Origin of the sequence: Sodalis praecaptivus (assembly GCF_000517425.1) — a bacterium.
In the GTDB taxonomy this organism is placed as follows: domain Bacteria; phylum Pseudomonadota; class Gammaproteobacteria; order Enterobacterales; family Enterobacteriaceae; genus Sodalis_A; species Sodalis_A praecaptivus.
Genome location: NZ_CP006569.1, coordinates 2,703,250 through 2,933,935 on the forward strand (window position 1 = coordinate 2,703,250; position 230,686 = coordinate 2,933,935).

Annotated in this window: 203 protein-coding genes and 1 riboswitch (2 of these 204 running past the window's edge); of the genes, 105 read left to right on the forward strand and 98 right to left on the reverse strand. The window is 58.5% G+C overall.

All coding sequences use genetic code 11. From position 1 onward, the window contains the following. The 5 genes from SANT_RS11905 to SANT_RS11925 form a co-directional block, all read right to left on the reverse strand. A protein-coding gene (locus SANT_RS11905) for a LacI family DNA-binding transcriptional regulator (RefSeq protein ID WP_025422521.1) crosses the window boundary here: on the reverse strand, nucleotides 1-731 show its 5' portion. Its footprint begins 328 nt before the window's first position; only the first 731 of its 1,059 coding nucleotides appear in the window; it begins with the start codon at nucleotides 729-731; its stop codon lies off the left edge, out of view. A gap of 72 nt (nucleotides 732-803) precedes the next feature. Then, a complete protein-coding gene (locus SANT_RS11910; protein WP_025422522.1) occupies nucleotides 804-2,678 on the reverse strand; it encodes a TRAP transporter large permease subunit in 1,875 nt (624 codons plus the stop codon). Nucleotides 2,679-2,751: 73 nt separating this feature from the next. Next, on the reverse strand, nucleotides 2,752-3,774 hold the full coding sequence (locus tag SANT_RS11915) for a TRAP transporter substrate-binding protein (RefSeq protein ID WP_025422523.1): 1,023 nt from the start codon (nucleotides 3,772-3,774) through the stop codon (nucleotides 2,752-2,754). A 358-nt stretch (nucleotides 3,775-4,132) separates the two neighbouring features. Further along, nucleotides 4,133-5,470 (reverse strand): GH1 family beta-glucosidase, encoded by a 1,338-nt coding sequence (locus SANT_RS11920; protein WP_025422524.1) that lies wholly within the window; start codon nucleotides 5,468-5,470, stop codon nucleotides 4,133-4,135. Nucleotides 5,471-5,499: 29 nt separating this feature from the next. Beyond that, nucleotides 5,500-7,035: an ABC transporter substrate-binding protein gene (locus SANT_RS11925; RefSeq protein WP_025422525.1), complete on the reverse strand. Its 1,536-nt coding sequence runs from the start codon at nucleotides 7,033-7,035 to the stop codon at nucleotides 5,500-5,502. Nucleotides 7,036-7,764: 729 nt separating this feature from the next. Here SANT_RS11925 and SANT_RS11930 point away from each other — a divergent pair. From SANT_RS11930 to SANT_RS11985, 12 genes are all read left to right on the forward strand, one after another. Continuing rightward, on the forward strand, nucleotides 7,765-9,300 hold the full coding sequence (locus tag SANT_RS11930; protein ID WP_051440167.1) for an ABC transporter substrate-binding protein: 1,536 nt from the start codon (nucleotides 7,765-7,767) through the stop codon (nucleotides 9,298-9,300). A 61-nt stretch (nucleotides 9,301-9,361) separates the two neighbouring features. Further along, nucleotides 9,362-10,306, forward strand: coding sequence for an ABC transporter permease (locus SANT_RS11935; RefSeq protein WP_025422527.1), 945 nt, complete (start codon nucleotides 9,362-9,364; stop codon nucleotides 10,304-10,306). Next, nucleotides 10,303-11,166: an ABC transporter permease gene (locus SANT_RS11940; protein WP_148296280.1), complete on the forward strand. Its 864-nt coding sequence runs from the start codon at nucleotides 10,303-10,305 to the stop codon at nucleotides 11,164-11,166. The genes SANT_RS11935 and SANT_RS11940 overlap by 4 nt, the downstream gene beginning before the upstream one ends. Beyond that, complete coding sequence (locus SANT_RS11945; RefSeq protein ID WP_200867246.1) at nucleotides 11,166-12,389, forward strand: amidohydrolase/deacetylase family metallohydrolase; 1,224 nt, start codon at nucleotides 11,166-11,168, stop codon at nucleotides 12,387-12,389. The genes SANT_RS11940 and SANT_RS11945 overlap by 1 nt, the downstream gene beginning before the upstream one ends. After that, entirely contained in the window at nucleotides 12,386-13,405 is a 1,020-nt protein-coding gene (locus SANT_RS11950) for an ABC transporter ATP-binding protein (protein ID WP_025422530.1), read from the forward strand. Before SANT_RS11945 ends, SANT_RS11950 begins: the two co-directional genes overlap by 4 nt. After that, nucleotides 13,402-14,421, forward strand: a complete 1,020-nt coding sequence (locus tag SANT_RS11955) for an ABC transporter ATP-binding protein (protein WP_025422531.1) — start codon at nucleotides 13,402-13,404, stop codon at nucleotides 14,419-14,421. Before SANT_RS11950 ends, SANT_RS11955 begins: the two co-directional genes overlap by 4 nt. Continuing rightward, entirely contained in the window at nucleotides 14,418-14,909 is a 492-nt protein-coding gene (locus SANT_RS11960) for a RidA family protein (protein WP_025422532.1), read from the forward strand. Before SANT_RS11955 ends, SANT_RS11960 begins: the two co-directional genes overlap by 4 nt. A gap of 36 nt (nucleotides 14,910-14,945) precedes the next feature. Then, on the forward strand, nucleotides 14,946-16,145 hold the full coding sequence (locus SANT_RS11965) for an aminotransferase class V-fold PLP-dependent enzyme (protein WP_025422533.1): 1,200 nt from the start codon (nucleotides 14,946-14,948) through the stop codon (nucleotides 16,143-16,145). Between the two features lie 36 nt (nucleotides 16,146-16,181). After that, nucleotides 16,182-16,997: an IclR family transcriptional regulator gene (locus tag SANT_RS11970; protein WP_025422534.1), complete on the forward strand. Its 816-nt coding sequence runs from the start codon at nucleotides 16,182-16,184 to the stop codon at nucleotides 16,995-16,997. 136 nt (nucleotides 16,998-17,133) lie between these two features. Next, complete coding sequence (locus SANT_RS11975; protein ID WP_025422535.1) at nucleotides 17,134-17,928, forward strand: MipA/OmpV family protein; 795 nt, start codon at nucleotides 17,134-17,136, stop codon at nucleotides 17,926-17,928. Nucleotides 17,929-17,932: 4 nt separating this feature from the next. Then, nucleotides 17,933-18,625, forward strand: coding sequence for a response regulator transcription factor (locus SANT_RS11980; RefSeq protein ID WP_025422536.1), 693 nt, complete (start codon nucleotides 17,933-17,935; stop codon nucleotides 18,623-18,625). Continuing rightward, nucleotides 18,612-19,994 carry a sensor histidine kinase gene (locus SANT_RS11985; RefSeq protein ID WP_025422537.1) on the forward strand — a complete coding sequence of 461 codons (1,383 nt, stop codon included), beginning with the start codon at nucleotides 18,612-18,614 and terminating at the stop codon, nucleotides 19,992-19,994. The genes SANT_RS11980 and SANT_RS11985 overlap by 14 nt, the downstream gene beginning before the upstream one ends. Nucleotides 19,995-20,052: 58 nt before the next feature. Here SANT_RS11985 and SANT_RS11990 read toward each other — a convergent pair whose 3' ends face one another. From SANT_RS11990 to SANT_RS12005, 4 genes are all read right to left on the reverse strand, one after another. Continuing rightward, nucleotides 20,053-20,913 (reverse strand): ketose-bisphosphate aldolase, encoded by an 861-nt coding sequence (locus tag SANT_RS11990; RefSeq protein ID WP_025422538.1) that lies wholly within the window; start codon nucleotides 20,911-20,913, stop codon nucleotides 20,053-20,055. Between the two features lie 5 nt (nucleotides 20,914-20,918). Continuing rightward, nucleotides 20,919-22,331 (reverse strand): PTS fructose transporter subunit IIC, encoded by a 1,413-nt coding sequence (locus SANT_RS11995; protein ID WP_025422539.1) that lies wholly within the window; start codon nucleotides 22,329-22,331, stop codon nucleotides 20,919-20,921. A gap of 165 nt (nucleotides 22,332-22,496) precedes the next feature. Continuing rightward, nucleotides 22,497-22,970, reverse strand: coding sequence for a PTS sugar transporter subunit IIA (locus SANT_RS12000; RefSeq protein ID WP_025422540.1), 474 nt, complete (start codon nucleotides 22,968-22,970; stop codon nucleotides 22,497-22,499). Then, complete coding sequence (locus tag SANT_RS12005) at nucleotides 22,967-24,499, reverse strand: BglG family transcription antiterminator (protein WP_025422541.1); 1,533 nt, start codon at nucleotides 24,497-24,499, stop codon at nucleotides 22,967-22,969. Before SANT_RS12005 ends, SANT_RS12000 begins: the two co-directional genes overlap by 4 nt. Nucleotides 24,500-25,206: 707 nt before the next feature. Here SANT_RS12005 and rbsK point away from each other — a divergent pair. The 9 genes from rbsK to SANT_RS12050 all read left to right on the forward strand — a co-directional run bounded on the left by rbsK (nucleotide 25,207) and on the right by SANT_RS12050 (nucleotide 35,718). Next, nucleotides 25,207-26,424, forward strand: a complete 1,218-nt coding sequence (gene rbsK, locus SANT_RS12010; RefSeq protein WP_025422542.1) for a ribokinase — start codon at nucleotides 25,207-25,209, stop codon at nucleotides 26,422-26,424. A gap of 39 nt (nucleotides 26,425-26,463) precedes the next feature. Then, a complete protein-coding gene (locus tag SANT_RS12015) occupies nucleotides 26,464-27,405 on the forward strand; it encodes a nucleoside hydrolase (protein WP_025422543.1) in 942 nt (313 codons plus the stop codon). Between the two features lie 34 nt (nucleotides 27,406-27,439). Continuing rightward, the gene (gene dcuC / locus SANT_RS12020) at nucleotides 27,440-28,933 is read left to right on the forward strand and encodes a C4-dicarboxylate transporter DcuC (RefSeq protein WP_025422544.1); all 1,494 of its coding nucleotides are present in this window, start codon (nucleotides 27,440-27,442) and stop codon (nucleotides 28,931-28,933) included. Between the two features lie 380 nt (nucleotides 28,934-29,313). Then, entirely contained in the window at nucleotides 29,314-30,267 is a 954-nt protein-coding gene (locus SANT_RS12025; RefSeq protein WP_025422545.1) for a siderophore ABC transporter substrate-binding protein, read from the forward strand. Nucleotides 30,268-30,309: 42 nt separating this feature from the next. Beyond that, complete coding sequence (locus SANT_RS12030) at nucleotides 30,310-31,236, forward strand: iron chelate uptake ABC transporter family permease subunit (RefSeq protein WP_038669663.1); 927 nt, start codon at nucleotides 30,310-30,312, stop codon at nucleotides 31,234-31,236. Continuing rightward, on the forward strand, nucleotides 31,226-32,233 hold the full coding sequence (locus SANT_RS12035; protein WP_051440168.1) for an iron chelate uptake ABC transporter family permease subunit: 1,008 nt from the start codon (nucleotides 31,226-31,228) through the stop codon (nucleotides 32,231-32,233). The genes SANT_RS12030 and SANT_RS12035 overlap by 11 nt, the downstream gene beginning before the upstream one ends. Further along, nucleotides 32,230-32,988 carry an ABC transporter ATP-binding protein gene (locus SANT_RS12040; RefSeq protein ID WP_025422548.1) on the forward strand — a complete coding sequence of 253 codons (759 nt, stop codon included), beginning with the start codon at nucleotides 32,230-32,232 and terminating at the stop codon, nucleotides 32,986-32,988. The genes SANT_RS12035 and SANT_RS12040 overlap by 4 nt, the downstream gene beginning before the upstream one ends. 236 nt (nucleotides 32,989-33,224) lie before the next feature. After that, nucleotides 33,225-35,117 carry an ArnT family glycosyltransferase gene (locus SANT_RS12045; protein ID WP_025422549.1) on the forward strand — a complete coding sequence of 631 codons (1,893 nt, stop codon included), beginning with the start codon at nucleotides 33,225-33,227 and terminating at the stop codon, nucleotides 35,115-35,117. Between the two features lie 304 nt (nucleotides 35,118-35,421). After that, nucleotides 35,422-35,718: a SelT/SelW/SelH family protein gene (locus tag SANT_RS12050; protein ID WP_025422550.1), complete on the forward strand. Its 297-nt coding sequence runs from the start codon at nucleotides 35,422-35,424 to the stop codon at nucleotides 35,716-35,718. A 159-nt stretch (nucleotides 35,719-35,877) separates the two neighbouring features. On the opposite strand, the gene SANT_RS12055 is transcribed toward SANT_RS12050, so the two are convergent. From SANT_RS12055 to SANT_RS12075, 5 genes are all read right to left on the reverse strand, one after another. After that, nucleotides 35,878-37,200 carry an MFS transporter gene (locus tag SANT_RS12055; RefSeq protein WP_038668519.1) on the reverse strand — a complete coding sequence of 441 codons (1,323 nt, stop codon included), beginning with the start codon at nucleotides 37,198-37,200 and terminating at the stop codon, nucleotides 35,878-35,880. A 51-nt stretch (nucleotides 37,201-37,251) separates the two neighbouring features. Continuing rightward, nucleotides 37,252-38,595: an MFS transporter gene (locus tag SANT_RS12060; protein ID WP_025422552.1), complete on the reverse strand. Its 1,344-nt coding sequence runs from the start codon at nucleotides 38,593-38,595 to the stop codon at nucleotides 37,252-37,254. A gap of 55 nt (nucleotides 38,596-38,650) precedes the next feature. After that, nucleotides 38,651-40,030, reverse strand: coding sequence for an FAD-dependent oxidoreductase (locus tag SANT_RS12065; RefSeq protein ID WP_025422553.1), 1,380 nt, complete (start codon nucleotides 40,028-40,030; stop codon nucleotides 38,651-38,653). Between the two features lie 11 nt (nucleotides 40,031-40,041). Beyond that, nucleotides 40,042-41,478 carry an MFS transporter gene (locus SANT_RS12070; RefSeq protein ID WP_025422554.1) on the reverse strand — a complete coding sequence of 479 codons (1,437 nt, stop codon included), beginning with the start codon at nucleotides 41,476-41,478 and terminating at the stop codon, nucleotides 40,042-40,044. A 91-nt stretch (nucleotides 41,479-41,569) separates the two neighbouring features. Continuing rightward, the gene (locus SANT_RS12075; RefSeq protein WP_025422555.1) at nucleotides 41,570-42,472 is read right to left on the reverse strand and encodes a dihydrodipicolinate synthase family protein; all 903 of its coding nucleotides are present in this window, start codon (nucleotides 42,470-42,472) and stop codon (nucleotides 41,570-41,572) included. Nucleotides 42,473-42,902: 430 nt separating this feature from the next. On the opposite strand from SANT_RS12075, the gene SANT_RS12080 reads away from it, so the two are divergent. From SANT_RS12080 to SANT_RS12120, 8 genes are all read left to right on the forward strand, one after another. After that, nucleotides 42,903-43,904 (forward strand): dihydroxyacetone kinase subunit DhaK, encoded by a 1,002-nt coding sequence (locus SANT_RS12080; RefSeq protein ID WP_025422556.1) that lies wholly within the window; start codon nucleotides 42,903-42,905, stop codon nucleotides 43,902-43,904. Then, a complete protein-coding gene (locus SANT_RS12085) occupies nucleotides 43,901-44,521 on the forward strand; it encodes a DAK2 domain-containing protein (protein ID WP_025422557.1) in 621 nt (206 codons plus the stop codon). The genes SANT_RS12080 and SANT_RS12085 overlap by 4 nt, the downstream gene beginning before the upstream one ends. Before the next feature lie 27 nt (nucleotides 44,522-44,548). Then, the gene (locus SANT_RS12090) at nucleotides 44,549-46,105 is read left to right on the forward strand and encodes an aldehyde dehydrogenase (NADP(+)) (protein WP_038668522.1); all 1,557 of its coding nucleotides are present in this window, start codon (nucleotides 44,549-44,551) and stop codon (nucleotides 46,103-46,105) included. Nucleotides 46,106-46,388: 283 nt separating this feature from the next. Beyond that, on the forward strand, nucleotides 46,389-47,240 hold the full coding sequence (locus tag SANT_RS12095) for an IclR family transcriptional regulator (RefSeq protein WP_025422558.1): 852 nt from the start codon (nucleotides 46,389-46,391) through the stop codon (nucleotides 47,238-47,240). Nucleotides 47,241-47,376: 136 nt separating this feature from the next. Then, a riboswitch (TPP riboswitch) is annotated at nucleotides 47,377-47,478 on the forward strand. 467 nt (nucleotides 47,479-47,945) lie between these two features. After that, entirely contained in the window at nucleotides 47,946-48,644 is a 699-nt protein-coding gene (locus SANT_RS12105; protein WP_025422560.1) for a TenA family protein, read from the forward strand. Beyond that, nucleotides 48,641-49,396 (forward strand): ABC transporter ATP-binding protein, encoded by a 756-nt coding sequence (locus SANT_RS12110; RefSeq protein ID WP_025422561.1) that lies wholly within the window; start codon nucleotides 48,641-48,643, stop codon nucleotides 49,394-49,396. The genes SANT_RS12105 and SANT_RS12110 overlap by 4 nt, the downstream gene beginning before the upstream one ends. Beyond that, nucleotides 49,393-50,163 carry an ABC transporter permease gene (locus SANT_RS12115; RefSeq protein WP_025422562.1) on the forward strand — a complete coding sequence of 257 codons (771 nt, stop codon included), beginning with the start codon at nucleotides 49,393-49,395 and terminating at the stop codon, nucleotides 50,161-50,163. The genes SANT_RS12110 and SANT_RS12115 overlap by 4 nt, the downstream gene beginning before the upstream one ends. Before the next feature lie 25 nt (nucleotides 50,164-50,188). After that, nucleotides 50,189-51,118 carry an ABC transporter substrate-binding protein gene (locus tag SANT_RS12120; RefSeq protein WP_025422563.1) on the forward strand — a complete coding sequence of 310 codons (930 nt, stop codon included), beginning with the start codon at nucleotides 50,189-50,191 and terminating at the stop codon, nucleotides 51,116-51,118. A 198-nt stretch (nucleotides 51,119-51,316) separates the two neighbouring features. Here the strand turns inward: SANT_RS12120 and SANT_RS12125 are convergent, their stop codons facing one another. After that, nucleotides 51,317-52,279 carry a hypothetical protein gene (locus SANT_RS12125; protein ID WP_025422564.1) on the reverse strand — a complete coding sequence of 321 codons (963 nt, stop codon included), beginning with the start codon at nucleotides 52,277-52,279 and terminating at the stop codon, nucleotides 51,317-51,319. Nucleotides 52,280-52,413: 134 nt separating this feature from the next. Here SANT_RS12125 and SANT_RS12130 point away from each other — a divergent pair, with 134 nt between their 5' ends. Next, nucleotides 52,414-53,310: a LysR substrate-binding domain-containing protein gene (locus SANT_RS12130; protein WP_025422565.1), complete on the forward strand. Its 897-nt coding sequence runs from the start codon at nucleotides 52,414-52,416 to the stop codon at nucleotides 53,308-53,310. 301 nt (nucleotides 53,311-53,611) lie between these two features. Continuing rightward, nucleotides 53,612-55,024, forward strand: a complete 1,413-nt coding sequence (locus tag SANT_RS12135) for an MFS transporter (protein WP_025422566.1) — start codon at nucleotides 53,612-53,614, stop codon at nucleotides 55,022-55,024. Between the two features lie 301 nt (nucleotides 55,025-55,325). On the opposite strand, the gene SANT_RS12140 is transcribed toward SANT_RS12135, so the two are convergent. Beyond that, nucleotides 55,326-57,422 (reverse strand): peptidase domain-containing ABC transporter, encoded by a 2,097-nt coding sequence (locus SANT_RS12140; protein WP_025422567.1) that lies wholly within the window; start codon nucleotides 57,420-57,422, stop codon nucleotides 55,326-55,328. Then, on the reverse strand, nucleotides 57,412-58,689 hold the full coding sequence (locus tag SANT_RS12145) for an HlyD family secretion protein (protein ID WP_025422568.1): 1,278 nt from the start codon (nucleotides 58,687-58,689) through the stop codon (nucleotides 57,412-57,414). The genes SANT_RS12140 and SANT_RS12145 overlap by 11 nt, the downstream gene beginning before the upstream one ends. Before the next feature lie 739 nt (nucleotides 58,690-59,428). On the opposite strand from SANT_RS12145, the gene SANT_RS12150 reads away from it, so the two are divergent. After that, entirely contained in the window at nucleotides 59,429-59,656 is a 228-nt protein-coding gene (locus tag SANT_RS12150; protein WP_025422569.1) for a hypothetical protein, read from the forward strand. 83 nt (nucleotides 59,657-59,739) lie between these two features. On the opposite strand, the gene SANT_RS12155 is transcribed toward SANT_RS12150, so the two are convergent. Further along, entirely contained in the window at nucleotides 59,740-61,002 is a 1,263-nt protein-coding gene (locus SANT_RS12155; protein WP_025422570.1) for an MFS transporter, read from the reverse strand. 573 nt (nucleotides 61,003-61,575) lie between these two features. Between SANT_RS12155 and SANT_RS12165 the strand changes: the two genes are divergently transcribed. From SANT_RS12165 to SANT_RS12180, 4 genes are all read left to right on the forward strand, one after another. Beyond that, entirely contained in the window at nucleotides 61,576-62,367 is a 792-nt protein-coding gene (locus SANT_RS12165; RefSeq protein ID WP_025422571.1) for an ABC transporter ATP-binding protein, read from the forward strand. Nucleotides 62,368-62,388: 21 nt separating this feature from the next. After that, nucleotides 62,389-63,351 (forward strand): ABC transporter substrate-binding protein, encoded by a 963-nt coding sequence (locus SANT_RS12170; RefSeq protein WP_025422572.1) that lies wholly within the window; start codon nucleotides 62,389-62,391, stop codon nucleotides 63,349-63,351. Continuing rightward, on the forward strand, nucleotides 63,348-64,361 hold the full coding sequence (locus tag SANT_RS12175) for a FecCD family ABC transporter permease (RefSeq protein WP_200867247.1): 1,014 nt from the start codon (nucleotides 63,348-63,350) through the stop codon (nucleotides 64,359-64,361). Before SANT_RS12170 ends, SANT_RS12175 begins: the two co-directional genes overlap by 4 nt. 129 nt (nucleotides 64,362-64,490) lie before the next feature. Continuing rightward, complete coding sequence (locus tag SANT_RS12180; protein ID WP_025422574.1) at nucleotides 64,491-65,957, forward strand: EmmdR/YeeO family multidrug/toxin efflux MATE transporter; 1,467 nt, start codon at nucleotides 64,491-64,493, stop codon at nucleotides 65,955-65,957. 276 nt (nucleotides 65,958-66,233) lie between these two features. Here SANT_RS12180 and SANT_RS12185 read toward each other — a convergent pair whose 3' ends face one another. Continuing rightward, complete coding sequence (locus tag SANT_RS12185) at nucleotides 66,234-66,872, reverse strand: transglycosylase SLT domain-containing protein (protein ID WP_025422575.1); 639 nt, start codon at nucleotides 66,870-66,872, stop codon at nucleotides 66,234-66,236. A 486-nt stretch (nucleotides 66,873-67,358) separates the two neighbouring features. Between SANT_RS12185 and SANT_RS12190 the strand changes: the two genes are divergently transcribed. Next, nucleotides 67,359-68,111, forward strand: coding sequence for a response regulator (locus SANT_RS12190; RefSeq protein ID WP_025422576.1), 753 nt, complete (start codon nucleotides 67,359-67,361; stop codon nucleotides 68,109-68,111). On the opposite strand, the gene SANT_RS12195 is transcribed toward SANT_RS12190, so the two are convergent. From SANT_RS12195 to SANT_RS12215, 4 genes are all read right to left on the reverse strand, one after another. Next, on the reverse strand, nucleotides 68,043-69,113 hold the full coding sequence (locus SANT_RS12195) for a carbohydrate kinase family protein (protein WP_025422577.1): 1,071 nt from the start codon (nucleotides 69,111-69,113) through the stop codon (nucleotides 68,043-68,045). The two genes, SANT_RS12190 and SANT_RS12195, sit on opposite strands and share 69 nt — an antisense overlap. Before the next feature lie 548 nt (nucleotides 69,114-69,661). Then, nucleotides 69,662-70,585 carry an ABC transporter substrate-binding protein gene (locus SANT_RS12205; protein WP_237234690.1) on the reverse strand — a complete coding sequence of 308 codons (924 nt, stop codon included), beginning with the start codon at nucleotides 70,583-70,585 and terminating at the stop codon, nucleotides 69,662-69,664. 88 nt (nucleotides 70,586-70,673) lie between these two features. Further along, nucleotides 70,674-71,663 (reverse strand): ABC transporter permease subunit, encoded by a 990-nt coding sequence (locus tag SANT_RS12210; RefSeq protein ID WP_025422580.1) that lies wholly within the window; start codon nucleotides 71,661-71,663, stop codon nucleotides 70,674-70,676. 10 nt (nucleotides 71,664-71,673) lie between these two features. Further along, entirely contained in the window at nucleotides 71,674-73,185 is a 1,512-nt protein-coding gene (locus SANT_RS12215; RefSeq protein ID WP_025422581.1) for a sugar ABC transporter ATP-binding protein, read from the reverse strand. Between the two features lie 142 nt (nucleotides 73,186-73,327). Between SANT_RS12215 and SANT_RS12220 the strand changes: the two genes are divergently transcribed. Next, nucleotides 73,328-75,967 carry an ATP-binding protein gene (locus SANT_RS12220; RefSeq protein WP_081730460.1) on the forward strand — a complete coding sequence of 880 codons (2,640 nt, stop codon included), beginning with the start codon at nucleotides 73,328-73,330 and terminating at the stop codon, nucleotides 75,965-75,967. A 99-nt stretch (nucleotides 75,968-76,066) separates the two neighbouring features. On the opposite strand, the gene SANT_RS12225 is transcribed toward SANT_RS12220, so the two are convergent. After that, a complete protein-coding gene (locus SANT_RS12225; protein ID WP_025422583.1) occupies nucleotides 76,067-76,930 on the reverse strand; it encodes a carbohydrate kinase family protein in 864 nt (287 codons plus the stop codon). Nucleotides 76,931-77,284: 354 nt separating this feature from the next. Beyond that, nucleotides 77,285-77,476 carry a hypothetical protein gene (locus SANT_RS24605; RefSeq protein WP_038668531.1) on the reverse strand — a complete coding sequence of 64 codons (192 nt, stop codon included), beginning with the start codon at nucleotides 77,474-77,476 and terminating at the stop codon, nucleotides 77,285-77,287. A 379-nt stretch (nucleotides 77,477-77,855) separates the two neighbouring features. Here SANT_RS24605 and SANT_RS12235 point away from each other — a divergent pair, with 379 nt between their 5' ends. After that, the gene (locus SANT_RS12235) at nucleotides 77,856-79,148 is read left to right on the forward strand and encodes an oxalate decarboxylase family bicupin (RefSeq protein ID WP_025422585.1); all 1,293 of its coding nucleotides are present in this window, start codon (nucleotides 77,856-77,858) and stop codon (nucleotides 79,146-79,148) included. 240 nt (nucleotides 79,149-79,388) lie between these two features. Here SANT_RS12235 and SANT_RS12240 read toward each other — a convergent pair whose 3' ends face one another. Genes SANT_RS12240 through SANT_RS12250 form a run of 3 tightly spaced genes read right to left on the reverse strand, consistent with a single transcriptional unit; the run spans nucleotide 79,389 to nucleotide 81,464 of the window. Continuing rightward, nucleotides 79,389-80,156: a molybdopterin-dependent oxidoreductase gene (locus SANT_RS12240; protein ID WP_025422586.1), complete on the reverse strand. Its 768-nt coding sequence runs from the start codon at nucleotides 80,154-80,156 to the stop codon at nucleotides 79,389-79,391. After that, entirely contained in the window at nucleotides 80,143-80,775 is a 633-nt protein-coding gene (locus SANT_RS12245) for a cytochrome b/b6 domain-containing protein (RefSeq protein WP_038668534.1), read from the reverse strand. Before SANT_RS12245 ends, SANT_RS12240 begins: the two co-directional genes overlap by 14 nt. Nucleotides 80,776-80,834: 59 nt before the next feature. After that, entirely contained in the window at nucleotides 80,835-81,464 is a 630-nt protein-coding gene (locus SANT_RS12250) for a hypothetical protein (protein ID WP_025422588.1), read from the reverse strand. A gap of 202 nt (nucleotides 81,465-81,666) precedes the next feature. Here SANT_RS12250 and SANT_RS12255 point away from each other — a divergent pair, with 202 nt between their 5' ends. Continuing rightward, nucleotides 81,667-82,338 carry a heavy metal response regulator transcription factor gene (locus SANT_RS12255; RefSeq protein ID WP_025422589.1) on the forward strand — a complete coding sequence of 224 codons (672 nt, stop codon included), beginning with the start codon at nucleotides 81,667-81,669 and terminating at the stop codon, nucleotides 82,336-82,338. After that, a complete protein-coding gene (locus SANT_RS12260; protein ID WP_025422590.1) occupies nucleotides 82,335-83,753 on the forward strand; it encodes a heavy metal sensor histidine kinase in 1,419 nt (472 codons plus the stop codon). The genes SANT_RS12255 and SANT_RS12260 overlap by 4 nt, the downstream gene beginning before the upstream one ends. Before the next feature lie 73 nt (nucleotides 83,754-83,826). Here the strand turns inward: SANT_RS12260 and SANT_RS12265 are convergent, their stop codons facing one another. The 4 genes from SANT_RS12265 to SANT_RS12280 all read right to left on the reverse strand — a co-directional run bounded on the left by SANT_RS12265 (nucleotide 83,827) and on the right by SANT_RS12280 (nucleotide 89,225). After that, nucleotides 83,827-84,726: a Kdo hydroxylase family protein gene (locus tag SANT_RS12265; RefSeq protein WP_025422591.1), complete on the reverse strand. Its 900-nt coding sequence runs from the start codon at nucleotides 84,724-84,726 to the stop codon at nucleotides 83,827-83,829. A 489-nt stretch (nucleotides 84,727-85,215) separates the two neighbouring features. Beyond that, the gene (locus tag SANT_RS12270; protein ID WP_025422592.1) at nucleotides 85,216-86,304 is read right to left on the reverse strand and encodes an ABC transporter ATP-binding protein; all 1,089 of its coding nucleotides are present in this window, start codon (nucleotides 86,302-86,304) and stop codon (nucleotides 85,216-85,218) included. Next, nucleotides 86,297-88,066 carry an ABC transporter permease gene (locus tag SANT_RS12275; RefSeq protein WP_025422593.1) on the reverse strand — a complete coding sequence of 590 codons (1,770 nt, stop codon included), beginning with the start codon at nucleotides 88,064-88,066 and terminating at the stop codon, nucleotides 86,297-86,299. The genes SANT_RS12270 and SANT_RS12275 overlap by 8 nt, the downstream gene beginning before the upstream one ends. A 70-nt stretch (nucleotides 88,067-88,136) precedes the next feature. Next, on the reverse strand, nucleotides 88,137-89,225 hold the full coding sequence (locus tag SANT_RS12280; RefSeq protein WP_025422594.1) for an ABC transporter substrate-binding protein: 1,089 nt from the start codon (nucleotides 89,223-89,225) through the stop codon (nucleotides 88,137-88,139). A 266-nt stretch (nucleotides 89,226-89,491) separates the two neighbouring features. On the opposite strand from SANT_RS12280, the gene SANT_RS12285 reads away from it, so the two are divergent. The 4 genes from SANT_RS12285 (at nucleotide 89,492) to SANT_RS12300 (ending at nucleotide 93,919) form a co-directional block, all read left to right on the forward strand. After that, nucleotides 89,492-90,433, forward strand: a complete 942-nt coding sequence (locus SANT_RS12285; protein WP_025422595.1) for an alpha/beta fold hydrolase — start codon at nucleotides 89,492-89,494, stop codon at nucleotides 90,431-90,433. A 112-nt stretch (nucleotides 90,434-90,545) separates the two neighbouring features. Continuing rightward, nucleotides 90,546-91,088: a peptide-methionine (S)-S-oxide reductase MsrA gene (gene msrA / locus SANT_RS12290; protein ID WP_025422596.1), complete on the forward strand. Its 543-nt coding sequence runs from the start codon at nucleotides 90,546-90,548 to the stop codon at nucleotides 91,086-91,088. A gap of 462 nt (nucleotides 91,089-91,550) precedes the next feature. Continuing rightward, nucleotides 91,551-92,345, forward strand: coding sequence for a hypothetical protein (locus tag SANT_RS12295; protein ID WP_025422597.1), 795 nt, complete (start codon nucleotides 91,551-91,553; stop codon nucleotides 92,343-92,345). Further along, nucleotides 92,300-93,919 (forward strand): hypothetical protein, encoded by a 1,620-nt coding sequence (locus SANT_RS12300; RefSeq protein ID WP_148296282.1) that lies wholly within the window; start codon nucleotides 92,300-92,302, stop codon nucleotides 93,917-93,919. The genes SANT_RS12295 and SANT_RS12300 overlap by 46 nt, the downstream gene beginning before the upstream one ends. A gap of 112 nt (nucleotides 93,920-94,031) precedes the next feature. Here SANT_RS12300 and cobA read toward each other — a convergent pair whose 3' ends face one another. The 4 genes from cobA to SANT_RS12320 form a co-directional block, all read right to left on the reverse strand. Beyond that, nucleotides 94,032-94,862, reverse strand: a complete 831-nt coding sequence (cobA, locus tag SANT_RS12305; RefSeq protein ID WP_025422599.1) for a uroporphyrinogen-III C-methyltransferase — start codon at nucleotides 94,860-94,862, stop codon at nucleotides 94,032-94,034. Nucleotides 94,863-94,872: 10 nt separating this feature from the next. Then, the gene (locus SANT_RS12310; RefSeq protein ID WP_025422600.1) at nucleotides 94,873-97,488 is read right to left on the reverse strand and encodes a nitrate reductase; all 2,616 of its coding nucleotides are present in this window, start codon (nucleotides 97,486-97,488) and stop codon (nucleotides 94,873-94,875) included. Continuing rightward, nucleotides 97,485-101,573, reverse strand: a complete 4,089-nt coding sequence (gene nirB, locus SANT_RS12315) for a nitrite reductase large subunit NirB (protein WP_081730462.1) — start codon at nucleotides 101,571-101,573, stop codon at nucleotides 97,485-97,487. Before nirB ends, SANT_RS12310 begins: the two co-directional genes overlap by 4 nt. 390 nt (nucleotides 101,574-101,963) lie before the next feature. Next, nucleotides 101,964-103,211 carry a nitrate- and nitrite sensing domain-containing protein gene (locus SANT_RS12320; protein ID WP_038668537.1) on the reverse strand — a complete coding sequence of 416 codons (1,248 nt, stop codon included), beginning with the start codon at nucleotides 103,209-103,211 and terminating at the stop codon, nucleotides 101,964-101,966. Nucleotides 103,212-103,653: 442 nt separating this feature from the next. Between SANT_RS12320 and SANT_RS12325 the strand changes: the two genes are divergently transcribed. From SANT_RS12325 to SANT_RS22955, 6 genes are all read left to right on the forward strand, one after another. Beyond that, a complete protein-coding gene (locus tag SANT_RS12325; RefSeq protein WP_051440169.1) occupies nucleotides 103,654-105,105 on the forward strand; it encodes a DASS family sodium-coupled anion symporter in 1,452 nt (483 codons plus the stop codon). A gap of 65 nt (nucleotides 105,106-105,170) precedes the next feature. Then, on the forward strand, nucleotides 105,171-106,967 hold the full coding sequence (gene frdA / locus SANT_RS12330) for a fumarate reductase (quinol) flavoprotein subunit (RefSeq protein WP_025422603.1): 1,797 nt from the start codon (nucleotides 105,171-105,173) through the stop codon (nucleotides 106,965-106,967). Beyond that, entirely contained in the window at nucleotides 106,960-107,700 is a 741-nt protein-coding gene (locus SANT_RS12335; RefSeq protein WP_025422604.1) for a succinate dehydrogenase/fumarate reductase iron-sulfur subunit, read from the forward strand. Before frdA ends, SANT_RS12335 begins: the two co-directional genes overlap by 8 nt. A gap of 3 nt (nucleotides 107,701-107,703) precedes the next feature. Next, a complete protein-coding gene (frdC, locus tag SANT_RS12340; protein WP_038668540.1) occupies nucleotides 107,704-108,105 on the forward strand; it encodes a fumarate reductase subunit FrdC in 402 nt (133 codons plus the stop codon). Nucleotides 108,106-108,118: 13 nt separating this feature from the next. After that, complete coding sequence (frdD, locus tag SANT_RS12345; protein ID WP_025422606.1) at nucleotides 108,119-108,475, forward strand: fumarate reductase subunit FrdD; 357 nt, start codon at nucleotides 108,119-108,121, stop codon at nucleotides 108,473-108,475. A gap of 470 nt (nucleotides 108,476-108,945) precedes the next feature. Further along, nucleotides 108,946-109,431, forward strand: coding sequence for a hypothetical protein (locus SANT_RS22955; RefSeq protein WP_025422607.1), 486 nt, complete (start codon nucleotides 108,946-108,948; stop codon nucleotides 109,429-109,431). A 122-nt stretch (nucleotides 109,432-109,553) separates the two neighbouring features. Here SANT_RS22955 and robA read toward each other — a convergent pair whose 3' ends face one another. After that, on the reverse strand, nucleotides 109,554-110,477 hold the full coding sequence (gene robA / locus SANT_RS12355; RefSeq protein ID WP_025422608.1) for an MDR efflux pump AcrAB transcriptional activator RobA: 924 nt from the start codon (nucleotides 110,475-110,477) through the stop codon (nucleotides 109,554-109,556). A 1,306-nt stretch (nucleotides 110,478-111,783) separates the two neighbouring features. Here robA and ompF point away from each other — a divergent pair. The 3 genes from ompF to SANT_RS12375 all read left to right on the forward strand — a co-directional run bounded on the left by ompF (nucleotide 111,784) and on the right by SANT_RS12375 (nucleotide 115,557). Next, a complete protein-coding gene (ompF, locus tag SANT_RS12365; RefSeq protein WP_025422610.1) occupies nucleotides 111,784-112,878 on the forward strand; it encodes a porin OmpF in 1,095 nt (364 codons plus the stop codon). Nucleotides 112,879-113,321: 443 nt separating this feature from the next. Beyond that, on the forward strand, nucleotides 113,322-114,725 hold the full coding sequence (locus SANT_RS12370) for a D-arabinono-1,4-lactone oxidase (RefSeq protein ID WP_081730464.1): 1,404 nt from the start codon (nucleotides 113,322-113,324) through the stop codon (nucleotides 114,723-114,725). A 1-nt stretch (nucleotide 114,726) separates the two neighbouring features. Next, on the forward strand, nucleotides 114,727-115,557 hold the full coding sequence (locus tag SANT_RS12375; protein ID WP_025422612.1) for a glycosyltransferase family 8 protein: 831 nt from the start codon (nucleotides 114,727-114,729) through the stop codon (nucleotides 115,555-115,557). A gap of 36 nt (nucleotides 115,558-115,593) precedes the next feature. Here the strand turns inward: SANT_RS12375 and SANT_RS12380 are convergent, their stop codons facing one another. Together SANT_RS12380 and mntR are read right to left on the reverse strand one after the other, a co-directional pair. After that, on the reverse strand, nucleotides 115,594-117,393 hold the full coding sequence (locus tag SANT_RS12380) for a thiamine pyrophosphate-requiring protein (RefSeq protein WP_025422613.1): 1,800 nt from the start codon (nucleotides 117,391-117,393) through the stop codon (nucleotides 115,594-115,596). Nucleotides 117,394-117,579: 186 nt separating this feature from the next. Beyond that, nucleotides 117,580-118,047 carry a manganese-binding transcriptional regulator MntR gene (gene mntR / locus SANT_RS12385; RefSeq protein WP_025422614.1) on the reverse strand — a complete coding sequence of 156 codons (468 nt, stop codon included), beginning with the start codon at nucleotides 118,045-118,047 and terminating at the stop codon, nucleotides 117,580-117,582. A 340-nt stretch (nucleotides 118,048-118,387) separates the two neighbouring features. Between mntR and SANT_RS12390 the strand changes: the two genes are divergently transcribed. From SANT_RS12390 to SANT_RS12410, 5 genes are all read left to right on the forward strand, one after another. Continuing rightward, nucleotides 118,388-119,245 (forward strand): metal ABC transporter substrate-binding protein, encoded by an 858-nt coding sequence (locus SANT_RS12390; protein ID WP_420480359.1) that lies wholly within the window; start codon nucleotides 118,388-118,390, stop codon nucleotides 119,243-119,245. Next, nucleotides 119,242-120,024: an ATP-binding cassette domain-containing protein gene (locus SANT_RS12395; RefSeq protein WP_025422616.1), complete on the forward strand. Its 783-nt coding sequence runs from the start codon at nucleotides 119,242-119,244 to the stop codon at nucleotides 120,022-120,024. The genes SANT_RS12390 and SANT_RS12395 overlap by 4 nt, the downstream gene beginning before the upstream one ends. Next, nucleotides 120,017-120,877 (forward strand): metal ABC transporter permease, encoded by an 861-nt coding sequence (locus SANT_RS12400; protein WP_025422617.1) that lies wholly within the window; start codon nucleotides 120,017-120,019, stop codon nucleotides 120,875-120,877. Before SANT_RS12395 ends, SANT_RS12400 begins: the two co-directional genes overlap by 8 nt. Continuing rightward, nucleotides 120,874-121,722 carry a metal ABC transporter permease gene (locus SANT_RS12405; protein WP_025422618.1) on the forward strand — a complete coding sequence of 283 codons (849 nt, stop codon included), beginning with the start codon at nucleotides 120,874-120,876 and terminating at the stop codon, nucleotides 121,720-121,722. Before SANT_RS12400 ends, SANT_RS12405 begins: the two co-directional genes overlap by 4 nt. Nucleotides 121,723-123,031: 1,309 nt before the next feature. Beyond that, nucleotides 123,032-123,784, forward strand: a complete 753-nt coding sequence (locus tag SANT_RS12410) for a glycosyltransferase family 25 protein (RefSeq protein WP_025422619.1) — start codon at nucleotides 123,032-123,034, stop codon at nucleotides 123,782-123,784. Between the two features lie 604 nt (nucleotides 123,785-124,388). Here the strand turns inward: SANT_RS12410 and SANT_RS12415 are convergent. Continuing rightward, on the reverse strand, nucleotides 124,389-125,201 hold the full coding sequence (locus SANT_RS12415) for a phage tail protein (RefSeq protein WP_025422620.1): 813 nt from the start codon (nucleotides 125,199-125,201) through the stop codon (nucleotides 124,389-124,391). A 648-nt stretch (nucleotides 125,202-125,849) separates the two neighbouring features. Between SANT_RS12415 and SANT_RS12425 the strand changes: the two genes are divergently transcribed. From SANT_RS12425 to SANT_RS12445, 5 genes are all read left to right on the forward strand, one after another. Continuing rightward, the gene (locus tag SANT_RS12425; protein WP_025422621.1) at nucleotides 125,850-126,251 is read left to right on the forward strand and encodes a helix-turn-helix domain-containing protein; all 402 of its coding nucleotides are present in this window, start codon (nucleotides 125,850-125,852) and stop codon (nucleotides 126,249-126,251) included. 213 nt (nucleotides 126,252-126,464) lie between these two features. After that, the gene (argG, locus tag SANT_RS12430; RefSeq protein WP_025422622.1) at nucleotides 126,465-127,802 is read left to right on the forward strand and encodes an argininosuccinate synthase; all 1,338 of its coding nucleotides are present in this window, start codon (nucleotides 126,465-126,467) and stop codon (nucleotides 127,800-127,802) included. Nucleotides 127,803-128,215: 413 nt separating this feature from the next. Next, the gene (locus tag SANT_RS12435; protein ID WP_025422623.1) at nucleotides 128,216-128,794 is read left to right on the forward strand and encodes a hypothetical protein; all 579 of its coding nucleotides are present in this window, start codon (nucleotides 128,216-128,218) and stop codon (nucleotides 128,792-128,794) included. Nucleotides 128,795-128,918: 124 nt separating this feature from the next. Further along, complete coding sequence (locus SANT_RS12440) at nucleotides 128,919-130,163, forward strand: FAD-dependent oxidoreductase (RefSeq protein ID WP_025422624.1); 1,245 nt, start codon at nucleotides 128,919-128,921, stop codon at nucleotides 130,161-130,163. A gap of 176 nt (nucleotides 130,164-130,339) precedes the next feature. Next, on the forward strand, nucleotides 130,340-131,644 hold the full coding sequence (locus SANT_RS12445; protein ID WP_025422625.1) for an alpha/beta fold hydrolase: 1,305 nt from the start codon (nucleotides 130,340-130,342) through the stop codon (nucleotides 131,642-131,644). 17 nt (nucleotides 131,645-131,661) lie between these two features. Here the strand turns inward: SANT_RS12445 and SANT_RS12450 are convergent, their stop codons facing one another. From SANT_RS12450 to SANT_RS12465, 4 genes are all read right to left on the reverse strand, one after another. After that, a complete protein-coding gene (locus tag SANT_RS12450) occupies nucleotides 131,662-132,222 on the reverse strand; it encodes a GNAT family N-acetyltransferase (RefSeq protein ID WP_025422626.1) in 561 nt (186 codons plus the stop codon). Nucleotides 132,223-132,224: 2 nt separating this feature from the next. After that, on the reverse strand, nucleotides 132,225-133,235 hold the full coding sequence (locus SANT_RS12455; RefSeq protein ID WP_025422627.1) for a 2-hydroxyacid dehydrogenase: 1,011 nt from the start codon (nucleotides 133,233-133,235) through the stop codon (nucleotides 132,225-132,227). 58 nt (nucleotides 133,236-133,293) lie between these two features. Next, nucleotides 133,294-133,983, reverse strand: coding sequence for a DJ-1/PfpI family protein (locus SANT_RS12460; RefSeq protein WP_025422628.1), 690 nt, complete (start codon nucleotides 133,981-133,983; stop codon nucleotides 133,294-133,296). A 300-nt stretch (nucleotides 133,984-134,283) separates the two neighbouring features. Then, complete coding sequence (locus SANT_RS12465; RefSeq protein WP_025422629.1) at nucleotides 134,284-135,075, reverse strand: SDR family oxidoreductase; 792 nt, start codon at nucleotides 135,073-135,075, stop codon at nucleotides 134,284-134,286. Nucleotides 135,076-135,344: 269 nt separating this feature from the next. On the opposite strand from SANT_RS12465, the gene SANT_RS12470 reads away from it, so the two are divergent. Both SANT_RS12470 and SANT_RS12475 read left to right on the forward strand, forming a co-directional pair. After that, nucleotides 135,345-136,652, forward strand: a complete 1,308-nt coding sequence (locus SANT_RS12470; RefSeq protein ID WP_025422630.1) for an MFS transporter — start codon at nucleotides 135,345-135,347, stop codon at nucleotides 136,650-136,652. A 168-nt stretch (nucleotides 136,653-136,820) separates the two neighbouring features. Beyond that, nucleotides 136,821-137,273 carry a DUF4385 domain-containing protein gene (locus SANT_RS12475; RefSeq protein WP_025422631.1) on the forward strand — a complete coding sequence of 151 codons (453 nt, stop codon included), beginning with the start codon at nucleotides 136,821-136,823 and terminating at the stop codon, nucleotides 137,271-137,273. Here the strand turns inward: SANT_RS12475 and SANT_RS12480 are convergent. Then, the gene (locus SANT_RS12480) at nucleotides 137,270-138,643 is read right to left on the reverse strand and encodes an insecticidal delta-endotoxin Cry8Ea1 family protein (protein WP_025422632.1); all 1,374 of its coding nucleotides are present in this window, start codon (nucleotides 138,641-138,643) and stop codon (nucleotides 137,270-137,272) included. The two genes, SANT_RS12475 and SANT_RS12480, sit on opposite strands and share 4 nt — an antisense overlap. Nucleotides 138,644-138,702: 59 nt before the next feature. Further along, on the reverse strand, nucleotides 138,703-139,122 hold the full coding sequence (locus tag SANT_RS12485; RefSeq protein WP_025422633.1) for a hypothetical protein: 420 nt from the start codon (nucleotides 139,120-139,122) through the stop codon (nucleotides 138,703-138,705). 91 nt (nucleotides 139,123-139,213) lie between these two features. On the opposite strand from SANT_RS12485, the gene SANT_RS24145 reads away from it, so the two are divergent. The 12 genes from SANT_RS24145 (at nucleotide 139,214) to SANT_RS12540 (ending at nucleotide 149,986) form a co-directional block, all read left to right on the forward strand. Further along, complete coding sequence (locus tag SANT_RS24145; RefSeq protein WP_148296283.1) at nucleotides 139,214-139,423, forward strand: hypothetical protein; 210 nt, start codon at nucleotides 139,214-139,216, stop codon at nucleotides 139,421-139,423. Nucleotides 139,424-139,824: 401 nt separating this feature from the next. Further along, nucleotides 139,825-140,955, forward strand: a complete 1,131-nt coding sequence (locus tag SANT_RS12490; protein ID WP_025422634.1) for a mechanosensitive ion channel family protein — start codon at nucleotides 139,825-139,827, stop codon at nucleotides 140,953-140,955. Nucleotides 140,956-141,127: 172 nt separating this feature from the next. After that, complete coding sequence (locus SANT_RS12495) at nucleotides 141,128-141,307, forward strand: GhoT/OrtT family toxin (RefSeq protein ID WP_025422635.1); 180 nt, start codon at nucleotides 141,128-141,130, stop codon at nucleotides 141,305-141,307. Nucleotides 141,308-141,347: 40 nt separating this feature from the next. Next, entirely contained in the window at nucleotides 141,348-141,551 is a 204-nt protein-coding gene (locus SANT_RS12500) for a hypothetical protein (RefSeq protein WP_025422636.1), read from the forward strand. A 204-nt stretch (nucleotides 141,552-141,755) separates the two neighbouring features. Next, nucleotides 141,756-142,358 carry a 23S rRNA pseudouridine(2457) synthase RluE gene (gene rluE / locus SANT_RS12505; RefSeq protein ID WP_051440171.1) on the forward strand — a complete coding sequence of 201 codons (603 nt, stop codon included), beginning with the start codon at nucleotides 141,756-141,758 and terminating at the stop codon, nucleotides 142,356-142,358. A 37-nt stretch (nucleotides 142,359-142,395) separates the two neighbouring features. Further along, nucleotides 142,396-142,842: an NUDIX domain-containing protein gene (locus tag SANT_RS12510; protein ID WP_025422638.1), complete on the forward strand. Its 447-nt coding sequence runs from the start codon at nucleotides 142,396-142,398 to the stop codon at nucleotides 142,840-142,842. A 239-nt stretch (nucleotides 142,843-143,081) separates the two neighbouring features. After that, nucleotides 143,082-144,191 carry a tRNA 2-thiouridine(34) synthase MnmA gene (mnmA, locus tag SANT_RS12515; RefSeq protein ID WP_025422639.1) on the forward strand — a complete coding sequence of 370 codons (1,110 nt, stop codon included), beginning with the start codon at nucleotides 143,082-143,084 and terminating at the stop codon, nucleotides 144,189-144,191. A 218-nt stretch (nucleotides 144,192-144,409) separates the two neighbouring features. After that, the gene (gene hflD / locus SANT_RS12520; RefSeq protein WP_025422640.1) at nucleotides 144,410-145,039 is read left to right on the forward strand and encodes a high frequency lysogenization protein HflD; all 630 of its coding nucleotides are present in this window, start codon (nucleotides 144,410-144,412) and stop codon (nucleotides 145,037-145,039) included. A 21-nt stretch (nucleotides 145,040-145,060) separates the two neighbouring features. After that, nucleotides 145,061-146,431, forward strand: coding sequence for an adenylosuccinate lyase (gene purB / locus SANT_RS12525; RefSeq protein WP_025422641.1), 1,371 nt, complete (start codon nucleotides 145,061-145,063; stop codon nucleotides 146,429-146,431). Between the two features lie 177 nt (nucleotides 146,432-146,608). Next, nucleotides 146,609-147,280, forward strand: coding sequence for a two-component system response regulator PhoP (phoP, locus tag SANT_RS12530; protein WP_025422642.1), 672 nt, complete (start codon nucleotides 146,609-146,611; stop codon nucleotides 147,278-147,280). Between the two features lie 5 nt (nucleotides 147,281-147,285). Further along, nucleotides 147,286-148,752: a two-component system sensor histidine kinase PhoQ gene (gene phoQ, locus SANT_RS12535; RefSeq protein ID WP_025422643.1), complete on the forward strand. Its 1,467-nt coding sequence runs from the start codon at nucleotides 147,286-147,288 to the stop codon at nucleotides 148,750-148,752. A 112-nt stretch (nucleotides 148,753-148,864) separates the two neighbouring features. Next, on the forward strand, nucleotides 148,865-149,986 hold the full coding sequence (locus tag SANT_RS12540; protein ID WP_025422644.1) for a cupin domain-containing protein: 1,122 nt from the start codon (nucleotides 148,865-148,867) through the stop codon (nucleotides 149,984-149,986). 239 nt (nucleotides 149,987-150,225) lie between these two features. Here SANT_RS12540 and pepT read toward each other — a convergent pair whose 3' ends face one another. The 5 genes from pepT to lolC all read right to left on the reverse strand — a co-directional run bounded on the left by pepT (nucleotide 150,226) and on the right by lolC (nucleotide 155,587). Beyond that, nucleotides 150,226-151,488, reverse strand: coding sequence for a peptidase T (gene pepT, locus SANT_RS12545; protein WP_025422645.1), 1,263 nt, complete (start codon nucleotides 151,486-151,488; stop codon nucleotides 150,226-150,228). Between the two features lie 102 nt (nucleotides 151,489-151,590). Beyond that, the gene (cobB, locus tag SANT_RS12550; RefSeq protein ID WP_025422646.1) at nucleotides 151,591-152,421 is read right to left on the reverse strand and encodes a Sir2 family NAD+-dependent deacetylase; all 831 of its coding nucleotides are present in this window, start codon (nucleotides 152,419-152,421) and stop codon (nucleotides 151,591-151,593) included. A 22-nt stretch (nucleotides 152,422-152,443) separates the two neighbouring features. Then, nucleotides 152,444-153,688, reverse strand: a complete 1,245-nt coding sequence (lolE, locus tag SANT_RS12555) for a lipoprotein-releasing ABC transporter permease subunit LolE (RefSeq protein ID WP_025422647.1) — start codon at nucleotides 153,686-153,688, stop codon at nucleotides 152,444-152,446. Continuing rightward, a complete protein-coding gene (gene lolD, locus SANT_RS12560) occupies nucleotides 153,685-154,392 on the reverse strand; it encodes a lipoprotein-releasing ABC transporter ATP-binding protein LolD (protein ID WP_025245572.1) in 708 nt (235 codons plus the stop codon). The genes lolE and lolD overlap by 4 nt, the downstream gene beginning before the upstream one ends. Then, nucleotides 154,385-155,587, reverse strand: a complete 1,203-nt coding sequence (gene lolC / locus SANT_RS12565) for a lipoprotein-releasing ABC transporter permease subunit LolC (RefSeq protein ID WP_025422648.1) — start codon at nucleotides 155,585-155,587, stop codon at nucleotides 154,385-154,387. The genes lolD and lolC overlap by 8 nt, the downstream gene beginning before the upstream one ends. Before the next feature lie 209 nt (nucleotides 155,588-155,796). On the opposite strand from lolC, the gene mfd reads away from it, so the two are divergent. Continuing rightward, nucleotides 155,797-159,246: a transcription-repair coupling factor gene (gene mfd, locus SANT_RS12570; protein ID WP_025422649.1), complete on the forward strand. Its 3,450-nt coding sequence runs from the start codon at nucleotides 155,797-155,799 to the stop codon at nucleotides 159,244-159,246. Nucleotides 159,247-159,382: 136 nt separating this feature from the next. On the opposite strand, the gene SANT_RS12575 is transcribed toward mfd, so the two are convergent. The 3 genes from SANT_RS12575 to ycfP form a co-directional block, all read right to left on the reverse strand. After that, nucleotides 159,383-159,922 carry a glycine zipper 2TM domain-containing protein gene (locus tag SANT_RS12575; RefSeq protein ID WP_025422650.1) on the reverse strand — a complete coding sequence of 180 codons (540 nt, stop codon included), beginning with the start codon at nucleotides 159,920-159,922 and terminating at the stop codon, nucleotides 159,383-159,385. A 670-nt stretch (nucleotides 159,923-160,592) separates the two neighbouring features. After that, nucleotides 160,593-161,897 (reverse strand): NAD(P)/FAD-dependent oxidoreductase, encoded by a 1,305-nt coding sequence (locus SANT_RS12585; RefSeq protein WP_025422652.1) that lies wholly within the window; start codon nucleotides 161,895-161,897, stop codon nucleotides 160,593-160,595. 190 nt (nucleotides 161,898-162,087) lie between these two features. Next, a complete protein-coding gene (gene ycfP / locus SANT_RS12590) occupies nucleotides 162,088-162,630 on the reverse strand; it encodes an alpha/beta hydrolase YcfP (protein ID WP_025422653.1) in 543 nt (180 codons plus the stop codon). A 1,247-nt stretch (nucleotides 162,631-163,877) separates the two neighbouring features. On the opposite strand from ycfP, the gene SANT_RS12595 reads away from it, so the two are divergent. Beyond that, nucleotides 163,878-164,780 (forward strand): DMT family transporter, encoded by a 903-nt coding sequence (locus SANT_RS12595; protein WP_025422654.1) that lies wholly within the window; start codon nucleotides 163,878-163,880, stop codon nucleotides 164,778-164,780. A 149-nt stretch (nucleotides 164,781-164,929) separates the two neighbouring features. Here SANT_RS12595 and SANT_RS12600 read toward each other — a convergent pair whose 3' ends face one another. The 18 genes from SANT_RS12600 to yceD all read right to left on the reverse strand — a co-directional run bounded on the left by SANT_RS12600 (nucleotide 164,930) and on the right by yceD (nucleotide 179,758). Further along, a complete protein-coding gene (locus SANT_RS12600; RefSeq protein ID WP_025422655.1) occupies nucleotides 164,930-165,790 on the reverse strand; it encodes a phosphotransferase in 861 nt (286 codons plus the stop codon). After that, nucleotides 165,777-166,361: a penicillin-binding protein activator LpoB gene (gene lpoB, locus SANT_RS12605; protein ID WP_025422656.1), complete on the reverse strand. Its 585-nt coding sequence runs from the start codon at nucleotides 166,359-166,361 to the stop codon at nucleotides 165,777-165,779. The genes SANT_RS12600 and lpoB overlap by 14 nt, the downstream gene beginning before the upstream one ends. A 21-nt stretch (nucleotides 166,362-166,382) precedes the next feature. Next, nucleotides 166,383-166,748, reverse strand: a complete 366-nt coding sequence (locus SANT_RS12610) for a YcfL family protein (protein ID WP_406704649.1) — start codon at nucleotides 166,746-166,748, stop codon at nucleotides 166,383-166,385. 34 nt (nucleotides 166,749-166,782) lie between these two features. After that, complete coding sequence (hinT, locus tag SANT_RS12615) at nucleotides 166,783-167,130, reverse strand: purine nucleoside phosphoramidase (RefSeq protein ID WP_025422658.1); 348 nt, start codon at nucleotides 167,128-167,130, stop codon at nucleotides 166,783-166,785. Between the two features lie 284 nt (nucleotides 167,131-167,414). Beyond that, nucleotides 167,415-168,851 (reverse strand): PTS glucose transporter subunit IIBC, encoded by a 1,437-nt coding sequence (gene ptsG / locus SANT_RS12625; RefSeq protein WP_025422660.1) that lies wholly within the window; start codon nucleotides 168,849-168,851, stop codon nucleotides 167,415-167,417. 353 nt (nucleotides 168,852-169,204) lie between these two features. Then, on the reverse strand, nucleotides 169,205-170,002 hold the full coding sequence (locus SANT_RS12635; protein ID WP_025422662.1) for a metal-dependent hydrolase: 798 nt from the start codon (nucleotides 170,000-170,002) through the stop codon (nucleotides 169,205-169,207). A gap of 19 nt (nucleotides 170,003-170,021) precedes the next feature. Further along, entirely contained in the window at nucleotides 170,022-171,017 is a 996-nt protein-coding gene (gene holB, locus SANT_RS12640; protein WP_025422663.1) for a DNA polymerase III subunit delta', read from the reverse strand. Then, nucleotides 171,014-171,655 (reverse strand): dTMP kinase, encoded by a 642-nt coding sequence (gene tmk, locus SANT_RS12645; RefSeq protein ID WP_025422664.1) that lies wholly within the window; start codon nucleotides 171,653-171,655, stop codon nucleotides 171,014-171,016. Before tmk ends, holB begins: the two co-directional genes overlap by 4 nt. After that, entirely contained in the window at nucleotides 171,645-172,670 is a 1,026-nt protein-coding gene (gene mltG / locus SANT_RS12650) for an endolytic transglycosylase MltG (protein WP_025422665.1), read from the reverse strand. The genes tmk and mltG overlap by 11 nt, the downstream gene beginning before the upstream one ends. Before the next feature lie 85 nt (nucleotides 172,671-172,755). Next, nucleotides 172,756-173,553, reverse strand: coding sequence for an aminodeoxychorismate lyase (gene pabC / locus SANT_RS12655; RefSeq protein WP_025422666.1), 798 nt, complete (start codon nucleotides 173,551-173,553; stop codon nucleotides 172,756-172,758). A 75-nt stretch (nucleotides 173,554-173,628) separates the two neighbouring features. Beyond that, the gene (fabF, locus tag SANT_RS12660; protein ID WP_025422667.1) at nucleotides 173,629-174,870 is read right to left on the reverse strand and encodes a beta-ketoacyl-ACP synthase II; all 1,242 of its coding nucleotides are present in this window, start codon (nucleotides 174,868-174,870) and stop codon (nucleotides 173,629-173,631) included. An 80-nt stretch (nucleotides 174,871-174,950) separates the two neighbouring features. After that, nucleotides 174,951-175,187 (reverse strand): acyl carrier protein, encoded by a 237-nt coding sequence (gene acpP, locus SANT_RS12665; RefSeq protein ID WP_011410921.1) that lies wholly within the window; start codon nucleotides 175,185-175,187, stop codon nucleotides 174,951-174,953. Nucleotides 175,188-175,341: 154 nt separating this feature from the next. Continuing rightward, nucleotides 175,342-176,076, reverse strand: a complete 735-nt coding sequence (gene fabG / locus SANT_RS12670) for a 3-oxoacyl-ACP reductase FabG (RefSeq protein ID WP_025422668.1) — start codon at nucleotides 176,074-176,076, stop codon at nucleotides 175,342-175,344. Between the two features lie 14 nt (nucleotides 176,077-176,090). Then, on the reverse strand, nucleotides 176,091-177,020 hold the full coding sequence (gene fabD, locus SANT_RS12675) for an ACP S-malonyltransferase (protein WP_025422669.1): 930 nt from the start codon (nucleotides 177,018-177,020) through the stop codon (nucleotides 176,091-176,093). 18 nt (nucleotides 177,021-177,038) lie between these two features. Continuing rightward, nucleotides 177,039-177,992, reverse strand: coding sequence for a beta-ketoacyl-ACP synthase III (locus SANT_RS12680; RefSeq protein WP_025422670.1), 954 nt, complete (start codon nucleotides 177,990-177,992; stop codon nucleotides 177,039-177,041). A gap of 6 nt (nucleotides 177,993-177,998) precedes the next feature. Further along, nucleotides 177,999-179,033 (reverse strand): phosphate acyltransferase PlsX, encoded by a 1,035-nt coding sequence (gene plsX / locus SANT_RS12685; protein ID WP_025422671.1) that lies wholly within the window; start codon nucleotides 179,031-179,033, stop codon nucleotides 177,999-178,001. 16 nt (nucleotides 179,034-179,049) lie between these two features. After that, nucleotides 179,050-179,220, reverse strand: a complete 171-nt coding sequence (gene rpmF, locus SANT_RS12690; protein WP_011410916.1) for a 50S ribosomal protein L32 — start codon at nucleotides 179,218-179,220, stop codon at nucleotides 179,050-179,052. A 16-nt stretch (nucleotides 179,221-179,236) separates the two neighbouring features. After that, nucleotides 179,237-179,758, reverse strand: coding sequence for a 23S rRNA accumulation protein YceD (gene yceD, locus SANT_RS12695; protein WP_025422672.1), 522 nt, complete (start codon nucleotides 179,756-179,758; stop codon nucleotides 179,237-179,239). A gap of 152 nt (nucleotides 179,759-179,910) precedes the next feature. On the opposite strand from yceD, the gene SANT_RS12700 reads away from it, so the two are divergent. Further along, nucleotides 179,911-180,501: a Maf family protein gene (locus SANT_RS12700; protein WP_025422673.1), complete on the forward strand. Its 591-nt coding sequence runs from the start codon at nucleotides 179,911-179,913 to the stop codon at nucleotides 180,499-180,501. Nucleotides 180,502-180,531: 30 nt separating this feature from the next. Here SANT_RS12700 and rluC read toward each other — a convergent pair whose 3' ends face one another. Continuing rightward, nucleotides 180,532-181,488 (reverse strand): 23S rRNA pseudouridine(955/2504/2580) synthase RluC, encoded by a 957-nt coding sequence (rluC, locus tag SANT_RS12705; protein ID WP_025422674.1) that lies wholly within the window; start codon nucleotides 181,486-181,488, stop codon nucleotides 180,532-180,534. A 561-nt stretch (nucleotides 181,489-182,049) separates the two neighbouring features. Here rluC and rne point away from each other — a divergent pair. The 6 genes from rne (at nucleotide 182,050) to solA (ending at nucleotide 189,742) form a co-directional block, all read left to right on the forward strand. Then, nucleotides 182,050-185,943: a ribonuclease E gene (gene rne / locus SANT_RS12710; protein ID WP_025422675.1), complete on the forward strand. Its 3,894-nt coding sequence runs from the start codon at nucleotides 182,050-182,052 to the stop codon at nucleotides 185,941-185,943. Nucleotides 185,944-186,108: 165 nt separating this feature from the next. Next, nucleotides 186,109-187,176 carry a dihydroorotase gene (gene pyrC, locus SANT_RS12715; RefSeq protein WP_025422676.1) on the forward strand — a complete coding sequence of 356 codons (1,068 nt, stop codon included), beginning with the start codon at nucleotides 186,109-186,111 and terminating at the stop codon, nucleotides 187,174-187,176. A 129-nt stretch (nucleotides 187,177-187,305) separates the two neighbouring features. After that, complete coding sequence (dinI, locus tag SANT_RS12720; protein WP_025422677.1) at nucleotides 187,306-187,554, forward strand: DNA damage-inducible protein I; 249 nt, start codon at nucleotides 187,306-187,308, stop codon at nucleotides 187,552-187,554. 186 nt (nucleotides 187,555-187,740) lie between these two features. Continuing rightward, nucleotides 187,741-188,019, forward strand: a complete 279-nt coding sequence (locus tag SANT_RS12725) for a hypothetical protein (protein WP_025422678.1) — start codon at nucleotides 187,741-187,743, stop codon at nucleotides 188,017-188,019. A gap of 193 nt (nucleotides 188,020-188,212) precedes the next feature. Beyond that, entirely contained in the window at nucleotides 188,213-188,461 is a 249-nt protein-coding gene (gene bssS, locus SANT_RS12730) for a biofilm formation regulator BssS (protein WP_025422679.1), read from the forward strand. Between the two features lie 159 nt (nucleotides 188,462-188,620). After that, nucleotides 188,621-189,742, forward strand: a complete 1,122-nt coding sequence (solA, locus tag SANT_RS12735) for an N-methyl-L-tryptophan oxidase (protein ID WP_025422680.1) — start codon at nucleotides 188,621-188,623, stop codon at nucleotides 189,740-189,742. Between the two features lie 62 nt (nucleotides 189,743-189,804). Here the strand turns inward: solA and SANT_RS12740 are convergent, their stop codons facing one another. Beyond that, nucleotides 189,805-190,860: a rhodanese-related sulfurtransferase gene (locus SANT_RS12740; protein ID WP_025422681.1), complete on the reverse strand. Its 1,056-nt coding sequence runs from the start codon at nucleotides 190,858-190,860 to the stop codon at nucleotides 189,805-189,807. A gap of 249 nt (nucleotides 190,861-191,109) precedes the next feature. On the opposite strand from SANT_RS12740, the gene SANT_RS12745 reads away from it, so the two are divergent. The 3 genes from SANT_RS12745 (at nucleotide 191,110) to mdtG (ending at nucleotide 194,701) form a co-directional block, all read left to right on the forward strand. Next, the gene (locus SANT_RS12745) at nucleotides 191,110-192,207 is read left to right on the forward strand and encodes an NADH:flavin oxidoreductase/NADH oxidase (protein ID WP_025422682.1); all 1,098 of its coding nucleotides are present in this window, start codon (nucleotides 191,110-191,112) and stop codon (nucleotides 192,205-192,207) included. A 164-nt stretch (nucleotides 192,208-192,371) separates the two neighbouring features. Continuing rightward, complete coding sequence (locus SANT_RS12750) at nucleotides 192,372-193,295, forward strand: Kdo(2)-lipid IV(A) acyltransferase (protein WP_025422683.1); 924 nt, start codon at nucleotides 192,372-192,374, stop codon at nucleotides 193,293-193,295. A 179-nt stretch (nucleotides 193,296-193,474) separates the two neighbouring features. After that, a complete protein-coding gene (gene mdtG / locus SANT_RS12755) occupies nucleotides 193,475-194,701 on the forward strand; it encodes a multidrug efflux MFS transporter MdtG (RefSeq protein ID WP_025422684.1) in 1,227 nt (408 codons plus the stop codon). Between the two features lie 114 nt (nucleotides 194,702-194,815). On the opposite strand, the gene SANT_RS12760 is transcribed toward mdtG, so the two are convergent. Then, the gene (locus SANT_RS12760; protein ID WP_025422685.1) at nucleotides 194,816-195,232 is read right to left on the reverse strand and encodes a hypothetical protein; all 417 of its coding nucleotides are present in this window, start codon (nucleotides 195,230-195,232) and stop codon (nucleotides 194,816-194,818) included. 314 nt (nucleotides 195,233-195,546) lie between these two features. Here SANT_RS12760 and SANT_RS12765 point away from each other — a divergent pair, with 314 nt between their 5' ends. Further along, nucleotides 195,547-195,927 (forward strand): MysB family protein, encoded by a 381-nt coding sequence (locus SANT_RS12765; protein WP_025422686.1) that lies wholly within the window; start codon nucleotides 195,547-195,549, stop codon nucleotides 195,925-195,927. Nucleotides 195,928-196,012: 85 nt separating this feature from the next. Here SANT_RS12765 and SANT_RS12770 read toward each other — a convergent pair whose 3' ends face one another. From SANT_RS12770 to SANT_RS12785, 4 genes are all read right to left on the reverse strand, one after another. Continuing rightward, complete coding sequence (locus SANT_RS12770) at nucleotides 196,013-196,243, reverse strand: YceK/YidQ family lipoprotein (RefSeq protein ID WP_025422687.1); 231 nt, start codon at nucleotides 196,241-196,243, stop codon at nucleotides 196,013-196,015. Nucleotides 196,244-196,332: 89 nt separating this feature from the next. Then, entirely contained in the window at nucleotides 196,333-196,974 is a 642-nt protein-coding gene (locus SANT_RS12775; RefSeq protein WP_025422688.1) for a hypothetical protein, read from the reverse strand. 687 nt (nucleotides 196,975-197,661) lie between these two features. Beyond that, a complete protein-coding gene (gene mdoH / locus SANT_RS12780) occupies nucleotides 197,662-200,202 on the reverse strand; it encodes a glucans biosynthesis glucosyltransferase MdoH (protein WP_025422689.1) in 2,541 nt (846 codons plus the stop codon). After that, complete coding sequence (locus SANT_RS12785; RefSeq protein WP_081730466.1) at nucleotides 200,195-201,793, reverse strand: glucan biosynthesis protein G; 1,599 nt, start codon at nucleotides 201,791-201,793, stop codon at nucleotides 200,195-200,197. The genes mdoH and SANT_RS12785 overlap by 8 nt, the downstream gene beginning before the upstream one ends. 314 nt (nucleotides 201,794-202,107) lie before the next feature. On the opposite strand from SANT_RS12785, the gene SANT_RS12790 reads away from it, so the two are divergent. Then, on the forward strand, nucleotides 202,108-202,299 hold the full coding sequence (locus SANT_RS12790) for a hypothetical protein (RefSeq protein ID WP_025422691.1): 192 nt from the start codon (nucleotides 202,108-202,110) through the stop codon (nucleotides 202,297-202,299). An 83-nt stretch (nucleotides 202,300-202,382) separates the two neighbouring features. Here the strand turns inward: SANT_RS12790 and SANT_RS12795 are convergent, their stop codons facing one another. Continuing rightward, on the reverse strand, nucleotides 202,383-202,901 hold the full coding sequence (locus SANT_RS12795) for an O-acetyl-ADP-ribose deacetylase (protein WP_025422692.1): 519 nt from the start codon (nucleotides 202,899-202,901) through the stop codon (nucleotides 202,383-202,385). Between the two features lie 220 nt (nucleotides 202,902-203,121). Between SANT_RS12795 and SANT_RS12800 the strand changes: the two genes are divergently transcribed. Further along, complete coding sequence (locus SANT_RS12800) at nucleotides 203,122-204,312, forward strand: beta-glucosidase (RefSeq protein ID WP_200867248.1); 1,191 nt, start codon at nucleotides 203,122-203,124, stop codon at nucleotides 204,310-204,312. Nucleotides 204,313-204,388: 76 nt separating this feature from the next. Here the strand turns inward: SANT_RS12800 and SANT_RS24610 are convergent, their stop codons facing one another. The 3 genes from SANT_RS24610 to SANT_RS12810 all read right to left on the reverse strand — a co-directional run bounded on the left by SANT_RS24610 (nucleotide 204,389) and on the right by SANT_RS12810 (nucleotide 206,122). Beyond that, nucleotides 204,389-204,553, reverse strand: a complete 165-nt coding sequence (locus SANT_RS24610) for a hypothetical protein (RefSeq protein WP_200867249.1) — start codon at nucleotides 204,551-204,553, stop codon at nucleotides 204,389-204,391. 398 nt (nucleotides 204,554-204,951) lie between these two features. Next, nucleotides 204,952-205,137 carry a DUF2158 domain-containing protein gene (locus tag SANT_RS12805; RefSeq protein WP_148296285.1) on the reverse strand — a complete coding sequence of 62 codons (186 nt, stop codon included), beginning with the start codon at nucleotides 205,135-205,137 and terminating at the stop codon, nucleotides 204,952-204,954. A 118-nt stretch (nucleotides 205,138-205,255) separates the two neighbouring features. Then, a complete protein-coding gene (locus SANT_RS12810; protein WP_025422695.1) occupies nucleotides 205,256-206,122 on the reverse strand; it encodes an SDR family oxidoreductase in 867 nt (288 codons plus the stop codon). Between the two features lie 476 nt (nucleotides 206,123-206,598). Between SANT_RS12810 and SANT_RS12815 the strand changes: the two genes are divergently transcribed. Further along, on the forward strand, nucleotides 206,599-207,039 hold the full coding sequence (locus tag SANT_RS12815) for a hypothetical protein (RefSeq protein ID WP_025422696.1): 441 nt from the start codon (nucleotides 206,599-206,601) through the stop codon (nucleotides 207,037-207,039). Nucleotides 207,040-207,211: 172 nt separating this feature from the next. Here the strand turns inward: SANT_RS12815 and SANT_RS12820 are convergent, their stop codons facing one another. Beyond that, on the reverse strand, nucleotides 207,212-207,934 hold the full coding sequence (locus tag SANT_RS12820) for a phosphohydrolase (protein WP_025422697.1): 723 nt from the start codon (nucleotides 207,932-207,934) through the stop codon (nucleotides 207,212-207,214). Between the two features lie 709 nt (nucleotides 207,935-208,643). Here SANT_RS12820 and SANT_RS12825 point away from each other — a divergent pair. Further along, nucleotides 208,644-208,868, forward strand: a complete 225-nt coding sequence (locus SANT_RS12825) for a DUF2188 domain-containing protein (RefSeq protein WP_025422698.1) — start codon at nucleotides 208,644-208,646, stop codon at nucleotides 208,866-208,868. 61 nt (nucleotides 208,869-208,929) lie between these two features. Here the strand turns inward: SANT_RS12825 and SANT_RS12830 are convergent, their stop codons facing one another. Both SANT_RS12830 and SANT_RS12835 read right to left on the reverse strand, forming a co-directional pair. Beyond that, entirely contained in the window at nucleotides 208,930-209,544 is a 615-nt protein-coding gene (locus tag SANT_RS12830) for an alpha/beta hydrolase (protein ID WP_025422699.1), read from the reverse strand. Between the two features lie 232 nt (nucleotides 209,545-209,776). Then, nucleotides 209,777-210,688, reverse strand: a complete 912-nt coding sequence (locus SANT_RS12835; RefSeq protein ID WP_025422700.1) for a LysR family transcriptional regulator — start codon at nucleotides 210,686-210,688, stop codon at nucleotides 209,777-209,779. A gap of 202 nt (nucleotides 210,689-210,890) precedes the next feature. On the opposite strand from SANT_RS12835, the gene SANT_RS12840 reads away from it, so the two are divergent. Beyond that, nucleotides 210,891-212,069: a L,D-transpeptidase family protein gene (locus SANT_RS12840; RefSeq protein WP_025422701.1), complete on the forward strand. Its 1,179-nt coding sequence runs from the start codon at nucleotides 210,891-210,893 to the stop codon at nucleotides 212,067-212,069. A gap of 249 nt (nucleotides 212,070-212,318) precedes the next feature. After that, nucleotides 212,319-212,603, forward strand: coding sequence for a YciI family protein (locus tag SANT_RS12845; RefSeq protein WP_025422702.1), 285 nt, complete (start codon nucleotides 212,319-212,321; stop codon nucleotides 212,601-212,603). A 124-nt stretch (nucleotides 212,604-212,727) separates the two neighbouring features. On the opposite strand, the gene SANT_RS12850 is transcribed toward SANT_RS12845, so the two are convergent. After that, nucleotides 212,728-213,681, reverse strand: coding sequence for a VirK/YbjX family protein (locus SANT_RS12850; protein WP_025422703.1), 954 nt, complete (start codon nucleotides 213,679-213,681; stop codon nucleotides 212,728-212,730). A 641-nt stretch (nucleotides 213,682-214,322) separates the two neighbouring features. Between SANT_RS12850 and SANT_RS12855 the strand changes: the two genes are divergently transcribed. Next, nucleotides 214,323-215,036: a helix-turn-helix transcriptional regulator gene (locus SANT_RS12855; protein ID WP_025422704.1), complete on the forward strand. Its 714-nt coding sequence runs from the start codon at nucleotides 214,323-214,325 to the stop codon at nucleotides 215,034-215,036. 679 nt (nucleotides 215,037-215,715) lie between these two features. Here SANT_RS12855 and SANT_RS24155 read toward each other — a convergent pair. Next, nucleotides 215,716-216,297, reverse strand: coding sequence for a hypothetical protein (locus tag SANT_RS24155; RefSeq protein WP_148296286.1), 582 nt, complete (start codon nucleotides 216,295-216,297; stop codon nucleotides 215,716-215,718). 495 nt (nucleotides 216,298-216,792) lie between these two features. On the opposite strand from SANT_RS24155, the gene SANT_RS24160 reads away from it, so the two are divergent. After that, a complete protein-coding gene (locus tag SANT_RS24160) occupies nucleotides 216,793-217,053 on the forward strand; it encodes a hypothetical protein (RefSeq protein WP_148296287.1) in 261 nt (86 codons plus the stop codon). A gap of 1,538 nt (nucleotides 217,054-218,591) precedes the next feature. Here SANT_RS24160 and SANT_RS23375 read toward each other — a convergent pair. Beyond that, complete coding sequence (locus tag SANT_RS23375) at nucleotides 218,592-218,765, reverse strand: helix-turn-helix domain-containing protein (protein ID WP_420480343.1); 174 nt, start codon at nucleotides 218,763-218,765, stop codon at nucleotides 218,592-218,594. A gap of 170 nt (nucleotides 218,766-218,935) precedes the next feature. Here SANT_RS23375 and SANT_RS12865 point away from each other — a divergent pair, with 170 nt between their 5' ends. Further along, nucleotides 218,936-219,187, forward strand: coding sequence for a helix-turn-helix domain-containing protein (locus SANT_RS12865; protein WP_025422706.1), 252 nt, complete (start codon nucleotides 218,936-218,938; stop codon nucleotides 219,185-219,187). A gap of 126 nt (nucleotides 219,188-219,313) precedes the next feature. Further along, nucleotides 219,314-220,216: an Rpn family recombination-promoting nuclease/putative transposase gene (locus tag SANT_RS12870; RefSeq protein WP_025422707.1), complete on the forward strand. Its 903-nt coding sequence runs from the start codon at nucleotides 219,314-219,316 to the stop codon at nucleotides 220,214-220,216. A gap of 1 nt (nucleotide 220,217) precedes the next feature. On the opposite strand, the gene SANT_RS24500 is transcribed toward SANT_RS12870, so the two are convergent. Beyond that, nucleotides 220,218-220,370: a hypothetical protein gene (locus SANT_RS24500; protein WP_158500159.1), complete on the reverse strand. Its 153-nt coding sequence runs from the start codon at nucleotides 220,368-220,370 to the stop codon at nucleotides 220,218-220,220. Nucleotides 220,371-221,458: 1,088 nt separating this feature from the next. Between SANT_RS24500 and SANT_RS12875 the strand changes: the two genes are divergently transcribed. The 4 genes from SANT_RS12875 (at nucleotide 221,459) to nadS (SANT_RS12890) (ending at nucleotide 223,360) form a co-directional block, all read left to right on the forward strand. Continuing rightward, entirely contained in the window at nucleotides 221,459-221,770 is a 312-nt protein-coding gene (locus SANT_RS12875) for a type II toxin-antitoxin system RelE/ParE family toxin (RefSeq protein WP_025422708.1), read from the forward strand. Further along, nucleotides 221,770-222,066: a NadS family protein gene (gene nadS / locus SANT_RS12880; RefSeq protein WP_025422709.1), complete on the forward strand. Its 297-nt coding sequence runs from the start codon at nucleotides 221,770-221,772 to the stop codon at nucleotides 222,064-222,066. The genes SANT_RS12875 and nadS (SANT_RS12880) overlap by 1 nt, the downstream gene beginning before the upstream one ends. Before the next feature lie 645 nt (nucleotides 222,067-222,711). Then, nucleotides 222,712-223,044, forward strand: a complete 333-nt coding sequence (locus tag SANT_RS12885; RefSeq protein ID WP_025422710.1) for a type II toxin-antitoxin system RelE/ParE family toxin — start codon at nucleotides 222,712-222,714, stop codon at nucleotides 223,042-223,044. 25 nt (nucleotides 223,045-223,069) lie between these two features. Next, nucleotides 223,070-223,360 (forward strand): NadS family protein, encoded by a 291-nt coding sequence (gene nadS / locus SANT_RS12890; protein ID WP_025422711.1) that lies wholly within the window; start codon nucleotides 223,070-223,072, stop codon nucleotides 223,358-223,360. A gap of 534 nt (nucleotides 223,361-223,894) precedes the next feature. Here nadS (SANT_RS12890) and SANT_RS12895 read toward each other — a convergent pair. From SANT_RS12895 to SANT_RS12930, 8 genes are all read right to left on the reverse strand, one after another. Then, nucleotides 223,895-224,344, reverse strand: coding sequence for a hypothetical protein (locus tag SANT_RS12895; protein WP_025422712.1), 450 nt, complete (start codon nucleotides 224,342-224,344; stop codon nucleotides 223,895-223,897). A 108-nt stretch (nucleotides 224,345-224,452) separates the two neighbouring features. After that, nucleotides 224,453-226,129 carry a hypothetical protein gene (locus tag SANT_RS12900; RefSeq protein ID WP_025422713.1) on the reverse strand — a complete coding sequence of 559 codons (1,677 nt, stop codon included), beginning with the start codon at nucleotides 226,127-226,129 and terminating at the stop codon, nucleotides 224,453-224,455. Continuing rightward, a complete protein-coding gene (locus SANT_RS12905; protein WP_025422714.1) occupies nucleotides 226,126-226,665 on the reverse strand; it encodes a hypothetical protein in 540 nt (179 codons plus the stop codon). The genes SANT_RS12900 and SANT_RS12905 overlap by 4 nt, the downstream gene beginning before the upstream one ends. After that, a complete protein-coding gene (locus SANT_RS12910) occupies nucleotides 226,637-227,362 on the reverse strand; it encodes a hypothetical protein (protein ID WP_025422715.1) in 726 nt (241 codons plus the stop codon). Before SANT_RS12910 ends, SANT_RS12905 begins: the two co-directional genes overlap by 29 nt. Beyond that, a complete protein-coding gene (locus SANT_RS12915; protein WP_025422716.1) occupies nucleotides 227,352-227,783 on the reverse strand; it encodes a tail fiber assembly protein in 432 nt (143 codons plus the stop codon). Before SANT_RS12915 ends, SANT_RS12910 begins: the two co-directional genes overlap by 11 nt. Before the next feature lie 2 nt (nucleotides 227,784-227,785). Next, on the reverse strand, nucleotides 227,786-229,882 hold the full coding sequence (locus SANT_RS23840; protein WP_025422717.1) for a phage tail protein: 2,097 nt from the start codon (nucleotides 229,880-229,882) through the stop codon (nucleotides 227,786-227,788). Between the two features lie 9 nt (nucleotides 229,883-229,891). Continuing rightward, the gene (locus SANT_RS12925; protein WP_025422718.1) at nucleotides 229,892-230,479 is read right to left on the reverse strand and encodes a phage tail protein; all 588 of its coding nucleotides are present in this window, start codon (nucleotides 230,477-230,479) and stop codon (nucleotides 229,892-229,894) included. Further along, nucleotides 230,472-230,686, reverse strand: partial view of a baseplate J/gp47 family protein gene (locus tag SANT_RS12930; RefSeq protein ID WP_025422719.1) — the 3' end only. Its footprint extends 970 nt past the window's final position; 215 of the gene's 1,185 nt are visible here — the last part of the coding sequence; the start codon falls outside the window, past its right edge; its stop codon occupies nucleotides 230,472-230,474. Before SANT_RS12930 ends, SANT_RS12925 begins: the two co-directional genes overlap by 8 nt.

Consider the following 230,686-nt stretch of genomic DNA (forward strand, 5'->3'; position numbering starts at 1 on the left):
TTCGCCGCCAGCGCCCGCCCCAGTTCGGTCATTTCCGCGTCGCCGTAGGCCACCTCAGCCGTCCCCTCGATGACGTGCGCCCGGTCTGCAAGCCCATGGGCTTTCGCCGCAACAAAAAAACCTTCTATTTTATGAGAGCGACTGATCGTCAGCGAGCTTTCCGTCGCGAAGGCCAACTGCCGACACCCGCGTTGAATCAGATGCTCCGTGGCCAGACGTCCGGCTTCGACATTATCCATCGATACACTGTCGAACGGTGGCTGGCCTTTTGATAAATCGGAGGACATCAGGCTATCGTAATTGACCATCACTAAGCCCTGACGGGCGGCATCGGCAAAATGCGGGCGATCCATCGCGGTGGCGACAACAATCACCCCTTTTACGCCGTGCGCGAACATATCTTCCAAAAAGGCCTGCTCTTCATCCGCCTGCCGGTAGGTATTACCCAGCAGCACGCGATATTGGTTGGCCTTGGCGACGCGATCGATTTCCCGGGTCAACATGGCAAAACTCGGGTTAACGATAGACGGCACCAGCAAGCCGATCATGCGTGTTTGTCCGGTTTTAAGCTGCTGCGCGATGCGGTTAGGCTGATAATTCAAATCGAGCATGGACTGGCGGATACGCGCGAGTGTCTCAGGGCGCATTTGGTCGGTTCGATTGTTCAGCACATTAGAAACACTGCTGACGGAAACCTCCGCGCGGTTAGCGACATCCCGGATATTGGCCATACACTCCTCTTTTAACGCGTAAACAATAGGCTGGGGGGCTTGGCGCCCGTCTTGACGCCCGCTGATGAGCCATCAATACCCCGCCAAACGGGGTAACCATGTGGATATCGTCGGGATCAAAGCAATCAGGATGATACCCCCTAAGGAGACCAGCAAATACTTTATCATCGGGCGGATCACATTTTTCATTTCCACCCCGCAGATAGCGCAGGTGGTATACAACCCCAGCCCGATCGGTGGCGAAAAGAGGCCGAACCCCATCGCCAGAATCATAACGATACCGAAATGCAAAGGATTAAAACCTAACTGCACGGCAATAGGCACCAGGATAGGGGCAAAGATGATTAAAGCCGGCGCCCCTTCCAATACGGCACCGAAAATAATCAAAATAAGGATAGTCAGCAGCAAAAACACCCAGGCCCCCTCCGACTGACCGATGCCAACCAGCAGTTCGGCAATTTGCTGCGGGATCATCTGAATGGTCAGCACGTATGAGAGACTGGTCGCGCAGGCAACGATAAATAACAGGACGCCGGACATTGCCGCAATGTCGATAAACATTTTCACCGTGGCCCGTAAGGTCAGTTCGCCAAACGCCAGCCGGCCGACGACGATGGCATACACCACGGCAAAGGCGGAAATTTCGGTTGAGGTGGCTATCCCCATCATCACGCCACGGCCAATCATAAAAATCATCGCTAAACCGACGATCGCGCCCAGCCACAGCTGGAGGCGCGGGCGCATTTGCGGGTAAGCGGCCTGGATGTTGATCTTGCCGCCGAAACGATTTGCCGCAATCAGCATCAACACCAGCAGGCAGGCGGCAGGCAGCAATCCGGCGATAAACAGCGCGCCAATGGAAATATTGGCCACAAACCCCAGTACAATGAGATTGACGCAGGGGGGGATGGTTTCCGCCACCACCGCCGAAGCGGCGAACACGCCAGCCGCCTCTTCGCTGTCTTCGTTGGCGCGGCGCACCGCGGGCATCAGCACGCCGCCGACGGCGGCAACGTCGGCCAGTTTCGAGCCGGAAATCCCGGAAAAAAAGGCCATCGACAGCACAGTGGTCATATTCAGCCCGCCGCGGAAACGCCCCATCCCGCGGACGACCAATTCCACGAGGCGTGTGGACATGCCATTGTGTTCCATTGCCGCACCCGCCAATAGGAAGAACGGAATGGCCAGTAGCACAAAGTGATCCACGCCGGCCACCACCTGCTGGGAGAAAAACACAAACGGTAGCGAGGGATCGCAGATAAAAAACACCATGGCGGATAAACCCAGCGTGAACGCAATCGGCACGCCGGCGAGAATACCCAGTAAAAAACATATCAGCATCAGCCCGGCGGCGGCAGTAGCCGGGTCGGCCATGAGCGACAGTTTCAACCATCCGAGAACAACCAGCAACACGATGCCGCCGCCGCTCAATAACACCACTTTTCTTCTCTCGCTCAGCGCATGTTCAAGCGCCCCCAGCATCATCACAATGGCGCCAACCATGACCGGAATGACCGAAATAACCTGCGGCAACCCGGTTTCCGTGGTCTGAAATCGCGAGACCTGAAGCAAGCCATAACTGGAAATCACCAGGCCAACGGCCACTAAAAACAGCACCCAGCGACTGGCGTGCACGATATAGGGGCGGATAGGCTCAGGAATAAAACGCAAGAACAGATCCACGCCGATATGGCCGCCGCGCCCGGTGGAGGTGGCGACGCCGAAGAAAACCAGCGCAATCATCATCGCGCGCGCGACTTCTTCTGCCCACTCTATCGGGGAATGCAGCGCATAACGCCAGATTACGGAAGCGGAAACGACAAGGACATTAATCAGTAGCACCACGCCGCCCGCCCAGGCGGTCATCGTTGTCAGGATTTTATTAAGCCGGGAGAGATAGACCAGCAGTCCGGCACGATTTTTCATTACCATTGATCTTTCAGCCATTTGGCGCCTCGTTAACACGTTCCCGTCAACCCATTCCCCCGCTGACTCAGCGAAGACATGCCCAGGCCAGGGCTTATTCCGCCGCGGCGACATCATCCACGACGGGTTTCATCTGCGGATATTTGGTCAAAAATGCGTCCCAAACCGGTTTAACTTCGTTACGCAACGCCTCGCGGTCGATGTCGTGGAACACCATGCCGAGCGATTTCAATTGCTTCACCGCATTCTCTTCCACCACGGACGACTGCTGACGTTCGTATTCCGTTGCTTCTCGAGCCGCAGCCAGAAATGCCGGGCGCAGGTTTTCGGGTATTTGCTGGAAACTCTTGTTATTAATAGCAATCACGATCGGGTTATAGATGTGCTGCGTCAGCGAGGCATTTTTGGCAATTTCATAAAACTTATTCGCCAGGACGGTGGCCGAGTCATGTTCCAAACCGTCAATCACCCCCATTTGCAGACTGGAGTAAACTTCGCCCCCCGGCATAGGGATAGCGACCGCGCCCATATGGTTTATCGTGGCGATAAAGTTCGGCACCGGTAATACCCGAATTTTCAGGTTTTTCAAATCCTCCGGTTTCTCGATAACTTTTTTGGTATAGATATTTCGTGCGCCCAGGTTGTAGGCATAACCCACTACGACGATATTGGCTTTTTTGAGCAGCAGCGCCGACAACGCCTCGCCCGCTTTACCATCCAGCGCTTTGCCTACCTGATTCCAGTCTTTGAATAAATACCCTAAATCCAGAACCCCTATCTCTGGCGCGATTGTTGCCCAGATAGACGTGCCCGAGATCATCATATTAATGGCGCCAACGCGCACCTGTTGCGTTGCGTCCGCTTCTTTACCCAGCATGGCATTGGGGAAGTAATTCAGCTTGATTTCATTTTTCAGCTGGGGGTCTTTTTCAATATTGGCTTGAAAACGCTTAAACCAAATGTAATGCGCGGAGTTATCGTCCGCCGTAAGAGAGGAATAAACGCGAAGATTAACGGCAGCTTGCGCAACGTTAGCGAAACTGCCCGCCGCAAACAGCACGGAAGTAACCAACGCACCCATGACGAGTTGACGTAAGCCGGAAGGCGAAGATTTCATTGTAGGGTTCCTTATAATCGCTTGATATGTCTATTATTTTTTCTGTATCAGGGAACACGTAGAAGGAAAACGGCTTGATTTCCTGGTTGACTGTAACGTTACACTAAAACGTTACAGAAGACGTTATAGCGGAAAAGGCATTTACACAACACCGAAGGTGAAGTAAATGTAAAATATGTGAGCGATGATTAAAAATTGCCTTCGCGTTCGCGCTTAAAAATACGCGATAAGGGGGATACCAACGCCTGCCAGTTTCGACATTCGCTGGTTTTTTTTAGTTGGGCGGCTCTTGCAGCTTCACGTTTACATTATCAAAAATAGCGTAAAACAGCGCGCGTTCGGCCTGATGGATAAAACATCACCCACGATAGCTCAATGCATTATTTTTTATCACCTGCTGGAGCCAATAATAGGACTGCTTGGGGATGCGCTGCAAAGTGGGATAATCGGTGTACACCAGCCCGAAGCGTTTGCTGTAACCGCGCCCCCACTCAAAATTATCCATCAGCGACCAGGCAAAATAGCCGCGGACGTCGCAGCCTTCCGCTATCGCTTGATGCATCGCCGCCAAATAACCCGCAAAATAGTCAATACGCGCGTCATCCACCACGCGGCGATCGGGACGCAGCGCGTCGGGAAAAGCGGCGCCGTTTTCCGTGATATAAATCGGTGGATTGCCGTAGCGCCGCGCGGTATCATGAATTTGTTCCAAAAACGCCGACGGATCGATAAACCAGTTGACGTCGGTTAACGGCAGGCCGGGCGGCGGCGCGGTTTCCGCCACGCCCCAGCTGGCGTTGGCGTTGGGTCCGACGTAGACCCGGTTGTAATGATTAAGCCCAAAGAAATCCATCTTCTGCTGAATACGCGCCATATCATCAGGCTGAATCAAGGGCGCCAGCTCGCTGGCCAACGGTTCCGGATAACGGCCGAGCCACAGTGGATCCACCATCACCCGCCGCCACAGGCACTCACCCAACACCTGCGCCTGCCGATGCGGCCCATCGTCATGCTGAGGATGGACCGGCCCCAGGGAAATGATACTGCCGATCTGCGCGCCGGACACTTCGGCACGCAGCGCGCTAACGGTCAGGCCGTGGGCCAGATTCAAATGGTGCACCGCGCGCAAGCAAGCGTCGCGGCTCTGGCGCCCCGGCGCATGCCGCCCCAGGTTATAGGCCACCCAGGGAATAACGTTAGGCTCATTAATGGGGGCATAATATTTCACCCGATCGGCGAAATGGCGCGCCACTACCGCGGCATAATCGGCAAACACCGCGGCGGTATCGCGCGTGCGCCATCCGCCCGCCGCTTCCACCGCGACCGGCATATCCCAATGGTGCAGGCATATCCATGGCGTGATCCCCTCATGCAGCAGCAAATCGATTACCCGGTCATAAAAATCCAATCCCAGCGGATTGATGCGCCCCTTGCCGTCGGGCAGGATGCGCGGCCAGGCGATGGACAGGCGATAAGCCTTGACCCCCAACCGACGCATCAGGGCGATATCTTCTGGGTAGCGATGATAATGATCGCAGGCAATATCGGCGGTGTCGCCGTTGACCGTCCTGCCGGGCGTATGGCTATAGTCATCCCACACGCTCTGGCCGCGGCCATCCTCGTGGGTGGCGCCTTCGGTCTGAAAAGCGGAAGCCGCCACGCCCCATAAAAAATCCGGCGGAAAGTGCTTACTCATGGCCCGTGCTCTCGTCTAATAATAAAATATTATGGTTGTTGGGTATCGACGTTCCAGAAAAACGGCCACGGCGACGGGGTGAAGTGCTCCAGCGTGCGCGCTTTGGCGGCCAGGGTGTTAAAATTGCCCACCTTGTAGACCGGCGCCTGCTCATAAAACAGCTGCTGGATGGCGGCGAATAACGCCTGGCGCCGTTGCACGTCCGGCTCGCTGATATACGCGTCCACCGCCCGCTTTTTCTCAGGCGTCGCCCACCAGCCCGGATAATCATCGGACATCCAGCTGTTGAGAATCGGCTCCGGGGGAAACGGGCCGTGGGTGATAAAAATATCCCACAGGCCGGGATCGGCGCGCCGGGTCGTCAAAGTGGCCCAGTCATAAATATCCAGTTTCACCTTCATGCCGGCGGCCTTGAGATACTCCGCGGCCACCAGCGCCATCTTGTAGTGAAACTCATACTGCCGGCTGGTGAGGATCCGCACCGTCTCGCCCCGATAGCCGCCCTTTTTCAGCAAGGCGGCCGCGGTTTCCGGCGACGCCTGGTTGTAACGTGCGACCCCCTGCCCGCTGTGCCAGACGTAATTCGCCGGATACAGCGCCCCTTCGACGCTGAAAAACGCCGGATCGCCAAACGCCGCCAGCAGCATATCCTGTGGGTTCAGCGCCGCCTGCACCGCCTGTCTGATCCATTGATTGGCCATAATGCCCTGCCGGGTGTTCATCACCATCACCGCCAGGCCGAACGGCTGCTGAAACACCGGCACGGCTTTGGCGTTATTTTTCAGGCTGGGGTATTTCTCGGGCGGTAGCGAATCGGCATAATCGAACTGCCCCGAGAGAATGCCGTTCAAGCGGGTATTTTCATCCACCACCGGCACAAAGCGGATCTCGCGCAGCAGCGGGCGGCGGGCGCCGCCAAAGCCGTCCGGCGGCTCGCTGCGCGGCGTATAGTTCGCAAAACGCACCAGCTGGATATATTGGTCGGGGACGTGGGCCTGGAGCCGATATGGCCCGGTGCCGCTGTACTGCGTTAGCGGCTCGGACAACAATGCCGCCGGCATAATCACCGCGGCGGAATTGTTGAACGCCAGGAGGGACAGCAGCGGTGAATAGGGCCGGTTCAGCGTAATGCGCACGCCGTGTTCGCCGTGGGCGGTCACCGAGGCGATAAAGGGCGCGACCTGCTTGCCGCGCGAGGCTATGTTAAGCCAGCGCGACAGCGAGGCCACCACATCCGCCGGCGTCATTATCTGACCCGTATGAAAAGGGATATTGGCGCGCAGCGGAATATCATAAATTTTGCCGTCTTCAGAAATCGTCGGCATCTTCTCGGCCAATAACGGCACAACGTCCCATTTTGCGTTAAAGGCGTAGAGCGTTTCAAAAATATGCTGCGAAATCATCGCCACCAAATCCGTAGTGGTCGCCATGGGATCCAAGGTGGGCGGTTCGCCGATAGTGGCGACGTTAATAATACCGTTGCCGGTTTCTGCCGCCTGTAGTGGATTAAGACTCATCGCACAGAGGTATAACGACCATAACAGCGTTCGAGTGAGATTTTTCATTGCGCTCCTTTCATCTGTAATAATGGAATGGCGTAAAAAAGGCAATGCGGTGATCAGTTTATTTTTTTCTTGTTGATGTCGCCAAGAAAAAGCTAACAACGCGGCCTGAATGCATTCTGTTATTGTGGAATGAGATAATGAAATCTTATATTTTGCCGCACCCTGTCGCCGCTAGCGTAGCGGCAATAGCCGGCAAACAGCCTCATAAAATAGGCACGTAAAATCAGAATATTAAGGCAAAGAGTTACCGTAACCGCCCTCGCGGCGCTGACTTTCATCCTAGGCGGCAAAAAACTTTTTTGTCAACACGCAATATTGGCTTTTGGGCCGCTTGCGTTAATTGTCCGCTAATACTTTCACGCGCCATCCCCATTTTTAACGGAAAAAGCGCAACGGCAGCGCGCTAATTTTGTGACGTGGCGAAATTAATTATCGCCCCCGGCATGGGCTGTTTTAGCACAATTCACGATTAAACGCTGCTTTTTTGCGCAGTTACCAGCGATAGATTCTATTTCTTTCCTCTTATATTGCCCAATAATACCGAAAGACACGGATAAAATGGCACGAATCGCCAGCGAAATAAAGTCAATCCTGTGAGAAAGGCGGCAAAAAACGCAGCTAAAAAACAAAGAGGGTTGACGATATTTCGCTGCTGTGTCATTACAAAAAAGCAATCACTTAGTTACGTCATATATTCCATTATAATGTAATACTGAATGAGGCAAAATAATGTCGAAGCAGTTGCGAACTCTCCTGCTGGCGTGTTTGACGGCGGTCGCTATCAGTAGCGGCGCTCTGGCAGCGCCGTCAAAAGGCGGCGTTATTGATGTCGCCACCATCGGCGAGCCTCCCACGCTGGATCCCATGGCCTCCAGCGCCGATCTGGTCGGCACCATTTCTCAGCACATTTTTGAAACGCTTTACACCTTTGACGGCCAATGGGGTCTGGTGCCGCTGCTGGCCCAGAGCATGCCCACCATTTCCCCCGACGGTAAAACCTATCTGATTGCGTTGCGCCACGGGGTGAAATTCCATGACGGCAGCGAGATGACCGCCCGTGATGTGGTGGCTTCGCTGGAACGCTGGATGCGTATCGCCAACCGCGGGCGGCAAACCGCCAGCGTCGTGGCCGACTTGAGCGCCCCCGATGATTTCAGTCTTAAAATCGTCCTGAAGCAGCCCTTCGCCCCGCTGATTGCGCTGTTGGCGCTTAATAATTCGGCGGCGGTGATTCTGCCCGCCCGTCTGACCACCCAAGATCCCCTCAGCGAGTTTATCGGTACCGGCCCGTATCGGCTTCAGGCCCACGTCCCCGACCAATATATCCAACTGGCGCGCTTCGACGGTTACGCCTCGCGCAGCGGGGAGCCCAACGGCTATGGCGGCGCGCGTCGTCAGTACCTTGACGAGATCCGTTTTGTGCCGGTCCCGGACGCCAACACCCGCGTCGAGGGTGCGGTCTCCGGCCAATTCGCCTATGTCGATTCGCTGCCGGTGCAGTCCCTGGCGCGCATTCAACAGGGCAAAAGCGAGGCGGTGATCCTAAAACCGTTCGGCTGGCCGGTTTTCATGATGAATCTGCGCCAGGGGGAGATGGCCAACCTGACGCTGCGCCGGGCGGTACAGGCGGCGCTGGCGCCGCAGGATATGCTCATGGCCGCCTTCGGCACGACGGATTTCTTTACCGTGGACGGCGCTATGTATCCGCCGGGTTTTGTCTGGCATACCACCGCCGGTACCGAAGTCTATAAGCCCATGGGCGATACCGCCAAGGCCAGCGCGCTGCTGAAGCAGGCGGGCTATGACGGTAAACCGATTCGTATTTTGACCAGCCGGCAATATGAATTTCATTACAAGATGGCGCAGGTCGCGCAAGCCTATTTGGAAGCGGCCGGTTTCAAGGTGCAGTTGGACGTGGTGGAGTGGGCCACGCTGACGCAAAACCGCGCCGACCCTGCCAAATGGGACATTTTTATTACCCATAGCCCCTTCCTGCCGGAACCGTCGCTGACGGGCATGTTGTCGGATGATTCGCCGGGCTGGTGGAGCAGCGAGACAAAACACGCCGCCGTGAACGCCTTCAACCGCGAGTCGGACCCGCAAAAACGTATCGCCCTGTGGGCCGGCGTGCAACAGGCCATCTATAACGAAGTGCCGTCCTTCAAGGTAGGGGATTTCAATAGCCTCATCGCCCAATCGCCGAAGCTAAAGGCGGTGGTGCCCTCCCCGTGGCCGTACTTCTGGAATGCCTATTTGGAAAAATAGTTTCCCCTACAGCCCGTGCGGCATCCGGCGGCGGGTGCCTTAACCGAACGGAGGATCCCCCGTGTTTCGATCGGCTTTGAATCGCATTTTCGGCATGTTGGTGGTGATGGCGCTGGTGGTAACGATTGTGTTCATTATCGTGCGCGTCACGCCCGGCGATCCGGCGGCGGTCATGCTGGGTCCCGACGCCAACGCCGCCGACATCGCCGCGCTGCGCGAGCGGCTGGGGCTTAACGCGCCGTTGCCGGTGCAGTTTCTGCATTACCTTAGCGGCATCGCGCAGGGTAATCTCGGGCAGTCGATCTTCTTGAATATCCCGGTCACCGAAGCGCTGTACCAGCGCGCCGAGCCGACGTTTTTCCTGACCTTATTCGCGCTGGTGATAGCCTCCTGCATCGCATTGCCTATTGGCGTGCTATCGGCCTATTACCGGGGCAGTTGGTTTGATCAGATTACCACCACCGTGTCGATGCTTACCGCCAGCATTCCGTCGTTTTGGCTGGGATTGCTGTTGATCCAGTTTTTCGCCGTCAGACTCGGCTGGTTCGATACCTCGGGCTATGGCGGCCCCGGGGCCGGTTTCGCCACGCGTTTGCACCATCTGGTGCTGCCGGCGGTCTCGCTGGGGGCCGTCAGCTCGGCGCTTATTTTGCGTTTCACGCGCGCCAGCATGCTTGATGTGCTTAACGATGATTATGTCCGCACCGCGCGCGCCAAAGGGATGAGCGAATGGCGGGTGGTTATCCGCCACGCCTTCAAGAACGCCCTGATTCCGGTGCTGACCGTGCTGGGCCTGACCGCCGCGCTGCTGGTCTCCGGTTCCATCGTCACCGAAACGGTGTTTGGGCTGCCCGGCGTCGGCAGTCTGACGGTGTCGGCGGTACTGCGCCGGGATTATCCGGTTATTCAGGGCACGCTGCTGGTGATTTCCGGGCTGTACGTGCTGATTAACTTTCTGATCGACATGCTGTATTTATGGGTGGATCCCAGGGTGCGTTTCTCATGACGATGGCCGTTCCCACCGCCGCCAGGCGGGACAATTTCTTCTGGCAGTTGCTCAACCGCCCCGCCTGCGCCGCCGCGCTGGCTCTGCTGCTGGTAATTATGGCGACGTCGTTGGCCGCGCCCTGGCTAGCGCCTTATTCACCCAGTAAATTGTCTATCATGAGCCGGCTATCGGCCCCGGGGGTCAGCCATTTCTTTGGCAGCGATGAACTGGGGCGGGATGTCTTTACCCGCACGCTGTATGCCGGCCAAACTTCAGTGATGGTCGGGGCGGCGGTGGTGGTTTTCGCCACGCTGGCGGGGATCGTGCTCGGCCTGGCCGCCGGCTACTTCCGTCGCTTGGATACGCCGGTCTCGCGCCTTATCGACGCCATGATGGCCTTTCCCGATATTCTGCTGGCGATAGCGCTAGTGGCGGCGCTCGGCGCCACCGCGGTCAACGTCATTATCGCCCTCGGCACGGTCTATACCCCGCGGCTGGCGCGGGTGGTGCGCGCCTCAACCCTGGTGGTGCGCGAGCTGCCCTATGTGGAGGCGGCCAAAGCGCTCGGCGTACCCACGCCGATGATTTTGCTGCGGCATATCTTGCGCAATATCGCCTCGCCGCTGCTGGTGCAGGCGACGTTTATTTTCGCCAACGCCATTCTGGCCGAAGCCGGTTTGTCCTTTCTCGGCGTTGGTATTTCACCGGATATTCCTACCTGGGGCACCATGATAAGCCAAGGGCGGCAATACATGGATGATGCGCCCTGGATCATGCTGTTTCCCGGCCTGGCTATCGTGATAACGGTGCTCTCCCTGCAATTGCTGGGGGATGCGCTGCGCGATTTTCTCGATCCCCGTTTGTCAAAAGGTGCCTGATGACGATGTCCGAAAATGCCCCCTCGACCCCGCTGCTGCTGCGCGCAGTGCGACCTATCGGCTTTGAAAACGCCGCGGCGCCGGCGGCTGCCCCGCGGGATATCCTCATTGGCGCCAACGGCCGGGTCGCGGCCTGCGCGTCCAGCCTCAACGCTCTCCCACCGCAAACGCGCATCATCGACGGTGACGGCGCCTGGATTTCCCCCGGCTGGACCGACCTGCATACCCACGTGTGGTACGGCGGCACCGATATTTCCATCAAGCCGGCGCTGTGCGGCGTGGCGCGCGGCGTCACGACGCTGGTAGACGCCGGGTCCGCGGGAGAGGCCAATTTTCACGGGCTGCGCGAATGGATTATCGACCGCGCCGATGAAGAGATTTTCGCATTTTTAAATATCGGCTCCATCGGCCTGGTGGCCTGCAACCGCATCAGCGAGCTGTCGACCATGAACGACATTGACGTCGACCGTATCGCCGCCACCGTAGACGCCCACCGCGATCGTATCGTCGGACTGAAAGTGCGCGCCAGCGGCGTTATCAGTAAAGGTTGGGACCTGGCGCCGCTGAAACTGGCGAAGAAACTCGGCAGGGTACTGAAGCTGCCGGTGATGGTCCACGTGGGCGAACCGCTGCCGCTGTACGACGATGTGCTGGGGCTGCTCAGCGAGGGGGACATCATCACCCATTGCTTTAACGGCAAAATCGGCGGTTCTATTTTGGAGGACGAGGATCTGTTTCAGCTGGTGGAGCAGGCGCGCGACCGCGGCATCATTCTTGATGTCGGCCACGGCGGCGCATCCTTCTCGTTTGAGGTGGCGCGCGCGGCGCTCAGCCGCCGATTGCTGCCGCAGACCATTTCCACCGATATCCACGGCCATTCCCTCGACGGTTCGGTGTGGGACTTTCCTACCACCTTGTCCAAACTGCTGTCGCTGGGGATGCCGCTGGCGGAGGTGGTGACCGCCGCCGGCATTGCGCCGCGGCGGGCGATCAACCGCCCTTACGGCGACCTGCTGGCCGTCGGCAGCCGGGCCAATTTTACGCTGTTCCACTTGCTGGACGAGACGCTGCGGGTGAAGGATTCCAAAGGCGTGGAAAGCCTTCTGCGCCAGGTGTTCGACCCGCGCTATGCGGTGATCGGCGCCCGCGCCTGGCCCGCCAGCCGCTACCGGCCGCAGGTGAAACAGCAGACCGCCTGTCCCCACTGCGGGTGGCAGGCGTGAGCGCCACTCTGGCCGCCGATACCCTGCTCGCGGTCAGGGATCTGCGCACCCATTTTACCCGCCGCCATGAAACGGTGACGCCGGTCGATGGCGTGACGTTCAGCCTGAAACGCGGGCAAACGCTGGCGGTCGTCGGGGAATCGGGCTCCGGCAAGTCCGTCACTAGCCTGTCCATTATGGGGCTTTTGGGACGCAACGGCCGAGTCAGCGGCGGTGAAATGCTCTATCGCGACCGCCAACAGCAGGTACAGGATCTGCGGACGCTGTCGCCGCAGGCCTATCGCCGTATTCGCGGCGCCGAAATCGCCATGATTTTTCAAGAGCCGATGACCAGCCTGAATCCGCTGTTTACCGTGGGCGATCAGATCACGGAAATGCTGCGCCTGCATCAGCCGCTGGACCGCCGCCAGGCGCGCCAGCAGGCGCTGATGATGCTTGAGCGCGTGGAGATCCCGGCCGCCCGCGCCCGGCTGGACGATTATCCGCACCATCTCTCCGGCGGTATGCGCCAGCGGGTGATGATCGCCATGGCGCTGGCGTGTAATCCATCGCTATTAATTGCCGATGAACCCACCACCGCCTTGGACGTCACCATTCAGGCGCAGATCCTCGATTTGCTACGCCGGCTGCAGTCGGAGCTGGGCATGAGCATCGTTTTTATTACCCATAATCTGGGGGTGGTGGCGGAAATTGCCCATGACGTGGTGGTGATGTATGCCGGGCGGGTCGTGGAGCATGCGCCGGTGGACGCTATTTTCCGCCATCAGCGTCATCCCTATACCCGCGGCCTGCTGGCCTGTACGCCCAACCCCCGGCGCGATATCGGCGCCGACGGGCTACGCCGGCGGCTGGACGCCATTCCCGGCAGCGTGCCGGCGCTAAGCCAACTGCCGCCCGGCTGCGCCTTTGCGCCGCGCTGCCCGCTGCGGCTCCCCGCCTGTCAGCAAGAAGTTCCGGCGCTGCTGCCGGTGGGGGGCAACGCCTTTTCCCGCTGCCTGAGAAGGGAGGAATTATGACTCGCGATGAAGGGGGGAATACCCTTGCCCCACAATCGGTTCTGCTAGAGGTCGATGGATTGTATAAAACTTTTCCCTCCCGCCACGGCACCCACGTGTATGCGGTGCAGGACCTGTCGTTCAGCCTGCGCCGGGGTACCACCGTGGGCCTGGTAGGGGAATCCGGCTCCGGTAAAACCACCGCCGGACGCAGTCTGCTGCGCCTGATTGAGCCCAGCGGCGGCCGCGTGATGTTTGAAGGCGTGGATTTACTGCGTCTTAACCGCCGCCAGATGAACCGGTACCGGCGCGAAATGCAGATTATTTTCCAAGATCCGTTCTCCAGCCTCAATCCCCGCCTGCGCGTGCGCGACATTATCGGCGAGGCGCTCAACACGCGCGGTTTTCCCCGCGGCGCCCGGCGCGCGCTGCGGGTGGCGGAACTGTTGACGCTGGTGGGGCTACAGCCGGAGCATGCCGACCGCTTTCCACACGAGTTTTCCGGCGGCCAGCGCCAACGCATCGGCATCGCCCGCGCGCTGGCGGTGGAGCCGAAATTTATCGTCGCCGACGAACCGGTGTCGGCGCTGGATGTGTCGGTGCAGGCACAGGTGCTCAATCTGCTCGGCGATCTACAGCGCGCCCTCGGCCTGACGGTGCTGTTTATCGCCCACGATTTAAGCGTGGTGGAGTATTTGTGCGATGAAGTGATCGTCATGTATTTGGGACGCATCATGGAAAGCGGCCCCTGTAGCGAAGTGTATGCGCGGCCGCGGCATCCTTATACCCAGGCTTTGCTGTCCGCCGCGCCGCTACCGGATCCCGCCGCCCGTCGGCAGCGCATCCCGCTCTCGGGGGATATTCCCAGTCCGGCCAATCCGCCGAGCGGCTGCGTCTTTCGCACCCGCTGCCCCCACGCAGAAGCGCGCTGCGCCGATACCCTGCCCCGTCCCGAAATGCTGGGCAACGGCCATCGGGTCAGTTGCCTTCGCCATAAGGAAATCAATCGGTCCGCTTTTTTGGAGCACGCGTTATGAATCAGGCCTCATCTTCTCTGCCGCCGGCAGCAACGCCTTATCAGCGATTGGCGGCCAGGGGGATAACCTTACCCGCCTCGCCGGCCCCCGTCGCGAATTTCGTCTCCCATGTCATCGTCGGCAACCTGCTGTTTTTATCCGGCCAGGGGCCGGTGGAAGTCGGCGGGGTAAAACATACCGGCAAAGTGGGCCACGACGTCAGCGTCGGCGACGCTTACCGCCACGCCCAACTCACCGGCGTCAACCTGCTGGCGGTGATCCATGAAGCGCTGGGGGATCTGGGCCGCGTCACCCGGGTGGTGAAACTCTTCGGCATGGTCAACGCCGCCAGCGATTTCAACGCGCACCCGCAGGTGATAAACGGCTGCTCGGACCTGATGGTCGATGTGTTTGGCGTTCCGGGCGTGCACGCCCGTTCCGCCGTCGGTTTTGCCTCGCTGCCCGATCAGATTACCGTCGAAATCGAGGCGATTATCGCTTTTGAATAAGGGGAAGGCTTCAGGCCCCGCATAAAGGAGAGTTCCGTGAGCAGCAACGATCAGCAGTCCCCTTGGCCATTGCGGCCGATCATCAATGTTTCCGGCACCATGACCTCGCTGGGGGCATCTATTGTGGTGCCGCAAGCTATTGCCGCCATGACGCGCATTTTGCCGCAATTTACCGAAATGGCGGATTTGCAGCGCCACGCCAGCCGCACCATCGCGCGGCTTACCGGCGCCGAGGCCGGTTTCGTTACCGCCTCCTGCGCCTCGGGGATCTCGCTGGCGGTGGCCGGCTGTCTGACCGGCGATAATCTGGCCGCTATCGAGCGCCTGCCGGACGGGCCGCTCGAGAAAGATGAGGTGATTATCCAGGCGGGACATCTGGTGAATTACGGCGCGCCGGTGGCGCAGTCCATCCGCCTGACCGGCGCCAAGGTCGTTGCCGTTGGCCAGGCCACCAGCGCCTTTGCGTATCACCTGTCGGGAGCGATTAATGAACGCACCGCGGCGGCGGTCTATGTGGTATCCCATCACGTCGTCGAGTACGGCCAAATCCCGCTGGAGGTTTTCTGCCAGGTGGCCCATCAGTACGGCGTCCCGGTGATCGTCGACGCCGCGTCCGAATACGACCTGCAAAAATTTCTACGTCAAGGGGCGGATATCGTGCTGTATTCCGGCCATAAATTTCTGGGCGGTCCCACCTCCGGTATCGTGGCCGGCGATAAGCAACGGGTGCGCAACGCCTGGCTGCAAAATCGCGGCATCGGGCGCGGCATGAAGGTGGGGAAAGAGAGTATCGCCGGGGTCTGCGCCGCGCTTATCGCCTGGGAGACGCGGGATCATGCCGCCGTGCGCGCCCGCGAACAGCGCGCCCTAGACCTGTGGCGCCAGGGATTGAGCGACCTGCCGGGTGTTAGCGTGGTCAGCGAGGCGGACCCCACCGCCAACCCGCTGCATCGGCTGAAGGTGAGTATCGCACCCGAGGCGGCGCGCATTAGCGCCTGGGATCTGGCCGACGCGCTGGCGGCCGGCCCGACGCCGGTGATTGTGCGCGATCACCTGGTGGAGCACGGCTTTTTCTATCTCGATCCCTGTAATTTGCACGACGGGCAGGAGCACCAGGTGCTGGCGCGAGTCCGCGCGGAGCTGACGCTGGCGCAGCAAGCGTCGTCGCCGGTGATCACCCCCTTTGGCGAACGCATGCTGGCACAGCAGGCGACCATTACCCGCTGGCCCGATTAACCGGCCGCGCGGGCCGTTTCCCCATAGGAGGCATCCATGAGCAAATCGGCATTGATACCCGCCCTTGATAGCGCGAAGCGCCGCGTACGCACCAGCGGCGTCGAGCGCGCGCTGCAAATTCTCGACTGGCTACAGCGGCAACAGCATCCCGCCACCTCCTACGAAGTGGCCAAGGGCGTCGGGGCGCCGCTGTCCACCATTTATGCGGTGGTGGACGATCTGGTGGCGAAAAACCTGCTGGAACGCCAGGAAAACGGGGCTGTCTGGCTTGGCGCGCGCCTGTATCATTATGGTCTGACCTACGCCCGCAACCTCAACTTGCTCAATGTCGCCAGCGAGGAAATGCTGGCCCTGAGCGCCCTGTGCGGCGAAACGGTGCAAATCTGCGGCCGCGATGACGACAAGATGGTGGTGCTGGCAATGGCCGAGGGGCGCGATCATTTCCAGGTCAGTTCCCGCGTGGGGACCCGCATTCCCTTAAATTGGTCGGCGTCGGGTCGACTGCTGGCCGGGCATCTGCCGCCGCCGGCCCGTCTGGCGCTGTTTCAGCGGTCGGCGCAGGCATCACCCACCGGCAGCGCCGAAACCGACGCGGCCGTATTGTCGGCCAGCGCGGCGGAGGCCCTGGCAAATCGATTATCGGTGCAGGTGGGAGAATCTGATTTTTCCGTCGCCTGTATCGCCTCACCCATCTGCGATGGCGCCGGCGTGTGCCATGCCACCATGTCGATTGTGGTGCCGGCCAATAAAGTGGCGCAGACCGAGCTGGATTTGGCCAACCGCGTGCGTCGCAGCGCCGAGCAGGTGGAAATCCGCCTCGGCTGGCGCCAGCCGGTTTGGGCCGCCGGCTAACGACGCGCCGCCGCCCGCGCGCCCGGCGGCCGCGCGCAGGGTGCGATCCTCAATTTACCTTTACACTGCACGAGTAAGAAACCGGTAAGGAAAGCCACAGGATAATCGGCTTTTTGGAACAGGGATTGAGGAAATCATGTTACTTTCTCGCGCAAATTCACGCCGCTGGCTGGCCGTTATGATGATTACCGGCGCCGGCGCTCTGCCGGCCCATGGCGCCGAGGAGAACGGCGACCCGTCCGCGTCGCAAGACGCGTCGCACTGGGGCCTGGGTCTGGGGGGGAGCGTGAAACGCAGTCCCTACCGGGGCGTCGGCACCGACCTCGGCGTGCTGCCGCTGCTGAACTACGAAAACCGTTACCTGCGTTTCTTTGGCACCACCCTGGACGCCAAACTTCCCGCCGCCGGACCGGTGGATTTCTCGCTGCGGGCGCAATATCGCCTGGGCGACGGCTATAAAGCCTCGGACGCCGACTATCTAGACGGTATGGCGGAGCGAAAAGGCGGGCTCGCGCTGGGTCTGGCCACCACCTGGCACAGTCCTTTCGCCGATGTCTCGCTGGAATGGCTGCGCGCCACCAATGACAGTAAAGGCAACCGCGTAACGGTCGCCGTCGAGCGCACATTCGATTATGATAGCGACTTACACTTTACACCTTATATCGAAGTGCAGCGCGCGGACCGCAAGGATGTCGATTACTACTTCGGCGTCAAAGACAGCGAAAGCCGGCCCGATCGCCCGGCCTACGACGGTAAGGCCAGCACCAACGTAAACGGCGGCGTGCGAATGGACTACGCGCTTACCCGGCATCAGCATCTGTTGCTCGACGTCGGCGTGCGCTATTGGGGCTCTGGCGTCACCGACAGTCCCCTGGTCGAACACGATGCATCTCCTTCGCTGCGCCTGGGCTACATCTACCGCTTTGAGTGAAACTATGTCAACCAATCGGGTGGCGCTGCTGGAAGATAATGCGCGCATGGCGATGCTTATCTGCCGGGCCCTCGCCAATGCCGGCATCCAGGCCGACGTGTTCGGCCGCATCGAACACGCCTGGCAGGCCATTACGCAAGGGGCTTATGCCATTATCGTCGTCGATCGCAGCGTGCCCGACGGCGACGGCCTGGATTTGGTGAAACGACTGCGCGCGCGCGGCGTGGCCGTTCCCTGCCTGATGGTGACGGCGCGGGACGCCATCAATGACCGCATTGAAGGACTTGAGTCCGGCGCCGACGATTATCTTGCCAAACCGTTTTCGCTGGAAGAGTGCGTCGCACGGGTGCGCGCCTTAATGCGCCGACCGCTCGTGTTGACCAGCCTGACGCCAGCGTTTGCCGGTATCACCGTGCTGCCCGATCAGGGTTGTATGAAACAGGGCAAGGCGTCGGCGACCTTACCGCCGGCCGAGATGCAAATTTTGCTGGCGCTGGTGCAGGCGGCCGGCCAGGTGGTCAGCCGCGGCCGGCTGGAGGCCGCGGCCTGGGGGCTTGGTGAAGGCGTGACGCCCAACGCCCTGGATGTCGCCGTGCACCGGCTACGGCGCAAGATCGCCGCGGTCGGCTCCGTGGCGCAAATTGTCAATCTGCGCGGCAAGGGGTTTGCGCTGCAGGCCAGCCATGAAAGCCAATAGCCTCACCGCCCGGCTGCTGGTGGCAACCACGCTCGCGCTGATGGTCACCATGGCGTGCATCGCCCTTCTGACCTACCTGTTGATGACCCATTTTCCGCGGCTACTGCTTGAAGCCGATTTCCGCTCCAACGCCACGCACGTCAGCGACGGACTGGTGTATGACGCCACCGGCCGCCCCGTTGCGCTTGATTTGCCCACGGGCCTGGGCAGCGCCTTCGCCGCATTAAAACAAGACGTGTTGTACCGCGTGCTGGACGCGCAGGGGCAGGTGCTGCTCCCCGCTGAGCCGCAGGCCCAGGCGCTGACGCTGCCCGGGATGGGTTTCGATCCCACTCTGACCCGTTTTGATATGACGCAGGACGGGCAATTGCTGCATGTCGCGACGTTCCCTTTGACGCGGCCCGAGGGGCACTATTATGTGCAGATCGCGCGCAGTGAACGCTTCCAGCAGGCTCTAACCCATAATGACGGCGACAACGCGCGCGAAGTGGCGCTGGCCACTACCCTCTTCGCGCTAGCGGTGTTCATTATTATTGTGTTTTATACCGTCAATCGCGTGCTCAAACCCCTGCACGCCGCCTCACAGGCCGCCGCGAGCATCGCCCCCGGCAATCTGCACACCCGCCTGTCGACCCAAGGCATGCCCAGCGAACTGCTGCCGATGATAAACGCCCTGAATGCCGCACTGGAGAGATTGGCCGTCGGCTACCACGTGCAGCAGGAGTTCCTGGCGACCGTGGCCCACGAGCTGAAAACGCCGCTGGCGCTGATGCGCGGCACAATCGAGTTAGGGACGTCGCCCGACCGGGATACGCTGATGGCGGATATCGACGGCATGTCCCGCCAGGTACAGCAGCTGTTGCAATTGGCGGAGTGCAGCGAGGCGCACAATTATACGATGGCGGCGACGGACGCCGCCGCGGTGGCACGGGACGCCATCGACAAACTCGAGCGCCTGGCGCAAAGCCGCGGCGTGACGTTCGAGGCGCCACAATTGCTGTCGGCCTGCCCGATCCACGCCGATCGCGGCGCGCTGTTTATTCTGCTGCGCAACCTGTTGGAAAATGCGATTCAGCATGCGCCATGGGGCAGCCGCGTCGAAGTGGCGCTGACGGCGCGTGGGCTGTCGGTGCGCGACCACGGTCCGGGCATTCCCGCGCGGGACCTGCCGATGCTGTTTCGCCGCTATTGGCGCGGTCAGGCATCCGACGGCGGCGGCACGGGGCTGGGGCTGGCGATTTGCCTACAGATCGCGGGCGCCCATGCCTGGACGCTCTCGGCGCACAACGCCGAACCCGGCGCCCGGTTTCAGGTCGAATTCACCCCGCCAACCCCGGCGGCCCCGGCCCCACGCTTGCCGCCGCCCTAAGCCGCATCATCCGCTTGCGCCGCCGCTTGCCGGCGGCGCTAAGCGGCGATCGGCCCCGTTAACGGTAAAGCGCCGCTTTGCCCACCGAGCCGAACAGCGCCATCTTGGCCGCTACGACCGCGCTCGCCGCCTGCATCGGCTTGATGAACAGCGCGTTAGGTTCATGCCCGCCCTGTTTCAACTCCTCCTCTAGCGCCACGAAGAAGGCTTTTTTCATGTCGCTGGAGATATTGATTTTCCCCACGCCCATGCGGATCGCCTCCGCCACTTCGCTGTCCTTATTGCCCGACCCGCCGTGCAGCACCAGCGGGAGGGTAACCGCCTGGCGAATTTGCCGTAAACGGGCGATATCCAGTTTCGGTTGCTTGCCGTGCGGGTAGAGCCCATGCGAGGTGCCAATCGCGACCGCCAATGTATCCGCGCCGGTTTCACGCACGAAAATCGCCGCCTCCTCAGGGTCGGTATACAGGATTTGCTCACTGCCCCCTTCCGCGCTGCCCGCCATCATACCGATAGTGCCCAGCTCGGCTTCCACGGAGATATTCAGCGTATGGGCAATGTCGACTATCTGGCGCGTGAGGGCGATATTCTGCTCGAACGGCTGCGCGGAGGCGTCGATCATGACCGAGGTAAAACCGGCGTAAATTGCTTTCATCACCTCCTCCAGCGTACGGCCGTGATCCAAATGGATAACCACCGGGACACGCGCCTGGACGGCTAACGTGCGCAGATAGCCGATAAACTCCGCGCCGGTAAACGCCATTTCATCCGGATGAATTTCAAGAATCAGCGGCGAAGCCAGTTCTTCCGCCGTTTCAACCGCCAACCGGGCGAATTCGGCGCTGGCGATATTGAACGCGCCCACGCCAAATTGATGTTCCTGGGCCACTTTGAGCAAATCTTTCATAGTGTAAAGCATGGGTATTATCCTTGTTTAACGGGAACGGAAACGTCTTTTTTAATGCACAGCAAGATGAGCGCGGTAAGCACGCTGCCGGCGGCAATCGCCAACAGGTAGCCTGCAACATGCGTAATAACGTTCGGAATGAAGATCACGAAAATGCCGCCGTGCGGCGCCTGGGAAGCGCAGCCCAGCATCATCGACAGCGCGCCCGCCAGGCCGGAGCCCGCGACAATGGCGGGGATCACCCGCAGCGGATCGGCGACGGCGTACGGGATAGCGCCTTCGGTGATAAACGACAGGCCGAGGATATAGGTGACCTTGCCGGTTTCGCGCTCCTGCTCGGTGAATTTGCGCCGAAACAAGGTTGTCGCCAGCGCGATCCCGAGGGGCGGCACCATGCCCGCCGCCATGCAGGCGGCTATCGGTCCGTAGATGCCGCTCGACATCAAGCCGATGGCAAACATACAAACCGTCTTGTTTAGCGGCCCGCCCATATCGAACGCCACCATCATGCCGAACAGCAAACCGAGAAGGGCGGAATTTGCATTGCCGAGAGAGTTAAGGAATGCGGTCAGCCAGCCCAGCAGGATTTTAATCGGCTCGCCGATCATTAGCGCCATGAGGGCGCCGGTGAGCAGTACACTCAACAGCGGCACGATCAAGATGGGTTTTAGCCCGGCCACGGCTTTCGGCAAGTGGATGTAGTTGACGATGAGTAAGGTAATGTACCCCGCTAAAAAACCGGCGATAAGCGCCCCCAGAAAACCTGAGCCGGTATGGATCGCCATCATGCCGCCCACCGCACCTGCGACGATGCCCATTTTGCCGCTGATCGACTGGCTTATCCCCAGCGACAGAATCGGCAGCATTAGCGCAAAGGCCGAGCCGCCGCCGATATCGGACAGCATTTTGGCGATCGGGCTGAAATGCGCATCCCCCGGCGTCGCCGCCGTGATGCCGAAAGAGAAACTCAGCGCGATAAGGATGCCGCCGGCGATGACAAACGGAATCATCAGATTGACCCCGGTAATCAAATGCACGTAGACCTGCGCAATGAATGAGCGCGGCGCGGCGTCCTCGCGGCCCGCGCCGGCGTCTTCCCCTGCGTCCGCCGGCAGCCGATGCGGCACCAATTCCCCGCTGAGTACGGCCTTCAGCAGCCCTTCGGCGTCTTTGGCCGCCCGGGTAACGGAAACATCGATAACGTTTTTATTGGCGAAGCGCGACCTATCGATAGTTTTGTCCGCGGCAATTAACACCACATCGGCCCGTTGGATGTCCTCTTGTGTAAAGAAATAGTCGCTTTCCACGGCACCTTGGGTTTCCACCAACAGCGGCAGACCCAATTTCAACGCCGCTTTTTTCAGATTGCTTTCGGCTAAATAGGTATGGGCAACCCCCGTCGGACAGGCGGTAATAGCAATGATGTTCATGTACGTTCTCCAAATAATAAGGAAACGATTTTATTTATTTATCATTTTCTGGCGGGCTGCATAGGCGCACGCCCCCCTTTACCCTGTAAAGTAACGGGCGAGCGCTAAACCGCCGCTCTCTTGACACCGCGCAGGCGAGTAATTCAGTTGATAAGTTATGTATTGTTATGCACCCGAATGGGCAAGTAATAAGGCATACATCTCCTCCCGTCGCGGTACGCTTAATAGTTTTTCCACGACCTCTTCATCCCCTAAGGCCATAGAAATTTTCGCCAGCATTTTTATATGGCCTGCATTTTTATCCGATTCTTTCACCGCGAATAATATCACCAGGCGCACCTGTGTGCCGTCGATGGTTTCCCAGGGAATATTCTGTCGCAATCGCCCGACGGCGATACGGGTTTTGGCCACCGCGGCAGATTTACCGTGGGGGATGGCAATATGGTTTTCAAAGCCGGTAGAGCCCAGTTCCTCGCGTAGATAGACATCGTTGAGAAACACGTCTTTATGGGTAATCGCACCGCTGCGGCATAATAGGTCCGTCAGTAGCGAGATAATTTGCTCTTTGGTCTGACAGTCGGCATCGAGAATAATACATTCTTCCTGCAACACGTCATTTATGGCGACAGCGGTAGTCATAGCATTTCTCCCTTCTGGGTTATAGTTGAATCGGATACCAGGCATTCCGTAACCCGCGCGATATCTTTCGCCGAAAATAAAGCCGAGACGTACACCACCGGCTTTGCCAACGGCTCCAGACGAATGGTGGAAATCACCATATCGCACTCATGGCGCCGCAGGGATTCGGCGATATTTTTCCCGGGAACGATATCGATAATTTTCCAGTCGGGAAAAGCACGGTTAATGCGCCCGGACAAAAGCTGAGAGGTGCCCAGGCCGCTTGAACACACCAGCAATACGCGTTTCACTTTGATGCTGTTTTCGATCGCCGCCTGAAGATGAACCGTGAGGTAGGCGACTTCATCATCATTGATTTCACCCAGCGCATCTTCCCGGCAGAGTTCATTGATCACGGCCTTCACGGCGGTAAAGACGCTGCCCAGTTCCGTTTTGATCTCATGCAGCAGCGGATTTTTGATACGGATACGATAAGTCAGCCGGTTCAGCATCGGCTTGATGTGGGAGGACAATGCCCGGAGCAGATTTTTGTCCAGCGTTATCGCCACATTGATGCGCTGCGACACGCGATCGACCAGCGCCTGCGCGAACAACGTTTCACGTTCAGAGACCGGCCGTTCGGCATGGGGCGAAGTCTCGCCGCCCGCCTGGCCCGACGACACCAAATATTGATAAATGGAGTAAGCTTCCTCCGCCACCAGCGCAGTATGGTAGGCCGCTTCAATGCGTTCAATCACCGCCAGGGAAACGCGCCAGGCGTGTGCGTCGTTGACGCTGACCCGCACGGGACGCGCGTCGGTGCGCGACAGCGGCGATTGACTGCGGTGGATTAGCACCAGGATATGGGTGAACAAATTAATATAATACGGATCGCTAATAATATAATTCAGCTGTTGTTCAATAAAGCTAATAAGTTGCAAGGTAAAATGGACAGCCTGCTCGCCAAACTTTCCCGAAAGTTCGCGTAGCGTCCCATCGTCAAGCCGGCTTTCCATCGTATCCTGATGCGCATAAATGGACTTCAGTACTAACGCTTTCATGGCAACGCGGATATTATAATCCGACCCTTTAATACAGGTTCCCGCTCGGCTCTTCATTAATTTAAGGTCAAATCGCTGCAACCAGGATTCCAGCGTTTTGAGATCATTGACGATAGACGCGCGGCTAATAAAATATTTATCCGCCAGTTCACTTATTGAACTACTGTGCGGAGACAGCATTAAGAGATCCGAGGCAATTTTCAACGTTCTTACATTGCTATGGAAGTCATCATTTTCGCTAAAAAACAGGCGCCGGGCGGCAATTTCCGATTCCACGTCGGCGAATTTAATTGTGATCCCGCGCCCATTCTTCCCAACCAGCTGAATGCCTTGCGTGCGCAATTTATCATTAATGTCGGCGATATCTCGACGAATTGTCCGCGTGGCAATAGCGGTTTTAGCCGACAGGTGGCTCAGGCTCAGATAACTATTATGGGATATCAACTGTTTTAAGATGTTAAGTTGCCGCTCAGTCAGAGCTTTCATCATGATGGCTTTCCGCTCGCTACTAGGGGGACGACGGGTTGAGTCTCATCTAAACAAAGCGGTAGCGCGCTGTAAATATTAAAAAGTGGCCACATGGTGACGCGGGCGCTGACCACCAACGTCCATCCCAGCGGTAAAAAAGTGAGGTGCCTCGCGCATATATTGGCGGCGACGTGGCGTGCAATGGGAGAGAATGAATTAAGCCGTCAATCTCCGTAAAAATAACCCAAACCCTCCGCTCTGACGCCGTGAGGGCTATTCCCCTCGTCGTCCTACTCGGCAGCGCCTGGCCGCCGGTGCCCTTTCTCTTCCCGCCCGGTAGCCATTTTCCGCCCGACATCTCGCGTTTCTTTCCGGCATTGTCCCTTTCCCCGCAGGCATCCTTCCTTTCTCGCCCCGCGTAGTCCCTTTCCCCGCACGGTATCCTTCATTTTTCGCCCGACGTTGTCCCTTATCCCGCCCGACGGCACCCTTCTCAGCAAAGACCGGTCCCACCTCGACGCGCCGCCTATCGTCATAATCGCCGTCGCGGTTCGCGCCGCCCTATTCGCGTAAATGACGCCTTTAATCGCTAACGCTTTTATCGGAGCCGCGCCTTGACAGCGGCGGGGAATTAAAATTTTTGTTTTTTTGTTTGCCGCGGTTTAAGTTGGGACTGTTCACAGTTTTTCTAACGGCAATTGCTGATACTGCCTGGGGTGGAGATAACGATGCGAAACAAAACAGCGCGACGCGAGAGCGTATATCGATTTATACGGGAGAACGGCCGATCGACGGTGAATTTCTTGGCATCCTATCTCAGCGTTACCCGTGAAACCATTCGTAGCGATTTGACGTCGCTGGAACAGGAAGGGCTTATTATTCGCTTCCACGGCGGCGCCAGGCTTTCGCCCATTACCGCCAAAGAAAATGTTATCGCTGCGGAAAATAGAAATATCAGTGCGTTATTCCGAACTCTTAATCGCTGTCAGGACGGTGCCATGAGCGTTACGCAAAATCATTCCGGCCGGGGTAAGGTGTGCATACTCGGCTCATTCAATGTCGACATTGTGGCGCGGGTCGAGCGTTTTCCTAAAAGTGGCGAAACGCTTATCGCCAGTGAAAATACGCTCGGGCCGGGCGGCAAAGGGTGTAACCAGGCCATGGCGGCTTTTTATGCCGATGCCAAAGTGCATTTCGTTGCCAAAGTGGGCACCGACCAGTTCAGCCAATTTGCCCGTAATCATTTCAAGTCCTCCGGTATGGATTCCTATACGCTGTATCAAACCGCAGAATATCCTACCGGCAGCGCGGTGATTTACGTGTCTGAGCAGGACGGCGAAAATATGATAGCCATTGCCCCCGGCGCCAATCAAACCATTACTCCGGAGGAAATCAACGAATTATTACCGGAGCTAAATAGCGCTACCGTCCTGTTGGTGCAGCTCGAAAATAATATTGACGCGGTCGGCAACATTATCGATCTGGCCCATACGCTCAATAAAATGGTTATCGTCAACCCCGCCCCTTACTCCCCAGAAATTAAACCTTATTTGCATAAAGTGGATATTTTGACGCCGAATGAAACGGAAGCCAGTCTGCTGGCGAATATCGAAGTCACCGATATCGACAGCGCCACGCGCGCGGCAAAAATCATTTTGTCCTATGGCGTAAAAAACGTCCTGATTACCTTGGGCAGCCAGGGCGTTCTGCTGGCCGAAAATGGCCATGTCACCCACCTGCCGGCGTTTCCCGCCGTGGTGGTCGACACCACCGGGGCGGGGGACTCTTTCAACGGTGCATTAGCCGCCTCGCTGGCCAACGGCAAAGATCTGTTGCAGGCCGCGCACTATGCCGCCGCCTTCGCGTCATTAGCCGTTGAGCGCGAAGGCGCGGCGAACATGCCAAGCCATCAGGCGGCGCTACAGCGCCTGGCGCAACGGCGCTAAGGGCGCGCTTTTTCATTCATTTCTCCCAAGAGGTTAATTATGATCAAGGCCATTTACGATACGGATCCGGGCGTCGATGATGCGGTCGCTTTGCACTTTGCCGCAGAAAACCCGGCGATTACGCTGGTCGGCATCACGACGGTATTCGGCAACAATACGCTGGACGTCACAACGCGCAATGCCCTGTTTCTTAAGGAGAAGCTGGACATCGCTTGCCCCGTGGCGCGCGGTGCGGCGACACCCCTTATCATCGCCCCCAATCCCCCGTCGGTGGTGGCGCACGGCAATGACGGTTTGGGGGACGTATTCGATATCGCACCGCGGGGTGAATTAGACCCCCGCCCTGCGGCGCAATTTATTATCGATACCGTGCGCGCCAATCCCGGCGACATTACCCTCATCGCCGTCGGTCCGCTGACCAATCTGGCGCTGGCGTGCCGGCTCGATCCCGCTATCGTGCCGCTGGTTAAAAGCGTGGTTATCATGGGCGGTACCACGCTGCGCAACGCGCATTTTGGCAACAAATCCCCGGTGGCCGAAGCGAATATTCACCGCGATCCGCACGCCGCGCAAATCGTGTTCAACAGCGGCCTGCCGTTGACCATGGTCGGCCTGGACGTCACGCATGAGGTCTTGCTCGATAATGCGCGGCTGCGCCGGCTGGAGCAGCATGCCAATCCGCATAATCAGCTGCTGCATCGCATTATCGGCCACTACATCGCCTACGCGAAAGCCCGCTACGGTTTGGACGGCATGCGCCCGCATGATTTGCAGGCGTTCGTTTGCGCCATTCACCCGGAGTACTACCAAACCGTCGAGGGTAATGTGCAGGTGGTGATGACAGGACCGGCCGAAGGCCAGACGCTGCATTACTTCGGCGAGCATCTTAAGGGCCGCGAACATCTGTCCATGACCCAGGTTTGCGTGGCCGTTGACGCGCAGCGGGTGGCCGATTGTTATTTTGACACCCTGCTTAAGTAATCCCTAAGAGGCTTTTCCCGTTATGCGACTTTCGATGGCTGCAAAGAAAGGCCCGGCGTCCGTCGCCACCCTGTTGTCGGTGGTGGGCGTCGCGCTACTGATATGGCTGTATCGCTATGCCTCCGTTAATACCTTCGTGCTGGTGTTCTCTTTTATCGTGCTGTTCCTGGTGGCAAAAGGCATCGCCGCCGGCTGGTATGCCCAGGCGGTGGTGCTGGTGGGCGGCATGGCGCTGCTGCTGGCCACCGCTTATTTGCTGCCTGAGGTGACAATCACCGCGAAGAGCTCCGGCTCGCCGCTGCTGGACGTCTTTGTTGCCGTTAAACAAACCTTTAGCGAGCAGGCGGCGGGGCTGGGCCTGACTATCATGGTTATCGCCGGATTTTCGCGCTATATGGATGAGATAGGCGCCGCGGACAAATTGGTGGAACTGTGCGTCATCCCGCTGCAAAAGGTCAAATCCCGCTATATTTTGCTAGGGCTGAGCTATGCGATGATGCAGATCTTGTCGCTGTTCATCCCCAGCGCCTCCGGCCTGGGGCTGTTGATGATGGCGACGCTGTATCCGGTATTGCGCACCGTGGGTTGCAGCAAAGAATCCGTGGCGGCGATTATCGCCTCCGGCGTTTGTATCGATTTCGGCCCGGCGGCTTCCAGTATGATTGTCGGAGCAGAAGTCGCGAAGGTGGATCTGTTCGGGTTTTTTGTTTATGAACAATTGCCGGTGGCGCTGGTGATGATTCCGTTTATCGCCGTGATGCATATGATTATGCTGCGCTATTGGGACAACAAAAGCGCTGCGCAAGCTACAACCACAGACGCCGACGAGAAAGGCAACGATCCCCTCGCCGGCAAAAACACCGAGAAAAAACCGGTGCCGGCGTTTTACGCCCTGCTGCCCGCCATACCGATGTTTTTACTGTTTATCTTCTCCGAGTTATCTGAGGGTATTCTTCCGGTATGGCTGCGTTTTCACGTTGATGTCGTCTCCGCGTTGCTGTTTTCTTTCGCCCTGTCGTTGTTGGTGGATATGGGCATGACCCGCAATATCAAAGCGTCGCTGGCGAAAGTCTCCTCCCTGTTCGATCAGATGGGTAAAGCCTTTATCGCCATCGTGTCGATCATTCTCTGCGCCCAGGTGTTGGCCAACGGCATGATGAAAATCGGCGTGATCAATATCCTGTTCAATATGATCCCCACCGGCAACCATACCATGATCCTGACGGTGGTTATCTTCAGTACGCTGATTTTCTTAGGCTCGGTTTTGCTGGGTACCGGCACCACCTTTAACGCCTTCGCGCCGGTGGCCGGCGAGGTGGCGAAAGTGGCCGGTATTCCTATGGCGACGATCCTTATCCCGATGCAGTTCGCCAGCGCGTTCGGCCGCACCCTCTCTCCTATTGCCGGCATCGTGCTGGCGGTGGCGGCCATTGTCGGCATCAGCCCGGCGGAGATCGTGAAACGGAATATCGTGCAGGTCGGCGCCGCCTTTGTGCTGTCGATGCTGGTGAGCTTTCTCCTCACCTAACCCGCCGCGGCCGCGCCGGGCATTCCCCCGGCGGCGGACGGCCAGCGCGCGGCTTTCCCCGTTAGCGGCGGCCCAGCCCCCGTTCATCACGCGGATTGCTCCGGGCCGCGTCGCTTGGCCGATAGCCGGCCCCCCTTCCCCGTTCACCTCGCGGATCGTCCCCGGTCCGCGACACGCCCGTTGACCCAACCGGCTGCCCCTCGGGTTTCGCGTCCGGCGCGCTCGCGTTTGCCGGCGCTGAGTAATGATTCCTTATTTCTCTACGCAAGGGTGGCTGGTCATCGGGGCGCAACCCCGGTATGATTTGCGAATCGATGCTAATGCGAATCATTAACATTATTAATCGTAACCGGAGTAACAGATTTTTTTCAGGAGAGAAAATGCGTTTACCTGTCGTTTTTGCTTTAACCCTGCTGAGCGCGATCCTGGCGCTCACCGGCTGTGACAACGCCCCCGCGGACGACACTCACGTCACCACCCTGACCATCGACCATGCCCAGGGCAGCACGACGGTTCCGCTGAATCCCAAAAAGGTGATTATTCTGAACCCGATGGTGCTGGACAATGCCGATGCGCTCGGTATTCCCGTGGCGGGGGTGCCGCAAACCAGCAGTCACCTGCCACCGTTTCTAGCAAAATACACCGGCTATGACTATCTCAATGCCGGCACGCTGTTTGAGCCGGACTATGAAGCCCTGAGCAACGCCAAACCCGATCTTATCATCGCCGGCGGGCGCGCTCATGACGCTTATGACAAGCTGAGCGAAATAGCGCCGACCATCGCCCTCGATAGTGATCCCGAACATTTTATGGCCAGTATGACCCAGCGCGTCGAGCAATTGGCGTCGATTTTCGGCAAGCAACAACAGGCCAAGACGCTGCTGGATAACTTCCAGGCCCGCATCAAGCAAATCAAAACCCAGACGGCGCAGGCCGGCAGCGCAATGGTGGTGATGATAAGCGGCGGTAAAATGTCCGTCTATTCCCCCGGTTCGCGTTTTGGTTTCCTCTATGACGAATTAGGTTTTCAACCTGCGGCAAACTTCAACCAGACCGGGCCACACGGGCTCATCGTGAACGCCGAATTTATTTTACAGGCGGATCCGGCGTGGCTGTTCGTGCTCGATCGCGATAATGCTATCGGCCGCGCCAACGGTCAGTCAGCGCAACAGGTGCTGGACAATGCCCTTATCCACCGTACCCGAGCCTGGCGCGATAAGCACATTGTCTATCTGGACGCCGCGTCGTTGTACATTGCCGGCGGGCTACAGAGTTACGGCCGCCTGATGGACCAGGTTAGCGCGGCGCTGGCACAACCGCAGGCGGCGCACTAATTGGCGCTTCCCAAACCGCTTGTCGTCTCAAGCGCCGCGACCCTGCTGCTGGCACTTATCATCGGCAGTTTATTTGTCGGGGTTGGGCAGGTCTCGCCGTCGACGCTGTTTCGCGACCCCGCCGCACGGGAGATCTTTTTGCTCAGCCGCATACCGCGTACGTTGGCCCTATTGCTGGCGGGCAGCGCCATGAGCGTCGCCGGGCTTATCATGCAGATGCTGACGCAAAATCGCTTTGTCGAACCGTCGATCGCCGGCACCACGCAATCGGCAAGCCTGGGTCTGCTGCTGGTGATGATCGTCGCGCCTGGCGCCCCGCTTGTCCTGAAAATGGGCATCGCCACGCTGTTTGCCCTGGGCGGCACGGCGCTGTTTATGCTGCTGTTGGGGCGCATGCGCATGAAATCCCCGCTGATGGTCCCGCTGACCGGGATTATGCTGGGCGCGGTGTTCGGCGCCGTCACCACCTTTCTGGCGATGGAGTACGACTTGCTGCAATCCCTCGCCGGCTGGGAGTCAGGGGATTTTTCCGGTGTGATGCAAGGACGCTATGAACTGTTGTGGATCGTTGGCGCGCTCAGCGTGCTGGCCGGTCTTATCGCCGATCGCTTTACGGTGGCGGGACTGGGGGTCGATTTTTCCACCAATGTCGGTCTGAACTACCGGCGGATTATGCTCACCGGCATGGCGATAATCGCGGTGGTCAGCGGCGTAGTCGTGGTGGTGGTCGGCGTGTTGCCGTTTCTCGGGCTGATTGTACCCAATGTCGTAAGCCTCGCGCTGGGGGATAACCTGCGCCGCACCCTGCCCTGGGTGAGCCTTGGCGGCGGTGCGCTGGTCGTTTTGTGCGACACGCTGGGCCGCCTCATCAGTTACCCGTTTGAAATCCCCGCCAGCGTCATTTTAGGCGTGATAGGCGCCGGCGTGTTTCTTTTGTTGATCATGAGGACGGACAGCCATGGGCACTGAGCCGTCTTTTGAACCGCAGGTGCTCGCCTGCCGCCAACGCCGTCGCCTGAGCATACCGGCGCAGCGCCTGCTGCTGCTGGGTCTGCTGGCTCTGGCGTTTATCGGGTTATTTATGACCGTCAATCTGCACGGTAATGTCCGCTATATTCTCCTGCACCGCGCGCAGATTCTGGCGACGCTGCTGCTGGTGGCGTTTGCCGGCGGGGTCGCCACCCTGCTGTTTCAAACGGTCACCCACAACCGCATTCTGACGCCCTCGGTGATGGGGCTGGAAGCGTTGTTCATTTTGCTGCAAACGGCCACGCTGTTTTTCGTCAATGTCCAGGGGCTGTCGGTATTGGGCGCCGGCGGCAAATTCGCGGTGGAAACGCTGCTGCTGCTGGGGTTCTCCTGGTTGCTGTTCCGCTGGCTACTCGGCGGCGTCGGCATCAATTTACACCGGGTATTGCTGGTGGGCCTGGTGTGCGGCACGCTATTTCGCAGTCTGGCGACGTTAATGCAGCGCCTGCTGTCGCCGGGGGAATTCGCCATTTTACAAAGCCGCCTGTTCGCCACTTTCACCCGCGCGTCGCCCGCCGTCTTGGCGGCGGCCGCCGTGATTATTGTGATCGTGGCGGCGCTGGTCTGGCGTATGCGCCACGAGCTGGACGCCATCGCCCTCGGACGCCATACCGCCCTTAACCTGGGTATTGCGTATCAGCCACGGGTCACGGTGGTGCTGCTGCTGGTGGCGCTGCTGGTGGCGGCCTCTACCGCATTGGTGGGGCCATTGACCTTTTTCGGTCTGCTGGTCGCCAATCTGGCCTATTCGTTGATAGGGTCATGGCGCCATTGCTATTTGCTGCCCGGCGTGGTGTTGCTGGGGGTGGTAATGCTGGTGGGTGGTCAACTGATTCTCGAGCGCCTGTTGCATATGGCCGGTACGCTTTCCGTAGTGATTGAATTTGTCGGCGGCGCGCTCTTCCTTTACTTGCTGATCAAAAAGGCGGCGGTGTGATAGAAATTGATGAGGTGGTCAAAAACTACCGCAATGTGCCCGTTCTCAACCATATTACCGCCACCTTACCCCGCGGCGGGATTACCGCGATTATCGGCGCCAACGGCGCAGGGAAATCCACCCTGCTGTCGGTAATGGGAAGGCTTTTGACACCGGAAGGCGGCAGGGTGAGCGTCGATGGTCACGATGTCGCGACAACGCCGGGCGCCTCCCTGGCCACCATGCTTTCCATACTGCGCCAGGAGAACCATTTTACCAGCCGGATGACGGTTTATGATTTGGTCGGTTTTGGTCGTTATCCCTATTCACGGGGGCGGCTCAATGCGGTCGACCGCGGTCATATTGACGCCGCGCTGGCGTTTTTGCAGCTGACACCGCTACAGCACCGCTATCTGGATGAACTTTCCGGCGGCCAGCGTCAACGGGCCTACATCGCTATGGTGCTATGTCAGGATACCGAGTATGTCCTTCTGGATGAGCCGCTGAACAATTTGGATATGAAACACAGCGTCGGGATGATGAAGCAATTGCGCCAGGCCGCGGATACTTTAGGGAAAACGATCGTCTTGGTCATCCACGATATCAACTTTGCTTCCGCCTATGCGGACCATATTATCGCGATGAAAAATGGCGCTATCCTTCATCGCGGGTCGCCGGCTCAGATCATGACGCCGGCGGTAATCGCCGCCGTTTTCGATACCCAGGTGCATATCGAACATATTCAGGGACAGTATGTCGCGGTGTATTATCGGTAACGGCCGCGTTCCCCCAGCGTTAAGACCGGCAGCAGGCCGCATAGGCGGCCATCACCGCCGTTGTCCGGCCTCGTGCGAGAACGCATCGCCGCCGTTGTGAGGCTCTGTTTAACGGCGCAACGTTAGACTCCCCCCTTCCCGCCCCCGCGGGACAGCACTCTCGTAGGGCGGCGCCCTTGCGACAACGTCATTTTCGCCCGCGCTGCGGGCTACAACGATAAGTCACGACAGTATCCATGAAACTTCTTCGCTTCACTCTGCCGCTACGCCTTTATTTAGCGCGGGTTGCCCGCTTTGTACCGACGTCAGGCGCGCCCTGGCGCTTATCGGCGCTGCGCGCCGGCGTCTATGGCCTATTTGCCGCGTATCTGCTGGCGGGAACCTTTGGCCGCTTTCCCTGGAAGGCGGACGAGCCCTATTCCTTCGCTATCGCCTGGAACGCCGTCAGCCACGATCGCTGGCTTATTCCCCACATCGGCGACGATCCCTTTCTGGAAAAACCGCCGCTGTTTTTTTGGCTGGGCGCGCTATGCGTGCGGCTGTTCCCCTGGCTGGCGCCCCATGAGGCGGCGCGTCTGGCGGTGCTCGCCTGCCTGGGGGTCACGCTCTGGGGCTTTTGCCGCGCGCTGAAGACAGTGTACGGCGAAATTGCACGGCCGACGCTCTCGGCGCCGGCCTGGCGCTTTTGCGGCATCGCCCTGCTGGCGACCAATCTTGGCCTTGCCGAGCATATTCATAAATTTACCGCCGATCTCGGGCAATTGGCGGGCGCGATGGTGGCGCTGGCGGCATTGATGGCCGCCGTCTCATCCCGGGACGCGCCGTCCTATCAACGCACATTGATGCATGGCGGGTCCTTCGGCGCGGGCATCGGCATTGCGCTGCTCTCTAAAGGGCTGCTGATGCCGGGCGTCCTGTTTGCGGTTTGGGCCTGCTGCCTACCGTGGCTGCCGGCGCTGCGCGGGCGGCGCGGTGCGGCATTTATTCTGTGCGCCGGCCTGGCGTTACTGCCCTTTGCGGTGCCCTGGCCGCTGGCGCTGTATTCCGCGGCGCCAGACCTGTTTTATGAGTGGTTCTGGGTCAATAACATCGGCCGGTTTGCCGGCTTTACCTCGCTCGGCGGCCACGATAACCCGCTGCTGGACAGGCTATTTGCCGTTGTGCTGGCCGGCGCGCCCGCCTCGTTGCTGTTGATAAAAGGCGCGATGACCGGCCTTATCGCGCTCGCGCGCCGTGCGCGGTCGCTGCGCCCGGGAGGGCGGGCGCTGGCGGCGGCCTTCCACCGTTATCCGGCGCGGAGCGTGGCGGCGGTCTATCTGGCGGTCGGCCTGGCGACGCTGCTGTCATCGGGCTCGATGCGCGATATCTACCTGATGCCGTTCCTGCCCGCCATGACGCTGCTGGCGCTTGGGCTGCTGCCGGCAGGCCAGCCGTGGCACCGGCTGGCGGCCCGCGCGCTGGACGGATTGTTTCTTTTGCTGCTGTTGGTCATCGTCGTCACCGCATTGCAGTTATACCACGCCGGCACGCCGCGCCTCCTGCATGGGCTTTGGCCCAATATCGACAGCCAGTTGCCCACCCCGTTCTGGCTTATCCCCGACGGGCCGAGTCTCGGGCTTGCCTGTTTGGTCCTGGCGTTGTGGGCCGGCGTAACCTGCCGCCGTAAGCCGGATTTATTGTGCTCCTGGGCCGCGGGCATGACCGCCGTCTGGAGCGTCGCGCTGCTGCTATTGCTGCCCTGGCTGGACGCGGCGCGCAGTTATCATCAACCCTTCGCGCAGCTGCGACCGCTGCTGACGTCGCCCCACTGCCTGGCGACCGACGGTCTGGGTGAATCGGAGCTCGGTATGCTGCATTATTTGACCGGCGTGGCGGGCCGGCGTATTTATGCCGGCCATTCGGGCCAGGGGGAACCGGGGCATCTCAATGAGGCCGCGCTCGGCTGCGATTTTCTGCTGGTACAGCAGGCGCAGGAAGCGCGCATCGCGCCGCCGGCGCCGGCCTGGCGGCGGATCTGGTCCGGCCAGCGCCCGGCGGACGATCGTCTGTTTATTCTTTATCGCGCCCGACGCGACGATGGGCATGCCGCCCCTGCCGCGCTCCCCCCTGCACCACGGCAGCCCGCCTAAAGCTAGACGTCACAAAGACGCAGCACGGCGGCGGGCGGTCGCGCAGCGGCAGCCCGCCTAAAGCTAAACGTCACAAAGACGCAGCAAGGCGGCGGGCGGTAGCGCAGCGGCAGCCCGCCTAAAGCTAAACGTCACAAAGACGCAGCACGGCGGCGGGCAGTAGCGCAGCGGCAGACCGCCTAAGGCAAGACGTCACAAAGGCGCAGCACGGCGGCGGGCGGTAGCGTCAATCTGGTTCGCGCGCCTTGACAGCGGCGGTGCGCGCATCAATGATGGGGTTGGTTTCCGTTATGAGGTTGTACCCATGCATCCGCCCTTTGTCGTGTCTATCCACTATTGCTCTCAATGTAACTGGTTGCTGCGCGCCGCCTGGATGGCCCAGGAGCTGCTGCAAACGTTCGGTGCCGATCTGGCCTCGGTAAATTTAGTGCCGGGCACGGGCGGTGTTTACCAAATCACCGTTAACGACGCGCTGCTGTGGGAGCGCAAGCGCGACGGCGGGTTTCCTGATGCGGCGGAGATGAAAAAACGCCTGCGGGATCACTGTTTCCCCGATCGCGACCTGGGCCACAGCGACCGCCACGCCCCCCGGCCCGCCTAACGGCGCCAACTCGGCGACGTCCTGCGCCTCTGCCGCCGCCAACGTTGCTCAAGGGAGCCTATTGCGCCGCTGCCGACCGTGCCGCCCAACGCAAGCGTACGGCGCACCTGCTGCCGATAACGCCGTTCGTTGGGGGACGTACTGTGCCCCCCACACGACCTAGACTTGGCTCGGCGGGATCTTCTCATCGCGCAGCCGCAGCGCGCACAGGCCGGATATGACCGCCATCAGCGCCATATACCCCGCGATAAGCCCGTTATTGTGCCACCCCACCAGCAGCGCCGTGGCGATCATCGGCGACAGACCGCCGCCCAGGATGGGCCCGATTTGCTGTACCAGAGATAAGCCGCTGTAACGTATCCGCGCCGGGAACAGGGCGGAGAAAAAAGCCCCCTGCGCGCCGAAGGTCGAGCCGTGGCCCAGCCCCAGACCGAGCGCAATCGCCAGATAAATCAGCCCCAAATGCCCGCTGGCCAGCATCAGCATAAACGGCCATGCCAGTAGCGCCTGGGCAATCATGCCGGCTAAATAGACCCGTTTTTTTCCGTAACGGTCGGCAAGATGGCCGAACAGCGGCAACGTAAAGCACTCCAGCAGACAGGCCAGCAAAATCCCGTACAGGATCACCTGGCTCGACAGGGATAACACATTGACGCAATAGCTGATGGCGAACACGGCGTAAATATTAAACAGACCACTTTCGGCAATTTTGGCGCCGATACCCAACAAGATGGTTGGGAAATGGTGCTGCAGCGCCTCGAGCACCGGTACGCTGGCCTGGCTTCCCTCGCGCTGGATTTTTTTAAAGGCCGGCGTTTCGCTAATTTGGCTACGGATAAACAGGCCAATACCCAACAGCACCACGCTGAACAAGAACGGTATACGCCACCCCCAGGATAAAAAGGCCCGTTCATCCAAAAACGCGTTCAGTAAGGTGATGGCGATAATCGGCAACAGGAAGCCGGCAGGGACGCCAATATGCATCAGCGCGCTGTAAAACCCGCGGCGTCCGGGGGGCGAATGTTCCACCACCATGGTCATCCCGCCGCCATATTCGCCACCTATCCCGATGCCCTGCAAACAGCGCAGCAGCACCAATGCCACCGGCGCCCAAACGCCGATTTGCGCATAGGGCGGGATTAAACCAATCAACAACGTGCCGATGCCCATAATCATCAGCGTCATCATCAGCGTAATTTTGCGCCCGACGCGATCGCCAAAATGACCAAACAGCACGCCCCCCAACGGTCGGGCGCAATAGCCGACGAAATAGGTGGCGAACGCCGCCAGGGAGCCGATAAGCGGCGTTTCTCCCGGAAAGAAAATTTTGTTAAATACCAGCGCGGTGGCCGTGGTGTACAGGGTGAAATCATAATATTCAATGATGGTCCCCATGACGCTGGCGGTCACCACCTTACGCATTTCATTGTCTGAAATCGCCTGTTTGGCCAGCGTAGCTGGCAGAGTATCCCTGACGTTCATAACCGGTTCTCCTACAGAGCAGGGTTAACTGGCGTAACGATGTCCTGGCGCTCAATGATCATCAAGCGAACATCCCCGGGTTTCAGGTCCATAGCACAGCGCCACAACGGTAATCACGCTCAGCGCGACCATATACCAGGCGACAGCGGCATAATTGCCGTTTGACCACAGCAGCAGACTGCTGGCGATAATGGGCGCCAGCCCGCCGGCAAAGATTGAAGAAATTTCCCGCGACATTGAAATCGCGGTGACCCGCGTCGCGCTGTTGAATAACTCCGCAAAGTAGGCTGCCTGGACGGAAAACATGGAATAGTTGGCCAACGCGATCATGGCAATCATGGCGAGAATAATCAGCAGCGGATTACCGGTATTAAGCAGCCAAAAATACGGGAACATCCCCACGCCGAATAAAATCGCCCCGCCGATATACACGGGTTTTCGCCCGATCCGATCCGATAGCGCGCCGAACAGGGGGATAGTAATACAGCCTATTCCGGACCCCAGCAGAACACCCGTGACCGGCACCACGTTCGGCACATGCAGGGTTTGCGTGACGTAGGACAAACTCCACACTTGCAGGAAAAACCCCGCCGTGTTTTCCGCCATCCGCGCCCCCAGCGCGACGAAGAAGTGGCGACGCTGGGTCTGCCAGACGGTGATAAACGGCGCGCGGGCCAATTGGTGGCGCTGTTCCAGTTTGTTGAAAATCGGCGATTCCGTCACGTATAGCCGAATCGCCCCGCCGACCAGCACCGCCAAAATGCTCAATAAAAACGGGATACGCCATCCCCAGGCGTTAAAACTGGCCTGCGGCAGCTGCTGCGCCAGCGCGAAGGCCGAGGCGGATAGCAGTACGCCGCAGCCGATGCCCACGCCGGACCAGCTGGCATAATAGCCGCGCCGGTGCGCCGGCGCCTTTTCAGCGTTCAAGGTGATAGCCGAGCTGAACTCCGCGCCGGCGCCGAATCCCTGCAACAAGCGCAACAGGGTCAGCAACAGCGGAGCGGCAAAGCCAATGCTGCCATAGCCCGGCAGTAGACCGATCGCCGTGGTGCTAACGCCCATCAGCACCAGCGTGCCGATAAGCACCGGCCGTCGGCCGTACTTATCGCCGATATACCCCCAAAACAACCCGCCGAGCGGACGGACCAGAAAGCCGACGCCATAGCTGGCGAAGGCCGCCAGCGTACCGCTGAGCGGCGATAGCTGGGGGAAGAACAAGTGATTGAAAATCAGCGCCGCCGCGGTCCCGTACAGGTAAAAGTCATACCACTCCAAGGCGGTACCCACCACCGAGGAAATCAGCGTCAGCCGCAGCTGCCGCGCGGTAGTGACTGCGGTTTGAGACGCGGCATTGCCGGCGGCAGCCTCACGATTGACATCTGAATCGACCATATCCCGTCATCCTGTCGTTGTCCGCCAGGCAGCGCCTGGCCTGGGCGTTACCCTATCAGGCGCAAGCGCTATCCAGACTGATAATGGCGCCACGTTGTACTAATCGCGCCCGCAATGCGGCCGCCGGAAGCTGCGCCGGCAGGCACGCCTGTTGTACCGCCAGCGCCGCCGCCACCCCCGCCGCTTCACCGGTGGCGAAACAGGTGGCGGTAATGCGCAGCGACCCGTTGGCCGCATGGTCCGATGACAAGCATCGTCCGGCGACCAGCAGATTGTCGGGAGTCAGCGGCAGCAGGCTGCGGTAAGCAATCTCGAAACCGCGCCCAACGGCATCGGTATGGGACAGCCCCGGCTGCAAAGAGGAGTGGATATCCACCGGAAACCCGCCGCAGGCGATGCTGTCCGCAAAATGGGCGCCCTGCTGCACATCGTGCTGCGTCAGGGTGTAATGCCCCTGCACGCGCCGCGATTCGCGTACCCCGACCTGATTGCCTATCGCGGCGACGTAGGCGCGGGCGCAGCCCGGCACCGACTGACGAAACCAGCCGGCAAACGCCATGATCTGGCGACATAGCGCCAGCCAGGCGTCGCCGGTCTGCTCGGCGTCAGGCCGGCCCTCGCTGGCGTGACGAGTGACATTCACCACCAGCTCCCCGCGCTGCGGCCAGCCGGCGATATGCATTTCGTTGCGCAGCAGGTCCAGGCGACCGTCGCGATGCCCCTGTTGCAGCAGCGTGGTGAAGCCCCACAAGTTAATATGCTCTTCGGCGGCGTCGGGGAATACGCTTCCCGGGCGGAACTCTTCCGGGTGGCTGCGGGCATAGTCCATCAGTGGCCGGAAATCGACGCCGGCCAGCTTGAACAGTAACGACACCGGCTGACAGGCATCGGCGCTGTCCGGCTGAAATGAAGATTGCGCCAGGTGCGCCACCACCGCATCACCGCTGGTATCGACCACGACCTGCGGCGCCACGCGCCATGGGCCGGCGGGGGTAGCGAACTCGCAGGTCACAATCCGCTTGTCGCGCCGCTCCACCGCGGTCAGCGGCGCCTGCAACCACAGGCCGACGCCGACCTCGTGCAGCCACTGCGCCTCGGTCAGCATCAGTTCGGTATGATTGACCGGCGTGCGCGTCGCGGTATAACCGACGTTATCCGGGACATGGCCGGGTGAAGCGCCGTTGTGCTGCATACGGTCGACCAGGCGCTGGGCGAAGCCCGCCACCACTTGCTGCCCTTCCCGATTGTGGAAGCCGGCGCTATGCTCCAGCAATTGCCCGGCCAAGGTACCGCCAACGTTGCCCGCCGCCTCCACCAGCAGGGTGCGGGCGCCTTCCTCCGCCGCGCTTACCGCCGCGGCGACGCCGGCCGACCCCGCGCCCACCACCAGTACATCGATAGCCAACGGCTGCCGGGGTTGAAGAGATTGAGTCATGAGATCCTCCTTCATACCGGCAGACGACGGCGCAGCGCAATGCCGTACATCATCGCGGAAATCATCGCCATCGCCCCCGCCACCACAATCGCCGGGACAAACCCGCCGAAACGGTCAATAACGATGCCGGTAACGATCGGCGCGCAGGCTCCGCCGAGGAAACCGCCGAAATTTTGAATACTGCTCACCGAAGCCACCAGCCGTTTAGAGGTGACGGCCTCGGCGGCCAACGTCCAGTAGTTACCGGAGGAGAGGCTATAGGTGAACATGCCAAGCGTCAGCAGCGCCACCGCCAGCGCAGGCCCGGTGGACGCGGCGGTGACAAACATCGCCAGCGCGGTCATTACCGCGGCGCCCGCAATGGTATAGCGTCGCGCCTTGAACGGGTCGACGCCGCGCACCACCAGCCGATCCGAGAAACGGCCGCCGATAAGCACCGCCACGCCGCCGGCGATATAAGGTAACGCGGAGAGCAGACCGGCGCGGTTGAGGGTGAACCCCTGCGCCTGTTGCAAATAGGTAGGTAACCAGCTGATATAAAACCAGAACACATATTGCAGGCAAAAACCGCCGATGACCATGTACCAGGTCGAGGCATAACGGAACAGCCGACTCCATTCGTTCAGCGATACCCTGCCCTGCTGCGTAGCGGGTGCCTCCTGGCGGTGCTGCTGGCCGGCGGTGATATAGCGCAATTCATCGCTGTGCAATCGCGGGTGCTGTTCGGGTTCGCGGTAAACCACCAGCCAGCCCAACAGGGCGACGAAGCCGAAGATCCCCATAATGATGAACATCGCCGGCCAGCCGAAGTATTCCATCAACAGCGTGGAAACCGGAGGCGCCAGCGCCAGACCGACCTGGGTGGCCGCAATGTAGGCGCTGGTGGCCGCCGCCTTTTCCCGTTCCGGGAACCATTTGTCCGTGGCTTTCAGCGCCGCGGGGAACAGCGGCGCTTCGCTGACGCCCAGCGCGATACGCAGACCGATGAACGCGCCGACGCTGCGGGCGAAACCGGTAAGAATGGCGACCACCGACCATAGACCGGCCGCCAGGGCCAGCAGTAGCTTGACGCCGAAGCGGTCTACCGCCCAGCCGGTGGGTAAATTCATAATGGCGTAAGGCCAGACGAACGCCGAGAGCACCACCCCCATCATGGCGTTGCTGATATGCAGATCCTGCATGATTTGCGGCGCCGCCACCGACAGATTGCCGCGATCGAGGTAATTGGTAATGGTCAATAATGCGATAATGCCGATGATCACCCAGCGCAGGTTACGTCCTTTGGGACGGGGCAAATCCAGCGGCGCCGACGCGGCGGCAGGCGCTTGGCCGTTTGCCGTGAGCGGCGGTGCGGCGGCGTGCTGTGGCTGTCCATTCGCCGCTAAGGGCGTCGACGCGGTGGGCGGCTTGCGCCCGTGGTGCGCGAGTGTTGATTGGTAAGATTTCATCGCCGTAGGCCTCCATCGCGCCCGGGTACAGGGGGCGCTGGGCTATTTTATTATTGATGCCTGCGCCTTGACGGGACGCAGGCCGTAGCGGCTAACTCATAAGCTGATCAAAGGCCTGTTTGATTTCACGTTTTAACGCCTCGCTGACGGGCTGCATGGGCGGACGCGGCTGGAACAGCGGCACCCCCTGCAACGACTGAATATACTTCACGCAGGCCGGCAGATTATCGTGGGGTAAAGTGTTCCACAGTTTGGCCAGGCGGAAATGTAAATCCCGCGCCGTTCGGTGATCGTTTTGCTCCACGGCGGTGAACATTTTGTGCACTACCGACGGTACCGCGCTGGTCAACGCCGAAATGGCGCCCTGACAGCCCAGGGCAAAACCGGGATACAACAGCGCATCCACGCCGCTGACGATAATTTTGTCCGGACAGCTGAGCAACAAATCGGATACGGCTTTCAGGTCGCCGGAGCTTTGCTTCATCCCCACCACCCCCGGCACTTCTTCCATAATGCGGCTCATCAGCTCCAGGCTGAGATAATTCCAGGGAATGACGTTATAAATCAGAATCGGAATGCCGGTGGCGTCATAAATCTCGCGGAAATGGCGTACGGTGGCGTCCGCGTCGGGCTTGAACAAGTAGTGAACCGGCGTCACCTGGAGCGCATCAAGCTTCAGCCCTTCAAGCAACTTCACCCGCGCAATTGCCTGCCGCGTGCTGTTGACGATAAGTCCCGCCACAAACGGCACGCGCCCCCGGTTGGCGTCATACGCCTCGGTCATCGCCTGTTTGAATTCCTCGTCCGACAGAGTGTGGCCCTCGCCGGTACTGCCGCCGACCACGATCGCGCTGGCGCCGCTGTCGATAATAAAGTCAATTTGCGGCTTTAAACCGCCTTTTACCAGTTCGCCCTGTTCATTAAACGGCATAGCGATGGGCGGCAGCACGCCGCGCAGTTTCGCCTTGAGATCGGCATGGTTATTCTGAGGCATTTTACGCTCCTGTTGTGACGATGTTACGAAATGGCTACACATCCATTAATGTGAGATTAATTTAAATTGATCAACTTTCTATCTATCGATATGGGATTGAGATCACAATACCATCAGAAGCGCATTACCCTGTCCCTGCCACCAAGGCGGTAAAAATAAGCACCATATCACTGTTTTATCACCATTAAATCTAATTAAAGACCTTTACGCGTTTTTTCTGACGGGAAAATATCGCTGCCATCACGTTTACATTCTGGATTAAATAGGTAAATTTAAATTTATCTATCCCACAATTCGGGATAAAGCTCACCACCAAGCGAGCGACCGCCGGCGCTGGAGGTCGAAAGCGGCCCTAGGCGGCTTTAACCGGCCATTGTGCGGCGGCGCCCGCCAAAGGCAGTCCGATGGCCCTACCCAGAGGAGACAGGCATTGAAAAAGATCCTTAATGACCCCGCCCGTTATGTCGACGATATGTTGGACGGCCTGTGCGCCGCTTACCCGCAGCACTATCGGCGGGCCGGGGATAACGGGCGGGTGCGGGCTCACGCCGACAGCGCCGCGGCGGGCAAAGTCGGTATTGTGACCGGCGGCGGATCCGGCCACCTGCCGTTATTTCATGGCTATGTGGGGCCGGGTCTGGCCGGGGCTTGCGCCATCGGTAATGTCTTCGCCGGCCCGCGCGTCGATGATTGCCTGACGGCGATGCGCCTTAGCAACGGCGGCGCGGGAATTTTGCAGCTGTACGGTAATTATGGCGGCGACAAAATGAATTTTGATATGGCGCAGGAATTCGCCGAAATGGAGGGCATCGACGTTAAAAGCGTGCGCATGACCGACGATATCGCCAGCGCGCCGCTAGCGGAGCAGCACAAGCGACGCGGCGTCGCGGGCCTGGTGTACGCCTATAAGCTGGCCGGCGCCAAAGCGGATACCGGCGCATCCCTTGCCGAGGTCACGGCCACCGCCGAAAAAGCGGTAGCCGCCTGTCGCTCCATTGGCGTCGCCCTGTCTGCATGCGTGGTGCCGGAGTCGGGACGCCCCGCCTTTAGCCTGACCGAAGACGAAATGGAGTTTGGTATGGGCATTCACGGCGAACCGGGCATTTGGCGCGGGAAAATACGGCCCGCCGCCGCGCTGGCCGATGACATGCTGGCGCGACTTTGGGAAGAGATCCCCGCCGCACGCGGCGATCGCATTTCGCTGATGGTTAACAGTCTCGGCGCCACGCCGCTGGAGGAACTGTACATCGTTTACCAAACGCTGGCGCGGCGGCTCGGCGAACGTCAAGTGGAAGTGGTGGCGCCGCTCATCGGTCGCTACGCCACGTCGATGGAGATGAGCGGTTTTTCCCTTACCCTGTGCGCGCTAGACAATGAGCTTGAAACGCTGCTGCGCGCTCCCGCCTCAAGCCCATTCTGGAGTCAACCATGATCGATTGCCCGCAGCTCCTGGCGGCGATAAGCCGCATCATCACGCGTCTGCCCGACGCCGCCCCGGAACTGAATGCCCTGGACGGCACGTTGGGCGATGGCGATCTGGGCGCGACACTTGAACACTGCGCAGGGGAAATGCGCGCGGCGATGGCCTCTGACGCCATGATCCAGGCCGTCAACGGCGACGATCCGCTCATGCACGCCTTGCGCACGCTGTCGTTGGCCTGCGCCAAAGCCTCCGGTTCCAGTTTCGGCACGCTCATGGCGCAGGGACTGCTGACCGCCGCCCGTTTCTGCCACGGTAAAACCACGCTCTCCCAGAGCGATTTCGCCACGCTGCTGCATGAGGTCGTGGCGGCGCTGGCACACCGCGGCGGGGCCGGTCTGGGCGATAAAACCCTGCTTGATGGTCTGCACGCGCTGGCGCTGGCGCTAGAGAGCCAGCCGGCGCCGGCGGATCCACGCGCCCTGATGCGCGCCACGCTTGAAGAGACGCTGGCCGCATTTCGGCAACGGCCCAACCGCATCGGCCGCGCGCGCATGTTCGCGGAACGCTCTATCGGTCTGGACGATCCCGGCCAGGTGGCGCTGCTGCGGATGGTGGAAGCTTTGTAATCACGTGACTTTATCGGGAGGATACTAATGGAACTGACGGGTAATCTGATTTTGGGGAATTGCTGCCCCCGGGGCGGCGGCAACGGATTCTATGCGGATGAGCCTAGCCAGGACTGTCCCCTGGCGCCCGAGTTTTTCGCCGCCGATGCCGCGGATGTCGACCGCGCCTGCCAACTGGCCGAGCAGGCCTTTGACGCCTACCGCGCGCTGCCGTTGTCGACCCGCGCCGACTTTTTAACGCGCATCGGCGAAAACATCCTGGCGCTGGGGGAGTGCCTTATCATCCGCGCCATGCAGGAGACCGGTCTGCCTCGCGGCCGCATTGAAGGGGAACGCGCCCGCACCGTCGGCCAGTTGGCGATGTTTGCCGCGGTGGTGCGCCGGGGGGAATTTTTGCAGGCCATCGTCGAGGAAGCGCTGCCGGAGCGTAAGCCGCTGCCGCGTCCCGACCTACGCCAGTGCCACATCCCGCTCGGCCCGGTGGCGGTGTTCGGCGCCAGCAATTTCCCGCTGGCGTTTTCCGTGGCCGGCGGCGATAGCGCCTCGGCGCTGGCGGCCGGGTGCCCCATCGTGGTAAAAGCCCACCCGTCCCACCCCGGCACCAGCGAACTCGTCGGACGTGCCATACAACAAGCGGCACAGCAGCTCGCGCTACCGGAAGGGGTTTTCTCCCTGTTGCACGGCGGCGGCCATGAGGTGGGGGAGCAATTGGTCACGCATCCGCTTATCCAAGCCGTGGGATTTACCGGCTCGCGCGCGGGCGGCCTGGCGCTGCTGGCGCTGGCGCAGCGGCGAACGGTGCCTGTGCCCTTTTACGCCGAGATGAGCAGCATTAATCCGCAGATCCTGCTGCCCGCGGCGCTGGCGAACCGATCAACGGAGCTGGCCACCCGCTTTGTGGACTCGCTGACCTTGGGCGTCGGCCAATTTTGCACCAGTCCGGGGCTGGTCCTGGCGCTAGAGGGCAAAGCGCTGACGCAATTCTGCCAGCATCTGACCGCAACACTTGCCAAGGCCCCCGCCGCCACCATGTTAAGCCGCGGGATTTGGCAGGCCTGGCGGGATAAAGCCGCAGGGCTGGCCGCCGTCGACGGCGTGAGCCTGCTGGCCCAGGGGCAACCGGCGCAAAGCGCCAATCAGGGGCAGGCGTCGGTGCTCTACACCGACGGGGCGCACTTTCTTGCCGAGCCTCGGTTGAGCGAAGAAGTGTTCGGCCCCACGTCGCTGGTGGTGGGCTTTGACGATGACGCGCAATTACAGCAGGCCATCCGCGCGCTGGAGGGGCAGTTGACCTTGACCCTGCATGTGGACGAGGCCGACCATCCGCTCGCCCAGACGCTGCTGCCAACGCTTGAGCGTCGCGCTGGCCGCCTATTGGTCAATGGTTTTCCCACCGGGGTGGACGTTGGCTATGCCATGGTTCACGGCGGTCCGTTTCCAGCCACCAGCGACGCGCGCTCGACGTCGGTCGGCGCCGGCGCCATTGCCCGTTTCCTGCGGCCGGTGTGCTATCAGGATTTCCCGGATGCGCTGCTGCCCGCAGCGCTGCGCCAGGAGGCCGCCATCCCGGTGCAGCGGTATTGACGCCGGGTGAGTGACGGTAACCAACGACGGCGCCGGCCGGCGTCGTTCAGGCGTATGCCGGCGCCTTGCGGGGCGCGACGTCTGACGCTTTTTGGTATAGGGAAGGTTAAGCGATGCAAAAATCCCACTATTCGAGATATACTCGACATTATCGCCGGCGTTGGTGCAAAACGGCCTATGCCGTGACCCCCCGCGCACGGGGCGGCGCCGGGGTCGTCGGCGTCAAGGTTAAGGGCGGCCTGAGGCCGTCCGGATTGTCTGACGGGTCATTGATGGGGTGGGTATGAACAACAGCGCCAATAGTGAAACAACCAATCAGGCGTCAATCAAAAGCCTGACCAAGGTGCTGCAAATATTGGAATGCTTCTCTCAGCGGGATGCGAACCTGACGCCGGCCGAAATCGCCGGACGCACCGGGCTGCCGCGCGCCACCACCCATCGTCTGGTCTCCTCTCTGCGCGACATCGGCCTGTTGGAGCAAAACGGTAAACGCGACACCTATAAGCTGGGCATGAAATTATTCCAGTTGGGCAGTCTGGTGCTGCATAATCTCGACCTTGATAGCCACGCGCGGCCGTACGCCACCCAGTTGCAGTTGATTACCGGTGAAAACACCCATCTATGCATATTTGACGGCGCACAAATGGCCTATGTTGAGCGCCAGGCGATGAACAGCAGCGGCAACACCATGATAACCCGTATCGAAGCGGCGCTGGTGCATTGCACCAGCGTGGGCAAAGCGTTCCTTGCCTGGCAACCCCCTACGCTTATCAATAAAATCATCAGCGACACGCTGATTGAGCGCACGCCGCACACCTTGACCGACGGCGATGCCCTGCTTGCAGAGCTGCGGCTTACCCGCGAGCGGGGCTATGCTTTTGATCTGCAAGAAAATGAGCTGAACGTTCACTGCGTCGGCGCCCCCGTGCGCGGCGCCAATGGCCAGGTATTCGCCGCGGTCAGCGTCTCCGGGCCTGCGGATCGCCTTCCTCTGCCTCGACTGGAGGGGCTGGCCGGCCTGGTAATGGAAACCGCCCATAAAATCTCACTGGAACTCGGCTGGACGCCGGGCAGGCTCCAGAGCGCACCGTCCGCCACTGCGCCGCTTGACGCGCTGTCATCGCGTCCTGACTAATATGCCTCTCTTGTTCTGCCCTTTGCCGCGACCGACGGACCACGGGTAGGCCTCCGCGGCCCGCGCGCGTCGTGGTCCGCGCAGCCGTCCGATGCGCCGGTAAGGATTGAAATAAAAAAACGAATCCCGTATAACTAGCGTATCCGAGGGGTGTCCTGTCTGGACTGAGATGGCTGTCGCCGAACCCTTTGAACCTGATCTGGGTCATGCCAGCGAAGGGACGGTCGGCAATAGCCTGTTGCCTATTTACCTTAGCGTACCCGGATCTCCGCACCCTGATTGGAGGTCCCATGCATTTTCCCCCTGTCCGTGACATCGTCCGCCGTTATTCGCTCTGGCTGCCGCTGGCCGACACAGCCCGTCGTTCATCGCCCCGATTAGCGCAGGCCGTCATCGTCCGTCGTTCGCCGCCCTGGCTGCCGCTGGCCGACTCAGCCCGTCGTTCATCGCCCCGATCAGCGCAGGCCGTCATCGTCCGTCGTTCGCCGCCCTGGCTGCCGCTGGCCCTTGCGGGAAAACCGCACGGCGTTCTGGCGCCGCGCCGGCCTGGCACCAACGCCGCTGTCGCTTTGCGCGCATGCTCGCTCTCCGCCTCCCGGCACGCCATGACGTGCCCTGCCTACTCCTTCTGTCCTAAGGTCTCCTGCAAGGGTGCGCCTATCGCCCTGCCGGGCCGCGGCTGTCTTTCATAAAGGAATGCTCGCCATGAATCGAACCGCTTTCGAGCACGGTCTGTACGGACGCTTAAAACAAGAAGCAGGCCATCACTGGCAGGCTTATATTCATCACGATTTTGTCCGCCAACTGGCGGCGGGTACGCTGCCGGACGGCGCTTTTCGCCGCTATCTGGTGCAAGACTATCTCTTTCTTATTCATTTCGCCCGGGCTTACGCCCTGTTGGCCTACAAATTGCGTACGCTGCCGGAGATCCGCGCCGCGGTAGTTTCCCTGGAGGCTATCGTGAAAGAATTGCCGATGCATGTGGCCTATTGCGCGCAATGGGGGCTGCGCGAGGAGGAGATGGCTAAAGAGCCCGAAGCCAGCGAGACATTGACCTATACCCGCTATGTGCTGGATATCGGCCAGTCCGGCGATGTCCTTGACTTGCTGGTCGCGTTGATTCCCTGCGTCGCGGGCTATGCCGAAATCGGCCAGCGCCTACGGGATGATCCGGCCACGGTTCTGGCGGGCAATCCCTATGCTGAATGGATCCAGAATTACTCTGACGGCGACTATCTGAGCGGCGCGCGGGCCGCCATCGATCAATTAGAGCGCGTAGGCCTGGCGCGCGGCGCCGAACAGCGTTTTGACGCGCTGTCCGCCATTTTCACCACCGCCACCCGGCTGGAAAGCGCTTTCTGGCAAATGGGGTTGACGCCCCACCCCACGGTAATAGCCGTATGATCGCTGCCGCGACGCCCGCGCCCCCCGCGGCAATCGGGATTGTGGTGCGTGACCTGACGCTGCGCCTGAATAATCGGGTCCTGTTCGACAAACTGAATTTTACCCTCGACGGCGGCCAATGCGCTGCGGTGCTGGGCGCGAGCGGCGTGGGTAAAACCAGCCTGCTGAAGATCATCGCCGGTCTGACGCCGGCGGACGCCGGTACCGTCAGCGGCAGCGATGGCCTGCCCCTCGCCGGTCGGATTGCCTATATGGGGCAAAAAGACCTGCTCTATCCGTGGTTGACGGTGAAACAAAATATTACCCTCGGCGCGCGTTTGCGCAGAGAGAAAGCCGAGAGCGACTGGGCCGACTACTTACTGGCCGAGGTCGGCCTGGACGGCGTCGGCGCGTGCCTGCCCGCCGCGCTTTCCGGCGGTATGCGGCAGCGCGCCGCCCTGGCCCGAACGCTCTACGAACGTCAGCCCGTGGTACTGATGGACGAGCCGTTCTCTGCCCTCGACACCCTGACCCGCGCCAAGATCCAGGCGCTGTCGGCACGGTTGCTTAGCGCGCATACCGTGATGCTTATCACCCACGATCCCCTCGAGGCGTGCCGCCTGAGCCATCGGTTGTGGGTCCTCGCCGGGCAACCCGCGCGGTTTCTCACCGGCCTGGACCTTGCCGGCGAGCCGCCGCGGGCGCCGGATGATCCCGCCGTGCAGCAAAGCCAGGGCGCGCTGTTGCGCCAACTACTGGGGAGCGCGGAATGATAGCGGCGATGGATGTGCCGGGCGCGCGCTGGCGGCAAGGCCTGACGGTGACCGCCGGTCTGCTGTTGCTATGGTGGCTGATTACCCTGACGGGCATCCCCGCCTTCCTCCTACCCTCGCCGACGGCCGTGGCCACTGCGCTGTGGCGCGGCCGCCTTCTACTGGCGCATCACGGTGCTATCACCGCGCTGGAAATGATGGGCGGTCTACTGATCGGGGTGGTTTTGGGCGGGCTGCTGGCGCTGGGGATGGTTTATTTCCCCCGATTGCAGCGTTGGTTAATGCCGGTGGTGCTCACCAGCCAGGCGATACCGGTTTTCGCGCTGGCGCCGCTGCTGGTGCTGTGGTTCGGCTACGGCATGAGCGCCAAAGTGGCGATGGCGGTGCTTATCATCTTTTTCCCGGTCGTGTCGGCCTTTTTCGACGGGCTGCGCCGGGTAGATAACGACTATCTGGATTTGGCGCGCACCCTGCGCGCGTCGTCCTATGCGCAACTGCGCCATGTCAGATTGATGGCCGCGCTGCCGGCATTCGGTTCCGGGTTGCGCATGGCGGCCGCCGTCGCCCCTATCGGCGCCATTATCGGTGAGTGGGTCGGCTCGGCCGAAGGACTGGGGTATGTGATGCTTAACGCCAATGCGCGCATGCAGGCCGATATGTGTTTCGCCGCCCTGCTGATTCTGGTGGTAATGACGCTGTTGTTATGGACGGTAGTGGATGCGCTGATTCGGCGCCTTATTTTCTGGACGCCGGAAAACGGCGCCTGATGCGTTTTTTTAATGGGTAACGACAATGATAAAACAGAGTATTGCCGCTCTTCTCCTGGCCGCCGCCGGCTACGCCGGCGCCGCGGATAAAATTACGCTGGTGCTGGATTGGCATATCAACCCCGATCACGCACCGATTATCGTGGCTCAGCAGATAGGCGCCTTCCGGGCGGCGGATTTGGACGTTACGCTGGTGCCGCCGTCGGACCCGTCACTGCCGCCGCGGCTGGTGGCCGCCAAGCAAGCGGATCTGGCCATTACCTATCAGCCGCAGCTGCATTTTTTTGCCGATCAGGGGCTGCCGTTGGTGCGCGTCGGGACGCTTATCGACACCCCGCTTAATACGGTGATGACGCTGGATAAAAACATCCATACCCTGGCCGATTTGAAAGGCAAAAAAATCGGTTTTTCCGTCAGCGGTCTGGAGGAGGCAACGCTCGATACCATGTTGCGCCATGATCACTTGACCCTGCAAGATACCCAGATGGTCAACGTCAACTTTCAGCTGACCAGCGCGCTGATGGCGGGCCAGGTGGATGCGGTTATCGGCGGTTATCGCAATATCGAAGCGTTGGAACTCCAGCAGCAGGGCAAACAACCGGTAGTGTTTGACGTGGAAGACTACGGCGTGCCGGCGTATGACGAATTGATCATCGTCGCCAATAAAGCGGCATTGGCGGAACCCAAGATCAAGCGCTTTTTGGCGGCCCTGCAGCAGGGCACCGACTATTTGCTGGCACACCCTGATGAAAGCTGGCGGACGTTCGCCCGCGCCTATCCTGATCTGGATACGGCGCTCTACCGGCGCGCCTGGCAGGCCACGCTACCGCTGTTCGCCAAAGATCCGGCGCGGCTGGACGTACCGCGCTACCAGGCGTATCAGCAATTCCTCGTTGACAATCATCTGATTACCCACCCCCGCCCGGTCTCGACCTATGCCGTGGAGCTGCGTTAAGCGCCGAGCCGGCATAAAGCGCATCGCCCGCCCGGGCCGCGGCCTATGCCGCGGCGGTGACGGTAGCGGTGGCGCAGAGAGAAGCGGTAGCCGGCATAATCGGCGTGTCGCCGCACCCTGGCAACGGGCGTTCTGCGCTCGTCCTAAGCCGCCTTCACGGGCCGCAGAGCCGGCGGAGGCGCGCCGCCCGCAATAGCCCTATGACGCTTGCGCCATCAGGGTCGCCACCGCGCCGCACACCGCCAACAGCACCAGCAGGGTAAAAACGTGAAGATAACCCGCGCTGCCGCCATTCTGCCCCAGCACAATCATCACCAACCCCGCCGCCACGGCCGCACTGACGGCGGGAACGGCCGCCATCAGCCACACCGTCGCCGCATCGCGCCGTCCGGCAATACCCTGAACCGGCGTTGTCAACATTAGGCCCAGCCCCACGCCAATCAGCGCCAGCGACGGCAACAGGACCATCCCCAGCGCGGGAGAATCAACGCTCGCCAACAGCAGGCCGGTCCCCGCGACGCTGCACAGGGGGCCGCCGTAAGTCAGTCCCACCGGCGCGATCCGCCGCCGCCGACTCAACCCGGCGCTGAGCGCCAACGCCAGCAACACCGGCAGGACCCACATCCCCGGCGGCGTTGCTCCCGCCCAAGGCACCATCATCACCCGGCTGTGCAGATAAGACGGCAGAATAAGCAGCGTTGCCCCCGCCCCGGCGGTGGTAAACGCCAGCGCCCAGCAGCGAGCCAGAAAACGCCGCTCCGCCCGCAGCGCGGTCGGCAGCCAGGGCTGGGGATTGTAGCGTTCATTTAGCCCCAGCAGCAGCAGCGATAGGGCCGCCAGGCCGTTGCCGGCATGCGTGAGCGGGTGGTCCAGACCATAGTATTCCCAGCATCCCATGGCTGCTAACGGGCACGCCAGCGCCAGCATGCCGAGCAGGCGTGATAGTCGGGCGAAACCGCCGCGCCGCGCCGGGGGCAGATGCCGCGTGCGCCACCAAAATCTGGCGCCCCCAGCGGCAATACAGGCAGCGTAGACCGCAGGCCAGACGACCAAAGTGGCCATCACCCCCGCCAGCGCCAGAAGCGCTAAGGGACCCAGCAGGTCCGGCGCCGTGCGCGCGGAGCGGCGCGCCTTCGGGTCCTCGAGCGTTGAAATCATCATCGGATATTCCTCCCTTGCCCAGCCGGTAAAAGCTAAAAATATTTCATCCTCCATGCATTGCCAAATCAGCTTACCCTGCTTATTCTGCCCTTGACAAAATCAAAGTTTTCACCCGGAGATGAAAATAACTCATCATGCGATCTTATCGTCTCCCGCCGCTCGGCGCGGTCAAAGCCTTCGATGCGGTGGCCACCTGCGGCAGTTTCAAACTGGCGGCACAACAGATAGGCGTTACTCCAACGGCCATCAGTCACCAGATTCGGCTTCTGGAGCAATTCCTCGATACCCCGGTTTTTATCCGCGGCGCGCGGCAGGTCCAACTGACCGCCGCCGGCCAGCGTTTATTGCAGGCCTCCACCCGGGCCTTCGCCGACCTGTTGAGCGCGGTGGAGGATATCCAGCGGGCGAAATCGCCGCCGACCCTGACGCTGACCACCACTTCCAATTTTCTTACCCACTGGCTAGTGCCGCGCCTGGCCCTCATGAAAGCCTGCTGCCCGGCCCTGGACCTGCGATTGCATACCAGTCTGGACGTCATGAATCTGGCCCACAACGCGGTGGACGTCGCCATTCGCTATAGCATGGCGCCAGACGAGGCGCTGGATACCACCCTGCTGTATGAGGACAGTTTCATTGCGGTAGCCAGTCCGGCGCTTGGCCTGACCCCGCAGGGAGGATTACTCACCGCAACCTTGATTCATGTCGAGGACCGGCATATCCCCCAACCCGCGCCGGACTGGCGTCACTGGCGGGCGCTGTACGGGCCGGCGCAGCTCAACGTGCATGCCGGTCTACGGTTTACCGACGAAACGCACGCCATCCAGGCCGCCATTGCCGGTCAGGGGGTGGCGATTGTCAGCCGCCTGCTGGCGAAGGATTTTCTGGATAAAGCCATACTCTGCGCGCCGTTTGCCCAGACGTTACCGGGCGGGCGTTATTATTTCGTCACCACGCGCGAGAAATCCCAGCGCCCGGATGTCATGGCGCTAAAACGCTGGCTGACGCACTGTATGGCGCCATCCGGCGCCTAAAGACGGCGGGGGTGGCGTCTGTGGCCGGTGTCGCGTTAGCGGTGGAGGATACGCATCGCGTTTATGGCCTGGTATGGCGGCTGGTTTGCCCTGTCATGCCGGCACTGCACCGCCGGCGGGCGGTTAACGCCCGGTAAAAATATGCAAGATAACGTTGCTAAAATCGCAACGTGTGGCCTCTCGGCAACCCCCAGGGGATCTGCTATTCTGCGGTCTTTCCATCGACGGGCGCAGGCGGGCAACCCTAATCACCCCGGCGTCACCGTCAACACCTGCGCCCATCATCGAGGTCAAGACTATTATGTCATCCGCTTACGCTACCGGCGTGGGGCCCGCGCCGACGCCCTCACCGAACCATCACAGCTTGGCCAGCCGCATCGACGCCTTACCCGCCTCACGGGGGCTGTGGCTCTTTATCTCTTTACTTGCGCTTGGCGGTTTTTTTGAGTTGTATGACCTCTTTGAAACCGGTTATATCAGCGCGGGATTAATCGCCGCCAATATCTTCCATACCGGCAGCGATGGGGTATTGGGCTTTTCCGATCAGGCGGCGTTTGCTTCCGCCACCTTCTTGGGTCTGTTTGTGGGCAGCAGCCTGCTTGCCCCCTATGCGGACCGTTTCGGCCGTCGCCTGACCTTTATGTGCGCGCTGGCCTGGTACGGCTGTTTTTCCCTGGTCATGGCGTTCCAGAACAGTGCGGAAGGTATCATTCTGTGCCGTTTCCTGGTGGGTATCGGGCTGGGCATCGAGCTGGTGACTATCGATACCTACCTGACGGAGTGGGTGCCGGCCCACCTGCGCAGCCGGGCGTTCGCGTTCTCATTTTTCGTACAGTTTCTGTCGGTGCCTACCGTGGCCATCATGTCGTGGTGGTTGATCCCGAAAACCTTTCTGCACCTTGAGGGCTGGCGCTGGGTGGTGATTGCCGGCGCCCTGTGTTCGCTGGTTATTTGGTTTATTCGTAAAAATTTGCCGGAATCCGCGCGCTGGCTGGCTCAGCAGGGACGCCACCGCGAGGCGCACCAGGTCATGTGCGCCATGGAAAAGCGCTGCGGGCGCGAGCCTGGCGCCGATTTTCCCGCCGACGATGTCGCGGCGCAGTTACCCAAGCGGGGCCGCTTTCGCGAAATTTGGTCGCCCGCCTACCGTCAACGCACCCTGATGTTGGTGGTGATGAATTTTTTTCAGGCGATCGGCTTCTTTGGCTTTGGCAACTGGCTGCCGGCGCTGCTGTCGGGCAAGGGCTCGACCATTACCCACAGTCTGCTGTATGCCTTTTTTATCACCCTCGCCTATCCTTTAGGATCGTTAATTTGCAGCCGCTACGCCGATAAGATCGAGAACAAGTGGCAAATCGTCCTATCATCGCTCATGACGGTGGTGTTCGGCACGCTGTTTGCGCTGCTGACCCACCCGGTGATGCTGATCGTCTGCGGTTTTCTGATTACCTATTCCAATGCGTGGCTGACCTTTAGCTATCATGCGTATCAAACCGAGATCTTCCCCACCCATATTCGCGCCCGAGCCGTTGGCTTTTGCTATTCCTTTAGCCGATTATCCACGGTCTTCAGCAGTATTCTTATCGGTCTTATTTTGCAATACGCCGGCGCCGGCGGCGTCATCACCTTTATTGTCTTGAGTATGGTGATGGTCATGCTGTCGGTGGGAATTTACGGTCCGCGCACCCGCGGCATTGATCTGGAAAACATCTAACGCCGGCCGGCGCGACCGGGCCATGGCCGTTCGCGGCTCACGCGGTCGCCGGCCTCTTTCCCGCCGGCGGGCGAGAGCACCCTGTTCACGGCCGCCGCGCGTCGTTAGCGCACCCTGCTCACGGCCGCCGCGCGTCGCTAGCGCACCCTGCTCACGGCCGCCGCACGTCGTTAGCGTGCCCTGTTCACGGCCGCCGCGCGTCGCTAGCGCGCCCTGTTCACGGCCGCCGCGCGTCGCTAGCGCGCCCTGTTCACGACCGCCGCGCGTCGTTAGCGCGCCCTGTTCACGGCCGCCGCGCCGCTTAGAGCGTCAGGATCCTATCGGCTGAGCGTAACGTTGACTCCCGGTGCGCGATAATCACCCGCGTGATACGCATCGTTTTTATCGCTTGATTTACCGCCTCTTCACTCGACTTATCCAGATGGCTGGTGGCTTCATCCATAAACAGGATCGCGGGTTTGCGATACAGCGCGCGGGCGATGAACACCCGCTGCTTTTGCCCGCCGGAAAGCCCCTCACCCAATTCGCCGATCGTCGTGTCGTAGCCCATCGGCATCGCCATAATGGTCTCGTGTATATGGCCGGCGCGCGCGCAGGCTATCATCCAGGCTTCGTCCTCACAGGGACCGAAACCGCAAATGTTCTCCCGCAGCGATCCTGAAAACAGTTTGTCGTCCTGCATAACGCAGGCGATCATCTGGTGATAATGGTTCAATCCCAACCGATAAATATCAATATCGTTGACTTTAATAGTGCCGGTGTCGGGGGGGAACAACCCGCACAGCACTTTTACCAACGTGGTTTTCCCGGCGCCCGACGGCCCGGCTATCGCCACGCTTTCTCCCGGCGCGATGCGAAAGTCGACCTGGCTAAATACCGGCGGCGATTGGCTGTCGTATCGGTAACCGATTTTGTCCGCCGTCAGGGAGACCGGCCCGCTAAAAGCGTGTGCCGAGAGCAACGCCCCGCTAGGCGCCGGTGCGTGCAGGGCAATATCGGCGATTCGCTCGTTGTGCAAGCCCATCATCCTTAATTGCAGCACGAAACTTATCAGCGATGCCGTGCGATCGGAAAATTGCGCCCGAAACGCGCCGAACGCCACCATCATCCCGAGGGTCATTCGATTATCGATGACCAGCCGGGTACCCAGCCATAAAATGATCACCTGTTCACAAGCATTAATGAAGCCGTTCACGCCGTCAAAAAACAGCGTCATTTTGCTGACCTTGATCTGGGTATTAATTTTATCAATCGTCAAATTCAGCCAGCAGGTGCGGCGTCGTTCCGCCATGCCCTGCATTTTGATCGTCTGAATCCCGTACAGGGTTTCCATAAAATAGGAATTCGCCCGCGCATCGCGCACCAGTTCATCCTGGCTGAGCTGGCGATAGCTATCATAAGTGGCAAATCGGATACCGATGTAGAGCAGGGAGAAACCGCCCACCACCCAAACAAGATGCCCGCCGTAAAAGACCATCATCGCGGCCGCTCCAGCGACCATCATCCCATCCATGACGGCGCCGACCACGCTTTTGGTGAAAGTGGCGCGCAACACATCCAGCGAGGCAAAACGGGCATGTATGTCCCCAAGCTTTCGCCGTTCAAAATAGGTTATCGGTAAGGTTAACAAATGCGAAAACAGTCCCGCCTTCCATTGCACATCGATAAGCGTCCCCATGACCAAAGACGACCAGGCGCGGATCAGGCCGATTGCCGTACGCAGCAAAATGAAAACCAGCAGGCCGGTGCAGATAAGCATCAGCAGACCGCCATCGCCGGCCGGTACTACCTGATCCATCACCAATTGCGTGCCTACCGGCATCAATAGATTAATCGTCTCAATCACCAGCGACAGACAACCTATCTTGATGAGCGCGGGGACCAGGCCTTTCACCCCCCGAATTAACGCCCGCAGGCGCAGTCCGGGCGACGGTGTTTTGGCGGTAAAATGGCTACCGGGCCAGACTTCCAGCGCCACCCCGGTGAAATGTTTCGCCAGCACGTTAAGGGGAATGCTGCGCCGTCCCCGTGCCGGGTCATGAATAATCAGCCGCTGACGGCGCGCTTTTACCAGCACGACAAAATGGCTGAAGTCCCAGTGCAGGATACAGGGTAATTTCAGGCGCGGCAGGTCCTCAAGCTCAAGGGAGAGCGCGCGGGTGACCATCTCCAACTGACCGGCGATGCGCTCAATCCCCGCCAGGGTGGCGCCGCGCGACGACAGCGAACAGCGGTGACGCAAGGAAATAAGGTCGACCGGATTGCCGTAATAGCCGCAAATCATGGACAGACAGGCGAGGCCGCACTCCGCGGTTTCGGTTTGATGGACCAAAGGTACGCGCTTAAAAAAGCCGATATCCAGATTTTCTCTTAAACGGTCCCATTTTTTAGGGTTCATTCACGGGCCCCATGACGCTGCGCTGCATGGTGAAAACCGGTGATAACATCCACTGATAAATTCTCCTCTTTTCAAGAAATAAGGTGACCTGCGCTTTCATGCCGGCTTTCAGAGACCTATTCTCGCCGTCGTAAAAAACAGTCCGTTTATCCGGTTTAACCACTACCTTGTAATAGGGAATCGCCGTTGACTGCGTATTTCGGGGTGAGCCGGGGTAGGTGAGCATTTCCTGCGCCGTTGCGGGGGTTTTGGTCACCACGTCGATGATCCCGGAAAAATAACCGAACTTCTCCGCCGGAAAAGATTCGTAATTCACGTTAACGCGATCCCCTACTGAAATAAAAGGAATGGCCTCGTTCGGCACCCAGAGGACCAAAAAGTAATCGTCTATCGAACGCGGAAGAATTTGTACTAAGCTATCGCCGGCGTTGACCATCTGGCCGACCGTGACGCTGAGGGAGTCAATGGTTCCATCACCGTGGGCGCGGATAATAATAGCCTCCCCCGCCTCGTTTCGCGCCAGCTCTTTTTTAAGCTCGTGGCGCTGCATTTCCAACTGCTCAATCTGATTGGCAAACTCCGCCGACTGCGTTTGTATACGGCTTTCCAACAGCAGAATTTGCAGTGCGTTTTGCTCACTCAGGCCGCTGAGATTCAGTAAATTGTTTTGCTGCTGATAATATAATGACGTCTGGTGCGTCAATTGATCTTTGGTGATTAATCCCCGTTGCTGATAGCGGCGGTAATTTTCCATATTCTCCTTCATGAGGGTCACGCCTTGCTCCGCCTGCCGCATAATCTCAGCGGAACGCCGGTAGGCGGCCGTATATTGCGTTTTCTGTTGCGCCAGCGAAGCAAGCGCGATCCGTTTATTCTCTTCGAGTCGACCCATCATGGTATGCAATGTGGCAAGTTGCTTGTCGATTTCCCGCCGCTGATTTTCGCTAACAATGCCGGCCGGGGTACGTTTACTGACATCAAGCAGATAGAGAGGAGAGCCTTTGGTCACGGCCTGCCCCTGCGAGACATAGCGCTTAACGACATAACCCTGTACGGAAGAATAGACGTTTATCGCGCGCGGCGATGTGGTGACCTCGCCCAGCACCTGAATGCGGCGCGCATAAGTGCCCATCATAATCAGCGCGATAAGCGCGGCGAAAACGCTAAGGCACGCGCCGGCGATAAGCCAAGCTGGAATACCGGGCAACAGCAGCGCTCGTCCTTGCCACTGCCTTTTTCGATTTTCAATCGCTTCCTGGCGAAACACACACTACCTCCTTAGCGCTTCTGGTTAGCTCTACAGCGAATCACCACGCATCACATCCTCCCCCGCGCTTTTCCCCTGACAGCAATCATTTTCCTGCATATCATGGGAAGTCACTCCGCTTGCCGGTATTTTTTATAAAATCATTCAAATCGTAATTGATAAATTAGGCTTTATCCGGCCAGCGAGGCTCGAGCGCTTTATCGGCCTGTTGGAAAATATATTTAGCCTTTATCACGGGGGAAGTAAAACTCTTTTACGCTGCCATCGACGGTCGATACTGAATTTGACTTATCATGGCAATCGGGTTTTTTACTTATTGTTTTTTGTTTGTCACAACGAACAAAACAATTATTTTTCCCAACAATCATCCTGCCCGCATGTTTTATTTTCAACATCGCCAACGAGGTAGAAAACACTTATAGACAAATGTCGTCGTCCGTGGGAAATTCCATTTCGGGTTAGCAAGGTTAATGGGATAGAGAATACCACCATTGCTTTCCCGATTTATTATCCGCCCGGCCATCTCTGTCGTAATATTGAAATAGGCCACGTTGACGAAAAGCCTTACCGGTTATTGCAGAAGCGATTTACTTACGCAAAGGGCCACGCCATTTTAACGCGGGTAAATGTAGAAGCGGTGTAATAACAGCGGCGAGCGCGACACGGTAGCGTGCGGCTTATTGAGGCGGAATGGCGCCGGGCATCTCAGAACTACCTTGGTTACGATAAGGACTTAACTATGAAAGAACTTAATGCGATGGAAATGCAGGCCGTCTCGGGTGCGGGCATGTACGGCGACGCGGGCGCCGTATTGGGCAGTCTCATTGGCACTCTGGTGGGCTGCGCCTATCCGCAGGCGAGCGCCGCATCGGGTACCGTTCAGACCCTGGGCCAAGACATCGGCCTCATGATCGAAAAAGGCATCGATTTATATCAACACCACTCAGGCAATCCGCAACACGCCTAAAAACTGAAGCCGCCCGCGGGCGGCTTCCTTCCTCCGGCGCCCGTTACTGCCATCACGCGGGCGACGTTTTGCCGAAAAACGGGCTAGAGCGTGTCCGTGGCCCCTTCGTTGAACGTCGCCTCTTTATCCAACCGCTGGCGCCGCCGTAAACCAGGGAACCACGCCATCCATAATCCCACCACCAGCAGGGTACCGATGCCCCCCAGCGCGGCGGCCGGCACCGCGCCCAGCCAGGCGGCCAGCATGCCGGATTCAAACTCGCCCAACTGATTGGACGTATTGATGAAAATCGAGTTGACCGCGCTCACCCGGCCACGCATATCGTCCGGGGTATCCAGTTGTACCAGCGCAGCGCGGATCACCATACTGACCATATCAAAAGCGCCCAGAGCAAACAGCGCCAGCAGCGATAGCCAAAGTACGGTCGACAGCGCGAAGACCAGCGTCGCGAGCCCAAAACCGGCCACCGCGGCGAACATGATCATGCCGACATGGCGCTCCAGCGAGCGGCGGCTGAGCCACAGACCGACCAGCAGCGCGCCCACCGCCGGCGCGGCGCGTAACAAGCCGAGTCCCCAGGGGCCGGTATGCAAAATATCCTTGGCGAAAATCGGCAGCAGCGCGGTCGCGCCCCCCAGCAGTACGGCAAACAAATCCAGCGAGATAACCCCCAGCACATCGGGCCGCGCGCGGATGAATTTAATTCCGGCAAACAACGTAGCAAAGCTGGCCGGTACCCGGCGCGGCGGCGCCTGCTCGTAGCGTAATTGCGCCACCATCACCACCGCCAGCAGATACAGCAACCCGGCCACGGCATAGACCGTCGCCGGGCCCGCTACGTACAAGAACCCGCCCAAAGCCGGCCCCACCATCATGGCGGCTTCGCCGGCGGCGGCGTTGGCCGCCATGGCGCGGGTGAGGATCGGCGCCGGCACCAGCGCCGGCAGCATGGATTGCAGCGCCGGCGTTTCCATGGCACGCGCGGTAGAGATGATAAACACCAGCCCCAGAATAACCCACTCATCGGCGCGGTGGAGAAAGGTAAGCATCGCCAGCAGAAGGATGGCAACCCACTCGGCCAACTGGCCGAACAGCACAATACGCCGGCGATCGTATTGGTCGGCGACATGCCCGGCGTACAGCGCCAGCGCCACCGAGGGTAGAAACTGCGCCAGGCCGATAAGGCCGAGGTCTAGCGCGCGGCCGGTCAAAGAATATATCTGCCAGCTCACCACGATGGAAAGCATTTGGAAACCGAAGCTGGAACAGGTGCGCGCCAGCCAGAAGGCGACAAAAGAACGGTGACGAAATAACGAATCCGAATTGCCGGAAGCGGTGGAAGACATGACACATCCCGATGAATAAAGTCATCATGCGGCCCGCGGATCGCCCCGCCCCCTGCCGCAATTTTAGCTGAATCTTAACGTAATTCGCCGGCGAATGTTACCACCATGTTAACCTTTAATGCTCTTCATCCAGTACCTATTGCTTACAAAACGTTTCAGCCATCGGCCGCCGCTCGCGGCCATCGCAAACTTTGCTGGCTCGCGATGCGCGCCAGGACAAAACGCGAGACCAGACGCCGAGACAAAACATAGTGCCTGATGATCACTCGCCATTCGGCACAAAAAACGGATCAATAAGCAGCGTAACGACCTGTCGTCAAGCAACGCGGCGCACGGCATCGGGCCTGACATGGCAGGCGCGACAACGTCTGGCTCTACCTGAGGTACGCCCTCAGATTTAACCTGCGCGGCGGCGCCCGGCTCAGCCCTATGGGGCGCCATAATAGCCAGCCCGCTACGGCGTTTAGGATATGACGCGCAGGCCAGCACCAAGAGGGCGGCAAAAATCGCTGGCCACACTCCATGCGTAATGATACGTTATAACATAACATTCACGGTTTCTTGTTTCTCATTATGACGCTCTTATCGCCCCCCTTTCTGCTAGAGCTGCACTCGCTCAAAGTTGACGGCAGCGCACGCCGCCCGCTTTTAAGCGATATCTCCTTTACCCTCGCCGCCGGGGAACGGCTGGCGGTGATCGGTCCCAATGGCTGCGGTAAATCGACCTTACTCAAAACCCTGGTCGGGGAGCGGCGGATCGCCGGCGGCGAAATTCGGTTGGCGGGCCAGCGCCTATCGGCCATCAGCCGCCACCAGCGGGCGCAGCGCATTGCCTATCTTGCCCAGCACGATGAGGCGGATCCGGGGTTACGCCTTGAGGACTATGTCGCCCTCGGTCGCCTGCCGCACCACGCGCGCACCACGCTAGCGCAGGATAGCGCCATTATCCGTCTGGCGATCGCCGATGTCGGTCTCGCCCACCGTACGCACGCGCGCATCGGCACGCTTTCCGGCGGCGAACGTCAGAGAGCCGCGCTGGCCCGCGCGCTGGCGCAAACGCCGCAGCTGTTGTTGCTGGATGAACCGACGAATCATCTGGATCCGCTCGCCCGCGCGCGCTTATTGATGCTGGTGCGGCAAAAAGGCATCGCTACCATCGCCGTGTTGCATGATTTGCCGTTGGTGGATCCCTTTGCCGATCGGGTGCTGGTGCTGCGGGAAGGCCAGACGGTCATTTGCGCGCCGCCGGACGCGGCGCTGGCGCCGCCTATCATGATGGCGACCTTTGGCTTGGAAAGCTACACCCTTGCCCATCCCCAGACCGGGCTACCGGTCCGCTTTTTTGCCGCGCCGTCCGGCGCCTGATTTTGTTAACAGGAAACCTGTATGAATACCGTATTGCGCATCGCTACTGTTCTCGTTGCTCTGCTGCCCGCCGTCGCGCTGGCCTCCGGCTTTCCGGTCACCGTGACCAGCTGCGGCCAACCTCTCACTTTTGACCACGCCCCCCAACGGGCGGTCATTAACGATGTGAACATGGCTGAAATGGCGTTCGCGCTGCGGCTGCAGCCGGCTATTGTCGGTCTCACCGGTATCACCGGTTGGTATAAAACCACGCCGACTTTTCAGGCGCTGCGCGGGGCGATTCCCGAGTTGGCGCCTAAATATCCCGCGCTGGAAAACCTGCTGGCGGTGCATCCCGACTTCTTCTTCGCCGGCTGGAATTACGGCATGAAGGTGGGCGGTGATGTGACCCCGCCGACGCTGGCCCGCTACGGTATCAAGACGCTGGTGCTGAGTGAAAGCTGCATACACGTCGACGGCCAGCAGCCGCGCGCCAGCATGGCGTTGCTTTATCGCGATATCCTGACGCTCGGCAGTATTTTCGGTAAACGGGAGCTGGCGCAGCAGAAGGTCAGCGAATGGCAAGCAACGTTGGACGAGGTGGCGCACCGAATCGGTAAACGTTCCCCTTTGCCGGTGTTCGTTTATGATTCCGGCGAAGACAAACCCTTTACCAGCGGCAAATACGCAATGCCCACCGCCATCATCGAAGCCGCCGGCGGGCGCAATATCCTTGACAACCTGCCCATGAGCTGGGGCACGGTAAGCTGGGAAACGGTGGCGGCGAGCAAGCCGGCGTTCATCATTCTGCTGGATTATCAAGCCAGCGGCAGCGCGGCCACGCTGCGCCGCTTTCTTGAATCCCATCCCCTTATGCGCGTTACCCCCGCGGTACGGCAGCACCGTTATCTGGCGCTGCCGTACCAGGCGTTAACGCCGGGACCGGCCAATATCGACGCGGTGCGCGCGCTGGCGCGTGCGCTGTATCCGGACGCATTTCAATGATCACCTCCCGCCTGGGCTATGCCGCGCTGCTCTGCCTGATGGCGTTGCTGGTGGCCGGGCTGATGATAGCGGGCATCATCGCCGGCACGGTAACGCTTCCGGTACGGCAGGTGATGGCCGCCCTCACCGGGCGGGAAGCCTGGGTGCCGGACATGGTCGCGCGTATCGTCATCGATCTGCGTCTGCCGCGTAGCGTACTGGCCGCCGCCGCCGGCGCCGGGTTGGCAATGGTGGGCGCCTATTTGCAGACCGCAACCCGCAACGCGCTGGCGGACCCTTTTTTATTCGGTCTCTCTTCCGGCGCCTCGGCGGGCGCGGTGCTCATCATCACCCGTTTAGGCGACAGCCTGGGTCAGTGGTCGCTGCCCCTGGCGGTGTTCGCCGGCGGGATTACGTCGGCCTTGGCGGTCATCGCGCTATTTCTATTGCAGGCGACGCGCGGCGCTGACCGGCTGGTCATCTGCGGCCTGGCTATCTCGTTTTTGTTCGGTGCATTCACCCATTATTTGGTGTTTTCCGGCGATCAGCGTGCCGCCGGCGCGTTGCTGTTCTGGACGCTGGGAGGGCTGGGGCTGGCCCGATGGGATAATCTGCCGTTCGCCCTGCTGCCGTTGGTCATGCTATTTGGTCTGCTTGGCCTGCGCTGGCGTTCGCTGGACGCCTTACTGGCCGGCGAAACCGTGGCGCTGTCGCTGGGCGTAGCGGTCATACGGCTGCGGATGGAAATCTTCTTGGTTTGCGCGCTGGCCACGTCCCTACTGGTAGCGCTCACCGGCGTAATCGGTTTTGTGGGGCTGATGATCCCCCACCTGGCCAGGCCATTATGCGGGATCCGCCACCGGCGCGTGCTGCCCCTGTGTGCGCTGCTGGGGGCCGCCTTGCTGTGCGGCGGCGATCTGCTCAGCCGGCTGCTGATAGCGCCCCAGGAGCTGCCCATCGGCATTATCACCGCCGGTATGGGGGGCTTTTTCGTGCTGAGCCTATTATTGCGCGGGCATCGACCCGGCTAACGCGGACGCACAACCGCCGCACCCAATTGAAACCCCGTGCCGTTTGGTCTAAAAAGGTTTTGCATATTAACATAAAGACAACCATCATTATTTAAGCATTCGGCCACTTCTCACAACGCTGGGACTATCTTGCAAAACATCAAAGACTCTGTGCTGCACGCCATCCAGCGTACGCCCTGGTATGCCAAACGGCGTTCCTATCGGGTGCTGTTCTGGCGTGAAATCACCCCGCTGGCGGTACCGATTTTTTTCGAGAACCTGTGCGTGCTGCTGATGGGGGTATTGAGCACCTTTCTGGTCAGTTGGCTAGGCAAAGAGGCGATGGCCGGCGTCGGGCTGGCTGACAGTTTCAATATGGTGATCATCGCCTTTTTCGCCGCGGTGGATCTGGGGACCACGGTGGTGGTGGCCTTTAGTCTGGGCAAGCGCAATCCAGAGCGCGCCCGCGCCGCCGCGCGCCAGTCACTCGCGCTCATGACCGTGCTGGCGGTGCTGATGGCGATAGTCATTCAGTTCTACGGCCACCACATTATCAATGTCATCGCCGGAAACGCCACGCCGGAAGTCAAGGCGCTGGCCCTGAGCTATCTGCATATCAGCGTCTGGAGCTACCCCGCCGCCGCGATTGCGCTTATCGGCAGCGGCGCGCTGCGCGGCGCCGGCAATACCAAAATACCGATGCTTATCAACGGCGGCATGAATATTCTCAATATCATGATTACCTCGGTGCTGATTTATGGCGTGTTTTCCTGGCATGGTCTGGGCTTTATCGGCGCCGGGCTGGGCCTGACCATTTCGCGATATATCGGCGCGGCAGCGGTTATCTACGTGCTCATGACGGGCTTTAATCCGGCGCTCAAAATTTCTCTAAAGAGCTACTTCAGCCGTCTGAACACTAACATCCTGATGGAAGTGCTGGGCATTGGCATCCCCGCCAGTATCGAGTCGGTCTTGTTCAACGGCGGCAAGCTGCTGACCCAGGTATTTGTGGCGGGGATGGGAACCAATGTGATTGCCGGCAACTTTATTGCCTTTTCCATCGTCTCGCTGATTAATCTGCCCGGTAACGCGCTCGGTTCGGCATCGACCATTATTGTCGGCACCCGGCTCGGTAAACGCCAAATCAGCCAGGCGGAGCGCCAGTTGAAACATATTTTTTGGCTCTCCACGCTGGGATTGTGTGCGCTGGCGCTGCTGTCGGCGCCGTTCGCCGGCCTGCTCGCCGCGTTCTACACCAACGAGGCGGACGTTATTTCGGTGGTGAAAATGCTGGTGTGGCTCAATGCGGCGTTCATGCCCCTTTGGGCGGCTTCATGGGTACTGCCCGCCGGGTTGAAGGGCGCGCGCGATGCGCGTTTCACCATGTGGGTGTCGCTGCTGGGAATGTGGGGCTGCCGTATTGTCGCCGGCTACGCGCTGGGCATCATGTTGGGCATGGGCGTGGCCGGTATCTGGCTCGGCATGTTCCTTGATTGGCTGGTTCGCGGCCTGCTGTTCTATTGGCGGCTCACCAGCGGCCGCTGGCTGAAAAAGTACCCCCGGATCCGGCCGACGCCCGACGAGAGCGCCGCGGTTTCGCCCGCACGGCGGGCATAGCGCCGCTAAGCGCTATCCGGCCGCCGTGCAGGGGTCGTTACGTATAGGGCCCCGCGTCAGCGCATCGCCAGGTAGGCGTCGTTACGTATAGCGCCTCGCGTCAGCGCATCGCCGGGTAGGCGTCGTTACGTATAGCGCCTCGCGTCAGCGCATCGCCGGGTAGGCGTCGTTACGTATAGCGCCCCGCGTCAGCGCATCCCCGGGTAGGCGTCGTTACGCATAGCGCCCCGCGTCAGCGCATCGCCGGGTAGGCGTCGTTACGTGTAGCGCCTCGCGTCAGCGCATCGCCAGGTAGGCGGTATTCACTTTCCATAGATAGCGCGGCGCCTGCGGCGCGGGGTGCTTGCGCTGCACATGCTGGTAGAATTGCTGCGGCGTCATGGCATTAATCTGCGCAACGGCAGCGTCGCGGTTGGCGGAAAAGGTGCGCAGCAGGGCGCCGGCGCCATTGACATACGCCACCGTCAGCGCATAGCGCCGGGTTTCCGGGTTGCTAATGCCCGCCAGCTGTTTCTGCAACAAGGATAAATAGGCGGTACCGAGGTCGATATTGGTGGCGGCGTCCTTAAGTTCATGTGTACTGGGCTGACCGTGGCGCCCTTTCAGCCGATAGGCATCGCGTCCCGCGGTGGACGCCTTGAGCTGCATGAGCCCGATGGCGTTGGATTTACTGACTACCGACGGATTGTAACCGGACTCCACCTGAATAATGGCTTTCACCAGCGTTTCATCTACGCCATAAATGCTGGCGGAATCGTGAATGTAATCGCTGTATAACCCCGCGGGCGGCGTTACCGGCATCAGCAGTTTTGAGTCAGGATGGGTGGTCAACGCCTGCCTGGGCGGCTCTGGACTTTGCCGAGCGCAGCCGGTCAGCAGCAGAGCGACAATAAGACCAATAGAATGTCGTTTCACCGTTCCTCTCTTGGTAGGATTGCACCTGCTGGCCTGACGGGCGGGGGTCGCCGCGACGGGCCGTCTGTTCGCCAGGGAATATTGGCCTCACTTTTTTGGCATGCCGAGCGGGTGAAGTCAATCATTTCACGGCGTTTTTACCCAGTTAAGTGCCAAAAATGCGGAGTATTCCGTAATTTCGGTACCAACGCGGCACGACAGCTTCCCCCGCCACCGCCTGCGCTCCCCATTTCTGACACTTTTCATGGCGCCGGGGGTCCACGTCCCCCTCGTTGCGCCGGCGGCGCACGCATCTGTCGTGCCGGACGCACGCCGTCCGGCGCCGGCGCACTTGTACGCCGCCGCGCCCGCCTCCCGGGCCGACCCGACTGACAAAACCGTCCCCGGCAGCGACAGCCCTCACATTTCCGATTACCGGTCCCCCTGCCCGCATTCGCATCGGGTACACTATTTTGTAACGTGTTCACAACATTTAAGGTTACCGAGATGAAACCCGCCATACTGGTAATAGATGACGATGTGGCCATCTGCGAGCTTCTCAACGATGTGTTAAGTGAACACGTTTTTACCGTCTATACCTGCCACCAGGGCTATGAAGGGTTGTCTTTACTGCAACAGCATCCCGATATCGCGCTGGTGCTGCTCGATCTGGTGCTACCGGACACCAACGGCCTGCTGGTGCTCCAGCAGCTACAGCGGCTGCGGCCCGATTTGCTGGTTATTATGCTAAGCGGGCTGGGCGCGGAGTCGGATATTGTGGTTGGCCTGGAGATGGGCGCCGATGATTACATCGCCAAGCCGTTCACGCCACGGGTGGTGGTGGCGCGCGCCAAAGCGGTGCTTCGCCGCAGCGGCGCGCTGGGGCTGGATTACCGCGCCGGCGCCGAGGGCGTCGGTTGGCTGTTCAACGGCTGGCGTCTGGATGAGCAGCGCTGCACCTTGTTTAACCCCCAGCGGCAGGAGGTGCTGCTGACCCAGGGCGAATATCAGCTACTGCTGGCGATGGTGCGACACGCGCGCACCGTGCTGACCCGCGACCAACTGCTGGAGTTGACCCATAGCGAAACGCTGGACGTCTTTGACCGCACCGTAGACGTGTTGATAATGCGCTTACGCCGTAAAATCGAAGCCAACCCCCACCAGCCGATGCTTATCCGCACCATCCGCCGGCTAGGCTATGTTTTCGCAGCCGACGTCACCCGGCCCGGCCCGGCGCTCCTCGCCAGCCGCATCGCCTGACGCGCAGCGCGCCATCTCCGCCTGCATCGCCGCCAGCGGGCGAATGCCGTCGATCGCATTGGCGGCCCGCAGACAAAAATTGGCGCAGGTATGGCCCAAGCGGAGCGTCTCCGCCAACGGCCAGCATTGATGGCTACCATAGAGCACGCCGGCGCAGAAAGCATCCCCCGCCCCAACGCTGCCGACAATCCGCCGCGCGCTGAGGCGCCATGAGGGCAGCCATAGGCCCGGTTGACCGGGCTCTTGCCCCCAGGCGCCCTCTGGCGCATGGATGACCACCCGGCGGCGTACGCCGAGCCGTTGCAGTTGGTCGGCGGCCTCGGCAACGATAGCCTCCACCAGCCCGCCGCGCTCGTCGCGCAGCGCAAGGCCGGTGAACTCCCCCGCCTCCAGCTCGTTAATGATGAGGTAATCAAGCCAGCGCAACGCCGGCAGCACCTGTTCACGGTAATGCGGGCCGCCCTGACGCGACACCAGATCCAATGAAGTCAGATACCCCTGACGCTGCATGGCGGCCAGCAGCCGGGCGCTGCGGGTACCATAGCGTTCGTCGGCGCTATCCAGACGTTCCAGCAACAAAAGATAACCCAGATGAAAAATGCGATGGCGGGTATTCAGGCCGGCAAACGCATCCAAATCAAGCCGGCGGTTCGCGCCCGGGGCGTAAAAAAACGTGCGTTGCCCGCCCGGCTCCGTCATCACCTGACTCATCGAGGTCCGTTCAAGCGCGGTGCGGCGAACCCGCCGGTTATCGACGCCGTGCGCATCCAGTATGCGGCAAATCAGATCGCCATCGCTGTCCTCGCCGACCAGGCCGATCGCCGCCAGCGGTAGCGATACTTTCATTTTCGCCAGCGTCAGTAGCACGTTAAGCGGCGAGCCGCCGGTACTTTTCTCGCTGCGGGTGATTTCACTCAGCCAGCCCGGCCGCGGCCAGTCGCTGATGTTATGCACATGGTCCACCAGCATATTGCCAGCCGCCAAAATTCCCTGCCGTTCCATGGTTGGTGCTCCTCAGGCTTAGCCCGCCCTGCCTCATCGTTTTTTCGCCGCGCTCCGCTTCTATGCCCTTATCCCGTAGGCAGCCTGTCGGCGCGTTCTCCTGCGCCGCCGGCCACAGGGAAGGCGCGCGGCGATTATCTCCTGCACCGCCGGCGGCCTACCGGTCTCTTCACTTTTCCAACGGCTGTTAGCATAGCGGCGCGAGGCCTATCTTGATCGCTGTTACCTGAACCGCCATACAACGCCCACGGCAGTTTCGCCGCGGCGCGTACAGCGGCCCATCAGGCAAAATCGCGTTAAGCTTGCATGGGGTTAAGCGCGCGCATGACCGGCGGACTGGGGCATGGGCCCTAGCGGCGGTGGCAAAGGCGATTACGGTCGCCTTTGGCGCATTGAAACCGCCCACCGTTTACCCTTCCGGTACGCCTCATCGGCGCCGGCCTGGGACGCGCCGGACGTGTCAGATGCGCCGGCCGGCAAGCCCGGCGCTATCCTGCCAACGGATAAACCGGCGCTATCCCGCCGGCCGGCGCATCCGGTGCGCAACGCTATTTCACGGTCCAGCCTTTATACTGATTGACGCTGGTGCGGTCGATGAGCGTGACCGGGATCAGCACCGGCTGTTTCGGCGCCGGTTTACCCTGCAAAATGTCATAGCCGATCTCCACCGCTTTCGACGCCATCACCTGCGGATCCTGCGCCGGCGTGGCCACGAACAGCGAATTTTGGCGTTTTAGCGCCTCTTCGCCGTCCGGCGAACCGTCGACGCCGACGATGAAGAACTCCTTGCGCTGCGCCTGTTTAGCGGCCAGATCGGCGCCAATGGCGGTGGGATCGTTAATCGCAAACACGCCGTCGATATGCGGATTGGCCGATAATAATGAGGTCATCACTTCCAACCCCCCTTCGCGGCTGCCCTTGGCATTCTGGTTATAGGACAGCAGTTTGATAGCCGGGTATTTTTTCAGCTCGGTCATACAACCTTCCACCCGGTTCTGCACCGCCGACACCGGCGGTCCATTAATGATTACCACGTTGCCCTTTTGTTTTAGACGATCGGCAATATAATGGCAGGCCATCGCGCCGGCCTGGGTATTATCGGAGGTGATGGTGGCGTCCGCGCCCTCGGCGGCCACGTCCACCGCCACCACCACAATACCGGCATCGCGCGCGCGTTTCACCGCCGGGCCAATACCTTGGGAATCCGCGGCGTTAAGGATAATCATGTCCACTTTCGCCGCGATAAAATTATCAATCTGCGCCACCTGCTGCCCGAGATCATAGCCGCTGGACACCAGGGTCACATTGACTTTGTCGCCGGCCAGCTCCCGCGCTTTACGCTCCGCGCCTTTAGTTATCTGCACGAAAAACGGATTGGCCAAATCGCCCACCGTCACGCCTATCGATTTTAACTCTTTACCCTGCGCCAGCGGCGCCGTCAGTAGCGTTGCGGCGGTCAGCATACCGCCCATAATTGCATTAAAACGCATCGTTGTTCTCCCACAGAGCATAATGTTATCGCCGACAGCGCAACGGCGTACCCGTGACCTGTTACTGCCGTTAACCGGCCTGATGATGGCGGGTGCGATATTTATCAATCAGTACCGCGATGATAATGACCGCCCCTTTGATCACCAATTGCCAGAAATAGGAGACGCCCATCAGCGTCATACCGTTGTTGAGCGTGGCAATAATCAACGCGCCCACCAATGTGCCGGTGATGGTGCCGATACCGCCGACAAAGCTGGTGCCGCCCAGGATCACCGCAGCGATGGCGTCCAGCTCATAGCCCACGCCCAGGTTGCCGTTGGCGCTGTAAAGGCGCGAGGCGCTCATTAATCCGGCGAGCCCGGACAGCAGGCCGCTGGCGGCATAAACGAACAACAGCACCGCGCCGACTTTAATGCCGGTGAGCCGCGCCGCCTGCATGTTGCCGCCTACCGCGTAAATATGAATACCCAGCGTGGTGCGGCGCAGAATAAACCAGCACAGCGCAATGACCGTAAACGCCAGAATAATCAGCCAGGGCAGCGGGCCAAGGTACCCGTTGCCGATCCACTCAAAATTGATATCGGCATTGATGACCGTGGTACCGTCCGCCAACAGATACGCGGCGCCGCGCAGAGCGGTGTAGGTGCCGAGCGTGACGATAAACGGCGGCAGCCCCGCCCAGGCCACCAGCACGCCGTTAAACAGCCCCATGATCAATCCGGCGGCCAGCGCCGCGGGGATGGTCAATCCCGCCCACGCAGGGTTAAGCGACACCAGCATAGCCACCACCGCCGTCGTGCCCAGCATAGAGCCCACCGACAAATCAATGCCGCCGGTCAAAATGATGAACGTCATCCCCGCCGCCAGCACGATGTTGATCGACGCCTGGCGGGTAATATTGAGCAGATTGGCGTCGGTGAAAAAATTCGGCGTCACCACGCCGAACACCGCGACGATGACGATAAGCATCGGCAGGATGCCGACGCTTTGCAGGATATCGCTCCATAGCGCCCGTTTGAGCCGGGGAGGCGCGCCCCGTGACGATTCAGTGGCTGGCATGCGTTACTCCTCATGCGTTGGCGGTTAAGGGAAGATCAACGCCGGTGGCCAGCGTCATGATTTTTTCCTGACTCATGTCGTCGCCGCGCAATTCGCCGGCGATAGCGCCTTCGCGCATCACGTACACCCGATCGCTCATCCCCACCACTTCGGGCAATTCGCTGGAAATCATCAAGATGGCCACCCCCTGGCTCGCCATGTCGTTCATCATGCGATAGATTTCGCTTTTCGCGCCGACATCGACGCCACGGGTGGGCTCATCGAGCAGCAGGATACGCGGGCGGATAGCGACCCAGCGCGACACCAGCAGTTTTTGTTGATTGCCGCCGGACAGGCCCCCGGCTCTCACTTGCGCATGCGGCACGCGGATCTGTAGCGCGTCGATAGCGCCGGCGGAAATGCGCCGGGCCTTGGCGCGGTTGATAAGACCGAAGCGCGCGTCGCGCGTCAGCGTCGGCATGACAATGTTTTCATGGGCCGCCAATTCGAGAAAGAGCCCCTGCTCTTTACGGTTCTCGGTGAGAAACCCGATGCCCAGGGCGATTGCCGCGCGCGGTGATCCGATGCTGACCGGCCGGCCGTCGAGGGCTATCTGGCCGCCGGTTTTCTCGCGTACGCCGAAAATCAGTTGCGCCAGCTCCGAGCGCCCCGCCCCGACCAAACCGGCCAGCCCGACGATTTCCCCGGCGCGGACCTCCAGACTGCACGGCCGGACTTTACGGCCGTCGGTCAGCGCCTCCACCGTCAAACGGGGCGCGCCGCCGGCCGCCGCCGGCGGTTTATTAAACAAATCGCTCAGCGGCCTGCCGACCATCATCCGCACCAGCTCGCTGGCGGACAGTTGCTCGCGTGTCAGGGCGCCGACGTAACGGCCGTCGCGCAGCACGCTGACGCGATCGGACAAGGCGTACACCTCCGCCATGCGATGGCTGATATAAATAATCGCCATTCCCTCCTGCCGCAGCCGTTTGATCAACGCGAACAGCTGCTCGGTTTCCCGCGTCGACAGCGCGGCGGTCGGTTCGTCCATCACCAGAATTCGGCTCTGTCGGTGCAGAGCGCGGGCGATCTCCACCTGCTGCTGCTCGGCAATGCTAAGCCCCATCACCCGATCGCTGGCGCGAAAGCGCGCGCCCAGCCGGTCTAGAACCTGCTGCGCCGTCTGCACCATCTGCCGACGGTGGACCAGCCCGGCGCGGTGAATTTCGCTGCCGAGAAAGATATTTTCCGCGACGGTGAGATTGGGGGCGAGATTCAGCTCCTGATAGATCAAGGTAATGCCGGCCGCCAAAGCCTCTTTCGGTCCTTTTATCAGCTGCGGCTGGCCGTCTATCAAGATCTCGCCGCTGGTCGCCGGATAGGCGCCGGCGAGGATCTTCATCAGCGTGCTTTTGCCCGCGCCGTTTTCACCCATCAGCGCATGCACTTCGCCGGCATACACCGTCAAGTTGACCTCTTGCAGCGCATAAAAATGACCAAAGCGGCGTGAAATGGCTTTCATTTGCAATAGCGGAGTCGTCATGCTGCCCTCGCCTGGATAGGGGATGCAGGCAGTAGAACATCGTTAAATAAATGTAAAATGTCAAACGTCATTCATCTTTGTCATAGTCCGGCGGCGGCGCCCCTTTATACTGCGGTTCTCGACGCCAGTGCGGAGCGGATTTATGGCCCTTGCAGCAATGCCTCCCCGATTACTCGCCGGCGCGCGCGGCCGCTTGCTGATGTTCAATCTGCTGGTGGTGGCGGTAACGCTGATGGTGAGTAGCGTGGCCATCATGGGATTTCATCACGCCGGCACGATTCAGGAGCAGGCGCAGGAGCGCACCCTGGATGATATGACCGGTAGCCTGGCGCTGGCGCGCGATACGGCCAATGTGGCGACCGCGGCCGTTCGCTTGTCGCAGGTTATCGGCGCGCTGGAGTACCGCAGCGAAGCCGACCGGCTCAAGCAGACCCAGCGGGCGCTACAGCATTCGCTGTCGGTTATCGCCGTTTCGCCATTGGCCCGCAGCGAACCAGAGCTGGTACGCCTGATAACCGAACGCAGCCTCACCCTGGAGCGCAGCATCGGCCATCTGCTCACCCTGAGCCATATTCGCCATTTACAGCGTAATCAGCTGCTGAGCGCGCTGTATCAGTGCCAATTAACCCTTGCCCACATTGATTTGATGATGCGGCGTCAGGGGGTGAACCAGCCCTCCGTTGGATTACGGCGCGAAATCGATCAATTACTCACTATCGCTATTGATACCCCCTCCCCCCATGCCGTGATGTTCCAGCTCGATCGGGTCATGGGCGAATGGCCCACATTAGCGGGCCCAGGCGGCGTACTGGGCGCCAAAATTCAGCAGTTTCGCGCCGGCCAGCGGCGGCTGACGCCGATTGCGCAGGCGTTGGACAACAGCGATCTGGCCATAGCCTTTTACACCTATCAAATCAAAGCGCTGGTGGCGATGCTTAATCTGGACATTACCCGCTATGTCGCCAAGGTGGCGCAAACCACCGAGCACCGGACCGAAGCCACCCATCGCGAACTGAATTCGGTCATTGCGTTTATCGGTTTGTTCGCGCTGATAGCGCTGGTGATAACCGGTTTTGCCGGGCTCTATATTTATCGCAATCTCGGCTCTAATCTTACCGCCATCGCCAGTGCGATGACCCGGCTGGCGAGCGGCGAGCGGGAGGTCAGCGTGCCGGCGCTCACCCGGCGCGACGAGCTGGGGGATTTGGCGCGCGCCTTCAATGTGTTTGCCCGCAATACCGCCTCCCTTGAGCAAACCTCGCGGCTGCTGAGAGAGAAAAGTACCCAATTGGAAACCACCTTTATCGCCATGCGCGACGGCTTCGCACTGTTCGACCGCGAGGGTAAGCTGGTGGTCTGGAATCCGCAATATCCGCTGCTGCTGGGCCTGCCCGGCGAGAGTCTCCAACGCGGACAGCAGGATTCGACGCTGCTAAAGTCCGTCAGCCATCAGGATGCCGCCTGGCTGGGCGAGCAGCGCTGGGAAGAGGCGCTGACGGATTTGCGCCGGGCGCTGCCGCAGCCGCAGGAGTTGCGGCTGGCGGACGGGCGGGTGATTGAGTTACGTTTTAGCCCGGTGCCCGGTCATGGCATGGTCAATACCGTGCTGGAACGCACCGAACGGCGCGCGCTGGAAGAAGCGCTGGTACACAGCCAGAAAATGAAGGCGGTCGGCCAGTTGACCGGCGGGCTGGCGCACGATTTCAATAATTTGCTGGCGGTGATTATCGGCAGCCTGGAGCTCACCGGCGGCTACGCCGCGGATGCCGCCGCCGGCCGACGTATCGCCCGCGCGCTAAAAGCGGCGGAGCGCGCGGCGCAGCTTACCCAGCGATTGCTGGCGTTCTCGCGCAAGCAATCGCTGTCGCCGCGGGCGGTGGATGTCGCCGCGCTAGTGGAGAGCCTGCACGAATTGATGACACATTCCCTGCTGCCGGGTCAGTCGCTGGTGATAGATGCCCAGCCGGGCCTTTGGCATGCCTGGATCGATCCCGGCCAGCTAGAAAATGCGTTAATGAACCTGGTGGTCAACGCGCGCGACGCCATGCAGGGACGTGATGGGGATATCCAGTTGCGCATCGTCAATCAACGCGTGGCGCGCAGCAGCGGCAAGCAGCAGGAGATGGTGACGCTTGAAGTCATCGATCAAGGCTGCGGCATGCCCCCCGACGTACGGGCGCAGGTGTTCGAGCCGTTTTTTACCACCAAGGCGGTGGGCAGCGGCAGCGGTCTTGGTCTCTCGATGGTGTACGGTTTTATTCGCCAATCCGGCGGTAAAGTGCGGTTGGACACCGCCCCCGGCCAGGGGACGCGGGTACAACTGCAACTGCCGCGCGCGCCGGCCCAGGCGCCCGCGCTGCCGCAGCCCCTGCCGGTGGTAGCGTCCAGCGAGGTGGAGCGTCTGGTATTGGTGCTGGAGGATGAAGAGGACGTGCGCCAAACGCTATGCGAACATTTGCATCAGTTGGGTTATCTGACCATTGAGTGCGCCGATGGCGAACGGGCGCTGAGCCTGCTGCGTCAGACGCCAGAAATTAATATGCTGCTAAGCGATTTGATGCTGCCGGGCGCGCTCAACGGAGTCGATGTTATCCGTCTGGCGATGCAACAGCATCCCGCGCTGGCGGTGCTGCTGGTCAGCGGTCAGGATTTGCGTCACCGTGTCGACGGCGCACTGCCGTTTTGCGAGCGGCTGGCCAAGCCCTTTAGCCAGCCGCAGTTGGCGCAGGCGTTGCGCCGCGCCTGGCAGCGCAGCGTCACCACCCGGCGGCGCAACGGTTAACGCCACCGACCGGCTTCCGCCCCTGGCGGATGACGGATAGCGTCTGGCCGCCGCCGCGGGCGCCCTTTGCTAATAACTGAGGACGGGGCAAACCGCCCGTTAGCCCGCGGTCCCGGTCATCACCGGCATCCCCCCTGGGCAGGTGCAAACCCAGGCAGCCACTTTACTGGCCGCGCGATTGATTTCCGCCAGCGGCGCATGTTGTAACGCCAGCACCGTCGCCACCGCGGTGAAAGCATCGCCCGCGCCCACCGTATCGACCGTTGCCACCGACTGTCCCGGCAACGCATCGCGTTCATCGCCGCGCAGTAGCACGCTTCCGCGCTCGCCGCGGGTATAGATCAGCATGTCCAGCCGCGCCGTGCGGCGCAGATGCTGATAAAACCCGTCCGGATCGCGCGGAAGACTGAACATGTCGGCTATCAGCGGCAGCTCTTCGTCGTTCAGCTTGAGAAAATTGGCGTAGCGCAGGCAGAACGCAATCACCGCCGGCGTATAGTGGCCCTGGCGTAGATTGATATCCACCACCACTTTGCCCGCCGGCGGCAGCAGCGTCACCAGCATGTGCAGCAACCGCTGATTCGGTGGATGGCGCTGTACCAGGCTGCCGAAATACAACACATCCGCCGCGCGCACCGCAGCCACCAGCGTAACATCAGGGTGGATGACATCCCAGGCGACGGGGGAGACGATGTCATACTCGGGCACGCCCCGCGCCTTCAGCGTCACCTCAACCTTGCCGGTGGGGTAACGTGCATTGCGCTGTACATGGCAGGCGACGCCGCGCCGGGCCAGTTCAACCAGCAGGTCATCGCCGGCGGCATCGTTCCCGACCGCCGACATCAGCCGCGCCTGCGCGCCCATAAGCGTGGCATGATAGATAAAATTGCCCGCCGCGCCGCCTATCTGGCGGCCACCGGGATAACAGTCCCACAGCAACTCCCCCACCGCAATTATGTTCATAGGCTCTTCATCCGGGTTACTGACGTGATGATTACTATAGTCATCCTTGCGCCCGAGATCTGCGGAATCGCTCTCAGCAATATTATTTGACGCCGCGCACGCGTCGGGAGGGGGCCTAATACCGCCATGAGTCCGCTTAAGCTTAATGGGTCGACGCGCGCGACGAGACAGGGCGCTTTTCGCCATGAGTCCGTGTTAGCTTAATCAGTCGCCGCGCGCGACGAGAGAGGGTGCTTTTCGCCATGAGTCGGTGTTAGCTTAATCAGTCGCCGTGCGCGACGAGAGAGGGTGATCTTCGCCATGAGTCCGTTTTAGCTTAATCAGTCGCCGCGCGTGACAAGAAAGAGTCCGTTATCAGGAACCGGCGACCGGGCGCGCTTGCGTAGCCCCGTTCGGCGGACTGCCGCAAGCGACCTTTCCGGCCGGTGTCGCAGATGCCGGCGCCAACGCCAACGCCAACGCCAACGCCAACGCCAACGCCAACGCCAACGCCAACGCCAACGCCAACGCCAACGCCAACGCCAACGCCAACGCCAACGCCAACACCAGAATCTCTATCCCTACCTAGCGCGTCAAGGGTAATTGCGTTCAATGGCACGATGCCCCGCCCGTTAAAACATTTCATAACCAATAATTTTAAATTTAATCATTATTTTCAATATCTTAAACGGAGCATAAACGAGTAGCCGATTTCAGTGATCCTCTTCAACCACTTGATTAACCTTTATCGTGTCGCGCTGAATATCGGCGCAACTGACCCGTCTGGTCGCGGCCGCCGCGTAGTTCACTGCGTGCTAGGGGATAGGCTGCCGGCGCGCGGCGTTAAACCCCAAACCGCGCGGATTTCACCGGCGCGCGGCGTCAAGGCCTGCCGCGGTGAGCGCTGGCCTTGATCTTCTCTAACATGAACAAGGGAGTGTTAATGATGAGTCATCTCACGCGTCGCCGTTTTGTGTCGCTTACCTTGTCAGGCACCGTTGCCCTGGCAGCGGGCAAAGCGCATGCCCACGCCGCCCCGCTTCCAGAGCCCCGGCGCGGCGACGGTGTGGGGGGAACCGATCCCGGCCCCCGGGATCCGCTGCGCGATGCCCAAAATCCCGACCTGCTTAACCCGCCAGCCAGCGACCACGGTACGCTACCTAATCTGCGTTTCTCCTTCGCCGATGCCCACGTGCGCCAAAGCAGCGGCGGTTGGACGCGCCAAATCACCGAACGCGAACTGGGCGTGGCGAAAACCATCGCCGGCGTGGATATGCGGCTCAACGCCGGCGGCATTCGCGAGCTGCACTGGCACAAAGAGGGGGAATGGGGCTATATGCTCTACGGCCATGCGCGGGTTTGTGCGGTGGATGCCGACGGCCGCTGGTTCGTCGACGACGTCGAAACCGGCGATCTGTGGTATTTTCCTTCCGGTATACCGCACGCGATCCAGGGCACCGGCGAGGACGGCTGCGAATTCCTGCTGGCGTTCGACGACGGCGGTTTCGACGAAGAAAGCACGTTTTTGCTCAGCGACTGGTTCAAGCACATACCGCCGGAGGTGCTGGCGAAAAACTTTGGCATGTCGGCCGAGGCGTTTACCCGTCTACCCTCGCCGGAGGACGAGTACATCTTCGCCGGCACGCCGCCGGGACCGCTCGCTAAGGATCGCATCAGCGGAACGCCTTCCGTGCCCAACCCGTTTACCTATCGACTGCTTAAACAAGAACCGATCAGCCTGCCTGGCGGCAGCGTCCGCATCGTTGACGCCAGCCAGTTCAAGGTGTCCACCACGATCGCCGCGGCGCTGGTGGAGCTGGAGCCGGGCGCGCTGCGGGAGCTGCATTGGCACCCCAACAATGATGAATGGCAATATTACCTGGAAGGTGAAGGCAGAATGGGCGTGTTTGCCGCTTCGGGCCAGGCGCGGACGTTCAATTACCGGGCGGGAGACGTGGGTTATGTGCCGTTCGCCGCCGGGCATTATATTGAGAACACCGGCAACCGACCGCTGCGTTTTCTGGAGCTGTTTAAAAGCGATCACTATGCGGATATTTCGCTGAAACAGTGGCTGGCGCTGACGCCGCCCGCGCTGGTCAAGCAGCATCTTCAGATGGATGACGCGTTCATACGGGCGCTAAACAAGACCAAGACCCCCATCATTCCCGGCCAGGCGCCGGCCGTTACCGCTCCCGCCGACGGCGCAGCAGCGTCGACCTCACCGCCCGCCGCCGGCTAAATGAGCCCCCCTCGGCCCGAGGTGCGCCGACGGGCGGCCTCACCGACGGACCCAGCGGGACCCATACCACGGCGGCAATACGGTGTGCCGCGGCGTTCCCCTTGCGACCTGCGCGCTTAGCCACGCTGAAAGCCCCTTGCCGCCAGCGCGCGCGCCGCCGCCGCGCCGGCGCCTATCCTCCTCCCGCGGCCACCGTTGTCCATAACGGATCCCGGGGCCAGCCCGCCCCGCAGGCCGGCGTTAGATGCCGCTGAACCAGTTATAACCCTGATCCTCCCAGTAGCCGCCGGGATAATCGTTGGTCACCGAGATCGACACGATATGTTTGGCGTTTTTGAAACCCAATTTGGTCGGCGCGCGTAGCCGCAGCGGAAAACCGTACTCATCGGGTAAGCTTTGCCCGGCGAAATCCAGCGCCAGCGTGGTCTGCGGATGCAGCGCGGTGGCCATATCCAAACTGCTGTAATAACGATCGGCGCAGCGGAACGCCACGAAGGCGGCGCGCATATCCGCGCCAACGCGCTCAAGGAAGGTTTTGAGCGGCACGCCGCGCCAGGAACCAATGGCGCTCCAACCCTCGATGCAAATTAAACGGGTAATCTGGTCCTGCTGCGGCAGCGCCCGCAGCCTGTCCAGTGTCCAGGGGGATTTATCCGCCACACGACCAGAGACCGCGAGCCGATAATCCGCCACCTCCACCGCCGGCACATTATATTGGGAATAGAACGCGTTGAACGGGAACGGCCGCGTGATCTGATCTGGCCGATACGTTTGCGCCAGCCGCTGCCCGCTGAACAACCAGGCCTGTACGCGATCGTTGAAACGCGACATCGTCCAGAGGACTTTATCCACCTCATCGCCATCCTGTAGATTGCAGCCGGTCAACAGAGTCAGCGCGCCGAGGGACAGGCCGGAGCGCAGCAGCAAGCGGCGCTGTAGGCGGTGCAAAATTTTACGTTGCGCCGGCGCCAGGGAAGGCGGCGCCGGTTTACGGTCATTGTTCATCATGCGGTTTCCGTGAAGTGCCGGTTAACATAGGCAGCAGCGTCGAAGGCACCAAGACAACCATTCCGACATGGATTATCACGAACAGTCCCACGCCGCTCATCGCCAGGAAATGCACCCGGCGCGCGTAATCAAATCCGCCGAACAACGCCACCAGCCCGTTAAGCTGTACCGGTTTCCAAATCGACAGCCCGGATAGCACCAGCAGCGCGCCGCACAGCAACACCCCCCAATACATTGCTTTTTGCACCGCGTTATAGTGGCCGAGCCGGTGCGTCAGCCGCAGGGTGAGGGCCAGCTTGGTTTCCCGCAGCACGGCGCCTGGCGTAAGCGGCAGAAAATCGCGGCGGAAATGGCCGCTGATAACCCCCCATAGCACATACAGCACGCCGTTGGCCGCCAGCGCCCACATCACCGCCAAATGCCAGGCGATCGATCCCCCGAGCCAGCCGCCGAGGGTCATGGCCTCGGGAAAGATAAAAGGGAAAATGGGCGAGGCGTTATATATCCCCCAGCCACTCATGAACATGCCGGCCATTATCGGAACATTGAGCCAGTGCATCAGCCGAACCGGCGCGCGGTGCAACAGGGTCCGGGATGAAGAAATCGCTCGCTTTATCATGTTGCGTTCTCCCGTGATCGTGCAGGCCCGCGCCGCGCCGGGAGGCCCGGGCGGTAACGTTACATGGGCGGAACGATGCCGTTGACGCCGGCAACAATGTTTCCGGCCACCAGGTGGTTAGCGTTACTCTGCGGTGCGGGAAACAGAACGATATGGGTCCCCGGCTTGATAAGCGAGCGATCCCCCGGCGCAAGCGCCACTACCGGCACATCTTCCGGCACCACGACTTTCTTTTCGCCGTTCTGGTATTTTACGGTCATCGTGCGGCCATTGGCGTTCACCAGCGTGCCGACGGTGCCGTTGGTCATAGTGCCGGTTTTGCCGTCCGCGCCCTGCCAAGGGCGGAAACCTTCACCTGAGCCGCGCAGCGACGGATCAAAGACATGCACTTCCAGCGCTTTTAACGTGCCATCCGGCTGCGGCGCCGCCGCGGTGCCGATAAAGCTGTTAGGTTTGATGTCGTTGATGTTGCCCTGCGACACGGCCGCGACTTTGGTGTCGCCGGTCAGCTCGGCCGTCAACTTCTCCCCTCTTCTGTCGGTCAGTTGCAGCTCGTCGCCGTTGACCTGCGTCACCGTGCCGCGCAGCGGCATCACCGGTTTTTCCTGCGCACCCGCGGCGAAGACCGCCGTTGCGCCCAGCGTCAACGCCGCCACCATCAAACCTGTGAGTACTGTATGCTTAGCCATTTAACTCTCCTGTTATCCTGCTATTGGCCGCCAGGGCCATGAAGGCATCGCACGCCGCTTGCGCGACGGCTCAAGCCGAGTACCGTCTGAGTTTGGCAAAGCGATTCGGTCAGATAGATGACCAATTCATGACAATAATGTCATCAAAATGGCCGAGACGAACTGCTACAATGGATGCCGGTTGAGTGAGGGGCGGGCAGGTATGCGGATATTGATAGTAGAAGACGACGTCAGCACCGGCGCCTATTTACGTAAGGGCCTGACCGAGGCCGGTTACCGGGTGGATATCGCACCCACCGGTACCGAAGGCCTGTTTCTGGCGTTGGAATATGTTTATGACCTTATCTTGCTGGATGTCATGCTGCCGGGGCTGGACGGATGGCAGCTTATGGAGATCATTCGCAAGAAAAGCGATGTACCGGTGCTGTTTTTGACCGCCCGCGACCGGGTCGAAGATCGCATCCACGGCCTAGAGCTCGGCGCCGATGATTATCTGGTCAAACCTTTTTCGTTCACCGAACTGGTATTGCGCGTACGCACCCTGCTGCGCCGCGGCGTGGCGCGCGAAGAAACGGACTATCATCTGGCGGATCTGCATCTGGATATGTTGCGTCGGCGGGTCGAACGCCAAGAGAGCTTGATTATCCTCACCAACAAGGAATTTGCCTTATTGGCGCTGTTTGTGCGCCGGCAGGGGGAGGTCTTGTCGCGCACCCTTATCGCCTCCCAGGTATGGGACATGAATTTTGATAGCGATACCAATGTGGTGGACGTGGCCGTCAAACGCCTGCGCGCGAAAATCGACCGGCCGTTCGACGTGAAACTGATCCATACCGTGCGCGGTATCGGCTACGTCTGCGAACCGCGCTTATGAATCGCCGCCATCGCTGGTTCGCGCTATCGCTAACCCTACGTTCCGCGCTATTGTTCGCCCTGCTGGCGGCTCTGGTAGTGAGCGCCGTCGGCCTCTATCTGTATTCGGACATGGCGCGCGCGCTGCGCCAGCAGGCGGGCTATCAGACCTCCGGGCGAGTGGAGTATTTTCGCCATCTGTTGGGCGGCCGATTCCCCCTGGCGCGTTTGAGCGAGAACCCCCGCCTGTTTGAAAATATGCTGGGCAATGAAAACGACATTCTTATTTTTCAACGCCCCGGTCAGCCGCCGCTTATCAATGTGAATCCGCGCCGTTACGTACTGCCGGCGGTCACGCCGGTGGCGACCAGCGCGCCGTTGACGCTTTCGACGGTACATGACGCCGCCACCCCTGAGGGCGTGCCGATACGCTATGTCACGGCGCAGGCGGCGGTGGCCGGTCAAGGTGCGGTGACCATTACCGCCGGCCATGTGATGACCAACGAAACGCGCATGCTGGCCCGCTATCGCCAGCGCATCATTTTGGCGGTAGCCAGCGCCTTTGCGCTGTTGGCGCTGCTGGGGTATGGCGTGATGCGCCACGGTCTGGCGCCGCTGCGGCGGATGGCGGCGCAGGCGGAGGAAATTCATCCCGCGACCCTCACCACCCGGCTCTCGGAGCAGGATGCGCCTGCCGAGTTGCACCAGGTGATACGCTCGTTCAATCAAATGCTTGATCGTTTAGCGGACGGTTATCAGCGGCTGAGCCGCTTTTCCGCCGATTTGGCCCATGAGATCCGCACGCCGGTCAATGCGCTGATGGGTCATTGTCAGGTGACGCTCTATCAGCGCCGTTCGGTAGAGGATTATGAAAGCGTACTGGCACGCAATACCGAGGAGCTGGAGCGCATTTCGCTGATGGTGGAGAATATTCTCTTTCTGGCGCGCGCCGGCCAAGCGCAATCGGTGGTCAAGCCGGTGGCGCTGTCGCTGGGCGCCGAACTACAGCGCATTGCCGATTATTTCGAAGGCCTGGCGGAAGAGCGCGGCCTGACGCTGCACGCTTCAGGTAGCGGTCAGATCTGCGCCGACGCCATGCTGCTGCGGCGCGCGCTAAGCAATCTGGTGGACAACGCGATTCGCTACGCCCACGCCGGCGGTGAAATACGCTTGCGCGGCCTTCGGCAAGGGCGGGGCTGGCGGATAGATGTGGTCAATCAGGGCGAACCGGTGGCCGCCCGACATCTGGATAAATTGTTCGATCGCTTCTATCGCGCCGACGATGCGCGCACCAGCAGCGGCAACGCCAGCGGGCTGGGGCTATCTATTGTCAAAGCCATTATGATCTTGCACCAGGGGGAGGCACGCGTTCAATGCGCGCCTGACGGTGAAATTTGTTTCAGCCTGTTTTTCCCCGATCGGCCGCCCACCGGTTAACGGCCCTCTCCCTGAACGAAGACGAACCGGCGGTGGGGAGCCTTAACCGCCTTCAGGCCCTGCCCGGCCGCGCCTAGGTCAGCGCCGTGCGGGTCAGTTTTTCCAATATTTTCAGCGGCGCCCGCTCAGGATGTTTCATGCCGCTAACCGGCAGTAACAGCGTCTGTTCCAGCACAAACTGCCCGCCCATGGCGGCATGAGGCGTCTGGTCGGAAAAACAGATCCAACTGCTGCCCGCGGGAAAATCCAGCGTGACCTGGGGACCGCCCTGTTGATACACCGGGTCGCCCTTCATCGCATCGTGCATTTCCAGCATAAGATGGTCGTAATGGGTGCGGTAGCAGTGGGTCATACCAACGGCCTTTTGCAGCCAGCTGGTGAACGGCGAGAAACGCCCTAAACGCGGTAAAAATCGCTGCGCCAGCTGCTCGAACGGCTCGCCCACCCGCCACGATCGGCACTGCCCGCGGGGATTGATGTTGGTGAAAATCCGCAGGATGCGCTCGCCGCGATTGGGGCTGGAAGGAAACACATCCACGTGCAGGCGGCTGTCATCCCGACGCCAGAACGCGGTTTGCCGCCAGGCGGCGGCCGGATGCAGGCGCAGCGTATTAACCGGGCTGTGCAGCATTTGCTGGTACTCCGGCAAAACTTCCGCCACCAGACGGCAGCAGGCTAAATGATGGCGCAGCAGCAGTTGGCGAGCCAGCGGCCGTTTTTCCGCGCCTGGGACACCGCTGAGCCCGTCTTCTTGTGGACGGAAAGTGATTTGCTCCCGTTTGGGCGCCGCCGGGTCGGGCACCAGCAGCGTCAACTCATCCGGCGTCAGGGTAAACGCCAGATGCGGAAAGAACACCACCTGCCCCTGTTCCAGCGCATCCACCGCCGACACCGGCGCTTCGCCGGCGTTTCCCCAGCGCGAATGGGGTAGCGTGACCACCGCCCGCTCGCGAGTCAATCCTTTTTCAGACATGATGCATCCTTACTTCTTGTCGAAGATGATCGCTTGGCAAATACATGCCGCCACGGGTGCGGAGGAAGAGGTTGGCAGACCTGCCGGCTGGCGTTCATTCGCAGACCGTTAAATACGGTCTCTATTATAGACGGTTCACCGACCAGGAATTAAACACCACGTCAACATGGGTTCAAAGAAGAAGAGTGGAAAGTCGCGCCGCCGCCGCGCCTGCCCCGCTACGCCAGACAGAGCCTGAGATAATTAAAAACATTTAATAACAGCAAGTTGAATTATTTCCGACCCCGCCGCCGCGGGTAACCCGTCGCGGTAGGTGGCCGCGCCGCGGCCGGAAAGCGTCATGCCCGCATCGCCCTAAACGATCATGTTGCCGTCCCGTTCATCTCTGCTGCGGATCGATCCCCTACCGCGGCCCACAGCGCGTTACGCGCACCGCCCGAACCGGGAACGGTACGTTATTGACAGCGCGCCCAAACGGCCCAGGATTAACTAAGGCGCTGCAGGGGTCGACGCGGGGAAAATCCATACCTTGTCCGCCGGCAGCGTCAGGGAGCAGACACCGTCCAGTTGGCCGTCGCCGCCGTAAGCGCGCACCACGAATTGCTCGCCGGCGGTGCGAAACAGGTATTCCCAGCGATCGCCCAAAAACATTTTGGTCACCAACGGCAGCGCCAGGGTATTCTCCGCCCGCTCCTCGCCGCCTACGCGAACCTGTTCCACGCGCACAATGGCCGTCGCCGGCTGTCCGACCGCCACCCCCTCGCCCGCTTGCCCCCACAGCGTCCAATCAGCGCCGTCGATACGGGCGCGGTCGCCGCGCAACGCCGTGACATTGCCCGTCAACCGGTTATTGCTGCCCATGAATTCCGCCACAAACTGGGTCGAAGGCCGGCTATACATCGCTTCCGGCGTCCCCTGTTGCTCGATGCGGCCGTTATTCAACAGCAATATACGGTCAGAAATCGCCATCGCTTCATTTTGATCGTGAGTTACCATCAGCGCCGACAGGCCCAAAGTCACGATCAGCTCGCGCAGAAAGACCCGCGCTTCTTCGCGCAATTTTGCGTCCAGGTTGGACAAGGGTTCATCTAGCAGAATAATCGGCGGGTTGTACACCAACGCGCGGCCAATGGCGACCCGCTGCTGTTGTCCCCCCGACAATTGGTACGGGTGGCGTTGCCCCAAATGGCCCAGCCCGAGCTCTTCGAGCACTTGCTGCACGCGGGAGGCGCGCTCGGCGGCGCTAATTTTACGCAATTTCAGCGGATAAGCGACATTGTCGAACACCGTTTTATGCGGCCACAGCGCATAGGATTGGAATACCAACCCCAGATTGCGATCCTCCGCCGGCAACTCCCGTCCCGCCACGCTATCGAACAGCGTCGTGTCGCCGATGCGGATCCGCCCTTCGCTGGGCTTTTCCAGGCCGGCTACCGCGCGCAACAGCGTGGTTTTGCCGCTGCCGGAGGGGCCGAGCAACGAGACGACCTCCCCCTGTCGCAGCTGCATCGATACACCGCGCAGCACATGATTATCGCCATATTTCAAATGCAGGTTGTCTACCGAAAGTTCAATCATACATTTTCACTCCGAAACGCAGCGCGATGCCCAAGCCCAGCACCACCAGCAGAATATTGATGAACGACAGCGCGGCGACGATATCAATCGCGCCCGCCGCCCATAGCGACACCAGCATTGAGCCAATGGTTTCGGTACCCGAGGACAGCAAATAGACGCCGGTGGAATATTCGCGTTCAAAAATCAGAAACATCAGTAGCCAGGAGCCGATGAGGCCAAAGCGCGACAGCGGCACGGTCACATGGCGGGTAATTTGCCCGCGGCGGGCGCCGGCGCTGCGCGCCGCTTCCTCCAGTTCCGGGCCCACCTGTAGCAGCGTCGCGGAGATAAGCCGCAGACCGTAGGCCAGCCACACCACGGTATAGGCCAGCCACACGCTGAAAATGGTGCTGCGTAACGCGCGCAGCGCGACAATGAGGTGCTGGCGCAGATAATCGGCGAACGGCAGCGCCGATAGCACGCCGTCTTTTAGCGATCGATCCAGCCATTGAGGAAGAAATAAAAACACCCACAGAAACGCTAGCCCCGCCAGCAGGCCGGGCACCGCCCGCGGCACCAGAACGCTATAGTCGAGGAAACGCGTGGCGCCATCGGCTTTACGGTGCATCGCCAGCCCGACCGCCAGATAACAGCCCACCGCCAGCGCGCCGCCAATCACGCCGATACTCATGGAATTAATGATGGCGCGCAGTAGATTAGGCTGGCTGAAAATGGTGTGGAACGTGTTCAGCGACACATGATCCCATAGGGACACCCCCACGCCCCACTGGGAAATAAACGCCCGCAGCACTACGCCGGTAAGCGGTACCACAATGGTGACCACCAGCCACAGCGCCACGACCGCACCGGCGACCCAGCGCCATTTGCCCAGCGGCAGCGCCCGCGCCTGCGCGGTTTTGCCCTTCACCGTCACGTAGCGGTGCGCCGAGCGCATTAGCCGGCGCTGCAGCATGACCAGCGGTATGGTAATGGCGATAAGTACCACCGCCACCGCCGCCATCAAATGATAAGACGGCGTGCCGAGTTTGTTAGTCAACTGATACAAATAGGTCGCCAACACTAAATTCCCCTCGGGATCACCCAGGACCAACATCAGACCAAACACTTCCAGCCCGAGGAAAAAAAGTAACACCACCGCGTACAAAATCGCCGGGCGCACCATCGGCAAACTAATAGCGAACATGACCTGCAGCGGCGAGGCCCCCACCGTGCGCGCCGCCTCCTCCACATCGGAGCCCACGCTTCGCAGCGCCGAGGAGATATAAAGATAAGCATGCGGGACATGCGTCAGACCGGCGATAACGATGATGCTGCTCATGGCGTAGATATTCCATGGGGTAAAGCCCAGAAGCGCCTGCGCCCACAGGGAAAAGATGCCGACCGGTCCCGCCGCGACCACGTAGCCAAAGGCCAACACCATCGGCGAAACAAACACCGGCACCAAAATCAACGGTTCGATCACCCGACGGCCGGGCAAATCGGTGCGGACCATTAAAAAGGCCAGAATGCCGCCAAGCGGGATGGCGATAATCACCAGCCCGAACGCCAGCAGCAGGCCGCTTTTCAGCGCGCGCCAGAAATCCGCATCGGCAAAGATAAAGCGAAAGGCGTCCAGGCTGAATACCTTGGACGGCACGAAAAACGGCGCGGACAGAAAACTTTGGATGACGATAAACGCCAGCGGCACATAAATCACCAGCGCGGTTATTAGCACGACCAGAGCGCGCGATAGCGATGGCCCTTTTCTGCGCAAAGCGGACATAGCGTCCTCTCATCAGGCATGACGGCGTGGGCGCGCGCGACGGGCCGACGCGCGCCAGGGGAACGGTGGGCTATTTGGCGGCCGCGCGCCACTGTTTGATATGATCCAGTCGCTTATCCTGCGCTAAATACGTCAGCAGGCCGTCATCCACCGCGATGGGCCGCAGGGCCTTGCCCAACCGTTTAGTCAGCCCATCGACGTCGTTTTCGCCGTCGATATCATTGCGCAAGGAGGGAATATCGGACTGATTGGCGAGGATCGCCTGCCCTTCTTTAGACAACACATAATCCAGCCACACTTTGGCCGCGTTACCATTTTCCGCTTGATTACTGATAAACATCACCCGCGACAGGACCAGGGTATAATCATTGGGGTAAGCGATACCAAGGGACGGGTCGTCTTTGGCGCGCGTTTCGGCATAGGAGCCGAGTATATTAAAACCAATCAGGTTTTCACCGGAAGAGACGCGCTCAAGCATCGTGCCGGTGGACGACTGTACCGACAATCCCCCTTTCGCCATCCGGCCCAGATTCGCGAAATACTGCGGATCCGCCTTGCGGTCATAGACCGATAACATGAATCCCAATGCGGACTTTTCGATATCGTAGGTGGTGACTTTATTTTTGAATCGGTCCGGCTGGCTGGAAATCAACTGCGCTAGCGCTTCATGGTTGCTCGGCACTTCATCCTGTTTGATAAGACGCTTGTTGTAGACAAAAACCAGCGGTTCGTAGGTGGTGCCGTAGGCTTTTTGCTGCCATACCGCCCAGGTCGGTATGTTGCCGATTTCCGCTGACGCATAGGGCATCGCGTAATCCGAGGCCAGCTTCAGCGCGGTATCCATCGACGAGCTCCAAATGACGTCGCCGCTGGTGCCGCCGGCGGCTTGCTCGCTAATGTAGCGGTTATAAAGCTCGGTGCTGTTCATGTCGTTGTACTCCACCTTGATTTGCGGGTAGCGGGCGGCAAACCCCTTCAGCAGCGGGCCGGCGGCTTTGGTATCGGTGGTGGAGTAGATAACGAGGCGGCCTTCCTTTTCCGCCCCCGCGACGGTTTTTTGATAATCGGCGGGATAGCCGTCCGGTAGGGTTTGCGCCGCAGCGGTAGTGCTGATGAAAACGACGACACAGAGCGATGAAAAAAGGCTTTTCTTATCCATGGTCATTATTTCCATAACATTAATTGCAAGAAAAATTAACATATAGTTAAACATTATGGCGACGCAAGACGCGCGGGGGCGCTAAAACCCTAATCTGTGAGCAGGCACACCGTTTATTCCTCGCGGGAAGCGATTACGGCAAAAAGGATTGAATAGGAAACGATCATTTCCTATATTAGTCCCGGTAGCCCAATTTCCGCGGCCGGACACCGCCGCGCGGCGCGTTTGGCCATGCCTTATTGCAATCCATTACAGGAGTCTTTTTTATGTCCACCGCCTCCCCGACCGGCGTTCAGCGCGCCGTTGCCGAGCCCGCCAGCCATCCCGATGCGGCCCTGCCGGGCTTTAGCCACCATTTTGCCACGGTCAACGGCGTGCGCTGGCATTATCTGCGCGGCGGCAGGCCAGACGGCGAACCGCTAGTGTTGTTGGCGGGATTTCCGCAAAGCGGTTACGCCTGGCGTAAAATGTTGCCGCTGTTGGCGGCGCATTTCGCGCTGTGGGTGCCGGATTTGCCCGGCCAGGGCGATTCCGATCTGCCGGCGGACGGCTACGATACCCAGACCACCGCCCGCCGGCTGCATGATTTCCTACAGCAGCTCTCGGTTGGGCCGTGCTATTTGGCGGCCCATGATGTCGGCGCCTGGGTAGCGTTTCCCTATGCGCTCATGTATGGCGCGCAGGTAAAAGCGCTGGCCTTGCTCGACGCCGGTATCCCCGGCATTACCCTGCCCGACGCCCTGCCTAGCGCGCCAAGTCTGGCGTGGCGTACCTGGCATTTCGCGTTTCATGCTCTGGACGATTTGCCGGAAAGCCTTATCAGCGGCCGCGAACGATGCTATCTGACGTGGTTTTTGCGCCGCAAAGCCGCTAATCCGCAGAGTTTTAGCGAGGTCGATATTGATGAATACCTGCGCACCTTCAGCCGCCCGGGCGCGCTGCGCGCCGGCCTTGCCTGGTATCGGGCGGCGACGCTCAGCGCCGAACAGAATCGCCGCCTCTGCGCCGACGGCAAATTGACCCCGCCTTTACTGGCGATGAGCGCCGAACAGGGCTCAATGGCGGATATGGCCGCGCCGCTGCGGGCATTCGCCGATAAGGTTAGCGGCGTGATCGTTCCCCACTCGGGTCATTTTCTTCCCGAAGAGCAACCCTCGGCGGTTGCCCGGGCGTTAATCGCTTTTTTCCACGACGGCTCGGCCGGCTGAAACCTGCGCAATCGCGCGCCTGGCGGGCACGGGCTGACGAACTTTCTGCCCGCCGCGCAGGTATTTTGCTACAGTAGCATTATGCCTTCAGACAACAAGCGGGAGAAAATGTATGGCAACTGAATATGCGGTCATCGCCGGTGGCTGTTTTTGGTGTACCGAAGCGGTGTTTAAAGATGTCATCGGCGTGGAATCGGTTACAAGCGGCTACACCGGCGGTACCGTGCCCAATCCAACCTATAAACAGGTCTGCACCGGCGAAACCGGCCATGCTGAAGCCATTCGCATCGGTTACGATCCGGCCCGGTTGAGCTATGGTGAATTGCTGGACATCAGCTTCGCCACCCACGATCCGACCCAGCTTAACCGCCAGGGCAACGATGTCGGCACCCAGTATCGCTCGGCCGTGTTTTTCGCCACCCCCGAGCAAAAGCAGCAGGCCGAGGCGGCTATCCAACGCGCCCAGGCGGATTACAGCAGCCCCATCGTGACCACGCTGGAGCCGCTGGGGGAATGGTATCCGGCGGAAGACTACCATCAGGATTATTGGCAAGGGGAAGGCCAGCAGAACCGCTATTGTCTGGCGGTTATCCCGCCCAAACTGCAAAAGCTGCACAAACGCTACGCCGAGAAAAGTCAATCCCGGCAAGCATAGCCCCCGCGCCTCTTGGCGAGCGCGGCAATTAAAGCGCGACGGAAAAGGCATTGCCGCACGGCCGCCGCGCTTTTCGACTCATTTTACCCAGGCCGTGTGTCGCCTTCGTCGCGGCATTTGCGTTGACGTTAAAGTCGTGTCGTCAATAATAGATAGCCCCCCGTTTCCTCCATATTGTTTCGTTCCTAATACGCCAGGCATTATTTGCCATGCTTACTCTTAATAATAATAATGCCTTGCTAGGTTTGTCACTATTTGGCATCTAGCGCAAAAGTCAACATGTGACATTATTAAAATCGCAAGCATAATCGATTGAAGGTCCGAAAAAATAGGGGTTAAATTTGCCTCATTACCTTCAGGAGAGAGGCCAGCGATGGCGTTTATTTCACGGTTTAACATCTTTTCATCTGGATATTAGCAGAGTAAAAGCGACTACTATAAATACCACAAGGAGTCAGTGAAATGGATAAACAATCTTCATGTTCAGGGAACTATATTTCCCTTGGCGCAGAAACATCTGCGGGAATAACCTTGACTTGCGCAGAGGGCATTGCGCCACAACAGAATTATCACCTTGAATGGCGCTCAACATGGCGGGATAGAAAAATCTATAGCGCGGTAGCAAGTTTAGAGGAAGGCAATGCGCCAACGACGCAGATCTTTTTGATCATTAAAAATGACCAAAGCTTTGTCGCTATCCTACCGCCTCGTAACTGTATTATTACCTGCGATTCGGCGGGCATACAAAAGCGCATTACTTGGTCTGCGCTTTCTTGCACTGAGGGAGTGCCGGTTGAACGGTCAGCGCCACCCTCTGCGCTGCCGGTACGCGCTCTCACCACGCTCCCGTCGCCCGGCCCGACCCTGGACTATGATTATGATTACGATGATGAAGGCGATATCATTATCGATGTCCTCGCCGGATTTTCAACATTGTCCGCAAGAGAAATTGGCGACCACGAGGCCTTCGCCTTGGCGCAGATAGAAACCGTCAATCAGGCATTACGCAACACACGGGTTGAAGGTGTAAAACTGCGCCTGGTGGCGACCGCTATTATTGAGACAGATCTGCCAATAACGGGTGACACCCTTTCTAAATTGGAAACATTATTCCAGGACAGCATAGCGGCTTATCATCCCGATCTCATTACGGCTTTCTTTGTTGGAGATGAAAGAAAAGTCGGGGGCTTAGCTTATACTCTGGACAGACGATGCTTAATCGGCTGGTTTCTTCGTGCGCCTTCCGGCATGAAATAGGCCACAACGTCGGCGGTGGTCATTATGCTCCCCTTGACGCGCAAGACGACGCCGACGGCTGGGGACCGACCTGTTTGTGCGGCAATACCCTGGGTTATTACTCTAATCCAGAATGTTTTGATAACGCCGGAGCACCTCTAGGTCATCCACAAAAAGCGAATATGGCCAGACATTGGCGTAAGATGGCGCCGATCATTTCGTCTTATGCGCCAGCCATTATTCCTATTGGTCAGGAAAAAAGTGAGGAAATCGCGCATGCTTCGGTCAATTTGAACGGAGATAATCATTATTTTTCGTTGATCGAAATCGATGTCCCTGTCAATAGCAAACGTATGGTCATCAGTGCGGTGTCCGGGCCACGTACCGAGGAAAAAGCGAAGATTACGCTGTTTCTAACCTACGCTCGACAATCATCCCGTGACGATTACGATTATCGCAGTCGTACCGAATGGAATACTTTTCTGGGGGTCAAATATCCACCGGCGGGCAAATGGTTTTTGGCGGTTGATTCTGGGCAAGTCGCACTTGAAGATATTATCGTTCGCGTCCTTGCCTTCTCTGATGAAAATCCTCTGCCACAATCGATTTTGCACAATCCCTCAGTGGAGACCGGAGATCTTGAGGGTTGGACGGTCGATAAAGGTGAATTCAGAGTGGTTAGCATCCAAGATGATATTCACCCCGCAGAGGGAGATTATTTTTTTACCGCGCGATTGGCGGGTGATTTTACCGATGGTATTGACCAGATGAGCCAGCGGGTATACTTGGATAAATTTGCTCTACGGCAAGGTTATTACACCGCCACCCTTAAGTTCAAATCCAATGGGTGGGGAGACGGCGATTATGGCGTTGTTACATTGCATGCAATGGACTGCAGGGGGAAAACCCTCGACAGTCAGCACATTAGAACCTTGGGTAAGCATAAAATCTGGTTAGATAATACCGTATCGTTGGCACTGCCTGTCGACACCCATTCCTTATTGCTTGAAGTTCAAGCCGTACGGGTCACGGGGGCGACTTCCGATGTGCATTTCGATGATTTTCGGCTGACTATCGATCAAAATTTACCCACGCAGCTGCAAAATCCTTCGGCAGAAACGGGCAATCTCACGGGATGGAGACTGCAAAAGGGGGAATTTCGCGTCGTAGAAGAGCAAGATGGGATATTGCCGCTCACCGGGAAATATTTTATCACCGCGCGATTAAGGGGCACGTTTGCCGATGACCATGATCAAATGAGCCAGGAAATTGCGGTGGCACCCAGCGTTGACCTCAACCAGGATGTTATTGCCCGGCTACAATTTGCATCGAACGGCTTTGGCGACGGTGACTACGGCATGGTGAGGCTAATTGCCAAAAATCACCATGGACATTCCCTTACCAGCAAGCTTATTACGACCAAAGGCACCAAGCAACGCTGGCTGGACTATGTCATCGCGCTGCCTCTCACCCCTGACACGGCTTCGCTGGTGCTGGAGGTCAATGCGTTTAGAATTTCAGGATCTACCTCTGACGTTCATTTTAGCGACTTTACGCTGGCTTTCATCTCGTCAACGCTCACTCTCGGCGACTAATGGCCCCTAACGCCTACAGCCATGGCGTGTTGACCAACTCCCTCTGGGCACGCCTGCCGCCAAGCCATGCTCTTAAAGCCTCGACCGAGGCTTTATTAGTTTGTCACGTCTACTAGGCTCCGTAAGCGGTAGTGGCGCCTGTCCCGAGCGCCGCCTCATGCCCAGGGGGTTGGGAAGCAGTGGCCAATCGGCAGAGATTGACCACTTCCCCCACCACCAGCAGGCTGGGCGACACGGGTTTTTCCCGCGCCACGGTCCGCGCCAACCCCTCCAGCGTGGTTAACAGCACCCGCTGCCCGGCACGGGTACCGTTTTCGATAATCGCCACCGGGGTATGCGCCGCGCGGCCGTTATCCATCAGGCCGCGGCTCAGCTCGGCGCACCAGGTCAACCCCATGTAGAACACCAACGTCTGGCGCGGGTCGCGCAGCGCGTCCCAGTCCAGCGCCGGCGCGCCGTTTTTGCCATGGCCGGTGATAAATTGCACCGACTGGGCGCACTCCCGGTGCGTCAACGGGATACCGGTACTGGCGGCACAGCCGGCCGCCGCGGTGATGCCCGGCACCACCCGACAGGAGATACCCGCGCGCTGCAGCGCCAGCATTTCCTCGCCGCCGCGGCCGAAGATAAAGGGGTCGCCGCCCTTCAAACGCACCACCCGGTGCCCCGCGCAGGCCAAATCCACCAGCAGGCGATTGATATCCTGTTGTTTCATGCCGTGGCGGCCCGGCGCCTTGCCGGCGTCTATGCACGGCGTTGTCGACGGGATCAGGGCCAGAACTTCATCGGACACCAGCCGGTCGACCACCACCACCGTCGCCTGTTCAATGGCGCGCAGCGCTTTCAGCGTCAGCAGCTCGGCATCGCCCGGACCGGCGCCGACCAGCCACACCGCGCCCGTGGTGCCGGGCGCCGGCACGGTCAGCGCGCTGAGTAATGTCATCTCACTCTCCTCAGGCCGGCTGTCGCGCCAGCAGCTGTTTCAGCTCGGGTATACACGAACCGCAGTTGGTGCCGCAGCGCAGGCGCTTGCCCAGCGCCTCTACCGTGCCGCACCCCTCATCAATAGCCTGCGCGATCTGCCGTTCACCGACGCCGTAACAGCTGCATATCGTGCGCCCGGCGGCTTCGCCGCTGGCCTGTTGACCGGCCAGCAGCGCCAACCTGTCTTCCGGCGCCGGCGCATCGCTGAAGGCGGCGACGACCGCCGGGATATCGATGACCGGCTGCGCGCCGCGCGCGGCGTAAAAGGCGATTTGCAGCGCCCCGTCGCCCCAGCCGAGGCGGTGTAACACCTCCGGCGTTTGCGCCTGCTGATAACGCCAGTGCGCGTGGCCGGCAAGGGCGGCGAACCAGTCGCTCGCCGCGCCGCTCCCCGCCAGCCAATAGGCGGTTACCGCCCCGTAGGGCATGCGGCTCCACCAAACAGCGTCTCCCAGCGTCAACGGCTGACGCGCCAATACCACTCCCTGCCAGTCGCAGTCATAACGTTGGATACGCACCGCGGTCTGTTTGCTTTCCGGCTGGCCGGCGAACGGACAGGTATGCGGCGCTACTAACTGGTCGACGTTGGCCATATTGCAAAATTGCCGATTCCAATGCATCGGGACGAACAGACAGCCTGGTTGTTGGCTCGAGGTCAGCCGGCAGCGCACCACCACCCACCCCTGCGCCGACTGGATGCGCGCCAGACAGCCGTCTTCAAGCCCGAAACGCGCCGCATCCAGCGGATGGATATCGCACCACGGCTCGCTTTGATGTTGCATCAACCGGCTGACCAGACCCGTCCGCGTCATGGTATGCCACTGGTCGCGGGTGCGGCCGGTGTTGAGCAGCAGCGGCCAGAGCGCTGCCGGTTTGGCGACCGGCAGCCGCGGCTGGATCGGAATGAGCCGTGCCTTACCGTCAGGATGATAGCAACGCCCCGAGCCAAATAAGCGCGCCTGCCCTTGCGGATGCCGGGCGTTAACCGGCCATTGCACCGGCGTCAGCCGATCCCATTCATCGTCCGTGACGGTAGCCAACCCGCTAATATCAAAAGCGCGCCGCCCCTGGTTTTCAAAACCCGATAAGGCGGCATGTTCGCGGAAGATGGCTGCCGGATGATGCCAGGCGAAGGCGCTGGCGAACCCCATGCGCTGCGCCACCTGACTGATTATCCACCAATCGGGGCGCGCCTCACCGGCGGGGGTCAGAAAACGCCGCTGGCGCGAAATGCGCCGTTCGGAGTTGGTGACCGTGCCGTCTTTTTCGCCCCAGGCCTGCGCCGGCAGCAGAATATGCGCCAGCTCGGTGGTATCGGTTTTGGCGCTAACATCGGAAACGACAACCAGTTCACAACCGGTCAGCGCCTGGCGCACCCGCAGTCCATCGGGCAGGGAAACCGCCGGATTGGTGCCCATGATCCAGACGGCTTTGACCTCGCCGCGGGCGATGGCCTCAAACAGCGCTACCGCTTTCAGGCCCGGCTCGGTAGCCACCCGTTCGCTGTGCCAAAAACGCCGCAGCCGGTCGACGTTCTCCTCGCTGAAATCCATATGGCAGGCTAGCTGATTCGCCAGTCCCCCCACTTCCCGACCGCCCATGGCGTTTGGCTGGCCGGTCAAAGAGAAGGGGCCGCAGCCTGGGCGGCCGATTTTACCGCTGGCGAGATGCAGATTGATGATGGCGTTGCACTTGTCGCTACCGCTGGTGGATTGGTTGATTCCCATGCAATACAGCGTCAGCGCCCGGTCACTGTCGGCAAAAAGCCGATAGAAAGCCAGAATGTCGGCCTCCGCCAGCCGGCAGAATTGCGCCACCGCCGGTAGGGTCCAGGCCGCCGCTGCCGCAAGCGTGGCTTCCAGGCCATTAAGCTGCGGCCACAGGCGTGGATCGAGGCCGCCTTGCTGATGGAGCCAGTGCAGCAAACCGGCAAACAACGCGGCATCGGTGCCGGGACGCAGCGGCAGGTGCAGATCGGCATCGTCACAACTGGCGGTGCGGCGCGGGTCGATCACCACGATCTTCGTCGCCGGACGCGCCTGGCGCGCGGCCAGCAGCCGCTGCCAGGCCACGGGATGCGCCCAGGCGGCGTTGGAGCCGGCGACGATCGCCAGTTGCGTCTGTTCCAGATCCTCGTAGCAGCACGGTACCGCGTCGGCGCCGAAAGCGCGCTTATAGCCCACCACCGCCGACGCCATGCACAGACGCGAATTGGTATCGATGTTGCCGCTGCCGATGAACCCTTTCATTAATTTGTTGGCGGCGTAATAATCCTCGGTCAGCAGCTGGCCGGAGGCATAGAAGGCCACGGCGTGCGGGCCATGGCGGCGAATAATGGCGCTCAGCCTGTCGGCGACGCTATCCAGCGCGAACCCCCAGTCGGCCGGCGCGCCGTCCACCTGCGGAGACAACAGCCGTCCCTCATGCCCCAGCGTATCGCCCAGCGCGGCGCCCTTAACGCACAGCCGCCCCCGGTTGGCCGGATGATGCGTATCGGCGCTGAGCGCGACGCCGCCGTCGGGCTGCGGCGTCGCCTGCAGGCCGCAGCCCACGCCGCAGTAGGGACAGGTGGTGCAGCGCGTCATACCGCCTCCGTTTCGGCTCTGGCAACGGTTAGCGGCCGGGTCGCGACCCGCACGTGATCCGCGTCTATCCGCACCGGCCAGGCATTGACCTTAATCTGGGGGTTGTCCACGCAGACGCCGTCGCTAAGCCGCAGACGCTGTTTGTACAGCGGGGAGATGACCACCGGTTCGCCGGCCACGTCCCCCAGGATACCGCGCGCCAGGACATTGGCGGACGTCTCCGGCTCCAGGTTATCCAGCGCGTAAACCTGGTCCCCCTGGCGGAACAGCGCAATCTGGCGTCCCTCCAGCCGGGCGGCGATACCCGCGCCCTGTGGGATAGCCTCCAGCCGGCACAGTTCGTGCCAGCGGGCGTGCTCCGGCAGCGGCGGCAGGGGGGCGCACGGCGCTGCGGCGGGGCGGATTTGCCCCCGCTCCAACTGCCATTGAATATTTTCATCGGGCCTGTCGCTGTTTACCGTGGGGCGGAAAAGCGCCAGCCTGTCGGCCTGCGCAAGCGTGGTACGCCACTCGCATTGATAGCTGGCGACGACCTGCGCCATTTCCTGCTCGAGGGTCTCGGCAATACCCAGGCTATCGTGCAGTATTACCTCCTGCAAATACGCCAGCCCCCCTTCCATATTGTCTAGCCAGCTGCTGGTGCGCTGTAGACGGTCGGCGGTACGGATATAGAACATCAGCACCCGATCGATGGTGCGGATAAGCGTGGCGCGGTCCAAATCGCTGGCGAACAGATCCGCATGGCGCGGTTTCATGCCGCCGTTGCCGCAGACATAGAGATTCCACCCTTTTTCAGTGGCGATAACCCCGATGTCCTTACTTTGCGCTTCGGCGCATTCACGCGTGCAGCCTGAGACCGCCATTTTGATTTTATGCGGGCTGCGTAGCCCCTTGTAACGCTCCTCCAGCGCGATCGCAAGCGCGGTGGAGTCTTGCACCCCGTAGCGACACCAGGTAGAGCCGACGCAGGATTTGACCGTGCGCAGAGATTTGCCGTAAGCGTGGCCGGTCTCGAAACCCGCGTCGATCAAGCGGCGCCAGATGGCCGGCAGTTGCTCCAGCCGCGCGCCGAACAAATCGATACGCTGGCCGCCGGTTATCTTGCTGTAAAGATTGAATTCCTGCGCCACTTGACCGATAGCGATGAGACCCGCCGGCGTTATTTCCCCGGCGGGAATACGCGGCACCACCGAATACGTGCCGTCTTTTTGCATGTTTGCCAAATAGCGATCGTTGGTGTCCTGTAGCGGCAGGTGGCGCGGGTCGAGAATATACTCATTCCAGCAGGAGGCCAGCAACGACCCGACCAGCGGTTTGCACACCTCGCAGCCGTGGCCTTTACCGTATTGCTCAAGCAGGGCGTCGAAACTGCGGATCTGGTTAACGCGGATCAGATCGTACAACGCCTGGCGCGACCAGGGGAAATGCTCGCAAATATCCTGGCTGATGGCGACACCCTGTTCCGCCAGTTGATATTCCATGACCTGCTTCACCAGGGCGGCACAGCCGCCGCAGCCTGTTGCTGCACCGGTGGCGGCTTTCAGCGCCGGCATATCGCTCGCGCCGGCACGCACCGCCTCGCGGATATCGGCTTTGCTGACGTTGAGGCAAGAGCAAATCTGCGCGCTATCGGGTAATGCCGCCACGCCCAGCGCCTTGGCACCCTCGCCGGCCTGCGCCGGCAAAATCAGACTTTGCGGGCTGGCGGGCAGCGTCATGGCGTTGAGTTTGTATTGCAGCAAGGTGGCGTAGTCAGCGCAATCTCCCACCAGCACCGCGCCTAACAGCCGCTGACCATCCCCCGATACCACCAGCTTTTTATAAATTTCCGCCGGGCCGTCGGACCAGGTATAGCTTTGGCTGTCCGCCGTTTCGCCCAGAGCATCGCCGATGGAGGCGACATCGACCCCTAAGAGCTTTAATTTGGTACTCATATCGGCGCCGGTGAACAGCATCTGCTCTCCGGTCAGACCCGACGCCGCCACCCGCGCCATGTGATAACCGGGGGCGACCAGGCCAAACAGCTGCCCGCGCCACGAGGCGCATTCGCCGATAGCAAAGATAGCGGGATCGCTGGTCTGGCAGCGATCGTCGATGACGATGCCGCCCCGTTCGCCCAGCGCCAGGCCGCAATCGCGAGCCAACTGGTCACGCGGACGGATCCCGGCGGAAAACACCACCAGATCGGTATCAAGAGTGGCACCGTCGGCGAAGCTCAGCCGCAGGCCGCCGTCGTGCCGCGCGGCGATTTCCCGCGTGGCGGCCGCGGTATGGACCTTGACGCCGAGCTGTTCAATTTTGTGGCGCAGCAGCCGTGCGCCGCCGTCATCCAGCTGTACCGCCATCAGCCGCGGCGCGAACTCGACAACATGGGTTTCCAAGCCCAGCTTACGCAAGGCATTGGCGGCCTCAAGCCCCAGCAGGCCGCCGCCGATGACCACGCCGCGGCGAGCGCTTTTGGCGCGCGCGGCGATAGCGTCCAGATCGGCCAAGGTGCGATACACAAAGCATCCCTCACCGTCATGGCCCGGGATAGGCGGCACAAACGCCTGCGATCCGGTGGCGATGACCAGCCGGTCATAGGCGGTCTCATGCCCGGCATCGTCGCGCACGCAGCGCCGTTGACGATCAATGGCGACAATACGGCTACCGGTGCGCAGATCGATATCGTGCTCCGCCATGAACCCCGGTTTTACCAGCGAAAGCGCCTGCGCGTCGCTGCCGGCGAAATAGTCGGTAAGATGCACCCGATCATAGGCCTCGACCGGTTCGTCGCCGAACACCACGATGCGGTAATGCGAATCAAGCCCCTGTTGTGCGAGCTGCTCCAGAAAATGATGGCCAACCATGCCATGGCCAATAACCACTAATGTCGGTTTGCTCATTGTTTGCCGTCCTGCCGCTGCATGCGGCGTTTGAAGATTGTCAGGTGAAAACAGTGCGCCGCTTGCCACCGGCGTCGCGTCCTGCATGCGTTGTAAATAGCCGCCGGCGTGGCCGGTATCGCCATACAGCAGCACCCCCGCCAGGCGCTCGTCACGCACCAGCAGGCGGCGGTAATGGCCGGTTTCGGGATCGTGCGCGCTATACAGCGCGTCGCCGGGTAAGGCATCGATATCCCCCGCGCTGAACACCTCAATGCCGGTAACCTTAAGCCGCGTGCCGGCGTCCGTCAGTTGAAAATCCGCCACCGGACTGCCCGCCAACCGGTGCGCCAGCACCTCCGCCTGCGCGAGGCAGGGCGCCAACAGACCAAACGTTTTGCCGTCGATTTCACAGCATTCGCCGACCGCGCTGATGGCCGGGACCGAAGTCTGGAGCTGACCGTCGGTAATGATCCCGCGCCCGCACGCCAGGCCCGCCGCCTGCGCCAGCCCCGCCTCAGGCGCTACGCCAATCGCAATAACGACCCGCGTCGCCGCCAGCCGCTCGCCCTGGTTTGTCACCACCCCATCAACGTCGATGCGCGCCAGGGTGGTACCGAGCCGGCAGTGGATGCCGCGTTCGGTCAGCGATGCCAACAGCGCCTCGGCGGCGACGGCGTCCAACTGCCGTTCCATCAGCCGGTCCATCAAATGCACCAGCGTTACCTGACGGCCGCGGCGACGCAGCGCGGCGGCGGCTTCGATGCCCAGCAGACCGCCGCCCAACACCACCACCGGCCCGTCAACGGCCAGCATATGCTGCACGTCATCCAGCGTGCGAAACCCGCACACGTGCGGCAAATCAATACCGGGAATCGGCGGCATTACCGGTCGGGAACCGGTCGCCAGAATTAATTGCTGCCAGTGAAGCTCGCGCGCGGACGTGGTCAGCGTGTGCTGCACCGGATCGATGGCCGTCACCGTTTCTTCCGTCAGCAGACAAACATCATGATCCCGGTACCACGCGCGTGGATGCAGCACCGTTTGGTCGAAGGTTTTCTCTCCGCCCAACACCGGCGAAAGCTGGATGCGGTTATAGTTCTCCCGCGGTTCGCGGCCGATGACCGTGATAAGAAATTGATCCGGCACCAATCGACACAGGGTTTCCACGACCCGCATACCGGCCATTCCGTTGCCGGCTACCACCAGATGCGGCTTCATCTTTCGACCTCGCTTACCACCTCCGGCGCGGTTGACGCTGCGGCCGTCGCGCCGGAAAAACAAAAAAGGCGTCCACCAGCCTGCCGAACAGCAGACCGATGGACGCCTTTATCCCCTCACCGATGTCGACCGCCGTTGGCCGGCACCGGTGAACAATGTCAATACGTCAGGAAGCAAACGTTGTGCCAATGTCTCTCACGCAGCTTAAGCGGGGGAAGACACGGTTGCAGAACCACGCTAGCGCGTGCTGCCGCACCTTTTTTGAACCTGAATGCACGCCGGCGGTGCGTCAGTCTACGCCCGCGCGGCACGCGTGAGAGGGGTATAATCCCATACTGGCGGCAATGGTTTATTGATTAAGAACAAAAGGAGGACTGATACGATTTAGCTTTAGAGAACGTCGGCGATAGCCAGAATGGCGGCGGCGATCTCCACCAGCCGCTTGTTTTGGTTCATCGCCATCGTGCGCAAGGTCTGGTAGGCCTGCTCTTCGGACAGGTTGCGGTGGCGGATAAGCAACGCTTTTGCCTGATCGATGACCTTGCGCTCTTCCACTCCGGCGCGCAGCGTGGCCAGCTCCTGCCCCAATTGCTGAAGCCGCAGGGATTGCTGCTGTGCTAATGATAAAACGGAGCGGCTCAACTGCGGACTGAGAAAATCGGTAGTCAGCGCCCCCGGCGGCGTCTCTTCCAACGGCGATATCACCAGTTGGAAGGCGCCGTCCTCGGCGGCGGGATGCGGACTCGCCGGCGGCTCTTCCTGCCGTTCAGCCTGGCGAATGGCCGCGCGGCAGCTGTCCATCAACGCCGCCTCCAGCGCGGACTGCACCTGTTTGAACCCGTTCATGCGCCGGGTATGCAGGGCAAACCAGCGTAATGCGCTCTCCTCGCCGGCAATGTCGGGGTGCGGCTGGGTGCAGGCGATGCGGCGGAGCCGCTCAAATTCGGCGTTATCGAAGCGGTGCGCCGCCCAGCGCTGCATCACGCCTTCGGCGGCGAACTGGCTAAAGGTGGCGAAACACCGGTTCTGGCCCTCAATCAGCGTGGTCAATTTCAGGCGTTCGGCGTCGCCAAACGCCCCGCAGGCGAAGCCCGCCGCGCCCAACGCCCGCTCTTGCCCAGCCAACTCTTTGCCCTGCATAAAACTAAACAGCGCGATCATCGCCCGCGACACCGCGGGTTCCGTCGCGGCATCCGCCGCATCGAAAATCAGGCTGAGCAGTTGGCGGATCACCTCGTTAAACCCCGACATCGCCGCCGAGGGCTCCAGCGTTTTGTGGCTGATACCTTCGCGCAACGCCGGTAGGGTCTCCAACGCGGTCAACGCGCGGGCGGCGCGGTTAAACAGACGGGCGCCCCCGACCTGCGGCTGCCGCTGCGCCAACGCGGCCAGCTCGATATCCGCTTCCTGCCGGGCCTGCAGCGCATGGCGGGTGCGCGCGCCACGCTCGCGGTCAAATAGCCGGCCGTCGCTGCTCAGCCAAATATTCGAGGTACCGCGCTCCAATTGCAGGGCGTCAATCAACTGGCTGACACGATTAATCAATCTGCCGGTCTGCAATAATCCGCTCAGTTCGGCAATCGCCGTCGCGCGGGCGAGGTCGGTGAAGTGACGGGCGGTAGGGACGACGGATTTCATAATGATCTCTTCGGGCTGCGGTGACCAGAGGATCGGTCGGGTTAATGAGGCGCTATTTTACCCGCCTATCGGCCCAGGCGGTAGCCCGGAATATCGGCCATCCCTTCGCCGCGCGCCGCAAAGTTGAGATAGCGCAAAAATTGCGGATTTAGCGTCACCGGCGCGCGGGCTGTTCCTGCCTTTGTTGATCGAGATCAACCGCCACGGCCGGGAAAGCCCCATTATGAACACATCATCCCTTACGATTAATGAGGTTTAAATTTCAATTATCATAAATATCAAATTACTAAATAAAATTCAATAAGTTAATCACTGCGTCATCGATAGACATGTTGCGACTTTTCGCCAAGGGTTACTGCCGGACGTTAACGACAAACTTAATCGCTGAACTGCCGTCGGCGAGTTAAGAACCTCATAACAAAAGCGCGACTCAGGAGGGAAAATGAAACATCGCATATCGCTGTTTCTTCCGCTGCTTATCACCTTGGTATTACTGTTCCTACCCACGCCGGAAGGTCTGGCGCCCTATGCCTGGCGCTTTTTTGCCGTCTTTGCCGGCGCCATTGTCGGACTGATTCTCGAACCCTTGCCCGGCGCCGTGGTGGGGCTGACCGCGGTGGTTATTATCACTCTCGGCAGCGAATGGCTGCTGTTTAGCCCTGAACAGCAGGCGGCCGCCAATTTCAATCTCCCCGGTATGAGTTTTAAATGGGCGGTGTCTGGTTTCAGCAATTCCACGGTCTGGCTCATTTTTAGCGCCTTCATGTTCGCCGCCGGCTATGAAAAAACGCGATTCGGCCGCCGGCTGGCGCTGTTGCTGGTCAAATACCTCGGTCGGCGCACGTTGACGCTCGGGTATGCCATCGCCTTCGCCGATCTACTGCTGGCACCCTTTACGCCGTCCAATACCGCCCGCAGCGGCGGTACGCTTTATCCCATTATTTCCAACCTGCCGCCGCTGTACGGCTCGAAACCCAACGACCCCAGTGCCAGACTGATTGGCTCGTATCTGATGTGGGTCGCCATCACCGCCACCTGCATCACCAGTTCGATGTTTTTATCGGCGCTGGCGCCCAATTTACTGGCGTTGGCGTTGGTGAAAAACCTGGTCGGTATCACTATCTCCTGGGGGACCTGGTTTTTAGCGTTTTTGCCGCTGGGTATTTTGCTGCTGCTGACGCTACCGCTGCTGGCGTATTGGCTGTATCCACCTGGCGTGAAAGAGAATGCCGAAGTGCCGCGTTGGGCGGAAAGCGAGCTGGCTAAATTGGGCAAGTTATCGCGTAAAGAGATTTTGCTGCTGGTGTTTGTCTGTATGGCGCTGCTGTGCTGGATCTTCGCCACCGCCTTTATCGAACCGGCGGTAGCGGGCCTGATGGTGGTGGTGTTAATGCTGCTGAGCGGCGTGTTGGACTGGAGCGATATCACCGGCAACAAACCGGCCTGGAATACCTTCGTCTGGTTCGCCACCCTGGTCACCCTGGCGGCGGGTCTGTCCGACGTCGGCTTCATCGCCTGGCTGGGCAAGCTGGGGGCGCAAATGCTCGGCGGTATCCCGCCGGTACAGGCCACCTTGGCGCTGGTGCTGGCGTTTTACCTGCTGCACTACTTGTTTGCCAGTACCACCGCCCATACCACCGCGCTGCTGCCGGCGGTACTGGCGATAGGCGTCGCGATTCCGGGCATCAACGTGATGGTATTTTGCCTGCTGCTGGTGACGTCGCTGGGTATCATGGGGATTATCACCCCTTACGGCACCGGTCCCAGCCCGATTTACTACGGCAGTGGCTACCTTCCGACCGCCGATTATTGGCGGTTGGGTACCATCTTCGGCGCGATTTTCCTGGTACTACTGTTGGTCATCGGCTACCCCTGGATGTTAATGGTGGTATGAGACCGCGGGCGGCCACAGCGCCCATTTATTTTTTGAGCATTATTTACTAAGCAATGGAGAACGCTATGTCGGTCATTAATTGCGATATCGCTATCATCGGCGCCGGCGGGGCGGGACTACGCGCCGCCATCGCCGTGGCACAGGCGCAGCCTCTGCTCAAGATTGCCTTGATATCCAAAGTCTATCCCATGCGCAGCCACAGCGTGGCGGCCGAAGGGGGGGCCGCCGCCGTCACCCAGGATCACGACAGTTTTGCCGAGCATTTTCACGATACGGTCTCCGGCGGCGACTGGCTGTGTGAACAAGACGTGGTCGATACTTTCGTGCGCGATTGCCCGCGGGAGATGATCCAATTGGAGCAATGGGGCTGCCCGTGGAGCCGCAAAGCCGACGGCACCGTTAACGTCAGGCGCTTTGGCGGGATGAAAATCGAGCGTACCTGGTTCGCCGCCGATAAAACCGGTTTCCATCTGCTGCATACGTTGTTTCAAACCTCGCTGCAATTTCCGCAAATCCAACGCTTCGATGAGTATTTCGTACTGGATTTACTGGTCGACGACGGTCAGGCCCGCGGGCTGGTGGCCATCAATATGATGGAAGGCCAGCTGGTGCAGTTCCGCGCCAACGCGGTAATCTTGGCCACCGGCGGCGCCGGCCGCGTGTACCGCTACAACACCAACGGCGGTATCGTCACCGGCGACGGCATGGGCATGGCCTTACGCCACGGCGTTCCCCTGCGCGATATGGAATTTGTGCAATACCATCCGACCGGCCTACCCGGTTCAGGTATCTTGATAACCGAAGGCTGCCGCGGCGAAGGCGGCATTATGGTCAACAAAGACGGCTATCGCTATTTGCAGGATTACGGCATGGGGCCGGAAACCCCGCTGGGCGAACCGAAAAACAAATATATGGAGCTGGGCCCGAGAGATAAACTCTCGCAGGCTTTTTGGCATGAATGGCGCGCCGGGCGCACTATCGCCACCCCGCGCGGCGACGTAGTCCATCTGGACCTGCGCCATCTGGGCGCCAAAAAGCTGCAAGAACGGTTGCCGTTTATCTGCGAGCTGGCCAAAGCCTATGTGGGCGTCGATCCGGTGAATGAGCCCATTCCTGTGCGGCCCACCGCCCATTACACCATGGGCGGCATAGAGACCGACGCACAGTGCCAAACCCGCGTGCAGGGGCTGTACGCGGTAGGGGAATGCTCCTCGGTGGGGCTGCACGGCGCCAATCGGCTGGGCTCCAACTCGCTGGCGGAGCTGGTGGTCTTCGGACGCATCGCCGGGGAACAGGCGGCGTTGCGCGCCCAGCAGAGTTCACCCGCCAACGGCGGGGCGCTGGACAGTCTGGCGCGGGATATCACCGAGCGCCTTCGGTCGTTGCAGCGCCAGGACGGTACCGAAAGCTGGAGCACTCTGCGCGACGAAATGGGCCTGAGTATGGAAGAAGGCTGCGGCATTTATCGCACGCCAGAGCTGATGCAAAAGACCGTCGATAAGCTCTTTGAACTGAAAGACCGGTTCAAACGGGTCAAGATCCAGGATACCAGCAGCGTCTTCAACACCGACTTGCTGTATGCGCTGGAGTTGCAGCACGGGCTGGACGTGGCGGAATGCATGGCGCATTCGGCGTTTCATCGCCGGGAATCACGGGGCGCGCATCAACGTCTCGACGAAGGCTGTACCGCCCGCGACGATGTCAATTTCCTAAAACATACCCTGGCGTTCGCCACCTCCGACGGCGGCGTCCGGCTGGATTACAGCGACGTGAAAATCACCACTTTACCGCCCGCCAAGCGGGTTTACGGCAGCGAGGCGGAAGCGCCGGCCACCGCGAGTAAGGAGGCCAACCATGGCTGACAAGCACCCGTTGACGGTACAGATCCAACGTTATGATCCCGAAAAGGACCGCGCCCCTCACTGGGAAAGCTATCAGGTGCCCTGGGATGAGCAAACGTCGCTGTTGGACGCGCTGGGCTATATCAAAGACCACCTGGCGGCGGATTTGACGTTCCGCTGGTCGTGCCGGATGGCGATATGCGGCTCCTGCGGCATGATGGTCAACGATGTTCCCCGGCTGGCCTGCAAAACCTTCCTGCGCGATTATCAGCACGGCCTGCGGGTGCGGGCGCTGGCGAATTTCCCCATCGAGCGCGATTTGGTGGTGGATATGAGCGCCTTTATGGAAAGTTTGTTGGCAATTCAACCTTGGATTATCGGCAATAACCGCACGCCGGAACAGGGCGCCAACGTGCAAACGCCCGCGCAAATGGCGAAATACCATCAATTCGCCGGCTGTATCAACTGCGGCTTGTGCTACGCCGCCTGCCCGCAATTCGGCCTTAACCCGGAATTCATCGGGCCAGCGGCGATTACCCTTGCCCACCGCTACAACCTGGATAGCCGCGATAAGGGCCAGCATCAGCGTATGGCGCAGCTCAACGGTGAAAACGGCGTGTGGCGATGCACTTTCGTCGGCTACTGTTCCGAGGTTTGCCCGAAACATGTCGACCCCGCTGCGGCCATACAGCAGGGCAAAGTGGCCAGCAGCAAGGATTACCTGATTGCCACCCTCACCCCGCAGGGAGACTAACCGATGATAAATACATCCAAACGTAGACCGTACACGCCGCCGATGACCGGCGGCTGGTGGCGCCATCTTGGCTTTTACCGCTTTTACATGCTGCGCGAAGCAACGGCGATACCGGCAATCTGGTTCAGTCTGGAACTGCTCGGTGGCGCCGTGATGCTCAACGGCGGGGAAGCGGACTGGGCGCGGTTCGTGGCCTTTTTACAGCATCCGCTGGTGCTGGTGCTGAACCTCGTCTCGCTGCTGGCGGCAATTTTGCATACCGTGACCTGGTTTCAGCTGGCGCCCAAAGCCAGCATTATCGTCGTGGGCGATCACAAACTGCCGCCGCAGCCGATCGTGACGGGACTGTGGGTAGTGACGGCGCTGTTTAGCCTGGCGTTGCTCGCTTTCGCTTATTTCTACTGACGGGAGATGCTTTGTGAAATCCATTCCAAAACGCAGTAACGAGCCGATTTTCTGGGGACTGTTTGGCGCCGGCGGCATGTGGACCGCCATCGTCGCGCCGGTCATGCTGCTGGTGGTGACACTGCTGCTGCCGCTCGGCCTTTATCCCGGCGACAGCCTCGACTATACGCGCATTCTCGCCTTCGCCCAGAGCTGGCCCGGCAAGATCTTTTTATTACTGATGGTTATTTTGCCGCTGTGGAGCGGTTTCCACCGCCTGCATCATTCGCTGCACGACCTGAAAATCGCGCCGCCGGCGGATAAGCTCATCTGTTACGGTCTGGCGGCGGTCTTGAGTTTGGCGGCGCTCGCGGCACTCCTGCGCCTTTAAACCCGTTGGGCGGCGGGATGGCCACGCCCCGTCGCCGCTTAAGGCACGACACCCACGATGTCGCGCCCCGTCATCGGCCGGCCGTTGCATCGGCCGGCACCCACGCTAACTGCCGTACCGGCCAACATCAATTCTTCCCGCCGCGTTAGCCAGCACCTACGCTAACCCCTATCGGCCCACACCGTCCCTCCCCGCCGCGTCGGCTGGCATCCATGCTAACCGCCGTACCGGCCAACACCGACCGGCGCTCGGCCGACGCGCGGCCTTTGACTGCGCTGCCGCACCCGCGCGTTTTTCGCGACTATAATAACCTTTTGCGCCTGACTTCGCCTTGGCGCAGAACGCCCGTTGCTCCGCGCTATCCGCGACGACGGACGCAACGGTTGAGGAGGAGCACGGTCAGAGGCGACGTGGCGGCAAGGCCGCGCGCCCTGCCCGCTCGTCAATATAACGTTAAAAAGGAGCGTTAGGTGGCCGAACGGAACCAAGACCTGTTAAAGTTTTATCGTAGTGAAATACAGTGGCAAAGCGGTTTGCTCTCCGGCAGGCTCAATGCGTTTATTGCATCACAATCATTTCTGGTTATCGCCTATGCCACCGCCATAAGTTCCCTGGTGGGCAATTGGAAAAACCCTTTCGCGTTGCTGTTTCCGCCGTTTCTCGGCGTGTTGGCGCTCGTCCTGATTTTTCAGGCCTGGCCTGGCATACGCTCGGCCTATGCGGAACTCAAGGGGTGGCAGGAGTGTCAGGACCGCCTGCTGTTCGACCGTCAAGAGCTGGGGGATTACGATCTCTATCTTGATGAACGTCGCGCCGAGAATGCCACCGCTTATCCCGGGGCCGCCTGGAAATATTTTCGCCAGGGCGTGCTATTTCCCCGCCACGCGCCGTGGGTTTTCCTCTTCGTATGGTGTTATCTCACGCTGCTGCCGTGGGGCCTCTTTCTGTTCTGTTGACTCTCCCGTGAGGGCGGCCTCAGCCTGGGTCCGGTCCAACGCTCAAGGCTGACGTGACGGGCTGCTGCTGTAGGTATGCCCTGCCCATTGCGGGCAAAGGCGAGAGGGGATGGCAGTAAAGTTTAGCCTGGGCACAGTCCCAAGCTCAACGGCAGCGTGACGGGCTGCTGTAGACTCTGCTCATCGCGCAGGATAGGGATCAGGTAATCGCACAAGAACATGTCCGCCGACTCGCTCTGTCCCGCCGCCAGGCGGAAACGTTCGATGTCGGCCCCTTCGCGGCGAATCAATTTCATCATCGGCAAACAGTGACCATAAATGTCCAGGATAAAGTTCTGTAACCCCGCTTTTGGTCCCTGATAGGTGAATTGAACATATTCCCCCTCCTCCAGCGCGATGGGCTGCCCCTGGCGCATGCCGTCGGTAAGGTATTGCGGCTCGATTGCCGTGGTATAAAACACTTCCTGCCGATCTTCTCGCGCCTTAATCGCCTGCGTGGCGCACAGGCCGTACAGCACCGGCGGTTTAGCCGGCGTGGCGGCCAGGAACTGGCGCCAGAAATGGGAACGCAAATTGGTGCGATATTCGCTCAGTTGCTCCAACGTACAGGTGTAGCTTTGCGAGGTACCCATGAGCGTCATTGCCGGCAGCGTAACGAACTCCGCCGCGGGCAAAGGCCGGCTGTCGAAACGGTACGGCGGATGCATACCGGAGAAATGCCATTTGCGCGAACGGCGATAAAGCGCCGGCGTTTGAATAAATTGCTTTTTGAAAGCGCGGGTGAAGGTTTGTTGCGAGTCGAAGCCGTACTGCAACGCGATATCCGCTACCGAGCGGCTGGTAAGCCGCAGCGCCAGCGCGGCCCGCGAGAGCCGCCGTGCACGGATATAGGCGCCAATCGCCTGCCCGGTCGCCAGCTTGAATTTGCGTTGCAAATGCCACTTGGAATAACCCGAGCGCTCAGCAACTCTGTCCAGCGACAACGGCGTATCGAGATGCCCTTCCAGCCAGCTCAACAAATCTTGGATAATACCGGCCTGATCCATAGAATACCCTCAGGTTCCTTGCAAGTTTTGATGTCATCTCCTGCATCCGCGCGCGGACACACTGAGATCGCCGGAAGCTTTATACCACTTTAGCTAATAATAACTCAATGAAACTATTGGAATGAAATGTTTTCATTCTGTAACTTTTGTGCAACTAAACATTTGCGGGGCATTTTAAGTTAACGCTTAATGCGGTTAATGACAATTTGTGCCGAAATTGGCGCCAAATAACCTCGGACGTAGGCGGGGTAATACCGTTTCGCTTATAAAGAAACGCGCCCATGTCAGGAGATATATCTTTGTAGGAGACTGTGATAAAGTGTTTAATATTAATACATACTTTCTCCGCTTTATTATCCAGCAGGATAAATATATTATTTCCTTCCTTTACCAAATAGGTTATTACGTGCGATTTTTAGCAATTAATGCGAAAGCAAACATCGAATGCGCTTTTTGTTTATTCATGCGCAAGCTGAAATTATCCTGTAATAACTTAGGGATAATGTATGTTCAGAATTTGCAATGGATCACAAAATAATTAATTATCCATAGTGACTTTTCTCTTAAGAAGATTATTATTTTATTTCCCATTGGAGCCTCCTGTGTCTACTTGTTGCGCTTCACGCCTTGGCCGGGGATGAAATAGGCCAAGGCACCGACTACCGTTTCCGTTTGCCGTGCAAAAACGCCTGACAGTCTGGCTTTGACAATCAGGCAAGTATAGGCTAGCGGATAAATTGAACGAAATGTGCTGTTATTGACCGCGCGTGCTTTTGCATCATCTTGCGCTATTTCTCGGCAAGGCCGGCACCAGGTATGGCAGGGACAACAACGCCGGCAAATACCGCGGCAAGCCGTGGCGGTGCGGAGTTCATACCCTCAGACCAGGCGGCACCGCCTCCTGATTCAGAGCAGTAATAGCGACATGACAAGGGGCAGAGCACGAAAGGTGGGGATAACGCTGGCAAGAATGAAATTATTAACGCAGCGGCAAGGCCCTTAATCCCTTTCCGGATGACAGGTTAATTCTTCAGCCTTCTTGGGTTATGCAGTGTTTGCGCGAAACAGTATTGACGCCAAGCGAAGCGGTAGAAACAATGCACAATCGTAGAATTTTAGTATAGCAGAAAATAGGCATTGTGCCATGAGCAGCGAGGAGAGGGATGTCTGTAGTGCTTACAGCGGGATATACGGACACTGCAAGGGATACGCCCCTTTTTGGTAATTAAATGTTTCAGAAGAGATGTTTCAGTAGTGGCGCGGGCGGGTGCCCGCATTCAAAAAAAAGCCTATATAAGGTATCAATGTGATGAAAAAAAGCATACTTGCAGTGGCTATTCCGGCCTTGCTGGCGGCAGGCCTGGCTAATGCGGCGGAAGTCTATAACAAAGACGGCAATAAGCTTGATTTATACGGAAAAGTGGATGGCCTGCACTATTTCGGTAAAGATGACGCCTATGCGACTGACGGTGACCAGTCTTACATCCGTTTTGGCTTCAAGGGTGAAACGCAAATTACCGATCAACTGACCGGTTATGGTCAGTGGGAATATAACGTTCAGGCCAATAACAGCGAAGGTGGCGACGATTTCGACAACGGTAACAAAACCCGTCTGGGCTTTGCCGGCTTGAAATTCGGCGATTACGGTTCGTTTGATTACGGCCGTAATTACGGCGTGGTGTATGACGCGCTGGCTTGGACCGACATGCTGCCGGAGTTCGGCGGCGAACTGGCCTATACCGATAACTTCATGGTCGGGCGTACTACCGGCGTCGCCACTTACCGCAACAGTAATTTCTTTGGTCTGGTTGACGGTCTGAGTTTTGCCCTGCAATACCAAGGTAAAAACGATCGTGACGAAATGGGCCGCGCTAACGGCGATGGTTGGGGCGGATCTATCACCTATGAAACGCCGATCGGTATTGGCGTCGTCGGCAGCTATGCCTCCTCCGATCGTACCGACGTCCAGCAGTCCGCGGCCTACGGTAACGGCGATCGCGCTGAGCAATGGGCCACCGCCCTGAAGTATGAAGCCAACAATATCTATTTGGCCGCCACCTATGGCGAAACCCGTAATGCCACCTATTTCGACGGCACCACCTCGACGGGCGCCACGGCGGAAGGCTTCGCCAACAAGACGCAGGACTACTCGCTGGTGGCGCAATACCAGTTCGATTTCGGCCTGCGCCCCTCGATCGGCTATACCAAATCCCGCGCCAAAGATGTTGAAGGTATCGGAGATGTGGATTTGATCAACTATTTTGAAGTGGGCGCGACTTACTACTTCAACCGCAACATGTCCACCTATGTGGATTACATCATTAACCAGATCGACGATGATAACGCCCTGGGCATCAACAGCGGCGACGTCGTCGCCCTGGGTCTGGTTTATCAGTTCTAATTTGATGAGTTGACAGTCGTCAACCCTGCCCCCGCCCCGGCCGCTTTCGCGGACGGGGCTTTTTTTTCGCCCGCTCGCCGCCAACCCGCCATGCGCCCTTCCGCTCTCACGGACGAAGCGTTTTTCTGTCGACCCTCATCGACTAGCCGCGTTGCGGCGCGTGGTTTTCCGCTGGGCGTAACGGCGCATCAGGTCAAACGCGTTACGGCGCAATAAAACGCGTCCCGCGCTGACGCCCCCCGTTTCACCCTGTGCATCGCCGGCGCGCGTCGCTGCGGATCCGCCCTGTCGCGGCCGGGCATTATCGCCTTTCCCACGCCGACAAGGTATTCGCCATACAAATGGTCTATGCTTTTGAAGAGCAACCCCTTTTATGCCCGCTGGCGATAATCGAAAGGGAAGCAAAGCCTGACCGTCGGGCTGTGTCATTCAGTGGAAGGAGCATGGGTGTGTTATCAGAAATGGCAGATTTTCCATTGCGCCGTACCGAGCCGATATCGGAGGCGACATCACAGGTGCAAGTGTGGAACTGGGCGCAAAACGCGCCGCTGGGGCCGCGGGCGCGGTTGCAGCGGCCGAAGGATGAAGATGAGCTACGGCGGATAATCCTGCACCGCAGCGGCCGTATCCGCCCTATCGGCAGCACGTTATCCACGGGGGACCTGCTGGCCATACAGCACCAGCAGGACACGCTGATTGAGATTTCCGCTTTGACGGGTCTTATTCGCAGCAGCGAGACCAGCGCCACCTTTGCCGCCGGTACGCCGCTGCATGAGGTGTATCAGACGCTTAAAACCATGGGCCGTATGCTGCATGCGTCGCCGGGAGTCATCGCTATCCAGACCCTGGCGGGCGCCATTGCTACCGGCACCCACGGCCAAGGGCTGGGGCAGGGCGCATTGGCCGATGACGTGCTGCACATCCGCATGCTGTGCGCCGACGGCACCGTTGCCGAATTCGACCGCGCGCATCCCTGGTTCGGCGCCGTGCAACTCGGCCTCGGCTGCCTGGGCGTGATAACCGAAATTACGCTGCGCACGGTACCTCTAACGGTGTTCACCTGCTTTAAAAGCGCGGTGTCCGCCGACGGTTTGCAGGAACAGATTTACACCTGGAACAACGCGTTTACCTTCAATAAAGCCTGGTGGTTTCCCGAGGATGATCGGGTCCACGTCTGGTGTTCGCGCGCGGCGACGGCGCAAGAGCAGCAGCGCTATGACGCCGGCGATGGCGACGCGGTGGCGCTTAGCGCGGGCGACAGTTCGCTGAACGCGACGGTGGATCAGACCTTGGCCCATATGCACAACGATACCCGCATTCTCGGCCAGGAAGGAAGGCATTTCGCTACCGTGACCCGTTTCAAGGACTTTACCGATACCACCGGCGATATCTATCAACTGTTTTGCCGAGGGATCGCCGCGCCGCAAATCAATGTGGAAATCGGCATTCCGCTGGCCCGCGCCGGCAAGACTATCGCGCAAATCAAGCAATGGGTTGCCGAAGCGCATCCCCATATGCATTATCCGATTATTCTCCGCTGCACCGGGCCGTCATCCGCCTGGCTCAGCCCCGCCTGGCAGCAGCCGACCTGTTTTTTTGGTTTCGTGGTTTATTATGCCGACAATGGTACCCTCTCAAGCGACGGTATCGCTTTTTTGCAGGAAGTCGAGAAACGCCTTGCGGCGCTGGGTGGCCGACCGCATTGGGGCAAGTACTATCATCCCGCCCTTTACCGCTGGCGCGAGTTGTACTCCCGGTGGGACGACTTTCGTCAGGTTCGCGCCGCGTTGGATCCCACCGGCGCCTTCTCGAATGCGTTTACCGATCGCCTGCTGGAAGGAGAGTGACATGCAAGCCTGGATCACGCTGTTAACGCAGCCGGACTATTTGATAGGCGTGCGCACGCTTTGGCGTTCGCTCCAGCAAAACGACAGCCGCTATCCGCTGGTGGTCATGGTCACCGAGGCAATTCCCGAGACCACTCGCCGGCTGTTGATCAACGAGGGCTGCCGGGTGCGCGAAGTCCCGGCGCTGCGGCCGCGGCCGGGAATACGCGCCCATTACGCCCGGGCGCAATTTTCGGAGGTCTGGACCAAATTATGCGCCTGGGCGCAGGACGATTTCTCCCGGCTGGTATTCCTGGATGCGGATATGCTGGTGGTGAAAAATATGGACGCCCTGTTCACGCAGCCGTTGCCTACGGGGTGGATTGCCGCCTGCCACGCCTGCCGCTGCAACCCGCTGCGCATTGACCGCTATCCGGCGGATTGGGTGCCCGAGAATTGTTTTTACAGCCACTATCAGCCGGGCCAGCCGATGCCGCGAGACGGCAGCGCGGGTTATTTCAATTCAGGTTTCATGATGCTGACGCCGGACAAGTCCACTTACGCCGCGCTGCAAGGGGCGTTGGACGCTATCGACGATCTGACGCGCTACCCTTTCCCGGAGCAGGATTTGCTAAATGCGTTTTTTGACCGGCGCTGGCGCCAGTTGCCTTACGGGTATAATGCGCTGAAAACTTTGAGATATCAGCACCCACCCTTGTGGGATGACGCAACCGTCCACGCTATCCATTTTATTTTGCAAAAGCCTTGGCAAACCGAGGCGCGATCCAATGATGCCGATGCCACATTGCTTGAGCGCTGGCGCCGCACCGCCGAAGGCCTGCCCGATGCCTAGCTGCGAGACGGCGGGCGCGAGGTCCCGGCAGCAGGCCTATTTGCCGCGCTTACCGGGCAGCACTTCACTCATCAGCTGCGACGCCGTATCGGCAATCACTTGTCCCGCGCCGCGGTCCCCTTTCGCCAGCGATGACATAAAGGCTTTAGCCTGGGCCAGCGAAATATGCGGCGGAAACGGCGCGATTTCCGGATCGGTCATGACCTCAATGACGACCGGCCGATCCGCCGCCAGGGCCGTGGCCCAGGCCGGCTGCAAATCCGCCGGGTCATCGACGTAGATGCCCTCCAGCCCTAAATTTTTCGCAAAACCGGCATAGGGGACATCCGGCACATCCTGACTGGCCTGATAGCGCGGATTACCTTCCATCACCCGTTGCTCCCAGGTCACCTGATTCAGATCGTGGTTATTGAATACGCAGACGATAAAGCGCGGATCGGCCCAGCGCTGCCAGTACTTTTGCACGGTAATAAGTTCGGCCAGATTGTTCATTTGCATGGCGCCGTCACCCACCAGCGCCACCACCGGTTGCGCGGGACAGGCAAATTTAGCGGCGATCGCGTAAGGCACCGCCGCCCCCATCGACGCCAGGCCGCCGGAGAGCGAAGCGCGCTGCCCCTGCTTGATGCGGAAATCCCGGGCAAACCAGTTGGCGCAGGAGCCGGAGTCGGAGGTCACGATGGCGTTCGCCGGCAAAAGCGGCGACATTTCCCACACCACCCGCTGAGGATTGACGGGGTTTGCCGGCGCCATGGCCCGTTTTTCCAGCGTTTGCCACCATTTCTTCACCTGCCGGCCAATGTTATTCTGCCAAGCGCGATGTTTATTGCGCGTCAGCAGCGGCAGCAGCGCGCGCAGCGTGGGTGCGGCATCGCCGTGCAAGTTGACCTCCATCGGGTAGCGCAGCGACAGCATGGACGGTTCGATATCAATCTGTACGCCCCGCGCCTGCCCGTCCGCCGGCAAAAACTCCGCCCAGGGGAAGCCGCTGCCTATCATTAATAGCGTGTCGCATTCGCTCATCATATCCGAAGAGGGCCGCGTACCGAGCAGGCCAATGGCGCCGGTGACAAACGGCAAATCGTCCGGCAGCACATCTTTGCCGAGCAGCGCCTTGGCCACGCCCGCCCCCAATATGTCCGCCGCGTCGATAATCTCCTGCGCCGCACCGCGCGCGCCGGCGCCCACCAAAATCGCTATCTTTTTGCCGGCGTTAAGCACCTCGGCCGCGCGCGCCAGTTCCGCGACCTGCGGTACCACCCGCGGGGAATGATAACCGACGCCGGAGCGGGTGAAGCCGTGGGCGACGGCCGGCGCCTCCCAGGGCGCATCCTGCACGTCTTTCGGCAAAATTACCGCCGCGACGGCGTTTCGCGCGAGCGCCACGCGTATACCGCGATCCAGCACATGGCGCACCTGCGCCGGCACCGCCGCCTCCTGCACAAAAGCCGCCACGTCGGCGAACAGGCGATCGAGATTCAGCTCCTGCTGATAGCTTGCGCCGCGCGAGGTCGTTTCCGCCTGCCCGACGATGGCCAACACCGGCACATGATCCATGCGCGCGTCGTACAGGCCGGTCAACAGATGCGTCGCCCCCGGCCCGCCGGTAGAAAGACACACCCCCAGCTCGCCGGTCAATTTGGCATGCGCGGTGGCCATAAACGCCGCCATTTCCTCATGACGTACCTGAATGAATTCAATCCCCTCGCCGTCCTTGGCGGCACGTTGTAGCGCGCCCAGCACGCCATTGATGCCGTCGCCGGGATAACCGTAAATACGGGTGACGCCCCATGACTTCAGACGCTCCACAAAAAAATCGCTGGTTTTGGTTGCCATGTCTCTGCCTCAGATACGCGTTCGGCGCCGCCCGTCGTCGCAGCGGCCGTTTGATTTTGCTAATAAAATCGCTTCCCCAAGCATAGTTCAATTTAATCAGTCCGGCCGGCGGCCACGCCGGGGACGCGGGGTGGCCGGCGCGCGAACGCGACGCCATACGGCGAGGGAAAGGGTCAACGGGGGGAGTTAGCGGTTTTCGGCGTTGTCGGCAAAGCGGCGGAAAATTTGTAACGTTTCGTCACTGACGTGATGCTCAATGCCTTCGGCGTCGCGGCGCGCGGTTTCGGGGCTTACCCCCAGCGCCAGCAGGAAAGATTCCACGATCTGATGGCGCATGCGGCTTTCGTGGGCCAGCGCCTCCCCCTCGGCAGTCAGAAAGATGCCGCGGTAGGGCTGCTGCTCTACCAATCCCGCCGCGACCAGCCGCTTAAGCATCTTGGCCACCGTCGGCTGCGAAACACCCAGCCGCGCCGCCAGATCAACCTGGCGCGCTTCACCGCAATCGCGGATCAGATCGGCAATTAGCTCGACATAGTCATCTATCAGCTCGCGCCGATGCGCCTCACGCACCTGCAAGAATCCCTGTACATGCTCTTTCACGTCCACCAACGGCGTGAGATCGCTGGACAGTGCGGATGAATCACCCTGGGTCATGCCTGTTCCTCGTTATGTCATGGCCAACGGTCCCGCGCGGGCGGGACAGGCACATTGTGGCTAAGCATTGTAAACGAAGAGCGGGCGAGTACAAAATTTTGAATTAATTGCTTTTGCTATCTAATATAGCCTGTGCTATATCTGTCTATTATGCACGCGCCACGCCAGCAAGGTACCGACGACAGGTCGCCACCGCGTGGCGCTTGCCACGCCAACATAGGCGTGATTGCCGCTGTTACAGACGTTAACCGCTACCCGGGAAATCGCCATGGCCACGACACCTTCTCCTTGTCACGTTCTCACCCGCTCGCCCTTCACGCTGCGCCTGATGCTGGCGGGGATGCTGATCGCGCTATTCACCGGCAGCGCGCGGGCGGAAAAACCTTTTCAGGTCATTACCACCTTTACCGTGATTCAGGATATGGCCCGACAAGTCGCGGGCGAAGCGGCGGAGGTCCATTCCATCACCCGCCCAGGCGCGGAGGTGCATGATTATCAGCCCACGCCGCGGGATATCGTCAAAACGCAGAAGGCGGATCTGATCCTCTGGAACGGCATGAACCTCGAGCGCTGGTTTCGCCGCTTCTTCGACCAATTACACGGCGTGCCGTCGGTAGTGGTGACCCAGGGCATCGACCCCATGCCGATCCGCGACGGCGCCGCCCGTGATCAGGTTAACCCCCACGCCTGGATGTCGCCGGCCAATGCGCTGGTGTATGTGGAAAATATCCGGCAGGCGCTGGTGAAATACGATCCGGTCCATGCGGCGATTTACAATCGCAATGCGCAAGCTTACGCCGACAAAATCAAAGCCATCGATGCGCCGCTGCGCGCCCGACTGGCGAAAATCCCCGACGAGCAGCGCTGGCTGGTCACCAGCGAGGGCGCATTCAGTTACCTGGCGCGAGATTATCGCTTGCGCGAGGTCTACCTCTGGCCGATCAACGCCGACGAACAGGGCACGCCGCAACAGGTGAAAAAGGTTATCGATACCGTACGCCGTTATCACATTCCGGTGGTGTTCAGCGAAAGTACCATCTCCGATAAACCGGCACGCCAGGTCAGTCTAGAATCCGGCGCCCGCTACGGCGGCGTACTGTACGTCGATAGCTTGTCCGCCGCCGACGGGCCGGTTCCCACCTATCTCGACTTGCTACGCACCACCGTTGACACCATCGCCACCGGGTTCGGTCAATGAGCGCACCCGCGGCGGCACAAGATCCCTCCCGGCTTGCGGTGAGCGGGCTGACGGTCACCTATCACAATGGCCATACCGCTCTGCGCGACGCCGGCTTTACGCTTGAGGGCGGCACCCTGTGCGCCCTGCTGGGCGTAAACGGCAGCGGCAAATCCACGCTGTTCAAGAGCATCATGGGAATGGTGCGTCCAAGCGCCGGCTTGATTCGTCTTAACGATCTGCCGGTGGCGCTCGCCCTACGGCAGAACCTGGTGGCCTATGTACCGCAAAGCGAAGAGGTCGACTGGCATTTTCCGGTGCTGGTGGACGATGTGGTCATGATGGGCCGCTACGGTAAAATGTCCTGGCTGCGCCGCCCGTCGCGCGAAGATCGCCTACAGGTAGATCGGGCGCTGGCGCGCGTGGATTTGACCGCGCTGCGCCGGCGGCAGATAGGTGAGCTGTCCGGCGGCCAGAGAAAGCGGGTGTTTCTGGCACGGGCGCTGGCGCAGCAGGCACGAATACTGCTGCTGGATGAACCTTTTACCGGCGTCGACAGCCAGACCGAAAGCACCATCATCAGCCTGCTGCGCACGCTGCGCGCAGAGGGTCACCTGGTGTTGATTTCCACCCACAATCTCGCCAGTGTGCCCACCTACTGCGATCGGGTGGTGCTGATTAACGGCGCCGTCGTCGCCGCCGGTCCGCTGCATGAGACCTTTACCGCCGGCAATCTGCGGCGCGCCTTCGGCGGCAGCCTTCCGCTGCAAGTCATGACGGGAGCGCCGGCCGATGCTTGAATGGGCGATGGAGCCGCTGCATTACGCCTATATGCGCAACGCGATCGGAGTCAGTGCCCTTGTGGGCGCCGCCTGCGCGTTTCTGTCGGCGTTTGTGGTGTTAAAAGGCTGGTCGCTGATGGGCGACGCCCTATCCCACTCCGTCATGCCGGGGGTGGCGGCCGCTTATGCACTCGGTCTCCCCTACGCCGCAGGCGCCTTCGTTACGGGCCTGCTGGCGGCGCTAACCATGGCGCTGACGCGGCACCTCACCCGCCTGCGTGAAGACGCTATCATTGGCTACGTGTTTTCTACTTTTTTCGCCGCCGGGCTACTGCTCGTTTCGCTCAATCCCACCGCGGTGAATGTGCAAACGATTCTATTCGGCAATATCCTCGCTATTGCGGCGCCTGACGTGCGCCAAGTGCAATGGATTAGCGGCATCACCTTTGCGGTGCTGTTTTTTCTGCGCAAGGATCTGCTGGCGGTATTTTTCGACGAAACCCACGCCCGTTCTCTCGGACTGGCGCCGCTGCGCCTTAAACTGGTGTTTTTTGTCCTGCTCAGCGCCAGCATTATCGCCGCGCTGCAAACCGTCGGCGCAATTTTGGTCATGGCGATGGTGATAACGCCCGGCGCGACCGCCTGGCTATTAACCGACCGTTTTTCACGTCTTATTACATTGTCGGTCGGCTTTGGTGCCGTCACCTGTGCCGTCGGCGCCTGGTTGAGCTATTTTGTCGATGGCGCCACCGGCGGGGTTATTGTCACCCTGCAAACGCTGCTCTTTTTGCTGACCTGGATCGTCGCGCCGCGCCACGGTCTACTGGCCGCCCGCCGACGCCGGCGCGCCCCGCAAGAGGTGGTCCGATGATGGGATTTGACTGGTTGACCGAACCCTTAAGCTACCCCTTTATGCAGCGCGCGCTGCTGGCGGCGCTGGCAACGGGGATTGTCTGCGCGGTGTTATCGTGTTTTTTGGTGCTAAAAGGGTGGTCGCTGATGGGCGATGCGATTTCCCACGCCGTGCTGCCGGGGATCGTTCTGGCCTATGCCGCCGGTTTCCCCCTGGCGGTGGGCGCTTTCGTCGCCGGGGTCAGCTGCGCGCTGGGTACCGGCTATATCCGCGATCGCTGCCGGCTGAAAGAGGACACGGTGATGGGTTTACTCTACACCGGCATGTTCGGCCTCGGTCTGGTGCTGTTTACTCGTATTGATACCGATCAGCACCTTAACCATATTCTATTCGGCAACGTGCTCGGCATTTCCCCGCGCGAACTGCTGCATACCCTGTCGATTGCCGGTATGGTCACCCTGGTGGTGCTGCTCAAACGGCGGGATTTGGCGCTGTACTGCTTTGATGTCGGACAGGCGACGGTGCTGGGCCTGCGCGTTCCTGTGCTGCATTATGGCCTGCTGTGCCTGCTGGGGTTGACGGTAGTGGCGGCGCTTCAGGCCGTGGGAGTCATTCTGGTGATCGCCATGCTGATTACACCCGGCATCACCGCCTTAACGTTATGCAGTCGCTTTGATGCCATGCTCGCGCTGGCGCTGCTTACCGCCGCCGTCGCCAGCATCAGCGGCACGCTGCTGAGTTTTCATTTCGACGCCGCCACCGGCCCCTGTATTGTGCTGGTACAGAGTCTGCTGTTTGTACTGGCGCTGGCCTACCGCCACGCCAGCGGCAGACGACGCGTAACCCGCGGCGTGCGACCCTGAGCCCCTTTTCAATGGAGCCCCTCCCCTGCCGGGGCGCCTGCTTTGCACTACGTTGCCGCGACACACATTCGGCAATATCCGCACGGAACAACCCCTACCGAAGCACCACAGCGGCCAGCCTCCTCTGCCGTTAAACCGTTACCCCGCACATCGCCGGATGTTGTGATGCAAAATATTTTGGACTAAATCGCAGGTTATTCTGAACTCATATAACCCCATAAAATAGCTCTTTTAATCAGTTTAGAGTTATTTGCCAAAAGGAAGTCGGATGAAATGTGGCTTATTCACCCGCTTTTGCAAAAAAGAGGACTGACTTATGCCTAGTTGAGTCCACGTCATCGATAGGGAAATGTTTGAATAAGCATCCCTTTTCTTTCCTAATATGAATTAAGATAATCATTTCTCCTGATATAGAATGAGCAGAGCTAAAGAAGCTACTCTATTGACATGGATCGAACGCCATTTCAGAGCCTTGAGTTTCCCTGACTAGAGGATCAAGGTAGAGTAATATAGGTGGTTTATCATCTTGTTATTACCAAGCCGCCCGTCACGACGACCAATAGTTGCCTTGGTAACCGCAGGTAAACCAGAGACAGCTATTCTTCAATGAGGAGCAGGCTAGGCGCCTGTACTCGACAAGTGTATTACGCAAGTTCTGCCCGCGCATTCCCACTAAAGGTAAGCGGCTGGTGTGCTTAACCGGGCGGCTCGCTTTATCTCAAAGCGCAATAGCGCACCTGTCGCTAGCGCTGTCCGCTGCTTTGAGCCCGTTTAAACTGACCTACGAATTTTGCCAAATGAGTTAAACGCATGACAGCGGATTATCAAATCGCCATTGCTATCGTTCTGCTTTTATACCCTGATTGTTTTTTTATTGTAAACAACGTCGCGCTTGCAGAGGATAGTTCAACGTAGTATTTGTGATCGGGTAAGCAGGATATGAATATGTTTAGCCACTTTCGGTTTTTCTCTCAACTGAGGGAGCGATTGGTGTACTCTTCAAAAAAATGACTCAACATGAATATCTATTTACCCATCATTTATTGCGCCTCAGAACAACGTTCAATTATGCAGAAAGCGCTAGATATCATCTGGACCCTAGGGTATAAATATCGCTGTTAAGCTTTTTGTTCTTATATGCATATTTTGTGGGGAGCATGGAAGCCCCTGACACAGAGAAAATACTCGGCTTTCGTCCGCCATTAAACTTCTGACGCAGAGGTAATAAGCGCAATTTATAGAATGCCCTCACATTTCATGCTTACTCAAATAATGCACAAACACATAAGATTGATATTGGTTATATAACATGAATATATTCGTCGTTAACCTAAAAGACTCTGTAGACAGACGAAAATCAGTTGAGTTACAACTTAATAAATTACATCTTCAATATGAACTTGTTGAGGGAGTTGATGGTCGTGCATTAAGCAATGAAGAAATTATGCAACATACGCGCGAACTTAACTATGCCTGTAAACCGGGAGAAATAGGCTGTAGTTTGAGCCACTTAAAGGTGTATCGAAAAATAGTAGAGTATAACATTCCCTATGCCCTTATCTTAGAAGATGACATACAATTAAGTGCCGATCTGCCGCTTATACTTACCGAATTGCCTAACATAATCAAGGAAAACACGCCATCGGTGACCTTACTTACTCATGTTCATCAATACGACGCCAAGATTCAGCATAAGATATCGCCGCAACATGCACTCCATGTTTTGATTGAAGCGTCATGTTCTCATGGTTATGTCATTAACGCTTCAGCAGCTAAGAATGCGCTGGATAGCCTCTATCCCGTATGGATGGTTGCTGACAAGTGGAAGATATTCCGTGAATACTCAATCGCTAGTTTATTCGCAGTCCTTCCACCCGTCATTTCACACTCCGAATTATCTAAGATTTCAATTATAAACGAGCAAAGCGTAGACATTAACATATCTAAGCTAAAAAAATTGACCGAAGAAAGCCTGCGTAAAAATCGGCCCATAAAGATAAAATTAAAAAGAATTTTATGGTTACTAATTAAACGCCCTTTCATTAAGATTATAAAGCAATAAAATTAATACAAGGTAATGTATCAATCCTATACATTACCAATGACAGACATTTTCGGCCAGGCTCTATTGGGTGGTTTCTTTAAATCAACAGCTTGCAGATTCCTGTTGAAAGCAAGCCACCTTGAAGCTTGCTTTTATCATCATCAGCAGGCGTCCCCAGTTATCATTCGCTATACTACTTCCCGATCATTGAACAGACTGCGTCGTTAAATGCTCTCGTTTGGCTATTGCTTTATAGCGAGGTTTCTTCCGCGCTTCTATCCTTCACCCATGCACTTCGATCCCCCTTGTCTTGAGACCCTAATGGCACCCTATTGACTGGAGGTTTGGACATCGAGGCGTGTCGTGTAATAAGAGCAGAGCAGCATGTACCCTATCAAAAAACCTCCCTTGATGATCCTTTTCTAGTAACCCTCCTTCATTACAGTCTTCAACTATAGCGACAGGTCTTACAAGAATTACTGGTGATAAAAATAGGGGAGTATTGTCCGGGAGATTGTCGTTAAGAATAACATTAGCATCACGTTTACCGATACATCCTCTAGCATTAGCTTGTCAATCGCAGGCAGATTAGGTTCGACTCCATCAGCCTCTCCAAAAAGCATCATGCCAGCCTCACAATATAATAAAATGCAATATTATCAACCGTGTTTTCTTTACTTCCAGTTGCATCAAGGGTAATAGCATGGCTATGTGCACCGATACGAACGCGATGAGTATGTGGGCCTATGGCGACAGTATGTCCGTGATGACCCGCTGCCGAGGTTGTTCCGAAGGTATTTGCTAAATTGCTGCCGACGGCTTGATCGCTACCGCCTGACTTTCGCATAGCAGAGCCCCAGGTGTGGGTATGTTCTCCCTGGACATCGGTTACTTTATTACCGTAATCGAAAGCGTCTGTCGCTTTTGACCCTAAGTCCTTATTTGTCACCGTGGCTGAATGGGTGTGGGATTGAATGCTCCCCGCCTCTCTGCTGAGTATGGTTCTTTCATCAGGTTTACCTTTAATAGTCTGGCCACGCATATCGGGAATAACCCCTGATGGATAAGCCAAGGCCAGCTTGGGATAGTGACGCTTATCAAATGTTTGTCCCTCCATCAAGGCATACCCGGCGGGAATAGTATCCGATGGCCAAGCGATAGGCGTTCCGACCGGAAGAATATGGGCGCTGGCCTCTGCCGCACAGCTTGCGGCGATCGCTTTAATGGCGGCAAGCAGCTGTGCCGATTGACTGCTATCGGGCGTTGTACCCACTTCAGCCAGGATGTTCTTATGCTCCGTCTGAGTATCCATCACCGCGCCCTGTATCGCGTTAAGCCACTTGGCGTATACCACCGTACCCTCGACGCCGGTAGACGGGTCACCATCGTGGAACAGGCCGTCGGCGCTTTCGACCGGCGAAATAATGTCCTTCATTGTGGCGATTCTCCCTGTAGTTAAACACCACCTGGGTGTGGGCGGGTTTGAGGTCATGAAAGAGTCCTTTAATCACGTTCTGACCGAAGGTTAGCAACGCTTCTCCTGGCACTGAGCTGCCCGCCCGGAAGCGGTAGACCGGCACCTACGCATCATCGATGTTGACTATCCATAACCAGATAATTTCCGGTACCCAGATACGCTCCCCGGCGCGGCCCATCCCCGCGCGGAAGTGATTATTTCGCCATCTCAGCAGCACGTATTTCTATTTGTGCCAAGCTATCCCCTCCTGTCAACAGCTCGGCCATTAGTCGCTCTCCGGTCAAGGTATAACTTTTCGACCCCAACAACGCGCTCAGTCAATGGCTGACCCACTCGCCTGTCCTCTCAAAGGTCGCAATCCTCACATAGCCGCCCCCGTTAACGTTAGGGCGACAAACGGAGGCACAACCCCCTATACCGCAACAGAGGAAGCTGGCGCTAAATATTTCCCGCCGGTTGCCGATAGTGAAGCATAAGCCGGGCTTTCTCGCTCGGCCCCCTTTTCCGGTCGGATTGCTGCGCAGGTTTATGGGCCGCAGTTAGCGAGCGCGCTCCGGGTAACTCGCCGGCCGGCGGCGGTCCAGCCTCGCAGCTTAGGAGATGACGATGAACGAAAACGTGCAAGCCCCCAACACCACCGGTAGCCAGCGCCGTACCCGCGTGCGCGGCATCGATCGCACGTTGCAAATCCTCGATTGTTTACAAAACCGGCAATGCCCCGCCACCACCTATGAAGTGGCGAAAGATCTTGCCGCCCCGTTATCCAGCATTTACTCGCTGGTGGACGTGTTGGTGGCGAGCCGTTTACTGGAACGTGACGATAACGGCATGATTTGGCTAGGTGCGCGGCTTTATCGCTACGGGCTGGCCTATGCGCGCATCCATGGCCCGCTCGCGACAACCGCTACCGCCGCGTCTAAAAGCGCACCGGGCAATATCGCGCAGGGCCGCGCCGTGGCGGCGGTAACCGAAGCGCCCTGGGCCAAAACGTCCTCCCGGGGTAGATAACGTCAACAGCGCGGCCAGCGGCGAGGCGCCAGGCTTCTTGTGCGGGCGCGGCGGCCGCCAACGGCGTAAGCCTCGGCGGCGGGATTTCCCGACCGATGGCGCCGGTTAAGGGTAGCGTTCCGGGGAGAGTTTCCTTAAGATGATGCAACGGCAGCCTGCCGCGACGGGCGATTTCACCTTTTGCTGTCATTTTCTTTTATAGGGCTCACATCAATGGAAACGATTCTCAGACATCTACCGGTTAATCAACGCGTGGGTATTGCTTTTTCCGGGGGTCTGGATACCAGTGCCGCACTGTTATGGATGCGTCAGAAAGGGGCGGTGCCTTACGCCTACACCGCGAATCTCGGCCAGCCGGACGAAGATGACTACGACGCCATTCCGCGCAAGGCGTTAGCCTACGGCGCAGAGAAAGCCCGTCTGATAGACTGTCGCAAACAACTGGTGGCGGAAGGTCTGGCCGCCCTGCAATGTGGCGCATTTCATAATACGACCGCCGGCGTGACCTATTTTAACACCACCCCGCTTGGCCGCGCCGTAACCGGTACCATGCTCGTGGCCGCAATGAAAGAGGACGGCGTCAATATCTGGGGCGACGGCAGCACGTACAAAGGCAACGATATTGAGCGTTTTTATCGCTACGGTTTGCTGACCAATGCCGAGCTGAAAATCTATAAACCCTGGCTGGACACCGATTTTATCAATGAGCTCGGCGGACGCCAGGAGATGTCGCAGTTTATGACCGAAGCCGGCTTCGATTACAAAATGTCGGCCGAAAAAGCCTACTCCACCGATTCCAACATTCTCGGCGCCACCCACGAGGCGAAAGAGCTGGAATATCTCAACTCCAGCGTGAAGATCGTCAACCCCATCATGGGGGTCAAATTCTGGGATGAAAACGTGCGTATCCCGGCGGAAGAAGTGACCCTGCGCTTTGAACGCGGCCTGCCGGTGGCGATCAACGGCCAGCGTTTCGACGACCAAGTCGCGCTGCTGCTGGAGGCCAACCGCATCGGCGGGCGTCACGGTTTGGGCATGAGCGATCAAATTGAAAACCGCATTATCGAGGCCAAAAGCCGCGGCATTTATGAAGCACCGGGCATGGCGCTGTTGCATATCGGCTATGAACGGTTGGTGACCGGTATTCATAACGAAGACACCATCGACCAATATCACGCCAACGGTCGACAATTGGGCCGTCTGCTGTATCAGGGCCGCTGGTTCGATCCGCAGGCGCTGATGCTGCGTGACGCGACCCAGCGCTGGGTGGCCAGCGAAATAACCGGCGAAGTGACGCTGGAACTGCGCCGCGGCAACGATTACTCCATACTGAATACGGTTTCCGATAATTTGACCTATATGGCGGAGCGTCTCACCATGGAGAAAGGGGAATCGACTTTCTCGCCGGAAGATCGTATTGGTCAGCTGACCATGCGTAATTTGGATATCACCGACACGCGCGCCAAGCTGATGAACTACATTAGCACCGGCCTGCTTTCAGCCGCCGACGACAGCGGCGTCCCCCAGCTTGAGGATAAGCACGGCGATTAACCTTACAGCGCGGCTCGCCTCGATGGCGGGCCGCGCGCTCCAAATAGCCCCCGGTTGCCGTCGTTAACGCCCAGCACATGTCTTGCTAACTTGATCGAGGCGGGTTAAGCGTCTATTCCTAGCTTACGCTTTGCTCTTGAGGAGCCGCAGGCATGATAATTGGCCGCCATGTCCCCCCGATGCCGCCATCGTCCTGCGTCGACACGCCGTCAACGCGGCAGCCAAGCGCCACGCCTGCCGCACCGATCGCGGCAGTCCGCGGGATCCCCCTGCGCCGGGCTAGCGGGGACGGCCCCGCGTTTTGCCCACACGCACGAGCCCCTGCTGCTGCACCGTCCGCGCGCGCGCTGTCTCCCGCCAGGGTCCGCCAGAAAAGTCACCCGTCGGAGCAACGGCGTCAGAGCCACACCCCGATGGGAATAAAAACTTGTCTGCGCCAGCCGCTACTCGATGATAGGCGCCGCGAGCTGGAGTATTATCTCAATCGACGCCTATTTTTCGCCGATAGCCACCGACTGTGGCCGCAAGCGTTCCGTTCGTTTCGCGGCGGTATACGCCAGGAGGCCAGTGACCAGAACACGCTGGACATCGCCCTGGAAATCGCCCAGGGCATCAAGCGTTTGGGGTTATTGGAGGGCCTGGACTGCCGTGACGTCATACACGACGACCTCCACTATCGGCGCTATGGGGCGGATTCCCCGTTCCAGCTGGCGCAGCTGCTGCAAAAACGCGATCTCATCAACGGCATTTTGACATTGGGGCCGCCGAGGGCGCTGAGCGGCCGTTTGGTTAACGCACCCGATCTCCAGGCGCTCAACGTCATCGTGTTCGCGGACCACCTCTATTTGCTGGACGCGCCCCGTTGCCATTATCAGCATCTCTCGCTGCCCTGCGACCCGCAGGCGCTAACTATGGCGCTGGACGGTTTTTTACCGGAGACTGGCCAGCCGCCGGCGCCGTGTTTCCGTTTGCACCATATCGGGTTCTTTTAATGCCGCAGCGGGCGTACCAACGGCTCGAATGAGGCTCGGCCAATGACAATGGTAAACGATAACTATTTGCAACATGGCGCCTGCTCCTTATGATTGAACTTTAGCCAGGAAAGGGAAACGCACCATGGGCGAAACATCACTTAACACGCCGTGCTGTATAGTCGGCGGCGGGCCAGCCGGTCTGATGCTCGGCTATTTATTGGCGCGGGCGGGGCTAGCGGTGACGGTGCTGGAAAAACATCACGATTTTTTACGCGACTTTCGCGGCGACACCATCCATCCCTCTACCCTTGCCATCCTGCACCAGTTGGGATTGCTTGAGGGGCTATTGGCGTTACCCCACCAAAAGGTAACGACCCTTCGCGGCGAGCTACAGGGTAAGACGGTCACCATGGCCGATTTCAGCCGTCTTCCCGGCCGCTGCCAATACATGATGCTAATGCCGCAGTGGGATTTTCTCAATTTCCTGGCGCAGCGGGCGGCACTGCTGCCGGGCTTTACTCTACTGCGCGCGACGCGTGGCGTCTCATTATGTCGGCACCAGGGGCAGGTTGTCGGCGTCAACGCCGAAGACGACGCCGGCCGACTTACCATCACCACCCCGCTGGTGATAGGTACTGACGGCCGCAGGTCAATGGTGCGCGCCGACGCCGGGTTGCAGGTGAGGAATTTCGGCGCGCCGCGCGACGTGGTATGGCTGAAGTTGCCAAAAGAGGCGGGCGATGCCGGTTGGGCCAGCGGTCACGGCGGGCCGAAAAATAATGTCATCATGCTCGATCGCGGTGACTATTGGCAGTGCGGCTACAGCATCGTCAAAGGCAGTTTCGACGCGCTACAGCAGCAGGGATTAGCGGCGCTGCTAATGCAGGTAGCGGCGGTAGCGCCGGTCAGCGTCGAACGGCTTCGGCAGCACATCACCGACTGGCGGCAGGTAAAATTGCTGGATATTCGCATTGACCGGCTGACGCATTGGGCCGCGCCCGGCGTGTTGTGCATCGGCGATGCCGCCCATGCCATGTCGCCCATTGGCGGCGTCGGCGTCAACCTGGCCATCCAGGACGCGGTGGCTACCGCGAATTTGCTGGCTAAACCGCTGGCGCGCGGTGCGGTCAGCCTGCGTGAGCTTAATCGCGTGCAGCGCCGCCGCCAGTTCCCGACCCGCGCCACCCAGGCGCTGCAAATCATGATGACCGGTAAGGGACATCGCCCCGCCCGCCCTGCGCGCGCCCCCTCGACATTGGAATTATGGCTGCGTCAACGTCCATGGCTACCGCGCCTGGCCGGCAGGATCATTGGCTTGGGGTTTCGGCCAGAACGACCGCGGCGCGCACTACTGCGGGGCGTAAAGACCGAAACGCAGCCGCAATAGCTCTCATCCCACCGCCCGCGGGGCGTAGACCGTTCGCCGCCATCCTGCGCCGCAGCGAACGCGTTGCCCGGGCACGTTGGCGCTTCCCCCCCGTCGGCAGATTGCCTTACACTGTCTCCCTCTGGCCGACGCCACGCTCAGCAGTGTCGGATTCGCTCTCAGCTCAGGAGTTTGCGTTGAACGTCTGTGAATATACCTTGCCCGGCATGTTCATCAAAGAACATCGGGTAAAAGTGCCGCTGGATTGGTCGCAGCCGCAAGACGGCCGCACGCTGGATCTGTTTGTGCGCGAGGTGGTGGACCCGCGCAAGCGCCATCAATCGCTACCCAAACTCGCATTTCTTCAGGGAGGCCCCGGCGGCAAAGGGCCGCGTCCCCAGGGCGGCGGGCCGGTATGGCTTGCCGAGGCGCTGAAAACCCACCGGGTGATCTTGATGGATCAGCGCGGTACCGGGCGCAGCAGCCGGGTCGAAAGCGCTACCCTGGCGTCGATGGACGGTCAGGCCGGCGCGGCCTATTTGTGGCATTTCCGCGCCGACAGCATCGTGCGCGATTGCGAATTTCTGCGCACGGCACTGTTTGGCGGCGACCGTTGGGAAACGCTTGGCCAGAGCTATGGCGGCTTTTTAACCCTGACCTATTTATCTCTGGCGCCCGAAGGCCTGTCCGCCTGCTATGTTACCGGCGGGCTGCCCGGCCTCGATGCGGATGCCGATGAGGTTTACCGGCGCACCTACCCGCGGGTGGCGGCGAAAAACGCGCGCTACGCCCGCCGTTATCCCGCCGACGCGGCGCGCATCGCCCGTCTGGCGGACGTTATCGCCGGTAGCGACGTGCGGCTGCCGGACGGCGATCGCCTGAGCGTGCGTCGGTTGCAAACGTTGGGCATGGCGTTCGGCATGGCGACCGGTTTCGACCAGGTGCATGGCCTTATCGAAGAGGCATTCAGCGACAGCGCCGAAACTCGGTTGTCGGATCATTTCCTGATGGCGATCATGGCGGAAACCGGTTACGACGGTAATCCGCTGTATGCGCTGCTGCAAGAGGTGATTTATGGCCAGCCCGGGCACGCCTGCCGCTGGGCGGCGGAGCGGGTACGGGGGCAGTTTCCCGCTTTCCAGCCCGACGCCCGGCCGCTGCTGTTTACCGGCGAGATGATCTATCCCTGGATGTTCGACGAGATCCGCTCGCTGCGCCCGTTTCGCGCCGCGGCGGCACATTTATCCACCCGTCAGGATTACCCGCCGCTGTATGACCGCGACCGGCTGGCAAACAATGAGGTTCCGGTCTCGGCGGTGATTTATCACGACGACATGTACGTCGATGCCGAATTGTCGTTGGCTACCACCGCGCGGGTGGGCAATCTGCAAGCGTGGGTGACCAATGAATTCGAGCACGATGGTCTTCGCCAATCCGGGCGCGTATTTCACCGTTTGCGCCAGGAACTCGACGACCGTGGCGGGCCCCTGCCCCTGCGTTAAAGACGCGCGGGTACGGGTTAGGACGTCAACGATTGCGGCAGCGCATTGCGTCCGGCGCGCCAGTGGTAAATGTTATGATCCACCCAGCGCTCGCCAATTTTTTCCGCCTGCGCCTGCCGCAGATAAAAACTGAAGCCCAGCCGCTGCGCCACGCGATTGCTGGGCAGGTTTTCAACGCCGCAGCGCAAGATAAACGTATCGAGCCGGCCGTCCGCCAGATACCAGGTCATCAACGCCAGCACGGCGCGGGACATCAGACCGCGGCCGGTCATCTCGGCGGCCAGCCAATAGCCTATCTCCCCCACGCTGCCGCTAATGCTGTTCAGCGATAGCACCCCGCTGAGCCGCTCCTGGAGCCACACCAGGTAGACCGCCGACTCGCCGGCGGCGTAAGCCCGGCGATTGGCGCGCACCGTCGCCAACGTATCGGCTTCGCAGCGGACCGTTTCAGGCCAGGCGAGATGGCGGCTCAAGTGCGCGCGTTCCTGCTGCACCAGACGGAACAGCGCCGGAGCATCCTCCTCGCGCGGCAGCGCCAAGCGGAACGCCGGCGCAATAATCCGTTGTCGGTAGTCCATCCTTACTCTCCCGCCGCCACCGGCGTCAGCAGCGGCTGACCGTTCAGATGGCAGGCCAGGTTTTCCAGCATCTGCCGGTACATCGCCGTCATCGCCTGGGGGGAGCGCGCCGCTACATGGGGCGTTATCAGCACATTATCCTGCGCCAGCAGCGCGGGCGGTACCTGCGGTTCACCTTCGATAACATCCAGCGCCGCGCCGGCGATGGCCTGCGCCTGCAGCGCTGCGGTCAGCGCCGCCGTGTCGACCACGCTGCCGCGGGCGATATTTACCAGGAAACCCTCCGCGCCCAGCGCCGTGAGCACCCCCTCGTCCACCAAATGCCGGGTGGCAGCGCCGCCGGGCGTCGCAATGACTAAAATCTCGCACCATTGCGCCAGCACCGTCGCGCTAGAGCAGTAGTGGTAAGCACAATCCGCTTTCGGCCGACGGTTATGGTAGCCGACCTCCATGGCAAATCCGCGCGCGCACCGCTCGGCGATGTTGGCGCCGATCGTGCCCAGCCCCAGGATCCCGACCCGTTTGCCGCTCAGCTGCGGACGCAAACGCCGCGACTGCTGCCACTGGCCGCGCCGCACCGCCCGATCCAAGGGGGCGATATCGCGCACCAGCGCCAGCATCAGCGCCATCGCGTGATCGGCCACCGAGGTGTCATTGGTGCCGCGGCCGTGGGTCACGCGGATGCCGCGCGCGGCGGCGGCGGCCAGGTCAACACGCTCATAGCCCACCCCCAGGCAGCAAATCAGACGCAGCGCGGGCAGTTTGTCCATCTCCTGGGCGCTTATCCCAAGCGACCCGATCGTCAACAGGACGTCAATTGCGGCCGCATCGAACACTTCATCCTCGACGGATCCCTGCGCCGCGGTTGCCGGCACGGGCCGCAGCGGGCCGTCGGGCCACAGTGGGCCGTTGGGGTCCGCTCGCGGCGCCAGATAGAGCGTCACGCCCGCGGCGGCGAATGCCGGCCGGTGCGCGGGGGGAACATCGATGTGTGATAAGAGACGGACCGTCATAACAAAACCCCGTGCGCAAAATACATTACCCTACTCCTTTGTTGGCCTGGACAACCGTTTAGCGCGCCTTTAATGCCGCGGCCGCCGTCGCGACCTGCGCCAAGCGCCGGGCGCGGAAAGCCGCCTGCCGCTCACGTGCTTCGTGCACAATCGCGGCCGGCGCCGTGGCGGGATGGCCGGCATCAAACGGCGGCGCCGGCGCATATTCCAGCCCCAGTTGGATAGCTTGCGCCACACTCTCTCCCGCCACTTCCGCCACAACCGTCAGGGCAAAATCGATACCGGCGGTGACGCCGGCGCCGGTGATAAGATGACCATCGCGCACCACCCGCTCGGCGCGCGGCAGGGCGCCGAACAGTGACAGACTCTCCAGCATCGACCAATGGCAGGTGGCGCGCCGCCCTTGTAACAGACCGGCGGCCCCCAGGATTAATGAACCGGTGCATACCGAGGTGATATAGCGCGCTCCGGCCGCCAGTCGGCGGATCTGCGCCATGAACCGCGCATCAAGCATCGCTTCGGTGCAGCCCGGTCCACCGGGAAGGCACAGCAGATCGCAGTTTTCCACCGCCTCCAGCGCGTCGAGCTGGGAAAAATGCAGGCCGCTGGCGCTCACCGGCGCGCCTTCGAGGGACGCGACGCGCACCGAGGCCCCCTGCCAATGGCTGAAAACCTGATGGGGCGCGGTGAAATCCAGTTGTGTTACGCCGGGATACAGCGCGAAAAGCAACCTAAAGGGGGTGGACATCCAGCATCCTCAAACAAAGGCGAACCGCATCGCAGCCGCGCCACAGGGTTATTCGGGTGACCGGCAGTGCGCGCGAACGGGCAATCCGCCTAAGTGGTTAGCATTCAAACAATTAAATTGGTATACAAAAATGTGCGCCATAAGTAAAGCCGCACGGCCTTCTGGCCATGACGGCCATCACATTCCCGTCCCGCACCGGCACCCGCGTTCGGCGTCGCCGAACGCGCCCTGCTAACCGCCGCCAGCGGCTCATCGACCTTAACGGTAGCTACGCGCGGCCGCTGTCGCCACCCTGTCCGGCTAGTCGGCCGCCTGTTTTTTCTGCGCCTCGAATTGTGGGTTAACCAGCATAAACCCGCCGTCGATGACGAAAGATTGACCGGTGGTATAGCTTCCGGCGTCGCTGGCAAGCCAGGCCACCATACCGGCTATCTCGCGCACATGGCCCGGACGGCCGAGGGGAATACCCGGTTCGGAAGTATGCCAGGCCGCCTCTTCGTTCATATCATTGATAGGCGTCGCGATCATGCCTGGCGCCACCGCATTGACTAAAATGCCATACGGCGCGAGTTCCAACGCCAGCGATTTGGTCAAACCACCCAGGCCGTGTTTAGCGGCGGTATACGCCCCCGCGTTGGGCAGCGGGGTATGTTCATGCACCGAGGTAATATTGATGATGCGCCCGCCCGCGCCCTGAGTCTTCATGACCCGGGCGGCGCGCTGGGCGCACAGGAAAGCCCCGTCGAGAACAATGGAAAAAACCTGTCGCCACTGTTCATACTCAAGCGTCAACAGCGGGCCGTTATGGCTGGCGCCGGCATTATTGACCAGCACATCCAGTCGACCGAAAGCGTTGGCAAAATCATCAATCACCTCGGCGGCGGCGGGCAACGTGGTCAAGTCCAGCTTGCGCACCTCGCTCCGTCTGCCCAGCGCCGCCACCTGGCGAGCGGTGTCCTCGGCGCCCTGCCTGTCGGAATGCCAGGTGATGCCGACATCATACCCCTGGGCGGCCAGCGCCAGCGCGGCCGCTTTGCCGATGCCGGAATCCGATGCCGTTACCACGGCGACTTTTTGATTTGTCTCGGTCATACTTTGTCTCCTGCGTCACCACCCCGGCGCCGGGCCGAATTGCCGGCGCCCCCGTGCCCGCCTCATGCAGTATAGACGGTGGCGCCGCGGCCGACCGTTGACATGATGACGCGTTGATTTAGGATAAATTGGTCAGACGGCACCCGCGCCGGCGCCGCGTGTTGCTCTACCGCACCGTCTCATCCAGCGCGCCTGACCCCGTTCGGCGATACGCCGTTCACCGGCGCGAGACGGCGTTGGCCTTTCTCTCTCGCCTTAAGGATACCGTTATGCATCACGCGCGCAGCAGATCCCCGCTGTCCCATAAAAAGGCCTTGTTGGCCGGGGCCGTTGGTAATTTTATCGAATGGTATGAATTTGCGGTCTACGGTTTCCTGGCGACGGTGATCGCGGAGAATGTCTTCCGCCTGCAGGGAGAAAGCGCCCTCACCGGGCTTATCCTCACCTATGCGTCGTTCGCCGTCGCCTTTTTCTTTCGCCCGCTCGGCGCGGCGCTGTTCGGCCGCCTTGGCGATCGCCTGGGCCGTAAGCCGACGCTGATTTTGGTGCTGGTGCTGATGACTATCGCCACGGCGGCGATTGGACTGGTGCCAACCTATGCCAGTATCGGTATTACCGCCCCTATCCTCATGACGCTACTGCGCATCCTGCAAGGGCTCTTTGCCGGCGGCGAATACGGCGGCGCGGTGGCGCTGATGACCGAATTCGCCCCGAGGGGTAAACGCGGCCTGTACGGCGCCTGGCAGTCCCTGACCGTCGCGCTGGGCCTGTTGGCCGGCGCCGGCGTGGTGGCCCTGTTGGCGGCGGTATTGGGGCAAGAGGCGTTGCTGCAATGGGGCTGGCGGATCGCGTTTTTCCTGGCGCTGCCGATGGGGGCCGTGGCGCTGTGGCTACGCCTGAGTCTTAAGGAAACGCCGGCCTTCATTCGGTCGCGCCAGGCGGCGGCCGCGCCCGCCCTCGCGCCCGGCGCCGGCGCGATGAGTTGCATCATTGCCCTCGGTATCGGCCGGCTGATGGCGTGGTCCGCGGCGGGGTATACCTTTTTGGTGATCATGCCTACCTACCTGCAATCGGCGCTGCACACCCATATGCAAACCGCCTTGCTTATCGCCGTCATTTCCAACGCCGGTTTTGCCCTGACCATTATCCCCGCCGGCATGTTAAGCGACAGGATAGGCCGGCGACGCGTGCTCATGACCGCCACCGTGCTGCTGTTGGCGTTATCCTTTCCGCTCCTGCGACTATTGCAAAATCCGGAGGGCGCCTTGCTAAGCAAAGGGCTGGCGGTCTTTATCGCCGGCGGCGCGGTAGGCCTGCTGGCGGGCCCAGGCCCGGCGATGTTGGCGGAAATGTTTCCCACCCGGGTACGTTATACCGGGCTGGGGCTGGCCTACTCGTTGTCAAATGCGGTCTTTTCCGGCTGCGCGGGTCTGATGATTACCTGGCTGATTAAACAGACCGGCAACCTGGATATCCCGGCCTGGTATGTGGTTATCACCGCCATTATCAGTTTCTTCGCGCTTATGACATTGAACAAGGATGATCATGTGCGCGAGTTGGACGACCCCCTGGGCTGATGAGCTGTTGGCAACGCCATGGCGCTGCGGGCGCCCCCGTCATCCGCCCCGCGGCGCCTTTGCAGGCGTGTCGGCGGGATGAAAATCGCCGCATTCGGCACTATGCTGGTTAATCATGCCGGGCGCGCGGAATTCTTCTGCCGCCTGCGGTACGACGGATGAGCAGAAATGGGTATCCCTTTTAACTATCAGCAGGATTTCAGCCAGATTGATTTTCGCCAGCACCCCGAGCGTTATCAGGTCGGTCGCGGCGAACAGGGCGTCCTGCTGGTTGAGCCTTATAAAGGGGAGATCTTACCGCACTGGCGGTTCAAAAATCCGCAGGTCGCGGCACAGTCAGCCGAGACCATTTATCAGCTTTTCGAGCAGTACCGGCGGGCGGATGATTTTGTCGGCATGGATATGGCGCGCAAATTTATCCAAATGGGATACACCCGCGCGCGGCGTTATGCCAATCACCAGGGCGGCAGGAAATATGATGAAGACCGGGCCGTCAAGCCCCGCGGTAACGATCCGGTCAAAGCGGCGGCGGCGGCCATCTTCAAACAGTACTGGGACCGCCTGCGCGCCGATGAAGATTACCTGCAGCGAAAAAAAGCCCACCAACAGCGTTATGGTTAGTCGCGCGTGCGCCCCTCACCGTGAGCGCTAACGCTAACCGCCACGCGGCGTGGCAGGCTTTTTAGGGGCCTTGGGACCGATGAGACAGGCGTAGACGGGGTGGCTGGGTCATTTCTCAAATGGTAGGACGCCATTATGCCGGCGGCTTGTCCACGAAGAGAGGGTTCATCACTGGCCAGGTAGAGACCGGTGATATAATGTCCAGGCGCTTCAAACCGCCGATAATTGTAGCTATACCTTTGACCGAAACTGAAAGTGCGCCCATCGCTCAAGGTAAATAAGGCTTCATCTATAGCACCACTGCCCCAGGTTTCAATAAGCGTGATAACACTGCCGTTTAACTCAAGATTACGATATTCGCGCGTGATAGTGCCTAATTGATACGTGTTGCCATCGGTAAACGTAATGCCGAGGCCGCCTACCCTTGGCGCACCGCCTATCCTGACAATATAGCCGACGAGAGACCGTATCTGCGCATAATTATTGCCCAGCCACGCCGGTTTCAGAGGCGCAACCATGTTGTCGTCCTCCGTTAACGCCTGTAATTTGGTTTTAGGCGTCACGCGGTCAAAAACCTCCGAATAGCTTAATGTCTTAAGGATGATGTTTTCTTTGCTACCGCGCGCTTTTATCTGCTCGACGATTTCTAAAACTTCGATACCGTGCATCAGACAGTGACCTCTCACGGACAATAAATCATTAGTGATATCGTAAGCATCTGAGGTATTAATGATTTCGTCATACTCTGTATCATATAAAGCATGACAATATGCCGAAGATCGATCAACCAGCCGGTCTATGATGTCCTGCATCTCCTCCACTTCCCGCGCGGTCAGGCCCATTTCTTGGCTTTTGTGGACGCCGATTGACCAATACATGACCTGTAACATCAAAGACGCGGTATACATAGGCATGATTTGCAGGTTGGTCCTATCATCGAATGAGCAAAAATGTTCTTCCATGCCGATCAAATACCGGGCTAACGACATGTAAGCATCATGCGCCTCACGACTCCCTGGATGGGTTTCCAGCATAAACTGCACGTGTGTGACTTTCCCCTCCATCTCATTAATAAAGCCGCGCAGCACGCCTTGAATAATGGTCAGCTTTGAAGTTTCAATCATGTTCTCGACTTCATGTAATATTTGTTGCCACACATTCTCTTTCTTTGACGGCCAACAGACCTCCAGCATCGTCGACAGTATCGCCCCTACTTCAGGGATAAACCCTGCCAATTTGATCATCCAGTATTTAATATCACATGCATTATCCCACTCCCATTGGGGAAGAGGCACTTTAGATTTTCCCCGCGTCATCATGGGAGAAACGACGTTGGTAACATCCAGCGCTGTATTTGATTCAGAGTTCATATTTTTCTCCTGAATAGCCTATCGGCTATTGGTATGAGCAATAGGTCAACGCAGACGAATTACAGCGTGTATGCCGTGACAAAGGCCACATCATCGGTATCGTTATAAATCACGATTTTACTGTAATAAAGCGAGTTTGACGGCGGCATCACGATGCCGTCCGTTCCCCGTGCGATAACCGTTGAGCTATATTCAAACCATTCCGAAGTAAAACTATGAGACCAATAAAAAACGGCTGTGACTTGTTTAGCCTTTCCCGCATTGGCAACATAAAAACGGCCGCGCGACTCGGGAATAATCGGCGTATCGGTTCTCGTAGCCTGTAGTGATGAACGAGGTTCAATGCGCATCTCGCCTTCTGTGACCCTGGCAGTGTGATCGTCAGCGGCGATTGCAGCGCCATGCCGAAGCCTATCCAGTTTGCCGCCGTCGAATTCGACGTCATTATGGGATACAGATACGGTAATTGAAATAGTCATATTTAACAGTCCTTCAAAGGAACAATAATATGATTAAATATTATTGAATAAATTAAATAAGAAACATCAACGAAAGTGGATTTTAATCACTATGGCAAAGAACAGCTTTGATGTTTATCACAGAAAAATTTTTCCACTCAACTCACAAACAACAGATTACGCTTGCAAACTGGCTAAAAATCCGTATTGCCTGCGACGTTACAGCCTTATTTCGCAAGCGATAAAGGCAATTAATTTTGCCGTGAGAATTATCCCCTCCTCGCCATTTTTTATAAAAACAGCCTTTTATTTGCCGCGATGAAATTAACACCGCGCCAGGCGTCATCATCTTGTCATCTCATTACCTTTCTATCTTTTTATTCCATCACCGGGACATCATGCCAGGCAGGATCTTGCCAACATGCCCTTGGGTCGCCTGCCACCCGGGTTATGCCGCGCTGAATTGCTCAGGGTATAAGTCGATGCCGGCGAACGTTGCACAGGCTTTCTTTTGGGAGACGGCAAGCGCATCGGGTCCTCGCAGACCACCGGCTTAGGTGCGCAAACCTTAGCCACTGGCGCCCGCGGGGCATAAGAACCGTCCTGATTGCGGCGCGCGCGGGGCCGGTCATTTGCCGGTCCGGCGAAAATGTGCCACTTTTTTAAGACGCACGATTTGAGCAATCAGCCTTAATTTTACTTTTTTGCCCGGGAGAGCCTTTTATGGAGATGTTAAGGAACCTTAACTTCATCCGTCTGATTACCAGCCCCACTTTTTGGCTCAATATCGCCATTATTGTCGTCGCCAGCTTTATTATTTATTGGGTCATCAACAAAATTATCCGCCTGTCCGGCCATCGGGTGAAGCAGTGGAGCAGCGGCAAGCACAGCATCTTGTATCGGGTGGTGGTGGAGATGCTCGACAACACCAAAAGCCTGCTTATCCTCTTTACCGCGCTGCTGCTGAGTATTCATTTCATCGATTTGCCCGGTAGTTGGAATAACGCTATCTCCCACGGCTGGTTTTTGGTTCTGGCGCTGCAAATCGCCATGTGGCTGGACAGTGCCGTCCACGTCTGGTTAAGCAATATGACCCGCGAGCCCGGCGCGGCGCGTAACCCGGTGACCATGGTCATCCTGGGCTTAATGATGCGGGTGCTGATTTGGGCGGTGATGATGTTGTCCATCCTGGGCAATGTCGGCGTGAACATCACCGCCCTGGTGGCCAGTTTGGGCGTAGGGGGCATCGCCATCGCGCTGGCGATCCAGACGGTGCTGAGCGACGTCTTCGCCTCGCTGGCGATAGGCTTCGATAAACCCTTCGTCATCGGCGATTTCGTGGTGTTTAACGATATCGCCGGCACCATAGAGCATATCGGTTTGAAAACCACCCGTATCCGCAGTCTGAGCGGTGAGCAAATTGTTTGCGCCAATGCGATCCTGCTGCAGCAAACCATACACAATTACAAACGGATGCAGACGCGGCGGATTGTTTTCACCTTTGGCCTGGCCTATTCCACCCCGCCCGAAAAATTACGCCTGGTGGGCGATAGGGTGAAAAAAATTATTGAGGAAATCCCGGAAACCCGTTTCGACCGTGCCCATTTTTTGTCCTTCGATAATTTCCGCCTGACCTTTGAAGTGGTGCATATCGTCGCCAGCGCGGATTACAATAAGTATATGGACATCCAGCAGGAGATTAATATTCGCCTGATGGAGGAACTGGCAGCGTTGGACATCAAGCTTGCCATCCCGACGCAAAATGTGCTGTTCAATGAAAGCGAGTTCCCCCCGCTGAAAGTGGTGGGCGAGGAAACGGCGCCGGTACAAGCGACGCAAAACGGCACCGGCTGAGGGCCGCTCCACTCACCGATTGCCCGGGTGGCGCTGACGCTCTTTGACCCGGCCGCCCGCTGCGCGCGTTCACCACCGGGCGCCGGTAAACGCCGTGCGGTGGCCGATTGCTTAACGCGCAATGAACGGCTACACTCCGCGCTCACAACAATAAAACAGGATCGGTAAAGCTATGTCCCCCGCTTGGGAAGCGCTGACGCACATTTATATCATCGGACTTTTCATCGCGGTGCCCGTCACCTTCCTACTGAGTCACGATCCTTCCCTGCGCATTCGTCTGTTTACCGCGAAAATCATTGGCTTGACCTGGCCGATGAGCCTGCCGGTAGTGCTGCTGTTTGCTTTATTCTGACATTACGCTTGCGCGCATCGCTTAACGCCTCATGACACCCTTGCAGGCTGATTCATCGCGGCCGGCGGCGCTTTCCCGCAACCGGCCGGAAGATCTATCCGCTATCCGCTATCCGCTATCCGCTATCCGCTATCCGCTATCCGCTATCCGCTATCCGCTATCCGCTATCCGCTATCCGCTATCCGCTATCCGCTATCCGCTATCCGCTATCCGCCGTTTACACACGACCGACGCAGCGGCATAACAGTTTTTAACTATTAATTCGTCACCGTGAAGCAAAAGACGCGCCCTCGGCTAGAGTTAGTGTTCCACATGCAAGTTTGTAGTTTGCCCATTTTTTCGGGCCCGCGGGCCCGCTTTTTTTTATCGCCGCGGCGCCACGCTTGGCGCGCGGGGTCACTATTCCGGTATACTGTTTTTTTCTGGCCCCGACAGAGCGTACCCCGTTATCAAAAAGCCCAGCCCCGCACGCAACTTCCGCCGCAAATCCGCGCCAGCGCGAGATCCGCGCCGTGTCATTTTGTTCAATAAACCCTATGACGTGCTTGCGCAATTCAGCGATGACGCCGGCCGCGCTACGCTCAAAGATTATATTCCCATACCGTCGGTTTACGCCGCCGGCAGGTTGGATCGCGACAGCGAAGGGCTGATGATCCTGACCAATGAGGGTAAGCTTCAGGCCAGATTGACGCAGCCGACGCAAAAAACCGCTAAGATCTATTATGTTCAGGTGGAAGGCGAGCCGGACGGGGCCGCTCTGGCCGCCTTTCGCGCCGGCCTGCCGTTGAAAGACGGCCTGACTCTGCCCGCCGGCGTGGCGCGCGTTGACGAGCCAGACTGGTTATGGCCGCGAACGCCGCCGATCCGCGTGCGCCTGGCTATTCCTACGTGCTGGCTGCGGGTGACCCTGTACGAGGGGAAAAACCGTCAGGTGCGCCGTATGACCGCCCATATCGGGCATCCCACGCTGCGGCTGATTCGCTATAAAATCGCGCAATGGTGCCTGGCCGGTCTGGCGCCTGGAGAGTGGCGCGATATCGACCCGGCGTAATGCTTTTTGCCCCTACCTATGGAGGACAAGCCCCGCGATGTTCAAACCCCATGTTACCGTCGCCTGCGTGGTACAGGCGGAGAGCCAATTTTTGGTGGTAGAGGAAACGATTCACGGTCAACCGCGCTGGAATCAGCCGGCCGGTCATCTCGAGGCGAATGAAACCCTTATCGAGGCGGCGCAGCGTGAATTGTGGGAGGAAGCGGGTATCCACGCCCAACCCCAGGCGCTATTGCGGATACATCAATGGATTGCGCTCGATAACACGCCGTTTCTGCGGTTTTTGTTCGTGATCGATTTGCCACGCTGCGTGACGGCCATCCCGCAAGATGACGATATCGATCGCTGTCTTTGGCTGCCCGCTGAAACTCTTTTCGCGTCAGACCAGTTGCGCTCCCCCCTGGTGGCGGAAAGTCTTCGCTGCTATCAGCGCGGCGAACGCCTGCCGCTGACTTTCCTCGCGGCATTCAATTGGCCGTTTTGACGGCGTCAGGTTGCCGGCCAAGAGCAATGGCGTACAGGTTCTGCGTCCGCCGCCGTGGGCATTTTGAGGGTCCTCAAGGCGCATAGGTGACGACTGTTCGCCCCTTTAGGGCCGCAGAGGGCGACGAAAACGCGCCTTATGGGTGAAGGTGGCGGCACGGGGTCGGATCGTGATAAAATATGCCGCCTGTTTTACTGCGCCGCGCGCCGCGCGGCGGTCATCCCGCTCGTGAGAATCCCATGTCAGACAACGGTCAAAAAAAAGTAATCGTCGGTATGTCCGGCGGTGTCGACTCTTCCGTCTCCGCCTGGTTGCTACTGCAACAGGGTTATCGGGTGGAGGGGCTGTTCATGAAAAACTGGGAAGAGGACGACAACGAGGAATATTGCACCGCGGCAAGCGATCTGGCCGATGCTCGGGCGGTATGTGACACCCTGGGCATCACGCTGCATACGGTTAATTTCGCCGCCGAATATTGGGATAACGTTTTTGCGCATTTCCTTGCCGAATACCAGGCTGGCCGCACGCCCAATCCGGATATTTTGTGCAATAAGGAAATCAAGTTCAAAGCCTTTTTGGAATTTGCCGCCGAGGATCTCGGCGCCGACTTTATCGCCACCGGCCATTACGTGCGCCGCGCCGACGTGGACGGCAAAAGCCGACTGCTGCGCGGTATGGACGATAACAAAGACCAGAGCTATTTTCTCTATACGTTAGGCCATGCGCAGCTTGCGCGCTGCCTGTTCCCGATTGGGGAATTGGCCAAACCGGAAGTGCGGCGCATCGCCACCGAGCTCGGCCTGGCGACCGCGGCCAAAAAAGACTCCACCGGCATCTGTTTCATCGGCGAGCGAAAATTCCGCGATTTCCTCGGCCGCTACCTGCCGGCGCAGCCGGGTGCGATTATGTCCGTTGACGGCCAGGAGGTGGGCCGCCATCAGGGGTTGATGTACCATACATTAGGTCAGCGCAAAGGGCTGGGCATTGGCGGCACCCGCGACGGCAGCGAAGACCCTTGGTATGTGGTGGACAAGGATCTTGACAATAACCGGTTGATTGTCGCTCAGGGCCACGAACATCCGCGGCTGATGTCTACCGGCCTTGTCGCCGGCCAGCTGCACTGGGTCGATCGGGAACCGCTTACAGACGCGCTGCGCTGTACGGTGAAAACCCGTTACCGTCAGCCGGACATCGCGTGTCTGGTGACGCCGCTGCCGGACGGACGTTTGCAGGTGAGTTTTGATCGGCCGGTGGCCGCCGTCACGCCGGGCCAGTCGGCGGTATTTTATCTGGCGGAGCGCTGCTTGGGCGGCGGCATCATTGAAGCGCGCCAGCCGTTGCCTCACTGAGACGCTTCCCGCGTCGGTGGCGTCCTGACCGGCAGCATCCCTGGCGAGTGGCGCCGCGCGAAACCCTGATGGGGTGGCGAAACGCCCGCCGCGCGCCTTTACCGCTGTGTTTGACCGCGCTTTTATGGCATGATCGCGCAAGCGTAGCGCGCCTGCCGCGCCGTTGGGCGGACGCCCGGCGGGTGGACTTAACCTCAGGGATGGATACAGGAGTCATTTTGGCCAAGAACTATTTTGACATTACGCTGGCGCTGGCGGGTGTTTGCCAAAGCGCGCGCCTTGTGCAGCAGCTCGCCCACCAGAGCCAATGCGACGAGCAGCCCTTACGCGTCTCGCTGCAAAGCCTGCTGGATCTTAATCCGCCGTCGGTGCGTGCGGTCTACGGCGATAACCCGACCCATCTGCGCATGGGGTTGGAGACGCTGCAGGCCGTGCTGAATGCGTCGTCGCGAGAAGGGCTTGGCGCCGAGCTGACCCGCTATACCCTGGGGCTGATGGTGCTTGAACGCAAGCTGAACGGCAACCGCGGCGCTCAAGAGGCGCTGAGCCGCCGCATCGACGGACTTCATCGCCAGCTCGGCCATTTCGATTTGCTGTCGGATACGCTTATCAGCGCCATGGCCAGCATTTATGTGGACATTATCAGCCCGCTCGGGCCGCGCATCCAGGTCACCGGCGCGCCGGCGGTATTGCAAAACACCCAGATCCAGGCCAAAGTGCGCGCCGTACTGCTGGCCGGCATCCGTTCCGCCGTGCTATGGCAACAGGTCGGCGGCGGACGGCTTCAGCTGATGTTCGGCCGCAACCGGTTATTTAAAGAAGCTAAACAGATACTTACCCATTCTTAATCTTTCCAGGAGTCGCAATCGATGGAATTATCCTCTCTGACCGCCGTTTCGCCCGTCGACGGCCGCTACGGCGACAAAGTCAGCCCGCTGCGCGCTATTTTCAGCGAATTTGGTTTGCTGAAATTTCGCGTACAGGTGGAAGTGCGCTGGCTGCAAAAGCTGGCCGCCTGTGACGCGATCAAAGAGGTCCCACCCTTTGACGACCACGCAAACGGTTACCTTGACGCGATTGTCGCCAATTTCAGCGTCGAAGACGCCGAGCGCATTAAAACCATTGAGCGCACCACTAATCATGACGTGAAAGCGGTTGAATATTTTTTGAAAGAGAAAGTTGCCGCGCAACCGGCGCTGCTGGCGGTGAGCGAATTTATCCATTTCGCCTGTACCTCCGAAGATATCAATAATCTCTCCCACGCGCTGATGCTGGCCACCGCCCGCGAGACTATCCTGCTGCCCGCCTGGCGCCAAATCATCGACGGCGTCACCGCGCTTGCCGAACGCTATCGCGATATTCCCCTGCTGTCGCGCACCCACGGCCAGCCGGCGACGCCCTCGACGCTTGGCAAGGAGATGGCGAATGTCGCCTATCGCATGACGCGCCAGTATCGTCAGCTCGAACAGGTAGAGATTCTGGGCAAGATTAACGGCGCGGTCGGCAATTACAACGCCCATATGGTTGCCTATCCCGAGGTGGACTGGCATCGTTTCAGCGAGGAGTTCGTCACCGGGCTCGGTATCGGTTGGAACCCCTTTACCACCCAAATCGAGCCGCATGATTATATCGCCGAAGTGTTCGACTGCATCGCGCGGTTCAATACTATCGTGATTGATTTCGACCGCGACGTCTGGGGCTATATTGCGCTTAATCATTTCAAACAGCGCACCGTCGCCGGCGAAATCGGCTCGTCGACCATGCCGCACAAGGTGAACCCCATCGATTTCGAGAATTCGGAAGGGAATTTGGGGCTGGCGAATGCGGTGATGAACCACTTGGCGGCGAAATTGCCGGTCTCGCGCTGGCAGCGGGATTTGACCGACTCCACCGTACTGCGCAATTTAGGCGTCGGTATTGGTTATGCGCTTATCGCTTACCAGTCTACGCTTAAAGGAATTAGTAAACTGGAGGTCAATCAGGCCCATTTATTGGCGGAGCTCGACCATAATTGGGAAGTCCTGGCTGAACCCATACAGACGGTGATGCGCCGCTACGGGATTGAAAAACCTTACGAGAAGCTGAAAGAACTCACCCGCGGTAAGCGCGTCGACGCTGAAGGCATGAAAGCCTTTATCGACAGTTTGCCGCTGCCGGATGCGGAAAAAGCGCGACTGAAAACGCTGACGCCGGCTAACTATATCGGCCGCGCGGCGGCGATGGTTGATGAATTGAAATAGGTGATAAAAAGGGAACCTGCGTCCGACCCTGGTTCCCTCTCTGTTTATGCGGAGTTTAGTCACTCTCTGGGATACTCTTATCCGGTAAGATATTCCTTCCCAGCCGGAAGGATAACCGCTTAACAAGACGGATTGCGCCACCGGATCCGTTAAGGGTGATTTTATTTAGGAGCTGCGATGCGAGTTCTGGTAATAGAAGATAATTCTCTTCTTCGTCATCATCTGACGGTACAGATGCGTGAAATGGGGCACCAGGTGGATGCCGCCGCGGACGCCAGGGAGGCGGACTACTTTCTAAATGAGCATCCACCCGATATCGCTATTGTTGATCTGGGCCTGCCGGATGAGGACGGTCTCAACCTTATTCGCCGCTGGCGCAGCCATCAGGTGAAAATTCCCCTGCTGGTGCTCACCGCCCGCGAAGGCTGGCAGGATAAAGTCACGGTGCTGGAAGCCGGCGCCGACGACTATGTGACTAAACCGTTTCATTTGGAAGAGGTCGTGGCGCGCATGCAGGCGTTGATGCGCCGCAATAGCGGTCTGGCGTCGCAGGTCATCGAGCTGCCGCCCTTCCTTATTGACCTTTCACGCCGTGAGCTCATGATTAACGAGGTTAATATCAGACTCACCGCGTTTGAATATACTATAATTGAGACATTGATACGCAACGCCGGCAAAGTCGTCAGCAAGGATTCGCTGATGCTGCAACTTTATCCCGACGCTGAATTGCGCGAGAGTCACACCATCGACGTGTTAATGGGTCGTCTACGGAAAAAGATGCAGGCCAATTACCCGCATGAAGTGATCACCACAGTTCGCGGTCAGGGCTACCGTTTTGATGTTAACTAGGCTCTATGACCCTATTTCCGTTTCGCCACAAAAAACCGTTTTCCCTGCGCGTCAGATTTTTGCTGGCTGCAGCCTGCGTAGTTCTGGCGCTCTCTCTGTGCTACGGCATGGTGGCCGTCATTGGCTACAGCGTCAGCTTTGATAAAACGTCATTCCGCCTGCTGCGGGGCGAAAGCAATCTCTTTTTCAGTCTGGCGCAGTGGAAGGACAACAAGCTGTCGATAGCCGTGCCGCCGAATATCGATATCAACTTCGCCGCGCTGGTGCTGATTTATGATGAAAATGGCCATATACTCTGGCGCCAGCGTTATGTGCCGGCGCTGGAGTCGCGCCTGCAGCAGGACTGGCTGACCAAGACCGGCTATTTCGAGCTGGATACCGATACGCGCACCAGCAGCGCGGTGGTGGGCGACAACCCCAGCGCCCAGGTGCGGCTCAAAGAGTTCGACAGCAGCGACGATAATGCCCTGACCCATTCCGTGGCGGTCAACCGCTATCCGGCGACCGGCCGCCTGCCGCCGCTGACCATCGTGGTCGTCGATACCATTCCCCATGAGCTGCAGCGCACCGATCTGGTTTGGGAATGGTTCAGCTATGTTCTGCTGGCCAATCTCCTGCTGGTGGTGCCGCTGCTGTGGCTGGCGGCACACTGGAGCCTGCGCCCTATTAAAGATCTGGTCAGGCAGGTGCGCGAGCTGGAGGTCGGTGAACGGGAACGTCTGGATGAGAATCCGCCGCGCGAACTGGATATCCTGGTGCGCAATTTGAATATTTTGCTGAATAACGAACGCCAGCGCTACCAGAAGTACCGCTCCACCCTGTCTGATTTGACCCACAGTCTGAAAACGCCGCTGGCGGTGCTGCAAACCACGCTGCGTTCCCTGCGCACCGATCGCGACACCAATATTGAAATGGCGGAACCGATTATGCTGGAGCAGATCAGCCGCATTTCCCAGCAAATCGGCTATTACCTGCACCGCGCCACCGTCCACTCGGATCATAATGTCCTGAGCCGCGAGCTGCATTCCGTACCGCCGCTGCTCGATAGCCTGTGCTCGGCCCTCAACAAAGTTTATCAACGCAAAGGGGTTTCCCTGTCGCTGGATATTTCGCCGGAGTTGACGTTTATTGGCGAGAAAAACGACTTTATGGAGGTGATGGGCAATATTCTGGACAACGCCTGCAAATATTGCCTGGAATTTGTCGAGGTTAGCGCCCGCGAAAGGGAAAGCGCGCTACATATAATTATCGAAGATGACGGCCCGGGCATCCCGGAGTCCAAGCGCACCCTTATCTTCCAGCGCGGTCAGCGCGCCGATACGCTGCGTCCCGGCCAAGGTCTGGGGCTCTCGGTGGCGGCGGAAATTCTTGAGCAGTACGACGGCGATATTGTGATTGGCGAAAGCGCCCTCGGCGGGGCGCTGGTGGAGGTCATTTTCAAGCAACAGGGTACGCAGCCCGAAGACGATTAAGCCCGGTTATGGGCGCCCCATCCCGTTTGGCGCAGCGCGGGTAAAAATCTCCGGCCTGCGCCGCCGCTATCCGTTATAATTCCTCTAATTTCTCCCGCGCTGGAATCAGGCTATGGATTATCAACTTGAGTTGGACTGGAACGACTTTCTACAACGCTACTGGCAGAAACGCCCGGTAATCATTAAACGCGCATTTCGCGACTTCGTCGATCCGCTATCGCCTGACGAACTGGCCGGCCTGGCCATGGAAGCCGAAGTGGACAGCCGTCTGGTCAGCCATGACGATGGCGTTTGGCAGGTGAACCATGGTCCCTTTGCCAGCTACGATCAGTTGGGGGACCACAACTGGTCGCTGCTGGTACAGGCGGTCGATCACTGGCACGAACCCTCGGCGGCGCTCATGCAGCCCTTCCGTCGCTTGCCTGATTGGCGCATAGACGATCTTATGATTTCGTTTTCGGTTCCCGGCGGCGGCGTCGGCCCTCATCTCGATCAATATGATGTGTTTATTATTCAGGGCCAGGGCCGCCGGCACTGGCGCGTCGGCGATAAAATCCCGCTGAAACAGCACTGTCCCCATCCCGATTTGCTCCAGGTCGAGCCCTTTGAGGCGATTATCGACGAACAAATGGAGCCCGGCGATATGCTGTATATTCCGCCCGGCTTCCCCCATGAAGGCTATGCGCTGGAGAACGCGCTGAATTATTCCGTCGGCTTCCGGGCGCCGAGCAGCCGCGAGCTGGTCAGCGGTTTTGCCGATTATGTGCTTGCCCAGGAACTGGGTGGCCAACGCTACAGCGACCCGGCGATCCCGTCGCGCGACGATCCCGCCCATATCCTGCCGGCGGAAGTTGATGCGCTGCGCGCCATGATGATGGCGCTGATGCAGCAGCCCGATCAATTCAATCAATGGTTTGGCGAATTTATTTCCCAATCGCGCCATGAGCTGGATTTGGCTCCGCCGGAGCCGCCCTATCAGGCCGGGGAAATCTATGATTTGCTCAATCAGGGCGAAAGCCTGTTTCGCGTCGGCGGGCTGCGGGTGCTGCGGGTCGGCGATGACAGCTACGTCAACGGCGAAAAGATTGTGACGCCACACCGTGCCGCCGCCGCCGCGCTTGCCGCACGTTACGACATCAGTCGGGAACAGCTAGGCGACGCGCTGGAGGATCCCTCGTTCCTGGCGCTGCTGGCGGGCCTGATTAATAGCGGCTATTGGTATTTTAAAAACTGAACTCCCCGGCGGCTGCGACGCACCTTCAGGCCCCGCTACCCGGCGGGGGCTGTTTTTGCCTGGGGCATGTCGCGTTTCCGATGCGGTGGGCGGCCCCGAGAGCGATGCGCGCGCAGCCATCGCCGTCTCGCCCTGGGTACGATTGCCCACACACAGCATCCTTAGGCGAGTCAATTACGCGCTCGCCGGGCGCCGCGACGGGGCAGTCATGCCCTCCGTTGTGCGAACGGCCTCAGCCGTTACTCCGCCGCCGGCGCGGGCTTGGCATGCGCGCCTTTGGCCCGGAGTGCCGTTAACGCGGCAAGGCGAGTTATCACCTGCACCGCTTTCTCCATCACGTCCTGCGAAGCAAATTCATGTTTGCCGTGGTAGTTATAGCCGCCGGTAAACAGATTCGGGCAGGGCAAACCGCGCCAGGAGAGCTGGGCGCCATCGGTACCGCCGCGGATGGGCTTGATGACCGGCTCGACGCCGCAGTCCACCATCGCCTGCCGCGCCAGCTCGATGATATGGGGGTGATTGGCGACATGTTCATGCATATTGTAATAGCTGTCCTCAATCGTCAGCTCAATATAGCAATCCGGATGCAGCCCTTTTCCCAGCGTCTCGGCGCTGGTTATCATGAACTGCTTACGCGCTTCAAACCGCTGGCGGTCAAAATCACGCACGATATAGTGCATTTCCACCTTATCCACGCTGCCTTTCATCGTATTAAGGTGATAGAACCCCTCATAGCCGGCGGTCGCCTCCGGGCTTTCCGCGGCGGGCATCATCTGATGATAGCGGGTGGCCAGCGACAGCGCGTTTACCATCACCCCTTTGGCGGTGCCCGGATGCACATTATTGCCGACGATCTTCACCGTCACCGAGGCGGCGTTGAAATTTTCATACTCCAGCTCGCCGACATCGCTGCCGTCCAGGGTGTAGGCCCATTCGGCGCCGAAGCGCTCGATATCGAAAAATTGCGTCCCCTTGCCCACTTCCTCGTCCGGGGTAAACGCGATGCGGAGGGTGCCGTGAGGAATGTTCTGCTCCTTGAGCCGCACTATCGCGGTGACGATCTCCGCCAGCCCCGCTTTGTCGTCGGCGCCCAGCAGCGTTTTGCCATCGGTGGTGATAAGCGTATGGCCAATCAACTTATGCAGCACCGGGAACATGACCGGCGAGAGGACCTCATCGCCGTTGCCGAGCGCAATATCGCCGCCGCGATACTGTTCCACGATTTGTGGATTGACGTTTTTACCGGTGAAATCCGGCGCGGTATCCATATGCGCGATAAAGCCGACAACCGGCACCGGCCAGGATACGTTGGACGGCAAAGTCGCCATCAGGCAGCCATGATCGCTAAGCGTAATATCCGCAAGCCCCAGCGCGGCAAGCTCATCTTGCAGCGCGCGGGCCAGCTTCCATTGACCGTCGGTACTGGGCACATGCTTTACGCCGGGCTTGGACTGGGTATCAAAAGATACGTAATGTAAAAAACGATCGAGTAATTTATTCATTGTTTTCGCCTGTCTCTTCGCCACGGCCCATTATGACCAGCGACGCGCTGGAAAATATTGTGTCAGGTCAGTTTTATGCCTGAAGAGAGCAAAACCGACGGTTCAGCCGCGCTGGGCGATGAAACCGTCGATAAACTCGCGGGTCCACTGCGGCACACAGCGGCTGGCCGGACCATAGTATTTTTCCTCGAACTGGCTTTCCACCTGGCTCGGCGCCAGATTCAGTTCGACGGTGCGGGCGCCGCAGAGGCGTGCCTCGTGGACGAAGCCGGCGGCCGGGTAGACGTGGCCCGAGGTGCCAATTGCCAGAAAATAATCGGCGCGCGCCAGGGCATGGTAGATATCGTCCATCCCGAGCGGCATTTCACCAAACCAGACCACATGGGGACGCAGCACGGCGGGAAACTGACAGCAATGGCAGCGATCGGCCTCGGTGACGTCGTCACGCCACTCGAGGATCTGGCCGCTTTGGCTGCAGCGCACTTTGAGCAATTCACCGTGCATATGGATGATACGCCGGTTACCGGCGCGTTCGTGCAAATTATCGATATTTTGCGTAATGAGCAGAAAATTATCGCCCAGCATCTGCTCCAGTTCAGCCAGCGCCAAATGCGCGGGATTTGGCGCGATTTCCGGCTGTAACAGCTGACGCCGGCGGGCGTTATAAAACGCCTGCACCAGCGCGGGGTTGCGGGCAAACCCTTCGGGGGTGGCGACATCTTCCACCCGATGCTCCTCCCATAACCCGTCTTCGGCCCGGAAAGTGCGAATGCCCGACTCCGCGGAGATACCCGCGCCCGTAAGCACCACAACAAAAGGTTTTTTCATTTTGGTCACCGCTAGTGAGTCCCGGTGAAAAATACGGGCGCGCAGGCGTTGCTGCCGTAATCTTTTACTTTTGCGAAACCGGATTAACCGGCGATGAATACGCATGCGCGCTGTTCCTTATGCGGCCTCATTGACCGCTCAATACCCGGGCCGGATCGATGCGGCTTGCGCGCCGCGCCGGATACCAGCTCGCCAGCAGACTGAGCAACAGCGCCGTGGCCAGCACGCTGGTGACGTCCACCCAGTGCAGCTCGGTCGGCAGAAAATCGATAAAATAAATATCCCCGGACAGCAGCCGGTGGCCCAGCAGACGCTCAAGCCCCTTCACAAGCGTCGTTAGGTTGAGCGCCATCAACACGCCGACCACCGCGCCGATAACGCTACCGGTCAAGCCCGCCAGTAGGCCATACCAAATAAAAATAGCACGGGTCAGCCCGTCTTTGGCCCCGAGGGTGCGCAAAATCGCGATATCGGCGCTTTTATCTTTAACCGCCATCACCAGCGTGGAAACGATATTGAAACAGGCGACGCCTATTACCAACACCATCGCCAGGTACATAATGGCGCGGATCATCTGAATATCGCGATACATATAGCCGTAGGTGCCGATCCAACTGCGGATTTTGACATACGCATTGGTCACCTCCCCCGCGTCCCGCACCAGTTTATTGGCGTTGAAAACGTCGCTGACCTTAATGGCGATGCCGCCGACGTCTTCACCGCGCTGCAAATAGTTCTGGGCGTCCGCCAGCGGTACCATGGCAAAGCTGTGATCCAGCTGGCCATTCAGCGCCAAAATCCCGCTGACCTGCAAGCGAATACGTTTTGGCTGTAACAGCTTCATCTGCGGATCGCTGTTGGGAATCATCACCGTCAGCCAGTCGCCGGACTTGACCTTCAGCGTATCGGCCACCCCTTTACCAACGATAATTTGCTGATGACCGGCCTGAAAATGCGACCAGGCATCACCCTTGACGTAGCGCGGCAGCGCGCTGAGCCGCAGTTCCAGCGCCGGGTCGACGCCTTTTACCTGGATGGCCTGCAACTTGTCGTCACGCTCCACCAGGCCGGTAAAATTCAGATAGGGCGCGGCAGCAAGAATACCCGGCACTTGTTCAATACGTTTTAACACCGCCGGCCAGTCGGCAAACGGCGGATTCACCGGTTCGATCTCGCCATGGGGCACCACCGCCAAAATACGGTTGTTTAACTCACGCTCGAACCCGTTCATAGCGCTCAGGCCGATAATCAGCACCGCGACCCCGAGCGCGATGCCGATGGTGGAGATGACCGAAATCAACGACACCATACCGCCCCGCCGCCGCCCCCGGCTGAAGCGAAGCGCGATGTTTAACGACAGCGGCATCTTCATTGCCCGGCTCCCAGCAGCGCGCCTTCGGCCTGCAGCGCGCCATCGCGCATTTCCAGCTGCCGGTGCAGGCGCTTCGCCAGTTGAAGATCGTGGGTCACCACCAAAAAGGCGGTGCCCTGGCGCATATTCAGCTCGCCCAACAGTTCAAAAATACTGTCCGCATTGCGCTGATCCAGATTGCCGGTGGGCTCGTCGGCCAGCACCAGCGCCGGGTGATTCACCAGCGCGCGCGCGATAGCCACCCGCTGCCGCTCGCCGCCGGACAGTTCCGCCGGGCGGTGGTGGCCGCGTTTCTCAAGCCCTACCGCCGCCAGCATTTCCCGCGCCGTCTCTTGCGCCTGGGCCGGGCGGTTGCCGCCAATCAGAAGCGGCATCGCCACATTTTCCAGCGCGGTGAAATCGGGCAGTAAATGATGGAACTGGTAGATAAAGCCCAACCGCCGGTTGCGCAACAGCGCGCGCGCGGCGGAAGAAAGCGTATTCAGCGGCTGGCCTTCAAATATCACCTCGCCGCCGGTCGGCTCATCCAGCCCGCCCAGCAGATGTAACAGCGTGCTTTTACCTGAACCGGAACTGCCGACAATCGCCATCATTTCGCCGCGCTGCAGCGTGAAACTCACGTTACGCAATACATCGGTGTAAAGCTTACCTTCCTGATAACGTTTGCTGAGTTGGGAACAGTGTAACAAAGGAGCATCATTCATATCGTAAAGCCTCAGCGGGATGTACGGCGGCGGCGCGCCAGGAAGGATAAATCGTGGACAGCAGCGCTACGGCCATGGCCGACAGCGCGATGACCGCCACCTGTACCGGTTCAATAGCCACCGGCAGCGCGGCCCCGTCAAGCAGCGCTCCGAGGGCCGGCATCAGACGGTTCAGTTGACTGGCCAGCAACACGCCGAGGCCGGTGCCCAGCAACGCGCCGACAACGCCGGCGCTGGCCCCCTGGGCGATAAACACCAGCATAACCTGACGGCGAGTCAGACCCTGGGTCTGTAATATCGCCACCTCGGCCTGTTTTTCCATCACCAGCAGTCCAAGCGAGGTGATAATATTAAACGCCGCCACCGCGACGATCAGGCTCAACAGCAGGCCCATCATGTTCTTTTCCATACGCACGGCCTGGAATAATTCCCCCTTGCGTTCGCGCCAATCGTGCCACACCAGGCCGTCCGGCAAAGACTGCGCGCTCAAGCTTTCTACCGCCAGCGGCTGCTGCAACCACAAGCGCCAGCCGGTAACGTAGCCGGCGGGATAGCGCATCAGGCGCGACGCATCCTGCTGATTGACCAGCAGTTGGTAGCCATCGACTTCGCTGTTGGCGGCGAAGGTGCCGGCCACGGTGAATAAACGCTGGCTGGGAATACGGCCCATCGGAGTGAATTGGCTGGCCCCGGGCACCATCAGCCGCACCGCATCGCCGCGCTTCACGCCGAGCGCGGCGGCCAGTTCGTCGCCCAGGATCACCCGGTATTGGCCGGCCACCAGGTCATCTTGTCGGGTCTCCAGCAAATAATGCGACAGCGGTTCGGGATCCCCCGGATTGACGCCGAGCATCACGCCCACCGCGACGCTGCGCGCGCTTTGCAGCACGACATCGCCGGTGGTCAGCGGCGCCACGCGCGTTACCCCCGCAAGCGCATCTGGCACCGAGGCCGGAATACGTTTAGGATCAAGCCGCCCCTCGGGGGTGGTCAACAGCGCCTGGGGCATCAATCCGAGGATATTGCTCTCCAGTTCACGCTCGAAACCGTTCATCACCGATAACACCGTCACCAGCGCCATCACGCCAAGCGTGATGCCGATGGTGGAGAGCCAGGAGACAAAACGACCGAAGCGGTCTGATGCCCGCCCACGCATATAGCGCAGGCCAATATATAATACGACAGGTTGATACATTGATTTCCGTCTGGATGCGGTTGCGAAAGCAAAGTGATCAAGGATAATAAAGGGTCGTATGGCATTATGGAACCATTAAGCGCCGCAACGGCCGGCTTTTATTCCTGAAAGCGCGCATTTTTTAGCCATCGTCCCCGCCGCTGCGGCATTCTACCGCAGGCTGTGCTGCGATGGCCCCGTGATGTGAGAAAAGAGATTTATCATTAGCTATGTCAGAACGCGATCGTTATACCTTACCGACCCAAGCCGGCAAAAAACTGACCCTGGGTCAGCTTACCGGCGCCGCCAGCGCCGTAGAGTGCGCCGCCATTGTCGACCGCTATCCTGGACCGGTGTTGCTCATCGCCACCGATATGCAAAGCGCGCTGCGGCTGCATGACGAGATCCGGCAGTTCACCCGTCACCCGGTCCTTACTCTACCCGATTGGGAGACCCTGCCCTACGACAGTTTCTCTCCCCATCAAGAAATTATTTCCGACAGGATAGCCACCCTCTACCGGTTGCCTACCCTTGCGCGCGGCGTCATCATCCTACCGGTGAATACCCTGATGCAGCGCGTCTGCCCGCACGCCTTTTTGCACCGCCACACGCTGTTGATGACCAAAGGCCAGCGTCTGTCGCGGGAGACCTTGCGCGCCCAGCTGGAACAGGCCGGCTACCGCAGCGTCGATCAGGTGATGGAGCACGGTGAATTCGCCACCCGCGGCGCGCTGCTGGATCTCTATCCCATGGGTAGCGAAGAGCCTTACCGCATCGATTTCTTTGATGACGACATCGACAGCCTGCGTATTTTCGACGTGGATACCCAGCGCACCCTCCAAGAAGTCACCTCCATCAATCTGCTGCCGGCGCACGAATTCCCTACCGATAAAGCCGCGATAGAGCTGTTCCGCAGCCAGTGGCGCGAGCAGTTTGATGTGCGCCGCGACGCCGAGCACGTTTACCAGCAGGTAAGCAAAGGGACGCTGCCGGCGGGGATCGAATATTGGCAGCCGCTGTTTTTCAGCGAGCCGCTGGTGCCGCTGTTCAGCTATCTGCCGGCGGGCACGCTGGTGGTCAACACCGGCGATCTCGAGGCCGGCGCCGGCCGTTTCTGGGACGACGCCTGCGCGCGTTTTGACAATCGCCGCGTGGATCCCATGCGCCCGCTGCTGCCGCCCGAGGCCCTGTGGCTGCGGGTTGACGGGCTGTTCGCCGAACTTAAACGCTGGCCGCGGGTGCAGCTCAGCACGCAAACGCTGCCGGAGAAAGCCGGCCAGCACAACATGGATTATCGGCCGCTGCCGGATTTGGCGGTGGAGGCGCAGAGCAAAGCGCCCATGGACAAGTTACGCCGGTTTTGCGAGCAGTTTGACGGCCCGGTGATTTTCTCGGTGGAAAGCGAAGGTCGGCGGGAAACCTTAAGCGAGCTGCTGGCGCGGGTGAAGATTCTGCCGAAGCTGATAAGCCGGCTGGAGGACGCCGCCGAACGGGGCGCTTACCTCATCATCGGCGCCAGCGAACGGGGTTTTATCGATGCGCCGCGCGCAAGGGCATTGATTTGCGAAGGCGATCTGCTGGGGGAACGGGTCAGCCGCCGCCGGCAGGATAATCGCCGCACCATTAACGCCGATACGTTAATCCGCAATCTGGCCGAGCTGCATGAAGGCCAGCCGGTGGTGCATCTGGAACACGGGGTCGGCCGTTACGCCGGCATGACCACCCTGGAGGCGGGGGGCATCAAGGCCGAGTATTTAATTCTCACTTATGCCGGCAACGACAAGCTCTACGTGCCGGTGTCCTCGCTACATCTCATCAGCCGCTACGCCGGCGGCGCCGATGAAAACGCGCCGCTGCACAAACTGGGCGGCGACGCCTGGGCGCGGGCGCGGCAAAAAGCGGCCGAGCGGGTGCGGGACGTGGCGGCGGAACTCTTGGATATTTATGCCCAGCGCGCCGCCAAAAGCGGCTTCGCCTTCCGCCACAATCGGGAAAATTATCAACTGTTTTGCGAGGGGTTTCCGTTTGAACCCACCGTGGATCAGGCTCAGGCAATCAATGCGGTGCTCAGCGACATGTGCCAGCCGTTGGCCATGGACCGCCTGGTCTGCGGCGATGTCGGCTTCGGTAAAACGGAAGTCGCGATGCGCGCCGCTTTCTTGGCGATCGAAAACCACAAACAGGTGGCCGTGCTGGTGCCCACCACCCTCCTGGCGCAGCAGCATTTCGACAATTTTCGCGACCGGTTCGCCAACTGGCCGGTGCGGATTGAGATGATTTCACGTTTTCGCAGCGCACGGGATCAGGCCCAAGTGCTGGAGCAGACCGCCGAGGGCAAGGTGGATATTCTGATTGGAACCCACAAGCTGCTGCAAAGCGATGTCAAATGGCATGATTTGGGTCTGCTCATCGTCGACGAGGAGCACCGCTTCGGCGTGCGCCACAAAGAGCGCATCAAATCGATGCGCGCCGATGTCGATATTCTCACCCTGACCGCCACCCCCATCCCGCGCACGCTGAATATGGCGATGAGCGGCATGCGCGATCTGTCGATTATCGCCACGCCGCCGGCGCGCCGGCTGGCGGTGAAAACGTTTGTACGCGAATACGACGCGCTGGTGGTACGCGAGGCCATCCTGCGCGAAGTGCTGCGCGGTGGCCAAGTCTATTATCTTTACAACGACGTCGAGAATATTGAAAAAGCCGCCCGCCGCCTGGAAACGCTGGTGCCGGAGGCGCGCATCGCCATCGGTCATGGCCAGCTGCGCGAGCGCGATTTGGAACGGGTGATGAATGATTTTCACCATCAGCGCTTTAACGTGCTGGTATGTACCACCATCATTGAAACCGGTATCGACATCGCCAACGCCAATACCATTATCATCGAGCGAGCGGACCATTTCGGCCTGGCGCAGCTGCACCAATTGCGCGGCCGCGTCGGACGATCGCACCACCAGGCTTACGCCTACCTGCTGACTCCGCCGCCGAAAGCGCTAAGCCAGGATGCCCATAAGCGGTTGGAGGCCATCGCCTCGCTGGAGGATCTGGGCGCCGGCTTTGCGTTGGCGACGCACGATTTGGAAATCCGCGGCGCCGGCGAACTGCTGGGAGAAGATCAAAGCGGTCAGATGGAAACCGTCGGTTTTTCCCTGTATATGGAGCTCCTGGAAAGCGCGGTAGACGCCCTCAAGGCCGGACGCGAACCGTCTTTAGAAGATCTCACCAATCAATTGACCGAGGTGGAGCTGCGTATGCCCGCGCTGCTGCCGGAAGAGTTTATCCCTGACGTCAACACGCGTTTGTCGCTGTATAAACGAATTGCCAGCGCCGCCGACGACCGTGAAATCGAAGAGTTGAAAGTGGAGCTTATCGACCGCTTCGGTCTGCTGCCTGACCCGGCGCGCTATTTGCTGGCGATAGCCCGCCTCAGGCAGCGGGCGCAACGTTTGGGTATCCGCCGCATTGAGGGCAGCGATAAAGGGGGCTTTATTGAATTCAGCGAAACCAACCGCGTCGACCCCGCGTATCTGATCGGTCTGCTTACGCGCGAACCGGCCACCTATCGACTTGACGGCCCGACCCGTTTGAGATTTATCCGCGATTTGGCGGATCGTACGGTGCGGCTGGATTATGTTGACGCGCTACTGGAAGAATTACAGCAGCATACCCTAAGCGCCTAAAACGCGACGGGGGCCTGGGCACGGAGGGGCGTCACGGAGCGCGCGCCACAGGACGGAAAAACGCCGCGCCCGGTGTTGCGCACCCGGCGCGGCGTCCTCAAGAATGTGATGGCGGCGGCGAACCGAGCCGCCCGCCTTATGCCTGGTCGTTCAGCACCAGTTGGCCGTTGCGATCCAGCGGGATTTTCGTGCCCGGATCGTGGTCCATACGGATTTTGCCCTGCTGATTGCCAATTTTGTACGTGACGTCATAGCCCAGCAGTTTTTGCGATTTATCATAGACCGTCTGGCAACGCTGACGGTTGGTGGTATAGGTATCTCTATCTTGCAGATTACCCTGCACCTGATTGCCCGCATACCCCCCCGCCAGCGCGCCGGCCACGGTGGCGACATCTCTGCCCCGCCCGCCGCCGAACTGGTGGCCGAGTACGCCACCGGCCACGGCGCCTAATACCGAGCCGGCGATTTTATTTTCGTCCTGCACCGGACGGCGATGGGTCACGGCGACCGTTCGGCACTCCTGACGCGGCGTCTTAATCGTTTCATTGATGGGCGATGCCGTGACGACCTGGGCGTATTTCGGGCTAGAGGAGAACACATCCAGCCCGGCAACAGCCGCGATACCCGACGCGGCGGCAATACCGATGCCGACGCCTGCCAATAATGATTTATTCACGGGAGAACCTCCTGACAATTATCACGCATCCGCTAACGGCGAACGGATGCATAACCCTCGCTTCCTTTTGACCGCAAGCGTAACCCGAGCCTTGGCGCTCCTCCCGGACGGCAAGCGTGGCGCCCCCGGGATAGCTTAAAGTCTGCCGAAGGAAAGCCCCAGCGGCAATAAGATTAAGGGCGAAAAAAGTCTACTCTGTCGGCACTTTATGCGATTTGGGAGGATTCCTAACCCCCAAAAGCCTAAAGGCGCTATTTCATGCTGCCAATGACCAGACGCACAGCAGCTCTGTGGCCTACGGACGGCGACGGCACGGCGCTTGGCGTGCGGACCTCCGCCCCCACGCGCAAGGCGACGGCACGGGGGCTATGCGCCATTGTCTGCACCTTGAGGTCCGCCATCGCGCGCCAAGGCGCCGGGTACCCGAGGCGGATGGGTTACCGCGTTCTACGCGCGCGGGGTAAAAGCGAAGACACTGGCGTCAGGGGGCGGGTTTATTGCCCCGCGCGCCGCGCAGGACGGCGGTTCGACGGCCAGGGAAGGGGCAAAAAGGCGCTTGCGGCTGCCGGGCGAGACGACGGCGCAGCTTGCACAGTTGTTAAAAAGCCCGACCAGGGAGCGCCTGCGCCGGGCCGAAAGAGGGGGATTCCCTAAGGGGCCGCCCCCGCGGTTAGTGCAGTTTGAGATGCGGACGGATCACGCGGTTGATCCTGCCCACTAGCATGATAAGGCCGGTTTTGATGTAGCCATGTAGCGCGATTTGGTGCATGCGGTATAGCGAGATGTAGACCGCGCGGGCAATGCGCCCTTCTATCATCATCGAACCGCGCATCAGGTTGCCCATCAGACTGCCGACGGTGCTAAAGCGCGATAATGACACCAGCGAGCCGTGATCTTTGTAGGTGTAGGGCTTGAGCGAATGCCCGCGCAGCAGCGCCAAAATGTTGCCGTGGGCCCGTGAGGCCATCTGATGCGCGGCCTGCGCGCGCGGGGGCACCACGCCGCCGGCGGGCATCGCGCACGACGCACAGTCGCCGATAGCAAAAATATGCGGATCGCGCGTGGTCTGCAGTGTCGGTTCAACCACTAATTGATTAATACGGTTGGTCTCCAGACCGGCCAACGCCTTCATGAAGTCCGGCGCTTTAATGCCGGCGGCCCAGACCATGAGTTCCGCCTGGATATATTCGCCATCCTTGGTATGCAGCCCGCCCGCATCGGCGCTGGTGACCATGGTTTTGGTCAAGACCCTGACCCCCAGCTTGGTCAATTCCTGATGCGCGGCGGCGGAGATCCGCGGCGGCAGCGCCGGCAGAATACGCTCTCCCGCCTCCACCAGGGTGACATTCAGCGCCTGATTGTCCAGCCCTTTGAAACCATAGCTGTGCAGCTGTTGCACCGCATTATGCAGCTCAGCCGACAATTCGACGCCGGTCGCGCCGCCGCCGACGATGGCGATATTTACTTTTCCTTCTAGGTCGCCCTGCGCGGAAAATTTAAGAAACAGATTGAGCATCTCGTTATGGAAACGCTGCGCCTGACGCGGATTGTCGAGGAAGATGCAGTGTTCTTTAACGCCGGGAGTGCCAAAGTCGTTCGACGTACTGCCGAGCGCCATCACCAAAATGTCATAGTCCAGGCGGCGGGCGGGCACCAGCAGCGCCCCCTGCTCATCGCGGATTTCATCCAGCAGGACCTGTTTATGCTCGCGATCGATGTCGATCATGCTGCCGAGCTGAAATTGGAAAGCATGATTGCGGGCATGGGCCAGGTAACTGAGGGCGTCCACGCCTTCATCGAGCGAGCCGGTGGCCACCTCATGCAGCAGCGGTTTCCATAAGTGGCTATGGTTGCGATCCACCAGCGTGATATCTGCCCGCTTGCGGCGCCCCAATTTACGCCCCAGGCTGGTCGCCAGCTCCAGACCGCCGGCGCCGCCGCCTATAATGACAATTTTCTTAAATGGTGTGGTCAAAATGCCCCCTAAATGTAAACCGGCCGTTAACTAAGCGTAAACAAAAAAACATCCTTAGATAACATAGGGTTATATCTCAATACGCGATTGGCGCAAGAATAACATGAGAGGTTATTTGGTCATACCAAAATTGATATGAATCAATTTTTTTCAGCCTGTTCCGATGGCTGGCGTCACCTGCTGTCCTCTTTTATCCCAGCGCTTTAAAGGCTTGCATGCGCTGTAAATGAGGAGAAATGTTTTTAAATTTATGGCCTTCCTGCTCATCCCAAATAATTTCATAGAAGGGAGCAAGCACCCCGGCGCTGCGATTGACATCCAGCGCATCATCCTGCCGCGACAATAGCACCAGACAGCGGTCGCGGTTTTTTTCGCGGAAGTTCTCCACGCATTTGGTGGCGATATCCACATATTCCTCGGGCCTATCAATTTTGCCCGGCATATTCTCTTCGGGAAAAAGATTGGGGTTGAGGATCACCTGGCGCATGTCACATAAAAAACCGATCCGCTCGGCCCAAAATCCGCCCAAGCCAACGCCGCAGATAAGCGGCCGGTCGTCGTCGGTCAATTGCTGCATTTTGTCCACTTCCTTAAGCAGATGCTGCATATCGTGACGGGGATGGCGGGTACTGTAACTGATGAGTCGCACATCGGGATCGATGAACTGCAATTGCAGGACCTTTTCGTGATTTCCAGGACTCGTGGCATCAAAACCGTGCAAATAAATAATCATCGTTTTCCTCTTCCATTGGGTTCGACGGCGCGGCGCGGCGATTACGCCTTTGAGGTTACAACGTCCGCCCCTCGGCAACATTGATCGATGACAGATTCTGTGGTGGGTACGCCGCCGGCCGGCGGCGCGGGATCCGTTTTGACCCGGCGTCGGACCGCGACACGCCGTTGCTGACGCCAGCAGCGGCGGCAAGCGTTGACTTGACTCCGTCACCGACCCGTATCAGGCCTTCACTGATAGCAGCGGCCCCTAACTGACCCCGCCACTGGCCCACCTGGGGCCTTTACTGACGACAGCGGCGATGTGCCCCGTTCATCGGCCGGAGGCAACGCCTTGCCTCATTATAAACCCTATTCAGCGCCAGGGTATCACGCGCGGCATTTCCTTCCTCCCTCGCGCGGCGATGGGCGGCCTCCCCCATACTCGCACGTCCATTCCGACGAGCGCCTCTTGCCGGCCCTGCCGCTCACTGCACGCCTGGGCGCATTCCCCTCGCCCTCTGCTAAAACCGATCGTAACGTTGGTACCGGCGCGCTAACGTCGTCAGCGCCGCCCCAAGCCCTTCCTGCTGCCGGAACGGCACTGCCCTCCTGTCTGGCTTACGCTGCGTATCTGTCTTATTTTCCGGTGGCGCCTTCATGGGACGGTAGCCGTTTTTGGACAGCAGGCGGGTAATATCCGTGTGTTAAAGACAATGGCGGCCTTAATTCTTTTGTGGTACTAAACTCGACGGCGTAATCATTTCATTGGTAGACGGTGTTAATCCGCCCGTAATAAATGCGGTAAATAAAAACGCTGGTCACGAGGAGGTATACCGCCAAGTCATATTCACCCGCCAGGGTAATAAATCCGCTGTCATTAGGGTTTGAGTATATAATTATCAAGCTTATGGTACCGACGAATATTAAATCATTATGTCCATTTTAACATCACATTCGCGGTGAACGACAAACGCCACATTACACTTTTCACCAGAGTGATGAGGCCCGTTATATTTCACGGCCGCTTCGCCAATGCGCGTTTTCACGCGGAGAGTAGCCGCTGCACGCAGCAGCTGCACCCGTTTCAAATCCATGGCGTAAAGTGGTGTGGTGGTAAACGCAATAATATAGTGTCTTTAAAGCCCGACATTATCCTATTCTGCGCAGAGAATATTTTACCCTGCAATAACTCAATACCGGCTCCGTTAGGCAATATTTTTCTCCCGCCGTCCGGGTATAATTATTTTTTTAGATAAGGAGGATTTCATGCGAAGGATCACGATATCACTGCTATTTATCCTTGTCTGTTTAACCTGGGGCACCACCTGGCTTGCCATGAAAATCGCGGTTGATACCATTCCGCCCGTGTTTGCCACCGGCATGCGCTTTATTGCCGCCTCACCGCTACTTATTATTATGGCTTGGCTAACCCGTGCGCCATTACTTTTTCCCCGTGGGCAGCGTCTTTTCCAATGTGCGGTCGCGCTATTTTATTTCGCCATTCCGTTTTCATTAATGATTTATGGTGAGCAAACCGTTAGCTCGGGGCTGGCGTCGGTGATTTTCGCCAATATGCCCGTTGTGGTGCTTGGCGCCTCGCTGCTGCTGTTAAAGGAAAAAACCTGCAAGCTGCAACTTCTGGGCTTGCTTTTGGCGATCGCATCGTTGGCGGTAGTGTTGATAAGCGAAGCGAAGGAAACCAGCCGCTGTCACTGGCAGGGTGCCCTGGCCCTGGTCGCGGCCCTGATTATGCATGCTATTATGTATACCCTTTGCAAGAAGCGCGGTTGCTGCGTGGCGGTGCTGACTTACAATGCCCTACCTTGCTGCGCGGCGGGCGTCGCATTGGCCGCCGTCGGCTGGCTGTATGAACACCCCCGTTGGCATGATTTCTCGTTAGGATCGGTAGGGGCAACCCTGTATTTGGGTGTAGTGGCCGGCGTGTTCGGGATTTTGTGCTACTTTGCACTACAAAAAAAAGCCAGCGCTTTCCAGGCGTCCACGGTGTTTTTGATTTTCCCGGTGATCGCGCTATTGCTGGAAAACGCCCTGTATGGCTATACTCTCTCACCGGTGTCGCGCCTGCTGTTGTTGCCGCTCAGCGCCGGGATTTTGTTAACGCTGCTGTCGCGGCGCCCTACCCAAGCGCCGGCCAAGGTTAATCCCTGATGCGCGCTGGCATGATCGCCGTGCCTCCCGGCCCTCGGGGGCAACACCTCACCGTCGTTACCTGCGAGGCGGCCGTACAATGCGCTTAACGGCGCGCCGGCGCGTCTTTGCGAAACGGGTTGCCGCCGATGGCCTGTCCCCAAAAAATGTTAACGCGACAGATTAAAATAGTGGCGCAGCGGTGTCGCCAGAGCAAGAAAGTCGCGGTTGCCGGTTTGGTGCCAACGCGTCTCATACCACAGCAGCATGAGATAGTTGACCCAGGGAAGCCAGGCGTTAATTTGCCGGCGTAAACGATCGCTCGCCAGGCCCGGCATGAGACGCACATACTCCGCCAGCAAACGCTCGCGATCCGTGGCCAGCAGAGCATTGCCGCCAAACAGCGCCGCCAGCTCCAGCGCAACATCCCCATCGCCGGCATATTCCCAGTCGATAAGCGTCAGCGCACCCGCCTGCTGAAGCAGTACATTGCCTTGATGCACATCCATATGTAACAGCGCCTGGCGCAGCGCCGTCGGCGGACGCCGGCGCAAAAACCGCCTGTGTAGCCTCAGCCAGGCCGGTGTGCGCCGCGCCGGGTCGCTGGTTTGCCAATAGCGCGCAAAGCGCGCCTGTAGGTTCAGCGGGTAGCCGCTACGCCGCTGCTGGTGCAGCCTGGCCAGGAGGCCCGCCAGCGTGCCCGTCGTCAGCGCCTGTTGCCAGCCCTGCGTATTTAACGGTGCGCCGGGTAGCCACTCCACCAGCAGCCAGCCGGCGGTGATGCCCCGCGGACGCGGCGCCAGGCCGCTGCCGTTAAGGGCGCGCAACAGGCGAAATTCCCGACGCCGGTCAACGCCCAGCTGGATTTTCTGCCCGCTGGCTTCGCGCGCCAGCAAATCAACACCGGCGCCCTGCAATCGCCAGCTTTCGCCGGTTAAACCGCTGACCGGCAGGGGGTTGACACTGTCTAACGTTGCACGCGGCAGTAACTGCGCCAACATCGAGCGCAGCCCGTCGTCAATCCTGGGCAACGCCGTTACCGGACCAAATGATCTCGCCGGTTTGCACCAGCATCAGTTGCAGATCGAGCGTGGGTGCTTTCACATCGCCGCTGGCAGCGCTATACAGCACGTACTGGGCGTTGAGATAGCGCGCCAGTCCCACCGCTTTACTGCGCGACTCCAAACTGTCGTCGGCGGAAAGCCCCAACGTCTGACGCGCCGCATTCAGTTTATCGGCGCCCACCACCTGAAATTTGCCGCCGCCCTGTGCAATAAGGCGGGTAAGGGCCGCGGTGGCTTTACCGGTCTGCACGCTGCCGTTAGTGGCGTTTTTTAAGGTATTGACCAGCAGCACGCTGCCGTCGTTGACGCCGTCCACCTGCAACATTTGCTGCACCATGGGCGACAGGCTGGCCGACCAGTCAATGGTCTTGATTTTCGGCGGCAAGGGCACCGGCTCGCTGGTGACCGGCGGCGGCTGTACCGGAACCGTAGTCGGCGGCGGCGCGGGCTCTACGGTGGCCGGGGGCGGCTCTGGAGTTCGGGTGGTACAGCTGGCCAGCACCAGCGCTGCAAGGACAATTAAGGCTGTCTTTTTCATTGTAGACTCGACGTTGACTCTTTATTGCAAAAACAAATAGAGACGAGCGTGCTTCGCCTCCGGATTACCATTCACCGCCTCCACCCGGGCTTCCCCGCCAGGCGGCACGATCAGCATGCGCGTCGCGGCGAACGGTATGACGTCCAATCCCTGCGCATCGTACCAATAGAAACGGTAATACACGGTGACCGGTGCGGGATGATCGTTGCTCAGGATGCTATAGGCGCGCAATCGCCCACGATCGGTGGTAAGCGACGGCGGCGCGGCGGTAATGCCGGCGCTGAGCACCGACGGGTCCATCACCAGCGATTGCTGATTGTTGATGATCAATGCGGGATCGCGGCTACCGCTGCCGCTGCAGCCGGTTAACAACAACAGCGCAACCATCCAGGGTGCTAAACGCATGTTTCTCCCCAACCCATCACGCCACCAGCGGGCCAAGCGGCCTGCCGCCCAAAAGATGCATGTGCAAATGATACACTTCCTGGCCGCCGTGGCGGTTGCAATTCACGATAAGCCGGTAGCCGTCCGCATCAATGCCCTCTTGTTGGGCAATTTTCGCCGCCACGGTAAATAACCTTCCCAGCGCCGCTTCATGGTCGGCGGTGACATCGTTGACGGTGGGGATAAGCAGATTGGTCACGATCAAAATATGGCTGGGCGCTTTGGGGCTGATGTCGCGAAAAGCGGTAACCAAATCGTCCTGATAGAGAATATCCGCGGGAATTTCCCGGCGAATAATTTTACTAAAAATAGTTTCTTCGGCCATGGCGGCGTTCCTTGTTTCCTGACTGGTTGGTAACGGAAGTATGAGTGAGAAACTCCCTGCTTTTCAACCGGCCGCAGCATTAAAATAGTCACTAAGGGCGCGCAATGGCGACGTGGACGTATTAACCATAGCAAACAGGGAGGCTTTCGCCTCCCTGCGTCGCATAAAATCTGCGGCCGCGCTAACGCGGTGACCCTCTGCGCTCCACCGCGCGCAGAGGGTCACCGCCTGCATGCCCTGCGAAAGCATACCGCGCGCCATGACGCCCCCCCCGCCAGGGGCGGTCATACCGCTTGATGCAGGTAGTCATCCATTTCGGTTTTTAAATTATCGGATTGGGTACCGAAAATCGCCTGTACGCCGGCACCCACCACTACCACACCGCGGGCGCCCAACTGTTTCAGCCTGGTCTGATCGACTTTCGCCACATCCGCCACGCTGATGCGCAGCCGGGTGATACAGGCGTCAAGACTGGTGATGTTGGTTTTGCCGCCAAACGCCGCCACCAGCGCCGCGGCCCGTTCACCGCCGCCCGTTGACAGCGCCTCGGCGGCCGCGACATCGCGCCCCGGCGTATTTAAATTCAGCTTGACGATCAGCAGGCGGAACAGGCTGTAATACACCAGACCATAGGCGATGCCCACCAGGGGGAACAGCCAGATGCGACTGCTGTTGCCGCTTAGCACCACAAAATCAATCAGACCATGAGAGAAACTGGTGCCGTCACGCATGCCGAGCAGAATACACAGCGGAAACGCCAGCCCTGCCAACAGGGCATGAATGACGTACAGCAGCGGCGCCACGAACATAAAGGAAAATTCGATAGGCTCGGTGATCCCGGTCAAAAAGGCGGTCAGCGCGGCGGAAATCATCATACCGCCGACCCGGGCGCGGTTTTCCGGCCGGGCGGCGTGCCAAATGGCGATAGCGGCGGCGGGCAGACCGTACATTTTAAACAGGAAACCACCCGATAGCTTGCCCGCGGTAGGATCCCCCGCCATATAGCGTGGAATATCGCCATGAAAGACTTGACCGGCGGCGTTGGTGAATTCCCCCACCTGCATCTGGAAAGGGACATTCCAGATGTGGTGCAGGCCAAACGGCACCAACGCCCGCTCCACCACCCCGTAAATACCGAATGCTACCATCGGATTCTGATAGGCGGCCCAGTGTGAGAACGCCTGGATAGCGGCGCCAATCGGCGGCCAAATAAACGACAGCACCACGCCGAACACAATCGCCAGCAGACCGGAGATAATCGGTACGAAGCGCTTACCGGCGAAGAAGCCTAAATATTCCGGCAGCGTGATACGGTAGAAGCGGTTAAACATCGACGCGGCGATGGCGCCGGCGATAATGCCACCCAGAACCCCCGTATCCGCCAGATGTTTGGCGACAACGTCGCCGGTAGAGAGATGCAGAATGAGCGGCGCGACCACGGCGATAGTTTTGACCATAATCCCGTACGCCACCACCGCCGCCAACGCCGCCACGCCGTCGTTATGAGTAAACCCCAGCGCCACGCCGACCGCGAATATCAGCGGCATATTGGCAAAAACCGAGCCCCCCGCCTCCGCCATGACGTCGGAGACCACCGCCGGCAGCCAGCTGAACGACGCGGAACCCACCCCCAGCAAAATACCGGCAACGGGCAAGACGGAAACCGGCAGCATCAGCGACTTGCCGATTTTCTGCAGGTGGGCGAATGCATTTTGCAACATGGTGTTTTTACCCCTGACTCAAAAATACTGCTGCATCAAAGTCCACGCCAGGCCAGACCGGCGGCGGTTTGTGTTAATTGGCGTCGCCGCCTTGCATAAAAAAGGGCGCGGACTTTATCGGCGTTGTCCTCTTGAAGAAGAGCGCGCGCCGCCCGCGTCAGCGTTTCCCGCCTGGCTTAGGAAAAACGGTCACAACACAGCGGGCAGGAAAAAAGCGGCGGGCAGCCGCCGGCCCGCGCGCAGCCGCCGCGCCGCCGGACATCATCTGCCTGGCCCGCACGGGCGCAATTGCGCGCAAGAGTAACGCTATTTGAAATTTATTTCGAGTCTAATAATGAGGATATTGACTTACATCAGTTGGCGTCGAGGTAGCGCTGCATCTCCACGTGAAACAGGCGGCCGAAATTATCGGTGGTGGCGGCAGCCAATTGCGTCAGAGAGACGCCTTTCAACGCCGCCATAAACTCCGCCACATCGCGCACATAAGCCGGCTGGTTTTCCTTGCCGCGATAAGGTACCGGGGCCAGGTAGGGGGAATCCGTCTCCACCAGCAGGCGGTCGAGAGGAACATAGCGCGCCGCCTCGCGCAGCGCTTCTGCATTGCGGAAAGTGACAATACCGGAGAAAGAGATGTAGAAACCCATATCCAGTAACGCCTTGGCGGTCGCCTGATCTTCGGTAAAGCAGTGAAGCACGCCGCCGCAATCACTGGCCTGCTCCTCGTGCAAGATGGCCAGGGTGTCTTCACGGGCGCTGCGCGTATGTACGATGACCGGTTTATTCAGCGTGCGTCCCACGCGAATATGTTCGCGGAACACCGCCTGCTGCTGCGCCTTGTTATCCTGCTGGTAATAGTAATCCAGACCGGTTTCACCCAGCGCCACCACGCCCTCACCCGCCGCCAGACGCCGCAGCTCGGCGAAATCGTAAGGTTCATCAAGATTCAGGGGATGGATACCGCAGGAAAACAGCACATCATCGCGTCGGCCGATCATCGCCGTCATGGCGTGAAAGCCCGGCAATGTGGTACAGACCGCCAGCATCAGTTTCACGTCACGCGCGCGCGCCTTGGCCGCGACATCCGCCACATCCCGATGCAGCGCTTGGTAATCCAGACCATCAAGATGGCAATGGGAATCCACTAAAAACATAGTTCAACCTTATCCTAAATCACTGGGAAACATAGGTATCGGCAACGCCCTGCTCCCAATTAAGCAAATGGTGGGTCAGCAATAATTCGCGATTAACGCCGCTTATCTCCCGGCACTGGCGCAAACATAGCAGCCACTGCTGCCACTGCGCGTGCAGTACGCCGGCCGGCCAGCGCGCCGCCAGCGCGGTAACCAGCGACGTCCTGTCGGCGTTGACCAGGTATTCCTGCGCGCCCTGCTGCCACTTCAACGCATCGGTCAGCAGGCTAAGCAGCCAATGCAGCGGCTCGTCGTCTTTATCCCGATTCAACGCCGGCAATAGCGCCAGAAAATCGCCGTTGGCCAACGCATCCTGCAACGCCGCGCACAGCGCCAGCCGCGCCTGCCAGCGCGCCGGCTGAAGTAACGCTTCCGCCGCCAGCGGCGCGTTAGCGCACAGGCGCAGCGCGGTGCAAGCGGAAAGTGAGTCGTCAAAACCCGCCTGTCGTAACCAGCGCAGGCCCAGCGCCTCATTCGGGGCCGGCAGCGGCCAATAAAGGCATCGGCTTCTCAGCGTGGGCAACAGACGCGCCGGCGTTTCACAGACCAGCAGAAAATAGGTGTCCTCCGGCGGCTCTTCCAGGGTTTTCAACAGTGCGTTGGCCGCCTGCTCGGTGAGTTGCTCGGCGTGGGGCAGCCAGACCACCTTCCCCCCCCCCTGGCGGGCGCGGCCATAGACGCTATCGATAATGGCGCGGATACTGTCCACTCCCAGAGTCTGTCGCCCCTTTTCCGGCTCCGGTTGATAAAAGTCGGGATGATTGCCGGCCATCATCAGCCGGCAGCTGTGGCAGACCCCGCAGCTTTTGCTACCGTCCGGCTGCCGGCACATGAGCCAGCGGCTGAGGGCGTAGCACAGCGACGCCTCGCCGTTGCCGGGCTGGCTGTGCAGCAGCAGGGCGTGATGCCCGCGCCCCTGCTGATAACGAGACAGGATTTGTCGGTAGGGGGCGTTGAGCCAGGGATACCATTTCATGGCGACGGCGCCTGCGCGCGTAGCCATTGCGTCAGGCGGGCGCGGATCGCGGCGCTCACCGCGGCGAGCGGCTGGCTGGCGTCAATGGTCGCGATACGCGCGTCCGCCGCCGCCAACGCCTGATAGCGGGCGCGGGTACGCTCGAAAAACGCCAGCGACTCCACTTCGATCCGATCCAGCTCGCCGCGGGCGCGGGCGCGGGCCAGACCCAGCGCCGGCGGAATGTCCAGATACAGCGTCAGGTCGGGGCGGAACTCGCCCAGTACCGCATCGCGCAGCGTTTGCAACAGGCGCGTATCCATGCCGCGTCCGCCGCCCTGATAGGCCTGCGACGAGAGATCGTGGCGATCGCCCACCACCCAGGCGCCGCGGGCCAGCGCCGGCTTGATAACCCCTTCCACCAGCTGTACCCGCGCGGCATAAAGCATCAGCAATTCCGCACGATCGGTGACGGGCTCATCGCCCACGCCGTCTTTGATCAGCACGCGCAGCGCCTCCGCCAGCGGCGTACCGCCCGGTTCGCGGGTAAATATCACATCGCGAATACCCTGCTGACGCAGAACCTCGACCACCTCGGCAATCGCGCTGGTTTTGCCGGCGCCTTCCAGCCCCTCGATCACGATGAATTTACTGTTCATGGTTTTCCTTTGCGTTCTGCCGCTGGCGATAGTGCTGTACCGCCTGGTTATGGCTCGCCAAATTGGTGGTAAACACATGACCACCGCGCCCGTCGGCGACGAAATAGAGGTAGGCGCTTTTCTCTGGGTGCGCAGCCGCCTCCAGTGAAGCCTGGCCGGGCATCGCAATCGGCGTCGGCGGCAGCCCGGTAATGATATAGGTATTATACGGCGTCGGCGTCGTTAAATCCTGCCGCGTAATACTGCCGCGATAATTTTCGCCCATACCGTAGATAACCGTTGGGTCGGTTTGCAGTTTCATGCCGATACGCAGCCGGTTAATAAACACCGACGCAACGCGCGCCCGCTCCTCTTTCACCCCGGTCTCTTTTTCAATGATGGAGGCCATGGTCAACAGCGCCTGCGGGGTCTTGTACGGCAGGCCCTCGGCCCGTCCCTGCCAGATCTGCGCCAGGCTAGTATTCATGCGCTGACGCGCGCGCTTGAGAATCGCGCTTTCGGGAGTATTGGCGGTATAAAGATAGGTGTCGGGATAAAACTGCCCCTCCAGCACGCTATCCGCCGCCTCACCGAGTTTCGCGCCCAGCGTCTGCGCAGTGGCGCCCTGCAGATCGTGTTTCATATACGGCGCCCGTCCGAGAATGACCAGCCACTCTTTCAGCGTTGATCCTTCAATAAAACGGATGGCAAACTGCGCCTCTTTGCCGCTGACCAGCAGTTGCAGCAGATCGCGCACCGTCATTCCCGGCTTCAGCCGATAGGTGCCGGCCTTGACCGGCGCCAACGACGGCTCCAGCTCCATCAGCCACGGCAGCCAGCCGAGATGTCGCGCCAAATGCTGTCTACGCAGCAACTGTTGCAGACCGTCGCGACCGGTTCCGGCCGGCAAGGTAAAAATTGTTTCCTGCTTGAGGATCAATGGCTCAGCGGCAAAATGTTTGATCCGCAACAGGCAGCCGACGGCCAGCGCTACCAGCACCAGCGGCAGGATGATGAGAAGCCTTTTCTTTTTCATCGATAAATTCACGTTCCCTTCCAAACCAACAGGCCGGTCGCACACCGGCCAAAAATCAACATAACGACTTCACGTCCGGCGTCGGTCAACACAGCGGACTAAGCTGCAGGTAGAGCGTTCTGTCGGCATACTGCCGGCTGTCTATCGCCCACACCGGCACCACCGGCAACAGGGCGTTGGTGATAAACACCTCATCCGCCGTGTCCAGGGCGTCGGGCCCGACGCTCACTTCCTCCAGCGAGTAGCCCAGCGTCGGCAGCAGCGACATGACGTGGCGACGCATCACGCCGGCGACGCCGGCATAACGCAGCGCGGGGGTGAACACCTCTCGCCCTTGGCGCCAGAAAAGATTGGCGCTGCAACACTCCACCACCACACCCTCAGTGTCCAGCACCAGCGCCTCGTCCGCGCCGTCGCGGTCCAGGTGGGCGCGCACGAGCACCTGCTCCAAACGGTTATTGTGCTTAATACCCGCCAGCAGCGGATTACGCGCCAGGCGCACCGGGCTTAGGCTCAGCCGCACGCCTTCCTGGCGCCAGCGGGGATACTGCGCCGGCGCAGGAGTGCGCGCAACGATGCGCTGCGGCGCGTCGCAGCCGCGAAAGCTATAGCCCCTGCCGCCGCTGCCGCGGCTTATCAGCGCTTTGATCACGCCATCGCCGCCGCCGTGTGCGGCCGCCAGCATTTCACCACGCAGGGCGTCGACATCGAATGGCGCGAACAGCAACCGCTGCCCCGCCTGCGCCAGCCGTTCGAGATGCCACGTCAGCAGAGGAATGTCTCCATTAAGCAACCGGGCGGTGGTGAAGAAACCATCGCCGAAATGTACGGCACGATCGGTGAGCGGCAATTGTGCCTGCGGGATACCGTTGATCCAATACATTTCACCTCCTCTGGGTCGGTCGCGAAAGACTAAAAAAAATGGCCCGATAACGGGCCATTAAGCAACATGCTACGATTAAATCGCGCGGAACACCAGCGAGCCGTTGGTGCCGCCGAAGCCGAACGAGTTGCACAAGGTGTAATCCATCCCCTTGACCTGACGCGCTTCTTTCGGCACATAGTCCAGGTCGCAACCTTCGTCGGGATTATCCAGATTAATGGTCGGAGGAATCGCCTGATCGCGTAACGCCAACACGCTGAAGATGGCTTCAATAGCGCCGGCCGCCCCCAGCAGATGCCCCGTCATCGACTTCGTGGAGCTCACCATCACTTTGCCGGCGGACTCGGCGAATACCGCTTTCACCGCCTGGGTTTCGGCTTTATCGCCGGCGGGCGTCGAGGTACCGTGCGCATTGATATAGGCCACCTGCGCCGGCGTTATGCCCGCATCGCGTAGCGCGTTGATCATCGATCGCGCGGCGCCGGCGCCGTCATCCGGCGGCGAGGTCATGTGGTACGCATCGCTGCTCATGCCAAATCCGACCACTTCGGCGTAGATTTTCGCGCCGCGCCGTTTGGCGTGCTCATACTCCTCCAGCACCATCACGCCCGCGCCGTCGCCAAGAACGAAACCGTCGCGGTCGCGATCCCAAGGACGGCTTGCGGCCTGGGGATCGTCGTTGCGGGTCGACAGCGCCCGCGCCGCGCCAAAACCGCCGACGCCCAGCGGCGTGCTGCCTTTCTCGGCGCCCCCCGCCAGCATCACGTCCGCGTCGTCATAAGCGATAATGCGCGCCGCATGGCCGATATTATGCACGCCGGTGGTACAGGCGGTGGCAATGGAGATGCTCGGCCCGCGCAGGCCACACATGATGGACAAATGGCCTGCCACCATATTGACAATGGTCGAGGGGACGAAGAACGGACTGATTTTGCGCGGTCCGCCGTTCACCAGGGCGCTGTGATTCTCTTCAATCAGCCCCAGGCCGCCGATACCCGAACCGATGGCCGCGCCGATACGATCGGCGTTTTCTTCGGTTACCACCAGGCCGGAGTCCTGCATTGCCTGGAGGCCGGCGGCGACGCCATACTGGATGAAGGCATCCATCTTGCGGGCTTCTTTGCGCGACAGATAATCTTCAGAATTAAAATTTTTAACTAAGCCTGCAAAACGTGTTGCATAGGCAGTAGTATCAAAATGGTCGATCAGGCCGATGCCACTCTGTCCGGCAAGGAGCGCGCTCCACGTAGATTCTACGGTATTGCCGACAGGAGACAACATGCCAAGTCCGGTCACAACTACTCGACGCTTAGACACGTTTGTCCTCCAGGGAGGGAAAATAGTTTACTGTGGGACTAAAAACTTAGGCGGTCGAGTGACCGCCTAGGGATGTTCGCTTACTGCTGGCTTGCCTGAATAAAATCAATTGCTGCCTGAACAGTAGTGATTTTCTCAGCTTCTTCGTCCGGAATTTCGGTATCGAACTCTTCTTCCAGCGCCATTACCAGCTCAACGGTGTCAAGAGAGTCAGCGCCGAGGTCGTCAACGAAAGAAGCATTATTTACGACTTCTTCTTTCTTAACGCCCAGTTGCTCAGCGATGATTGCCTTAACGCTTTCTTCGATAGTGCTCATACTCTTAAATTTCCTATCAAAACTCGCTTACGCGATGGTTTTCGTAGTGTATAAAATGTTGAAAAAGATGCAACTCAATCCCGGCTGGTCGAACCACGATTTTATGCTATTTTGCGGTTTTTACCACAAATAACGCAAATGATTTTCGTGCTTTTTACAGCATATACATGCCGCCATTGACATGTATCGTTTCGCCGGTAATGTATGCCGCCTCCTCAGAGGCGAAAAAAGCGACAGCACTGGCGATTTCTTTCGGATAGCCGAGACGATTTGCCGGAATCTGGGACAAAATGCCCGCACGGTGCTCATCTGTCAACGCTTCGGTCATATCTGTCGCGATAAATCCCGGCGCCACCACGTTGACCGTAATGCCGCGCGAGGCGACTTCACGCGCCAGCGATTTACTAAAGCCAATTAACCCCGCCTTGGCGGCGGCATAATTGGCCTGTCCCGCATTGCCCATGGCGCCAACAACAGAACCGATTGTAATAATTCTGCCGTAGCGCTTTTTCATCATGGCCCGCATTACCGCTTTCGACATGCGGAATACGGACGTCAGATTAGTATCAAGAATAGACTGCCATTCGTCTTCTTTCATGCGCATCAGCAGATTATCACGCGTAATGCCCGCATTATTCACTAAAATATCCGCGTCGCCAAATTCTGCGCGCATTTTCTCTAAAAAAGCCTCGATGGAATCGTTACTGGAAACATCCAATTCCATTCCTTTACCGCTGTCGCCCAGATAGGCGCTGATAGCAGCCGCGCCTGATTCACTGGTAGCGGTACCAATCACAGTCGCGCCACGCGCCGCGAGCGTTTCCGCTATCGCGCGGCCAATACCCCGGCTAGCGCCGGTCACCAGCGCAATTTTACCTTCAAAGCTCATCTGTAACCCCAATGTTAAAGTTCAATCGCTGCGGCCAGCGAGGCGGGATCGTTCACCGCCGCGCCCGACAGGGTGCCGACAATACGTTTGGTGAGTCCGGTAAGCACCTTACCCGGGCCGACTTCCAACAACACCTCTACGCCCTGGGCCGCAAGGTACTCCACGGTTTCAGTCCAGCGCACCGGGCTATAAAGCTGGCGCACCAATGCTTGACGGATGGCCGCCGGATCCTGCTCCGCGCGTACATCAACGTTATTGATCACCGGGATCTGCGGCGCGACAAATGTTACCGCTTCCAACGCCTGCGCCAGTTTCTCCGCGGCGGGCTTCATCAGGGCACAATGGGACGGCACGCTGACCGGCAACGGCAACGCGCGCTTAGCCCCGGCTTCCTTACAGAATACGCCGGCCCGTTCCACCGCTTCCTTATGCCCGGCGATAACCACCTGACCCGGCGAATTGAAATTCACCGGCGAAACCACTTGCCCCTGAGCCGCCCGCTCACAGGCGGCGGCAATAGCATCGTTGTCCAGCCCGATGATAGCGGACATTGCGCCGCTACCGGCCGGTACCGCTTCCTGCATTAGTTTGCCGCGCAGCGCCACCAGCGCAATTGCCGCGGTGAAATCCAGACTGCCGGCGCAAACCAGCGCCGAATACTCGCCTAGACTGTGACCAGCCAGCAGCGCCGGCGCCCGTCCGGCCTGCTGCTGCCAGACGCGCCACAGGGCAACAGATGACGCCAATAATGCCGGCTGGGTCTGCCAGGTTTTGTTCAGCTCTTCAGCCGGGCCTTGCTGCACCCGCTGCCACAAATCATAGCCCAGAGCGGCGGACGCTTCGGCGAACGTCGCCTCGACCACCGCGTGCTCCGCCGCCAGCTCCGCCAGCATCCCCACCGTCTGGGAGCCCTGTCCTGGAAATACCATGGCAAAAACAGTCATTATTATGCTTCCTGTAGATTAAAACCGTAACAGCGCCGAGCCCCAGGTGAAACCGCCACCAAAGGCTTCAAGCAGCACCAGCTGTCCCGGCTGAATGCGACCGTCGCGCACCGCTTCATCGAGCGCCAGCGGCACCGAAGCGGCGGAGGTATTGCCGTGCCTATCCAGTGTGACCACCACTTTTTCCATGCCCATTCCCAGGCGTTTGGCGGTGGCGGTAATGATGCGCAGGTTGGCCTGATGCGGCACCAGCCAGTCCAGCTCGCTGCGATCGAGCGCGTTGGCGCTGAGCGTTTCGTCAACGATATGCGCCAGTTCGGTGACCGCCACCTTGAACACTTCGTTACCCGACATCGTCAGGTAAGCGGAAGCGGCGGGATCCAGGCGATTATGATACGGAAGCGTCAGCAGATCGCCATAGCGGCCATCGGCGTGCAGATGCGTGGAAATGATGCCCGGTGTCGCCGAGCGTCCGAGTACCACCGCGCCCGCCCCGTCACCGAACAGAATCAACGTACCGCGATCCTCGGGGTCCAGGGTATGGCTTAACGTATCGGACCCTACCACCAGCGCATACTCGACCGCGCCGTTTTTGATATAGGTGTCCGCTACCCCGAGCGCATAGGCAAAACCGGCGCAGGCCGCCGCCATATCGAAAGCGATGCAGTCGTTGATCCCCAGGTCGCGCTGAATCTGACAGGCTGAACTGGGAAACGCGTGGCTGGACGAGGTGGTGGCAACAATCACCATGCCGACTTTTTCCGCCTCGATGCCGGCCATATTCAGCGCTTGTTCAGCGGCATGACGCCCCATACTGGAGACGGTTTCATCGGCACTGGCGATGCGGCGTTCACGGATGCCGGTTCGGGTGACAATCCACTCATCCGAAGTGTCCACCATTTTTTCCAGGTCGGCGTTGGACCGAATTTGCGCCGGAAGATAGCTCCCGGTACCGAGAATCTTAGTAAACATGTACGCTTAATCACTCTTGGGTAGTACCGCATCCAGGCGTGCGGCAATCCGCTCCGGGATCTGCCGCTCCACCGCTTGCATTGCCTGTTCGATAGCGGCGGTAAACGCGCGCTGATTTGCCGCACCGTGGCTTTTAATTACGGTGCCTCGCAAACCTATCAGGCAAGCGCCATTATATTGGTCGGGATTCAGTTGCCCGAATTGACGAATCAGGCGACGTTTCATCCAGCGCTTGACCCATTGCATCAGCCAACCCTGCCTGCCGCTTTCCCCAGAGGATTTCAGCAATGACAGAAAAACTCTTATCACCCCTTCCATAGTCTTTAATGTGACGTTACCAACAAAACCGTCACAGACCAGGACATCGGTTTTTCCCGTCAATAATTCATTGGCTTCAAGATAGCCGATATAATTGATTGACGGAACATCTCGTAACAGTGCCGCCGCGTGCTGAATAGGGTCGAGGCCCTTGGTTTCTTCCTCGCCGATATTCAAAAGCGCTACGCGCGGGTTATTCACCCCCACGATGTGCTCCGCCATCACCGCGCCCATGACGGCGAATTGCGCCAGCATCGAACCATCGCAGGCGACGTTGGCGCCCAAATCCAGCACCACCGTTTTGCCCTGCTTTTGATGGGGCAAAACCACCATCAGCGCCGGCCGCTCAATACCGTCGAGGGGTTTTAGCACCAGCTTCGCCAGCCCCATCAGCGCGCCGGTATTGCCGGCGCTGACGCAGGCCTGGGCGCGGCCGTCCTTGATAAGCTCCAGCGCAACGCGCATGGATGTCCCGCGGCTGGCCCGTATGGCCTGCGACGGTTTGGCGTCACTGGTAATAACCGATTCAGCGGGTATGACCGTCAATCGCTCGCGCAGAACGGAATCGGTTTTTACCAGTAAAGGATTAATCGCTGCGGGATTGCCGACGAGCAGCAGTTCAAGTTGCGGATATGAGACCAGTGCCTGCAATGCTGCAGGCACCGTCACGGCGGGACCAAAGTCACCGCCCATTGCATCTAACGCAAGGGTTAGACGTCTCAATGTATCGCCTTGGGAATTACTTGGCGATAACTTTACGACCGCGGTAGAAACCGTCGGCGGTGATGTGGTGACGCAGGTGGGTTTCACCGGAAGCTTTGTCCACTGATACAGTGGAGGTGGTCAGCGCGTCGTGAGAACGGCGCATACCACGTTTGGAACGGGTGGGTTTATTTTGTTGTACGGCCATGGACCTTACTCCTCGATTACTTATGCTTTAAACTGGCTAATACGGAAAATGGATTAGGTTTTTCCGCCTCGGCGGGTAGTTTACCAAATACCTGTTCCGTTGCGGACACTTCACAGTGTTCAGGATCATGCACCGGCGCGATAGGCAAAGAAAGAATAATTTCATCTTCAATCATTGCCAACAAATCCACCTCGCCAAATTCATCGACGTAGACCGCCTCATACGCTTCCGGCAACGCCTCAGCCTGCTCGTCGCTGACGACCGGACTGAAACTGAATGTCGTGTGAACCTGATGCGCAAACGGCTGGTTGCAACGCTGGCAGCGCAGAGTTACCTCTACGTCCGCGTGGCCGCTAATCACCGCCAGGCGCTGGTTATCGATTGCGAACGACAACGCGGCCTCGACATCACTCTCCACACTCACCACGGATTCGGCAACACGCGTTACCCGCTCAGGCGCATAGACTCCAGCGTAGTCCAGGCGTTTCTGAGCGGTGCGTACCGCATCAATGGTCAAGGGTAATTTTACCTTTTGCATAGGGCGCGCATATTAACTTTGTAACGGGCGGGAGTCAAAGAAAAAGGGTGTTTTGCACCGCTTTTCCCCCATATTCGCATTATTGACGCCGGACAGTTTAAAATGCGGCGGTCATTTTCGCCATACTGCGGGTAACAGTGTCATGAATAAAATTGTGTTGGCCTCCTCTTCCCCTTACCGCCTCTTCCCCTTACCGCCGCGCGCTGCTGGAGAAGCTGAAAATACCGTTTGATTACCTGGCGCCAGATATCGATGAAACCCCGCTCGCCGGCGAAACGGCGGCGCAAATGGTGCAGCGTTTGGCCAGCGCGAAAGCGCAGGCGCTGGCCGACAGATATCCCCACCACCTGATAATCGGTTCCGATCAGTGCTGCGTGTTAGCGGGTCAAATCACGGGTAAGCCGTTAACGGAAGCGAATGCCATTGCGCAGCTCACCCGCGCTTCCGGTAAAGCGGTAACGTTCTACACCGGTCTGGCACTGCTTAACAGCGCCAGCGGACGGCTACAGACGTGTATGGAGCCCTTTGTCGTCCATTTCCGGACGCTGGAGGACGCGGAAATCGCCGGCTATGTGCGTTTGGAACAACCTTTGCAGTGTGCGGGCAGTTTTCAGTGCGAAGGCTTGGGGATCGCGCTGTTCGAGGCGCTGGAAGGCCGCGATCCCAATACCTTGATCGGGCTGCCGCTGCTGGCACTCGCCGACATGTTGCGCCGGGAGGGGGTGAATCCGCTGCGGGCGTAACCGTTAACAGCGGGCGCGCGCCCGAAACGGCTATTTATGATGGGCGCGCAGATACAGCAGGCACTGGCGCAGCGGCGCATCCAGCGGCGCTTCTATCCGCAGCATTTCGCCGCTGCCGGGATGATCAAAGCGCAGCGCGGCGGCATGCAAAAACAGGCGATTCAGACCGCACCCGGTTAGTTGCTGATCGAACGCACCGTCGCCGTAGCGATTGTCAAACGCGATGGGATGGCCGGCATGTTGGGCATGAACCCGAATCTGATGGGTGCGCCCGGTGATCGGACTCGCCCTGACCAGCGTGGCCAGCGTAAACCGCTCTTCCACCTTGAAACGGGTTTCCGACGGTTTTCCCTCGCTGTTTACCCGCACGATGCGCTCGCCGCTGGCGAGGATATTCTTCAGCAACGGCGCCGCGACCGTTTTAACGTGGGACTGCCACTGACCGCGCACCAGCGCCAGATAGTCCTTTTGCATCCCCTTGGCGCGCAATTGCTCATGCAGCGCGCGCAGCGCCGAACGTTTCTTGGCCACCAACAGCACGCCGGAGGTGTCCCGATCCAGGCGGTGAACCAATTCCAGAAAGCGCGCATCGGGGCGCAGGGCGCGCAGGCCTTCAATAACGCCAAAACTCAGACCGCTGCCGCCATGCACGGCCGTGCCGGCCGGTTTATTCAGAATCAGCAGATAATCGTCTTCATAAAGCACGGCGTCATTTAACGCGGCGACTTTATCGAGCCCGGTGGAAACAGGCGCCTGCTCGTCATCCGACCGTCGTACCGGTGGAATACGCACTTCATCATCATTTTGCAGTTTGTATTCCGGTTTTACCCTTTTTTTATTGACGCGTACTTCACCTTTACGCACGATGCGGTAAATCATGCTTTTCGGCACCCCTTTGAGGTGCGTACGCAAAAAATTGTCTATCCGCTGACCGGCTTCGTCTGCGGTGATGGTGATAAAATGTACGCCGGGATTATTCTCATTCATGGGCCGGGATTCTAAATATACCGACACCATAGCGCCACTTCTTTTTATGTGCTTAACTGTGGTTTCATCGGTAAAAGGTTTTTTCTGGTCCGGTGGCCTCTTTACGCTATTCTGTGAGAAGCCATCAGGATGGGTCTGAAACTTGTCATCGATGGCTAAAGTCGTCTTGCTATATGCGTGTCAGCAGTGGAATAATGCATTTACTTTCCACGCTTTCGCGTCTAGGACGAGTAATCGAGGAATTTTGAATTTGTCTGGTTTAGCCTAAACGCGGCAATGGCGTAAGACGTAATGGCTAATTCGGGCAGTTAGCGGGCTGCGGATTGCAGCTTGGTCGGCAAAAGGAATCCGTTCTGGCAATAACCATCAGACGTTATTCCCCTGTAAAAGTGCTGTTTTCCGTTATGGGAAACAGGCTACCGAAATAATGCGCCCCTTAGCAAGCGACAACCGTGAGGTTGACGGCTTTGCGCCAAGTCACGGGGTCGTCGGTGATTACCCGGCCATGCGGTTTTTTGCCCGCAGCTCTGATGCCAATGCATAAAAAATGAGTAAGTTACGATGAAAAGAATGTTAATTAACGCAACTCAACAGGAGGAGTTGCGCGTTGCTCTGGTAGATGGCCAGCGGCTGTATGACCTGGATATTGAGAGCCCCGGGCATGAGCAAAAAAAAGCCAATATCTACAAGGGTAAAATCACCCGTATTGAACCCAGCCTGGAAGCGGCGTTTGTGGATTATGGCGCCGAGCGCCACGGTTTCCTTCCCCTTAAAGAAATTTCCCGCGAGTACTTTCCTCCTCAATATTCTTCCCATGGCAGACCCAATATCAAGGATGTGCTGCGTGAAGGTCAGGAAGTCATCGTGCAGGTGGACAAAGAGGAACGGGGTAATAAAGGCGCGGCGCTGACCACCTTTATCAGCCTGGCCGGCAGCTATCTGGTGCTGATGCCGAACAATCCGCGCGCGGGCGGGATTTCGCGCCGTATCGAAGGCGACGACCGCACCGAGCTGAAAGAAGCGCTGTCCTCCCTTGAACTCCCTGACGGTATGGGGCTTATCGTCCGCACCGCCGGCGTCGGCAAATCGGCCGATGCGCTGCAATGGGATCTTGCCTTTCGCCTCAAACACTGGCAAGCGATAAAGAAGGCCGCCGAAGGGCGCCCGGCGCCGTTTTTGATTCACCAGGAAAGTAATGTTATCGTCCGCGCTTTCCGCGATTATTTACGGCCCGATATCGGCGAAATTCTGATCGATAATCCCAAAGTGCTGGACCTGGCGAAGGAGCATATCGCGTCGCTTGGCCGCCCGGATTTCACCAGTAAGATTAAACTCTACAGCGGTGAAATCCCTCTGTTCAGCCACTACCAGATCGAATCACAGATTGAATCCGCATTTCAGCGTGAAGTGCGATTGCCCTCCGGCGGTTCCATTGTCATCGACACCACCGAGGCGCTTACCGCTATTGATATCAACTCCGCGCGTTCAACCCGCGGCGGCGATATTGAAGAAACCGCTTTCAATACCAACCTTGAAGCGGCCGATGAAATCGCCCGTCAGCTGCGTCTGCGCGACCTGGGCGGTCTGATCGTTATCGACTTCATCGATATGACGCCGGTGCGCCATCAGCGAGAAGTGGAAAATTGCCTGCGCGAGTCGGTGCGCCAGGATCGTGCCCGCATTCAGATAGGCCGCATCTCCCGCTTCGGTCTGCTGGAGCTCTCCCGTCAGCGCCTGAGTCCGTCGCTGGGTGAATCGAGCCATCACGTCTGCCCCCGCTGCGGCGGCACCGGCACTATCCGTGATAACGAATCCCTTTCCCTTTCCATACTGCGGCTTATCGAAGAAGAAGCGCTGAAAGAGAATACCCACGAAGTTCATGCCATCGTGCCGGTGCCTATCGCCTCCTATTTGTTAAACGAGAAGCGCGAAGCCGTCAACGCCATCGAGAAACGTCAAGGCGGCGTACGGGCGATTATCGTTCCGAACGATCAAATGCAGACCCCGCATTATGCGGTGTTGCGCGTGCGCAAAGGCGAAGAGGCCCCGACGCTGAGCTATCTGCTGCCTCAATTGCACGAAGCGGAAATGATCCAGCCGTCGGAGGAGCCCGCCGCAGAGCGCAAGCGCCCCGAGCAGCCGGCGCTGGCGGCCTTTGTTATGCCCGATCCGCCGCTGGCCAGCGAGAAACCCGCCGCCGCTGAAACCGTGGTGCAGGCAGCGCCTGCCGCCGCGGTAGAAACCGCGGGCGCTTCCCGCGGCCTGTTTGGCCGCCTGGTGGCCGGCTTCAAATCCCTCATCGGCACCCCGACGCAGCAGACGGAAACCAACGCCGCCGAAGCGGTTGTCGTTGAGACGCCGCCCGAAACGGAAACGCCGCGCCGTCAGGAGCGTCAGGATCGCCGCGGTCAACGCCGTCAACCGAGTGGCCGACGCGAGCGCAACAACGAGTCGACCCGCACCGGTCAGGAAAGCCGTCAGCCGCGCGAACGCCGCGAAGGTCGCGACGATACGCGCCGCAAACGTCCCCAGGCCGTCACCGAGACGGAGACCGCGGGCGAGATGATTGGCGAGACTCAGCAGGAAGAGCAGGTGCAACAATCGCGCCGTGAACCCCGCCAGGATCGCCAACGGCGCCGTCAGCAGGAGCCGAAAGCGCAAGTCGCCGAGCAGGAATTGAAAGCGCTGCCGGCCGAAATAGCGCCAGACGACACCGCCAGCGAGGAAGATAAACCGATTCAGGCCCAGCCGCGCCGCCAGCGTCGCGCGCTGAACCGCAAAATCCGCGTCGGCGATCGGGCCGCTCCCCCCGCCGCCGCGCCGACATCAGACTCGGCGGAAAGCGCTACGGCCGCTTTCAATGCGGCGGTGGAAAGCCAAGATGACGATATCGACGGTTTGCAAAGTGAAAATGATGTCGCGCTCGAGGCCGGCAATGCCGACGGCGGACGTAACGGCAACGAGGCGGGCTTGCCGCGCCGTTCACGCCGTTCACCCCGTCATCTGCGCGTCAGCGGTCAACGCCGTCGCCGCTACCGTGACGAACGTTATCCGCTCTCATCGCCGGTACCGCTTACCAGCGCGGTAGTGTCGCCGGAAATGGCCTCGGGTAAAGTCTGGGTGAGCTATCCCGTTACCCCCATTGAGCAACCGGAACATGACGCCGGCGCCGATGTGGCTGCAGGTACCGATGTTACCGCGGGTCAGGAACAGGCGGCGTTTGCCGTTACGCCGGCGGGCGAAGCCGCAGCCGCGACGGTCAGCGAGGCGCTAAACAGCCAACAGCTGCCGCCGTCAACGCTGGTACCGCTGATACCGTCGCCTGCGCAGGAAGCTGCCGCTGATGACGTGCCGCCGGTGATCGCCCCAGGCGAGCAGCCGGTGGCGCAGCGGGAGATCGAGCGGGCCGAACCGGCTGCCGGCAGCGCCGTGACGCCAACGGCTGATGATGGCGACGATGTCTCGCAAGCGCCAGCACAGCCTATTGTCGCACCGGCCACCCCCAACGCCGCAACCGCACCGCTGTCGCTTGAACAACGCGATGAAGAACGTCATGCCGATTCGGGTCCGGCGTCGCAGCCGGTCGCCGCCCACGAGGAGGAGCGCCCCGCCGATTTGGCAGCACCGTCGCAGCCGGTCGCCGCCCACGAAGAGGAGCGTTCCGCCAATTTGGTACCGCCGTCGCAGCCGGTCGCCGCCCACGAGGAGGAGCGCCCCGCCGATTTGGCAGCACCGTCGCAGTCGGTCGCCGTCCACGAGGAGGAGCGCCCCGCCGATTTGGCAGCACCGTCGCAGTCGGTCGCCGCCCACGAGGAGGAGCATTCCGCCGATTTGGCAGCACCGTCGCAGCCGGTCGCCGCCCACGAGGAGGAGCGCCCCGCCGATTTGGCGCCGCCGTCGCAGCCGGTCGCCGCCCACGAGGAGGAGCGTTCCGCTGATTTGGCAGCGCCGCCGCATCCGGTCGCGTCCCATGACGGCGAACGTCCGGTTAATTCGGCACAGGACGTTACGCTGCCCGAGACGCACGATGCGTCACGCCCTGACGATACGGCCAATGCGGACGCCGCCGCCGTCTCCGAGCCGTTCCCCGGCGCTGCATTGCCCCCGGTCGTTCCGGCCGCGGACGGTCAGAATGTCGGCACCGCGCAGCCAACGCCATCCGCTGCGGCTGAAGACGCCGCCCGTCATATGCCGCCGCCCGTCAGCCCGCCGCTGACGCAGGAAGGTCGTCCGTTGCCGGTATCGCCAGACACCCCCGCAATGCGCTTCAAGCATCATGCCAGCGCGCCGATGACCAAAGCACCAGCGCCGGCCTATACGCCTTCGCCGCTGCCGGTCAGCGACTGGCAACGGCCAGATTATCGGTTCGACGGTCGTGGCGCCGCCGGCGGCCACGCCGCGGATAAGCAGGCGACCGCCCCGGCAACCCGTCCTGACACGCCGGATCCGCTGTAACGCCTCGCAACCCAGACCCGCTTCGGCGGGTCTTTTTTTGTCCGTGCAGCGTCCCGCCATGGGCCAAGAAATTGATGCAATGACTGCGCTTTACGCTTATTCTTGTACCCCGCCGTGATGTTCAAAGCGCGATGATTTTACCCTGCTTAACCGGAGCTAGACCCCATGACCGCACAGCCCGCAGTACTGAAAATCCGCCGGCCCGACGACTGGCATGTTCATTTGCGCGACGATGATATGTTGCGCACGGTGCTGCCCTACACCAGCCGTTATTTTGGTCGGGCGATCATCATGCCCAATCTGACGCCGCCCATTACCACCCTCGCCCAGGCGATAGCCTACCGCGAACGTATTTTGGCTGCGCTGCCGGCAGGTCACCGCTTTACGCCGTTGATGACCTGTTACTTGACGGATTCGCTGGACAGGCAAACGCTGATTGATGGGCACCGTCAGGGGGTGTTTACCGCCGCCAAGCTCTATCCGGCCAATGCCACCACCAACTCCCAGCACGGGGTCACTAATATTGCCGCGATTTATCCTCTGTTCGAGGCGATGCAGACCATCGGTATGCCGCTGCTGATACACGGCGAAGTGACGGCGGCGGATATTGATATCTTCGATCGCGAGGCGCGCTTTATTGAACAGGTCATGGCGCCGATCCGCCGCCAGTTCCCGGCGCTAAAAATCGTTTTTGAACATATCACCACCAAAGAAGCCGCCGACTATGTGCTGGCCGGTGATGCTTATTTGGCCGCCACCATTACCCCGCAACACCTGATGTTTAACCGCAACCATATGCTCGTGGGGGGGGTACGCCCCCACCTTTACTGCCTGCCGATCCTTAAGCGTAACGTGCACCAGCAGGCATTGCGCGCCGCGGTAGCCAGCGGCTGCGACCGCCTATTTCTCGGTACCGATACCGCGCCGCACGCCAGAGCGCGTAAAGAGTCGGATTGCGGCTGTGCCGGGGTTTTCAACGCCCCCGCCGCTCTACCGGCCTACGCGACGGTGTTCGAGGAAATCGGTGCGCTGGCGCATTTGGAAGCGTTTTGTTCGCTTAACGGCCCGCGCTTCTACGGTTTGCCGCTTAATGAGGATTTTATTACGCTGCGCCGTGAGACCCATCGCCAACCTGCGACTATCCCTCTGGCGGACGGCGATGGCGAGACGCTGGTGCCCTTCCTCGCCGATCAGACGCTGAATTGGACGGTGGTTGACGAAAGCGGTCAATAACCGAACGGTCGGCGTGTTCCGCCGGTGAACGTCAAGCCATGGGCATCGCGGCAAAACGGCCATAACGGTTGCGCCCTCTTGCCGTATACTGTATAAATAAACAGGCACTGATACAGTGAGAACACACAAATGCGAATTGAAATCACCCTCGCCAAATCGACACCGCTTCCTGCCGGTGCTCTGGAGGCGTTGAGCAAAGAATTACATCTGCGCATTGATAAACGGTTTTCCGACTCTCAGCTTCAGGTACGGTATGCCAGCGCCAACGGTATTACCGTCCTGGGCGGCAGCAAAGAAGACAAGGCGCTCATCACCGACATCCTGCAAGAGACGTGGGAAAGCGCCGACGATTGGTTTGACCCGCACTCTCCACAATAAGAGTTTGTTGTACTGTCGCTTGCCGGGCTCGCTACCCGGCTTTTTTTTTCTTTTCCTTTTCGCCCAAATACGCCCGCTTTCGCTGTAAAAATTTCCAATGCGGCTTATGATAGGGAATAGGCCGCCCTTGGCCTTTTCATTGCCTGTATCTATCCAAGACGGCACCACCGCTTTCGGGAGAACATCATGACGCCGGAAAAGCCAGAAGAAGCGATGACCTTCGGTGAGTTACTGCAATTGATAAGTGAACAGCAACGTCGGCTGAGCGTGCTGGAAATCGCATTTTCCTATCTTTCCTTCAGCCTGGACGAAAAAGCGAATCAGCTGCTGATCCATAACCTGATGCTGGAAGCTCAGAACCAAAACCGCGATGCATTGATGCAGAAATACTTCGCACAATTAGCGGAAGAGCTGGCCCGGCGCGTCATGCCGGTGACGCCGCCTCTCGCGCCACGGCAGGATTAACCGTCGCGCCGCGCGGGCCGCAGCCGCTCATGGCGGCGCGCTCACTAACCCTTTGCGACGTTTCCTATTACAAAAAAAGTCTCTAATTGCGAAAAAATTTGAAAAAGGTGGGTATAATGAAGCTACCTGCGAACCAGGAGATGCCAGAACCTCATAGTCACTCAAATCACAACGAGTCAAAAAAGGGGTATATATGGACAGAAAAAACGAAATCATTCATACACACCCGCTGGTCGGCTGGGACATTAGTACGGTAGATGCCTATAATGCTATGATGATTCGCCTGCATTATGTCAATTCCCCTGATCAGGCCACCGCCGATGCGGAAGTTGACCGAACATTATGGCTTACGACCGATGTCGCCAAGCAGTTGATTTCCATTCTCGAAGCCGGTATCGCCAAAATAGAATCAACGGAACACCTGGATTACCGCAAACATTAGTTCTGTCACCCCTGATATCACCCGCAGCCCCACCGCGGGTGATTTTATTTTACCCAAGCTTTATTTCAGACAGATGACCCTATTCGTGCTTCCGGACTGTTATTACACTTATCTCACCCGGCGCGACAGCCGGCGGAACACAGTCAGGAGCATCAGGGTATGGTCTACGATTTAATCGTCATCGGCAGCGGTTCCGTGGGGGCGGCCGCGGGGTTTTATGCCACGCAAGCCGGGCTGAATGTGCTAATGATCGACGCGGCCTTTCCGCCGCACCAGGGCGGCAGCCACCATGGCGATACACGTCTTATCCGCCATGCCTACGGCGAAGGCGAGAAATATGTGCCGCTGGTGCAGCGGGCCCAAACGCTTTGGCAGACGCTCAGCGATGACGGCGAAACGCCGGTTTTTCACCGCAGCGGCGTGATAAACCTCGGGCCGCGTCAATCGGTATTTATTCAAAATGCCGTAAGCGGGGTGCAGCGCTTTCAACTACCGTGCGAATTGCTGACGGGCGCCGCGGTAAACGCGCGCTGGCCGGTCATGCGGGTACCGGACGATTATATTGGCGTTTATGAACCCCAGGCCGGTTATGTGAAATCGGAGCTGGCGATTGCCCGTTATATTTCGCTGGCGGAAAAGGCCGGCTGCGCGCAGCTCTTCAATTGCGGCGTCACGGATATCACGCTCACCGGCGGCGTCGCGGAAGTGGCAACGCGCGAAGGCAGCCGTTATCAGGCAAGGAAGCTGTTGGTCGCCGCCGGTACCTGGGTCAAGCAATTGCTACCGTCGCTGCCGGTAACGCCGGTACGCAAGGTGTTTTCCTGGCACCAGGCGGATGGGCGATTCAGCGAAGATAATCATTTCCCGGCCTTCACCGTCGCCGCCACCGACGGCAGCCATTACTATGGGTTCCCGGCGCTGGAGAACGCCCTTAAGGTGGGCAAGCACGATGGCGGCCAGCGCATTACCGCGCCCGAGCAGCGCAAGCCGTTTGGCGCCTTGCCCGAGGACGGCACGGAGGTATTTGGTTTTCTACGCACGTTTTTGCCAGGGGTGGGCGTATGTCTTAGCGGTCAGGCATGCACTTATGACCTTTCTCCCGACGAGGATTTCATCATCGACACGCTGCCCGAGCACGACAATGTGCTGGTAATATCCGGCCTAAGCGGCCACGGCTTTAAATTTGCCAGCGTGCTGGGTGAAATTGCGGCCGCGTTCGCCGAAGGGCGCAGGAGCGGTTTCGATTTATCGCCGTTTTTGCTGCGCCGCTTTGCCGCCTAGCCACCCCACGGGCGTCGCCGCCGTTTACCGCTGCTTCGCCCGTCGCACGCAAACGCCCCGCGCTATTTCTGCGTCGGATCGTCCCCCGTCAGCGTTAATTGCAGGCGTTCACGGGATTTATTGAATATCTTCATGCCGTTTTCCCGCCCGGCGCGGCGCGCACGCTGCTCGGACAGCGGCAGCGACAGCTCCTCCTGACAGGTCACGCTACAGCAGCCGTCATAGTTTTCGGCACAAGCCGGGCACTGGATAAACAGCAAATGGCAACCCTGATTGCGGCAATTGGTATGGCTGTCGCAGGGGGCGCCGCATTGGTGGCAATGGGCAATAATGTCCGGCGTGATACGTTCGCCCAAACGTTCGTCAAACACAAAATTCTTACCGGTAAATTTCAGCGGCAGCCCTTTTTCCCGCGCGCGGCGGGCGTATTCAATAATTCCGCCTTCGACGTGATACACATTTTTGAAGCCGTTATGCAGCATCCAGGCGCTGGCTTTTTCGCAGCGGATACCGCCGGTGCAGTACATGACAATTTTTTTATCCTTGTCGTGCCGCAGCATGTCCACCGCCATCGGCAGCTGTTCGCGGAAGGTATCGGACGGAATTTCAATGGCGTTATCGAAATGCCCCACCTCATACTCATAGTGGTTGCGCATATCCACAAACAGCGCATCGGGATCATCCGCCAGGGCGTTAACCTCTTCCGCTTGCAAATAACGCCCGACGTTCGCCGGGTTAAAGGCGGGATCCTCAATACCGTCCGCTACGATGCGCGGCCGCACTTTCATACGCAGCACCCAGAAAGATTTGCCGTCGTCGTCCAAGGCGACGTTCAAGCGCAGGCCATCCAGCTGCGGATGCGCGGCGGACAGCACTGCGCGCAGGGCGTTGAAACGGCTTTGCGGCACACTGATTTGTGCGTTGATCCCTTCCGCTGCGATATACACGCGGCCGAATACCTGTAGCGCCGTGAGCGCCCGGTAAAGATCATCACGAAAGCCTTGCGGGTCGCTCAGGGTAAAATAGCGATAAAAAGAGACGGTGGTGCGCGGCTCGCTTTCGGCCAGCATGCGCGCCCGTAATTCCTGATTGGAGACCCGGTTATGTAACACTGGCATGGTGTACGTTCCTGTCGCTAGTAAAAAGATTGGCGGCGGCCGCGCCGGCCGCCGGGGCCGCATTTTACCTTATTCGCGCCAAAGCGCCAGCCACGGCGTAAAATCCCCGCAGCGTGTCTGACCGGCCCTTGCGCATGCGCGCAAGGGCTGCGACTTGACGATATCCCCGTCGGCCACCACTATTAGCGACGACCCGTGTCGGTTCAGGGAATCATCCCGTCCGGCCATTTATCTTTGAGAGGCCCTCCAATGAGTCAACTGTTTAGCCCTATCGCTCTGGGCAACCTGGAGCTGGAAAACCGTATTGTCATTGCGCCAATGTGCCAATATTCCGCCGATGAGGGGGCAGCGACCTCGTGGCATACCGTGCATCTCGGGCATTTGGCGCTGTCGGGCGCCGCGCTGTTAATCCTTGAGGCCACCGCGGTCAATCCGGTCGGACGCATCTCCCCGCAGGATCTGGGATTATGGGACGATCGGACAGAGCAAGCCCTGGCCGTGGTGGTCGATACGGTAAAAAAACATTCGTCGATTGCGCTGGGCATCCAGCTGGCCCATGCCGGGCGTAAAGCGTCTACTCAACCGCCCTGGTCCGGCGGAGGCGCGATTGCTGCCGAAAAGGGCGGCTGGGAAACGGTCGCGCCGTCGGCGCTCGCCTATGACGACGCCTCTCCGGCGCCGCGCGCGCTGAGTCTCGATGAGATAGCGGCGCTCATCGACGATTTCGTCACCGCGGCCAGACGCGCGCAGCGTATCGGTTTTAATCTCATTGAATTGCATGCCGCCCACGGCTATCTGCTGCATCAGTTTTTATCGCCATTGACGAATCAGCGCGAAGATCGCTACGGCGGCAGTCTGGAAAACCGCATGCGCCTAACGCTTGAGGTGTTTCAGGCCTTGCGTCAGGCGCTACCGTTAACCATGGCGGTAGGGGTGCGCATTTCCGCCACCGACTGGGTTGACGGCGGCTGGGATGAGGCGCAGTCCGTGGCGCTCGGTCAGGCGCTGAAAGCAGCCGGCTGCGATTATATTCACGTTTCCAGCGGCGGCCTGTCGCCACAACAGCGCATCAGCGTTGGTCCCGGCTATCAGGTGCCGTTCGCCAAGAAAATCCGCCAGGAAACCGGTCTTACGACCTTTGCGGTCGGCATGATTACCGAACCGGAGCAGGCGGAGGCGATTATCGCCAATGGCGACGCAGATGCTATCGCGTTGGCCCGCGCTGCGTTATACGATCCGCGCTGGCCCTGGCATGCGGCCGCCAAACTCGGCGCGCAGGTACAGGGGCCGAAGCAATATTGGCGCTGTGAGCCTCATGAAGTGAAGGGGCTATTTCGCCGGACGTAGCGTTATTCACCGCTTATTGAACAAAAAGCGCGCGCCAATAGGCCGATAATGCCCCTGGCGCGACGCTTTATTCCACCGCGGCAAAAAAAATGCCAGAATATTGCAAGGTATTAACGGCACGAATGAAATACGGGCTGTCCCGTAACGTTCACACTTGAGACGCTATGACCACACTTCCTGTTTTTAATCGTTCATTGCTGCATCCGCGTTTTTGGCTTACCTGGCTGGGTATTGGCGCGCTTTATCTGCTGGTGCTGCTACCTTATCCGCTGCTTTATACTTTGGGGACCCGCCTGGGGCGGCTCGCGATGCGCTTTATGCGCCACAGAGAGGCCATTGCGCGCCGGAATTTGCAATTGTGTTTTCCCGCGATGCCGGAACCGGAGCGGGAAGCGCTGCTGCGGCAGAATTTTGAGTCGGTCGGCATGGGGCTTATCGAAACCGGCATCGCCTGGTTTTGGCCTGATTGGCGCATTAAACGTTGGGTCACCGTCAGCGGCCTGGAACATATCGCCAACGCGCGTACCGAAAACAAAGGGGTGCTGCTTATCGGCATGCATTTTCTCACCCTTGAGCTGGGCGCGCGAATTTTCGGTATGTATAACCCCGGCATCGGCGTTTATCGCCCCAACGATAACCCGCTGCTTGACTGGCTGCAAACCTGGGGACGGTTGCGGTCCAATAAATCCATGCTGGACCGCTCCGATATCAAAGGCATGATCCGCGCGCTGAAAAACGGCGATATTATCTGGTACGCGCCGGACCACGATTATGGGCCGAAAAGCAGCGTATTCGCGCCGCTGTTCGCCGTTCCCGAGGCCGCGACGACAGCCGGCACTTATCTGTTGGCCAAAATGGCCAAGCCGGCGGTGATCCCCTTTATGCCGCGCCGCCTGCCGCAGGGGCGCGGTTACGAGCTGCTGGTTTTGCCTGATGAACGCGACATGCCGCTCGATAGCGATATTGCCACCGCCAGCTATATGAATAAGGTGGTAGAGCAGGCGATCTTGCGGGCGCCGGATCAATACATGTGGCTGCACCGCCGTTTCAAAACCCGCCCGCCCGGCGAGCCTTCGCTTTACCGCTGATGCCTTGCGCGTCGGCGTCCGCCGGCGCGGTGATTGCGAAAGGCCGCGCAAAAACGAGCGGTGAAATTGCCCCAGCTCCCCTTTCGGCGCATACTGTGCCTCTGACTTAATCTCCCCCGGCGGGAGCGTTTCCAGCCCTGTTGTGTTGTCGACCGCCGTAAATACGTAAACAGGACGTCATGACGCCGGAACCGATCCTTATCAATTGGAAACGCAATCTTTTTGTGACCTGGATAGGCTGCTTTCTCACCGGTGCCGCCTTCAGTCTGGTCATGCCGTTCCTGCCGCTCTATGTTGAGCTGTTAGGGGTTTCCTCGCCCGAAAAATTAAATCTTTGGTCCGGCGCGGTATTCAGTATCACGTTTCTTTTCTCCGCCATCGCATCGCCGATATGGGGCGGTCTTGCCGATCGCAAAGGCCGCAAAGTCATGTTGCTGCGCTCGGCGCTGGGCATGGCCATTGTCATGATGCTAATGGGCCTGGCGCAAAACGTCTGGCAGTTTTTAATCTTGCGCGCGCTGCTCGGGCTGCTTGGCGGCTTCGTGCCTAACGCCAACGCGCTTATCGCCACCCAGGTGCCGCGTAACAAGAGCGGCTGGGCGCTGGGCACGCTGTCCACCGGCGCGGTAAGCGGCGCGCTGATTGGCCCGCTGATCGGGGGGCTGCTGGCGGATCTTTACGGTTTACGGCTGGTCTTCTTCATTACCGCGCTGGTGCTGTTCATCTGCTTTATTACCACCGTGCTGTTCGTGCAGGAGCGTTTCACCCCCGTGCAAAAAAAGGACATGCTCTCCGGGCGTCAGGTGCTGGCCTCGCTGAAAAATCCGCGTTTGGTGCTGAGTTTGTTTGTCACCACGCTCATCATCCAGGTCGCTACCGGCTCTATCGCGCCGATACTGACGCTGTATGTCCGTGAACTGGCGGGTCATTCGCAGAACCTGGCGTTCATCAGCGGCATGATTGCCGCCGTGCCCGGCATGGCGGCGCTACTGAGCGCGCCGCGCTTGGGTAAGCTCGGCGATCGGGTCGGGCCCGAGCGCATTTTGATTAGCATGATGGCGTTGTCGGTGCTGCTGCTGATCCCCATGTCATTCGTGCAATCGCCCTGGCAGTTGGGCATACTGCGCTTTTTGTTGGGTGCCACCGACGGCGCGCTGCTGCCGGCGGTGCAAACCCTGTTGATTTATAACTCCTCCAGCCAGGTCGCGGGCCGCATTTTCAGCTATAACCAATCATTTCGCGATGTGGGTAACGTCAGCGGGCCGCTCCTCGGTGCCTTTATTTCGGCCAGCTATGGTTTCCGAGCGGTGTTTTTTGTGACGGCGCTGGTGGTAATGGTCAACGTGGTATATTCCTGGTGGAGCCTGCAGCGCAGCGCGGCACGCATCAGGCTACCTAATGATTGAAGCAAAAAAAGGGCGGCGTGCTAACGCCGCCGCCAAAATCGACCGTCGTAGGGGGGTGACGGCCGTCTGCTGCCGGGACGCCCACCGCTGGGGCGCCCTGAAAATCAGGTTGTTTTAGGGCTGAGGCGCGCTTTGTCCGGGCCTGGGCGCGGGTTTTCCACCCCGCTCTTCTCCTGCACCCGGTTTATGATCCGGTATCGCCACCACGGCCACCCGCACTTGGTAATGTACGCCGTTCGCCGCGGGCGGCAGTATGCTGTTCAGTTTCTGCAAACTTTCCGTCGGATTATCGCTGGCCATTGAGGCGCAAAACAGTTCATCGCCGTGGCAAAAGCCTTCACCATGCCCGCCCGGACCGCCGTGGGCCCCCGGGAATGGAGGCAGCGGCATCCCCAGCGGGGGCTGTCCGTATTGCGCCCCCGGAGGCGGTGGCGTATTGCCGGCGCCGGCGGGGGCCGCCGCCAGCGCGCCGAGGCTCGCCGCACCGGCGGTAGTTATCAGGGCAAAGGCCAGTAACGTGTTGCGTTTCATCCTGTTTTTCTCCTCTACATCGGGTTTACTTCTTCACTTTAGCGATTCCCGGCCGCCCCGTGCAGACCTTTGCGAAACCTTTACCCCTTGCCGTAATCTTCTTTGCAAAATCCCGTCGCCGGAAACATCCACGGCGTAATCAGCCGGTTATCCGCCGACTCACCCACGGTCACGCCGTCCGGGGCCGGTTTTTGTTCTGCTATCTACTGTTTAGCGGGCGGTACTTGCAACTTTGGCCAGAGCGACAACAATTACTTCTACGCCCGTAATCGGCGTGACGACCTCTGCCCCCTCATCAGCACAGGAGAGTAACTATGAGCATGTATGCAACTCTGGAAGAAGCGATCGATATCGCCCGCGAGGAGTTTCTGGAAGCGTCAGCCGACAGCAGCAAAGAGGACGAAACCCCGTCAGTGCAACAATTCAGCCTACAGAAATATGTCCTGCAGGACGGCGAGATCATGTGGGAAGCCGAATTTCAAGCGGAAGAAAATGACGCCACCGAGACGATGTCGTTTCGCACCGGCGAAGCCGCACAGGCGATTTTCGATGGTGATTACGATGAAACCGAACTGCGCCTGGAGTGGCAGGAGGAAAATACGCTGCACGAGTGGGACGAGGGCGAATATCAATATGAACCGCCGCTCGATACCGAAGAGGGTAAAACCGCTTCCGATGAATGGGACGCGATGTGATGTTCCACCCCTCTCGCATCACCCCGCCCCGCTAACGCCGCCGTAGCCATTGTGCCGCGACGGCGGGAACGGCCGAGCCGGCGGTTTAATCATAGGGGCCATGGCGCCAATCCACCGGCAGAAGCAGTGTATCAACCACCATAGACAGGGGTAAGTCAATAATGGTGAGGTATTTCCAGGCCGTGTCGCGCAGATCCCACTGCACGCCCGGATAAAATTGATTGCCGTGCCCTTGGCCGGGCACCGTACGGCTGATAATACTGCCGCAGCCGGTAAGCAGCAGCAGCGCGGCAAACACCAGACAAAATCGTCCCATAGTGGCTTTTATTACCTGATTGCAAACAGCGGTCCAGCGTCCGCGCCTTGGGTAAACGATCGTGCCGACATCATGCCGGCACGTTCAGGTTATCGGTCTGTCGCGACCGGCTGCGCCACTTGCGCGTCATTGCCGCGCTGGGTGTGGAAATACGACAGGGTCGCCAGCAGGCAAAGCGTGTAGCCAAACAGCTCCGTCCCCTCTTCCACGGCGTTTTTGACGGTACGGATGAAATCGTCCGCCAGCAGCGTGTGCCATAGCGTGCCCATACCCATCAAACGGGCGAACAGCAGCACCGTCAACAGACCGGCGCTCAGCATACCGTAGCTGGGGTGTTTAAAAAAGCCCACCAGTCCGGCCAAGGTACGTTGCGGCGCGCGGCCGGCATAGATAAGCGCCATCAGCGTCACCGCCAACGCGAACCACAGCCAACTGCCGTGGTGGATGATATCAAACGCGAAATCCATCTCGCGAATCAACATACACAGAAAAAAACCGCCAATCAGCGCGCTGCTGTGGCGCAAGGCGGGATTGCGCAATAACAGGCCGTGGATCACGACAATAGCCAGTAAAATCAGCTCCTGCGCGATTTCCGTCAGCGAAGATTCATGCTCCCCATTATGAAATCCATTAATATCGATAAACAATAATGAAGTTAGCAGCGCGATGACGGCGGCACAAACCAGAAATACACCCATTTTTTTTACGACAAACAGCCAATCACTCTGCATGGTATCCTCATACCCTGAATTTTGATCAGGATTTTAACGGCCAACTCCCGCCGTCAAGTTACAATAAATGCTGCCGATCCAAGATCTGGCTCCTTATTAGGAACCAAATGGTCTATTTGTGGTCCGCCGTCGCATCAAACCACCTACGCCTACGTCACAGCGCGGTGGAAATAACGTTTTTCCCTTCCGCATAAGGTAGGGCGCTCACCGCGCCGGCGCTTTTACGGGGAGCTCAATGATGTCTCTTTACGCCGCTTTGATAGGGTGTTCGCCCCGTCGCCTACACTATGGCGCAAAGGTCACCATGCCCTTCTTTGCGCCGCTTGGATAAGATGCCCGACGCGTTGCCTGTGCCCTCTGCGCCGGAAAATTGGCGGCGCAGAGGGCCCTCAATGTTTCGCTAGGGGTTGCCACCCCGTTACATCAGCAAAAAACGTTAATTAGCTCTCTAATTATAGCCTATCCGTGCCGCATCCCCGTCTGGCCTATAGAGGGGAGAAACCGCGAGGTAAGCTATCATGGCCTTTCCTGACCCTGACGACGGGAAATGGACAGTTCCGTTTTCCTTTCTGACGGAATTAGCGCGCTAATGGCGGACACGGCAAGCCGCTTCGGTACAAAAAAAAACCGGCCGCGATTAAACGGCCGGGTCCGATTAGGCAGGGTCAGTGGCGGTTATGTGAGCCTCTAACGCCGCCTGGCGATGACGGGCGCGCGCCAGGCGGCCATGTGCTCCGGTTGCGACCACAACCGCAAGTGCAGCCGGGACAAGGTGACCGGATCGCTTAAAACGGCCAGACGCTGCTGGGGCGAAAGTTTCGTCGGTCCCAGGGTCAAGGCCGCGACGAGATGCTCTTGCCGGTTACGCTCGACCAGATCCGAGACGCCATGACGCGCGGTCGCCATGCCCACGGCCAGGGCGTTATACGCCGGGTCGACTACCGCACGGCGAAAGCCGTCCGCCAACATACGGGCGCGGTTACGTTGCAGATAATTCTCGGTTGCCACCAGTTCCTTCGGCGGCGAATACTCCTCGGGAATAAGAAACAGACTTGCGCGCTGACATCTCAGACCAAGACCTGCCCGGCTGGAATAGACCGACACCCACGGCGACAGGATAAGCGACACCACGATTGGCGAGAGCCACCACAAAAAGCGCAGGTCCAGCCAGGCCATGCCGCCGGCCCATACCAGACCGAGCAGCATTTGCGAGCCGTGGCGCTTAAAGGATTCACTCCAGGGCGTCGCGTCGTCGTCACGCTGCGGCGAATTCCACTGCACCGACCAGCCCAGGAAGGCGCTCACCACAAACAGCGTGTGAAACAACATCCTGACCGGCGCCAACAGCACGGAAAACAGCATTTCCAACAGCATCGAAACGGTTACCCGCAGCACACCGCCGAATTCCCGCGCGCCCTTGGCGATGATAAGAATGACGCTTAACAGTTTGGGCAGGAACAGCAGCACCAGCGTCGTGGAGAATAACGCAATCGCCAGCTCCGGCCGCCATTGAGGCCACACCGGGAAGAGTTGGCGCGGCTGTAGGAAGTACTGCGGCTCCATTAGCGTGTGCACCACCTGAAGGGCGGTCGATAGCGCCAGAAACATAAACCACAGCGGCGCCGATAAATAGGACATGACGCCGGTCAGAAACACCGCGCGGTGGACCGGATGCATACCCTTGACCAAAAACAGCCTGAAGTTCATCAGGTTACCGTGGCACCAGCGACGATCGCGTTTGAGCTCATCCAACAAATTGGGCGGTAGCTCTTCATAGCTACCGGGCAAATCGTAGGCTATCCAAACTCCCCACCCTGCCCGGCGCATCAAGGCCGCCTCCACGAAGTCATGGGACAATATGGAGCCGGCGAATGACCCTTCACCGGGCAGCGGCGCCAGCGCGCAGTGCTTGATAAACGGCTCGACGCGGATAATGGCGTTATGGCCCCAGTAGTGGGACTCCCCCAACTGCCAAAAATGCAGGCCGGCGGTGAATAACGGCCCATAGACCCGGGTCGCGAACTGCTGGCAGCGCGCGTACAGCGTATCCATGCCCGACGCCTTTGGCGCACTTTGGATAATGCCGGCGCGCGGATTGGCTTCCATCAGCCGCACCAAATTGGTCAGGCAATGGCCGCTCATGACGCTGTCGGCGTCCAAAATCACCATATAAGCGTACTGATTGCCCCAGCGCCGGCAAAAGTCGTCGATATTACCGCTTTTGCGCTTTACCCGCCGGCGGCGGCGGCGATAAAAAATGCGCCCCGTGCCGCCGGTTTCTTCGCACAGCTCCATCCAGGCTTTTTGCTCGGCGACGCAGATATCAGGATGGTAACTGTCGCTGAGAATATAGACGTCGAAGTGATCTATCTGGCCGGTGGCGACCACGGATTCATAGGTCGCGCGCAGACCGGCGTACACCCGCTCCACGTCTTCATTACAGATAGGCATAATCAAGGCGGTGCGATGCGCCGGATTCAGCGGTTCATCGCCGGTGGTACTGGCGGAGATGCTGTATTTATCATGGCCAATCAGCAGTTGCCAAAAGCCCATCAGCGCGGTCCAGAAGCCGGCCGACACCCAGCAGAACAGGATGGCAAACAAGATGAGGATCCCGCTTTGCAGCACATACGGCAGCAACTGCAGCACCGATTGCAGCAGGTCCTGATGGATCATATCCATCGGATCGATAAGCGCCCAGCCCTGGTACGGTAAAATGGTTTTCATGTACCAGGTAGCAATGGCGGTCTGGAACAGCGTCAACGCCAGCAAAATATAGCGACGGATGGTGCCGACAATCCGCCAGTTACCGTCTTCGCGGGCGGCCATCTCCTGCTTATGGCGCGGCGCGCGCGACCTGCCGCGCAGCACCCCCCAAAAGCGGACCAGCGGGTTGGTGAACCAGGGTTCAGGAAACATGGTGGTGCGCTTGATGGTCGGCATCGCCTTAATGGCCGTACGCCCGCGGCTATCATTGACCAACAGCTCAGGATGGCGCGCGGTTTGCGGCCAGGCCATATGCAAACGGCTTTTAACCGACCGCAGCGCCACATCTTCGTCGGCAAGATTTTCGCCATCCGGCGCCGGGCCATCGCTTAGGGCCTGATGCACGGCATCAGGCGCGTCATCGCCCTGCCCGCGCAGTCTATCGCGCAGGCCAGCCTTTTGCTCGGCGGCAAGCGGCAACGCCTCGACATAGTCGAGGCTGGTGGAGGTAGAATTATTCATTGGCAGGCAGCAGATAGCTCCAGGTTTCGGTCAATGTCTTATCGCCGTTAACCAGTGCGGCACGCATCTCGGTAGGTTGCTTGGTGTCTTTCACCTTAAGACGCAGGGTCAGACGCCAGCCGTGGGTAACCGGATTGAAACGGACGCTGTTTTCGACCACTTCGGCATTGTCGCCCACGCTAATCTGGGAAGCGACCGGTGCAGCCGGGTCCAGCTCTTTCAGCGGCTGGCCGACGAAGTCCACTTGAAAGGCGGTCGTGCCGTCCGGCTGACGCGTCAGGTTGGTCTGTTTCACATCCCCCGCAGAGCGTAGGGTTTGTTTCACATAGGCGAAATCCGGCGAATGGATTTTATCTTCATCGCGGGAGAAGTGCAGCCGATAGGCGAGCTCCAGCGGCTGACCGACATCCGGCAATTTCTCCGGCGTCCAAAACGCGACGATATTGTCGTTGGTCTCATCGTTGGTGGGGATTTCCACCAGCTCGACATGCCCTTTACCCCAATCGCCGCGGGGTTCAACCCAGCCGCTCGGGCGCAAGTCGTAGCGATCGTCCAGATCTTGATACTGGAAGAAGTCGCGCCCGCGCTGTAGCAGCCCGAAACCGCGCGGATTTTCCACCTGGAAAGTGCTCACCGACAGGTGACGGGGGTTATTCAGCGGACGCCAGATCCACTCGCCGTTGCCGGCGTGAATCGATAGGCCGTTGGAGTCGTGCAGCGCGGGACGGAAGTTCATCGTGGTGGCGGGCTGATTCGGCCCGAACAGGAACATGCTGGTGAGCGGCGCCAGGCCCAGTTTCCCGACTTTATCGCGCAAATAAACGCGAGACTGCACATCTACACTGGTGTCGCGCCCCGGGTAGATGACGAAGCGGTAAGCGCCGGTGGCGCGGGGGGAGTCGAGCAGCGCATACAGCACCAGGTGCTTATCATTGGCCTTGGGACGCTCAATCCAGAATTCACGAAAACGTGGAAACTCTTCCCCGGACGCCAGCGCAGTATCGATCGCCAGACCGCGCGCGGAAAGGCCATAAACTTGCCCTTTACCGATAACGCGAAAATAACTGGCGCCCAACATGCTGACAATTTCATCGTTTTTATCGAGCTGATTTATCGGATAGAGGATTTTGAACCCGGCGAAACCGAGATCCTTCACCGCATCGGGATCGTGATTGACCGATCCGAAGTTGAACATATCCGATGAATATTTGACCTCATTAACGGCGGTCGCCGTCACTTCATTGATTTTCACCGCCTGGTCGAAATACATCCCCTGATGGTAGAACTCGATTTTGAATGGGGTCGGTAAATCGTGCCACAGCGCCTTATCATGATTGAATTGAATTTGCTGATAGTCAGCAAACTTCATTTCGCGAAATTGCGAAGGCACATTGCTTTTTGGCGCTTCATACCCTTTGGCCGCCAGCGCCTGGGCTTGCTTAGCCACATCGTCAATAGAAAATGCCCATGAGGGCAAAGCGTATAGCGTCAACAGCACCGTGGCTCCCAGCCAACGGAGACTCGCTTTGGATGATTTGACGAAGAATTTATTATTTGGCACATCCCCCCCTCTGCGTGTGCTCTTAATCATTTACAGCAATCTTTGATTACTGAAATCACTTGTCCGACAGCATGATACAGTAATGGTTCCTCTTATTCGCCTTCCCGGCACCCTGTATTTCAATAGGCTGAAAAACCCACTCTTCGAGTGATAAAAGATAGTCTATAAAAGGGTAAGCCAACAGTTGGCGCCCGGTTTGATTTTACCTTAGCCATCGGGCGGGGGTTAATGCTTTTTTCTCTTTCAGCGGATTATGGGCAAAAAAGCAGATTTTTTAACCCCGACAAATCAGCATATTGCCCTGACCGCGGATGCTAGGGTGCCGATCGGGCCGGATAGCGCCCATGAATCACCGGCGCCCGGAAAGATCTTATTACATTTCCCTGCCGGCGATGCCCCATACCGCGTTGGCGCCGGGCGTCACCGTACTCGGCGCTGAAGGAGCGTCGATTGCTGCCCGGACACTGGCGCGGTTTATCATCCATTATCCCCGCGCCATGGGGTCGCCTGCCGGCGATGGACCTCAATACCGTTGACTTGCCCCCGGCGATTTACGCCAGCGCCGTTTGTCTTGCCGCCGCTAATGTCCATCAGCGGCGTTTGACTTGCCCCCGGCATTCTACGCCAGCGCCGTTTGATATAAATGCGCATTTTCCGCATCGAAACAGACAAAAATGACTTGCTGCGGCCAGTCATGGCGCGCCAGGAACGCGCGCACGGCGTCGATGGCGATACGGGCCGCGGCCGGTTTGGGAAAACCGTATACGCCGGTGCTGATATTGGGGAAAGCCAAACGGGCCAGACGGTACTCCGCCGCGAGCCGCAGGCTATTGTCATAGGCGCTGCGCAACAGCGCCGCTTCATGCTGCCCGCCGCCGCGCCAGACGGGGCCGACGGTGTGGATGATGTGACGCACGCCGAGGCGGCCGCCGCCGGTTATCACCGCCTCCCCCACCGCGCATCCGCCGCGCGCGCGGCGAATCGCCGCACATTCCTGCACAAGTGCCGGGCCGGCGGCACGATGAATGGCGCCATCGACACCGCCCCCACCCATCAGCCGCTGATTGGCCGCATTGACAATGCCCTCGACCGCCAGATGGGTAATATCGCCGGTGATGATCTGAATACGCGCGTCCATTATTTCTCCTCTCATCCTCCCGCGTGGAGAACCATTATCCCCTTTGCCGGTCATAAAGTGAACGGCGCGGTTGACCCGCCGCGCTGGCCCAACGCCCTTGTCTAAGCGATCGCAATTCAGGCGTTTTTCGCTCGCGTACCTCTAGGCTGGGTCTACGCTTAAAGGATACGCTTCATTCGGCCCGCACGGCGCAAAACCGTCACGGTTAGGGGGACGCATTATGCAAGATCAAATTATCCATAACCTGCCCGCGATTCACGGCCCTTCACTCTTTCAAAGCTTTTTCCAGGCCGGCTTCGACTGTTCCACCGAATGGCGCGGCGACGGACGCCGGCTCGATATTATTCATTCCAGCGGCCATGAAATGCTGGCGGCGAAAGATTACGCCCAATTGGCCGACTGCCGGCTCACCACCGTGCGCGATGGATTGCGCTGGCACCTTATCGAAACCACGCCCGGCCAGTATGATTGGTCGAGCTTTTTGCCGATGCTACATAGCGCGCAGGCCAACGGACTCCAGGTGATTTGGGATTTGTGCCACTTCGGCTGGCCTGATCATCTGGATATTTGGCAGCCGGCGTTCGTGGACGGTTTTGCCCGCTTCGCCGGCGCCGCCGCGGCGCTGGTGCGCGCTGAAGGGATAGTGCAACCCATTTATACCCCTATCAATGCGGTTTCATTTTGGAGCTGGGCGGGTGGCGATATGGCGTCCATCGCGCCGATGGCCTCCGGGCAAGGCAAGGCGTTAAAACAGCAGCTGGTTCGCGCCAGCCTGGCCGCCATGGCGGCGATCCGCGCGGTAGATCCCACAGCGCGCTTCCTTCAGCCGGAACCGGTGGTGCATATCAATGCGCCGGCGGGCAAACCGGAGCTGGAACAGGCGGCGGAAGCTTTGCGCCTGCGTCAGTTCGAGGTGTGGGATATGCTCTGCGGCCGGGAAATGCAGGCGCTGGGCGGCGGTGAAGAGTGGCTGGATATCATCGGCGTTGGGTATCGACCTGGCAATCAATGGTTTTATCACGGAGAGACGATTGCGCTGGATGACGGCCATTACCGCCCCTTTGCGACCCTATTGCAGGAGGTGTGGCAACGCTATCAACGCCCGCTCCTCATCGCCGAAACGGGTGCGGATGAGGAGATGCGCGTCCCCTGGGCGCGCTATATCTTTGAACAGGCGGTGCAGGCAATGCAGGCTCACGTGGCGGTGGAAGGCATTTGCCATTATCCCATCGCCGACTACCGCAGCTGGAGCGAGGAAAAGCACCGGCCTTTCGGTCTGTTGGGTATGCAAGATGTCAACGGCTGCCGTTCAATTTATGAACCGTTGGCGCTGGAGTTGCGCGGTCAGCAGATACGCCTGGCGGGCCTGCTAAAGGACGCCGAACCGGGTCATCAGGCGGTTTCCGCCTGACCTGGTGCGCTAGAAGAAGACGTAGGGGGTCGGCGAGTCATCCTTATCCTGTAATCATGGGCTATCCGACCCGCCGTTAAGGCGCCTTTTTATAGCATGACTGGACATCAATAGGATCCGCCGAATGGCGGAGATCGTTTAACCAGGCGAGGCCGAATAAAACCGTTACGGCGATTAAAATGGATATTAACAAACCGATTAGCAGCAGTAATTTTGTCTCATCAAGTTTGCTGGATTCCATATCTGCTCCTTTCCCTCGCCGATAGTCAGATTATCCAGAGTGTCATCAAACTGACAAAGAGGATAAGGGTTCCTGACGCAATCGCCAGTACCGCAATGGCAAATTGCGCATCGCTCAATGTCTCGCGATGATATTTTTTGCGACTGATTCGACGGCGTATTTTCACAACACATTTTTCTGATGTAGCAACGGAAACCCAACCGGAACGGCCGGCGAAAACAGCAGATAAATTAGGTGAATTACAACCTGAATGCAAGGGGAAACGGCGCGCTCAGGCGCCGCGCGGCCCGGACGAGAGGGCCAAAGTGCGCGGGCTTTAGCGCGTCATCAGGCATCAGGCTGGGTGACGCGCTGCGGCCTGCGGCGTGAACCCGCGGCGGCGCCTGCTGCGGCTTGGATCAGCAAACGCCGAAATCCCCCTCTTCTTTATACAGGGTCAATTCTTCCGCTCTGAACGCCTTACTGTTCTCCTCGCCGGAATCCATCATGCCGCAATAAACGAAGCCATCCTCGATTTTCACCACGCTCATCGCGGGTCCGCCTTTTTTCGGCTGTACGATATCGCCGGTTTCAAATGCCATCATTACCTCCCGCCCGCAGGCTGAGTACTTGTTTCTCGTCGGGTCGCCGGACAGGCGATACGGCAGCGGCCTGCGGCGATTGCCGCGCTACGGCCTTCGCGCCGCCCCTTGCGCCAGCGCTCTATCCGTTAACCACTTCACCGCCGTTAACATGCAACATTTGGCCACTGACATAGGATGAGTCCCCGCAGGCCAAATAGACATAAGCCGGCGCCAACTCGGCCGGCTGGCCAGGTCGGCCCAGCGGCTTGCTTTCGCCAAAACTGGCCACTTGTTCGGGGCTAAAGGTCGAAGGCACCAGCGGCGTCCAGATCGGTCCCGGCGCTACCCCGTTCACCCGAATGCCTTTGGGAGCCAGGTGATTGGAAAGAGCACGGGTGAAAGAGGTAATCGCACCCTTGGTCGACGAATAGTCGATAAGATCAGGCCGCCCCTGGTAGGCCGTAATGGAAGCGGTATTGATGATGGTGGCGCCGGATGCCAAATAAGGTAACGCGGCCTGACAAAGATAGAACATCGAAAAAATATTGGTGCGGAATGTTCGCTCCAGTTGCTGCGGCGTGATGGCGCCGAAATCCGCCTGCGGATGTTGCTCGCCGGCCACGTTGACCAAAATGTCCAGTTTGCCGAAATGCGCCAAGGTCTCATTGACCACCTGCGCGCTAAAACTCACCTCCGCCAAATCGCCACGAATAAGTAACGCCCGCGCGCCATAATACTCTACGGCACTGCGGGTCTGCTGCGCATCGTTGTCCTCGCTCAGATAGACGATCGCCACGTCCGCCCCCTCTTTTGCGAAGGCGACCGCCACAGCACGGCCGATGCCGCTGTCGCCGCCGGTAATAACGGCAATTTTATCCTTAAGTTTGCCCCCCGCCCGATAGTCGGGGTCATCATAAACCGGCTGCGGGTCCATCGCGCTTTCTTCTCCCGGTTGTGTATGCTGCCGCTGCGCGGGCGGAGCCTGCTGTGGATATTTCTCGCTCATGGGCGCATCCCCTCTTCCTTATCCGTTAGCGTGACTTGAATCATTAGCCTAGAAGCTGCCGTCAGCAGCGTCAAACCGACGAAGTATTAGTAAAACTTATCTGCGGCTTGGCGGTAAACCCGTGGGCAACAGCGAGACCCGTCGACATCGTAGTCTGCCTCACACGCAGGACATGGGGCTATCCCTTGCGGCAAAAGGTGAATAAAACGACAACATCGGGTTATAAATTCGACAGTAAACGGGATCTGCACACTGTATAAGACGAATGACACCCCATTCTGACAAATGGCCTGCCATTCTCGGTGAGGTTAGCGCCTGGCGTCGCTGGCCACAAAATAATCTAATTTATTTATAATTAAATGATGACAATAAGAATGATTAACGTGATACTTCAACTTCATTCATGGATGTAGAGATAATTCGAGCTTGAGGGCAAAGCACCGACGAGCTATTGCGGGTTTTCTCAGGAGGGCGCCATGTATAGAAGATACTCAACCGATTTTGCCATTGCCAGCCTGGATGCGCAGGGCATCGTCCGGCGCTCGGGCTGGATGGTGGTCTACTGCACTCACCCATCAACCCGCGAATACCTCTGCGCCACGCAGGAATATTTATGCGTGGGCGCCACCCTCCCCCCCCATAGCTTTGCCGATAAACCGGTGCTGCCGACCAAGGGCTGGGCGTTGGTGCGCAGCTGCGATGGTCGCTGTTGGCAAACGGTGGTCGATTTGCGCGGTGAAGTAGCGTATTGCAAGGACACCGGTAGCCGGATGAAGATCGATTTTGTGGGCAGCCTACCGACAGGGCTGACCCTACTGGCGCCAACGTCACGCAGTGATAACTGGGATGGGCAAAAGTGGGTCCATCAGGATAATCAGCGCTGCCATTGCGGCACGGACCCCGAAACGCCGAATTAATTTTTTTCTCCCCCCTGTCGCTACAGCAACCGCCCCGCGCCATGTCAGACCTCCTCGCGGGCGCCTATTTCCGCCGAGATCGGCGAGCGGTGCCCTGGCGGTGCCGAACGCGGGAAATCAATGCTCTTCGTCATTAAACGCAATCGATTTACAAAAGAAACGTTAAAAAGCGTTACTCTGCCGCCGCGCTCCCTTCCGCTTTATAACCCATACCCAATCTCTCCAGTGTTTCCTTATCCAATTGGTAATATTCCCCTTTTAATTCCGCACATAATTTACTCATAAACGTTACCAGATATTCAATATTATAGCGTGCCATTTCCTTTCCCAGTTCCGTTTGCATACTGTCTGCCAAGGTCAATAATTTGGTTTGAAAATGATCAAAGGTATAATTGACATCATCCAGCGGCCGGTGCAAAGCAAGCGGGTCGTCGGCGTGAAATAGGCCCCGGCCCAATTGCCCGGCCACATGGAACACCCGCGCTAAGCCGATGGCCCCCAAGGACTCCAGCCGGTCAGCGTCCTGCACGATTTTTGCTTCCAGCGTTTCCGGCGTGATGCCGGCGCTGAAGCTATGCGCCTCAATCGCATGCGCCACGCCGCCATATAGCCGCGTCGGGAAATCGGGAAAATAGTCGGCGAGAATTTCTCGTGTGCGCAAGGCAGCCTGTCGTGATGCCAGATGACGTTCGGGGTGATTTTTGGGGAGATTGACCACATCGTGGAAATAGCAGGCGGCTAATACGATCCTTTCATCCGCGTCGGTAAACTGCATTATTTTACGGGCGGTTTTCCACACCCGACTAAAATGGGCAATATCATGCGCTTTGTCATCCTGCGGAAAATGTTGCTCCAGATATTCCTGAAAACGGCGTTCCCAATCCTCTAAAGTCATATCCCACTCCTACTTGCTATTAATTGCAATCGCATTATTAAGCCATTGCCAACTGCCTAATATCGCCAAAATCGCCGTCGATGTTAGTAGCTTAGCATAATCATTCGCTCACCTGGTGCGCAAACAATATTGCAGGTTATGTCTCATTCCAGCGGAAATAACGCGCTCAGGCGGCCACACTGCATAAAACCGACGTTGCGACAGGGAGTGCCCGGCGTACTCGCTTACCGTCGCGTGCGATAACGCGCCCAAGGCCGGCATACGCCAGCAAGCAGTATCGAAGCCGCGATTCTGCGTTGTTCCCACCCCTCTTTACGTTGTTGCCGCCTAAGTTACCCACGCCCTTCTCCCTTTTGCCCCGTTGCGCCTTAAGTCCCTGCTCTCTTTCCTTTTGTTATTGGTCCCGCCATTCCCCTTCACCCTCTTCCCTCACCCGCACCCCAGCGCGCCCCGCAACCGCTATTACAGCATATCGATATGACAACCTGTTATCCGCTCGCCGGGCCATCGGAATGACAACCTGTCAACGTCCCGCCGGCACAGCAGGCGAGTACCGGGAGCAAGCTGCACATCATGGTAATAGCGATTGCCAGCGCGGCGAACGGCCGTTTAACTGCTACGCTTATTATTGCAGTATTAATACTTCTTTCATTCTGCTGTGGAAAAGACGCTTGCCGCGCCGAACCGCTATCACGCAACAGGAGTTAAGATGGATAATTATCATGTCACTAAAGCTGAAGATAAATGGGTCTTAACCAAGGAAGGTAATAGCCGTCCCTCAAAAACGGCGGCGACCAAGGATGAAATTATTACCCTTACCCACAGTTATATGACCGGCAAAACGGCCTCGGTGAAAATTCATAAACAGGATGGCACGATTCAGGAAGAACGCACCTATCCGCGCACCAGCGATCCCCGTAAATCCAAGGGATAACCGGTGTCGCCGCCACCGCTCCGGCGTCCTGTTACTCCCGCGGTAAGACGTTCGGGGCGGTTTACCTTTCGCGACTTACGGCCTGGGCAATGAACCGTCCGGCGAGCGTAATGCCCTCCGGTGAAAGCGTATGGCCGAGGCCCGGAAAGATTTTCGCCGTCGCCTTCATGCCCACCGCGCTCAGCAATCGCGCGGCCAGCGGGCTTTCGCTCGCGGGAATAACGTCATCTTGCCCTCCGTGCAGCAATAGCACCGGCGTCTGCGCCGCTGCCGGCGTTAGGGGGAGCGGTGTCGCCAATCTGCCGGAAAACGCGACCACTCCGGCCACCGGCCAGCGGCCGGAAGCGACCGCATCCAGAGCCATGGTCGCGCCCTGGGAAAACCCCGCCAGCACCACCTTCTCCGGCTGTCCCTCCAGTCCCCGGACTGCCATTAAGCGCGCCAGCGTGGTATCAAACGATGCCCGCGCCGCCTGAATGCGCCGCGGCCGGTTTTGTTCCGTTACGCCTACTACGCTGAACCACTGATAGCCTTGACCAAAATCGGAATGCGTCGGCGCATCGGGAGAAGCAAAGTCACAGCCGGGTAACTGGTGCTTCCAGGCATCCGCCAGAGGGAGCAAATCATCGCCGCTGCTCCCTACGCCGTGCAAAAGAATAATCAGGCTAGTGTTCATCGCGTATTCCTTACTTTTACAAATCCAGTATCACCAACGCCGGAGCCACCGGGTTAATGCCGTTCGTTTTTTCCGCCGCTGCGGGCCGGAAGGAAAATCGCCAGCGTCATTAGCCGCACCAGCAGGCGCGCAAACCTATGGCTGCGTTCACATTTCGCAAGATACCGTGATGCCGATCGGATGATAATCCTCCCACTCAGAGGTTATTAATTTCCATTATGGAAGCAATTCCTCACCAGCCCTGATCCCAGGCTGGCTGGCCGCGGAAGCGATTTGCGAGATAATCCACCAGCGCTCGCACCTTAGTGGCCAGATGACGTGCCGGCGGATAGATGGCGTATAGACCCAGTGGCGTCATTTCCCGCTGCGGGAGGAGCGGAGTGAGCCGGCCGCTGCGAAAATGCTCACCGCAAATAAACGAAGGAATCCGGGTAATGCCCAGGCCGGACATCGCCGCGTACAAGCACGCGTCGGCGTTGGCGAAATGCAGACGGCTATTAATGCTGATTGACACCGCGCCATCATCGCCATTGGAACCAAATTGCCAGTTCGGATCGCGAAAATTGGTATCAACGATACAGTCATGAAAGCGGAGATCGGAGGGTTGCGTCGGTTCGCCACGGCGCAACAAATAGTCCGGCGAGGCCGCCAGCACAATGCGCACATCACAGAGCTTGCGGGCAACCAGACTGCTGTCGTCCAGCCGACCGATGCGCAACGCGATGTCATACCCCTCATCGACCAGATTCACCATCTGATCCGAAAAATCGACATCGAGAATAATCGCGGGATATTGGCGGGCGAAATCCACCAGTACCGGCGCCAGCTGTCGGGCGCCGAAGGAAATGGAAGAGGTCAGCCGCAGACGGCCAGACGGCGCATCCGCGGCGCTGCGCACCGAGGCGTCGAGCGCGTCCAGCTCATCGAGCAGAATTTTAATGCGATGATAATAAGTTTGTCCAACCTCGGTAGGGGACAGTGCGCGGGTAGTGCGTTTGATAAGTTGCACCCCCAGACAGGCTTCGAGGCGCGAAATCATTTTCGACGCCTGGCCACTACTGGTGCCAAGACGAGCGGCGGCGGCGGCAAAACTCCCCATCTCCAGCACCGCCACCAGCATGCGATCGCAATCGAGCCGTTCCATTCGCGCTCCTTTTTTTGACGCAGTCACCCTCACAGATTATCACAGCATACGTTGATTCGCGTATACGCTGAGCAGAGCGTTACCGTTTCGGTTACACTTATCCTTTCCACGCCGGGGATTGAGCACTTATAATGCACCTCCGGCACATGATGCCGGGTAAACACTCATTGGCTGCCTGTAAGGCGATTACATCTGACACTTTATGAAAATGAAAATTCGCGCGTTCTGTAGCATGGTATTGGCAATGGCTGTTTACAGTCAGTCCGCCTTCGCCGTTGTCTATCCGTTACCGGAAGGCACAAGCCGCCTGGTGGGGGAAAACTTGCAAATCACCGTTCCCGAAGGGAATAAATTACCGCTTGAGCATTTTGCCGCCCAGTTCCAAATGGGGCTCAGCAATATGCTCGAAGCCAATCCGGGCGTGGATGTCTATCTCCCGGCCCCGGGCACCAAAATGATCATCCCACAGCAGCTGATTTTGCCCGACACCCCCCATGAAGGCATCGTGATCAACAGCGCCGAAATGCGTCTGTATTACTATCCGAAAGGCACCAAGACGGTCATTGTACTGCCTATCGGCATTGGCGAGCTGGGTAAAGACACCCCTTCCAATTGGGTGACCTCGGTGCAACGCAAGAAAGACGGCCCCACCTGGACGCCGACCAAAGCCATGCACGCGGAATACGCCGCGCGCGGTGAAACGCTGCCGGAAGTGTTCCCGGCGGGCCCGGATAACCCGATGGGTCTCTATGCGCTGTATGTTGGCCGCCTGTATGCGGTACACGGCACCAACGCCAACTTCGGCATCGGTTTGCGCGTCAGCCACGGCTGCGTACGTCTGCGCGCCGACGATATCAAATATCTGTTTGATCATGTGCCGGTCGGCACCCGCGTTCAGTTTATCAATGAACCGGTAAAAGCCACGATTGAACCGGATGGTTCGCGCTACCTGGAAGTGCATAACCCGCTTTCAGTGACCGAGGAACAATTCAACTCGAACGAGCCAGTGCCGATTAATCTGCCGGTCAACGTCAGCCATGTTCTGGTAGATCCCAGCGTTTATCAAGGTACGGTTGATCAGGCGTTACAGCGCCGTTCCGGCATGCCGGAGAACATCACCGCCCAGGGCGACAACGGCCAAGCTGCGACGGTACAGGTGCAACCGGTTGATGAGCGGACCATTACCGAAGGTCCCGACACCGATCAGAAACAACAGGGGACCGCCGCACCGGTTACCCTGCAAACCAGCGTACCGGAACAAAGCGGCGCCGCGGTACCGGTGGACAATACCGCGCCCGCCCAAAGCGACACGGGTGCCGCGCCAATTGACCAGGCCACGCCTGCTGCCGGTGGCGATACCGGCGGTCAACAGGTTCAGTAACCGCAAAACGTTGCCCGCCCCCCGGCCGGGCAACGGCACCTCCCTGGCGCAGGCGCGTCGCGCCAGGGCAGGCGAAACGCTGATCTGAACGTCTATTTTTTTACGCCCCCGCCCCCGCCCACAAACCGGCGCATCACCCGAACGACAGGCGTTCCCGCGCGCCAGCGTCCCAGCCCCGACACAAAATGTTTGACTCAACGACCGCGAGACGCGATATGCTTGCGGGATCCTTTAGATTTGGAGTGGTCCATGTTTCTTATTACGTTGCGCTATAACCAGCCTATGTCCCAAGTGACGGCTTTGCAGGAAGATCACATAAACTGGCTGAAGACCTATTTTGCCGAGGGTATCTTCATCGCCGCCGGCCGTAAGATCCCCCGCACCGGCGGCGTCATTCTCGCTCGTAGCATGGCGCGGGATGAGTTGGAACGCATTTTGGCCGAGGATCCCTTTACCGCCGTGGCAGATTATGACATAACCGAATTCATGCCCACTCTGACAGACGAAAGAGTAGCCGCGCTGATGACGCTGTGAAGCCCGTGCCGGCGCACGCGGCTTGCCGCCTCACGCCGCCGGCATTGGCCCTTCGCCCAGGGCAGCCGGTGGTATTTAAGTCAGTCGGTAACAACCTTACCCGCGCGCCGGGGGAGTCCGTCGGTTATGCCGCCGTGGTATGAATAAACGCAGCGAATTGCGCTTGCATGTCCTCCAACAGGGCAAATCGCCTGCGATACTCGGCGCGTTTCTTGCTTGGAAGATCGTCGAGGGATTTACGGGTGATTCGCTGCGGCAATGCGTAAAGCCCTCCCGTAAGCGCAACGCCTTCCACCGAGGCCCAAAAATCATCGTAATGGGCAAGAAACACTTTTTGCTTACTACCGCGATAACGCGCGCTCTGGAAAACATGGCTTTTATCGCCGACCGCGATAATTTGCGGCGCCCCTATCTCACCACTGATAAGCTGTAGCATCTCGACCAGCAGCCGCTTGGGAAATAAACCATGGCAGGCTTTGGTCGCCTCTTTGATAACGTTATGGGAGGTGCTGCGGCTGGCGCCCTGTAGTCCACCGATAAATAGGGTCTGCTTTTTCTGGAACGTCATTATCGAAAAGGTAAGCGACGCCAGGCGATTTTCAGCGTCGTGGATGGTCAATGTCGCCTCACCTTCGCGCTCAAAACGGCTCATACTCAGTTTGATCTCGAAACGTTCACCGTTCTTGCCCTCCAGCGTGCACAGCCGGGTGGCCGTGGGCACCGACAGCGCTTGCCGCAGCGGCAAAGATGGCAGCGTTTGGATGAAAGTATAGTGTTCAAGGATAGCCTGAGCGCGCGCCGCTACCGGTAAGGCGGCAAAAAGATAGGGACGATGGATTTTCGCGGGCAAGGTATTTTGCGCCAGCGCCACGTGACGCAATAGCGAGTCGGTCGCGACGCGCTGTAGAAAACTCAGCGTTACCACCGGATTGATAAGCGTACGCAATAAGAATTTCAGGCGAAACGGCGTATTATCCCAAATTTCACCCGGTTTACATTCACCTGAAAAAAGGGCCCAAAACAGGCTCCATCCGCTTTGCGGATAACCATCAATTTCATGCACGATCGTATGGGACATAACGGCTTATCCAAAACAAAACTATTATGGTACTCAGAATTTTTAAACGGATTATCAATAGATTAATTATGAACAGCCTTACATCACGCCAAACTTAAACAAATAGTAAACGTTATGTTTTTTTTGATTTCCACCCGGGTTTGTCCCGACGCGTTCCGCCGCAAAAGAGGCTTTTAGTATCCTTTACCGGCAGTAAGGATGATTAATAATGACCGTTTACGTCCCGCCGTGGTGGTAAACACCATCAAAAAGCGCGCGCCTCAGGACACGGCTCGTCGTTGGCACCAACCGTTCGCGGCAAAACCCGCAGTAATGAGTGGCCAAGCGGTAGCGACGACGCGGAATCATTTCCGCGGCGCCTGTTCGACAAGGGCGGGCCCGGCCGACGACCTGTGTCGCTTGCTGGACGGTCGGCGTTCTTGACGACGGCACGGTGACCATCAGGCCACATCTTTGACTTGCTAAAGATTAATTAACTCGCTGTCTGCGCGAATCTTGCTTTTAGTTATGCACCTATGTTGATGGACTCCCGTTTATTGGGAAGGAATTACTCTTTACCTGCCCCTTAAATCATGTAATTTTCTGAGTCACCGGCCAGAGGTTTTCTTAAACTGACAATTCATCATAGAGGAATAGCAATCATGGGTAGTCTCAATGATCCAGTCTCCGGCAGTTTAACCCTACATACCTTGAACCACATTCCCCTTATCGCCATAATGGAGCATGCGGCGATTCCTTGGGGAATAAAAAACAAAGAGTCCAAATTCGTCTATTTGAACAAGGCCAGTATTGAATTTCTTAATATCCCGACCGGCTTTGATTTCGAGGGGCGCCGGGACGACGAATTCCCCTGCGCCTGGTCCGAGCTCGCACCGGATTTTCAGAAACAAGACCGGGCAGCGGAAGAGAGCAGTCTTGGGGCCGACGTTGTTACGACATCCTATTATGGTCGTCAAGCCGTTATGGAGCCCTATTATTGTCCCAAATTTGCCATTAATGATAACCAGGGTGAAATATTAGGCACGGCTTATTACATACAAAAATTTAAATTACTCTCGGTATCGGAATTTTTCGACAGTCTCAAACCTTCGGTTATTACGCTTACGCCCCCAGACGCCACCTTTACCGAGAGCGAATTAGATATTATTTTTTATGCCAGACAAGGTTTGAGCGAAAAAGAGATTGCGGAAAGGCTGTTTCTGTCGACAAAGGCGCTGGAAGCTCGGCTGGCCGGTATCTACAGTAAAATCAGCGTGCAATCACTGTCGCAACTCAATGAATATTGCCGCGCTACCGCCCTGAAGAATTACATGCCCAAGAAAATCTTTAAAGAAGGGGTTGAGTTTTTCTGGTAATGAACAAGTCACCGCGTTAGCTCGGGGTGAAACCTCGGGCTATAATACGTGCTTACCTCATCCTCATAATGCCGTAGTTCGCCTACCGCTACCCGCGGCCCCCCTTGCCAATTTGCTAAATTCATCACGCCTGCCGCCGAGCCCATGCGAGCCAACGCATCGCTAGAAATGTAGCACGCCTGTAGACGGCATTTTGGCAGCACATGCTTGCCACGGCGTTAGGCCATCGTTGCTGCATTTCATTAACGCTAGTGGCTTGCCTGAGACGGTGTTTTGTCCATCGTAGCTAATGGCGCTGATCAATTGAATGTCGCAAGATGGCCTCCCTGACTGTCGCAAGATGTCTATTTCGCAACATGGCGAGAGAGGCCAGGGTTGGCGATGAACACTATCGGGAGGGATTAACCTCATTCCACTTCTCCCGTCGACGGATGTCACATTCGCCTAAGAGGCCAATGGCAGGCATTTCCATTTGAGCGATTCAAGGCGCGTGATGAGGAGTCTGAATGGTAACCGGCGCGAAATCGTATGCGCCCTGCTCATTTGCCGGCCCAAAAGGCGACAAAACCGCTTTTGGCCGGACTTGCGAACCGCAAATGAAACGGAAATGGCCGTTTTAATGAAGGTTTCTAGAACGGACGCGCCCGGCGTGGCCTAAGCCGCCATGGGCTTCCTCCTGTCATTTCATTACAGGCGCCGTTTGACCATAATTGATGACAAAGGACACTGGCGTGTCTCCTGGCTTTGAAGCAGGTGCTGGCGTTGTAGGTAACGTTGGCGTCAAACCCGACCTGAAAGTTTGCATTGGTGTTGACATCGATGTTAACGGCGGTACGGGCGGATAGGCGGCTTTGCGGGTAAAAAAACCGCCATGATTGACAGACGACGCGCCATGCTCAGCTTCAGAGTGTTGCTGCCGGCCTGAGGGTTCATTGGAGAGCACCGCTCGAATTTTAATTAAACGGCCCACGCTTATCATCAACGCGGCCGTGCATACGGGGATAATGTAGACAGAGGGACCGGATATCGCCAATGTTGCCCCTACGGCGAGTAGCATCAGACTCAGCGGATAATTATCGGCCATGCGGCATAACGTTTCCCCGATCGGTGCTGCCGAAGTGAGCCACGTATTGCTCACCGAAGCGAGCCGATGCAAAACGCGTTTTCTTCCCGTTCGCGGTGGCGCGGAAGCCTGCGGAGTTTTATCATGGACAACTTGATGATAATGATTAATAGCATTAACCGGATATGAATCGCACAAATTAACCTCCTATTACTTAACGATTGTCAACGTTGTGAACAATGCTAGCATAATATCTCTGCGCTAAACCCAGCGTTAAAACTCCGCCAATAGCGACCACCCTATTCCGTGGCACGTTAAGAAAATTTGTGGCTTGCGACTCCTATATTAAGGCATAGGCCGAAGTAGTGGGCGAAATCAATAACGCTGACTGCCGCCATCCTAATGGTGGTATCAACTCCGGTGGAATATCGGCCAATGCCATCGAGACGATAGAAATAGGTAGATTTATCGATAGGTGAATACGCAAGTTTACGGCTAATTTTTGGATGGCATACGGCCTGTGTCGGCGGGTTTAGCGAATATTATCATGGCCAATTTTACTCTAATTTTACCTATTGTACATTAATAAAACGGCGACCAACTTCACTCAGCGAGAAAGTCTAATTGTTTGATGGACGGCGATGGCGTAATATTATTTCCGCATCTCACACTATTACGATGGGGAGAAGCACGATGGAAAAAATTATTTTATCACCTGATGTAAGCTTGCTTGTTGTTCCCGGTGATGGATATCGTGAAAGTGCTTTACATCAACTTTGTCCTACCGCTGTCGGCAATTCGTTGCGCAAGTTGGGGACTAAAACCAAAAAAAGCCTTCCACCTAAGGCAGCCTCCCGACTTGTACACAACATTAAAATTTTAAAAAGATTGGGATTGACAGAATTGGTTAAAGCCGCGCAACAAAAATATCATCTTAGCCCTCTGATAATTTGAGAATAAAATTGGCTGCCCCGATTCTGAATGGCTCCGGATATACGTTTTCGTCGCGAAAGCACAGGGCAGCCCGCTGGCAACGTCATGGCGAGGATGGAACGCGCGACCGCTTAGGCATCACGCTGGGGCGTACGCCAGTTTCAGTTATTTGCTGCCTCCCTGTCACCGTTTGGCGGAAGCTGCGCCGCCTGAATGACAGCGAAACCGCACACGGCTTGATCGTGGAATTTGCCGCCTGCCACGCGCGGCCAACGCGCCCGACTCGGTAGGATAGGAACGTCTAAAGCGGGCCGCTGATCAAGCGTGCCGATCTCGCTGTGCGCAATGGGTACCAGCCTACTGAGGTAATTAATCAGTACGGCGAGGAAGTGCTCAGTATTCGTGGCCTGTTTGATACGGCCGTAGGCGGTGATTTGCCTATTCTGTCTCGACTCAAGCAGTGGAAAATTGTGCCAAAGTTGGCGGTTGATGTTAGCAACGCGGACGCGTCGCCTCGGCGTTCTGTCATTAACTTTACGACTTATGACGAAGATCCCCCGGAGCCGGAAGGCGGTGAACGCCGGCGAGAACAAAGGCTAACAAAACGGATTAAGGAACTAACGGGTCTGATGCTTTCGCATGGCGATTTGCGCTGGCTTATAGCCGGTAGAAAAATAAACTAAAGCGGGCAGGATTACTACAGCGGGCCCAGCGGTTGCCTGTTTGTGGGTAGAAGAGCACGCCCATGTCCACTTAGGCGCTTTCAGGTATTGGCACGTCAGACCAAAGTGTGGCGACGTCTGGAATAACGATTTCACTTAAAAGCTTCGTGAGAATTCAATAGAAAGTGAACATACTTTAAAAGAGCAATGTCCACCTGATAGATTACATAGATGTCCCTTTGACCGGCTAATCATTTCCAAGGGACCGGTTATTGTTGCCCAGGCTGTTCGTGGGCAACGCTTTATAAGCTCTAAATTGAAAATTACTAAATCTATAGCGGACTATCTTGAAATAATGGCTAATGGATAAAATGAATGGATTAGTCGTTGCTAATTGCCTGCTAGTGTTTTGCCCGTTCATGGTAGATAAACATATTTATGTGACAGCTTCTACAGATATCGAAGAGGGTACTAAACAAAGTTGCAACAGCTTAAGGTCATTTGTGAAGTCTACTCTCCATAATGCCAATAATATCTTTGTTACAGATTGACAATCAGTCATATTCTAATTTAATAAGTCCAATTCACCATGGAGATAACGTTATGTTTTCTTTACTTAAGTCACCTAAAGTGTTATTCACCGCAACTTTTTTGTTCCTGGCTTCTGTCACCCAGCCAGCGTTTGCTACAGCATGCATGCTTAAACCGGATAACACTGCTCAAGAGTGTGCTCAAACTTGTGCATGAGCTGCCGCTGGCGGGGCTCTAGGGTTTCTTATGTGCTTTTAATGTCTGAAAATAGTTAGCCAGAGCCTTCTCTTTCTATAGGGTTAAGGCTCATTCAAAATGCTATGTGGTGGATAGCATTATTGTCGCTAAGTCTTTTCATCGGCGACTTCACTCCTTGTCCGTTATTTGCCCGTCGCTTTCAGGATATCGCGATGGCCAGATATCCCAGGGATTTAGATTCAGGGCCTTTGCAATGATGCTCTCTTCTCTTGGCCAATGGCGCCATAGCGCGTTGTTAAGGATCGACGAGGCTAAGCCCGCAGTCCTGGAAACGGCTGCCAACGTGGTACCTCTTTTTTCAGCTATACCACAATATCTGCCCGATGCCAGTCTAGCTTATCCATACCGCTCACCTTTCCTTGTTATAAGTTCATCTAGATATCCTATTTTGGGATATAGGCGTAAACGTCCGATATTCGATTTTGGGATATTGGTCAAACAAAGCGGTTAAAATGAGCTCAATCTATACGGAGGATTATTTGCGGGTGATCCGCTTACTGCGTCAGGCCCGAATCGACAGCGGCATTAGCCAGCAGCAGCTCGCAGACGTGCTGAAGCGTCCGCCATCCTTTATCGCTAAGATCGAACACGGGGAAAGAAGACTAGATTTCGTTGAGCTCATACAGCTCGCCCGACTTTTAAATATCGACCCGATATCTCTGATTGAGCGTGTTCAACAGGACTTACAACCTATCATCGGCTAAAGTGCAGCAAGTGTGAAAACTTGTAACTGGCCCCACGGCAGAACTCAATTGAGCGCCTAAATGGAGTCAAAACGAAGGGTAAAATGCCTCTGGTCAATTTGCCGTTTCTCCAGTTATATTGCTCCGATGTCAAAGACGCCTTCACACCACGACGCGCTGTTCAAAAAATTTCTCGGTAATATCGAGGTTGCCCGGGACTTTCTTGCCATTCATCTTCCGCCCTATCTTCGGGAACGTTGCGATTTTACTACCCTCGCAATGGAGTCCGGGTCGTTTATCGAAGATGACCTGCGTGCACAATGTTCCGATATGCTCTATTCCATTCAGACCCCTGCGGGAAAAGGGTATATCTACACGCTGGTTGAGCACCAGAGCCGCCCGGAAAAGCTGATGGCCTTTCGGCTGTTAAGGTACGCAGTCGCCGCGATGCAGCGGCATCTGGAGCAGGGTAACGATACCTTGCCGGTCGTCATCCCCTTGCTTTTTTACCATGGCCGAACCTCACCTTACCCCTATACGACCCGTTGGCTGGATTGCTTTGCCGATCCTGAACTGGCAGAATCAGTCTACAGGCAAGCCTTCCCGCTGGTGGATATCACCGCCATACCGGATAGAGCGATAGTGACCCACCAACGTGTCGCCTTGCTGGAGCTGGTCATGAAGCATATTCGCACCAGGGATATGCTAGAGTTGGCCGAAGAAATTGCCCGACTGCTGAATCAGTGGACGCTGCCGCATGAGCAGTTTCGTAGTCTGATGTACTATATTGTTGGTCGAGGCGAAACATCAGATATCAAAGAGTTTTTGCATACCATAGCAGCACAGACACAGGATTATCGGGAGGATGTTATGACGATAGCAGAACAGCTGCGGCAGGAAGGCCGGCAAGAGGGCCGGCAAGAGGGCCGGCAGGAAACCCGTATCCAGATCGCCCGCCAGCTTCTTGCTAATGACGTAGACCGCGCCGTTGTCAAGCTGTCTACCGGGTTGACCGATAAAGAGCTGGACAACCTGCGCACGGCGCACTGATTCAACAGTCGGTTATCGTTTCCTGACTTTCAGCGTTCAGGGCTTGGCATTTTTCGTATTCCGCGCAGACCTTGCCGGTATTTTTCACCATCCTTACCGCCCGATCATCCCATAGCGGCTGCATCTCGCTATCTTTCAAATTCGTCACTACCACGGCGGCAGCCCCTGCGCACGCAGCCAGCTTTGCACCGCGCGGACACCGTCCGCTGTCGCAGACCGTGCGGTAAAAATCCTGACCTCGCGCCCTTCTCTTAGCCAGTGTCTCATGCGTTGCATCATCAGCCCCGCCGGCACACCGATGCGCGTGCCCTGGCCTGTGCGTAACTCGTTCAGCGTGCCGTCCAGGTCTACGCCTATTCATCCCACATTTTGGTTCTGCTTAAGACCGTGCATCACACCTTGCCATGGCCGCCGCCCGCCTAAGCAAAGTGCTTTTCTATTCATAGAAATGAATAACCTGCCTGCTATTCACCGCCATCCCAGTATACTCAAAATCCCTTCAGGCGTCTGCGAAACCCTGAGTAGGGCCTCGCAGTGTTGATGAGGATTTCTCGGCCTGAAACGAACACTTTACAGGATGGCTTTCATGCGCCAGGACGCAGGGTTAATTTTCCCTTGCAGACCCCTTTGCGAGCGATCCCCCCGCCTGCGCGCCATTGGCTTAAATATTCACTTTTTATGCACCTTCTCATTCTCTGTTAACCCTTATCCGGCGCGGCTTTCAGGCTGATTTTGGCTAAAAAAATTGGTGTTGCGTTACTTGCCCCTCTATTGCAGTTTTTGGCTTGGCCATGGGCGTCGCTTTAGTGGCTTATCCGGCCTCGTTATCCAGCTGCTCATAGGGCTTAAATCGCACTGCCTCCTCTCCTAGCCAATCATTGATTTTTCACCGGGGCTGCTCAAATGTAAGACGAAAAAAAACCGCACAAGGCGGCATCAAATTTTAGTACAGCTTATTGTTTTTATTAATCTTGTTGAGATGGTACCCGGGACGAGACTTGAACTCGTACAGCCAAAGGCCGAGGGATTTTAAATTATATAAGATAACTATAATAATCATAATATTATGATTTATAATAATTTTTATTTGCTTTAGTGGGCGCTATGCAGAGGTCAAAGTGTTTTCAACCGCCATTTTAAAAGCCGCACCCAAGCTTGTTTTACAAGCCGAACTGTACGCCATTGACTTACAACCACGATCTGATAGCATTATCTAACCATACGCCAATGACGTACTTTAGCATGCTGTTTATCGAAACCCATATTTTCACCGAAGATGTAAAGGAACTATTGAACGATGACGAATATCGCGAGTTTCAGCAGTTCATGGCCGATAACCCCGATTGGGGGGATGTAATCCAAAATACTGGAGGACTGCGTAAAATCCGCTGGGCGGCCAAAGGCAAGGGCAAGCGTGGGGGCGTCCGTGTGATTTACTATTACAAGGTCACCGAATCACAAATCAGGCTGTTGCTGATCTACAAAAAAGGCGTCCAGGATGATTTATCCGAGGACGACAAGCGCCAGTTAAGGGCGTTAAATGAGGGCTGGTAATGGAACAAAAACTGTTTGAGCGTCTGAAAGAAAGTATGACGCAAATGAATGAAATCATCGAAGGTTCCCGCGAACCCTCGCGAGAAACAAACGTTATTGCTGTTAAGGTTAAAGCTATCAGAACGGCTACAGGGTTGTCACAAAGCGGGTTCGCTAAGCTGATTTCGGTCAATGTTGATACGTTAAAGAATTGGGAACAGGGCAGACGTGAACCCACTGGCCCAGCTAAGGCTCTTTTGAAAGCCATTGAGCGCGACCCGTTACACGTGATCCCAGCGCTATCAGCTAAATCTTGACTAGTGAATCTTAAGCCAGCTTGCGAGCTGGTTTTTTACACTTACCAAATGTTAAAAATCATGGTTCGCCCCACATCCAAATTTGATACCGCCATCGGAAAACCGTCACAACCATCACACCTTATAAAATCATCAATTAACCCACTGATTATGTTATAGAAAAGTTGTGACGGCAAAACCGTCACAAAATGCAACAGAAACCGTCACACTATGTAAATTCAAAGAGTTATAAAACAGAAATGTGATGCTTTAAGACCGTCACACTGTGATGCTTTCGTGACGGTTTTGTGATGGTTTTCAATCCCCCGATTTACTCATATTAATCATAAAGATATATCACTATGTTAATTCTTGTGACGTTTGTGACGGTTTTCCGATGGCCCCCTTTAAATTTTGAAAATTTCAGGTTTGGCTAAAATTCATCCTTACTTGTGGGTGATTATGTTGATGTAGATGTTAGTGCTGTGTAACTGGATGAATGGCAGGTGGGATGGTGGTTCAGGCTCAAATATGTGATAGGCCACCGGGGGTGAGCCGGTGGCCTTAGTTACGTTCGTATTTTACAAACGCTCTAAACTCGTACCCTGTACAATTCTCCATTGACATTCGTACCATGTACGAGTATCATATTTCCAAGGAGGTGAGATGGAATACTTCGAATTCATAGAAACCCCGGTTTTCAATAAGCAGCGCTCAGAATTGATTGATGATGACAGTTTTCAGAAGTTTCAGGCTTTTTTGCTTAAAAGCCACGAAGACGGCGACACTATCAGTAAAACAGGCGGATGCAAAAAAATTCGCTGGGGATTGGAAGGAAAGGGGAAGCGAGGTGGTGTGAGGGTTATTTACTACTGCCTTACTGAGCAAGGGAAAATCTACTTACTTCTGGTTTACTCGAAAAATCGTAAAGATGACTTGTCCGAGCAAGAGAAGAAAGTACTAAACCAGATTTCACAGATGTTAAACAGGCCGCACTAGCGGCCTCAACTAATGAGGTTATACGATGGAAAAAGAACTCTTTGACCAGCTTACCAAAAGCATGGAACAAATGGTGGCCATCGAAAAAGGCGAACTGGCCCCGGCCGCCGTTCACCGCCACCACTTACCTGACGTTAAAAGCATGCGGGCATCAAGCGAACTGACGCAAGGTGAATTTGCTGAAGCCGTAGGCGTCAGTCCTTCTCTCGTACAAAGCTGGGAACAAAACCGCCGCGTGCCGTCCGGCTCTTCTTTGAAATTATTGCTAATGATTGAACGCGACCCCTCCTTGTTAACTGAGTTGCGCACAATATAATCAAACAATTTTTTTCAGTTTAGCAAAGCGCCGCCATCCCGCCAAAGCCCGCGCCAATACTGGAATCGCGGGTTTTTCTGATTTTGCTTAACTTGGCGCCATTTAATCCCCTCCTTGAATGAAGAGTTTTTTTATCATATTTTTCAGATAATTGCGTTTTTCCTCAATTCTACCGCAGGCCACTTTTTGAAAAAGACTGTAATTACTTTCACTCTTTTCAGTTTAGATTTTCTGCACATCTGCCAGCGACGGCGCGGGCTGGCCAGATATTTTGTATCCTCGAAAAACTGAAATCATTCTTAACACGAAAACCGCAGGCGGGTGCGGTGTAGCGCCGTTTTCGTCACTTCCGCCGTTATTTCGTCGCAAGCAAACCACACAGGGGCTACGCTATGCCGCTGCGATTGAATTGGTAGGGATTATGCAGGCAGGATTAGTGCATCGCGCTGTAAGGCGTTCTGCGTGGTCTGGGAGGGTTATAAAAAACCCGCATGATTATGCGGGTTAACCCGGTGTTGGGAAGTGGGGCTTGGTTCAGGCAAGGTGTTCTATTTTTCTGAGGACCTCGCCTTTGATGGCTTCAACAACCTCAGCGAAACGCGCATCAACGCCCTCTTTCAAAACCAACAACGGCACCAGACTATCTTCAATTTCGACACTAATAAAATCGTCTTGCTCACGCAGTGATATCGATATGGAAACGATGAATTGCGCTATATGCTGGTTAATAATCTTCGTTGACAAATAAAAATTAAGCTGACGGAAGCCATTTATCTTCATCGCGGAGACGGGCATTTCAATAAACTCAAATGCTTCTGACATACCCGTAGTGACAATCACCTGGCTTCGCTCGTCAGAGACCGCCAATGATCCCCGGTATTGACTGACAAGTTCTGCCGCCGCTTGCCGTAGCTTCGCCTGTATTTCCATTTTATCGGCAGACGCTTTGGCCAGCGCAATCTGCATATCTTCCAATGTAATCATTTCCCTTTTCCCTATTATCTAAAGCTCTTAGGCAATACACGTCTATCCTTCGTGCCGTCGCATTATAACAAGCGAAACCTATAGGCAACCATCAAGCAATCGATATTATCAGGCAATGATCGGCGAATATGTGCCGGTCAGGTTATCGACCTGTCCGGCAGCGCTCCGTATAGCATCCGCATTCGTTGGCCCGCCGGTGTTGCTATGGCTATGTTCGGCCGTCTGTTCCGCCAGTTGCTTAACGACGTCGAGGGTGTCAAGCATCAGTTGCGCCAGATTGACGGTATCGGATCCAATCCATACCGCCGGCGCGATGATCTCCTGTTTGATTGCCGCTACGCTTTTGCGAATTCGGCCAATTTGCTCCGTCAAATCCTGCCCGGTGATTGTTGCTTTGCTTCCGGTTATCTCTGTTTCATCATTACCGCCCACGCTGGCTAGCCGATTGCCCTGCACTGCCTGACTACAATGACCGGCGCTAACCTGTTGTATCGCCCCGGCCATCAGCGTGGACGTACCGATAACGCTGGTTTTATCCGTGGCCTTAATAGTTGTTTCGCGGTTTATCAGCTCCCGGCTTTCCGTATCTGCCTTTACGGTTCTGGCCATTGATGTTTCGCTAATGGTCTGGTCCGTTTGTCTTACCCAGTCACCCGCCTGCGTAACGCGCTGCGAGACCTCGGCGCGCTGCTGCTGTAACTGCTCTCCCGGTTTCACGTCCGGCAGGCTGGTACCGTCTGGCACGGTCTGACGGATAAAGGGTTTATCCGGCCTGCCGCCGGTAAAACCGATCTCGACCAGCGTTCCCTCGGGGGGATACTGAAACAGCCCGGAATCATTACCGGCCATCGGTACCGGCAACGGCACAGCGGAATAGACCGGCGTCGCATTATCCGGTTTGCCGTCTGCATCTAACAGTTGCACATCCACCGCGTAGCGCGGGCGAAAAGGATCGGCAACGTTGCCGCTACTGGCCGCCTCAGTCGGCGCGATAACCCGTGCAAACTTGGGCAGATGTAAACCCGAAGCCAGTTCAGGGTAATGGCTTTCAATCTGGCGCTGCACCGGCGTTTTCTGCAGCGGTTTACCGGTGGCTTTATTGCGGGGTGCCCAGGTGACTGTCATCGTATCGCTGTTCAGGTGAACTTTGGTCAAGCGCTCTCCGTTCATCTCGACGCCGGGCCGTAGACTCTGGATAACCGGCAAGATCATGGAATGGCCACCCGCTGCGCCCTGGCTAAACTCGGTCGGGATACTAACGGGCTTACCGGCAAACAATGACTTTTCCGCGCCCCCAACATAAACGCCGCCGTCCGGCAGCTGATACCAAATGTAATCATTGATACCGAATGCCCTGCCCAGACTGTTGAGAAGCTGGAAACCGCTGCCGCTGTGCGTAAAATGCGGGATAGGCTTATCAGCATAATCAGCATCCGGCACACTAACGGTTATTCCGCTTTGCTCTTCCAGCCAGCCGGCTACACTGCGTAAGGTGGGGTGCTGAAATGAACATGGCCATGCTCGGTCATAGATCCCGACCAGCTCCCGCACAAACAATCGCTGATAACCGTTTTCAGCTGGTTGCGCCCGCTCAACATAGCCCGTAAACCAACGCAACAGCAAATCCGTGTACCCCACGTCAAGCCGTACCAGTTTGCCGGTATAGTCCTTTGTCGTCTCAGCCGTAATGAATCCACGGCCGCAATTGTTCAGTTCCAGCACAAGATTACTGTCGGCCAGGTGAATTTCATCGTTAAACAGATACAATCGCTTAATGGGTTTCATCCGCCCCCCAATGCATCATTAACTGGTTTTAACACCCGACTTTCAAACCAGGTTAATTTTTCCTCGTTCTCTTCCGCACTCTCTCTACCCGTGCCGGCGGATTGCTTCTGCGCTATCGTTTTACTGGCCGCGCGCGCTTCACGTTTTTCCGGCACGCTAAGATGTTCGGTCAACGTAAATGTTACAAGCCAGGCCATTTTCCCGTCCTGTTGCGGTGCATCAAGCGTACCTGTAAATATCGCCTCACGAAAATTGACCGCCCGCGCCACATCATGCGCCACCCTATAAGCCTGCCGTTGGCCGCCGGCATCCGTTGCGCTGGCCAACTCGAAGATACGGCGCAGGATTTCAGGTGTTTTAAACGGCACTTCACCCGAGATACGCAGCTCTTTACCTTTCATTCCCTGTTCCGATTTCGTCGTGGCACTGGTCTCGCCGGACTGGTCTTTATCCTTGAATTGCTGTGTTAGCGTAACACGCATGTTTTTAAGCAAAATAGCCTCGCCATTAAGCGCCAGCGTCGGGATCGATGTCATGTATCATTCCTTTTATACCGTCCAGATTATCGCCGACCAGCATCATCGCAGCTGTGTAAACCGCTGATGGCATCGGAATGTCTTTGACCAGCGCAAGCAAAGCCGTAGGAAGATCGGCGGTGGCGGTAAATACCCAGGCTTTAGCGCTTTTGCCCTGTAATGCATCAAGGCCGCTGGCAATATCGCCCATCAGGCCATCACGCTGCTTTGTAAAGTCACTCAGCTGCTGTTTAAGGCTGACCATATCAACCGCCGCCGCCGCGTCAACCTGTGCCGCTTCAACAGCGGCGGCGGTAATCGCCTGGCGGCTGGTCGGAATGGATAACCTCGAAACATCCGGCATCCCATTACCGTACGTTGCCGGAATTTGCATTTTAGCCCTTGCCAGTTCTGCCGCTGCCTGCGCCTGACGCTTAACTTGTGTGAAGGTGGGTGCAGGGAACACCTCAATGAGAGGATTTAGATTGGCCATGAAATTTTCATGCGTCTTTCCGGCCACCATCATAATCACGATGTCCGTCGCGTTACCCAAACCGGTTAATTTTTGTGCCAAAAAGGTAATGGCATTGACGGGACTCAAATAGGCGCCGTTTTCCGTTTGCTGCCCCAGTCCATACACCCATGGATGCGCGGAAATGACTGAGCACTCCAGTGCTCCAACAGAATCCGTAAATGCCAGCCTGGCTTCACGCCACACGTTCCGGTTCCTCCGGCCAGTCAATATCTGGAGCGGTACTGATATCGACCCGGTTAAGCTGCACCCGGTATTTTTTCCAGGCCAGAAGTGCCGTTTTTTCGGTTTCCGTTGCTATGTCGAGGTCTATGGCGTCCTGAAGGGGAGCCATGTCGCGCGTCGCTTCGTCCATTAGCTGCTGCTTCATGAATTCGGCACTTCGCCTTGCTTCTTCAGGTGTGGGCGGGGGTACATCAACCCAGCAAGGCAGTCCATCTATACTCACGCCGCGTGTCTTGCCCGCTGGCCCCTGCACACAGTATTTGTTCCATAGTTCATCGCTGACAGGCTTGACATCATCCGGCCAGTTACCATGTTCGGCGTAACCCTCTTTGTATTCAATCAAATAGAATGTATTCGTTTTAGCGCTATATCCGTAACTCATTGTTACACCCCCACCGCCCACCAGTTCGCTTCAACTTCCTGATCATACATCACTGCTGTGAATCCGGTATTTTCAATAGACGTTGCAAATATATTTGACTTACTTGATTTTCTCCATACAGAAAGCGTCATCTGCACGCCAAAACACTCCTTTCGGTAACCGATTGGAAAATTAACTTGCGTATTATCACCGCTACGATTGACCACACCACCTTGTAGAATGAATCCTGATGACGCATCCCTGTACCACCATCCGCTACGACCACCAGAAGCTTGCGTGCGATTCATGATCCAACTGGATAAATTTCCCTCCCAAATGGGGCCAGTCACATCCCCATTGGTCGCTAGCCGCGCCTGACCATTGCCCGCTTGGCATTCACCTTCCACCACAAACGTACCATCATCTTTAAACCGAAAGTATCGCCCCTTACCCGCTTTGTTAACGATCAAACGGGCTTCCAAATGGGAGTTCACTATGTCGACCGTATAGAATTCCACAGATTGATCACTCGTGTCACCATAGGGGTAAAATAGGCTGCCTGCCGATCTCACCTCACCATTGTTGTTCTTACCCTCTCCCAGCATTTTTACCATGCTGTTGAACGATGCTTTTTTGGTCACCTTCAGCGATGGTGTGGTCACTCCGAGGCTCCCCACGGTGCCTCCGGCGACCGGGAACGCCTCAATATCCGCCGGCGTCGGTTTATTCTCTTCAGAATAGATTTCTATCCAGTTTGACCAGTTCGCGCTGCCTTTGTAAGTACGGCGAAATGTCCGGTTTTGATAGGAGCCTGAAATGCCATAGCCATTGGCAATCTGAATAATGCGTAACGGATCACCTGTCGCTTGTGAATCGAAACTTTGCACATCGATTAACCAATACCCGGCTTTTCCTGTCACGGGGCCATTAACCGGCTCATTGATAGCAAAGCGGCCATTGGCTTTTAGGCTATTAACGTCCGTACCCGTGGTGAATTCCAGCGCGGGCTGGATGCCGTAAGCCGTTAAGCCAATATTTTTTTGGGCTTCTCGCTGCGCTTCCTCTCCTGCCGCGTCAATTTCCGCCAGGCGATTGTCCGATAACAAGCGGCTATTGGCGTTATCATTGGCCTCTTTGACGGCTTTCGGTGTCGCGGCGTATTTTTCGCTGGCGCTGTTGGTGGCGCTGCTGAGCTGGACAAAGCCTTTAGCGGAAGTCGTGGCATCCGGGTGATGGCGGGATTGCTCGTGTCGTTTTAAGGCATCACTGGCCGCCTGGCCATCAAGCGAGCCGTTCGGGCGCAAATCGGTGATAGCGCCGTCGGCGTCAATGCCGGCCAAAGCAAAAACGTAATGCTGCACGCCGTCTTTTTCATAATCCGCTAAATCGGCGGCTAGTTTAATGTCAGTTTCAACGCCCCAGACGCTGATTAACGTTCCTGTCCAGCACACATCCAGCCAGACGGTAATCGGCTTGTCGGTAACGGTGATATTTTGGTCAGCGACAAGCTCAGCCCGCAAACCGGCCACATAGCCCGCCCCTTTGGTGATGAAAAACTGCTTGCCGGTTTTGCCAACCCGCCAGCCATCACCAAAAAAGGCCGCAGCGCCGTAAATATCGACATTTTCGCGCCGCTGGCGCTCGTCCATGCCGGTCATGCGTGCGGTAAAGTCGATTTGCCAGGTCTCGGCTGGGGTATTGATGCCGGTTTCAACCTGGGCGCCGTCAAACTCCATCAAAAAAGAGCGCGTCAGCACGTTACCTTGTTGCCCAGATGCGGTTTTAAGCTTTTGCTGTATAGGCGCATGCACAATCATGGCCAGCGTACCGCTGGCCTTGTTGATAAGCCCTATCCAGTTAAACGAAAAATCGCCCACCTCGGCACCCAACACCGCCGAATGCACCACCGCGTTATCATTCACCACCCCTTTACGGCTTACGGCCTGGCGGTGAACAATTTGCGCCGCCGGCGGGATACCTTCAGTGCGATCAATGGGTATATCCGGGTTCATTTCCGGCACATTGGCAAAAACAAATTCGTCCAGCTCAATTGCGTCCTGGGTGATAGCCTGCTGAGCCTTCCATTGCTCAAACGCCAGCGTAATAACGGTTTGTGACATCGTGTTTCCTTACACTTTCGCGCTAAAAATTTCGTCGTTATTCCCGGTCAAGCCCAGCGCCGCCGGATACGTGATTAATTCGCCCTGGTCCCACCCTGCCCGAATAGCCAGGGCTTCACAGGTCATCACCTCAAATTGATAACGGCGGCAGGTCCGGCCGTATTGGCGGATGATCTGGAGCATTAACTGTGTGTTATCCGAAATCTGGCTGTCGGTGACGCGCACCAGGATCACATCCCAGTCAATGCCCGGCTGGCGCTCCAGCAATTCAACATAGCCAATGCCCAGCCGGTCAAAAATAGTGATAAACCCCTGCACCGAACCGGCATCGGCGGCATTAACAAAGGCGTAAGCCACGCGCTTTCTGAACAAACTCAGCGGCTCGCCGTCGAAACGGGTAATATCGCGATCGTAAGCCAGTAAGGTTAACAGTGACGCAGAGCAGGTCAGTGGATCGAACTGGTTCAGCGGCCAGGTGATCCAGCCATAGACCTGCGTCCAATATGCCCGGGCGGCGGTCAGTAATTTGGCCGGTTCGCCTGCGTTCATCCATGACGGCAGCGCCACGGCCGCCAATTTTCTTACAAAGTCATTCATTCTTCAGGCTCACCGTCAGACTGTCCAGGCGCGGCACGCTTAGCGCGCTGGTGATGTCATCGAGAGAAAACGCCAGCGAAACCGTCGCGGGAAATGCCTGATGGATTTCCTTTGCCAGTTGGGAAAAGGAAAACCGTGAATAAGGCCAGGTTTTTATCACCTCGTAATTGGTGTTTTCACGAAAGGCGCAGCGCACCAGATTTTCGA

Coding starts and splice junctions, on each gene's coding strand:
- SANT_RS11910 (WP_025422522.1), bottom strand. CDS start 2,678: ATGGCTGAAAGATCAATGGTAATGAAAAATCGTGCCGGACTGCTGGTC.
- SANT_RS11915 (WP_025422523.1), bottom strand. CDS start 3,774: ATGAAATCTTCGCCTTCCGGCTTACGTCAACTCGTCATGGGTGCGTTG.
- SANT_RS11920 (WP_025422524.1), bottom strand. CDS start 5,470: ATGAGTAAGCACTTTCCGCCGGATTTTTTATGGGGCGTGGCGGCTTCC.
- SANT_RS11925 (WP_025422525.1), bottom strand. CDS start 7,035: ATGAAAAATCTCACTCGAACGCTGTTATGGTCGTTATACCTCTGTGCG.
- SANT_RS11930 (WP_051440167.1), top strand. CDS start 7,765: ATGTCGAAGCAGTTGCGAACTCTCCTGCTGGCGTGTTTGACGGCGGTC.
- SANT_RS11940 (WP_148296280.1), top strand. CDS start 10,303: ATGACGATGGCCGTTCCCACCGCCGCCAGGCGGGACAATTTCTTCTGG.
- SANT_RS11945 (WP_200867246.1), top strand. CDS start 11,166: ATGACGATGTCCGAAAATGCCCCCTCGACCCCGCTGCTGCTGCGCGCA.
- SANT_RS11955 (WP_025422531.1), top strand. CDS start 13,402: ATGACTCGCGATGAAGGGGGGAATACCCTTGCCCCACAATCGGTTCTG.
- SANT_RS11960 (WP_025422532.1), top strand. CDS start 14,418: ATGAATCAGGCCTCATCTTCTCTGCCGCCGGCAGCAACGCCTTATCAG.
- SANT_RS11970 (WP_025422534.1), top strand. CDS start 16,182: ATGAGCAAATCGGCATTGATACCCGCCCTTGATAGCGCGAAGCGCCGC.
- SANT_RS11975 (WP_025422535.1), top strand. CDS start 17,134: ATGTTACTTTCTCGCGCAAATTCACGCCGCTGGCTGGCCGTTATGATG.
- SANT_RS11980 (WP_025422536.1), top strand. CDS start 17,933: ATGTCAACCAATCGGGTGGCGCTGCTGGAAGATAATGCGCGCATGGCG.
- SANT_RS11985 (WP_025422537.1), top strand. CDS start 18,612: ATGAAAGCCAATAGCCTCACCGCCCGGCTGCTGGTGGCAACCACGCTC.
- SANT_RS11990 (WP_025422538.1), bottom strand. CDS start 20,913: ATGCTTTACACTATGAAAGATTTGCTCAAAGTGGCCCAGGAACATCAA.
- SANT_RS11995 (WP_025422539.1), bottom strand. CDS start 22,331: ATGAACATCATTGCTATTACCGCCTGTCCGACGGGGGTTGCCCATACC.
- SANT_RS12000 (WP_025422540.1), bottom strand. CDS start 22,970: ATGACTACCGCTGTCGCCATAAATGACGTGTTGCAGGAAGAATGTATT.
- SANT_RS12005 (WP_025422541.1), bottom strand. CDS start 24,499: ATGATGAAAGCTCTGACTGAGCGGCAACTTAACATCTTAAAACAGTTG.
- rbsK (WP_025422542.1), top strand. CDS start 25,207: ATGCGAAACAAAACAGCGCGACGCGAGAGCGTATATCGATTTATACGG.
- SANT_RS12015 (WP_025422543.1), top strand. CDS start 26,464: ATGATCAAGGCCATTTACGATACGGATCCGGGCGTCGATGATGCGGTC.
- dcuC (WP_025422544.1), top strand. CDS start 27,440: ATGGCTGCAAAGAAAGGCCCGGCGTCCGTCGCCACCCTGTTGTCGGTG.
- SANT_RS12025 (WP_025422545.1), top strand. CDS start 29,314: ATGCGTTTACCTGTCGTTTTTGCTTTAACCCTGCTGAGCGCGATCCTG.
- SANT_RS12035 (WP_051440168.1), top strand. CDS start 31,226: ATGGGCACTGAGCCGTCTTTTGAACCGCAGGTGCTCGCCTGCCGCCAA.
- SANT_RS12045 (WP_025422549.1), top strand. CDS start 33,225: ATGAAACTTCTTCGCTTCACTCTGCCGCTACGCCTTTATTTAGCGCGG.
- SANT_RS12050 (WP_025422550.1), top strand. CDS start 35,422: ATGCATCCGCCCTTTGTCGTGTCTATCCACTATTGCTCTCAATGTAAC.
- SANT_RS12055 (WP_038668519.1), bottom strand. CDS start 37,200: ATGAACGTCAGGGATACTCTGCCAGCTACGCTGGCCAAACAGGCGATT.
- SANT_RS12060 (WP_025422552.1), bottom strand. CDS start 38,595: ATGGTCGATTCAGATGTCAATCGTGAGGCTGCCGCCGGCAATGCCGCG.
- SANT_RS12065 (WP_025422553.1), bottom strand. CDS start 40,030: ATGACTCAATCTCTTCAACCCCGGCAGCCGTTGGCTATCGATGTACTG.
- SANT_RS12070 (WP_025422554.1), bottom strand. CDS start 41,478: ATGAAATCTTACCAATCAACACTCGCGCACCACGGGCGCAAGCCGCCC.
- SANT_RS12075 (WP_025422555.1), bottom strand. CDS start 42,472: ATGCCTCAGAATAACCATGCCGATCTCAAGGCGAAACTGCGCGGCGTG.
- SANT_RS12085 (WP_025422557.1), top strand. CDS start 43,901: ATGATCGATTGCCCGCAGCTCCTGGCGGCGATAAGCCGCATCATCACG.
- SANT_RS12090 (WP_038668522.1), top strand. CDS start 44,549: ATGGAACTGACGGGTAATCTGATTTTGGGGAATTGCTGCCCCCGGGGC.
- SANT_RS12095 (WP_025422558.1), top strand. CDS start 46,389: ATGAACAACAGCGCCAATAGTGAAACAACCAATCAGGCGTCAATCAAA.
- SANT_RS12105 (WP_025422560.1), top strand. CDS start 47,946: ATGAATCGAACCGCTTTCGAGCACGGTCTGTACGGACGCTTAAAACAA.
- SANT_RS12110 (WP_025422561.1), top strand. CDS start 48,641: ATGATCGCTGCCGCGACGCCCGCGCCCCCCGCGGCAATCGGGATTGTG.
- SANT_RS12115 (WP_025422562.1), top strand. CDS start 49,393: ATGATAGCGGCGATGGATGTGCCGGGCGCGCGCTGGCGGCAAGGCCTG.
- SANT_RS12120 (WP_025422563.1), top strand. CDS start 50,189: ATGATAAAACAGAGTATTGCCGCTCTTCTCCTGGCCGCCGCCGGCTAC.
- SANT_RS12125 (WP_025422564.1), bottom strand. CDS start 52,279: ATGATGATTTCAACGCTCGAGGACCCGAAGGCGCGCCGCTCCGCGCGC.
- SANT_RS12130 (WP_025422565.1), top strand. CDS start 52,414: ATGCGATCTTATCGTCTCCCGCCGCTCGGCGCGGTCAAAGCCTTCGAT.
- SANT_RS12135 (WP_025422566.1), top strand. CDS start 53,612: ATGTCATCCGCTTACGCTACCGGCGTGGGGCCCGCGCCGACGCCCTCA.
- SANT_RS12140 (WP_025422567.1), bottom strand. CDS start 57,422: ATGAACCCTAAAAAATGGGACCGTTTAAGAGAAAATCTGGATATCGGC.
- SANT_RS12150 (WP_025422569.1), top strand. CDS start 59,429: ATGAAAGAACTTAATGCGATGGAAATGCAGGCCGTCTCGGGTGCGGGC.
- SANT_RS12155 (WP_025422570.1), bottom strand. CDS start 61,002: ATGTCTTCCACCGCTTCCGGCAATTCGGATTCGTTATTTCGTCACCGT.
- SANT_RS12165 (WP_025422571.1), top strand. CDS start 61,576: ATGACGCTCTTATCGCCCCCCTTTCTGCTAGAGCTGCACTCGCTCAAA.
- SANT_RS12170 (WP_025422572.1), top strand. CDS start 62,389: ATGAATACCGTATTGCGCATCGCTACTGTTCTCGTTGCTCTGCTGCCC.
- SANT_RS12175 (WP_200867247.1), top strand. CDS start 63,348: ATGATCACCTCCCGCCTGGGCTATGCCGCGCTGCTCTGCCTGATGGCG.
- SANT_RS12190 (WP_025422576.1), top strand. CDS start 67,359: ATGAAACCCGCCATACTGGTAATAGATGACGATGTGGCCATCTGCGAG.
- SANT_RS12195 (WP_025422577.1), bottom strand. CDS start 69,113: ATGGAACGGCAGGGAATTTTGGCGGCTGGCAATATGCTGGTGGACCAT.
- SANT_RS12205 (WP_237234690.1), bottom strand. CDS start 70,585: ATGGGCGGTATGCTGACCGCCGCAACGCTACTGACGGCGCCGCTGGCG.
- SANT_RS12210 (WP_025422580.1), bottom strand. CDS start 71,663: ATGCCAGCCACTGAATCGTCACGGGGCGCGCCTCCCCGGCTCAAACGG.
- SANT_RS12215 (WP_025422581.1), bottom strand. CDS start 73,185: ATGACGACTCCGCTATTGCAAATGAAAGCCATTTCACGCCGCTTTGGT.
- SANT_RS12220 (WP_081730460.1), top strand. CDS start 73,328: ATGGCCCTTGCAGCAATGCCTCCCCGATTACTCGCCGGCGCGCGCGGC.
- SANT_RS12225 (WP_025422583.1), bottom strand. CDS start 76,930: ATGAACATAATTGCGGTGGGGGAGTTGCTGTGGGACTGTTATCCCGGT.
- SANT_RS12235 (WP_025422585.1), top strand. CDS start 77,856: ATGAGTCATCTCACGCGTCGCCGTTTTGTGTCGCTTACCTTGTCAGGC.
- SANT_RS12240 (WP_025422586.1), bottom strand. CDS start 80,156: ATGATGAACAATGACCGTAAACCGGCGCCGCCTTCCCTGGCGCCGGCG.
- SANT_RS12245 (WP_038668534.1), bottom strand. CDS start 80,775: ATGATAAAGCGAGCGATTTCTTCATCCCGGACCCTGTTGCACCGCGCG.
- SANT_RS12250 (WP_025422588.1), bottom strand. CDS start 81,464: ATGGCTAAGCATACAGTACTCACAGGTTTGATGGTGGCGGCGTTGACG.
- SANT_RS12255 (WP_025422589.1), top strand. CDS start 81,667: ATGCGGATATTGATAGTAGAAGACGACGTCAGCACCGGCGCCTATTTA.
- SANT_RS12260 (WP_025422590.1), top strand. CDS start 82,335: ATGAATCGCCGCCATCGCTGGTTCGCGCTATCGCTAACCCTACGTTCC.
- SANT_RS12265 (WP_025422591.1), bottom strand. CDS start 84,726: ATGTCTGAAAAAGGATTGACTCGCGAGCGGGCGGTGGTCACGCTACCC.
- SANT_RS12270 (WP_025422592.1), bottom strand. CDS start 86,304: ATGATTGAACTTTCGGTAGACAACCTGCATTTGAAATATGGCGATAAT.
- SANT_RS12275 (WP_025422593.1), bottom strand. CDS start 88,066: ATGTCCGCTTTGCGCAGAAAAGGGCCATCGCTATCGCGCGCTCTGGTC.
- SANT_RS12280 (WP_025422594.1), bottom strand. CDS start 89,225: ATGGATAAGAAAAGCCTTTTTTCATCGCTCTGTGTCGTCGTTTTCATC.
- SANT_RS12285 (WP_025422595.1), top strand. CDS start 89,492: ATGTCCACCGCCTCCCCGACCGGCGTTCAGCGCGCCGTTGCCGAGCCC.
- msrA (WP_025422596.1), top strand. CDS start 90,546: ATGGCAACTGAATATGCGGTCATCGCCGGTGGCTGTTTTTGGTGTACC.
- SANT_RS12295 (WP_025422597.1), top strand. CDS start 91,551: ATGGATAAACAATCTTCATGTTCAGGGAACTATATTTCCCTTGGCGCA.
- SANT_RS12300 (WP_148296282.1), top strand. CDS start 92,300: ATGCTTAATCGGCTGGTTTCTTCGTGCGCCTTCCGGCATGAAATAGGC.
- cobA (WP_025422599.1), bottom strand. CDS start 94,862: ATGACATTACTCAGCGCGCTGACCGTGCCGGCGCCCGGCACCACGGGC.
- SANT_RS12310 (WP_025422600.1), bottom strand. CDS start 97,488: ATGACGCGCTGCACCACCTGTCCCTACTGCGGCGTGGGCTGCGGCCTG.
- nirB (WP_081730462.1), bottom strand. CDS start 101,573: ATGAAGCCGCATCTGGTGGTAGCCGGCAACGGAATGGCCGGTATGCGG.
- SANT_RS12320 (WP_038668537.1), bottom strand. CDS start 103,211: ATGAAATCCGTCGTCCCTACCGCCCGTCACTTCACCGACCTCGCCCGC.
- SANT_RS12325 (WP_051440169.1), top strand. CDS start 103,654: ATGAAACATCGCATATCGCTGTTTCTTCCGCTGCTTATCACCTTGGTA.
- frdA (WP_025422603.1), top strand. CDS start 105,171: ATGTCGGTCATTAATTGCGATATCGCTATCATCGGCGCCGGCGGGGCG.
- SANT_RS12335 (WP_025422604.1), top strand. CDS start 106,960: ATGGCTGACAAGCACCCGTTGACGGTACAGATCCAACGTTATGATCCC.
- frdC (WP_038668540.1), top strand. CDS start 107,704: ATGATAAATACATCCAAACGTAGACCGTACACGCCGCCGATGACCGGC.
- robA (WP_025422608.1), bottom strand. CDS start 110,477: ATGGATCAGGCCGGTATTATCCAAGATTTGTTGAGCTGGCTGGAAGGG.
- SANT_RS12370 (WP_081730464.1), top strand. CDS start 113,322: ATGGGTGTGTTATCAGAAATGGCAGATTTTCCATTGCGCCGTACCGAG.
- SANT_RS12375 (WP_025422612.1), top strand. CDS start 114,727: ATGCAAGCCTGGATCACGCTGTTAACGCAGCCGGACTATTTGATAGGC.
- SANT_RS12380 (WP_025422613.1), bottom strand. CDS start 117,393: ATGGCAACCAAAACCAGCGATTTTTTTGTGGAGCGTCTGAAGTCATGG.
- mntR (WP_025422614.1), bottom strand. CDS start 118,047: ATGACCCAGGGTGATTCATCCGCACTGTCCAGCGATCTCACGCCGTTG.
- SANT_RS12390 (WP_420480359.1), top strand. CDS start 118,388: ATGCTGATCGCGCTATTCACCGGCAGCGCGCGGGCGGAAAAACCTTTT.
- SANT_RS12395 (WP_025422616.1), top strand. CDS start 119,242: ATGAGCGCACCCGCGGCGGCACAAGATCCCTCCCGGCTTGCGGTGAGC.
- SANT_RS12400 (WP_025422617.1), top strand. CDS start 120,017: ATGCTTGAATGGGCGATGGAGCCGCTGCATTACGCCTATATGCGCAAC.
- SANT_RS12405 (WP_025422618.1), top strand. CDS start 120,874: ATGATGGGATTTGACTGGTTGACCGAACCCTTAAGCTACCCCTTTATG.
- SANT_RS12410 (WP_025422619.1), top strand. CDS start 123,032: ATGAATATATTCGTCGTTAACCTAAAAGACTCTGTAGACAGACGAAAA.
- SANT_RS12415 (WP_025422620.1), bottom strand. CDS start 125,201: ATGAAGGACATTATTTCGCCGGTCGAAAGCGCCGACGGCCTGTTCCAC.
- SANT_RS12425 (WP_025422621.1), top strand. CDS start 125,850: ATGAACGAAAACGTGCAAGCCCCCAACACCACCGGTAGCCAGCGCCGT.
- argG (WP_025422622.1), top strand. CDS start 126,465: ATGGAAACGATTCTCAGACATCTACCGGTTAATCAACGCGTGGGTATT.
- SANT_RS12435 (WP_025422623.1), top strand. CDS start 128,216: ATGGGAATAAAAACTTGTCTGCGCCAGCCGCTACTCGATGATAGGCGC.
- SANT_RS12440 (WP_025422624.1), top strand. CDS start 128,919: ATGGGCGAAACATCACTTAACACGCCGTGCTGTATAGTCGGCGGCGGG.
- SANT_RS12450 (WP_025422626.1), bottom strand. CDS start 132,222: ATGGACTACCGACAACGGATTATTGCGCCGGCGTTCCGCTTGGCGCTG.
- SANT_RS12455 (WP_025422627.1), bottom strand. CDS start 133,235: ATGACGGTCCGTCTCTTATCACACATCGATGTTCCCCCCGCGCACCGG.
- SANT_RS12460 (WP_025422628.1), bottom strand. CDS start 133,983: ATGTCCACCCCCTTTAGGTTGCTTTTCGCGCTGTATCCCGGCGTAACA.
- SANT_RS12465 (WP_025422629.1), bottom strand. CDS start 135,075: ATGACCGAGACAAATCAAAAAGTCGCCGTGGTAACGGCATCGGATTCC.
- SANT_RS12470 (WP_025422630.1), top strand. CDS start 135,345: ATGCATCACGCGCGCAGCAGATCCCCGCTGTCCCATAAAAAGGCCTTG.
- SANT_RS12475 (WP_025422631.1), top strand. CDS start 136,821: ATGGGTATCCCTTTTAACTATCAGCAGGATTTCAGCCAGATTGATTTT.
- SANT_RS12480 (WP_025422632.1), bottom strand. CDS start 138,643: ATGAACTCTGAATCAAATACAGCGCTGGATGTTACCAACGTCGTTTCT.
- SANT_RS12485 (WP_025422633.1), bottom strand. CDS start 139,122: ATGACTATTTCAATTACCGTATCTGTATCCCATAATGACGTCGAATTC.
- SANT_RS24145 (WP_148296283.1), top strand. CDS start 139,214: ATGGCAAAGAACAGCTTTGATGTTTATCACAGAAAAATTTTTCCACTC.
- SANT_RS12490 (WP_025422634.1), top strand. CDS start 139,825: ATGGAGATGTTAAGGAACCTTAACTTCATCCGTCTGATTACCAGCCCC.
- SANT_RS12495 (WP_025422635.1), top strand. CDS start 141,128: ATGTCCCCCGCTTGGGAAGCGCTGACGCACATTTATATCATCGGACTT.
- SANT_RS12510 (WP_025422638.1), top strand. CDS start 142,396: ATGTTCAAACCCCATGTTACCGTCGCCTGCGTGGTACAGGCGGAGAGC.
- mnmA (WP_025422639.1), top strand. CDS start 143,082: ATGTCAGACAACGGTCAAAAAAAAGTAATCGTCGGTATGTCCGGCGGT.
- purB (WP_025422641.1), top strand. CDS start 145,061: ATGGAATTATCCTCTCTGACCGCCGTTTCGCCCGTCGACGGCCGCTAC.
- phoP (WP_025422642.1), top strand. CDS start 146,609: ATGCGAGTTCTGGTAATAGAAGATAATTCTCTTCTTCGTCATCATCTG.
- phoQ (WP_025422643.1), top strand. CDS start 147,286: ATGACCCTATTTCCGTTTCGCCACAAAAAACCGTTTTCCCTGCGCGTC.
- SANT_RS12540 (WP_025422644.1), top strand. CDS start 148,865: ATGGATTATCAACTTGAGTTGGACTGGAACGACTTTCTACAACGCTAC.
- pepT (WP_025422645.1), bottom strand. CDS start 151,488: ATGAATAAATTACTCGATCGTTTTTTACATTACGTATCTTTTGATACC.
- cobB (WP_025422646.1), bottom strand. CDS start 152,421: ATGCGTATTCATCGCCGGTTAATCCGGTTTCGCAAAAGTAAAAGATTA.
- lolE (WP_025422647.1), bottom strand. CDS start 153,688: ATGAAGATGCCGCTGTCGTTAAACATCGCGCTTCGCTTCAGCCGGGGG.
- lolD (WP_025245572.1), bottom strand. CDS start 154,392: ATGAATGATGCTCCTTTGTTACACTGTTCCCAACTCAGCAAACGTTAT.
- lolC (WP_025422648.1), bottom strand. CDS start 155,587: ATGTATCAACCTGTCGTATTATATATTGGCCTGCGCTATATGCGTGGG.
- mfd (WP_025422649.1), top strand. CDS start 155,797: ATGTCAGAACGCGATCGTTATACCTTACCGACCCAAGCCGGCAAAAAA.
- ycfP (WP_025422653.1), bottom strand. CDS start 162,630: ATGATTATTTATTTGCACGGTTTTGATGCCACGAGTCCTGGAAATCAC.
- SANT_RS12595 (WP_025422654.1), top strand. CDS start 163,878: ATGCGAAGGATCACGATATCACTGCTATTTATCCTTGTCTGTTTAACC.
- lpoB (WP_025422656.1), bottom strand. CDS start 166,361: ATGAAAAAGACAGCCTTAATTGTCCTTGCAGCGCTGGTGCTGGCCAGC.
- SANT_RS12610 (WP_406704649.1), bottom strand. CDS start 166,748: ATGGTTGCGCTGTTGTTGTTAACCGGCTGCAGCGGCAGCGGTAGCCGC.
- hinT (WP_025422658.1), bottom strand. CDS start 167,130: ATGGCCGAAGAAACTATTTTTAGTAAAATTATTCGCCGGGAAATTCCC.
- ptsG (WP_025422660.1), bottom strand. CDS start 168,851: ATGTTGCAAAATGCATTCGCCCACCTGCAGAAAATCGGCAAGTCGCTG.
- SANT_RS12635 (WP_025422662.1), bottom strand. CDS start 170,002: ATGTTTTTAGTGGATTCCCATTGCCATCTTGATGGTCTGGATTACCAA.
- holB (WP_025422663.1), bottom strand. CDS start 171,017: ATGAAATGGTATCCCTGGCTCAACGCCCCCTACCGACAAATCCTGTCT.
- tmk (WP_025422664.1), bottom strand. CDS start 171,655: ATGAACAGTAAATTCATCGTGATCGAGGGGCTGGAAGGCGCCGGCAAA.
- mltG (WP_025422665.1), bottom strand. CDS start 172,670: ATGAAAAAGAAAAGGCTTCTCATCATCCTGCCGCTGGTGCTGGTAGCG.
- pabC (WP_025422666.1), bottom strand. CDS start 173,553: ATGTATTGGATCAACGGTATCCCGCAGGCACAATTGCCGCTCACCGAT.
- acpP (WP_011410921.1), bottom strand. CDS start 175,187: ATGAGCACTATCGAAGAAAGCGTTAAGGCAATCATCGCTGAGCAACTG.
- fabG (WP_025422668.1), bottom strand. CDS start 176,076: ATGAGCTTTGAAGGTAAAATTGCGCTGGTGACCGGCGCTAGCCGGGGT.
- fabD (WP_025422669.1), bottom strand. CDS start 177,020: ATGACTGTTTTTGCCATGGTATTTCCAGGACAGGGCTCCCAGACGGTG.
- SANT_RS12680 (WP_025422670.1), bottom strand. CDS start 177,992: ATGTTTACTAAGATTCTCGGTACCGGGAGCTATCTTCCGGCGCAAATT.
- rpmF (WP_011410916.1), bottom strand. CDS start 179,220: ATGGCCGTACAACAAAATAAACCCACCCGTTCCAAACGTGGTATGCGC.
- yceD (WP_025422672.1), bottom strand. CDS start 179,758: ATGCAAAAGGTAAAATTACCCTTGACCATTGATGCGGTACGCACCGCT.
- rluC (WP_025422674.1), bottom strand. CDS start 181,488: ATGAATGAGAATAATCCCGGCGTACATTTTATCACCATCACCGCAGAC.
- rne (WP_025422675.1), top strand. CDS start 182,050: ATGAAAAGAATGTTAATTAACGCAACTCAACAGGAGGAGTTGCGCGTT.
- pyrC (WP_025422676.1), top strand. CDS start 186,109: ATGACCGCACAGCCCGCAGTACTGAAAATCCGCCGGCCCGACGACTGG.
- dinI (WP_025422677.1), top strand. CDS start 187,306: ATGCGAATTGAAATCACCCTCGCCAAATCGACACCGCTTCCTGCCGGT.
- SANT_RS12725 (WP_025422678.1), top strand. CDS start 187,741: ATGACGCCGGAAAAGCCAGAAGAAGCGATGACCTTCGGTGAGTTACTG.
- bssS (WP_025422679.1), top strand. CDS start 188,213: ATGGACAGAAAAAACGAAATCATTCATACACACCCGCTGGTCGGCTGG.
- solA (WP_025422680.1), top strand. CDS start 188,621: ATGGTCTACGATTTAATCGTCATCGGCAGCGGTTCCGTGGGGGCGGCC.
- SANT_RS12740 (WP_025422681.1), bottom strand. CDS start 190,860: ATGCCAGTGTTACATAACCGGGTCTCCAATCAGGAATTACGGGCGCGC.
- SANT_RS12745 (WP_025422682.1), top strand. CDS start 191,110: ATGAGTCAACTGTTTAGCCCTATCGCTCTGGGCAACCTGGAGCTGGAA.
- SANT_RS12750 (WP_025422683.1), top strand. CDS start 192,372: ATGACCACACTTCCTGTTTTTAATCGTTCATTGCTGCATCCGCGTTTT.
- mdtG (WP_025422684.1), top strand. CDS start 193,475: ATGACGCCGGAACCGATCCTTATCAATTGGAAACGCAATCTTTTTGTG.
- SANT_RS12760 (WP_025422685.1), bottom strand. CDS start 195,232: ATGAAACGCAACACGTTACTGGCCTTTGCCCTGATAACTACCGCCGGT.
- SANT_RS12765 (WP_025422686.1), top strand. CDS start 195,547: ATGAGCATGTATGCAACTCTGGAAGAAGCGATCGATATCGCCCGCGAG.
- SANT_RS12770 (WP_025422687.1), bottom strand. CDS start 196,243: ATGGGACGATTTTGTCTGGTGTTTGCCGCGCTGCTGCTGCTTACCGGC.
- SANT_RS12775 (WP_025422688.1), bottom strand. CDS start 196,974: ATGCAGAGTGATTGGCTGTTTGTCGTAAAAAAAATGGGTGTATTTCTG.
- mdoH (WP_025422689.1), bottom strand. CDS start 200,202: ATGAATAATTCTACCTCCACCAGCCTCGACTATGTCGAGGCGTTGCCG.
- SANT_RS12785 (WP_081730466.1), bottom strand. CDS start 201,793: ATGATTAAGAGCACACGCAGAGGGGGGGATGTGCCAAATAATAAATTC.
- SANT_RS12790 (WP_025422691.1), top strand. CDS start 202,108: ATGAATCACCGGCGCCCGGAAAGATCTTATTACATTTCCCTGCCGGCG.
- SANT_RS12795 (WP_025422692.1), bottom strand. CDS start 202,901: ATGGACGCGCGTATTCAGATCATCACCGGCGATATTACCCATCTGGCG.
- SANT_RS12800 (WP_200867248.1), top strand. CDS start 203,122: ATGCAAGATCAAATTATCCATAACCTGCCCGCGATTCACGGCCCTTCA.
- SANT_RS24610 (WP_200867249.1), bottom strand. CDS start 204,553: ATGGAATCCAGCAAACTTGATGAGACAAAATTACTGCTGCTAATCGGT.
- SANT_RS12805 (WP_148296285.1), bottom strand. CDS start 205,137: ATGATGGCATTTGAAACCGGCGATATCGTACAGCCGAAAAAAGGCGGA.
- SANT_RS12810 (WP_025422695.1), bottom strand. CDS start 206,122: ATGAGCGAGAAATATCCACAGCAGGCTCCGCCCGCGCAGCGGCAGCAT.
- SANT_RS12815 (WP_025422696.1), top strand. CDS start 206,599: ATGTATAGAAGATACTCAACCGATTTTGCCATTGCCAGCCTGGATGCG.
- SANT_RS12820 (WP_025422697.1), bottom strand. CDS start 207,934: ATGACTTTAGAGGATTGGGAACGCCGTTTTCAGGAATATCTGGAGCAA.
- SANT_RS12825 (WP_025422698.1), top strand. CDS start 208,644: ATGGATAATTATCATGTCACTAAAGCTGAAGATAAATGGGTCTTAACC.
- SANT_RS12830 (WP_025422699.1), bottom strand. CDS start 209,544: ATGAACACTAGCCTGATTATTCTTTTGCACGGCGTAGGGAGCAGCGGC.
- SANT_RS12835 (WP_025422700.1), bottom strand. CDS start 210,688: ATGGAACGGCTCGATTGCGATCGCATGCTGGTGGCGGTGCTGGAGATG.
- SANT_RS12840 (WP_025422701.1), top strand. CDS start 210,891: ATGAAAATGAAAATTCGCGCGTTCTGTAGCATGGTATTGGCAATGGCT.
- SANT_RS12845 (WP_025422702.1), top strand. CDS start 212,319: ATGTTTCTTATTACGTTGCGCTATAACCAGCCTATGTCCCAAGTGACG.
- SANT_RS12850 (WP_025422703.1), bottom strand. CDS start 213,681: ATGTCCCATACGATCGTGCATGAAATTGATGGTTATCCGCAAAGCGGA.
- SANT_RS12855 (WP_025422704.1), top strand. CDS start 214,323: ATGGGTAGTCTCAATGATCCAGTCTCCGGCAGTTTAACCCTACATACC.
- SANT_RS24160 (WP_148296287.1), top strand. CDS start 216,793: ATGGAAAAAATTATTTTATCACCTGATGTAAGCTTGCTTGTTGTTCCC.
- SANT_RS12865 (WP_025422706.1), top strand. CDS start 218,936: ATGAGCTCAATCTATACGGAGGATTATTTGCGGGTGATCCGCTTACTG.
- SANT_RS12870 (WP_025422707.1), top strand. CDS start 219,314: ATGTCAAAGACGCCTTCACACCACGACGCGCTGTTCAAAAAATTTCTC.
- SANT_RS12875 (WP_025422708.1), top strand. CDS start 221,459: ATGCTGTTTATCGAAACCCATATTTTCACCGAAGATGTAAAGGAACTA.
- nadS (WP_025422709.1), top strand. CDS start 221,770: ATGGAACAAAAACTGTTTGAGCGTCTGAAAGAAAGTATGACGCAAATG.
- SANT_RS12885 (WP_025422710.1), top strand. CDS start 222,712: ATGGAATACTTCGAATTCATAGAAACCCCGGTTTTCAATAAGCAGCGC.
- nadS (WP_025422711.1), top strand. CDS start 223,070: ATGGAAAAAGAACTCTTTGACCAGCTTACCAAAAGCATGGAACAAATG.
- SANT_RS12895 (WP_025422712.1), bottom strand. CDS start 224,344: ATGATTACATTGGAAGATATGCAGATTGCGCTGGCCAAAGCGTCTGCC.
- SANT_RS12900 (WP_025422713.1), bottom strand. CDS start 226,129: ATGAAACCCATTAAGCGATTGTATCTGTTTAACGATGAAATTCACCTG.
- SANT_RS12905 (WP_025422714.1), bottom strand. CDS start 226,665: ATGACATCGATCCCGACGCTGGCGCTTAATGGCGAGGCTATTTTGCTT.
- SANT_RS12915 (WP_025422716.1), bottom strand. CDS start 227,783: ATGAGTTACGGATATAGCGCTAAAACGAATACATTCTATTTGATTGAA.
- SANT_RS23840 (WP_025422717.1), bottom strand. CDS start 229,882: ATGTCACAAACCGTTATTACGCTGGCGTTTGAGCAATGGAAGGCTCAG.
- SANT_RS12925 (WP_025422718.1), bottom strand. CDS start 230,479: ATGAATGACTTTGTAAGAAAATTGGCGGCCGTGGCGCTGCCGTCATGG.